The organism is Leptothrix mechoopdaensis (SeqCode) (assembly GCF_053893855.1).
On sequence record NZ_CM132699.1, the window covers coordinates 2,898,467 to 3,129,152 of the forward strand.

The 230,686-nt window shown below is 68.5% G+C and carries 178 protein-coding genes, 1 tRNA gene and 4 pseudogenes (2 of these 183 cut by a window edge); 74 read left to right on the top strand and 109 right to left on the bottom strand.

The features are described 5' to 3' along the window. The 11 genes from ACWA7K_RS12585 to ACWA7K_RS12635 form a co-directional block, all read right to left on the bottom strand. Window positions 1-781, bottom strand: partial view of a formylglycine-generating enzyme family protein gene (locus ACWA7K_RS12585; protein WP_456161752.1) — the 5' portion only. Its footprint begins 62 nt before the window's first position; the window shows 781 of its 843 coding nt (coding positions 1-781); the start codon lies at window positions 779-781; its stop codon lies beyond the left edge, outside the window. 2 nt (window positions 782-783) lie between these two features. Then, window positions 784-2,235: a copper-containing nitrite reductase gene (gene nirK, locus ACWA7K_RS12590; RefSeq protein ID WP_456168798.1), complete on the bottom strand. Its 1,452-nt coding sequence runs from the start codon at window positions 2,233-2,235 to the stop codon at window positions 784-786. Window positions 2,236-2,599: 364 nt separating this feature from the next. Next, window positions 2,600-3,616 (bottom strand): hypothetical protein, encoded by a 1,017-nt coding sequence (locus ACWA7K_RS12595; RefSeq protein ID WP_456161753.1) that lies wholly within the window; start codon window positions 3,614-3,616, stop codon window positions 2,600-2,602. Window positions 3,617-3,619: 3 nt separating this feature from the next. Beyond that, window positions 3,620-3,979 (bottom strand): metal-sulfur cluster assembly factor, encoded by a 360-nt coding sequence (locus tag ACWA7K_RS12600; RefSeq protein ID WP_456161754.1) that lies wholly within the window; start codon window positions 3,977-3,979, stop codon window positions 3,620-3,622. A 41-nt stretch (window positions 3,980-4,020) separates the two neighbouring features. Further along, complete coding sequence (locus ACWA7K_RS12605) at window positions 4,021-4,506, bottom strand: Rrf2 family transcriptional regulator (RefSeq protein WP_456161755.1); 486 nt, start codon at window positions 4,504-4,506, stop codon at window positions 4,021-4,023. Window positions 4,507-4,510: 4 nt separating this feature from the next. Then, complete coding sequence (locus ACWA7K_RS12610) at window positions 4,511-6,787, bottom strand: nitric-oxide reductase large subunit (RefSeq protein WP_456161756.1); 2,277 nt, start codon at window positions 6,785-6,787, stop codon at window positions 4,511-4,513. Between the two features lie 195 nt (window positions 6,788-6,982). Then, on the bottom strand, window positions 6,983-8,422 hold the full coding sequence (ccoG, locus tag ACWA7K_RS12615) for a cytochrome c oxidase accessory protein CcoG (protein WP_456161757.1): 1,440 nt from the start codon (window positions 8,420-8,422) through the stop codon (window positions 6,983-6,985). 56 nt (window positions 8,423-8,478) lie between these two features. Then, window positions 8,479-9,486: an ABC transporter ATP-binding protein gene (locus ACWA7K_RS12620; protein WP_456161758.1), complete on the bottom strand. Its 1,008-nt coding sequence runs from the start codon at window positions 9,484-9,486 to the stop codon at window positions 8,479-8,481. 55 nt (window positions 9,487-9,541) lie between these two features. Further along, window positions 9,542-10,417, bottom strand: coding sequence for a carbohydrate ABC transporter permease (locus ACWA7K_RS12625; protein WP_456161759.1), 876 nt, complete (start codon window positions 10,415-10,417; stop codon window positions 9,542-9,544). 55 nt (window positions 10,418-10,472) lie between these two features. Then, window positions 10,473-11,594 carry a carbohydrate ABC transporter permease gene (locus tag ACWA7K_RS12630; RefSeq protein ID WP_456161760.1) on the bottom strand — a complete coding sequence of 374 codons (1,122 nt, stop codon included), beginning with the start codon at window positions 11,592-11,594 and terminating at the stop codon, window positions 10,473-10,475. A 52-nt stretch (window positions 11,595-11,646) separates the two neighbouring features. Further along, window positions 11,647-12,912, bottom strand: coding sequence for a sugar ABC transporter substrate-binding protein (locus ACWA7K_RS12635; RefSeq protein WP_456161761.1), 1,266 nt, complete (start codon window positions 12,910-12,912; stop codon window positions 11,647-11,649). 343 nt (window positions 12,913-13,255) lie between these two features. Here ACWA7K_RS12635 and ACWA7K_RS12640 point away from each other — a divergent pair, with 343 nt between their 5' ends. From ACWA7K_RS12640 to ACWA7K_RS12650, 3 genes are read left to right on the top strand one after another with little or no spacing between them, the layout of a single operon-like run. Beyond that, on the top strand, window positions 13,256-14,368 hold the full coding sequence (locus tag ACWA7K_RS12640) for a LacI family DNA-binding transcriptional regulator (protein ID WP_456161762.1): 1,113 nt from the start codon (window positions 13,256-13,258) through the stop codon (window positions 14,366-14,368). Window positions 14,369-14,415: 47 nt separating this feature from the next. Continuing rightward, a complete protein-coding gene (locus tag ACWA7K_RS12645; protein ID WP_456161763.1) occupies window positions 14,416-15,876 on the top strand; it encodes a glycoside hydrolase family 32 protein in 1,461 nt (486 codons plus the stop codon). Window positions 15,877-15,925: 49 nt separating this feature from the next. Continuing rightward, a complete protein-coding gene (locus ACWA7K_RS12650) occupies window positions 15,926-16,852 on the top strand; it encodes a GGDEF domain-containing protein (RefSeq protein WP_456210133.1) in 927 nt (308 codons plus the stop codon). A 60-nt stretch (window positions 16,853-16,912) separates the two neighbouring features. Here ACWA7K_RS12650 and ACWA7K_RS12655 read toward each other — a convergent pair whose 3' ends face one another. Continuing rightward, a complete protein-coding gene (locus ACWA7K_RS12655) occupies window positions 16,913-17,155 on the bottom strand; it encodes a hypothetical protein (protein ID WP_456161765.1) in 243 nt (80 codons plus the stop codon). A 92-nt stretch (window positions 17,156-17,247) separates the two neighbouring features. Here ACWA7K_RS12655 and ACWA7K_RS12660 point away from each other — a divergent pair, with 92 nt between their 5' ends. The 4 genes from ACWA7K_RS12660 (at window position 17,248) to ACWA7K_RS12675 (ending at window position 23,022) form a co-directional block, all read left to right on the top strand. After that, window positions 17,248-20,442: a hemagglutinin repeat-containing protein gene (locus ACWA7K_RS12660; RefSeq protein WP_456168800.1), complete on the top strand. Its 3,195-nt coding sequence runs from the start codon at window positions 17,248-17,250 to the stop codon at window positions 20,440-20,442. After that, window positions 20,442-20,834 (top strand): hypothetical protein, encoded by a 393-nt coding sequence (locus ACWA7K_RS12665; RefSeq protein WP_456161766.1) that lies wholly within the window; start codon window positions 20,442-20,444, stop codon window positions 20,832-20,834. The genes ACWA7K_RS12660 and ACWA7K_RS12665 overlap by 1 nt, the downstream gene beginning before the upstream one ends. A 152-nt stretch (window positions 20,835-20,986) precedes the next feature. Beyond that, window positions 20,987-21,277 carry a TNT domain-containing protein gene (locus ACWA7K_RS12670; protein ID WP_456161767.1) on the top strand — a complete coding sequence of 97 codons (291 nt, stop codon included), beginning with the start codon at window positions 20,987-20,989 and terminating at the stop codon, window positions 21,275-21,277. 326 nt (window positions 21,278-21,603) lie between these two features. Beyond that, window positions 21,604-23,022: a diguanylate cyclase gene (locus ACWA7K_RS12675; RefSeq protein WP_456161768.1), complete on the top strand. Its 1,419-nt coding sequence runs from the start codon at window positions 21,604-21,606 to the stop codon at window positions 23,020-23,022. Between the two features lie 495 nt (window positions 23,023-23,517). Here ACWA7K_RS12675 and ACWA7K_RS12680 read toward each other — a convergent pair whose 3' ends face one another. The 16 genes from ACWA7K_RS12680 to ACWA7K_RS12755 all read right to left on the bottom strand — a co-directional run bounded on the left by ACWA7K_RS12680 (window position 23,518) and on the right by ACWA7K_RS12755 (window position 42,013). Further along, complete coding sequence (locus ACWA7K_RS12680; RefSeq protein WP_456161769.1) at window positions 23,518-26,016, bottom strand: glycoside hydrolase family 3 protein; 2,499 nt, start codon at window positions 26,014-26,016, stop codon at window positions 23,518-23,520. 37 nt (window positions 26,017-26,053) lie between these two features. Then, window positions 26,054-27,229 (bottom strand): Gfo/Idh/MocA family protein, encoded by a 1,176-nt coding sequence (locus ACWA7K_RS12685; RefSeq protein WP_456161770.1) that lies wholly within the window; start codon window positions 27,227-27,229, stop codon window positions 26,054-26,056. A 22-nt stretch (window positions 27,230-27,251) separates the two neighbouring features. Then, the gene (locus ACWA7K_RS12690) at window positions 27,252-28,307 is read right to left on the bottom strand and encodes a sugar phosphate isomerase/epimerase family protein (RefSeq protein WP_456168802.1); all 1,056 of its coding nucleotides are present in this window, start codon (window positions 28,305-28,307) and stop codon (window positions 27,252-27,254) included. A 36-nt stretch (window positions 28,308-28,343) separates the two neighbouring features. Then, window positions 28,344-29,108, bottom strand: coding sequence for a sugar phosphate isomerase/epimerase family protein (locus ACWA7K_RS12695; RefSeq protein ID WP_456161771.1), 765 nt, complete (start codon window positions 29,106-29,108; stop codon window positions 28,344-28,346). Between the two features lie 42 nt (window positions 29,109-29,150). Next, entirely contained in the window at window positions 29,151-30,233 is a 1,083-nt protein-coding gene (locus ACWA7K_RS12700) for a Gfo/Idh/MocA family protein (protein ID WP_456161772.1), read from the bottom strand. An 88-nt stretch (window positions 30,234-30,321) separates the two neighbouring features. Continuing rightward, window positions 30,322-31,374, bottom strand: coding sequence for a LacI family DNA-binding transcriptional regulator (locus ACWA7K_RS12705; protein WP_456210135.1), 1,053 nt, complete (start codon window positions 31,372-31,374; stop codon window positions 30,322-30,324). Window position 31,375: 1 nt separating this feature from the next. Further along, window positions 31,376-33,889, bottom strand: a complete 2,514-nt coding sequence (locus ACWA7K_RS12710; RefSeq protein WP_456161774.1) for a beta-mannosidase — start codon at window positions 33,887-33,889, stop codon at window positions 31,376-31,378. A gap of 110 nt (window positions 33,890-33,999) precedes the next feature. Continuing rightward, window positions 34,000-35,079: an ABC transporter ATP-binding protein gene (locus tag ACWA7K_RS12715; protein ID WP_456161775.1), complete on the bottom strand. Its 1,080-nt coding sequence runs from the start codon at window positions 35,077-35,079 to the stop codon at window positions 34,000-34,002. 34 nt (window positions 35,080-35,113) lie between these two features. Beyond that, window positions 35,114-36,040, bottom strand: coding sequence for a carbohydrate ABC transporter permease (locus ACWA7K_RS12720; RefSeq protein WP_456161776.1), 927 nt, complete (start codon window positions 36,038-36,040; stop codon window positions 35,114-35,116). A gap of 11 nt (window positions 36,041-36,051) precedes the next feature. Further along, entirely contained in the window at window positions 36,052-36,951 is a 900-nt protein-coding gene (locus tag ACWA7K_RS12725; RefSeq protein ID WP_456210137.1) for a carbohydrate ABC transporter permease, read from the bottom strand. 158 nt (window positions 36,952-37,109) lie between these two features. Then, window positions 37,110-38,342, bottom strand: a complete 1,233-nt coding sequence (locus ACWA7K_RS12730; RefSeq protein WP_456161778.1) for an ABC transporter substrate-binding protein — start codon at window positions 38,340-38,342, stop codon at window positions 37,110-37,112. 175 nt (window positions 38,343-38,517) lie between these two features. Continuing rightward, complete coding sequence (locus ACWA7K_RS12735; RefSeq protein WP_456161779.1) at window positions 38,518-38,958, bottom strand: acyl-CoA thioesterase; 441 nt, start codon at window positions 38,956-38,958, stop codon at window positions 38,518-38,520. 79 nt (window positions 38,959-39,037) lie between these two features. After that, window positions 39,038-39,775: an amino acid ABC transporter ATP-binding protein gene (locus tag ACWA7K_RS12740; protein ID WP_456210139.1), complete on the bottom strand. Its 738-nt coding sequence runs from the start codon at window positions 39,773-39,775 to the stop codon at window positions 39,038-39,040. Between the two features lie 25 nt (window positions 39,776-39,800). Next, window positions 39,801-40,451 (bottom strand): amino acid ABC transporter permease, encoded by a 651-nt coding sequence (locus tag ACWA7K_RS12745; protein ID WP_456161781.1) that lies wholly within the window; start codon window positions 40,449-40,451, stop codon window positions 39,801-39,803. A 14-nt stretch (window positions 40,452-40,465) separates the two neighbouring features. Next, the gene (locus ACWA7K_RS12750) at window positions 40,466-41,125 is read right to left on the bottom strand and encodes an amino acid ABC transporter permease (protein WP_456161782.1); all 660 of its coding nucleotides are present in this window, start codon (window positions 41,123-41,125) and stop codon (window positions 40,466-40,468) included. A 90-nt stretch (window positions 41,126-41,215) separates the two neighbouring features. Further along, window positions 41,216-42,013 carry a transporter substrate-binding domain-containing protein gene (locus tag ACWA7K_RS12755; RefSeq protein ID WP_456161783.1) on the bottom strand — a complete coding sequence of 266 codons (798 nt, stop codon included), beginning with the start codon at window positions 42,011-42,013 and terminating at the stop codon, window positions 41,216-41,218. 165 nt (window positions 42,014-42,178) lie between these two features. Between ACWA7K_RS12755 and ACWA7K_RS12760 the strand changes: the two genes are divergently transcribed. Together ACWA7K_RS12760 and ACWA7K_RS12765 are read left to right on the top strand one after the other, a co-directional pair. Further along, window positions 42,179-43,417, top strand: coding sequence for a YbfB/YjiJ family MFS transporter (locus ACWA7K_RS12760; RefSeq protein WP_456161784.1), 1,239 nt, complete (start codon window positions 42,179-42,181; stop codon window positions 43,415-43,417). Window positions 43,418-43,452: 35 nt separating this feature from the next. After that, window positions 43,453-44,022: a hypothetical protein gene (locus ACWA7K_RS12765; RefSeq protein WP_456161785.1), complete on the top strand. Its 570-nt coding sequence runs from the start codon at window positions 43,453-43,455 to the stop codon at window positions 44,020-44,022. Window positions 44,023-44,070: 48 nt separating this feature from the next. On the opposite strand, the gene glcF is transcribed toward ACWA7K_RS12765, so the two are convergent. The 8 genes from glcF to ACWA7K_RS12805 all read right to left on the bottom strand — a co-directional run bounded on the left by glcF (window position 44,071) and on the right by ACWA7K_RS12805 (window position 53,410). Further along, window positions 44,071-45,345, bottom strand: a complete 1,275-nt coding sequence (glcF, locus tag ACWA7K_RS12770) for a glycolate oxidase subunit GlcF (RefSeq protein WP_456161786.1) — start codon at window positions 45,343-45,345, stop codon at window positions 44,071-44,073. A gap of 39 nt (window positions 45,346-45,384) precedes the next feature. Then, entirely contained in the window at window positions 45,385-46,518 is a 1,134-nt protein-coding gene (glcE, locus tag ACWA7K_RS12775) for a glycolate oxidase subunit GlcE (protein ID WP_456161787.1), read from the bottom strand. 46 nt (window positions 46,519-46,564) lie between these two features. After that, entirely contained in the window at window positions 46,565-48,103 is a 1,539-nt protein-coding gene (locus ACWA7K_RS12780; RefSeq protein ID WP_456161788.1) for an FAD-linked oxidase C-terminal domain-containing protein, read from the bottom strand. A gap of 139 nt (window positions 48,104-48,242) precedes the next feature. After that, window positions 48,243-49,133: a LysR substrate-binding domain-containing protein gene (locus ACWA7K_RS12785; protein ID WP_456161789.1), complete on the bottom strand. Its 891-nt coding sequence runs from the start codon at window positions 49,131-49,133 to the stop codon at window positions 48,243-48,245. Then, window positions 49,130-50,392, bottom strand: a complete 1,263-nt coding sequence (locus ACWA7K_RS12790) for an FIST signal transduction protein (RefSeq protein WP_456161790.1) — start codon at window positions 50,390-50,392, stop codon at window positions 49,130-49,132. The genes ACWA7K_RS12785 and ACWA7K_RS12790 overlap by 4 nt, the downstream gene beginning before the upstream one ends. A 27-nt stretch (window positions 50,393-50,419) precedes the next feature. Beyond that, window positions 50,420-51,265 (bottom strand): PhaM family polyhydroxyalkanoate granule multifunctional regulatory protein, encoded by an 846-nt coding sequence (locus ACWA7K_RS12795; RefSeq protein WP_456161791.1) that lies wholly within the window; start codon window positions 51,263-51,265, stop codon window positions 50,420-50,422. An 89-nt stretch (window positions 51,266-51,354) separates the two neighbouring features. After that, window positions 51,355-52,476 (bottom strand): TraB/GumN family protein, encoded by a 1,122-nt coding sequence (locus ACWA7K_RS12800; RefSeq protein ID WP_456161792.1) that lies wholly within the window; start codon window positions 52,474-52,476, stop codon window positions 51,355-51,357. Next, the gene (locus ACWA7K_RS12805; protein ID WP_456161793.1) at window positions 52,469-53,410 is read right to left on the bottom strand and encodes a fumarylacetoacetate hydrolase family protein; all 942 of its coding nucleotides are present in this window, start codon (window positions 53,408-53,410) and stop codon (window positions 52,469-52,471) included. The genes ACWA7K_RS12800 and ACWA7K_RS12805 overlap by 8 nt, the downstream gene beginning before the upstream one ends. A gap of 67 nt (window positions 53,411-53,477) precedes the next feature. Here ACWA7K_RS12805 and ACWA7K_RS12810 point away from each other — a divergent pair, with 67 nt between their 5' ends. From ACWA7K_RS12810 to metH, 4 genes are all read left to right on the top strand, one after another. After that, entirely contained in the window at window positions 53,478-54,446 is a 969-nt protein-coding gene (locus tag ACWA7K_RS12810; RefSeq protein ID WP_456161794.1) for a hypothetical protein, read from the top strand. A gap of 161 nt (window positions 54,447-54,607) precedes the next feature. Continuing rightward, complete coding sequence (locus ACWA7K_RS12815; protein WP_456161795.1) at window positions 54,608-54,904, top strand: BTH_I0359 family protein; 297 nt, start codon at window positions 54,608-54,610, stop codon at window positions 54,902-54,904. Between the two features lie 73 nt (window positions 54,905-54,977). Beyond that, window positions 54,978-56,039, top strand: coding sequence for a homocysteine S-methyltransferase family protein (locus ACWA7K_RS12820; RefSeq protein ID WP_456161796.1), 1,062 nt, complete (start codon window positions 54,978-54,980; stop codon window positions 56,037-56,039). Between the two features lie 11 nt (window positions 56,040-56,050). Then, window positions 56,051-58,828 (top strand): methionine synthase, encoded by a 2,778-nt coding sequence (gene metH, locus ACWA7K_RS12825; RefSeq protein WP_456210465.1) that lies wholly within the window; start codon window positions 56,051-56,053, stop codon window positions 58,826-58,828. A 4-nt stretch (window positions 58,829-58,832) separates the two neighbouring features. Here metH and proB read toward each other — a convergent pair whose 3' ends face one another. The 4 genes from proB to rplU form a co-directional block, all read right to left on the bottom strand. Then, window positions 58,833-59,951: a glutamate 5-kinase gene (gene proB / locus ACWA7K_RS12830; RefSeq protein WP_456161798.1), complete on the bottom strand. Its 1,119-nt coding sequence runs from the start codon at window positions 59,949-59,951 to the stop codon at window positions 58,833-58,835. A 32-nt stretch (window positions 59,952-59,983) separates the two neighbouring features. Next, window positions 59,984-61,093, bottom strand: coding sequence for an Obg family GTPase CgtA (gene cgtA / locus ACWA7K_RS12835; RefSeq protein ID WP_456161799.1), 1,110 nt, complete (start codon window positions 61,091-61,093; stop codon window positions 59,984-59,986). A gap of 145 nt (window positions 61,094-61,238) precedes the next feature. After that, a complete protein-coding gene (gene rpmA, locus ACWA7K_RS12840; protein WP_456161800.1) occupies window positions 61,239-61,496 on the bottom strand; it encodes a 50S ribosomal protein L27 in 258 nt (85 codons plus the stop codon). 33 nt (window positions 61,497-61,529) lie between these two features. Further along, the gene (rplU, locus tag ACWA7K_RS12845) at window positions 61,530-61,841 is read right to left on the bottom strand and encodes a 50S ribosomal protein L21 (RefSeq protein WP_130483388.1); all 312 of its coding nucleotides are present in this window, start codon (window positions 61,839-61,841) and stop codon (window positions 61,530-61,532) included. A gap of 321 nt (window positions 61,842-62,162) precedes the next feature. Between rplU and ispB the strand changes: the two genes are divergently transcribed. Then, complete coding sequence (gene ispB / locus ACWA7K_RS12850; RefSeq protein WP_456168804.1) at window positions 62,163-63,104, top strand: octaprenyl diphosphate synthase; 942 nt, start codon at window positions 62,163-62,165, stop codon at window positions 63,102-63,104. A gap of 27 nt (window positions 63,105-63,131) precedes the next feature. Then, a tRNA-Pro gene (locus tag ACWA7K_RS12855) sits at window positions 63,132-63,208 on the top strand. A 171-nt stretch (window positions 63,209-63,379) separates the two neighbouring features. Here ACWA7K_RS12855 and ACWA7K_RS12860 read toward each other — a convergent pair. The 4 genes from ACWA7K_RS12860 to ACWA7K_RS12875 are packed head-to-tail and all read right to left on the bottom strand — an operon-like array spanning window position 63,380 to window position 69,259. Beyond that, window positions 63,380-63,952, bottom strand: a complete 573-nt coding sequence (locus ACWA7K_RS12860) for a DUF2147 domain-containing protein (RefSeq protein ID WP_456161801.1) — start codon at window positions 63,950-63,952, stop codon at window positions 63,380-63,382. Next, complete coding sequence (locus tag ACWA7K_RS12865; protein ID WP_456161802.1) at window positions 63,865-65,847, bottom strand: sensor histidine kinase; 1,983 nt, start codon at window positions 65,845-65,847, stop codon at window positions 63,865-63,867. Before ACWA7K_RS12865 ends, ACWA7K_RS12860 begins: the two co-directional genes overlap by 88 nt. Then, entirely contained in the window at window positions 65,840-66,508 is a 669-nt protein-coding gene (locus ACWA7K_RS12870; RefSeq protein WP_456161803.1) for a response regulator, read from the bottom strand. Before ACWA7K_RS12870 ends, ACWA7K_RS12865 begins: the two co-directional genes overlap by 8 nt. Before the next feature lie 48 nt (window positions 66,509-66,556). Next, complete coding sequence (locus ACWA7K_RS12875) at window positions 66,557-69,259, bottom strand: hypothetical protein (RefSeq protein WP_456161804.1); 2,703 nt, start codon at window positions 69,257-69,259, stop codon at window positions 66,557-66,559. A gap of 490 nt (window positions 69,260-69,749) precedes the next feature. On the opposite strand from ACWA7K_RS12875, the gene ACWA7K_RS12880 reads away from it, so the two are divergent. From ACWA7K_RS12880 to ACWA7K_RS12890, 3 genes are read left to right on the top strand one after another with little or no spacing between them, the layout of a single operon-like run. After that, window positions 69,750-71,069 carry a TolC family protein gene (locus ACWA7K_RS12880; RefSeq protein WP_456161805.1) on the top strand — a complete coding sequence of 440 codons (1,320 nt, stop codon included), beginning with the start codon at window positions 69,750-69,752 and terminating at the stop codon, window positions 71,067-71,069. Continuing rightward, the gene (locus tag ACWA7K_RS12885) at window positions 71,066-73,195 is read left to right on the top strand and encodes an ATP-binding cassette domain-containing protein (protein WP_456161806.1); all 2,130 of its coding nucleotides are present in this window, start codon (window positions 71,066-71,068) and stop codon (window positions 73,193-73,195) included. The genes ACWA7K_RS12880 and ACWA7K_RS12885 overlap by 4 nt, the downstream gene beginning before the upstream one ends. A 54-nt stretch (window positions 73,196-73,249) precedes the next feature. Continuing rightward, window positions 73,250-74,416 carry an HlyD family efflux transporter periplasmic adaptor subunit gene (locus ACWA7K_RS12890; protein ID WP_456161807.1) on the top strand — a complete coding sequence of 389 codons (1,167 nt, stop codon included), beginning with the start codon at window positions 73,250-73,252 and terminating at the stop codon, window positions 74,414-74,416. On the opposite strand, the gene ACWA7K_RS12895 is transcribed toward ACWA7K_RS12890, so the two are convergent. The 3 genes from ACWA7K_RS12895 to ACWA7K_RS12905 form a co-directional block, all read right to left on the bottom strand. Beyond that, window positions 74,417-75,856, bottom strand: coding sequence for an aldehyde dehydrogenase family protein (locus ACWA7K_RS12895; RefSeq protein WP_456161808.1), 1,440 nt, complete (start codon window positions 75,854-75,856; stop codon window positions 74,417-74,419). It abuts the gene before it with no gap. A 40-nt stretch (window positions 75,857-75,896) separates the two neighbouring features. Further along, complete coding sequence (gene kdgD / locus ACWA7K_RS12900; RefSeq protein WP_456161809.1) at window positions 75,897-76,808, bottom strand: 5-dehydro-4-deoxyglucarate dehydratase; 912 nt, start codon at window positions 76,806-76,808, stop codon at window positions 75,897-75,899. A gap of 182 nt (window positions 76,809-76,990) precedes the next feature. Then, window positions 76,991-77,740 carry a FadR/GntR family transcriptional regulator gene (locus tag ACWA7K_RS12905; protein WP_456161810.1) on the bottom strand — a complete coding sequence of 250 codons (750 nt, stop codon included), beginning with the start codon at window positions 77,738-77,740 and terminating at the stop codon, window positions 76,991-76,993. Window positions 77,741-77,908: 168 nt separating this feature from the next. Here ACWA7K_RS12905 and ACWA7K_RS12910 point away from each other — a divergent pair, with 168 nt between their 5' ends. The 8 genes from ACWA7K_RS12910 (at window position 77,909) to ACWA7K_RS12945 (ending at window position 85,838) form a co-directional block, all read left to right on the top strand. Continuing rightward, a complete protein-coding gene (locus tag ACWA7K_RS12910; protein ID WP_456161811.1) occupies window positions 77,909-78,727 on the top strand; it encodes an NAD-dependent epimerase/dehydratase family protein in 819 nt (272 codons plus the stop codon). Between the two features lie 88 nt (window positions 78,728-78,815). After that, window positions 78,816-79,802 carry a TRAP transporter substrate-binding protein gene (locus ACWA7K_RS12915; RefSeq protein WP_456161812.1) on the top strand — a complete coding sequence of 329 codons (987 nt, stop codon included), beginning with the start codon at window positions 78,816-78,818 and terminating at the stop codon, window positions 79,800-79,802. A 30-nt stretch (window positions 79,803-79,832) separates the two neighbouring features. Beyond that, complete coding sequence (locus tag ACWA7K_RS12920; RefSeq protein WP_456168806.1) at window positions 79,833-80,339, top strand: TRAP transporter small permease; 507 nt, start codon at window positions 79,833-79,835, stop codon at window positions 80,337-80,339. 30 nt (window positions 80,340-80,369) lie between these two features. Beyond that, window positions 80,370-81,653, top strand: a complete 1,284-nt coding sequence (locus tag ACWA7K_RS12925) for a TRAP transporter large permease (RefSeq protein ID WP_456161813.1) — start codon at window positions 80,370-80,372, stop codon at window positions 81,651-81,653. Between the two features lie 14 nt (window positions 81,654-81,667). Then, complete coding sequence (locus tag ACWA7K_RS12930; RefSeq protein WP_456210141.1) at window positions 81,668-82,645, top strand: SMP-30/gluconolactonase/LRE family protein; 978 nt, start codon at window positions 81,668-81,670, stop codon at window positions 82,643-82,645. Window positions 82,646-82,677: 32 nt separating this feature from the next. Next, window positions 82,678-84,258, top strand: coding sequence for a galactarate dehydratase (garD, locus tag ACWA7K_RS12935; protein ID WP_456210143.1), 1,581 nt, complete (start codon window positions 82,678-82,680; stop codon window positions 84,256-84,258). A 256-nt stretch (window positions 84,259-84,514) separates the two neighbouring features. Then, entirely contained in the window at window positions 84,515-85,039 is a 525-nt protein-coding gene (locus ACWA7K_RS12940) for a hypothetical protein (RefSeq protein ID WP_456161816.1), read from the top strand. A gap of 208 nt (window positions 85,040-85,247) precedes the next feature. Beyond that, window positions 85,248-85,838 carry a hypothetical protein gene (locus ACWA7K_RS12945; RefSeq protein ID WP_456161817.1) on the top strand — a complete coding sequence of 197 codons (591 nt, stop codon included), beginning with the start codon at window positions 85,248-85,250 and terminating at the stop codon, window positions 85,836-85,838. A gap of 28 nt (window positions 85,839-85,866) precedes the next feature. On the opposite strand, the gene ACWA7K_RS12950 is transcribed toward ACWA7K_RS12945, so the two are convergent. Genes ACWA7K_RS12950 through ACWA7K_RS12960 form a run of 3 tightly spaced genes read right to left on the bottom strand, consistent with a single transcriptional unit; the run spans window position 85,867 to window position 88,869 of the window. Further along, window positions 85,867-86,754: a DMT family transporter gene (locus ACWA7K_RS12950; protein WP_456168808.1), complete on the bottom strand. Its 888-nt coding sequence runs from the start codon at window positions 86,752-86,754 to the stop codon at window positions 85,867-85,869. Between the two features lie 23 nt (window positions 86,755-86,777). Further along, window positions 86,778-87,335, bottom strand: coding sequence for a methylated-DNA--[protein]-cysteine S-methyltransferase (locus ACWA7K_RS12955; protein ID WP_456161818.1), 558 nt, complete (start codon window positions 87,333-87,335; stop codon window positions 86,778-86,780). Between the two features lie 37 nt (window positions 87,336-87,372). Beyond that, the gene (locus ACWA7K_RS12960; RefSeq protein ID WP_456161819.1) at window positions 87,373-88,869 is read right to left on the bottom strand and encodes an Ada metal-binding domain-containing protein; all 1,497 of its coding nucleotides are present in this window, start codon (window positions 88,867-88,869) and stop codon (window positions 87,373-87,375) included. Window positions 88,870-89,090: 221 nt separating this feature from the next. On the opposite strand from ACWA7K_RS12960, the gene ACWA7K_RS12965 reads away from it, so the two are divergent. Then, window positions 89,091-91,241: a putative bifunctional diguanylate cyclase/phosphodiesterase gene (locus tag ACWA7K_RS12965; RefSeq protein WP_456161820.1), complete on the top strand. Its 2,151-nt coding sequence runs from the start codon at window positions 89,091-89,093 to the stop codon at window positions 91,239-91,241. Here the strand turns inward: ACWA7K_RS12965 and ACWA7K_RS12970 are convergent. Beyond that, window positions 91,231-92,916: a Na/Pi cotransporter family protein gene (locus ACWA7K_RS12970; RefSeq protein WP_456168810.1), complete on the bottom strand. Its 1,686-nt coding sequence runs from the start codon at window positions 92,914-92,916 to the stop codon at window positions 91,231-91,233. The two genes, ACWA7K_RS12965 and ACWA7K_RS12970, sit on opposite strands and share 11 nt — an antisense overlap. 73 nt (window positions 92,917-92,989) lie before the next feature. Further along, window positions 92,990-93,346: a hydroxyisourate hydrolase gene (uraH, locus tag ACWA7K_RS12975; RefSeq protein WP_456161821.1), complete on the bottom strand. Its 357-nt coding sequence runs from the start codon at window positions 93,344-93,346 to the stop codon at window positions 92,990-92,992. A 128-nt stretch (window positions 93,347-93,474) separates the two neighbouring features. Between uraH and ACWA7K_RS12980 the strand changes: the two genes are divergently transcribed. The 7 genes from ACWA7K_RS12980 (at window position 93,475) to ACWA7K_RS13010 (ending at window position 101,096) form a co-directional block, all read left to right on the top strand. Further along, window positions 93,475-94,245 carry a GntR family transcriptional regulator gene (locus tag ACWA7K_RS12980; protein WP_456161822.1) on the top strand — a complete coding sequence of 257 codons (771 nt, stop codon included), beginning with the start codon at window positions 93,475-93,477 and terminating at the stop codon, window positions 94,243-94,245. Then, on the top strand, window positions 94,242-95,198 hold the full coding sequence (puuE, locus tag ACWA7K_RS12985; protein ID WP_456161823.1) for an allantoinase PuuE: 957 nt from the start codon (window positions 94,242-94,244) through the stop codon (window positions 95,196-95,198). Before ACWA7K_RS12980 ends, puuE begins: the two co-directional genes overlap by 4 nt. A gap of 13 nt (window positions 95,199-95,211) precedes the next feature. Further along, window positions 95,212-96,975, top strand: coding sequence for a 2-oxo-4-hydroxy-4-carboxy-5-ureidoimidazoline decarboxylase (gene uraD, locus ACWA7K_RS12990; protein ID WP_456161824.1), 1,764 nt, complete (start codon window positions 95,212-95,214; stop codon window positions 96,973-96,975). Between the two features lie 61 nt (window positions 96,976-97,036). Further along, on the top strand, window positions 97,037-98,296 hold the full coding sequence (locus ACWA7K_RS12995) for a M20 family metallopeptidase (protein ID WP_456161825.1): 1,260 nt from the start codon (window positions 97,037-97,039) through the stop codon (window positions 98,294-98,296). A gap of 123 nt (window positions 98,297-98,419) precedes the next feature. Next, a complete protein-coding gene (locus tag ACWA7K_RS13000) occupies window positions 98,420-99,505 on the top strand; it encodes an ABC transporter substrate-binding protein (protein WP_456161826.1) in 1,086 nt (361 codons plus the stop codon). Further along, the gene (locus ACWA7K_RS13005; RefSeq protein ID WP_456161827.1) at window positions 99,502-100,314 is read left to right on the top strand and encodes an ABC transporter ATP-binding protein; all 813 of its coding nucleotides are present in this window, start codon (window positions 99,502-99,504) and stop codon (window positions 100,312-100,314) included. Before ACWA7K_RS13000 ends, ACWA7K_RS13005 begins: the two co-directional genes overlap by 4 nt. Beyond that, entirely contained in the window at window positions 100,311-101,096 is a 786-nt protein-coding gene (locus ACWA7K_RS13010; RefSeq protein ID WP_456161828.1) for an ABC transporter permease, read from the top strand. Before ACWA7K_RS13005 ends, ACWA7K_RS13010 begins: the two co-directional genes overlap by 4 nt. Before the next feature lie 17 nt (window positions 101,097-101,113). Here ACWA7K_RS13010 and ACWA7K_RS13015 read toward each other — a convergent pair whose 3' ends face one another. Then, window positions 101,114-102,376, bottom strand: a complete 1,263-nt coding sequence (locus tag ACWA7K_RS13015) for a glycosyltransferase (RefSeq protein WP_456161829.1) — start codon at window positions 102,374-102,376, stop codon at window positions 101,114-101,116. A 59-nt stretch (window positions 102,377-102,435) separates the two neighbouring features. On the opposite strand from ACWA7K_RS13015, the gene ACWA7K_RS13020 reads away from it, so the two are divergent. Together ACWA7K_RS13020 and ACWA7K_RS13025 are read left to right on the top strand one after the other, a co-directional pair. Beyond that, complete coding sequence (locus ACWA7K_RS13020; RefSeq protein WP_456161830.1) at window positions 102,436-102,921, top strand: nucleoside deaminase; 486 nt, start codon at window positions 102,436-102,438, stop codon at window positions 102,919-102,921. Between the two features lie 272 nt (window positions 102,922-103,193). Next, a complete protein-coding gene (locus ACWA7K_RS13025) occupies window positions 103,194-103,409 on the top strand; it encodes a cold-shock protein (protein ID WP_130483113.1) in 216 nt (71 codons plus the stop codon). A 139-nt stretch (window positions 103,410-103,548) separates the two neighbouring features. Here the strand turns inward: ACWA7K_RS13025 and ACWA7K_RS13030 are convergent, their stop codons facing one another. The 3 genes from ACWA7K_RS13030 to ACWA7K_RS13040 all read right to left on the bottom strand — a co-directional run bounded on the left by ACWA7K_RS13030 (window position 103,549) and on the right by ACWA7K_RS13040 (window position 117,959). Beyond that, window positions 103,549-104,775, bottom strand: a complete 1,227-nt coding sequence (locus tag ACWA7K_RS13030; protein ID WP_456161831.1) for a tetratricopeptide repeat protein — start codon at window positions 104,773-104,775, stop codon at window positions 103,549-103,551. Further along, window positions 104,772-106,268, bottom strand: a complete 1,497-nt coding sequence (locus ACWA7K_RS13035; RefSeq protein WP_456161832.1) for a LytR C-terminal domain-containing protein — start codon at window positions 106,266-106,268, stop codon at window positions 104,772-104,774. Before ACWA7K_RS13035 ends, ACWA7K_RS13030 begins: the two co-directional genes overlap by 4 nt. 195 nt (window positions 106,269-106,463) lie before the next feature. Further along, window positions 106,464-117,959 carry an Ig-like domain-containing protein gene (locus ACWA7K_RS13040; protein WP_456210467.1) on the bottom strand — a complete coding sequence of 3,832 codons (11,496 nt, stop codon included), beginning with the start codon at window positions 117,957-117,959 and terminating at the stop codon, window positions 106,464-106,466. Between ACWA7K_RS13040 and ACWA7K_RS13045 the strand changes: the two genes are divergently transcribed. After that, a complete protein-coding gene (locus ACWA7K_RS13045) occupies window positions 117,946-118,104 on the top strand; it encodes a hypothetical protein (RefSeq protein WP_456210473.1) in 159 nt (52 codons plus the stop codon). The two genes, ACWA7K_RS13040 and ACWA7K_RS13045, sit on opposite strands and share 14 nt — an antisense overlap. 377 nt (window positions 118,105-118,481) lie before the next feature. On the opposite strand, the gene ACWA7K_RS13050 is transcribed toward ACWA7K_RS13045, so the two are convergent. The 17 genes from ACWA7K_RS13050 to ACWA7K_RS13130 form a co-directional block, all read right to left on the bottom strand. Beyond that, window positions 118,482-119,435 carry a type II secretion system F family protein gene (locus ACWA7K_RS13050; protein WP_456161834.1) on the bottom strand — a complete coding sequence of 318 codons (954 nt, stop codon included), beginning with the start codon at window positions 119,433-119,435 and terminating at the stop codon, window positions 118,482-118,484. Window positions 119,436-119,448: 13 nt separating this feature from the next. After that, on the bottom strand, window positions 119,449-120,420 hold the full coding sequence (locus ACWA7K_RS13055) for a type II secretion system F family protein (RefSeq protein ID WP_456161835.1): 972 nt from the start codon (window positions 120,418-120,420) through the stop codon (window positions 119,449-119,451). Between the two features lie 25 nt (window positions 120,421-120,445). Then, complete coding sequence (locus ACWA7K_RS13060) at window positions 120,446-121,810, bottom strand: CpaF family protein (protein WP_456161836.1); 1,365 nt, start codon at window positions 121,808-121,810, stop codon at window positions 120,446-120,448. Next, complete coding sequence (locus tag ACWA7K_RS13065) at window positions 121,810-123,048, bottom strand: AAA family ATPase (RefSeq protein WP_456161837.1); 1,239 nt, start codon at window positions 123,046-123,048, stop codon at window positions 121,810-121,812. The genes ACWA7K_RS13060 and ACWA7K_RS13065 overlap by 1 nt, the downstream gene beginning before the upstream one ends. Before the next feature lie 24 nt (window positions 123,049-123,072). Beyond that, window positions 123,073-123,510 carry a TadE/TadG family type IV pilus assembly protein gene (locus ACWA7K_RS13070; RefSeq protein WP_456161838.1) on the bottom strand — a complete coding sequence of 146 codons (438 nt, stop codon included), beginning with the start codon at window positions 123,508-123,510 and terminating at the stop codon, window positions 123,073-123,075. Continuing rightward, window positions 123,507-124,070: a TadE/TadG family type IV pilus assembly protein gene (locus tag ACWA7K_RS13075; RefSeq protein ID WP_456161839.1), complete on the bottom strand. Its 564-nt coding sequence runs from the start codon at window positions 124,068-124,070 to the stop codon at window positions 123,507-123,509. The genes ACWA7K_RS13070 and ACWA7K_RS13075 overlap by 4 nt, the downstream gene beginning before the upstream one ends. Further along, window positions 124,067-125,305 carry a pilus assembly protein TadG-related protein gene (locus ACWA7K_RS13080; protein WP_456161840.1) on the bottom strand — a complete coding sequence of 413 codons (1,239 nt, stop codon included), beginning with the start codon at window positions 125,303-125,305 and terminating at the stop codon, window positions 124,067-124,069. The genes ACWA7K_RS13075 and ACWA7K_RS13080 overlap by 4 nt, the downstream gene beginning before the upstream one ends. Window positions 125,306-125,388: 83 nt before the next feature. Continuing rightward, the gene (locus ACWA7K_RS13085; RefSeq protein ID WP_456161841.1) at window positions 125,389-125,676 is read right to left on the bottom strand and encodes a hypothetical protein; all 288 of its coding nucleotides are present in this window, start codon (window positions 125,674-125,676) and stop codon (window positions 125,389-125,391) included. Window positions 125,677-125,686: 10 nt separating this feature from the next. Beyond that, window positions 125,687-127,264: a type II and III secretion system protein family protein gene (locus ACWA7K_RS13090; protein WP_456161842.1), complete on the bottom strand. Its 1,578-nt coding sequence runs from the start codon at window positions 127,262-127,264 to the stop codon at window positions 125,687-125,689. A gap of 18 nt (window positions 127,265-127,282) precedes the next feature. Next, window positions 127,283-128,143, bottom strand: coding sequence for a Flp pilus assembly protein CpaB (gene cpaB, locus ACWA7K_RS13095; protein ID WP_456161843.1), 861 nt, complete (start codon window positions 128,141-128,143; stop codon window positions 127,283-127,285). 41 nt (window positions 128,144-128,184) lie between these two features. Further along, window positions 128,185-128,727 carry an A24 family peptidase gene (locus ACWA7K_RS13100; RefSeq protein WP_456161844.1) on the bottom strand — a complete coding sequence of 181 codons (543 nt, stop codon included), beginning with the start codon at window positions 128,725-128,727 and terminating at the stop codon, window positions 128,185-128,187. 101 nt (window positions 128,728-128,828) lie between these two features. Beyond that, window positions 128,829-129,023 carry a Flp family type IVb pilin gene (locus ACWA7K_RS13105; protein ID WP_456161845.1) on the bottom strand — a complete coding sequence of 65 codons (195 nt, stop codon included), beginning with the start codon at window positions 129,021-129,023 and terminating at the stop codon, window positions 128,829-128,831. 122 nt (window positions 129,024-129,145) lie between these two features. After that, entirely contained in the window at window positions 129,146-129,361 is a 216-nt protein-coding gene (locus ACWA7K_RS13110) for a Flp family type IVb pilin (protein WP_456210145.1), read from the bottom strand. 223 nt (window positions 129,362-129,584) lie between these two features. Beyond that, window positions 129,585-130,331 (bottom strand): response regulator transcription factor, encoded by a 747-nt coding sequence (locus ACWA7K_RS13115; RefSeq protein WP_456161847.1) that lies wholly within the window; start codon window positions 130,329-130,331, stop codon window positions 129,585-129,587. After that, window positions 130,328-132,085, bottom strand: a complete 1,758-nt coding sequence (locus ACWA7K_RS13120; protein ID WP_456161848.1) for a sensor histidine kinase — start codon at window positions 132,083-132,085, stop codon at window positions 130,328-130,330. The genes ACWA7K_RS13115 and ACWA7K_RS13120 overlap by 4 nt, the downstream gene beginning before the upstream one ends. Window positions 132,086-132,309: 224 nt before the next feature. Further along, window positions 132,310-133,686 (bottom strand): HlyD family type I secretion periplasmic adaptor subunit, encoded by a 1,377-nt coding sequence (locus tag ACWA7K_RS13125; protein WP_456161849.1) that lies wholly within the window; start codon window positions 133,684-133,686, stop codon window positions 132,310-132,312. A gap of 4 nt (window positions 133,687-133,690) precedes the next feature. Continuing rightward, window positions 133,691-135,460, bottom strand: a complete 1,770-nt coding sequence (locus ACWA7K_RS13130; RefSeq protein ID WP_456161850.1) for a type I secretion system permease/ATPase — start codon at window positions 135,458-135,460, stop codon at window positions 133,691-133,693. 246 nt (window positions 135,461-135,706) lie between these two features. On the opposite strand from ACWA7K_RS13130, the gene ACWA7K_RS13135 reads away from it, so the two are divergent. The 3 genes from ACWA7K_RS13135 to ACWA7K_RS13145 all read left to right on the top strand — a co-directional run bounded on the left by ACWA7K_RS13135 (window position 135,707) and on the right by ACWA7K_RS13145 (window position 139,062). Beyond that, entirely contained in the window at window positions 135,707-136,678 is a 972-nt protein-coding gene (locus ACWA7K_RS13135) for an isopenicillin N synthase family dioxygenase (protein ID WP_456161851.1), read from the top strand. Between the two features lie 545 nt (window positions 136,679-137,223). Then, window positions 137,224-138,060: an urease accessory protein UreD gene (locus tag ACWA7K_RS13140; protein ID WP_456161852.1), complete on the top strand. Its 837-nt coding sequence runs from the start codon at window positions 137,224-137,226 to the stop codon at window positions 138,058-138,060. A gap of 315 nt (window positions 138,061-138,375) precedes the next feature. Beyond that, on the top strand, window positions 138,376-139,062 hold the full coding sequence (locus tag ACWA7K_RS13145) for a PEP-CTERM sorting domain-containing protein (RefSeq protein WP_456161853.1): 687 nt from the start codon (window positions 138,376-138,378) through the stop codon (window positions 139,060-139,062). Between the two features lie 80 nt (window positions 139,063-139,142). Here ACWA7K_RS13145 and ACWA7K_RS13150 read toward each other — a convergent pair whose 3' ends face one another. The 6 genes from ACWA7K_RS13150 to urtA all read right to left on the bottom strand — a co-directional run bounded on the left by ACWA7K_RS13150 (window position 139,143) and on the right by urtA (window position 146,674). Then, the gene (locus tag ACWA7K_RS13150; protein ID WP_456161854.1) at window positions 139,143-140,480 is read right to left on the bottom strand and encodes an NAD(P)/FAD-dependent oxidoreductase; all 1,338 of its coding nucleotides are present in this window, start codon (window positions 140,478-140,480) and stop codon (window positions 139,143-139,145) included. 63 nt (window positions 140,481-140,543) lie between these two features. Beyond that, entirely contained in the window at window positions 140,544-141,236 is a 693-nt protein-coding gene (urtE, locus tag ACWA7K_RS13155; RefSeq protein WP_456161855.1) for an urea ABC transporter ATP-binding subunit UrtE, read from the bottom strand. A 273-nt stretch (window positions 141,237-141,509) separates the two neighbouring features. Then, complete coding sequence (gene urtD / locus ACWA7K_RS13160; RefSeq protein WP_456161856.1) at window positions 141,510-142,400, bottom strand: urea ABC transporter ATP-binding protein UrtD; 891 nt, start codon at window positions 142,398-142,400, stop codon at window positions 141,510-141,512. Continuing rightward, complete coding sequence (gene urtC, locus ACWA7K_RS13165) at window positions 142,397-143,536, bottom strand: urea ABC transporter permease subunit UrtC (RefSeq protein ID WP_456161857.1); 1,140 nt, start codon at window positions 143,534-143,536, stop codon at window positions 142,397-142,399. Before urtC ends, urtD begins: the two co-directional genes overlap by 4 nt. 96 nt (window positions 143,537-143,632) lie before the next feature. Next, the gene (urtB, locus tag ACWA7K_RS13170; protein ID WP_456161858.1) at window positions 143,633-145,231 is read right to left on the bottom strand and encodes an urea ABC transporter permease subunit UrtB; all 1,599 of its coding nucleotides are present in this window, start codon (window positions 145,229-145,231) and stop codon (window positions 143,633-143,635) included. A 165-nt stretch (window positions 145,232-145,396) separates the two neighbouring features. Then, window positions 145,397-146,674, bottom strand: coding sequence for an urea ABC transporter substrate-binding protein (gene urtA, locus ACWA7K_RS13175; RefSeq protein WP_456161859.1), 1,278 nt, complete (start codon window positions 146,672-146,674; stop codon window positions 145,397-145,399). Between the two features lie 291 nt (window positions 146,675-146,965). Here urtA and ACWA7K_RS13180 point away from each other — a divergent pair, with 291 nt between their 5' ends. Beyond that, a complete protein-coding gene (locus ACWA7K_RS13180; protein WP_456161860.1) occupies window positions 146,966-149,689 on the top strand; it encodes a DUF2339 domain-containing protein in 2,724 nt (907 codons plus the stop codon). 4 nt (window positions 149,690-149,693) lie between these two features. Here the strand turns inward: ACWA7K_RS13180 and ACWA7K_RS13185 are convergent, their stop codons facing one another. Both ACWA7K_RS13185 and ACWA7K_RS13190 read right to left on the bottom strand, forming a co-directional pair. Continuing rightward, window positions 149,694-150,683 carry a response regulator gene (locus tag ACWA7K_RS13185; protein ID WP_456161861.1) on the bottom strand — a complete coding sequence of 330 codons (990 nt, stop codon included), beginning with the start codon at window positions 150,681-150,683 and terminating at the stop codon, window positions 149,694-149,696. Then, window positions 150,622-154,197, bottom strand: coding sequence for a hybrid sensor histidine kinase/response regulator (locus tag ACWA7K_RS13190; protein WP_456161862.1), 3,576 nt, complete (start codon window positions 154,195-154,197; stop codon window positions 150,622-150,624). Before ACWA7K_RS13190 ends, ACWA7K_RS13185 begins: the two co-directional genes overlap by 62 nt. Before the next feature lie 194 nt (window positions 154,198-154,391). On the opposite strand from ACWA7K_RS13190, the gene ACWA7K_RS13195 reads away from it, so the two are divergent. The 7 genes from ACWA7K_RS13195 (at window position 154,392) to ureC (ending at window position 161,481) form a co-directional block, all read left to right on the top strand. Further along, window positions 154,392-155,906, top strand: coding sequence for a hypothetical protein (locus ACWA7K_RS13195; RefSeq protein ID WP_456161863.1), 1,515 nt, complete (start codon window positions 154,392-154,394; stop codon window positions 155,904-155,906). 145 nt (window positions 155,907-156,051) lie between these two features. Further along, a complete protein-coding gene (locus ACWA7K_RS13200) occupies window positions 156,052-157,647 on the top strand; it encodes a hypothetical protein (RefSeq protein ID WP_456161864.1) in 1,596 nt (531 codons plus the stop codon). 62 nt (window positions 157,648-157,709) lie between these two features. Then, complete coding sequence (locus tag ACWA7K_RS13205; RefSeq protein WP_456161865.1) at window positions 157,710-158,759, top strand: hypothetical protein; 1,050 nt, start codon at window positions 157,710-157,712, stop codon at window positions 158,757-158,759. Window positions 158,760-158,834: 75 nt separating this feature from the next. Next, complete coding sequence (gene ureA, locus ACWA7K_RS13210; protein WP_456161866.1) at window positions 158,835-159,137, top strand: urease subunit gamma; 303 nt, start codon at window positions 158,835-158,837, stop codon at window positions 159,135-159,137. A 118-nt stretch (window positions 159,138-159,255) separates the two neighbouring features. After that, the gene (locus ACWA7K_RS13215) at window positions 159,256-159,423 is read left to right on the top strand and encodes a hypothetical protein (RefSeq protein WP_456210147.1); all 168 of its coding nucleotides are present in this window, start codon (window positions 159,256-159,258) and stop codon (window positions 159,421-159,423) included. Window positions 159,424-159,448: 25 nt separating this feature from the next. Further along, window positions 159,449-159,754, top strand: a complete 306-nt coding sequence (locus ACWA7K_RS13220) for an urease subunit beta (protein WP_456161868.1) — start codon at window positions 159,449-159,451, stop codon at window positions 159,752-159,754. Then, window positions 159,754-161,481, top strand: coding sequence for an urease subunit alpha (gene ureC, locus ACWA7K_RS13225; protein ID WP_456161869.1), 1,728 nt, complete (start codon window positions 159,754-159,756; stop codon window positions 161,479-161,481). The genes ACWA7K_RS13220 and ureC overlap by 1 nt, the downstream gene beginning before the upstream one ends. Window positions 161,482-161,542: 61 nt before the next feature. Here the strand turns inward: ureC and ACWA7K_RS13230 are convergent. After that, window positions 161,543-162,466, bottom strand: a pseudogene (locus ACWA7K_RS13230) (IS3 family transposase); the annotation flags it as partial. 157 nt (window positions 162,467-162,623) lie between these two features. On the opposite strand from ACWA7K_RS13230, the pseudogene ACWA7K_RS13235 reads away from it, so the two are divergent. From ACWA7K_RS13235 to ACWA7K_RS13280, 10 genes and pseudogenes are all read left to right on the top strand, one after another. Further along, window positions 162,624-163,265: pseudogene (locus tag ACWA7K_RS13235) on the top strand (IS3 family transposase); the annotation flags it as partial. A 10-nt stretch (window positions 163,266-163,275) separates the two neighbouring features. Continuing rightward, window positions 163,276-164,459 (top strand): IS3 family transposase gene (locus tag ACWA7K_RS13240; protein ID WP_456168812.1). Its coding sequence is split into 2 segments (ribosomal slippage): window positions 163,276-163,546 and window positions 163,546-164,459, totalling 1,185 coding nucleotides; the frame shifts between segments, so codons are not numbered across the junction. Between the two features lie 244 nt (window positions 164,460-164,703). Then, the gene (locus tag ACWA7K_RS13245) at window positions 164,704-165,021 is read left to right on the top strand and encodes a hypothetical protein (RefSeq protein WP_456161870.1); all 318 of its coding nucleotides are present in this window, start codon (window positions 164,704-164,706) and stop codon (window positions 165,019-165,021) included. Further along, a complete protein-coding gene (locus ACWA7K_RS13250; RefSeq protein WP_456161871.1) occupies window positions 165,018-165,485 on the top strand; it encodes a type II toxin-antitoxin system VapC family toxin in 468 nt (155 codons plus the stop codon). The genes ACWA7K_RS13245 and ACWA7K_RS13250 overlap by 4 nt, the downstream gene beginning before the upstream one ends. Before the next feature lie 80 nt (window positions 165,486-165,565). Further along, window positions 165,566-166,174 carry a LemA family protein gene (locus ACWA7K_RS13255; RefSeq protein ID WP_456168814.1) on the top strand — a complete coding sequence of 203 codons (609 nt, stop codon included), beginning with the start codon at window positions 165,566-165,568 and terminating at the stop codon, window positions 166,172-166,174. After that, complete coding sequence (locus ACWA7K_RS13260) at window positions 166,171-167,106, top strand: TPM domain-containing protein (RefSeq protein WP_456161872.1); 936 nt, start codon at window positions 166,171-166,173, stop codon at window positions 167,104-167,106. The genes ACWA7K_RS13255 and ACWA7K_RS13260 overlap by 4 nt, the downstream gene beginning before the upstream one ends. A gap of 1 nt (window position 167,107) precedes the next feature. Continuing rightward, the gene (locus tag ACWA7K_RS13265; RefSeq protein WP_456161873.1) at window positions 167,108-167,641 is read left to right on the top strand and encodes a TPM domain-containing protein; all 534 of its coding nucleotides are present in this window, start codon (window positions 167,108-167,110) and stop codon (window positions 167,639-167,641) included. A 90-nt stretch (window positions 167,642-167,731) separates the two neighbouring features. Further along, complete coding sequence (gene ureE, locus ACWA7K_RS13270; RefSeq protein WP_456161874.1) at window positions 167,732-168,424, top strand: urease accessory protein UreE; 693 nt, start codon at window positions 167,732-167,734, stop codon at window positions 168,422-168,424. Further along, window positions 168,421-169,182, top strand: coding sequence for an urease accessory protein UreF (locus tag ACWA7K_RS13275; RefSeq protein ID WP_456161875.1), 762 nt, complete (start codon window positions 168,421-168,423; stop codon window positions 169,180-169,182). Before ureE ends, ACWA7K_RS13275 begins: the two co-directional genes overlap by 4 nt. A gap of 5 nt (window positions 169,183-169,187) precedes the next feature. Further along, entirely contained in the window at window positions 169,188-170,465 is a 1,278-nt protein-coding gene (locus ACWA7K_RS13280; RefSeq protein WP_456168816.1) for an MFS transporter, read from the top strand. A 118-nt stretch (window positions 170,466-170,583) separates the two neighbouring features. Here ACWA7K_RS13280 and ACWA7K_RS13285 read toward each other — a convergent pair whose 3' ends face one another. From ACWA7K_RS13285 to ACWA7K_RS13315, 7 genes are all read right to left on the bottom strand, one after another. Further along, window positions 170,584-171,465 carry a hypothetical protein gene (locus ACWA7K_RS13285; protein ID WP_456161876.1) on the bottom strand — a complete coding sequence of 294 codons (882 nt, stop codon included), beginning with the start codon at window positions 171,463-171,465 and terminating at the stop codon, window positions 170,584-170,586. Window positions 171,466-171,822: 357 nt separating this feature from the next. After that, on the bottom strand, window positions 171,823-172,089 hold the full coding sequence (locus ACWA7K_RS13290; protein ID WP_456161877.1) for a hypothetical protein: 267 nt from the start codon (window positions 172,087-172,089) through the stop codon (window positions 171,823-171,825). 2 nt (window positions 172,090-172,091) lie between these two features. Continuing rightward, window positions 172,092-173,792, bottom strand: a complete 1,701-nt coding sequence (locus ACWA7K_RS13295) for a DUF637 domain-containing protein (protein WP_456161878.1) — start codon at window positions 173,790-173,792, stop codon at window positions 172,092-172,094. Window positions 173,793-173,820: 28 nt separating this feature from the next. Then, window positions 173,821-174,021: a hypothetical protein gene (locus tag ACWA7K_RS13300; protein ID WP_456210149.1), complete on the bottom strand. Its 201-nt coding sequence runs from the start codon at window positions 174,019-174,021 to the stop codon at window positions 173,821-173,823. Between the two features lie 2 nt (window positions 174,022-174,023). Then, window positions 174,024-174,881 carry a PoNe immunity protein domain-containing protein gene (locus ACWA7K_RS13305; protein WP_456161879.1) on the bottom strand — a complete coding sequence of 286 codons (858 nt, stop codon included), beginning with the start codon at window positions 174,879-174,881 and terminating at the stop codon, window positions 174,024-174,026. Then, window positions 174,878-180,877, bottom strand: a complete 6,000-nt coding sequence (locus ACWA7K_RS13310; RefSeq protein ID WP_456161880.1) for a two-partner secretion domain-containing protein — start codon at window positions 180,875-180,877, stop codon at window positions 174,878-174,880. The genes ACWA7K_RS13305 and ACWA7K_RS13310 overlap by 4 nt, the downstream gene beginning before the upstream one ends. Window positions 180,878-180,918: 41 nt before the next feature. Further along, complete coding sequence (locus ACWA7K_RS13315; protein WP_456161881.1) at window positions 180,919-182,604, bottom strand: ShlB/FhaC/HecB family hemolysin secretion/activation protein; 1,686 nt, start codon at window positions 182,602-182,604, stop codon at window positions 180,919-180,921. A 328-nt stretch (window positions 182,605-182,932) separates the two neighbouring features. Between ACWA7K_RS13315 and ACWA7K_RS13320 the strand changes: the two are divergent. Together ACWA7K_RS13320 and ACWA7K_RS13325 are read left to right on the top strand one after the other, a co-directional pair. Further along, window positions 182,933-183,145: pseudogene (locus ACWA7K_RS13320) on the top strand (IS5/IS1182 family transposase); the annotation flags it as partial. Between the two features lie 453 nt (window positions 183,146-183,598). After that, window positions 183,599-184,366: a ParA family protein gene (locus ACWA7K_RS13325; RefSeq protein WP_456161882.1), complete on the top strand. Its 768-nt coding sequence runs from the start codon at window positions 183,599-183,601 to the stop codon at window positions 184,364-184,366. A gap of 9 nt (window positions 184,367-184,375) precedes the next feature. Here the strand turns inward: ACWA7K_RS13325 and ACWA7K_RS13330 are convergent, their stop codons facing one another. Together ACWA7K_RS13330 and ACWA7K_RS13335 are read right to left on the bottom strand one after the other, a co-directional pair. Then, window positions 184,376-186,061, bottom strand: coding sequence for an Ig-like domain-containing protein (locus ACWA7K_RS13330; RefSeq protein WP_456161883.1), 1,686 nt, complete (start codon window positions 186,059-186,061; stop codon window positions 184,376-184,378). A gap of 89 nt (window positions 186,062-186,150) precedes the next feature. Then, a complete protein-coding gene (locus ACWA7K_RS13335; RefSeq protein WP_456161884.1) occupies window positions 186,151-188,421 on the bottom strand; it encodes a glycosyl hydrolase in 2,271 nt (756 codons plus the stop codon). A gap of 286 nt (window positions 188,422-188,707) precedes the next feature. Between ACWA7K_RS13335 and ACWA7K_RS13340 the strand changes: the two genes are divergently transcribed. Together ACWA7K_RS13340 and ACWA7K_RS13345 are read left to right on the top strand one after the other, a co-directional pair. Then, window positions 188,708-190,021, top strand: a complete 1,314-nt coding sequence (locus tag ACWA7K_RS13340) for a hypothetical protein (protein WP_456161885.1) — start codon at window positions 188,708-188,710, stop codon at window positions 190,019-190,021. A 52-nt stretch (window positions 190,022-190,073) separates the two neighbouring features. Next, on the top strand, window positions 190,074-191,876 hold the full coding sequence (locus ACWA7K_RS13345) for a glycosyl hydrolase family 17 protein (RefSeq protein WP_456161886.1): 1,803 nt from the start codon (window positions 190,074-190,076) through the stop codon (window positions 191,874-191,876). 76 nt (window positions 191,877-191,952) lie between these two features. On the opposite strand, the gene ACWA7K_RS13350 is transcribed toward ACWA7K_RS13345, so the two are convergent. From ACWA7K_RS13350 to polA, 10 genes are all read right to left on the bottom strand, one after another. Next, a complete protein-coding gene (locus tag ACWA7K_RS13350; protein WP_456161887.1) occupies window positions 191,953-193,029 on the bottom strand; it encodes an ABC transporter ATP-binding protein in 1,077 nt (358 codons plus the stop codon). A 1-nt stretch (window position 193,030) separates the two neighbouring features. Then, a complete protein-coding gene (locus ACWA7K_RS13355) occupies window positions 193,031-194,416 on the bottom strand; it encodes a GH1 family beta-glucosidase (RefSeq protein WP_456161888.1) in 1,386 nt (461 codons plus the stop codon). A gap of 67 nt (window positions 194,417-194,483) precedes the next feature. Next, a complete protein-coding gene (locus ACWA7K_RS13360; RefSeq protein ID WP_456161889.1) occupies window positions 194,484-195,314 on the bottom strand; it encodes a carbohydrate ABC transporter permease in 831 nt (276 codons plus the stop codon). A 48-nt stretch (window positions 195,315-195,362) separates the two neighbouring features. Beyond that, a complete protein-coding gene (locus tag ACWA7K_RS13365; protein ID WP_456161890.1) occupies window positions 195,363-196,274 on the bottom strand; it encodes a carbohydrate ABC transporter permease in 912 nt (303 codons plus the stop codon). A 25-nt stretch (window positions 196,275-196,299) separates the two neighbouring features. After that, the gene (locus ACWA7K_RS13370) at window positions 196,300-197,601 is read right to left on the bottom strand and encodes an ABC transporter substrate-binding protein (RefSeq protein ID WP_456161891.1); all 1,302 of its coding nucleotides are present in this window, start codon (window positions 197,599-197,601) and stop codon (window positions 196,300-196,302) included. 178 nt (window positions 197,602-197,779) lie between these two features. Next, the gene (locus tag ACWA7K_RS13375) at window positions 197,780-198,844 is read right to left on the bottom strand and encodes a LacI family DNA-binding transcriptional regulator (protein WP_456161892.1); all 1,065 of its coding nucleotides are present in this window, start codon (window positions 198,842-198,844) and stop codon (window positions 197,780-197,782) included. Window positions 198,845-198,972: 128 nt separating this feature from the next. Beyond that, window positions 198,973-199,935 carry an NAD-dependent epimerase/dehydratase family protein gene (locus tag ACWA7K_RS13380; RefSeq protein WP_456161893.1) on the bottom strand — a complete coding sequence of 321 codons (963 nt, stop codon included), beginning with the start codon at window positions 199,933-199,935 and terminating at the stop codon, window positions 198,973-198,975. A gap of 30 nt (window positions 199,936-199,965) precedes the next feature. Further along, a complete protein-coding gene (locus tag ACWA7K_RS13385) occupies window positions 199,966-200,964 on the bottom strand; it encodes a Gfo/Idh/MocA family protein (protein ID WP_456161894.1) in 999 nt (332 codons plus the stop codon). Window positions 200,965-201,005: 41 nt separating this feature from the next. Then, window positions 201,006-201,533 (bottom strand): pyridoxamine 5'-phosphate oxidase family protein, encoded by a 528-nt coding sequence (locus tag ACWA7K_RS13390; RefSeq protein WP_456161895.1) that lies wholly within the window; start codon window positions 201,531-201,533, stop codon window positions 201,006-201,008. Window positions 201,534-201,568: 35 nt separating this feature from the next. After that, on the bottom strand, window positions 201,569-204,382 hold the full coding sequence (polA, locus tag ACWA7K_RS13395) for a DNA polymerase I (protein ID WP_456161896.1): 2,814 nt from the start codon (window positions 204,380-204,382) through the stop codon (window positions 201,569-201,571). A gap of 53 nt (window positions 204,383-204,435) precedes the next feature. Between polA and ACWA7K_RS13400 the strand changes: the two genes are divergently transcribed. From ACWA7K_RS13400 to ACWA7K_RS13410, 3 genes are read left to right on the top strand one after another with little or no spacing between them, the layout of a single operon-like run. Beyond that, complete coding sequence (locus ACWA7K_RS13400; RefSeq protein ID WP_456161897.1) at window positions 204,436-204,774, top strand: hypothetical protein; 339 nt, start codon at window positions 204,436-204,438, stop codon at window positions 204,772-204,774. Window positions 204,775-204,781: 7 nt separating this feature from the next. Next, on the top strand, window positions 204,782-205,786 hold the full coding sequence (locus ACWA7K_RS13405) for a homoserine kinase (RefSeq protein ID WP_456161898.1): 1,005 nt from the start codon (window positions 204,782-204,784) through the stop codon (window positions 205,784-205,786). 13 nt (window positions 205,787-205,799) lie between these two features. Beyond that, entirely contained in the window at window positions 205,800-206,579 is a 780-nt protein-coding gene (locus ACWA7K_RS13410; RefSeq protein ID WP_456161899.1) for a BPSS1780 family membrane protein, read from the top strand. A 180-nt stretch (window positions 206,580-206,759) separates the two neighbouring features. Here the strand turns inward: ACWA7K_RS13410 and rpiA are convergent, their stop codons facing one another. Then, window positions 206,760-207,422, bottom strand: coding sequence for a ribose-5-phosphate isomerase RpiA (gene rpiA, locus ACWA7K_RS13415; RefSeq protein WP_456161900.1), 663 nt, complete (start codon window positions 207,420-207,422; stop codon window positions 206,760-206,762). Between the two features lie 71 nt (window positions 207,423-207,493). On the opposite strand from rpiA, the gene ACWA7K_RS13420 reads away from it, so the two are divergent. Continuing rightward, window positions 207,494-208,531, top strand: coding sequence for a quinone-dependent dihydroorotate dehydrogenase (locus ACWA7K_RS13420; RefSeq protein WP_456161901.1), 1,038 nt, complete (start codon window positions 207,494-207,496; stop codon window positions 208,529-208,531). Between the two features lie 30 nt (window positions 208,532-208,561). Here ACWA7K_RS13420 and ACWA7K_RS13425 read toward each other — a convergent pair whose 3' ends face one another. Both ACWA7K_RS13425 and ACWA7K_RS13430 read right to left on the bottom strand, forming a co-directional pair. Then, entirely contained in the window at window positions 208,562-213,556 is a 4,995-nt protein-coding gene (locus ACWA7K_RS13425; RefSeq protein ID WP_456161902.1) for a type I secretion C-terminal target domain-containing protein, read from the bottom strand. Between the two features lie 15 nt (window positions 213,557-213,571). After that, a complete protein-coding gene (locus ACWA7K_RS13430; protein ID WP_456161903.1) occupies window positions 213,572-214,093 on the bottom strand; it encodes a hypothetical protein in 522 nt (173 codons plus the stop codon). A 57-nt stretch (window positions 214,094-214,150) separates the two neighbouring features. On the opposite strand from ACWA7K_RS13430, the gene ACWA7K_RS13435 reads away from it, so the two are divergent. Then, complete coding sequence (locus tag ACWA7K_RS13435) at window positions 214,151-214,531, top strand: hypothetical protein (protein WP_456161904.1); 381 nt, start codon at window positions 214,151-214,153, stop codon at window positions 214,529-214,531. Between the two features lie 908 nt (window positions 214,532-215,439). Here the strand turns inward: ACWA7K_RS13435 and ACWA7K_RS13440 are convergent. Then, window positions 215,440-216,321, bottom strand: coding sequence for a hypothetical protein (locus ACWA7K_RS13440; protein ID WP_456161905.1), 882 nt, complete (start codon window positions 216,319-216,321; stop codon window positions 215,440-215,442). Window positions 216,322-216,443: 122 nt separating this feature from the next. Beyond that, a complete protein-coding gene (locus tag ACWA7K_RS13445; protein WP_456161906.1) occupies window positions 216,444-217,082 on the bottom strand; it encodes a hypothetical protein in 639 nt (212 codons plus the stop codon). A gap of 402 nt (window positions 217,083-217,484) precedes the next feature. Between ACWA7K_RS13445 and ACWA7K_RS13450 the strand changes: the two genes are divergently transcribed. The 3 genes from ACWA7K_RS13450 to acuI all read left to right on the top strand — a co-directional run bounded on the left by ACWA7K_RS13450 (window position 217,485) and on the right by acuI (window position 220,749). After that, complete coding sequence (locus tag ACWA7K_RS13450) at window positions 217,485-219,236, top strand: HDOD domain-containing protein (protein WP_456161907.1); 1,752 nt, start codon at window positions 217,485-217,487, stop codon at window positions 219,234-219,236. 100 nt (window positions 219,237-219,336) lie between these two features. Then, window positions 219,337-219,636, top strand: coding sequence for a hypothetical protein (locus tag ACWA7K_RS13455; RefSeq protein WP_456161908.1), 300 nt, complete (start codon window positions 219,337-219,339; stop codon window positions 219,634-219,636). Window positions 219,637-219,759: 123 nt separating this feature from the next. Further along, window positions 219,760-220,749, top strand: a complete 990-nt coding sequence (acuI, locus tag ACWA7K_RS13460; RefSeq protein ID WP_456161909.1) for an acrylyl-CoA reductase (NADPH) — start codon at window positions 219,760-219,762, stop codon at window positions 220,747-220,749. A gap of 132 nt (window positions 220,750-220,881) precedes the next feature. Here the strand turns inward: acuI and ACWA7K_RS13465 are convergent. After that, a pseudogene (locus ACWA7K_RS13465) lies at window positions 220,882-221,070 on the bottom strand (DUF1016 N-terminal domain-containing protein); the annotation flags it as partial. A 35-nt stretch (window positions 221,071-221,105) separates the two neighbouring features. Here ACWA7K_RS13465 and ACWA7K_RS13470 point away from each other — a divergent pair. Further along, window positions 221,106-224,870, top strand: coding sequence for a hydantoinase B/oxoprolinase family protein (locus tag ACWA7K_RS13470; RefSeq protein ID WP_456161910.1), 3,765 nt, complete (start codon window positions 221,106-221,108; stop codon window positions 224,868-224,870). Here the strand turns inward: ACWA7K_RS13470 and ACWA7K_RS13475 are convergent. Then, entirely contained in the window at window positions 224,816-225,925 is a 1,110-nt protein-coding gene (locus ACWA7K_RS13475) for a sigma 54-interacting transcriptional regulator (protein ID WP_456161911.1), read from the bottom strand. The two genes, ACWA7K_RS13470 and ACWA7K_RS13475, sit on opposite strands and share 55 nt — an antisense overlap. Window positions 225,926-226,130: 205 nt before the next feature. Between ACWA7K_RS13475 and ACWA7K_RS13480 the strand changes: the two genes are divergently transcribed. After that, a complete protein-coding gene (locus ACWA7K_RS13480) occupies window positions 226,131-227,513 on the top strand; it encodes a vWA domain-containing protein (protein WP_456161912.1) in 1,383 nt (460 codons plus the stop codon). Here the strand turns inward: ACWA7K_RS13480 and ACWA7K_RS13485 are convergent. Beyond that, window positions 227,466-228,269 (bottom strand): DUF559 domain-containing protein, encoded by an 804-nt coding sequence (locus tag ACWA7K_RS13485; protein ID WP_456161913.1) that lies wholly within the window; start codon window positions 228,267-228,269, stop codon window positions 227,466-227,468. The two genes, ACWA7K_RS13480 and ACWA7K_RS13485, sit on opposite strands and share 48 nt — an antisense overlap. Before the next feature lie 56 nt (window positions 228,270-228,325). On the opposite strand from ACWA7K_RS13485, the gene ACWA7K_RS13490 reads away from it, so the two are divergent. Beyond that, complete coding sequence (locus tag ACWA7K_RS13490) at window positions 228,326-229,132, top strand: alpha/beta fold hydrolase (RefSeq protein WP_456161914.1); 807 nt, start codon at window positions 228,326-228,328, stop codon at window positions 229,130-229,132. Beyond that, window positions 229,125-230,686, top strand: the 5' portion of a protein-coding gene (locus ACWA7K_RS13495; RefSeq protein WP_456161915.1) for an EAL domain-containing protein. The gene runs 1,366 nt beyond the window's last position; 1,562 of the gene's 2,928 nt are visible here — the first part of the coding sequence; it begins with the start codon at window positions 229,125-229,127; its stop codon lies beyond the right edge, outside the window. The genes ACWA7K_RS13490 and ACWA7K_RS13495 overlap by 8 nt, the downstream gene beginning before the upstream one ends.

A 230,686-nucleotide genomic window follows, 5' to 3' on the forward strand; every position in this document is an offset into this window, starting at 1 on the left:
TCAGCGACGACAGCAGCGCGATGCGCATCAGCACGGCGTAGTTCTGGCGGTCCTGCAGGTTGATCGCGCCGGCACCGCAGAACTTGAGCTTGTCGGGGTCGTCACCGGAGCGGCTGTCGGCGTCGACCAGCAGCGCGTTGAAGTCGTCGACCCATTCCCAGACCAGGCCGTGCAGGTCGCGGACCCCGTAGACATCGGCCTCGCCGCCCACGACCGGCAAGGCGGCGGTCGCCGGCCGTGCGTACCAGCCGAGGATGCGGGCCAGCCAGGCCGGGTCGTCGCGGGCATCGCGCCGGGTCGCGTCGGACGCGGCGGCGTACTCCCATTCGGCCCAGGTCGGCAGGCGGCCGCCTTCGCTCTCGTGCTCGCAATAGGCCTGGGCCGCGAACCAGCTGACCTGCGTGACCGGGCGCCGCGCATCGAGCGTGTCATCGGCCGGTGCCGGCTGCAGTGCCGAACGCCAGCCCTGCAGATAGCCGGCATCGGCGTAGGTGCGGGCGATGCGGCCGCGCTGCCACTGCGGGTGGTCCTGCACGAAGCGGCTGAACTCGCCGCGCGTGACCGGCGTGACGCGCATCGCATAGGCCGGCATCGGCTGCGGCGTGCGGTCCGCGTCGGTGGCCAGCACGCTGGCGAGCGTGCCGGCCGGGACGGTCACGTAGGCGGCATCCTCCTCACCGCCCGCCCGTGCCGCGCCGGCCGCCGCAGCCAGCAGCGGGGCGAGCAGCGGGGCGAGCAGCGGGGCGAGAAGCGGGGCGAGCCACCTGCCGGTGCGGTTCATCGTCAATGTCCCGACGTGGTGGCCGCGACCGGCTTGCTGGCGCGGACCTTCCTGACGTCGTCGACGCTGATGCGCCCGCCGCCATTGCCGAAGCTGTTCATCACGTAGCTGAGGATGTTGGCGACCTCGTCGTCGTTGAGCTGGTTCATCGGCGGCATGACCGAGTTGTATTCGCTGCCGTTGACCGTCACCTTGCCCGACAGGCCATGCAGCACGACCGAGATGGCACGCTGCGGATCGGCCGCGAGGTAGTCGCTCTTCGTCAGCGGCGGGAACACGCCGGGCAGGCCGTTGCCGTTGGCCTGGTGGCAGACCGAGCAGGTGCCGGCGAACAGCGCCTGGCCGGCCTTGATCTGGTCCTCGATCGTCAGCTTGCCGCTGGCGGCGGCCTGCGTGGCCGTCGTCACCGCGTTCAGGTTGGGCTGCGAGCGGTCACCGAGGTAGACCGAGTCCAGTTCCTTGCCCGAGTAGATGCTCTTGTCCTCCGGCCCGTTGACCTTGAGGATCGCCAGCGCGCCCTTGTTGAAGGCCCGGAAGATCGAGTGGTCGACCAGCACGTAGCTGCCCGGCACCTTGGTCTTGAACTCGACCACCGCCGCACCGCCGGCCGGGATCAGCGTGGTCTGCACGTTGCGCTGGACGTTGCTGCCGCCCTCGTAGCGCACCTTGTCGAAGATCGCGCCGATGACGTGGAAGCTCGACACCAGGTTCGGCCCGCCATTGCCGACGAACAGGCGCACCGTCTCGCCGGTCTTGGCGGTGATGGCCTTGTCGCCCGTCAGCGCGCCCTCGGCGCCGTTGAACAGCACATAGGTCGGCTGCTCGGCGATGGCCTTCTCCATGTCGAAGGGCTGCTGGCCCTTCTCGCGGTACTTGCCGGTCGTGTAGAAGTCGCCCTGCATCACGTAGTACTCATGGTCGACCTTGGGCATGCCCTCGGGCGGCTCGACCAGGATCAGGCCGTACATGCCGTTGGCCACGTGCATCCCGACCGGCGCGGTGGCGCAGTGGTAGACGTAGATGCCCTCGTTGAGCGCCTTGAAGGAGAACTGCGATTCATGGCCCGGGGCCGTGAAGCTCGACGCCGCACCGCCGCCCGGGCCGGTCACGCCGTGCAGGTCGATGTTGTGCGGCATCTTGCTGCCGGGATGGTTCTTCAGGTGGAACTCGACCGTGTCGCCCTGGCGCACGCGGATGAAGCTGCCGGGCACCGTGCCGCCGAAGGTCCAGAAGGTGTAGGACACGCCTTCGGAGATCTGCATCTCCTTCTCGACCACCTCCAGCTCGACGATCACCTTGGCCGGCGTCTTGCGCGTGATCGGCGGCGGCACGAACGGCGGGCTGGTCAGCACCGCACGGATCGGCGCGCCCTGCGGCGGGCCGAAGTCGCCGGTCGACTTCTGGACCGGCGCGGCGGCCAGCGCCTCGATCGGCGCGGCGGCCAAGCCCAACATCAGGCCGGCGGCGGTGACGGCGCTGGCAAGGATCTGGTTGATTCTGCGGACCACGTTTGACTCCTGTGAGGTGGGTCGACAACACCTATAAGGTGCATTTCATGTGCAGCATTATTGGAAGCGCATCACCACGCCGACTTGAGACAGGTCAAACGCGCAGCCGTCGAACAGGACGCCCTTCGCGGCCGTTCTCGGCCGATCGAGCGGCCCCGCATCGCCAGGCCAGCGCAGAGCCGATCAACACGAGCAGGAACAGCAGCAGCGCGGCCGCATTGAGGGCCGCGCCCCAGCGCCGCAGCGGCAGGTCGGCGATGCCGCCGAACAGCCTCAGCGCGAGCGAGGCGTGCAGCGCCAGCAGCGGCAGTTAGAACCACCATCCAACCTGCAGCTTCACCCGCGCGACCGCCGGCAGGATCACCGGTGCATGCCCCATCACCATGCTGACGATGAAGCCCAGGCCCAGCGCGTGCAGCGCCAGGTCACGCCCGGGGCAACCCAGCGCCAGGCCCATCCAGCCCAGTCCGGCCAGCGCCAGCCAGGCGTAGCCGGCCAGCAGGCTGACGGCCATGTAGCGCGCCAGCCCGTGCGCGAACAGCGTGCGGCGGGCGATGTCGAAGGTGAACAGCCAGAGCGCCAGCGCGATCAGGCCCAGGCCGTAGAGCACCCCGCCCAGCGGCCCGGCCGGCTCGATGGCCGCCGCTGCAGCGCCCATCGCCAGCACGGCCACGATTGCCAGCAGCACCGGCTGCGCGAGGTCGTGCCGGCGCGTGAGGCGGGTCATCTCCAGCCGTTCGGCGGCGATGGTCAGCACCGGCAGCAGGAACCACCACGGCAGCGCCGCCGCGACGTCGAGCCCGGGCACGGCCGCACGCGGATCGACAAGACGGACGACGAGAAGGCCGATCAACACGAGCGAACTGCCCGCCAGCCACGCCAGCGTCGCCGCCAGCAGCAGCCAGGTGTGACCGGCCCGCTGGCGTCGCAGCACGACGACCTGCACGGCCACCGCGACCGCCGCCGCCCCGACGCCCAGCAGGGCCGCCGGCAGCGGCCAGCCGGCCAGCAGCGCGGCACTTCCCAGCCCGGCACCCAGCGGCGCGGCCCAGGCCCAGCGGCGTCGCACGGCGACGGCCCGTTCGATCGAGATGACCATGCCCAGCCAGCCCGGCAGCATCAGCTGCGCATGGGCGGCGGCGGCCGGGCCGATCAGGTGCGGGTCCTGCAGCCAAGGCCAGCCCAGGCCGGCCCGCAGCAGACCGCCCAGGACAGCGCACAGCAGCGACCCGGCGACCAGCGCCAACATGACCAGCGTCACGACACGGGCAAGGGTGACAGGCCCGCGCGGCGGTCGCGTCGGCAGGTCCGGAGCAGGCGTGGTCATCGCTCAGCCCATGAAGCGGCGCGCCGAGGCGCTCATGCGCTCGGGCGTCCAGGCGGGTTCCCGGACCTGCTCGACCTGGATGCGCCAGGCCTCGGGCAGCACCCGGTCCAGCGCCGACTCGACCTCATCGAGGATCACGTCGGCGACCGGGCAGGCGGCCGAGGTCATCGTGATCGACAGCCGCAGTCGCGGGCGGCCTGCGCCCGTGGTGGCATCGGTCTCCTCGTCGATGACGACACCGCACACCAGCCCCAGGTCGACGATCGACAGGGCCAGTTCCGGGTCGACCACGCGGCGCAGCGCGCGGACGACGGCGTCCTGCAGGTCGGTCGGACCTTGCCAGGGAAAGACGGGATCGCTCATGGCGGGCAGGCTCCAGCCCGCCGCACGGGCGCGGGGGCGTGTCAGGTTCGGGTCGGGCGCCGTGACCGGGTCGCCACCTCGGGCTGGGCGACCGGCACCAGCTGCAGCAGCGGCGCCAGCAGCTCGCGGTTGCGGACCAGGTCTTCCAGCGTGTAGCGGTCGAGCACCGCGTAGAACGCGTCGACCGCCTCGCGCAGCACGCCGCGCAGGCGGCAGGCGCGCAGGATGCAGCAGTCCTGCGTGTCGACGCCGAAGCATTCGGCCGGCAGGGCCTCGCCTTCGGTGGCCCGCACCACGCGGCCGATGACCACGTGGCGCGTCTCCATCGCCAGTTCCATCCCACCGCCCTTGCCGCGCACGTTGGCCAGCCAGCCCTGCACCCCGAGGAAATGCACCACCTTGGTCAGGTGATGTTCGGAGATGCCGAAGGTCGAGGCGACCTCCGCGATCGTCGCCCGACGTCCCGGGTCGGTGCCCAGGAAGATGAGCACACGCAGGCTGTAGTCGGTGAAGGCGGTGAGTTTCATGGTCCTAGCGTTGCACCACCGGCGTCGCTGCCCGGCCGGTCTCGGGCTGGCCTGTCGGCCGTCTCAGGAGCCTGAAGGCATAGGCCGCCAGCAGCACGGCACCGATGGCGAACACGATGTCGCCCGGCACACGCAGCCACACCAGCGCCTCCATCACCTTCGAATGCACGATCGCGGGCGAGCGTGCGAACCACATGCCTTCGCTGACGCTGGCCCAGGCCTGGTAGATGCCGGCGGGCAGCAGCGACAGGAAGACCATCATCGCCAGGCCGATGTTCAGGCCCCAGAAGGCGGGCTTGAGCAGGCCGTCGGCGTGCAGGTGGCGAGCGTACAGGCCGCGCAGGCAGAACAGCATCAGGCCGATGCCCAGCATGCCGTAGACGCCGAACAGCGCGGCATGGCCGTGGGCGGGCGTCATGTTCAGGCCCTGGACGTAGTACAGCGAGGCCGGCGGGTTGATCGCGAAGCCGAGCACGCCGGCGCCGACGGTGTTCCAGAAGCCCACGGCGACGAAACACAGGATCGGCCAGCGATAGGCCGCCAGCCACGCCGCGCCCTGGCTGCGGCGCAGCGTCTGCAGGGCTTCCAGGCCGATCATGGCCAGCGGCACCACCTCGAGTGCCGAGAACACCGCCCCCACCGCGATCACCGAGGTCGGCGTGCCGGTGAAGTACAGGTGGTGCAGCGTGCCCAGGATGCCGCCGAACAGGAAGACGATGGTCTCGGCGACGATGGCGCGGTTGGCGCTGGCCGCGCGCACCAGCCCGAGGCGGGTGAAGATCAGCGCGACGACGGCGGTGGCGAAGACCTCGAAGAAGCCTTCGACCCACAGGTGGACCAGCCACCAGCGCCAGTACTCGATCATCGAGTAGTGGGTGTGCTGGCCCCACATCAGGCTGCTGGCGTAGAAGCCGCCGATGCAGGTGGCCGACAGGAAGACCATCGCGATCAGGCCGCGGGTCTCCGACGGCGTGGTCAGCGCCGGCCACAGCGCACGGCCCAGCAGCGTCAGCCAGAACAGCAGGCCGACGAACAGCAGCAGCTGCCAGAGGCGGCCCATGCTGGTGTATTCGAGGCCCTGGTTGCCGATCCAGAAGGCGAAGTCGACGCCCCGGTGCTGCAGCGTGCCGAGCCAGCCGGTCGCGGTCGAGCCGACGACGATGGCAATCAGGGCCCAGAACAGCAGGTCCACGCCGAGCTTCTGGAACTTCGGCTCGCGCCCCGACAGCAGCGGCGCGATGTACAGGCCGGTGGCCAGCCAGGCGGTGGCGATCCAGAACACGCCCACCTGCGTGTGGACCGTGCGGCTGACGACATAGGGCAGGACCTGCGCCAGCGGGATGCCGAAGAAGGCCTCGCCCTCGACGGCGTAGTGGGCGGTGATGGCGCCCATGCCGACCTGCAGCAGGATCAGGCCGATGACGGCGTAGAAGTACTTGCGGGTGGCCAGCATCGACGGCGTCGCGACGACACCCAGGAACGGGTCGGCCTTCGGCAGTTCGGGATCGGCCTCGTGGCGGGCGCTGCCGTGGAACCACAGCATCGCGCCGATGCCGGCGACCAGCAGCACGATGCTGACCATCGACCACATCGCCGCCGTGCCCGACAGCGTGTTGCCCACCAGCGGCTCATGCGGCCAGTTGCTGGTGTACGAGAGACCGCTCTCGCCCGGCCGGTCGGTGCTGGCCGCCCAGGCGGTCCAGAAGAAGAAGGCGCCCAGCGCATGCCGATCGGCCGCCTCGGGCAAGGTGTCGCCCGGCATCGCGTACTGCTCGCGCAATGCGGCCAGCGCCGGCGCGTCGCCGAACAGGGCCTCGAAGTGGGCGGCGGTCTGCTCGATCGCGCGGGCCCGCTCGGCGCTGACGGTCAGCGTGCCGCGCGCGGCGTCGTAGGTGTTGCGGCGCATCTCCTCGCGCAGCGTGGCGGCGATGGCGGCGCGCTCGGCCGTCGTCGGTTCGCCCAGCGTGGTCGTCTGCTGCTGCGTGCGGATCGCCTGCAGCGCCAGCGCCTCGCGGTGCAGCCAGTCGGCCGACCAGTCGGGCGCGACATAGCTGCCGTGGCCCCAGACCGTGCCGAGCTGCTGGCCGCCGGCCGACAGCCAGGCCTGCTGGCCCGCCTGGATCTGCTCGCCGGTGTAGAGGGTGCGGCCGTCGGCGGTGACGACGGCGTTGGGGATCGGGGGTGCGCTGAGGTAGATCTGGTAGCCGATGAAGCCGAGGGCTCCGAACGACAGCACGAAGATCAGCGCCAGCCAGCGCCAGAGCCGGTGGTTGCGGTTCATGGTGAATTCCATCCTGGTGTCGATGTGGGGGGTTGCCGGCGTCATCACCAGGCTTGCGTTGCCGCGTCGTGCCGCAGCTCGCCTTTAAGCTGCATCCGACATGCACCTATGTTGCGAGACCGCCCCGCGCGTCGGCTTGATGCAGCGCAAGGGCGGGCGGCAACGGCCCCTTCAGTTCGACCTTCAGATCGACCTTCAGCGCGGCACGAAGAACGTCGACGGCTCGCGCAAGATCACCTCGGCCACCTCGGCCACCCCACCCCCGGCCCGCGTCGACGCCAGCTGCGTCAGCTCGAACTGCAGCGGCACGGTGCGGCCCTGCAGCGCCTGCACCGACTCGGCCGGCACGTGGACGGCCACCACCAGCGAGCCGATGCCGGCCGGCGCCACGCGCAGCTCGCGGCTGTCGACCACGAGGCCCGGCAGGCCGCTGACGGCCAGCCGGTAGACCTGCTCGCGCTCGCCGCGGTTCATCACCTGCAGGCGGTAGACGTTCTCGACCTGGCCGTCGTCGACCACCCGGGCCAGCGTGCCGCGGTCCTTGATGACATCGAACTGGAAGGGCTGACGCCGCGCGACGCTGATGCCGAAGGCCGTCACCGCGACCGCCAGCAGCGTGGCGTAGACCAGCACGCGCGGTCGCAGCGCGCGGCGGAACATCTGCGCCCGGCTCCAGCCGCCGGCCACGCCGTTCTCGGTCGAGTAGCGGATCAGCCCGCGCGGGCTGCCCATCTTGTCCATCACGCCGTTGCAGACGTCGATGCAGGCGGCGCAGCCGATGCACTCGTTCTGCAGGCCGTTGCGGATGTCGATGCCGGTCGGGCAGACCTGCACGCACAGGGTGCAGTCGATGCAGTCGCCCTGCCCGAGCCCGGCCGCGCTGGCCTTGCGCGACCGCGAGCCGCGCGGCTCGCCGCGCCCCTGGTCATAGGCGATGACGAGCGAGTCGCGGTCGATCAGCGCGCTCTGGAAACGCGCGTACGGGCACATGTACTTGCAGATCTGCTCGCGCAGGTAGCCGGCGTTGCCGTAGGTGGCCAGGCCGTAGAAGGCGATCCAGAACAGGTTCCACGGCGACACCGTCGCGCTGGCCAGCGCCTGGGCCAGTTCGCGGATCGGCGTGAAGTAGCCGACGAAGGTGGCGCCCGTCAGCAGGCCGATCGCGAGCCAGGCGGCCTGCTTGCCGCCCTTGCGCAGCACCTTGCCGGCCGACCACGGGGCGGCATCGAGCCGCATCCGGGCGATGCGGTCGCCCTCGAAGCGGCGCTCGACCCACATGAAGATCTCGGTGTAGACCGTCTGCGGGCAGCTGTAGCCGCACCACAGCCGGCCGGCCACCGCCGTGAACAGGAACAGCGCGAGGGCCGACAGCACCAGCAGCGCGGCCAGGTAGATCAGGTCCTGCGGGTAGAGCACCAGCCCGAGGATGTAGAAGCGCTGCGCCTCCAGGTCGAACAGCAGCGCCTGTCGCCCGCCCCACTGCAGCCACGGCATGCCGTAGAAGAACAGCTGCGTCAGCCAGACGAACAGCCAGCGCCAGCCGGCGAACCAGCCGTGCACGGCACGCGGGTAGATGTCGGCATCCTTCTGGAACAGCGACACCCGGACGGGTTCGGCGGACGGAGGCGGTTTCATCGCGTTCGATAAGTTGCACGGGTCGTGCATCTTATCGAACGCTTCGGTTCACGGTCTCAGGTCGCGAGTCGACGACCGCCCTGGTAGCGGTGTTCGTAGCCGGCGCGCGGGCTCAGGCGCACGGCCTGGCCGATGCGCAGGTCCAGCTCGCCTTCGGCCCGCACGGTGAAGGTGCCGACCTCGCGCACGTCGGCGTAGACGATCGAGTCGGCGCCCAGGTGCTCGATGTGGCGGATCGTCGCCGGCCAGCGGCCCTCGTCGCCGGTCTGGATGTCGATGTGCTCAGGCCGCACGCCGTAGGTCTCGCAGCCCATCTCGCGGGCCAGCGCGCCGTCGAACAGGTTCATGCTGGGAGAGCCCAGGAAGCCGGCCACGAAGGGCGTGGCGGGCTGGCGGTAAAGGTCCATCGGCGAGCCGGCCTGCTCGATGTGGCCCTTGTTGAGCACGACGATCTGGTCGGCCATCGTCATCGCCTCGACCTGGTCGTGGGTGACGTAGATCATGGTCGCGCCGATCTGGCGGTGCAGGTCGGCCAGCTCGACGCGCATCTGCCCGCGCAACGAGGCATCGAGGTTGGACAACGGCTCGTCGAACAGGAAGACCGACGGGTTGCGCACGATCGCGCGGCCGATCGCCACGCGCTGGCGCTGGCCGCCCGACAGCGCCTTGGGCGTGCGCTCCAGCAGGTGGCCCAGCTGCAGCACGTCGGCGGCCTTGCGCACGGCGGCGTCGATCTCGGCCTTGGGCTTGCGGGCGATGGTCAGCGGGAAGCCGATGTTCTCGGCCACCGTCATGTGCGGGTACAGCGCATAGGACTGGAACACCATCGCGATGCCACGTTCGGCCGGTTCGAGCTGCGTCACGTCGCGCCCGCCGATCAGGATCTGGCCGCCGCTGACCGACTCCAGCCCCGCGACCATGCGCAGCAGCGTCGACTTGCCGCAGCCCGACGGGCCGACCAGCACGGTGAAGGAGCCCGCCGGGATCTCCAGGTCCAGCCCGGGGATCACGGTGGTGCCGGAGGTGTACGACTTGCGGATGCCGGAGAGGCGGACGTCATGCATGGAGAAGATCCTCGGGCTTGGGGGAACGGGTCAGGGCAGGCTCACGCGGTGAGCCTCAACCCTTGACACCCGTCGAGGCGATGGAGGCGATGAACGCACGCTGCAGGCTCAGGTAGAACAGCAGCACGGGCACGGTGATGACCGTGAGGTAGGCCATCATTTCGCCCCAGGCGATGTTGAGCTGGAAGAAGTACTGCAGGCCGACCATGATCGGGCGGTAGTCCTCCGACTGGGCCGACATGACCGGCCAGAGGTACTGGTTGTACATGGCCAGGAACTTCAGGATCGCGGCGGTCGCGAACACCGGTCCGGCCAGCGGCACGATCACGCGGCGGTAGATCTGGAAGTAGCTCGCGCCGTCGACCCGGGCGGCCTCGACCAGGTCACGCGGCAGGTCGCGGAAGTACTGGACGAACAGGTAGATCGTCAGCGCATCCGAGATGAACGGGATGATCTGCACGTGGTACGAGTTCAGCCAGCCGATGGTCAGGCCCTCGGCGCCGATCCACGGCAGGTTGTTGACCACCAGCAGCAGCGGGATCGCGATCGACTCGAACGGCACGATGAAGGTCGCCAGCACGACCGCCATCAGCACGTTGCGGCCCGGGAATTCGAGGAACACGAAGGCGAACGCCGCCAGCGAGCAGACCGCCAGCGACAGCACCATCGTGATGCCGGTGACCATCACCGAGTTCAGGATGAAGTGGCCGATCGGCACCCGCTCGAAGGCCGCGCGGTAGTTGTCCAGCGAGATGTCGCCGACCGGCAGGAAGGCCCGCAGCGACGTGGCGTCGCGCAGCAGCTGCAGGTCCGGCTTCAGCGACGAGACGATCATGAAGACGATCGGGAAGATGAAGACCAGCGCGATCCAGCTCAGCAGCACGTAGTTCAGCGCGCGCCGGGCCACGTGGGGCAGCAGGGGGTGGCTCATGTCGTGAGACTCCTTCGATGGCGACGGTGGCCGCTCGATGATTCGACGCCGGGGCTCAATGGCCCTGCGCGGTCTTCTTCTCGCGCGTCAGCCAGCGCTGGCCGAGCGAGATCGCCAGCACGAACAGGAACAGGAAGACGCTGATGGCCGAGCCGCCGGCGATGTCCTGCTTGCCGTAGCCGCGCTGCACCGCCTGGAAGACCAGCGACTGGGTCGAGTCCAGCGGCCCGCCACGCGTCATCACGTCGATCTGCGGATAGAGCGTGAAGGCCTGCATCGTGATGACGACCATGACGAGGATCGCCGTGTTGCGCAGCCCCGGCCAGGTCACGTAGCGGAAGACCTGCCACTTCGACGCGCCTTCGAGCGCGGCGGCCTCGTACAGCGACACGGGGATCGTCTGCAGGCCCGACAGCCACACGATCATGTGGAAGCCCACGCCCTGCCAGACCGACATGGCCATGATGGCCCACAGCGCCGTGCCGGGCTGGCCCAGCCAGTCGACCGGCTGGAAGGCACCGAAGGTCAATTGCTGCAGCAGCGAGTTCAGCAGGCCGCTGTCGCCCGAATAGATGAAGCGCCACAGGAAGGCGACCACCACCATCGAGATCACCACCGGCATGAAGTAGATGGTGCGGAAGACGTTGATGCCGCGCAGCGGCTGGTTGATCAGCATCGCCAGCAGCAGCGCCAGGAAGGCCTGCACCGGCGCCACCACGACGACGAACAGGACCGTGTTGACCAGCGCCTTCATGAAGATGACGTCGCTGGCGAGCACGTAGAGCCGGCTATCGCCGGTCCAGTCCAGATGGAACCACTCGCGCTTGCGGTCCAGATGCGGGTAGTCCGGGTTGCCGCGCGTGTAGTCGCGCAGGCTCGGATAGGTCGGGCTGCCGTCGGCTTCACGCGCGACGGCGCCCTGTGCGTCCTTCTCGGGCGCCAGCACGAGCACGCCCAGCCCCAGCATCTGGCGGTAGTTCTCCAGCCCGACGAACTGCGTCGGGTTGGGCGACACCAGCCGCTGGTTGGTGAACGACATCGCGAAGGCGAGCACGAAGGGCACGATCAGGAACAGCCCCATCAGCAGCATCGCGGGCGAGACCATCAGCAGGCCCGATCGACGCGCGCGGGCGGCGCCGGGGGCACTCGTCGTCGTGGGGATCGGGGTCTGCGTCATGGTCGTCGCCTCGCGGATGCGTGTGCGTGTGCGTGTGGGTGCGGTGCCGCTATCAGCGGTAGTTGTTGTTCTTCTTCAGGTCCGCGTCGATCGCGTCGGCGGCGTTGTCCAGCGCATCGGCCACCTTGCCGCCGTTGGCGATGTCGGCCATGGCCTTCTCGAACTCGCTGGACGCGCCGGCATAACCCGGGGTCGAGGCGCGCAGCGTGGCCTGCTTGGCCGACAGCGCGAAGAACACCTCCAGCGGGCCGCCCTTCTTGTAGTTCTGCGTCAGCGCCGCAGCCGCCGGGGTCGACGGGATCAGGCCGATGCCGTCGGAGAAGGCGGCCAGGTACTTGTCCTTCAGCGCGAAGGCGATGAAGGCGTTGGCACCCTTGGCGTTCTTGGTGGTGGCCGAGACGCCGAACTGCCACGAGGCGGCACCGATCTTCGAGCCCTTGCCGAAGTCGGGCGCCGGCAGGAACACGAGGTCATCGCCGAACTTCTTCAGCGCCGGCAGCGCGGCCCAGTTGCCGTTCCACTGCAGGGCGTACTTGCCGTCCAGGAAGCCGGTCTCGCGCTCGGCGCCGCTCTGCGAGGTGCCGGGGGTCAGCTTGCGGGCGAACAGGCTCTGCCACCAGGTGCCGAACTCGACGCCTGCCTTGCCGTTGAGCGTGCCGTTGGCCTTCGGGGTCGCGGTGTTCAGCAGGTCGCCACCGTGGCTCTGCAGGAAGGGGCCGAAGGCATACGAGTACCACTCGCCCTTCCACGCCATGCCCATGTCGATCGGGTACTCGAACTTGCCGCTCTTCTGCAGCGTCACGAGCGCGGCGTCGAACTCGGCCTTGGTCCAGGGCTTGTCCAGCGTCGGGATGCGGATCTTGTTCTCGGTCAGCACCGACTTGCGGGCAAAGATCGCGCAGGCCGCGTCCCACAGGCCGACCGAGTAGACCTTGCCGTTCCACTTGCCGATCGTGCCGGGCAGGAACTTGTCGATCGCGCCGGCCGGCAGGGCCAGCGGCTGCATGTACTTGGACCAGGCCCAGTTGGGCATCACCGGGCCGTCGACGTCGAGGATGTCGGGCAGCTTGCCGGCCACGGCGGCGGCCACGACGGAGGTGTTGTAGGCCTCCTGCGGGAACTGCTGCAGCTCGACCTTCCATTCCTTCTGGCTGGCGTTGAAGTCCTTGATGATCCCGGCGATCAGCTCCTTCTCGACCGGGTTGCCGGCGCCGTGGTACCACATCGACAGCGTGGTCTGGGCTTGGGCGGCGGTGGCGCCCAGGGCGGCCAGGCCGAGGACGAAGAGACTGCGACGCAGAGGGGACGAGACGGTCATGGCGGGCTCCTGGGTGGATGGTCGGATCGGACTGACTGGCGGATGTCGATGCGCGAATGACAATGTTGTCATGGCGGACCGGACTGTAGATTTCGTGGCGATGCCGTCGGAATCCGGGCAAACCCTTGCCTGAGAGCAAGCCCTAGATGCCAGGCGTGACCCTTATTGATCGGGCTTGTCCCCCGAGCGGCTACCCGGCTTCAGGGATCCGGACGAAGCGACACGAAGCTGCGCTTGACAGGGCCGGACGCTTCCCGGACGATGACCATGTCTCACGTTGTCATGATCGGTCGTCGTGTCCGGCATGATCCGAGCCGCAGCCACCACCGCAGTCCCCCAACCCATGGCCACCATCCACGACGTCGCGCAGCTCGCCGGCGTCTCCATCAAGACCGTCTCGCGGGTCGTCAACCGCGAGCCGCGCATCAGCCCCGAGACCTTCGAGAAGGTGCAGCGCGCGATCGAGATGCTGGGCTACGAACCGCACCGCGGCGCGCGGCTGATGCGTTCGGGCAAGTCCGGGCTGATCGGCTTCATCACCGGGCTGTTCAGCGACATCGACATCGCCAAGACCCGTGCCGGCCTGTCGGACCTGAACATCCTGCGCGGCGCGCAGATGGCCTGCAGCGCGGCCGGCAAGACGATGCTGGCGGCCGACATCGGCGCCGGCCGGGCGGGAGACGCGGCGGCAGTCGCCCGGCTGCTGAAGACCTTCGCGTCGCACCGCGTCGAGGGCGTGATCTACGCCGCGCCGTATCACCAGCAGGTGCTGCTGCCGCCGATCCAGGACACGCCGCTGCTGCTGGTCAACTGCTTCGACCTGGCCGGCACGCCCGCCGTGGTGCCCGACGACGGCCTGGGCCAGGCCCGCGTGGTCGACCACCTGGTCGCGCGTGGCCACCGCCGCATCGGCTACATCGGCATCGACGAGAACATGGTCGCCGGCCGGCTGCGCAAGGCCGCCTTCCTGGACGCCTGCACGCGACACGGCCTGGACCTGCAGCACTGCCCCACGCAGGTCGGCTCGGACATCCGCGAGCGCGACCCCTTCCTGCCGCTGCGCCCGGCCCTGAGCCGGCTGCTGCAGATGCCGCAGCGCCCGACCGCCCTGTGCCTGGGCAACGACGTGATGGCGCTGGAGGCGATCCGCGAGCTCGAAGCCCTGGGCGTCGACGTGCCCGGCCAGATCGCCGTCATCGGCTACGACAACGACGAGGTGATCTGCGAGGCCGCCCGGCCGCGCCTGAGCACCGTCGTGCTGCCCTACTTCGAGATGGGCCAGCTGGCGGTGCAACGCCTGCTCGGCCTGATGGCCGGCGCGAGCACCGGCGCCGACGCGGGCGAGGCCTGGTCACGCGTGCCTGGCGACCTTGTCGTGCGCGACTCGGTGCCGGCGTTGTCACGCATCAAGTCCAGCACAAAGGCCAGCACCAAGGCCGGCCGCAAGGCGGCCTGAGCCTTCGCCCCACACCCTCCGACGACTGTCACCGAGCGCCCCACCCGATGTCGCACCGCCCCGTCTTCCACTACACCGCCCCGTCGAACTGGATCAACGACCCCAACGGTCTGGCCTTCCACGGCGGGCGCTACCACCTCTACTACCAGTACAACCCGAACGCCTCGAAGTGGGGCGACATCCACTGGGGCCACGCCAGCAGCGCCGACCTGGTGACCTGGCGCGACGAGCCGATCGCGCTGGCGCCCACCCCGACCATCGGTCCGGACGGTGCGCAGGGCCCGGACGCGGGCGGCTGCTTCTCGGGCAGCTACGCGGTGGTCGACGGCCAGCCGACCGTCTACTACACCGGCTACACCGCCGAGCGGCAGGTGCAGTGCGCGGCGGTCAGCGACGACCTGCTGCGCTGGACGCTGCAGCCGCAGCGCACGATCGTCGAGCCGCCGCCGGGCGTCGAGCCGCACGACTTCCGCGACCCCTACGTGTTCCGCCACGACGGCCGCTGGTACATGGTGCTGGGCGCGTCGCTGGACCATGAACACGGCCAGGCCCTGCTCTACCGCAGCGACGACGGCGTGAGCTGGGAACATCGCGGCGCGCTCTACACGTCACCCAGCGACCGGCTCGGCCGCATGTGGGAATGCCCGAACTTCTTCCCCGTCGGCGACAAGTGGGTGCTCACGGTGTCGCTGTGGCTGGGCCTGGGCGTGCACGCCTTCGTCGGCCGGTTCGAGAACGAACGTTTCATCCCCGAATGGGACGGCGAGCTCGACGTCGATGCCGGCGCCTTCGCCCACCTGACGATGCGCGCCCCGGACGGCCGCACGCTGCAATGGGCCTGGATGAACGAGCAGCGCGAACAGTCCGCCATCGACGCCGACGGCTGGGCCGGCGCGATGACGGTGCCGCGCGAGCTGTCGATCGACGCCCGGGGCCGCCTGAACCTGCGCCCCATCGCCGAGATCACGCAACTGCGCCGCGACGCCGTGGCGATCCACCGCAGCGGCACCGACACCGGCGTGCGGGCGACCTTCGCGGGCCGCGTGCTCGACATCGAGGCCCGCTTCAGCGGCCGCGACCGCGGCAAGGTCGGCCTGACGCTGCTGAGCTCGGCCGACGGCCGCGAGACCACCCGCATCGTCTACTGGCAGGACGCCCGGCGCCTGAGCATCGAGCGCGAACGCAGCTCGCTGAGTCCGGACGTGCGGCACCAGAACGTCAACGCGCACCTGGCGCTGGCGCCCGACGAGGCGCTCGACCTGCGCGTGCTGCTCGACGGCAGCGTGCTGGAGGTCTACGCCAACGACCGCATCTGCCTGAGCACGCGCCTCTACCCGACCCTGGCCGACAGCGTCCGGGCCAGCGCCTTCAGCGACGGTCCGGCCACGCTGGACCTGTCGGCCTGGACGATGGGCACGATCCACGAGAGCGGCTCGGCCGACGCCCGGCCCGCGCTGATCCATCCGGCTGCAGGCCCCGGTTCACCTACGCCCAGCGTGTCGCGGTGACACTCTCCGGTGGCGTCCGAACCGGGCGCGCCGAGGACGTATCCGGCACATGGACTCACCCGACGACACGCAAACGCGGCTGCTCGACGCCTTCGAGGCCAGCGGCCTGCTGGTTGCGCTGTTCGATCCTCAGGACGTGCTGAGGCACGCCAACCGCGCCTACCTGTCGACCTTCCTGCCGGGTCTGAGCCTGCCGATGCCGTTTGCCGACGTGCTGCGCCACGGCCACCGCGAGCGCATCGGCGTGCGCATCGACAGCGGTGACGTCGAGGGTTTCCTGGTCGACATCCTGAAGCGCCGCCGCAGCCAGCCACATCGCTCGGTCACGACCGACCTGCAGGACGGCCGCTGGATCCTGTTCACCGAGACGCTGCAGCCCGACGGCTGGCTGCTGACGCTGGGCACGGACATCTCGGCGCTCAAGCAGACCGAGGCCAACATCAGCCGGCTGCACGACGAGGCGGTGCAGGCCAGCCAGACCGACGCCCTGACGGGCCTGAGCAGCCGCGCCCACGTGCTGATGCTGGCGGCCGCCGCGCTGGAGTGGTCCGGCAACGGCTCACCCGAAGGCACGGCCCCGCCGCTGAGCCTGGCGCTGATCGACCTCGACCATTTCAAGGCGATCAACGACCAGTACGGTCACCTCGAAGGCGACCGCGTGCTGAAGGCCTTTGCCGACGTCTGCCGCCAGAACGTCCGCCCGGACGACGCGATCGGCCGCCTTGGCGGCGAGGAGTTCCTGATCGTCTTCCGCGGCCTGACCGCCGCCGACAGCGCCGCCGTGATCCAGCGCCTGCGCCAGGAACTCGCCGCCAGCTGGGGCACCGGCCCGGACGCCGCCCACCGCGTCACCTTCTCCTGCGGCATCGCCCAGGTCCGCCCAGGCGAACACCTCGACGACCTGCTGCAACGCGCCGACGTGGCCCTCTACGCCGCCAAGCGCGGCGGGCGGGACAGGAGCGTGTGCAGCGGGTGAGCGAATGAGGGCCTGCAACCTCCGGGCATTGCAGTCGCCATATTCGAATAGGGACACGCATCAAGCCTGCAAGTTTGTGCGATAGATCCCAGCTCCCAGAATGTCAAGACTGCTTGGGTGAACCAAGCAGCAACCGCCAACAAACTGTCCAGCTCGCTCGCTTGCGCCGTCATGGCGCTGACAGGTGTATTGCAGGCCCCGCTGGTGCAGGCCCAGGTCCCGGGCAACCCCATCGCCGTTGACCTGCAACGCGCCGCTGATGCGGATCGTCAAGCACGCGAGCGAGAGCAGCACCAGCAACAAGCCCTGCAGTCCTCACCCGATGTGCGGCTCCCGCTCGATATTCCGGGCCACGACCCACACCGACTCCCCCTGACGAACTGCCCTGCTTTCGAATCGATACCGTCACGCAGCGCAGCAACAGTCAGTCCACCACCGCCCAGGCCAGCGAACTCGGCGGCAAGACAGTGGCCATCCGCAGTGCTGGCGACACCCGCATCCAGGGCTCCAACGTGCTGGCCGACCAGCGACTGGACATCGATGCCGGCGGCGACCTGCGCATCGAGGCCGCGCAGAACACGCGCAGCAGCAGCAACTTCGACGAAACCACGAAGAGCGGCCTGCTCAGCAGCGGCGGCATCGGCTTCAGCATCGGCAGCCAGCGGCAAAGCAGCGCTGCGCAGGACACCCGCACCACCACTGCAGCCAGCACCGTGGGCGCCATCGGTGGCGATGTGATCTTGAGGGCTGGGCGGGCCTACACCCAGACCGGCTCCGACGTGCTCACCCCCGAAGGCAACATCGACATTGCCGCCAAGACCGTCTCCATCACCGAAGCCCGCGAATCCGGCAGCCAGAGCACCGAGCAGAAGTTCAGGCAAAGCGGGCTGACGTTGTCCATCACCAGCCCGGTGCTGTCTGCGCTGCAAACCGCACAAGGCCAGATCCAAGCCGCAGGCAACACCGGCAGCAGCCGCATGCAAGCACTCGCGGGTGCCAATGCGGCGATGAATCTCATGCAAGGGGCGGATGAGTTGAAAGCGGGGCAAAGCGTCAAGGACGGCAACGCCGCGGACAAGGCCGGTGGCGTGGGCATCAGCGTCAGTCTGGGATCGAGCAGCAGCCAGTCCCGACAACGCAGCGGCGCAGACAACGCCCGGGGATCCAGCGTGAATGCGGGCGGCAACATCACGATCAAGGCCACTGGTGATGGACAAAACAGCAACCTGACGGTGCAAGGCAGCGATATCAAGGCGGCGGGCACCACTCGCCTGCAAGCCGACAACGAGGTCAATCTGCTGGCCGCACAAAACACCACCACCGAAAGCAGCAGCACCGATAGCAAGAGCGGCAGCGTGGGCGTGGCGATCCAATTTGGTGCCGGCGGTGGCGGGATGGGATTCACGGCGAGCGCCAGCAAGGCCACGGGCCAGGGTGCGGGCAATGGCGTGAGCTATACCAACACGCATGTGGCGGGCCGAGCGGTGAACATCGAGTCGGGCGGCAACACCACGCTCAAGGGTGCGGTGGTCAAGGCCGACCAGGTCACGGCGAATGTGGGTGGCGACCTGAAGATGGAAAGCCTGCAAGACACCCAGCAATTCCAGGAAAGCAGCAAGAGCGCCGGCGGCTCCATGATGGCAGGCGCAGGCGCCAGCGGCAGCGTGAACGTGGGCCTGAGCAAGATTGACAGCCAATACCGCAGCGTTGCCGAGCAAAGCGCGATCCGGGCGGGGGACGGGGGTTTTCAGGTCAGCGTCAAAGGCAATACCACGCTGACGGGCGCCCAGATCAGCAGTTCGGAAAAGGCCGTGCAGGAAGGCAGGAACAATTTCCAGAGTGGCGGCACGGTGACGACGACCGACCTGCAAAACACCGCCAGCTACGAGGCCAAGAGCCTGAGCGTGGGCATGGGCACCAGCGGCGGCAAGGTATCACCCAGCGGCGCGGGCGTGGGCCGCGACAAGGGCAGCGCGCAAAGCACGACGACATCGGGTATCTCGGGCGTGGCAGGCAACCAGGCGGTCAGGACGGGCGACAAGGAAACCGGCCTGACCGCGATCTTCAACAAAGATCAGGTGAAGGCCGAAGTGAATGCGCAGGTGGCGATCACGAGCGAGTTTGGCAAGCAGGCGAGCAAGGTGGTGGGTGACTATGCGCAGACCAAACTCGCAGAAGCCGAGAAGAACAACGACGCGGCAGGCATGGAAACGTGGAAGGAAGGCGGCGCAAGCCGGGTGGCGCTGCATGCGGTGGTGGGGGGATTGACGGGAGGGGTACAAGGGGCGATGGGGGCAGCCAGCAGCCAAGCCGTGATCAACCAAGCGGGCCAGGCCCTCAAAGAAGCGAATCTACCCACAGAACTCAAACAAGCACTGGTGCTGGCTGCAGGTACCGCAGTGGGCGCAGCCACGGGCGGTACAGCGGGCGCGGCCACAGCCTTCAATGCGACGGCCAACAACTACCTGACCCATGCCCAGCTTCAAAGCAAGCAACAACAATTGGCTGCTTGTACATCCGATGCTTGCAGAAAGAATGTCACCAACACCTGGGACAAGGTAAGCCAATCAGCCAACATCCGAACAGAAGACAAAGTTCTGCAAGGCAGTGAAAGTGCCAACCTCAAGACCATGGAACAGCTGTCGTCAGACATGAACGGGCTGGCCCAATTCAAGAGCGGACTTGAAACCAATCTGCGCAATACCGCAGACCCGATCCAAAGGGCGAACCTTCAACTGCAGATCAACGAAGCTGACAACAGCATGCGGCAGGTGGCCAACTTGGGCAAAGACACGCTGGCGCTGATGTACCAACAAACGGGTAATCCGCAATACCAGACCGCCTATCAAGCGCTTACCGCAGCCACCAGCGGCAACGAGATTGCAGGGGCGTTGACCATGCCCGGGGGTGCTGGTGGCAACTTGAACAAGGCGGTGCGAGAGGCGAAGTCGGGGGCTCAAATTGCCGAGACTGCAAAAATCAATATACTGGCTGATGAGGCAAAAACGGCCAACACCACGTTGAGCAAAACGAACACTGCACCCGCAGATTCAACCTACGTAGCGCCAACGCACACCAGCGAAAACAACTTCCAGACGCATGGACTGCCGACCGAACAAGTGCCTGCAAGCATCAAGAATCAATTGACACAGGACTTGCAGGCGACGTTTGGGGCCGGGGCTCAAGACAAGATGAAAGAGTTGATTAACTCCGGCAGCTCAGTCCCCGTGCCAATACAGGCCACAGCGGAGACGAAGTTGTACAAGTTGGTGCCCGATAGCAGCGCGTATGGGCCGAAATCAGATTCACCTTACTTCGTTGATGGAGCGCAATTGCAACGCATTCGACAAAATCCGTCACTGGCCAACGACATATTGGGCTTGCCTTCGGGCAGCCAAAGCACCGGATTCAAAGTCTATGAAGTGCAGCCCAAACCCGATGCCACACCAACGGTTTACCAGTCTGATGTGGCCACGGCCACCAACAAAGCAGGCCCAACGGCGGTAGGCAATGCCACTCAAAGACTGATTCCCGACCGCAGTCAGTGGACCGAACCCAAACTGACTCCCTTCAAGATTGGAGGCCAGTGATGGCAACACCGTTCAAACTCGACCATGATGAGTTAGCACGTTGTGCATTGGAATTGCGCAACGCAATGCTTGAGTTCAGAGAGAAAGTCATTGGGTATTACGAGCAAGAGATCATCGACCAAGAGCTGAACCATCTCGCACCGATCTTGGATTTGTGCATCGCCAAGGAAATGGAGGAGCCATTTCCGTTAATTGAATACGTCAATCCAAGAATCTTTGGAGATATTTTGGCCTTCCCGGCATTGACAAACCCATACTACGAACTTGCCGGATTTTTGCGTGGGGGCATGACGCATGAGGAGTTCTGGGCATCTGAATACACAAAAGAGCGTCGCCTTCCCCGTCAGATGCGAGAAAACCAACGCCCCGGCACTATCAAGCGCAACCACTGAGGATTTTGAGGGAACGGCGCCATGAATCACCAAACCCACCGCCTGATCTTCAGCAAGCCCAATTTCGCAAGCCCGATTCAACACGTTCTGGCGGCGAATGGGATTGGCAAAAGCATGCACCGAATGACGGTGCGGTGCCAGGGACACAGCAGATGGTTACGTTGCAGCCAGGCACAAAGGTGGATCGCTATGGACCACCAACAGGTACATACCTATCACCTGAAGGTGTACCCTACGATGCAAGAGCATTGCCTCCGGGCTCAAAAGCTGATGGCTACTCCCAGTTCACAGTAATCAAGCCATTCACAGTGGAGAAGGCTGATGTCGCACCAGCTTTTGATAAAACTGGTGGCGGAGTTCAATTTCGCGTTATTACTCCAAGTGGAACCTCCTTGCGCGTAGACGTCGATTACCTTGTTAAAAACGGCTATCTTGTTAAGTGAATTTAATTGAGGATATATGCAATGACTAGTCACACAAACCAAGAGGAAACCGTAAATGCATTTGACGCGCTCCGACGGGCGCTCAAACCTTGGCGAGATTTAAATCCGAATTGCAATATCGCAATGGGAGGGGATTCATATAGTGGCGAATGGAGTTTTGTCAACGAGGGAGATAAATGGTTAGTTTTCGTTGGAGAGCGCGGCGAGCGAATAAATGTATCTACGTTTTCCAACCCTTGGGACGCTGTCTCTTATGCAAGGTATCGGGTTACGTCCGGTCTTAAACCGATTACGCCCTTTCCTGTGATTTATCCGCCGCTTGAACTTTGAAGACACTTCGCAACGACCAAAGCAACGACGCCCATACAAAGCAGACCGTCACCCTGCCCGACGGCAGTCGCACAACCGCGCTGGCGCCCCTGGTCTACCTGGCGCCCAAGGCAGGTGACCTGGCCGCCAACGGTCAGCTCTTCGGCGGCAACGCCGGCAGCGGCCAGACCCGCATCAACGCGGGTGGCAAGGTCACGCTGGGCACCGTGCAGACCGGCATGAGCAGCGATGTGACCCACGACGCGGCCAACGACGCTCGCGTGCAGGAAGGCAAGGAGGTGGGCAGCACCATCAGCGGTGGTGGGTCGGTCGCCATCGCCGCCACGCGGGACGTCGCCATGCGCGCCGCACAGGTCAACGCAAAAGACGCGCTCAGCGTGAGCAGCACCCAGGGCAACGTGACGCTCGAAGCCGGCCAAGACAGCTACGGCATCGCCATGGCCAGCCACGCCCATGCCAGTGGCTTGCTGGGCTCCTCCACCGTCACGCAGCGCAGCAACAGTCAGTCCACCACCGCCCAGGCCAGCGAACTCGGCGGCAAGACGGTGGCCATCCGCAGTGCTGGCGACACCCGCATCCAGGGCTCCAACGTGCTGGCCGACCAGCGACTGGACATCGATGCCGGCGGCGACCTGCGCATCGAGGCCGCTCAGAACACGCGCAGCAGCAGCAACTTCGACGAAACCACGAAGAGCGGCCTGCTCAGCAGCGGCGGCATCAGCTTGAGCATCGGCAGCCAGCGGCAAAGCAGCGCTGCGCAGGACACCCGCACCACCACTGCAGCCAGCACCGTGGGCGCCATCGGTGGCGATGTGAACCTGAGGGGGCGGGCCTACACCCAGACCGGCTCCGACGTGCTTACCCCCGAAGGCAACATCGACATTGCCGCCAAGAACGTCTCCATCACCGAAGCCCGCGAAACCGGCAGCCAGAGCACCGAGCAGAGGTTCAGGCAAAGCGGGCTGAGCGTCGGCCTGAGCGGCGGCTTGCTCGACGGACTGCAGGCCACGGGCCAGGCCCTGAAAGGTGCCACAGGCGGCGGCTCAGACCGCAGCAAGGCGCTCAACGACCAGCACGGTCACCTTGAAGGCGACCGCGTGCTGAAGGCCTTTGCCGACGTCTGCCGCCGCAACGTCCGCCCGGACGACGCGATCGGCCGCCTCGGCGGTGAGGAATTCCTGATCGTGCTGCGCGGCCTGAACGCCGCCGACAGCGCCGCCGTGATCCAGCGCCTGCGCCAGGAACTCGCCGCCAGCTGGGGCACCGGCCCGGACGCCGCCCACCGCGTCACCTTCTCCTGCGGCATCGCCCAGGTCCGCCCAGGCGAACACCTCGACGACCTGCTGCAACGCGCCGACGTGGCCCTCTACGCCGCCAAGCGCGGCGGGCGGGACAGGAGCGTGTGCAGCGGGTGATGGGCGCGTTGCGTGACGGGGGCTGACCCCCTCCCCCCGGTGCCCGGGGTACTCCCCCTTGGCAGGGGGAGGGGGTTCGTGCCTTCGCTCGGTGTCTTCGTGCAAGACCCCGTCGGACACCAGAGGTGTCCGACCTACCGGGGGCCTCGACCTGACGTTCATGGCGCCCATCCACGTCGCCCTCCGGCGACGCATTTGATGCGCGTGGAAGTGGCGAAGGTGTGCCAGGACAGGCCGCTGACCCCCTCCCCCCGGTGCCCGGGGTACTCCCCCTTGGCAGGGGGAGAGTTGAAAGCGCGGCGCTCATCGGCCCGGCAGTCCCCGGTCAACTCTCCCCCTGCCAAGGGGGAGTCCCCGCCAGGGGGAGGGGGTTCGTGCCTTCGCTCGGTGTCTTCGTGCAAGACCCCGTCGGACACCAGAGGTGTCCGACCTACCGGATGGCATCGGGCCAACGTCCAACGCGCCACGCCTCGTCGCCCTCCGGCGACGCACGCCTCAGCGCCGCACCGGCTCCAGCCAATCCGCCGCCAGCGTCACCGCTGCGCGCTGGTGGATCGCGGCGGATGACGAGCCGACGCGGATCTCGAAGGCGCCGGATTCGGCCCACCAGGCGGCGCGGTCGACGTCGTAGGCGGCGAAGGCGCGCATGCCGACGGTCAGGCTGACGGTGCGCGATTCGCCCGGCTGCAGCGTGACCTTGGTGAAGGCCTTCAGCTCCTGCGGCGGGCGCGGCAGGGTGCTGGTGACGTCGTGGACGTAGAGCTGCACCACCTCGCTGCCGGCACGCGCGCCGGTGTTGCGCACGGTGACGGTGGCCGTCAGCGTCTCGCCGGGCTGCAGCGTGCTGCGGTCCAGCGTCAGGCCGGTCTGCTCGAAGGTCGTGTAGCCCAGGCCGTAGCCGAACGGGAACTGCACGGCATGACCGTTGGCCTCGTGATGCCGGTAGCCGATGAAGACGCCCTCGCCGTAGACCACGCGGCCGTCGACGCCCGGGTATTGCAGCGGGTCGCCGTAGGCCACGGTGTCTTCCATCCGCAGCGGCCAGGTCTGGGTCAGGCGACCGCCGGGTTCGGCCGCGCCGGTCAGCACGTCGGCGATGGCGTCGCCGCATTCCTGGCCGGGATACCAGGCCTGCAGCACCGCCGGCACCGCATCCAGCCACGGCAGCAGCAGCGGCGAGCCGCTCTGCAGCACCACGACGGTGTTCGGGTTCGCGGCGACCACGCGGGTGATCAGCTCGTTCTGGCCGTGGGGCAAGGCGATGCCGGGGCGGTCCAGGCCCTCGTTGTCCCACTCGGCGTTCAGGCCGGCGAAGACGATCGCGACGTCGGCCTGGCGGGCCGCCTCGACCGCCTCGGCGATGTCGGACTCGCCCAGCAGCCGGGCCGCGCCGATGCGCAGCACGTGGAAGCCGAGCTGGACCTCGCCGGCCGCCGCCGGGATCGCGGTGCTGTGCTCGACCACCATCTCGACCGACTCGCCCGCGCGCATCGTGCGGGTGTGGACGATCTCGTTGCAGCCCTGCGTGAAGTAGGTGTCACCGGCACGCCAGTCGTCCCAGAAGTCGATCACGCGCTGGCCGTCCAGGCTCATGCGGCAGGGGCCGGCGGCGATCAGCGAGAAGGCGTGCAGGCCGTCGGCCTCGGCGACGTAGCGCTCGGTCACGCGCACCGAGAACGGCTTCAGCTCGGGCAGGCCCGGCGGCAGCGTGCCGATCCATGCCGCCTCGCTGCTGGTCGGCCGGTCGACGCCGACGACCGGGCCGCTGAGGTCCGGCGTGGCGAAGATCTGGCATTCGACCGGGCGTGCCAGCACCGGCACGTAGCGGTGGATGTCGGCGCCGTCGTGGTGCGTGAAGCGCACGCCGGGGCAGGCCTGCGCCAGCGCGTCGGCCGGCACGATGCGGTGGTGCGCGTTCACGTTGGCACTGCCGCCGCCCATGATCTGCGGGACCTTGGCGGCGCGGCCGATCAGCGCGACCTGGCGGCCCGCTTCGAGCTTCAGCGGCAAGGCGGCCGAACCGCCCTGCGCGGCGTTCTTCAGCAGCACCGCACCGGCGCTGCCGAGCTGGCGGATCAGCGCGCGGTGCTCGGGCAGGTTCTCGGCCCGTTCGGCCGGGATCACCGGGTCTTCCCAGCGCCCGAGCCGCTGCGCGAACCGCAGCACGCGGCCGGCGCAGGTGCGCACCGCCTCAGCGCTGATGCGGCCCTCGTGGACGGCGGCGACCAGCTTGGCGCCCCGGCCGCGGGTCGGGCCGGGCATCTCCAGGTCGCAGCCGGCCAGCACGCCCTGGACGGTGTCGTGTTCAGCGAACCAGTCGCTCATCACCAGGCCGTCGAAGCCCCACTCGTCGCGCAGGACCTGCTGGACCAGGCGCACGTGGTCGGCCATGTAGGTGCCGTCCATGCGGTTGTAGCCGGTCATCACCGACATCACGCCGGCTTCCTTGACGGCCCGCTCGAAGGGCACGAGATACAGCTCGCGCAGCGCGCGTTCACCGACCTCGGAGCTGATGGTGAAGCGCTGGTGCTCGCTCTCGTTGCCGGTGTAGTGCTTGATGGTCGCGGCCACGCCGGTCGACTGCAGGCCGCGGACGTAGGCCACCGCCATCTCGGACGACAGCCACGGGTCTTCGGCGTGGCATTCGAAGTTGCGGCCGTTGTAGACCGTGCGGTGCAGGTTGACGGTCGGCGCGAGCAGCGCCTGCGCGCCCTTCTGCTTCGCCTCGACACCCAGCGCGGCGCCGGTGCGCTCGATCAGCGCCGTGTCCCAGGTCGCCGCCAGCGCGATGCCGACGGGGAAACAGGCGGTGCGCGGGCCGTCCTTGAAGATGCCGCCGCGCGCGCCGTTCGGGCCGTCGGTCACCTTGAAGGCGGGCACGCCCAGGCGCGGGATCGGCACGCTGGTCCAGAAGTCGGCGCCGGACAGCAGGCTGACCTGCTCCTCCAGCTTCAGGGCGTCCAGCAGGGCTTCGATGTTCACGGGTTCGGTCATGGGGGTCTCGGTCGGAAAGCTCGATCAGGAAAGGGTTTCAGGCCGGCACGGCCAGCGCCGTCCACGCGGCGTTCGCGCGGCTGCTGGCCAGCACGGCCTCGACGAAGGCGAGGCTGCGCACGCCGTCGTCCAGACCGGGCACGCGCGCTGGCGTGGTGCCGCCGGCGCGGGCGTCGCGCAGGTCTTCGGCGAAGTCGCGGTAGAGGTTGCCGAAGGCTTCGAGGTAGCCCTCGGGATGACCCGGCGGCGTGCGGGTCGCGGCGGCGGCCACGTCGGGCAGGCCGGCCATGCCACGGGTCAGGCGGCGGGCCGGTTCGCCGGCCGGGTGCCAGGTCAGCTCGTTGGGCGTGTCCTGGTCCCAGTGAAGGGCGGCCTTCGTGCCGTAGACGCGCAGGCGCAGGTGGTTCTCTTCGCCGCAGGCGACCTGGCTGGCCCACAGCAGGCCGCGCGCGCCCTGGGCATAACGCAGCTGCACCTGGACGTGGTCATCGACGCGCCGGCCCGGCACGAAGGTCGTGCAGTCGGCGCTGATCTCGGCGGGGGTCAGCCCGCTGACGAACTCGGCGAGTTGCGCCGCATGCGTGCCGATGTCGCCGAGACAGCCGGCCGGACCGGCCAGCGCCGGGTCGGTGCGCCACGCGGCCTGTTTCTGCCCGGTCGCCTCAAGGTCGCCCGCCAGCCAGTCCTGCGCGTACTCGACCTGCACGATGCGCACGCTGCCGAGCTGCCCGGCGGCGACCATCGCGCGGGCCGCGCGGATCAGCGGGTAGGCGCTGTAGTTGTGCGTCAGCGCGAAGCGCACGCCACGCGCCGCCGCCCGCGCGCGCAGGTCCAGCGCATCGGCCAGCGTGGTGGTCAACGGCTTGTCGCAGATGACGTGGATGCCCGCGTCGATGAAGGCGCAGGCGACCGGGTGGTGCAGGTGGTTGGGCGTGACGATCGCGACGGCCTCGATGCCATCGGGCCTGGCGGCCTCGGCCAGCGCCATCGTGCGGAAGTCGGCGTAACACCGGTCGGCGGTGATGCCGAGTTCGGCACCGCTGGCGCGGGCGCGGTCGGCGTCCGATGACAGCGCGCCGGCGACCAGCTCGTATTGACCATCGAGCCGGGCGGCGATGCGGTGCACGGCGCCGATGAAGGCGCCCTGGCCACCGCCGACCATGCCGAGGCGGATCGGGCGCAGCTCGCCGCGCGGGTCGTGTGACTGGCTCATCGCGTGATCCTCCGGTCCTGTTTCAGGCGATGCCGAGCATGCGGCGGTTGGCGGCCTCGTCCGTGCCGGCCGCCGCGAAGTCGTCGAAGGACTTCTCGGCCACGCGGATCAGGTGGTCGCGGATGAAGGGAGCACCTTCGGCCGCACCCTGTTCCGGATGCTTGATGCAGCACTCCCACTCCAGCACCGCCCAGCCCTGGTAGCCGTGCTGGGTCAGCTTGCTGAAGATGGCGGTGAAGTCGACCTGCCCATCACCCAGCGAGCGGAAGCGCCCGGCCCGGTCCTTCCAGCCTTGGAAGCCGCCATAGACACCTTGCCGGCCGGTCGGGTTGAACTCGGCGTCCTTGACGTGGAAGGCCTTGATTCGCTCGTGATAGCAGTCGATGTAGGCCAGGTAGTCGAGCTGCTGCAGCACGAAGTGGCTGGGGTCGTAGAGCAGGTTGGCGCGCGGGTGGTTGCCCACGCGTTCGAGGAACATCTCGAAGCTCGCGCCGTCGCACAGGTCCTCGCCCGGATGGACCTCGTAGCAGACGTCGACACCGGCCGCATCGAAGGCATCGAGGATCGGCCGCCAGCGCCGCGCGAGTTCGTCGAAGGCGGTCTCGACCAGCCCGGCGGGCCGCTGCGGCCACGGGTAGAGATACGGCCAGGCCAGCGCGCCGCTGAAGGTCGCGTGCGCCGTCAGGCCCAGCCGCTGCGAGGCCCGGGCCGCGAGCTTGAGCTGTTCGACCGCCCAGGCCGTGCGTTCGGCCGGCTTGCCACGCAGTGCTTCGGGCGCGAAGCCGTCCATCGGCAGGTCATAGGCCGGATGCACCGCCACCAGCTGGCCCTGCAGATGGGTCGACAGCTCCGTGACCTGCAGGCCGTGCTGGGCCAACGTGCCGCGCACCTCGTCGCAATAGGTCTGGCTCTCGGCGGCCAGCGCCAGGTTGAACAGCCGCGCATCCCAGCTGGGGATCTGCACGCCCGCATAACCGAGCGAGGCGACCCAGCGGCCGATGCTGTCCAGCGAGTTGAAGGGCGCCGCATCGCCAGCGAACTGGGCCAGGAAGATGCCGGGGCCGCGGATCGGGCTCAGGGCCGAATGGCTCGTGTTCATCGGGTCTCTCCTCGATCAGACGCCCAGGTGCTCGCGCAGGCAGGCGCGGCTGCCGCGCAGCGTGGCCTCGAAGTCGACCGGCTTGTCGTGTTCGAACACGAACAGGTCGACCCGCGACTTCAGCGCCGCGAACAGGGCCGGCCAGCCGACGATGCCCTGGCCCAGCACGGTCCAGCCGTCCTCGGCAACCTTGGTGCCGTGCGGCGCGATGTCCTTGGCGTGCACCGCCAGCAGGCGGTCACCGTGGCGGGTGGCCCATTCCAGCGGGTCGGCACCGGCACGGCGCACCCAGCCGAGGTCGGCCTCCCAGCCCAGTTGCGCGGGCGTGGCGGCCGAGAAGATCCAGTCCAGTGCCGGGCGGCCGTCGTAGCTCAGCAGCTCCCATTCGTGGTTGTGATAGGCCACGCGCAGGTCGGGCAGCGCCGCGCGCAGCAGGTCCGACAGGCCGGCCAGCCGCTGGCCCAGCGCGACCCAGCCCGCGCCGGTGGCGGGGCGTTCGCCCATCGGCAGCCACGGCATGATGATCAGCCGGCAGCCGGTCAGCTGGCAGGTCTCGATCAGGCGGGCGCGCTCGGCCTCGCTCTCCAGCAACGCCAGTCCGACGTGCATCGACGAGAGTTTCAGCCCGTGCTGATCGAGCTTGGCGGCGAAGTCCGCTGCCGACAGGCCGTGCGTGGCGACGCTCTCGACCCACTCGAAACCGGTCTGGCGCAGCAGCGCCATCTGGTGGTCGAGGTCGCCGGATTCACGGATGGAATAGATCTGGACCGATGCCTTCATGGTCATCTCCTGTGGGGTCGGGTAGGGGGTGAAGACGGGGCTTCAGAACAGCTTGGTGTCGAGCGGGGCCGGGCGCTCGCAGGTGGTCGCGAGCGTGACGGGGCCGCCCTGGTCGGCCGCCTTCAGCGTGCCTTCCATCACCTCCAGCACGTGCAGGGCCATTTCGGCGCTGCAGCGGTGCGGGCGGTTCTCGGCGATGGCGCGGATCATGTCGACCAGCCCCAGGCCACGCGCATTGGCGTGGTACGGGCGCTTGTCGGCGGCGCGCTGCCAGTCACCGGTCTGGACGTTCCAGCGCACGTTGCCGCCGAACTTGTTCGGGTCCGGGCCGAGCAGCGTGCCGTTGTCGCCGTAGAACTCGAACGGCTCGTGGTCATGCTTCCAGACGTCGAAGCTGCTGGTCAGCACGATCTGCGGGCCGCTGGCGAAGTCGAGGTGGGCGATGACGTGCGTGGCCACGTCGACCGGCAGCTTCTGGCCTGCGCGTTCACCCAGCGGGATGGTGCGCACGGCATGGGTCTTGTGGGCGATGGCCCGCACCGCCTGGATCGGGCCGAAGTGATTCACCAGATGCGTCAGGTGGTAGACGCCGACGTCGAACAGCGGGCCCGCGCCCGGCTGGTAGAAGAAGGCCGGGTTCGGGTGCCAGTGGTCCGGGCCGTGGTTCATGAAGAAGCCGTAGCCGTGCCGCACCGCGCCGATCGTGCCGGCATCGAGCAGCGCCCGCACGGTCTGCGCGCCGGCACCCAGGAAGGTGTCGGGCGCGCAGCCCAGCCGCAGGCCGGCCTTGCGGGCGGTCTCGACCAGTTCGAGGCCCTGCGCAAAGGTCGCGGCCATCGGTTTTTCCGAGAACAGGTGCTTGCCGGCGCCGAGCACCTTCATGCCGATCGCGTGGTGGGCCAGCGGCGGGGTCAGGTTGAGGATGACCTGGGCCTCGCTGGCCAGCAGCTGGTCGACCGTCATGGCGACCAGGCCGAACTCGGTGGCGCGGCGCTGGGCCGCGGCCATGTCGCCGTCGGCCACGCCGACGAGTCGCAGCTTGCCGCTGCGCTGGGCGCGCAGGATGTTGCGCAGGTAGGCCGGGAAGATGTTCCCGGTGCCGATGATGCCGAGGGTGGTGGTCATGGTGGGCTGGTGGTGGAGGGTCGAACGGCCGGAAGGCCGACGGGATCGGGGTTCCTGACGATCACGGGATCGCCAGGCGGGACGGCGTTCAGGGCGAGGGCCCCTGCGGCGGATGGGGACCGGCGGCGACGGTGCCGCGCCAGACCACCTCGGCGAGGTGGCCGCGCTGCACCGGCAGGCCGGCGTCGTAACACTCGTCGAGCAGCAGCCGGCAGCCGTCGGCGCTGACCGCCGCGATCGGCACGCGCACGGTGGTCAGCGGCGGCGCGGTGTAGCGGGCGAAGGCCGAGTCGTCGTAGCCCAGCACCAACACGTCGTCGGGCACGCGCAGGCCGGCCTGGGTCAGACAGCTGATGGCGGCCATGGCCATCAGGTCGTTGGCGACGAACAGCGCGGTGACACGCGGCGCGCCGGCGACCTCGCCGCGCAGCGCCGGCAGCATGCGGCGCGTGGCCTTGTCGCCGGTGGCGAACTCGAAGCTGCCGCCGGCCTGGTGTTCGGGCCGCACGAGGATGTCGTGCCGCGCCAGCTCGGCATAGAAGCCGCGCATGCGCGCGACGTTGTCGGGTGCATCGTCCGGACCGGCAATCGCGGCGATCTCGCGGTGGCCCTGGCTCATCAGCGTGCGGGCGGCCAGGATGCCGGCCAGGCCGTGGTCGACCGAGAAGCAGCGGTCCTCGTGGCCCGCGACGATGCGGTTCAGGATCACCGTGCGCGGCCGGCGCTGCAGCAGGCCGCCGATGTCGTCGTCGGTCAGGCTGTGGCTGGCGATCAGCAGGCCGTCGCAGTCGCGTTCGATCAGGAAGTCGATGCCGTCGAGCGCCTCTTGCCGCAGCGAGCCGTGGCCGCAGCCGTTGGCCGCGATCATGTGACGGCCGGCGGCGCGCAGGACCTCGTCGACGCTCATCAGGATGGCCGAGTAGAAAGCCACGTCAAAGGCCGGCACGTAGACGCCGATGGCGCCCGAGCGCCGCAGCGACAGTGCCCGCGCGATGCTCGACGGGCGGTAGTCCAGCCGCTCGGCGGCGACCCGCACGCGGGCGATCGTCTCCTCGGCCACCGAGCCGTTGCCGGACAGCGCACGCGATGCCGTGGCCACGCCGACGCCCGCGAGCTTGGCGACGTCCCGGATCGTGCTCACGTCAGCCCCTCGCCTGCAGGTCGTGGAGGCTGACCACGCGCAAGCCGTCGACCGGGCCGTCCACGCGGATCTCGCGCGATTCGCCGGCCAGCAGGTCGATGAAGTTGTCGGAGAAGGTGGCGCCGGATGCGTCGAACCAGACGCCCTTGGCGGGGCGCGCGGCCGTGACACGCAGCAGGCCGCCGGCCAGCGTCTCGATGTTCAGCTGCGGATCCTCGACCGGCGCCCAGCGGTGCGGCTCGGGCCAGGCCAACGCACGCGCCTGCAGCCCCGTAGCCGACAGGCTCAGCGCGGCGACGAGTGGCCGGTCACCGCCCTGTCGCCAGCGTTCGGGCACGTTCAGCTCGGTGCTGGCGTTGGCGGGCAGATCGACGATCTGCTCGTGTTGATCGAGGGTCTCGCCCGCCAGTGTCTGCAGCGTCCAGCGCGCCTGGGCCTGCACGGACTGGTCCAGCGACGACATGGCCCAGGCGCTCGCGCCGGACGGGTCGACCGCATCGCGCCGCACCGCGCAGGCCAGCGGCGCCAGCGCGCGGCGGATCACGTGCCAGGCCGGCTTGCGGTGGCCGGCGCTGTCGACGATGGCCCAGCTCGACACCGGCCAGCAGTCGTTGAGCTGCCAGACCAGCGCACCGCCGCAGGCGCGCGCGCCAGGGCGCTGCCAGCGGCGCCGGAAGGCCTCGTAGGCATGGCGCATCGCCTCGGCCTGGACGAACTGCGTGGCCTGCACCTCGGCGGCCAGCGTGGTCACCGGCGGCAGGTTGTCGGCCAGGTAGACGGCCAGCCGGCGATGGCCGTCGGCACCGACCACCGATGAAGCCTTGTTGTGCCACTGCAGCGTGCGGCTGCCAGGGCGGCGCTCGGATTCGTCCGGAATGGCCGCATGCAGCACCGCCAGCGACGGATGCGACTGCAGGCCGAACTCGCTGACGAAACGCGCGCCGACCTCGGCATAACGCTGGTACGGGAGCATCAGCTGGTGCCAGACCTCCCAGCTGTGGCGGTCACCGGCGGTCTTGTCCTGCGAGTTCTGCAGGCCGTCGACCCCCGGCGTGTACGGGCTGCCGGGCCAGTAGGGCCGCTGCGGATCGAGTTCGGCGCACAGCGTGGGCAGCAGCTGCTCGTAGATGCGGCGGGCGTCGAAGCGGACCGTGTCGCTGCCGGGGCCGTGCGCGCCGACCGACTCGGCCAGCGTGTAGTCCTCGTTGTTGCCGCACCAGATCGCCAGGCTGGCGCGGTGGCGCAGCCGGGTGATGGCCGCGCGCGCCTCGGCCTCGACACTGGCGAGGTAGGCGTCGTGGGCCGGGTACAGGCCGCAGGCGAACAGGAAGTCCTGCCAGACCAGCACGCCGAGTTCGTCGCAGGCGTCGTAGAAGGCGTCGTCCTCGTAGATGCCGCCGCCCCACACGCGCAGCATCGTGTGGCCGCCGTCGACGGCGGTCTGCACGCGGTCGCGGTAACGCTCGGGCGTGACGCGTTCGAGCAGCAGGTCGTCGGGGATCCAGTTGGCGCCACCGCAGAAGAAGGCGCGGCCGTTGACCTCGAAGAAGAAGCTCTGGCCCGGCTCGCCGGCCACCGGCTCCTGCACCAGCCGGATGCGGCGCAGCCCGAGGCGGCGCTGCGTGCGGGTCAGCTCGACCTCGCCGTGCAGCAGCCGCGTCGTCAGCGTGTAGAGCGGCTGCGCGCCCTGCCCCGCCGGCCACCAGAGCTGTGGCGCGGCGATGGCCAGGCCGGCGCGGTGGTCGGCCACGGCGGCGCTGCGGTGCGTGGCCACTTCAAGGCCTTGCGGATCGAGCAGGCGGTGTTCGACCTCGATGCCATCGAACGTGCCGCTCAGGCCGAGCACCACGTCGACCCGCGCGCGGTCGAGCGCCTCGCCGAGCCAGACGGGGCTGTGCAGCGACTCGATGCGCACGTCATCGGCCAGCAGCCGCACCGGCTTCCACGGGCCGGCCGTCAGCACCGTCGGGCCCCAGTCCCAGCCGTAGTGGTAGGGCGCCTTGCGCACATAGAGCCGGCTGCTGTCGCCGTTCCACAGCGGCCGCGTGCCCAGCCGGGCCTGCAGCATGCGGCCGTGGCGCAGCGCGCTGTCACAGCGCAGCAGCAGGCGGTGCGGGCCAGGGGCGAGGGTGACGTCGACCTGCAGCGGCACGAACATGTTGTCGCTGCGGGCGATCAGGTGGCCGTCGAGCCAGACCTGCGCGATGGTGTCCAGGCCGTCGAAACACAGCGTCGTGCGGCGGCGGGCCTCGTCGGCCGCGACCTCGAAGTCCAGCCGCCAGAGCCAGTCGCGCTCGGCGACCCACTGCACGTCGGCCTCGTGACGGGCCTCGTAGGGATCGGGAATGCGGCCCGCGTCGATCAGGTCGCGGTAGACCGTGCCGGGCACACGAGCCGGCAGCCAGCCGTCGGCCGAGCCATGCAGCGCGGCCTCGTCGAGGGCCGGATCGACCTCGCGCAACTGCCAGCCGTCGTGCAGCTGTCGTTCGATCGCGGGCAGGGTCTGGGCTTGCATCACCGTCCTCCAGGTCCGACCGGCGGGGCAGTGGAACCGGTTTCTTCGCGAGACCGAGAAAACCCCCTGCGACGACGCCGGGGGGCGTCACCGCGAGGGGGTGCGTCAGATCAGAGCCGGGCTTCGCTGGCGGCGTCGAACATCGACGCGCGTGGCAGGTCGAAGCCGAAGAACACCGGATCGTCGGGCTGGCCCTTCCACTGGTCGTCGACGATGGCCGACAGCGTGTTCTCGCCGACCGTGAACCAGATGATCTGCTGCGGGCCGAGCGGTTCGACCACCGAGATCGTGCCCTGGTGCGGCGTGTCCGGGCTCATCGCGTGAGCCAGCCGGACCTGCTCCGGCCGCACGCCCAGCACGACCTCGCCGGCGGCCGGCGACTGCTGGAACGGGTAGGCCGACACGTCGGTGCTGAAGGCCTGGCTCTCGAAGCGCAGGCCGCCGTTCGTGTTGAGCTTGCCGCGCATGACGTTCATCGTCGGCGAGCCGAGGAAGCCGGCCACGAACAGGTTGACCGGGCGGCTGTAGATCTCGTCGGGCGCGCCGATCTGCTGGATCACGCCGGCCTTCATCACCGCGATGCGGTCGGCCAGCGTCATCGCCTCGACCTGGTCGTGGGTGACGTAGATCATCGTCGCGTCGAGCTGGCGGTGCAGCTGCTTCAACTCGCGGCGCAGCTCGGCGCGCAGCTTGGCGTCGAGGTTGGACAGCGGCTCGTCGAACAGGTAGACCTTGGCGTCGCGCACCACCGCACGGCCGATCGCCACGCGCTGGCGCTGGCCGCCGGAGAGCTGGGCCGGACGGCGCTTGAGCAGCGGCGTCAGGTGCAGCATCTCGGCCGCCTTGTTGACGCGGCGGTCGATCTCGTCCTTGGGGATGCCGGCCACGCGCGGGCCGAAGGACATGTTCTTCTCGACGTTCATCGTCGGGTAGAGCGCGTAGGACTGGAAGACCATGCCGATCTCGCGGTCCTTCGGGTCGGCCCAGGTGACGTCGCGCTCGCCGATGCGGATGCTGCCTTCGGCGACTTCATTGAAGCCGGCGATGGTGTGCAGCAGCGTGGACTTGCCGCAGCCCGAAGGGCCGAGCAGGACCAGGAACTCGCCGTGCGCGATGTCCAGGTTCATGCCCTTGAGGATGGTGTTGCCCCCGAGCACGATGTCGAGGTTGTCGATGGTGACGCTGGCCATGATGTGTGTCGTGTCTGCTTGAGGATGTGGAGGTTCAGCCCTTGACCGCGCCCGCAGCGATGCCGCGCACGAACCAGCGACCGGAGAAGAAGTACACCGCCAGCGGCACCAGCGAGGTCAGGATGGTGGCGGCCATGTCGATGTTGTAGCGACGCTCGCCCAGGGTCGTGTTGACCAGGTTGTTGAGCTGCACCGTCATCGGGTAGTTCTCCTTGCCGGCGAAGATCAGGCCGAACATGAAGTCGTTCCAGATGCCGGTGACCTGCAGGATCACCGCGACGATCAGCATCGGCGTGGCCATCGGCAGCATCAGCTGGAAGAAGATGCGCCAGAAGCCGCCACCGTCGATGCGCGCGGCCTTGAACAGCTCCTGCGGCACGGCGACGTAGTAGTTGCGGAACAGGATGGTCAGCACCGGCATGCCGAAGATGCAGTGCGTCAGCACGATGGCCCAGTAGGTGTTGTAGAAGCCGCCCATGCGGAACCACGTCACCAGCGGGTAGACCATGATCTGGAAGGGCACGAAGGCGCCCAGCAGGATGATCCCGAACAGCAGGTCGCCCCACTTGTTGCGCCAGAAGCTCAGCGCATAGCCGTTGAGCGCACCCAGCATCACCGAGATGATGGTGGCCGGCACGACGATGCGCACCGAGTTCCAGAAGCCGCCCTGGATGCCGTTGCAGGCGATCGAGATGCAGGCGGTCGACCAGGCTTCCACCCAGTTGCCGAACTGCGGGATGGCGGGCCAGCCGAACAGCACGGCCTGGCGGACCTCGGTGGCGGTCTTCAGCGACGTGATCAGCATCACGTACAGCGGCAGCAGGAAGAAGGCCGACACGCTGATCAGGAAGGCATAGATGCCGATGCGTGCGGGCGTGAACAGCGGCTTGCGCGGCCGCTGCGTGCGGGCCGGCGCGGAGGCCATCGCCGGCGTGGACAGGGTCTGCGGGTTGGACGACATGGGGAGCCCTTTCAATGTCCGGCGTTCTGGCGAGCCTCGACACGCGAGCGCCAGTACAGCAGCGGTGCCAGCACCGAGAACACGGTCAGCAGCAGCACCACCGAGGCGGCCGATGCCAGGCCGATGTTGTTGCGGCCGAACAGGTGGTCGATGATGAATTTCGCCGGCACTTCGCTGGCATCACCCGGGCCGCCGCTGGTCATCACCAGCACGATGTCGTAGGTGCGCACCAGCGCCACGGCCAGCAGCACCAGCGCGGTCGCGTAGGCCGGGCCGAGCTGGGGCAGCACGACGCTGAAGTAGTAGCGCGGCTTGGAGACGCCGTCCAGGCGGGCCGCCTTCCATTGCTCCTCGTCCACGCCGCGAAGTGCGGCCAGGATGATCGCCATGGTCGTGCCGCTGCCTTGCCAGACCATCGCCAGACCGATCGCGTAGATCGCTGTCTCCGGTCTCACCGTCCAGTCCAGCCGGAAGCCGGTGAAGCCCAGGCCGACGACGAAGTTCTGCAGGCCCATCGTCGGGTTGAACAGCCACTGCCAGATCAGCCCGGTGACGACGAAGCTCATCGCATAGGGGTAGAGGAAGATGGTGCGGAACCAGCTCTCGGCCTTGACCTGCTGGTCGATGAAGATCGCCATCAGCGTGCCGAGCACGATGACCGCACCGATGTAGACGATCACCAGCACGCCCATGTTCTGGGCCGCCGCCGTCCAGCGGTCGGTCTCCCACAGGCGGGTGTATTGCGCCATGCCGACGAAATCGGACGACGTGAACATCTTGGACGAGGTGAACGAGATCCGGATGCTCCACAGCACCGAACCCACGTAGGCCAGCAGGGCCGTGATGGCCATGGGCAACAGGGCCGCGTGAACGGCCAGGTTCAACCGTCGGGGTCGCTTGCTCGCAGCCATGGCTGGGCACTCCATCGGCAACAGTGAGCCCTCAGGCCGGCCCACATGGGCGCCTGAAGGCAGGAATCAGGGGAGAAAAGCGGACGGCGCGTGAATCACGCGCCGTCCCTCGCCAGAGGCCGGTCGAACGGGTCGACCGGACCTCGGGACTTGCAGGATCAGCGCTTCACAGCGACCTGCATGACCTTCAGGGCGTCGTCGACGGACTGGGTGGAGTTCCAGAACTTGCTGACGGCATCCTCGAACGCGCCGAGCGCGTCAGGCGACAGCAGCTGGCCTTCGCTCTCGACCAGACGACGCTCCTTCAGCGCCTTCACGCCGGTGGCCGCGCAAGCGTCGATCTGCGACAGGTCGACGTCGGTGCGGATCGGGATCGAGCCCTTCTTGTTGTTGAAGGCGACCTGACCTTCCTTCGAGTACATCATCGCGGCCAGCTTGGCCTGGGCTTCCTTGACGCCCGGCTTGTCGCTCTTCGGGAAGACGAACACGTCGCCACCGATCACGTACGGGGTGGTCGGGCCGGCGACCAGGGCGCAGCCGAAGTCCTTGCCCTGCACCTTGCCGGCGTTGATGAACTCGCCCTTGGCCCAGTCACCCATGAACTGGAAAGCGGCCTTGCCCTCGATCACCATGCCGGTGGCCAGGTTCCAGTCGCGGCCCGGCGAACCGGCATCCACATAGCCCTTCAGCTTGCGGAAGTCTTCCAGCGACTTGCGGAATTCCTTGCTCGACAGGTCCTTGTCCTTGTGCACCTTCAGCCACAGGTCCTTGCCGCCATTGGCCAGCAGCACGTCGCGGAACAGGATGTTTTCCTGCCAGCCCTGACCACCCAGCGCCAGCGGGATCACGCCCGGCACCTTGGCCTTGACGGCGTCCATCGCGGCGATGACTTCAGCCAGGTTCTGCGGGTCCTTGGTGATGCCGGCCTTGGCCAGCACGGCCTTGTTGGACCACACCCAGTGCGGCATGTGCAGGTTGACCGGCACGGCGTAGTAGCTGCCGTTGACCTTGATGGAGGTCTTGATCGAGTCCGGCAGGGCGGCGTCCCAGTTTTCCTTCTTCGCCAGGTCGTCCAGGTTGTTCAGCAGGCCGGCCGAGATGGCTTCGCGGTACTGGTTGGAGTAGTTGAACTGGGCAGCGGTGGGGGGATCGCCACCTTGCATGCGGTTGATGATCACGGTGCGGGCCGCACCGCCGCCGCCGCCGGCGACGGGGTTGTCCTGCCAGGAACCACCGAGCTTGTTGTACATGGTGGCGAATTCCTTGATCGCGGCGGCTTCGCCACCGGACGTCCACCAGTGGATGACTTCAGCCTTCTGCGCCTGAGCGGCGCCGACCATGGCGAAGCCCGCGATCAGCGCGGCGACAAGTTGAGTGGGTCGAACGATCATGCTGTCTCCTTTGGGATGGGAACTTGAGCTGCAGATGCAGGACTGGAACCGGTTTACCACGCAGCGTGGAACAAGTGGAACCGTTTCCATCCAATAATTTAATCAGTCTTTAAACGTGCAAGCATCCGAGCAAACCCGAGGTCCGAGGCCCTTCGGGGGTTAACACCGGCGTTTGTCAGCGCAGCGTCAACAACAGGTTACGCACGGTTTCGGGGATCTCCACCGGCCGCTGCGTGGCCCGTTCCACGTAGACGTGGACGAACTCCCCCACCGCCGAAGCCCGATCGGCCTCGCCGCGGAACAAGCCGATTTCATAGCGCACGCTCGATCGCCCGAGGTGCAGCACGCGCAGGCCGGCGTGCACGGTGTCCGGAAAGGCCACCGACGAGAAGTAGTTGCAGCGCGTCTCGACCACCAGACCGATCACCGGACTGCTGGCGACGTCCAGCACGCCCGCCTCGATCAGGTGCCGGTTCACCGCCGTGTCGAACCACGCGTAGTACACGACGTTGTTGACGTGCCCGTAGGCATCGTTGTCGGCCCAGCGGGTCGGGATGGCGCTGAAGTGGCGGTAGCGGGCGCGGTCGGTCGGCTGGGGGCGGGCGGGATCGGTCAAGGCGGCTCGGCTGCGGTGGCGATGAAGGCGACCGCGCGATCTTCCCTGCCCCCGGCGGCCGCCGGCATCCGGGCTGACCTCAGTGCAGCGCGGACAGGAACTGCTGCAGTTCGGGCGTGCGCGGCGCGCCGAACAACTCATCGGGCGACCCCATCTCGTGGATGCGCCCGGCGTGCATGAAGACGACCCGGTCGGCCACCTTGCGGGCGAAGTTCATCTCGTGCGTGACCATCAGCAGCGTCATGCCGTCGTCGGCCAGCGACTCGACGACCTTCAGCACCTCGCCGACCAGTTCGGGGTCCAGCGCCGAGGTGATCTCGTCACACAGCAGCACGGCCGGATCCATCGCCAGCGCCCGCGCGATCGCCACGCGCTGCTGCTGGCCGCCCGACAGCTGGTCCGGCCAGGCGCCGAACTTCTCGCCCAGGCCGACCCGCTCCAGCAGCGCCTGCGCACGCGCCTCGGCCGGCGCCCCGCGACGGCCCTTCACGAGCGCGGGCGCGAGCATCACGTTGTGGCCGACATCGAGGTGCGGGAACAGGTTGAAGCTCTGGAAGATCATGCCGACCTGCTGGCGCAGCGCGCGCATCGCCACCGCGTCGCCATGCCGCAGCGGCTGGCCGGCGACCTGCAGGCTGCCGTCCTGGAACTCCTCCAGGCCGTTGATGCACCTCAGCAGCGTGCTCTTGCCCGAGCCGCTCTTGCCGATGATGGCGATGACCTCGCCGGTCTGCACGGCCAGGTCGATGCCCTGCAGCACCTCGTGCGTGCCGTAGCGCTTGCGCAGCGCGCGGATCTCGACGATGGGGGCCGTCACGGGGGCGGTCGGCTCGGCAGTCTGATCAGCGGCCACGGTGGATCTTCCTTTCAAGCACCCGGCTCCAGGCCGAGATCGGATAACAGAGCAGGAAATACATCAGCGCCACGCAGGCGTAGACGGTGAAGGGCTGGAAGGTGGCGTTGGTGATCATCGTGCCGGCCTTGGTCAGCTCGACGAAGCCGATCACCGAGGCCAGCGCCGTGCCCTTGACCACCTGCACCAGGAAGCCGACGGTCGGCGGCACGGCGATGCGCAGCGCCTGCGGCGCGATGACATGGCGCAGCTGCTCGCCCAGCGTCATCGCCAGGCTGGCGGCGGCCTCCCACTGGCCCTTCGGGATGGCCAGCACGCAGCCGCGCCAGATCTCGACCAGGAAGGCGCTGGTGTAGAGCGTCAGCGCCAGCCCGGCGGCCAGCCAGGCCGGCACATCGAGCCCGAGCATCGCCAGCCCGAAGTAGGACAGGAACAGCTGCATCAGCAGCGGCGTGCCCTGGAAGACCTGCACGTACAGCGCCACGCCCCGTTCGGCACCGCGCACGCGGGCGATCCGCGCGACCAGCAACGCCAGCGCGACCAGCCCGCCGCCGATGAAGGCGACCAGCGACAGCAGGACCGTCCAGCGCGCCGCCAGCAGCAGGTTGCGCACGATGTCCCAGAGACTGAAATCGACCATGGTCCGCGCCCTCCTCAGCGTCCGAACAGGAAACGCGGGCCGGCCCAGCGCAGCAGCTGGCGCAGCCCGACCGCGAGCGCGAGGTACAGCACGGTCACGACGATGTAGGCCTCGAAGGCGCGGAAGTTGCGGCTCTGGATCAGGTTGGCGTAGTACGACAGCTCCTGCGTGGCGATCTGGCCGCAGACCGCCGAGCCCAGCATCACGATGACGATCTGGCTGACCATCGCCGGCCAGACGCGCGACAGCGCCGGCGGCAGCACCACGCGCAGGAACACCTGGCGACGGGTCAGCGCCAGGCTCAGGCCGGCCTCGATCTGGCCGCGCGGCGTGGCCTGCACGCCGGCCCGCACGATCTCGGCGGCATAGGCGCCCAGGTTGATCACCATCGCCAGCACCGACGCCGCCTCCGGGCTCAGCCGCCAGCCCAGGCTGGGCAGGCCGAAGAACACGAAGAACAGCTGGACGATGAAGGGCGTGTTGCGGATCAGCTCGACATAGCCCGACACCAGCACGCCCAGCGGCCGCGGCCCCCACGTGCGCGCCCAGGCGCAGGCGATGCCCAGCGCCAGCCCGAACACCGTGGCCACGGCGGTCAGCACGACGGTGGCACCGATGCCGCGCAGCAGCAGCGGCCACTCGGACAGCACGGCGGCGAAGTCCAGGCTCAGCATGTGAGCCACCCGGGGCAGGGGGTCGCGAAGATCATCGCAGCAGTCATCGCGACGGTCATCGCGGAACGCATGTCGACGCGCCCGCCCACGTCAGTTCGGCAGCTCGCCAGCCGGGCGGCCGAGCCACTTGACGGCCAGCTTGTCGATCTCGCCGGAGGCCTTGGCCGCCGCGATGATCTCGTTGATCTTCAGGCGCAGCTTGTCCTCGCCCTTGGCCACGCCGATGAAGTTGGGCGAGTCCTTGATCAGCAGCTTGTATTCGGCACCCAGCTGCGGGTTGCGCTGCATCATGTTGCCGGCCACCGAGGCGCCGGTCGCGATCACCTGGACCTGGCCGGCGACGAAGGCCGAGACGGTCGCGTTGTTGTCCTCGAAGCGCTTGATGTCGGCGCTGGCCGGCGCGAGCTTGCTCAGCTCCATGTCCTCGATCGCACCGCGCGTCACGCCGACGGTCTTGCCGGCCAGATCGGCAAACGACTTGATCGACAGCGACTTCGCCGCGAACACCGCCTGGAAGAACGGCGAGTAGGCGGCCGTGAAGTCGATGACCTTCTCGCGTTCCGGGTTCTTGCCCAGCGTCGAGATCACCAGCTGCGCCTTGTGGGTCTGCAGGTAGGGGATGCGGTTGGCGCTGGTCACCGGCACGAGCTCGACCTTCACGCCCAGCTTTGCGCCGATCAGGTTGGCCATGTCGACGTCCAGGCCCTGCGGCTTGAGGTCGATGCCGACGAAGCCGTAGGGCGGGAAGTCGGTCGGCACCGCGATGCTGATGGACTTGCGGGCCATGACCTCGTCGAGCGCAGCCTGGGCCTGGGCAGCCAGGGGCATCAGGGCGGCGACCAGGGTGGCGGCGGCCAGCGGAAGGCCAAGGAAGGAACGTCGTTGCATGGCGGGGGCTCCGGGGTGGTGCGCGTCGGCGCGGGGTGGATCGAGGCGGATCGGGGTGGATCATCGGATGCACCGCGTGGGTGCATTCCGCTTGTATGCAAACCGTGTATGCAGGAGGCATGCCAAGGCCGTCCCGGCCGTCCCGGCCGCCCCGACAATCCGCCGATGCCCGCATCACCTTCCCGGAACGACGGCACGACGCCGCACCCCAGCCCCTGGCCCACCGCCCTCGCCGGCCTGCTCTGCCTGGCCACCGCCATGGGCATCGGCCGCTTCGCCTTCACCCCCCTGCTGCCGATGATGCTGGCCGATGGCGTGGTCGACCTGCGCGGCGGCAGCCTGCTGGCGACGGCGAACTACCTGGGCTACTGGCTCGGCGCGCTGGCCTGCGCGATGCAGCCGTGGCTGTGGCGGCGCTTCGGCCGGCAGGCGCCGGTCGTGCCGACCCGGGCGATCCGCATCGGCCTGGTCGCGACGCTGGCGCTGACCGCCGGCATGGCGCTGCCGTGGCCGGCGGCCTGGCCGTGGTGGCGTTTCCTGGCCGGACTGGCCAGCGCGCTGGTGTTCGTCTACACGTCGGGCTGGTGCCTGGCCCGGCTGACGGCACTGGGCGCGCCGGCCCTGGCGGGTGTCATCTACATCGGCCCGGGCCTGGGCATCAGCACCAGCGGGCTGGCCGCCAGCGCGATGGTGGCGCACGGCTGGCAGGCCTGGCAGGGCTGGCTGGCGATGGCGCTGCTGGCCCTGCTGCTGATGGCGCTGGCCTGGCCGCGCCTGCACGGCAGCGTCGGCGTGACGGGCGGCGCGGCGCAGCCTGACGGCCCGCTGCGGCGCCCCGCGCTGGCGGCCTTCGCGCTGGCCTACGGGCTGGCCGGCTTCGGCTACATCGTCACGGCGACCTTCCTGCCGGTGATCGCCCGCCAGGCACTGCCGGGCTCCGTCTGGCTGGACCTGTTCTGGCCGCTGTTCGGCCTGGGCGTGTCGCTCGGCGCGCTGCTGACGCTGCGCCTGCCGATGCACTGGGATCGCCGCCACCTGCTGGCCGGCTGCTACGCGATGCAGGCGGCCGGCGTGCTGCTGAGCGTCTGGCTGCCGACGCTGGCCGGCTTCGCGCTCGGCAGCCTGCTGCTGGGCCTGCCGTTCACCGCCATCACGCTGTTCGCGCTGCAGGAAGCCCGCCGGCTGCGACCGCACGGCGCCTCGGTGCTGATCGGCCTGCTGACCGCCAGCTACGGCCTGGGCCAGATCGCCGGCCCGCTGCTGGTGGCCGCCGTGCTGACCCGCAGCGCGACGCCGCACGACGGCTTCACGACCTCGCTGCTGATCGCCGCCTTCGCGCTGCTGGCCGGGCTGGTGATCTACCTGCTGCTGGCGCGCCGGCCGGCGGCTGCGGGCAGGCCCTGATCGCCAGGCCGGCCGGCGTCGATAGCATCACCTCGATGCGACCCGTCCTGAATGCCGCGCTGGCCCTGCTGGCGACCTGTCCGATCGCGCCCAGCGGCCACGCCTTCGAGCTGCAAGGTGAGCGCACGCTCACGGCCTATCCCAGAGCCGGCGAGGGCGAGCCGATTCGCCTCGGCCAGATCCGCTTCGAGCCGCAAGGCGATGGGAGCGCCCGCTTCACGCTGGCGCTGGCGCATGCGGTCTTCACCGACCATTTCCTGTCGATGAAGGAGTTCAAGTGCATCGGCGGCGAGGTCGAGCTGGCCTGCCACGTGCCCTACCCCTACGCGCAGCCGGCGACGGTGCGGCCGGGTGACTGGCGCTGGCTGGAGCACAGCCTGCTGTTCCTCTACAAGCAGCCACGCGAGTTCGGCGCCAAGCTCTGGAACGGGCTGTACTACCGCTTCGAGGTCGACGGCGAACGGCTGGTCGGGCGCCCCCAGGCGGTCGACCTGAACCGCATCAGCGCACCGCCGGACCGCCCCGGCGAGCCGCCCTACCGGCCGGCGCTGCGCGACGACATCGCGCCGGGCGCGCGCTGGCTGGACCGGCTGGTGATCGAGTGAGCGAGCGAGCGAGTGATCGCTTGAGGCGGGGCGCCGAGGGCCGGCGCGTCAGCGCTCCAGCGCCTCGTCGAGCATCTCGACCCAGTGCCGCACCGGCGTGTCGGTGCCGGTCTGCAGGTGCTGGATGCAGCCCACGTTGGCGCTGATGATGGCCTGCGGCCGGTGCGCGTCCAGCGTGCCGATCTTGCGGTCGCGCAGCTGGTAGGCCATGTCGGGCTGCAGCACCGAGTAGGTGCCGGCCGAGCCGCAGCACAGGTGCGGGTCCTGGGTGGCGAGGTGGACCTCGTAGCCCAGCTCGGTGAAGGCGGCCTCGACACCGCCGCGCAGCTTCTGGCCGTGCTGCAGCGTGCAGGGCGGGTGATAGGCCAGCTTGCCGCGTGTCGGCGCACCGGGCGGGCGCAGGCCGAGGCGCGACTTCAGCGCCGGCAGCAGGTCCGGCAGCAGCTCGGACAGGTCGCGCGCGACGGCGCTGATGCGCGCGGCCTTGTCGGCATAGGCCGGGTCGTGGCGCAGCGCATGGCCGTATTCCTTGACGGTGACGCCGCAGCCCGAGGCGTTGAAGACGATCGCCTCGACCGGCTGGTTGTCGCCGATGCCCTCGACCAGCGGCCACCAGGCGTCGATGTTGCGGCGCATGTCGGCCAGCGCGCCGTCGTGGTCGTTCAGGTGCGCGCGGATCGCGCCGCAGCAGCCGGCCTCGTCGGACACCAGCGTCTGGATGCCGCAGGCGTCCAGCACGCGGGCGGTCGCCGTGTTGATGTTGGGCGCCAGCGCCGGCTGCACGCAGCCCATCAGCATCAGCACGCGGCGCGGGTGGCTGCGGGTCGGCCAGCGGCGGGCGTGGGCCTGCTGCTCGGCACCGGGCCGGGGCGGCACCTTGTTCTTCAGCGACGACGGCAGCAGCGGCCGGACCATCTGGCCGAGCTTCAGCGCCGGCGCGAACAGCGGCGAGGTCATGCCCTCGCGCAGCGCCGCGCGCACCAGCCGCTCGCCGGCCGGACGCTCGACCTTGGCCTCGACCACCGCGCGGCCGATCTCGACCAGCTGGCCGTACTGCACGCCCGACGGGCAGGTGCTCTCGCAGTTGCGGCAGGTCAGGCAACGGTCCAGGTACTGCTGGGTCTTGCGGGTCGGCGTCTCGCCTTCCAGCACCTGCTTGATCAGGTAGATGCGGCCGCGCGGGCCGTCCAGCTCGTCGCCCAGCAGCTGGTAGGTCGGGCAGGTGGCGGTGCAGAAGCCGCAGTGCACGCACTTGCGCAGGATGGCCTGCGCGGCCTCGCCTTCGGGCGTGCCGGCGTATTCGGGGGCGAGATGGGTTTGCATGAAGGCAGGTGTCGGCGTTCGAGGCTCAGGGGTCGGGGCTCAGAGGTCCGGATACAGCCGGCCCGGGTTGAACACGCGGTCGGGGTCGAAGCTGGTCTTGAGTTCGCGGTGGATGCGGTCCAGCGGCGCGACCAACGGCTCGAACACCGGCGCGCCGGCCAGCAGCGCGGCCTTGTCGCGGGCCCGGTAGAGCGTGGCGTGGCCGCCGGCCCGGGCCGCGACGGCGCGGATGTGCGCGGCCGGCTCGCGGCTGACCCACCAGCGCTGCGCGCCGTGCCACTCGATCAGCTGCTCGCCCTGCAGCGCCAGCGGCGCGGCACCGGCCGGCACGCTGATGCGCCACAGGCCGGCGCCGCCGTCGATCAGGCTGCGGCGGGCCTGGTCGAAGAACTCGTCGGTCTGGTCGCGCAGGCCGTTCCAGAAGCGCTGCGCCAGCGGCGCGTCGATCAGGTCGCCGCCCTGGGCCTGGAAGGCCTGCACGGCCGCGTCGACCGCCGCCTTGGCGCCCCCCAGTCGCAGCACCAGCGCGCCCTGCCACCAGGCGCTGGCCTGCAGCGGCAGCGGCTGGCCGCCCCAGGCCTGCAGGCGCTCGATGGCGTCGGCCTCGGTGCAGTCGAAACGCAGCGTCGCGGTGGCGGGCGCGACCGGCAGCACCTTCAGCGAGACCTCGCAGATCACGCCCAGCATGCCCATCGAGCCGGCCAGCAGCCGCGAGACGTCGTAGCCGGCGACGTTCTTCATGACCTGGCCGCCGAAGCTCAGCAGCTCGGCGCGGCCGTTCAGCAGCGTCGCGCCGAGCACGTAGTCGCGCACGCCGCCGACGCTGGCGCGGCTCGGGCCGGACAGGCCCGCCGCGACCATGCCGCCGACCGTGCCGCCGCGCTGGCCGGGCCGGTCCGGATCGGGGAACCGCGGCGGCTCGAACGGCAGGCACTGGCCACGTTCGGCCAGCGCGGCCTCGACATCGGCCAGCGGCGTGCCGGCGCGGGCGGTCAGCACCAGCTCGCTGGGCTCGTAGCTGCTGATGCCCGACAGCTCGCGCAGGTCGAGCCGGTCGCCGCGTGCGGCCTCGCCGTAGAACGCCTTGCTGCCGGCGCCCTGGATGGCCAGCGGGCGGCGGTCGGCCCGGGCGGCGCGGACGCGCTCGACCAGGCTGTTCAATGCCTTGCTCATCGTGATGTGAAGACCGGATGCGGTGGATGGGTTGCGGGCCGCCGGCTCAGAAGCGCGGCAGCTCGGCGAACGGCAGCAGGCCCTTGCTGACGTGCATGCGGCCGTATTCGGCACAGCGGTGCAGCGTCGGGATGACCTTGCCGGGGTTGAGCAGCCCGCGCGAGTCGAAGGCCCGCTTGACGGCGAACATCTGCTCGCGTTCCTCGGGCGAGAACTGCACGCACATCGAGTTCAGCTTCTCCACGCCCACGCCGTGTTCGCCGGTGACGGTGCCGCCCAGCATCACGCTGGTCTCGAGGATGTCGGCGCCGAACTGCTCGGCCCGGTGCAGCTGGTCCGGGTCGTTGGCATCGAACAGGATCAGCGGGTGCAGGTTGCCGTCGCCGGCATGGAAGACGTTGCAGCAGCCGAGCTGGTACTTCTTCTCCATCTCGGCGATGGCCAGCAGGATCTCGGCCAGCTTCTTGCGCGGGATGGTCGAGTCCATGCACATGTAGTCCGGGCTGATGCGGCCGGACGCCGGGAAGGCGTTCTTGCGCCCGCTCCAGAAGCGCAGCCGCTGGGCCTCGTCGCGGCTGACCTCCAGACGGGTCGCGCCGCAGGCCGACAGCACGGCCTGCATGCGGCCGATCTCTTCCTCGACCTCCTCGGGCGTGCCGTCGCTCTCGCACAGCAGGATCGCGGCGGCGTCGAGGTCGTAGCCGGCATGGACGAAATCCTCGACGGCGGCGGTCATCGGCTTGTCCATCATCTCCAGGCCGGCCGGGATGATGCCGTTGGCGATGATCTGCGCGACCGCCTCGCCGGCGCTCTGCACGGTCGGGAAGCTGGCCATGATGCAGCGCGCCAGCCGCGGCTTCGGGACCAGCTTGACGGTCACCTCGGTGGTGACGGCCAGCATGCCCTCGCTGCCGACGACGATGCTCAGCAGGTCGAGCCCGGGCGCATCCAGCGCCAGGCTGCCGAAGGTCACCGGTTCGCCCTCGATCGTGTAGCCGCGCACCTGCAGCACGTTGTGCAGCGTCAGGCCGTACTTCAGGCAATGCACGCCGCCGGAGTTCTCGGCCACGTTGCCGCCGATCGTGCAGGCGATCTGGCTGGACGGATCGGGCGCGTAGTACAGGCCCAGCGGCGCGGCGGCCTCGCTGATGGCCAGGTTGCGCACGCCGCACTGGACGACCGCCGTGCGGCTGCGCTTGTCGACCGAGACGATGCGGTTGAACTTGGCCAGCGACAGCGTCACGCCCAGCGCGTTGGGCATCGCCCCGCCGGACAGCCCGGTGCCGGCGCCGCGCGCGACCACCGGCACGTTCAGGCGATGACAGGCCTTCAGCACGGCGGCGACCTGGCCCTCGTTCTCCGGCAGCGCGACGACCAGCGGGCGCTCGCGGTAGGCGGTCAGGCCGTCGCACTCGTACGGAACGGTGTCCTCGGACTGCCACAGCAGCGCATGGGCGGGCAGCAGCGGCGTCAGCGCGGCGACCACCTCGGTCTGGCGGCGCTTGCGCGCGGCTGCATCGGGCTGCAGCAGGACTTCGGTCGGCGCGAACTCGGTGGCCGCGTCTCGCGACAGGGGGGCGTTCATCGGGGCGGGGACTCCACTCGCAAGCAGGCAGGAGGTCTGCGGATTCGGGCCGCCACTGTAAACCGGCCCATGGCGTCGACTGTAGGTGCGGCGTCGCACCGGCGACATGAAACCTGAGCGGGCCGGGCTTGAAAAGCTTTCAGCCGACGGCAAGGCCGGGGCTGGCCAGGCTGGCGGTCAGCCAATCCACGAAGGCCGCGCATTCCCAGCGCGCCAGCGCCCCGGGTGCCCAGCACAGGTGATGGCCGTTCGGCGAGGCCACGCTGCGCGGCGACAGCCGGACCAGCCGGCCGCTGTCGAGCCACGCGGCGCCCAGCTGCAGGCGCAGCAGCGCGACGCCGAAGCCGGCCGCCGCCGCATCGAGCACCAGGCCGACGTCGTTGAACTGCGCCCCGACCGCCGGCTCGGCGCGCTCCAGCCCGATGGCGCGGAACCAGGTCGACCAGGGCTCCAGCGGGCTGCGGATCAGGCGCGCCCGGTCGATCTGCCCGGCCTCGTCGAAGCCGTCGAACGGGCCGTGTTCGTGCAGGTAGTCGGGGCTGCAGACGGGGGTGACCTCGTCGCCCATCAGGCAGACCTGCTCGACACCGGCATAGGCGCCGGGGCCGTAGCGGATCTCCAGGTCGGCCTGTTCGGCCGTCACGTCGGCCAGCGGGATGGCGACCTGCAGGATCAGCTCGATGTCCGGATAGGCATGGCGGAAGCTCGGCAGGCGCGGCATCAGCACCTGGCGCGAGAAGGTCGGCGTGACGGCCAGCCGCAGCCGCGTCGGGGCCGGTGCGGAGGCTGGCGCCGAGTCCAGCTGCTGCAGCGCGCGCAGGCCCTCGCGCACCGGGCCGAGCGCGGCCTGGCCATCGGCCGTCAGGCTGAAGTCGCGCCGGAACAGCTGGCGACCGAGCAGGCCTTCGAGCTGGCGGATGCGGTGGCTGACCGCGCTGGGCGTGATGTGCAGCGCCTCGCCAGCGGCCGTGACGCTGCGCAGCCGCGCCAGCGTCTCGAAGGCCAGCAGGCAGTGGATCGGCGGGATCACGGCCGGCGCGTGAACACGGTCAGCACGCCGGTGTAGCCATACAGGTGATGGCGGGCGATCTCGCCTCCGGCGAAGAAACCGACCAGCGGCACGTCGCCCAGCGCATGGCGGATCAGCTCCAGCTCGGCTGACGGGGCACCGAAATGCGCCCCGCCGCGACCGTTGCAGCTGACGTAGATCGCCCCGGCGATGCGCGCGGCCGGATCGTCGGCACTGGCCGACAGGTCGGGCGGCGCGTCCGGGTCGTCGGGGCAGAGTTCCTCGCGGATCTCGGCGCAGATGCGCACCAGGTCGCGCCGCGCCGCCTCGACATGGCGCTGGCAGAAGGCCAGCCGCATGCCGGTGTCGACCCGGTCGGCGACCGCGAAGCCGAGCCGCGCCGGGTCCAGGCCGATCAGGTGGCGCACGCGGGTGTCGGCGCCGAACTGGCCGCCGCGCGACAGGCTCTCGTCGGCCGCATCGCTCAGGCCGGCCAGCGTCGCGCGCAGCACCGGCAAGGCGCGGCGCGGCTCGTCGAGCGTGACACCCAGCTCGCGCAGCAGCACGTCCAGCGCGGGTTCGCCGTCCAGCTCCAGCACGACGTTCTGTTCGCAGGCGGTGATGCGGTGGCTCGGGCCGACCGGCTGGCAACCCTGGGTCACGCGCGAGATCAGCCCGACCCCGGCACCGAAGGCGACGCCCGAGACGCCGCCTTCGTAGACCCCGCCACGCCAGGCCGAACCCGGGGCCGGCGCGCAGAACTGGACCGCCCGGGTGCGCGAGGCCGCCAGCCCGCCGAACAGGTAGCCGCTGGCGGTGCGCCCGGCCAGCTCGTGGATCAGCTCGGCCAGCTCGGGCACATGGCCGTCGGCATGGACCAGCGCAGTGTGGATGTCACCGGCCTGCGCATCGGCCGGCAGGCCGTGTTCGCCGCTGTAGAGCGTGAAGCTGCCCGCCGGCAACGCCGCCAGCATCAGCACCAGCGCCGGCTCGTCGTCGTATTCGACGCCGCTGGCGCAGATCGACACGCCGGTCGTGCCGACCCAGGCCGCCGTCGGCCAGCGCTGCTGCAGCTCGGCCAGCAGCGCCTCGGCCTGCGGCGCGTAGCGGTCGCTCAGGTAGATCCAGCCCAGCGTGGCCCGGCCCAGCCCGGCGCCGGCCTGCGCATCGATCTGCGCGTCGATCTGCGCGGCCGCCAGCGCCAGCGCCATGTGCGGATCGGGATGGGTGGCGTGGGCGTGCCAGAAGGCCGGGACCACGAGCGGTGGTGCGGTGCTCATGTCAGGCCCTCCGGTCCGGTCGGCACATCAACCGGCCGAACGCGGCGTGGCCTTGCGGGGCGCAGCGGCCTTGGGACTCGCAGCGGCCTTGCTGGCCACCTTGCCGGCGGCCTTGGCGCCGGACTTCTTCGCAGGCGCCTTTTCTGAGGCCTTCTCCGTGGACTTTCCCGTGGCCTTGGCCGATGCCGCCTTCACGACCGGCTCGGCCACGGCGGCAGCGGCGGCGGTGGCCGCCTGCATCGCCTGGGCGGTCGCGTCGGTGGTGGCTTCGCTGGCCTGGCGGGCGGCCTCGGTGGCCTGCCGGGCGGCTTCGCCGGTGGCCTGCATCGCCTGGCTGGCCAGTGCGGTGAACTGCTGCGTCAGGGCGCCCCACCACTGCATCGGGTCGATCGCCGGGCCGGCGCCGTCAGCGGCCGGGGCATCGTCGCTGTGTGCGTCGTCGACCGGTGCGGCGGCCTTGGGGGCCGGTGCGGCGGCGGGAGCGGGTGCAGGAGCCGGAGCAGCCTTGGCCGACTCGGCAGCGGCGCTGAAGATGTCGGGCACCTTGACCTTGAGCGCCTCGGTCAGGTCGCCCATCGACACGTTCATGCCCTTGAGCGCCCCCAGCGTCATGCGCTGGACCTCGAGCGCCTGCACGGTCGCACCGATCATGCGGGCGTTCTGTTCGAGCCAGAACTGCACCGTCTTGAGTTCCTCGATGCGCCGTTCGAGCTCTTCCGGATCGAGCGTCGGGGCGATCCACTGGCCCATCGACGGCATCGACTTGCCGGCGTTCTTGACGAGTCCCTGCAGGAACTCGAAGCCGGGTACGAACTTGCCGAAAGCCTCGCTGGCCTGCTGATAGGCCTGGGCGTAGCCGCTGGTGTCGGTCATGGTGTCTCCGTCGTCGGGGTGAACGGTGGGTGGATCGTGTCGATCGATGCTAACGGCCGCCCGCGCCCTTGTGTCGGGCCGCGTGCCGGTCAGGGCGTGGCGGGCGGACGACGCGGATAGCCTTCCCATTGCACCTGGAAGCCCTGCGCCTCCAGCAGCGCGATCACGCCGCCGGTGCCGCTGAGCTGCAGCGCACCGAGCGCCGCGAAGACGCTGGTGCCGCGCCGGTGCATCGACGCGATCTGCTCGGCCAGGCCGGTATTGCGGGCCTCCAGATCGGTCCACAGACGGCGTTCGAACAGGCTCTGGCGACAGTTGCAGCGGCGCTCGAACAGCGTCAGCTCGGACAGCACCGACTCGTCCCAGCCCAGCTGCAGCCGGCGCAGGCTGGCCAGCGTCTCGGGCCGGGCGGCCGCTTCCAGGGTCTGGCGAACGCGGTCGGCGACCTCGGGCAGGCTCTCGCCCAGCAGCGGCGCGATCTGGCGCTCGGGGGTCTCGAGCGCGGCCACCGGCTTGCCGAGCGATTCGGCCAGATCGGCGATCGAGCCTGCAATCGCGTAACCGGGGTCATGACCTTCCGGGCGCATCAGGCCGGTCAGCAACGACAGCGCGCGCATCTCCGGCCGCCAGTCGGCCGGCGGGTCGAGGCAGGCATCGTCGAGCGCCCGCTGCAAGGCCTGCGACAGGGCCTCGGGCAGGACGGGCGGGACCGGCGGGCGGGACGGCGCGCCGCCCAGCGGCAGCCGGGCCATCGCCTGCAGGCTGTCAAACACGGCGGTGTCGCCGATGTCGAGCTCCAGCAGCACCCGCTCGACGGCGGCCACCGCCGCGCTGACCTCCGGCCCCGGCACCATCCACTCGCGCAAGGCCATCGGCGGCAGCGCGTAGAGGTAGGACTCGCGCGGCGGCGCATCGTGCTCGTCGACGTCGGGCGGCGGCGCGCCGCGCACCTCCGGATGCCAGATGCGCAGCAGCACGCCACGGCTGGGCGAGCTGCTGCGCAGCTGCTCGAACTCCTCGTCGCTGAGCGGCGACGGCAGCGCCGGGCAGCCCGCCCGCGCCTGACCTTCCGGCCCGTGCGCGCCGGAATCCACGTTGAGCAGCGAGACCGCCTGCGGCAGCAGCGGCGATGCGGCGACCGGGGCCGCCAGGCCCAGACCGAGACACATCACCCCGCAGGCCGCGAACAGCCAGGCGCGTCGGTCAGCCACGCACGACCACCGACTGCTTGAGCACGCCGAAGACCGGATGGCCCTGCGCATCGGTGGCCTCGACCTCGATGCCGTCGCCATCGGCGAACCAGCGCGGCACGCCGTCCGCTGCAGGCTGCTCGGCCCGGCTGGCGACGCCGGACGCCGCCTCGGCCACGCCGATCGGGCCGCAGCTCAGCACGGTCCCGCTGGCGATCGGACGTTCACGTGCCAGCAGCGCCAGCAGCTGGCCGACATGCCAGTGCTGGCCCTCGCCGGTCGCCAGCTGGGCGACGCGCTGGCCATTGACCTTCAGCGTCACCTTCAGGCCGAGCCTGCCGCGCATCCAGGCGCCGTCCAGCTCGTCGAGCGTCACCAGCGCGGGGGCCCAGCCGGCCGGCAGGCTGGCCGCTGCGCCATCGGCGGTCTCGCGCAGCGCCCAGGCGTTCATCAGGCCGACCAGCCGCACGCCTTCGAGCGCCTGTTCGGGCGTGGCGCCGGCGGCGATGTCGCCGGTCAGCACGGCCCAGTGGATCTCGTGGTCGATGCCACCGTCGAGGTCGCGCACGGCCAGGTCCTGGCGTGGGCCCAGCCCCAGGTCGGCCGGCCGGTCGCGCAGCATCGGCACGCTGCGCAGGGTCTCGGGCACCGGCAGGCCCAGGCCGGCACATTGGCGTTCGCGGGCGGCCGGGTAGGCACCCGCCTGGACCCAGCGCGCCGCCCGCGGCAGCGGCGCCATGCACATCGCCGGATCGAAGGGGAAGGCGTGGCGCGCCTTGCCGTGGTCGAGCGTGTGGGCCAGGTCCTGCAGCTGCGGGGCGAGGAAATTCCAGTCGTCGAGCACCTGCCGAAGGCGGCTGGCGATGCCGCTGGCGTAGAGCGCCTGGGTCAGGTCGCGCGAGACGACGACCAGCTGGCCGTCGCGTGAGCCGTCCTTGTAGCTGGCAAGTTTCATGTGGGGTCAAGGGAGGGGCGAAGGCGGCTCTCATTGTAGATTTCGGGTCCACCCGGACCCTGCCCACGTGAGCCCTGCCCTGCCAAATCCGCCCGCCCCGACCCGCCTGCGTCGCCCCGACCGCCAGGCGCCGCTGCTGTGTCTGCTGGCCGTGCTGGCCCTGCATGGCCTGTTGCTGCGGGATGCCCCCGGCTGGCTGGCCCGACCAGCTGCAGCGGCCACGCCGACGGCTGCGGCCGGTGTGCACAGCATGACGACCCGGATGCTCATGGCCGAGGTCGCGCCGGAGCCCGCACCCGTTGCCGCCGTGGCCGCACCCGCGCCTGTGCCCCGGCCGGTCCGTCGAACGCTGGCCGTCAACGATGCCCCAGCCACCGCCCCCGCCCCCGCCCCCGCCGCCAGCGCCGCAGCGGTGGTCCCGGCGCCCGCGCCGATCCGGCTGGACTACAAGCTGCAGCGCGGCGCGATTGCCGGCGAGGCCCGGCTGGACTGGCGCCATGACGGCCGCCGCTACACGCTCGACCTGGACGGCCAGCTGCCGCTGATCGGCACGCTGATGCACCAGCACAGCGAGGGTGGTTTCGACGCGGCCGGCCTGGCGCCGCTGCGCTACACCGAACGCCGGCTGCGCCGCAGCGAACGGGCGGTCAGCTTCAACCGGCCGGCCGACGGCCAGCCCGGCCGCATCACCTTCTCGGCCAGCACCGCCGACCTGCCGTTGCGGGCCGGTGCGCAGGACCGCGTCAGCTGGATGGTGCAGCTGGCCGCCCGGCTGGCCGGCGTCCAGACCCTGCCGGCCAACGGCAGCCGCATCGAGATGGACGTGGCCGGTGCCGGCGGCGACGTGCAGGACTGGCACTTCGTGCTGCAGGGTCGTGCCGCCGACGGCAGCTGGCACTGGCGGCGCGACACCGGCGAGCCCGATGCCACGCAGGCCGACGTCTGGACCGATCCGGCCAACGGCCACTGGCCGCGCCGCGTGCGTCTGGCCGATCGCCAGGGCGAGCCGATCGAGCTGGTCCTGAAGGGCCACTGAGGGTCGGCAGGAAGTCACGCGCCTGGCGCCCCGGGCTACAGAAATCGCCCGCCAGGCCGATGAACCTGGCAAGCAGCAGGAACCGCCGCAGCCCTACGACAGGCTCCGGCCCCGCCACAGGTCCAGACACAGCTCGCCCCCATCGGAACCGGAGAAGAACCATGCAGATGCTCTACAACTCGGAGAACTATGCGGTTGTCCACTTCGAGGTCGACGTCGACACGCCGACCGGTTTCCCGATGCGCCCGGAGATGGCCGAAGGCATCGCGCTGACGCGTGCCGGCTACGAGATCGTCGACAAGCACGCGCGCCGCGAGATCTTCATCGAGGGCGCCCTGGCCGAACATTTCAAGGAAGGCGTCCAGGCGCTGATCGAGGCCTCGCCCGATGACGCCGATGTCGACGAGTACCTGGCCGGCTACACCGTGCTGGCGCAGCAGCCCGTCGTGCTGCACTGATCGCGGCGGCGCGCGGCGCGTCCAGCCCGTCATCGACCCGGCGGGGCCTTCGGGCCCTTCCTACAATTGACGGATGACCTCCGCCCCACCCGCCCCCGCCTACACCCGAGGTGCCGCCCTGCCGGCCCTGCTTGCCCGACGCATCCTGGTGCTCGACGGGGCGATGGGCACGATGATCCAGCGCTACAAGCTCGATGAGGCCGCCTTCCGCGGCACGCGCTTCGCCGATCACCCGAGCGACCTCAAGGGCAACAACGACCTGCTGGTGCTGACCCGGCCGGACGTGATCGCCGAGATCCACGACCAGTACCTGGCCGCCGGCGCCGACCTGATCGAGACCAACACCTTCGGTGCCACCTCGATCGCCCAGGAAGACTACGGCCTGGGCCACATCGCCTACGAGATGAACGTGGCCGCCGCCCGTCTGGCGCGCGCGAGCTGCGATCGCCACGGCACGCCCGACAAGCCGCGCTTCGTGGCCGGCGCGCTCGGCCCCACGCCCAAGACCGCCAGCATCAGCCCGGACGTCAACGACCCGGGCGCGCGCAACGTCGACTTCGACGCGCTGCGGGCGGCCTACCTCGAACAGGCCCGCGGCCTGCTCGACGGCGGCGTCGACCTGTTCCTGGTCGAAACCATCTTCGACACCCTCAACGCCAAGGCCGCCATCTTCGCGCTCGACGAGCTGATGGAAGAGACCGGCGAGCGCCTGCCGGTGATCATCAGCGGCACCGTGACGGACGCCTCCGGGCGGATCCTGTCGGGGCAGACGGTCGGTGCCTTCTGGCACAGCGTGCGGCATGCCCGGCCGCTGGCCATCGGCCTGAACTGCGCGCTGGGCGCCACGCTGATGCGGCCCTACATCGAGGAGCTGTCGCGCATCGCCGGCGAGACCTTCGTGTCGTGTTATCCGAATGCCGGCCTGCCCAACCCGATGAGCGACACCGGCTTCGACGAGACGCCCGAGGTCACCGGCCGGCTGGTCGAGGAGTTCGCCGCTGCCGGCTTCCTGAACATCGCCGGCGGCTGCTGCGGCACCACGCCGGGCCACATCGCGGAGATCGCGCAGCGCGTCGGCCGCTACCAGCCCCGCTGCGCGCAGCATGCGCCCTTCAGCAGCCTGATCAACGCATGACCGCGACGCCCATGACCGCCCCCCTGCACACCGCCGCCCCGACGTTCAAGGACCGCGCCGCGCCGCCAGCGATGCGCCTGTCCGGCCTGGAGCCGGTCGAGATCGGCACCGGCACGCTGTTCGTCAACATCGGCGAACGCACCAACGTGACCGGCTCGAAGGCCTTCGCCCGCATGATCCTGGAAGGCCGCTTCGAGGACGCCCTGAGCGTCGCGCGCCAGCAGGTCGAGAACGGCGCCCAGGTCATCGACATCAACATGGACGAGGCCATGCTCGACAGCAAGGCCGCGATGGTGCGGTTCCTGAACCTGATCGCCGGCGAGCCCGAGATCGCCAAGGTGCCGATCATGATCGACTCGTCCAAGTGGGACGTGATCGAGGCCGGCCTGAAGTGCATCCAGGGCAAGGGCATCGTCAACTCGATCTCGATGAAGGAAGGCGAGGCCGAGTTCCGTCGTCAGGCCCGGCTGGTGCGGCGCTACGGCGCGGCGGCCGTCGTCATGGCCTTCGACGAACAGGGCCAGGCCGACACCTTCGCGCGCAAGACCGAGATCTGCGCGCGCGCCTACCGCGTGCTGGTCGACGAGGTCGGCTTCCCGCCCGAGGACATCATCTTCGACCCGAACATCTTCGCGATCGCCACCGGCATCGAGGAGCACGACAACTACGCGGTCGACTTCATCGAGGCGACCCGCTGGATCAAGGCCAACCTGCCCGGCGCCAAGGTCTCGGGCGGCGTCTCCAACGTCAGCTTCTCGTTCCGCGGCAACGAGCCGGTGCGCGAGGCGATCCACACCGTGTTCCTCTACCACGCGATCCGCGCGGGCATGGACATGGGCATCGTCAACGCCGGCATGGTGGGCGTCTACGACGACCTCGAACCGGTGCTGCGCGAGCGCGTCGAGGACGTGGTGCTGAACCGCCGCCCGGATGCCGGCGAGCGCCTGATCGAGATCGCCGAGACCGCCAAGGGAGCCGCCCGCGACGAGTCCGCCAAGCTCGCCTGGCGCGGTACCGCCGAGCAGCCGGTGACGGTGGCTCAGCGACTGAGCCATGCGCTGGTGCACGGCATCACCAACTTCATCTCGGTCGACACCGAAGAGGCCTGGCGCGAGATCGAGGCCCGTGGCGGACGTCCGCTGCACGTCATCGAAGGCCCGCTGATGGCCGGCATGAACATCGTCGGCGACCTGTTCGGCGCGGGCAAGATGTTCCTGCCGCAGGTGGTCAAGAGCGCCCGCGTGATGAAGCAGGCCGTGGCCCATCTGCTGCCCTACATCGAGGCCGAGAAGAAGGCCCTCGCGGACGCCGGTGGCGACGTCAAGCCCAAGGGCAAGATCGTCATCGCGACGGTCAAGGGCGACGTGCACGACATCGGCAAGAACATCGTCACCGTCGTCCTCCAGTGCAACAACTTCGAGGTCGTCAACATGGGCGTGATGGTGCCGTGCCAGGACATCCTGGCGCGCGCCAAGGCCGAGGGCGCCGACATCATCGGCCTGTCCGGGCTGATCACGCCGAGCCTGGAGGAGATGCAGCACGTCGCCGCCGAGATGCAGCGCGACCCGTGGTTCCGCGACCGCGCCACGCCGCTGCTGATCGGCGGGGCAACCTGCAGCCGCGTGCACACCGCCGTGAAGATCGCGCCGCACTACGAAGGGCCGGTCGTCTACGTGCCCGATGCCTCGCGCAGCGTGGGCGTGTGCTCGGACCTGCTCAGCGACGAGCGCGCCGCGCGCTACATCGACGAGCTGAAGGCCGACTACGAACAGGTCCGCACGCTGCACGCCAACAAGAAGGCCACGCCGCTGGTGACGCTGGCGCAGGCGCGCGCCAACAAGCACGCGGTCGACTGGTCGGCCTACCAGCCGCCGGTGCCCAAGTTCATCGGCCGGCGCGTGTTCCGCAACCACGACCTGGCCGAGCTGGCCGCGTGCATCGACTGGACGCCCTTCTTCCAGACCTGGGACCTGGCCGGCAAGTACCCGGAGATCCTGCGCGACGAGGTGGTCGGCACCGAGGCCGTGCGGGTCTTCAGCGACGGCAAGCGCATGCTGCAGCGGATCATCGAGGGCCGCTGGCTGCAGGCCAACGGCGTCATCGCGCTGCTGCCGGCCAACACGGTCGACGACGACGTGATCGAGGTCTACGCCGACGAGAGCCGCACCGAGGTGCTGCTGCGCTGGCAGCCGCTGCGCCTGCAGACCGAGCGTCCGGTGATCGACGGCGAGAAGCGGCCGAATCGCTCGCTGGCCGACTTCATCGCGCCCAAGGGCACGAAGGCCGATCACATCGGCCTGTTCGCGGTCACCGCCGGCCTGAACATCGAGAAGAAGGAAGCGCAGTTCCTGGCCGATCACGACGACTACAGCGCCATCATGCTGAAGGCGCTGGCCGACCGTCTGGCCGAGGCCTACGCCGAGCGCCTGCACCAGCGCGTGCGCACCGAGCTGTGGGGCTATGCGGCCGACGAGTCGCTGAGCAACGAGCAGCTGATCGCCGAGGCCTACCGCGGCATCCGCCCGGCACCGGGTTATCCGGCCTGCCCGGACCACGCGGTCAAGCGCGCGATGTTCGAGGTGCTGGCGGCGAACGACATCGGCATGACGCTGACCGAGAGCCTGGCGATGATGCCGGCGGCCAGCGTCAGCGGCTTCTACCTGGCCCATCCGGAGGCGACCTACTTCAACGTCGGCCGCATCGGCGAGGACCAGCTGGCCGACTACGCCGCGCGCGAGAAGCTGGCGCTCGACGAGGCGCGTCGCCGCCTCGCGCCGCAGCTGGGCTGACGGGTCAGGCGAGCACGAGGTTGTCGCGGTGGATCAGCTCGGGCTCGTTGGCATAGCCCAGCAAGCCCTCGATCTGTGACGAGGGCTTGCGCAGGATCAGGCGGGTCTCGCTGGACGCGTAGTTCGCCAGCCCGCGCGCGATCTCGGTGCCGGTGCTCGAACGCACCGCGATGACGTCGCCGCGCACGAAGTCGCCCTGCACGTCGGTCACGCCGATCGGCAACAGGCTCTTGCCCTCGTCGCGCAGCTTGAGCACGGCGCCGTCGTCGACCACCACCGAGCCCTTGAGCTGCAGGTGATCGGCCATCCACTGCTTGCGCGCCGCGACCTTGGCGGTCGTGGCCACCAGCAGCGTGCCGATCGACTCGCCGGCCACCAGCCGCAGCAGCGCGTCGGGCTCGCGGCCCCAGGCGATGACCGTGGACGCGCCACTGCCGGCGGCCCGCTTGGCCGCGAGGATCTTGGTGATCATCCCGCCCTTGCCGATGCTGGAGCCGGCGCCACCGGCCATCTGCTCCAGCTCGGGCGTGCCGGCCACGGCTTCATGGATGAACTTCGCGTCCGGGTCCTTGCGCGGGTCGGCCGAATACAGGCCCTTCTGGTCGGTCAGGATGATCAGCGCGTCGGCATCGACCAGGTTGGCCACCAGCGCGCCGAGCGTGTCGTTGTCGCCGACCTTGATCTCGTCGGTCACGACGGTGTCGTTCTCGTTGATGACCGGCACCACGCCCAGGCCCAGCAGCGTCAGCAGGGTCGAACGGGCGTTCAGGTAGCGCTCGCGATCGGCCAGGTCAGCGTGGGTCAGCAGCACCTGGGCGCTACCCAGCCCCTGCTGGCTCAGCGAGGTCTCGTAAATCTGCGCCAGCCCCATCTGGCCCACGGCAGCAGCGGCCTGCAGCTCGTGCAGTTCCTTCGGCCGCGTGGCCCAGCCCAGCCGCTTCATGCCCTCGGCGATGGCGCCGGAGGACACCATCACCACCTCGCGCCCCTGCCGCACCAGCGCGGCGAGTTGCACGCACCAGGCGTGGATCGCCTCGGCGTCCAGGCCGCGGCCCTCGTTGGTCACCAGGCTGGAGCCGACCTTGACGACGATGCGGCGGGCGTTCTTCAGGACTTCGCTCATGGCAGGACTCGGGCGTTCGGCAGGCAGTCAGGTCAACGGAAGCGGGGATCGTCGGCGTCAGGCTTGTGGGCGGCCTCGCCGACATCGTCGGCCGGCAGGAAGCGCACGTCGACGTCCTCGGGCGGGTGTTCCTGCAGCGACGCCACATGCTGGTAGATCGCCCGGATCAGCGGCTCGCAGCCCTCGCGGGTCAGCGCCGAGATCTCGAAGACGGGGCCCTTCCACTTCATGCGCTTGATGAAGTCCTTGACGCGCGCGGCGCGCTCCTCGGCCGGCACCATGTCCAGCTTGTTGAGCACCAGCCAGCGGGTCTTCTCGTAGAGCGACTCGTCGTACTTCTTCAGTTCCTTGACGATCGCCTTGGCCTGCGCGACCGGGTCGACGTTCTCGTCGAACGGCGCGAAGTCGATCACGTGCAGCAGCAGGCGCGTGCGCTGCAGGTGACGCAGGAACAGGTGGCCGAGGCCGGCGCCTTCCGAAGCGCCCTCGATCAGGCCGGGGATGTCGGCCACGACGAAGCTCTGGCTCGGACCGACCCGCACGACGCCCAGGTTCGGGTGCAGCGTGGTGAAGGGATAGTCGGCGATCTTGGGGCGCGCGTTCGAGATCGCAGCGATCAGCGTCGACTTGCCGGCGTTGGGCATGCCCAGCAGGCCGACATCGGCCAGCACGCGCAGTTCGAGCCGCAGCGACTTGACCTCGCCGGGCCAGCCTGGGGTCTTCTGGCGCGGCGCGCGGTTGGTGCTGGTCTTGAAATGCAGGTTGCCGAAGCCGCCGTCACCGCCCTTGGCGATCAGCACACGTTCGCCGTGCACCAGCAGCTCGGCCAGCTTCTCGCCGGTCTCCGCGTCCAGGATCATGGTGCCCACCGGCATGCGCAGCACGACGTCTTCGCCAGCGGCGCCGAACTGGTCGGAACCCCGGCCAGCCTCGCCGTTGCGGGCTTCATGGCGGCGCGTGTAGCGGAAGTCGACCAGCGTGTTCAGGTTGCGGTCACCGACCGCATAGACGTGGCCGCCGCGGCCGCCATTGCCGCCGTCGGGACCACCGAAGGGGATGAATTTCTCGCGCCGGAAGCTGGCGCAGCCGGCCCCGCCGTTGCCGGCCGTCACGTCGATGGTGACTTCGTCGACGAATTTCATGGATACCCCTTCGTTGGATGGCGTGACGTCGATGCGCCCGGCTCGGCGCCGGGGATCGTCACGCACTCTGCTGCTCGCGCTCGAAGCATCGAACAAGCAAAAAAGCCCCGGCACGCCGGGGCTCTTGTCAGGCGAGAGCGTTTGCTCAGGCCGGCGTCACCGACACCGTCTTGCGGTTCAGCGAGCCCTTCACGTCAAACGTGATGGTGCCGTCGACCAGCGCGAACAGCGTGTGGTCGCGACCCATGCCGACGTTGGTGCCGGCGTGGAAACGCGTGCCGCGCTGGCGCACGATGATCGAACCGGCGCTGACGGCCTGGCCGCCAAACGCCTTGACGCCCAGCATCTTGGGCTGCGAGTCACGGCCGTTCCGCGTGGAACCGCCGCCTTTTTTCTGTGCCATGTTTCAGCTCCTGGATGAGGTGGAACGACCGCTTCAGCCCTGGACCGCGCTGATCTGCAGCTCGGTATAGGTCTGGCGATGGCCCTGGCGCTTCTGGTAGTGCTTGCGACGACGCATCTTGAAGATGCGCACCTTGTCGTGCTTGCCCTGTGCCACGACCGTGGCGGTGACCGTTGCGCCTTCAACCAAGGGCGTGCCCACCTTCAGCTCCGCGCCGCTTCCGAGCGCGAGAACTTCGTTGATCACGATCTCTTGGCCAACTTCCGCAGCAATCTGTTCTACCTTGATCTTCTCGCCGGCAGCAACCTTGTATTGCTTGCCACCGGTTTTTATGACCGCGTACATATCAGCCCTTTCAAATACAAAGAACACCTTCACGAGGCTGCCCGGCGTCTGCTGGATGCTCGCCGCAGGCCTGCAGGACACACCCAAGAAGGCACGCACCCGCTCCACGCGAAGCCCGCGAGTCTAGCACACGGCATGTCGCGCGGATGTGCCACGCTGGACGAGCGATCCCAAGGGATGCGACGCCGTTCATATAATCGCGACCCTCCGCGCCACGCTGGCCGCGTCCCGGGACGCCACGACTGGCGGCTATCCGACCCTCCAACCCGTCCTCCCGTGAGCCTCGCCACCGCACCGAATCCGACCCTGCCAGCGGCCCTGATGGCCGACGAGATGGCACAGGTCGACGCCGTGATCCATCGCCGCCTCGCTTCCGAGGTCGTGCTGATCAACCAGATCTCGAACTACATCGTCAGCGCCGGTGGCAAGCGCATCCGTCCGCTGCTGGTCCTGCTGTTCGCGCGCGCCCTGGGGTTCCAGGGCCACGAACGCTTCGAGATGGCCGCGACGGTCGAGTTCATCCACACCGCGACGCTGCTGCACGACGACGTCGTCGATGAATCGGACCTGCGTCGCGGCCGCAAGACCGCCAACGCGATCTTCGGCAACGCCGCGAGCGTGCTGGTCGGCGACTTCCTCTACTCGCGCTCGTTCCAGATGATGGTGTCGGTCAACAGGATGCGCGTCCTGGACGTGCTGGCCGAGGCCACCAACGTGATCGCCGAAGGCGAGGTCCTGCAGCTGTTGAACATGCACGACCCGGACGTCACCCTCGACGCCTATCTGCGCGTGATCCGCTACAAGACGGCCAAGCTGTTCGAGGCCAGTGCGCGGCTCGGCGCTGTCCTGGCCGGCGTGAACGAATCGGTCGAGGAAAGCTGCGCCGCCTATGGGCGCTGCCTGGGCACTGCCTTCCAGCTGGTCGACGACCTGCTGGACTACGAAGGCGCCACCGCCCAGCTCGGCAAGAACGTCGGCGACGACCTGCGCGAAGGCAAGCCGACGATGCCCCTGCTGCTGGCCATGCAGGCCGGTAGCGAGGAACAGCGCCAGCTGATCCGCCATGCCATCGAGCATGGCGAGGTCGAGCGCATGGGCGAGATCATCTCGATCGTGCGCAGCACGGGTGCCATCGAGGCGACACGCCAGGCCGCGATAGATGAGGCGCGAAAGGCACAGGAGCACATTTCTTCTCTGCCCCCTTCCCAATTCAAGGAAGCTCTCCTATACTTATGTGTTCAGGCTGTAGAGCGAAATTCTTGAGAAAGAAAGCAGCAAAACAGACCAGATCGGGGTGTAGCTTAGCCTGGTAGAGCGCTACGTTCGGGACGTAGAGGCCGGAGGTTCGAATCCTCTCACCCCGACCAGGATTCAGGGATCCAGCATCCCAAGAGACGAGAAAGAGCCGCACGTGTTGCGGCTCTTTTCTTTTCTGGCGCGGATTTGGGGGAAAGCGGTGAAGGCCGGAGAAAGAAGGCCGGTGCAGGCCCTTGCAGCGGCCCCCTGCGGCGCTTGCGACCCTCATGGCGCTCAAGGAGTCAGGGGCGAGGAAGTCTTTCCCAGACGCTGGTCCTGCCCAGCCAGCGCATCCCGATGTAGCCGAGCAGCACTGCCTTGTCCCCCTTCAGGCTGAGTTCGCAGTTGGCGATCGTGCCTTGCCAGGCACCGGGACGCAGGTCGATCACCGTGCCGCCCGTCCAGCCGCGCGTGCCGGGTTTCAGGTCGCGGATGAACTCGATGTCCGTGTAGGCCCGACCCTTCAGATCCCCCAGGCAGTGTTCGCAGGCCGGTGCGATCTCGCGACCGTCGGCATCCAGGGTCCTGACGATGCGCCCGAACAGGCGCCCCTCGCGGCGCTGGATCCGGATGACCGAACGGGTCGACTGCCTGGCGTCCGGATCCGCCGCCAGCCACTCGCCTTCCAGCGGATCAGGTGGAGGCGGCGCAGCCGCGGCGGCCTGGAACGACGCGGCGGCCAGGGCGACGAACGACACCACCATCGGCAGCCATGAGCGCCACGCCTTCACTCGGCCACCGTCGTCGAAGGTGACACGATCCGCGGCAAGGTCAGCAGCACGCGCGTGCCCGGCGACGCATCGCTGACCACGCATCGACCGCCGATCGCGGCGGCACGGTTGGCGAGCCCCGGCAGTCCCTTGCCGTTCCCACCGGCATGTCCGGATGGCCGTGCCAGCAGCCCTCTTCCGTTGTCGACGACCTCGAGCACGAGGTCACCGGATTCGAACGCGAGCCGGACATCCAGGGTGGTCGCCTTTGCATGCTTGATGCAGTTGCTGACCGCCTCCTGCAGGATGCGCAACACGTTGACGCGGACCTCGGGCGCCAGCTGGCAGGGCTCGCCGTCGTCGATGTCGTAGCTGATGCGCAGTTCGCTGCCGTCCAGCTGGGCCTCGAGCTTGAGGCAGTAGTCGAAGACGCAGGACTGGATGTCGCTGTCCTCTTCCTGATGGGCATAAAGGACCAGCCGCATGTCGTCGATGCAGGCCTGCAACTGCGCCTCGACGTCAATCCCCTCGGGCCGCGCCTCGCGCACGCTGTAGAGCGTCGTGATCAGGCGCGAGCCGATGCCGTCGTGCACGTCTTGGTAGATGCGGTCGCGCTCCTGACGGGCCGCCTCGATCTGGGCCAGACGGCGCTGTTCCTCGTGGCTCAGGGCCAGTTCGGCCTCGCGTTCGCGCAGCGCCCGGACCAGGTGCGTGTTGGCCTCACGCACGGCCTCGACATTGCCCTGGTGCTGGACCAGCAGGATGTAGCCCACCACCAGCAGAAGCAGCGGAAGGCCCAGGTGGCTGAGGTAGAAGGGCTCGAATGCCAGCGCATACCAGTGCCACGTGTCGCCCTGCGGCACCAGCCGGACCAGCAGGCCGGTCAGCACACCGTAGTCGTGAAAGCCGAGCACGATGCACAGCAGCGACTGCAGCAGCAGCGCCTTGGCGGCGCCCTGGCCCGGACGCAGCGCCTGGCGCGCGAGCACCGCGCTGGCGTAGACGTAAACCAGCAGCATCGGTCCGGTCCAGAGCCGATCGATCACGTTCTCGGTCGGACTGCCGCCGATCGCGTAGACCAGGGGCGCGATGCAGGCGATGGTGATGAAGACGATCGTGGCGCGTCGGCCTAGCTCGCGTCCGGCGAACGACAGCACGAACATCGACATCAGCATGATCAGGCCTGCCTCTGCGGCGTACAGCAGGCCGCGCCAGAGGCGATGGAAGTCCATCGGCACATGCGACCACAGCGCCAGCGTGAACAGCATGCCCCACAGCACCATCGCGGCCCCCGCCAGCGCGAAGATGCGTTCGCGTGGCGAGGCGACCCAGGCGCCGATCATGAACAGGCCCGCCACCAGGCAGAACAGGTTGGACGCATGTGCCAGCGTGCCGCTGAGAAACCCGATCACGCGCTCGACCCGGGCCAGATCGTCGACCCGGCCGAACATCGGCGGCGAGATCAGCACGTAGGGCTCGTGGGTCGACTGCTCGACCGTCAGCAGGTCGGGATGACCGTCCCGGTTCAGCAGCCGGTGCGGCAACGGGATGAGCAGCGGCTCGTACCAGACGTACCGGTCCTGTGCCGTCGACCGCGGCATGCCGGCGATCCAGTGGCCGTTGAGATAGAAGTCGCCGCCGTTGAGGACTTGAGGAAACAGCACGGCATGGCGCGGCGGCGGGTCGATCTCACGGCCTCCGTCGAGAACGGCGGCACTCCGGCGATCGGCCTCCAGCAGGGCCGCAGATGCACCATCCAGCCGCAGCGCGTAGGCAATCGTCGTGGCCGTGCGCCGTTCGCTGCGCAAGGTGAAGTGAGGCAGCGGCACGGTCTGACCGGCCTCGCCATAGGCCGGCTCGCCATGTGAACCGCCGCGCAGTTCGGCCGTGCGGAGCACGACCAGATCGGGACCTCGTGCCGACCAGAGCCAGCCGATCGCCCAGGCCAGCACGGCCGCCAGCAGCAGGGCCGGCAGGGCCGCACGACGCCAGCTAGTCATCGAGCAGACCGTTGGTGCGGGCGACATGGACCGCCATCGCGCGCGATCGCACCGACAGCTTGCGATAGACCCCGCGCAGGTGCTGGTTGACCGTGTGGGTCGAGATCGAGAGACGGTCGGCGATCGTGACGATCGGCAGCCCCTCGGCCAGCAGCACCAGCACCTCCATCTCGCGCGGCACCAGCCGATAGCGGGCCAGCGCCTCGGCCCGGTCGACGTCGCTGCGCGCATCGATGGCCTGTCCGGCCATGCCCTGAACCAGCACCTTGGCCACCTGCGGACTGACCGGCGAATAGCCGTTGTGGAGCGCGACGATCTTGTCGATCAGCGTGGGCCCGCGCTCGTCCTTCAGCAGGTAGCCGGTGGCCCCTGCCTTCAGGCTGCGGCTGATGTGCTTGGCGTCGCCGAAGGTGCTCAGGACCATGCTCTGGGCCTGGGGACAGCTGTTCTTGATGCTGGCGATCAGGTCGACGCCATCGACGTCGGGCAGGCCCAGGTCGACCAGGTACACGTCCGCCATGTCATCGGCAATCAAGGCCATCGCCTCGGACTTGTTGCGGGCCTTGCCTGCGAGCGTGCAGTGGACCGAACGGAGGATCAGGTCGGACACATGCTGACTGACCAGAGGATCGTCCTCGATGATGGCGACGGAGATGGACATGCCGGTACTCGCTTTGCGGGGGTTCGCCAGGCGAACCCGTGGTTGGCGTCAGAGAGGAGCGTTGACGTAGAGCGTCTTCAGCTCTGCGTAGCTGTTGATGCCCAGGCCGACGTTGTCGATGGCGGCGATGGCCGTGAACACGTTCTGGAACTTGGTCGGCGAGGCGGACATGCTCGTCGTCACCACGTCGCTGCCCAGCAGCAGGCTCAGGTCCTTGTCGGTCAGCAGCCGCTCGGCGGCCGGAATCGCCGCGAAGCTGTCGGCCTTGGCGAGCAGCATCACGTGGTCGACGGCGGTGGCGATGTCCTGGATGCGGCCGACCGACAGGGGATCGCTGCTGGTGCTGGACTTCTGGCCCACGACGTCGTCGAGCAGCTGCAAGGCGTTGTCGGCGAGCGCCGAGAGGCTGTCGAGGCGCCCGTCCTTGGCCATGCCGATCGAGGCGCGCATCCGGGCGTAGTCCTGTGCCGAGGGTGCATCGAAATTCGAGTTCACCGCGGTGCCGTTGGCGTACTGGAGGACCTTGGCATACCCGGTGACCAAGGTCTGAAGGTCCGCCAGGCTGGTGATCGGCGTGTCGCTGCGGGCCACCACGTCGAGCGAGGTCCGCAGCGCGGACATCAGCACGCCGCTGGTGTCGCCGGTGTAGCTGGTGGGCGCCGTCACGCCCATGGTCGTCAGGTCGCTCCAGAACAGCGTGTTGCCGGCCGACACGAGGCCCTGGACCTTGGCGACATCGGCCACGAGCGTGTTGAGCTCGCTGACCGAATCGACGCTGTCGAACCATTGCCGGGACACGATGTCATCGAGCAGGCCGATCGCCCGGTTGACCTGGGTCGTCGACACGAGTTCCAGCGCGCCCAGGCTGACACCCAGGTTGCGGTAGTCGTCGGCGGTCAGCGAGAGCGACGTATCGGTCGGCGTCGGACCGTCGGCGGCGATGCGGACCTTCTCGTAGAGATCGACCACCTTCTGCACCGACGACAGCTGCGGCAGGTCGGTCGACGCGAGGGCCGAGATGGCCGAGTTGACCGCACCGACGTTGACCAGCGTGACACCCACGACACCCGCCGCCTCGTAGGTCGACTTGATCGGCGCGGAACCGGAGCCATCGGCAAAGCTGCGCAAGGCCGTCAGCGCCTCGGCTGGCCCCATCGTGCCCAGCGCCGCGGTCACCAGGGTGCGCAGCTCATCGACCGTGTCGACGTCCACGCCCAGGTCATCGGTCTTGGCAATGTTGGCCCACAGGGTCTGGTAGCGAGAGAGCGCAGCCTGTTCATGGACCGCTGCGGTGATGCCCAGCAGCGAGAGGTCGGAACTGGTGAGCTGCACGCCGGAAGCACCGGAAGCCAGCTTCATGACGTGGTCGACTGCAGCGGCCAGATCGTTGATCTTCTTGACCGTGTCCACACCCGTGGTGCCGGTCGAGCTGCGTCGCCCGACCACGTCGTCGAGCAGCTTCAGGGCATGGTCGGCCAGCGCGGCGCCGCCGGCAGTCGCCTTGGCCGCCAGTCCGATGCTGGCGTTCAGGTCAGCATAGTTCTGCGCCGTCGGGGCGTTGGACGGGTCATCGGCCGTGGCGCCATTGGCGTAGTTCAGGACCTTGTCGCAGCTGCTGACGATGGCCGACAGGCGGGCGACATCGCGAACCGGCGCACTGGTCTTGCCGCCCTCCGCCAGCACCGACTTGATCATCTCGAGGTTGGCCGAAGTGACGTTGTTGACCCCGAGCGAGACGAAGTCCGCGGCGGCCAGCGGCGAGGCCAGGGTCGAGCCGCCGATCGTGTTCATCACCTTCTCGACCGCCAGCACGAGGCCGTTGAGCTTGGTGACGCTGTCGACTTCGCTGGCGGCACGGTTGCCCAGGACATCGCCGAGCAGCTTCAGGTCGACATCGGTGGACTCGAGCGACTTCAGGTTGACGCCCAGCGAGCGGAACTCGGTGGCAGTGAGCGGGCGATCGGCCGTGGTGTCGCCCACGTTCGGCCCATTGGCCTTGCCCAGCACCCGCACATAGGCATCGACGACGGTCTGGACCTTGGCCGCGCTGTCGACGTCGGCACTGTCGAGCGCCAGCACCGAGCTGTTGATGGCATCGAGGTTGGCTCGCGTGACGCCCTTGACGCCAGCCTTCTCGTAGGTCGACAGGGTCGGCGCAGGGGCCGGTGCCGCGGTCGCCGACAGGCCGTTGTCGGCATAGGCCTTGACGGGGTCCAGCGGTGACGATGCCGGACCGGAACTGCCGCCCCACACCGACTGGTAGACACCGTGGGCGCCGAGCGCCGCGCCGGCCCACATCAGGGTGTTGTCGGACAGGCCGTCGATCAGCGTGTCGGCCGGCCGGCCGCCGAGGTACAGCGCGTCATCCACCGGCGGCGTGTCGCCGATCGCGAAGCCCTGCAGGGACACCAGCGGCGAGACATCGGCCAATCGGTAGGTCTGGACGTCACCCGAGGCATCGAGCCCCTGCAGCGCCGGCAACTGGGCCAGTGCGTAATAACCGCGGATCACCACGTCGGGCTGCTCCGACAGTTGGCCATCGAGGTTGATCCAGAGATCGACACCTTCGCGGCGGGTGCGGATCTTGGGGGGACCGAGATTGGTGGCCGACAGCGCCAGCTGGACAGACGCACCGTCACGCACCGACAGCACCACGGCTTCGCCCCGTGCGCCCGCCTGGGGCGACACCGTCAGACGGCTGACCGTCATGCCGCCCCGGATGACTCGAATCGTGTATGCGCTGCTGCTCATTGAGCCTTGCTCCGGTGGATCGTGATCGGGAAGCCGCTTGATCGACTGCCCGAGGGCCATCTGGCCGCCTCATGAAAGGGATGGGTCCTGCATCAATCTCGGACTTTTACACCGAGTTTGAGGAGGGTTCGACTCAGTATAGGAGCGGGTTTTCCGAACCATGAACTACCTAAAAACGCCATCCATCGACCGACATCCATCAGTTATTGGGAATAAATGACTTCAATGTTCCAATTAATCCACAAAATCACCAATCGACTACTTACTTCAACTCCTCCACCAACATATTCAAGTAATTGTTCGACCCGACCTCCACGGCAAGACTCGCCGCCGTCCACCCACATGTCGAGGTCACGTGAAAAAGCGCCAACCAGGCCCGCAACGGCCAGCAGAAAGATGCGACCTGGCGCCGCCCCGAGAGGAGCCGCAGCGCCGCTCCCGCAGCGGCTGGGCGACCGGCCTCGCCTGCAGCGTGCTGCTAGTGATGGCCGTGCCGGCACCCTCCACCGCCGCGCCGGCGGACAGCCCCGCCAACGTCCCGGCCCCTGGACAGCGTCAGGTCCTGACGCTGGACGACGTGATGTCGCAGCCGGCTCCCGTGGACGAAACGCACGACACGTCGACCTGGGGCGAGTCGCTCGGTCAGCACATCGCACGCGCCACCCAGGGTCATGCGTCGATCCTGGAGGCCCGCAGCGCGGTGGCCGGTGCGATGGCCGGGCGCGAGGCTGCCGGCTGGCAGCGGGCACCGACGGCCAGCTTCTCGCGTGAATATGCCGGCAAGTTCGCGACACACCCCTACTCGAATCTGGTGCGGCTCCAGCAACCGCTGTGGACCGGCGGCCTGATCACCTCCGGCATCGACCTGGCCCGCCACCAGGCCACCCGCGCCCGCCACACCTTGCGCGAGACCCAGCGCAACCTCGCGTTGAAGATCACCGCGAACTGGTCCGATTGGGCCCGCGCCGACCTGAAGGTGCGGCAGCTGTCCGCGCTGGTCGAGCAGCAGACCGCCCTGCTGGAGATGATCAGCCGGCGTTATGCACAAGGCTCCGCGACGGTCTCCGACGAGGCGCTCGCGCGCGCCCGGCTCGAGAGCGCACTGGGCGAGCAGGCGCAGGCCCGCATCGACCTGTCCTTCAGCCGTTCCCAGCTCGAACGCAGCAGCGCCGGACCGGTCGACGAAGGGCTGCTCGGCGACCTGGACGGCGCGTTGCCGGCGGTGCCACCGCTGGCCGACCTGCTCGACTCGATCGAGTCGGCGCCGGCGCTGCACCGCGCGACGGTCGACATCGACATCGCCCGCACCGAACTGGCCCAGCGCCGCGCCGGGCTGCACCCTCAGGTTTTCCTGCGGCTCGACCACCAATGGGGCGCCGTCAAGGACGAGAAGATCTCGATCGCGGTGCAGGGATCGACCGGCGCCGGGCTCGGCGGCCTGGCCGCGCTGGACGTGCAGGAGGCGCGCATCCAGTCGGCTCGCCTGGCGGTGGAAACGCTGCGCACCGAACTGCGCGACCAGTACACGCAGGAACACACCCGGCTCGCCTCGGCCGACCAGCGCGCCCGGCTGACGCGCTCCTACGCGCAGACCAGCGCGTCCGTGCTGGCGTCCTACCGGCGCCAGTTCGACGCCGGCAAGCGCGGCTGGCTCGAACTCCTCAACATGGTCCGCGAGGTCCACCAGGCCGACCTCGACGCCGCCAACGCGCTGATCGACCAGCGCGTGTCCACCTTCCGCGTGCTGCTGCTGCTGCGTGCCCCCGATCTCAACAACGACTTCCTCCTCGGCCAGGACATCCCCGAATGACGACAGAACACGAGGCGCTTGGCGCGACGCTGGGCCGCTGGCTGCAGCTCAAGGGCCATGCGCTGCCGCGCGGCCAGATCAAGACGGTGCTGGGGAAGCTGGCGATCCCGTTGCCCGGGCCGGGGGCGGACGACTGGACACCGGGCGTGGCCGAGTCGGCCGGAGAGCTCGATCCCGGCGCCCGCTTCGTGCGGCTGGACCGCCCGGACGTGGCCGCCCTGCCGCTGCTGTGCCGCCACGACGAACACGGCTGGCTGGTGATCCTGTCGCGCGACGCCCACGGGCTGTGGCAGGCCCAGGACGCGCAGGGCAAGCGCCTGAGCCTGCCGCTGGATGGCACGGCCTGCCTGCACCGCATCGTGCTGGACGAGGGCCGCGCCGGCCACGCCACCGCCGCGCAACTGGTGCGCGAGCAGTTCAAGGCCAACCGCAGCGTCTTCATCGAGGCCGGGCTGACCTCGCTGCTGCTGACCGTCATCGCGCTGCTGGTGTCGTTCTACAGCATGCAGGTCTACGACCGCGTGATCCCCTCCCAGGGCTACCAGACGCTCTGGGTGCTGAGCGTCGGCGTCGTCTTCAGCATCCTGCTGGAGTGGTTCGTCAAGGTTGCCCGCGCCCACCTGATCGAGCCGCGCCTGAAGGAGATGGACCTGAACCTGTCGAAGGCCATCTACACCCGCCTGATGGCGGTGCGGCTGGACCAGCGCCCGCCGATGGTCGGCACGCTGGCGTCGCAGCTGCAGGGCTACGAGATGATCCGCGGCGTGCTGTCGGCCTCGACGCTGTTCCTGGCCTTCGACCTGCCGATGGCGCTGATCTTCGTCGTCGTGATCTGGGCCATCGCCGGCCCGCTGATGGCGGCGGTGCCGCTGGTGCTGTTCCCGATCGCCACCTGCGCCGGCCTGATCCAGCGGCGCCGCATGAACCGGCTGGTCGCCGCCAGCGTCGACACCAGCAACCGCAAGACCGGCCTGCTGGTCGAGTCGATCGAGGGCGCCGAGACCATCAAGGGCCTGGGCGCCGGCTGGCGCTTCGAGGGCCGCTGGTCCGGCCTGGTCGAGACCAACGCCAGCCAGTCGCTGCAGATCAAGCACCTGACGGACGCCACCGGCTACCTGGCCGCCGCGTTCCAGCAGATCGGCTACGTCGGCATGGTCGCGCTGGGCGCGACGCTGACGATCCAGGGCCACATCACGCAGGGGGCTCTGATCGCCTGCTCGATCCTGTCGGGCCGCGTGATGGGGCCCTCGGCCATGATCCCCGGCCTGATCGTGCAGCTGGCCCATGCATCGGCGGCGCTGAAGGGGCTGGAAGCCGTCTTCCGGCTCAAGCGCGACAACGACGACATCGAACGCCCGATCGTGCCCGGCCCGGCCCGCGGCGAGTTGCGCTTCGAGGGCGTCGAGTTCGCCTACCCCGGCCGCAACACCGCCGTGAACATCGCGCAGCTGCAGATCGGCGCGGGCGAGCGGGTCGCCCTGATCGGCCCGATCGGCGCCGGCAAGAGCACGCTGCTCGGCCTGGCCAGCGGCCAGTTCCGGCCCAAGAAGGGCACCGTCTACCTCGACGGCCTGGACCTGTCCCAGCTGCACGCCGGCTGGGTCGCCACGCACGTCGCCCACATGCCGCAGACCAGCTGGCTGTGCTCGGGCACGCTGCGCGACAACCTGCTGCTGGGTCAGCCCGACCTCGGCGACGAGGCCGTCATCGACGCCTGCCGCAAGACCGGTCTGTGGCGCCTGATCGGCCAGAGCGCCAAGGGCCTGGAACTGCCGATCTCCGAAGGCGGCAAGGGCCTGTCGGGCGGTCAGCGCCAGCTGGTCGCGCTGACCCGCCACCTGATCGCCGACAAGCGCATCTGGCTGCTCGACGAGCCGACCTCCGGCATGGACGAGGGCATGGAGCAGCACTGCGTTGCCGTGCTGGCCGAGGCCCTGAAGGCCGGCCGCACGATGCTGCTGGTGACGCACCGCCCGGCGCTGCTGGCACTGGTCGACCGCATCGTCGTGATCGATCCGCAGAACGGCGGCGTGCTGCTCGACGGCCCGCGCGATGCCGTGCTGTCGCAGCTGGCGCGCAGCCGTCAGCCTGCTGCACAGCCGAACGCTGCCGCACAGCCCGCCTGAACCGCTCGCCACGCCACCCCGTTCCCCTTCCCCTGAACCAGAAATCGAGCCCCCATGGCCACGAGCAAACGACTCGGTGACAGCGCCTCGCGCCACCGCCATGCCCTGATCGGCACCGCGCTGTTCGGCGCCCTCTTCCTGGGCTGGGCCGCCGTGGCCGAGCTGGAGCAGGTCACGCGCGCGCCCGGCAAGGTCATCGCGACGTCGCGTACCCAGAGCGTCCAGGCGCCCGACGGCGGCGTGGTGCGCGAGATCCTCGTGCGCGAAGGCGAGGCCGTCACCCGCAACCAGCTGCTGGTGCGGCTGGACGACGCCAAGGCGCGTGCCGCGCTGACCGAGACCCAGGGCCGCGCCGCCGCGTTGCGGGCCGCGCTCGCCCGGCTGCGCGCCGAGGTCTACGGCAAGCCGCTGGAGTTCCCGGCCTCGCTGGCCGGCTATGACGCCTTCACGACCAACCAGCGCCAGCTCCACAGCCGCCGCCGCGAGGCGCTGGAGTCCGAGATCCGCGCGCTGACCGAAAGCGAACGGCTGGCCGACCAGGAACTGACGCTGATCCTGCCGCTTGAGAAGACCGGCGACATCAGCGCCTCCGAGGTGCTGCGCCTGCGCCGCACCGTCAACGAGGCCCAGGCGATGGTGACCAAGCTGCGCAACAAGTTCTTCCAGGACGCGCAGACCGACATGGCCAAGGTCGAGGAAGACCTGGCATCGGTCGAGCAGGTGCTGGCCGACCGGTCCGCCCAGCTCGAACACGCCGAGCTGCGCGCACCGACCGACGGCATCGTCAACCTGATCAACCAGACCACCATCGGCGCAGTGCTGCGCCCGGGCGACGAGATCATGCAGGTGCTGCCCACCGGCGACGAGCTGATCGTCGAGGCCAAGGTGCGCGGCTCCGACATCGGCTTCGTGCATGCCGGCCTGCCCGCGACGATCAAGCTCGATGCCTACGACTACAGCATTTACGGCTCGATGGAAGGCAAGGTCGACTACATCAGCCCGGACGCGCTGGTCGAGAAGACCCCGCAAGGCGACCAGGCCTACTACCGCGCGCACATCCGCATCACCGCCAAGCGCTTCAAGGGCGACAAGGCCCGCAAGGTCGAGATCCAGCCCGGCATGACGACGACGGTCGAGGTCATCACCGGCGCCAACACCGTGCTCGGCTACCTGGTCAAGCCGGTCTTCAAGACGGTGTCGGAATCGCTGGTCGAGCGCTGATCAGGCCTGCGTGTAGGCCGTCTTGACGGTCGTGTAGAACTCCGCCGCGTAGCGCCCCTGCTCGCGCGGGCCGTGGCTGCTGCCCTTGCGACCGCCGAAGGGCACGTGGTAGTCGACCCCGGCGGTCGGCAGGTTGACCATCACCATGCCGGCCTGGGCGTGGCGCTTGAAGTGGGTCGCGTGTTTCAGGCTGGTCGTGGCGATGCCGGCGGCCAGGCCGAAGGGCGTGTCGTTGGCCAGCGCCAGCGCCTCGTCGTAGTCGCGCGCGGCGATCACGCTGACGACCGGGCCGAAGATCTCCTCGCGGTTGATGCGCATCTCCGGCGTCGTGTCGACGAACAGCGCCGGGCGCAGGTAGTGGCCGGGCGCGCCGTCGCTGCTGTGGCCGATGGCCTCGCCGCCGAACACCCGCCGCGCGCCTTCGGCCTCGCCAATGGCGATCCAGGCCAGGTCCTGTTCGAGCTGGCCGGCATCGACCACCGGGCCGATCTCGGTCCCGGCCTTGCGGGCATCGTCGACCTTCAGGGCGCGCAGGCGTTCGGTCAGTGCGGCCACGAAGCGGTCATGGATGCCGCGCGTGACGATCAGCCGACTCGATGCCGTGCAGCGCTGGCCGGTGCTGAAGTAGCCCGAGTGGAGGGCGGCCGCGACGGCGACGTCCAGATCGGCGTCGTCGAGCACCACCATCGGGTTCTTGCCGCCCATCTCGAGCTGGAACTTCGCCATCCGCGCGACGCAGGCCTGGGCGATCTTCTGGCCGGTGGCGACGCTGCCGGTGAAGCTGATCGCGTCGACCCGGCGATCCTCCAGCAGCACCGCACCGACCTCGGCGCCACGCCCCATCACCAGGTTGAAGACCCCCGCCGGACAGCCGTGGCGGTGCAGCATGTCGGCAACCGCCCAGGCCGAGGCCGGCACCAGTTCGGCCGGCTTCATGACCACCGTGTTGCCGAAGGCGAGCGCGGGCGCGAGCTTCCAGGCCGGGATCGCGATGGGGAAGTTCCACGGCGTGATCAGGCCGACCACGCCGAGCGCCTCGCGCGTGACCTCCACGCCGATGCCCGGGCGGACCGACGCGATCGACTCGCCGCCGACCCGCAGCGCCTCGCCGGCAAAGAACTTGAAGATGTTGCCGGCGCGGACGACCTCGCCGACCGCCTCGGGCAAGGTCTTGCCCTCCTCCCGCGCCAGCAGGTCACCCAGTTCGGTGCGGCGCGCCAGGATCTCGCCGCCGACGCCGTCCAGCAGGTCGAAGCGCTGCTGCGGCGTGCTCATCGACCAGGCCGGGAAGGCGGCGCGCGCGGCGGCAACCGCCGCACGTGCCTGCGCCGCATCGGCCTGGGCGTATTCGCCGATCAGGTCGCGGGTGTCGGACGGGTTGACGTTGCGGCTGGCGCGCGGGCCCTCGACCCACTCGCCGCCGATCAGGTTCGGGGTCATCGGACGACCTCGCGGCGCGGCACGGCGTTCATGACCGGACTCACTGCGGACCGAGCCGCGCCATCAGCGCGGCGAGCTGCTCGACCTCGGCCGGCTTCAGGTCCGACAGCGGCGGGCGGACCGGGCCGGCGCCGTGGCCGGCCAGCGTCGCGCCGGCCTTCACGATCGACACCGCATAGCCCTCGCCCTGGTTGCGCAGCGCGATGTAGGGCAGGAAGAACTCGCGGATCAGGCGGTTGCAGGTGGCCTCGTCACCGGCCGCATGGGCGTTGTAGAAGTCCATCGCCGTGCGCGGGATGAAGTTGAAGACCGCCGACGAGTAGACCGGGCAGCCCATCGCCTTGTAGGCACCGGCGTAGACCTCGGCCGTGGGCAGGCCGCCGAGATACGCGAAACGGTCGCCCATCGTCTGGCGGATCGCGACGAAGCGCTCGATGTCGCCCAGGCCGTCCTTGAAGCCGACCAGGTTCGGGCAGCGCTCGGCCAGCTGCTGCAGGCTGGCGGGGGTCAGCCGGCAGGCGCCGCGGTTGTAGACGATCACGCCGATGCGCACGCTCGCGCAGACCGCCGCGACGTGCGCCACCAGGCCTTCCTGGCTGGCCTCGGTCAGGTAGTGCGGCAGCAGCAGCACGCCCTGCGCGCCCAGCCGTTCGGCTTCCTGCGCGTACTGGATGGCCAGCGTCGTGCCGCCGCCAGCGCCGCCGACGATCGGGGTGCGGCCGCGGCAGGTGTCGAGCGCGACCCGCATTACCTCGCTGTACTCGGCCGGCGTCAGCGAGAAGAACTCGCCGGTGCCGCCGGCCGCGAACAGCACCGACGCGCCATAGGGCTGCAGCCATTCCAGCCGCTCGGCATACGGACGCGGCGCGAAGCGCAGCTGCGCGTCGAAGTCGGTCAGCGGGAAGGACAGCAGGCCGGCCTGCATGACGTGCTTGAGCTCCTGGGGTGACATGGGACGGTTCTCCTGGCGTGGGTGGGCGCGACGGCGTGACGGTGGAACAGCGGAACGGGACAAATCGCCGACTTGTTGTAGGTCATCGTACAACTAAAACCGGATTCACCGCAACCGCACAAGCGCGCAACCGCACGGACCCGCACGGACCCGCACGCAACAGGCGCCGCCCCCCGCCCGGCTCAACCGGCTTCGGCCTGGGCCCGGCGACGCCGCTCGCGGCTGTTGGCCAGGTGGGTGCGCATGGCCGCGCGGGCCGCGTCCGGATCCTGGTTGACGATCGCGTCGTAGATGCTCTCGTGCTCGCTGTTGACCCGCCGCAGGTACTGCCGCCGATCGTCGTCGAGCGCGTCGACCGCCTCCAGCCGGGCCCGCGGGATGATGCCGCTGCCCAGCGTGCCCATCAGCTCGGTGTAGTGGCTGTTCTGGGTCGCGCGGGCGATCTCGAGGTGGAACTGGAAGTCGGCAACGACCGCGTCGCGCCCCTGCTCGACCGCCCGCGTCACCGCGTCGAGCGCCGCCCGCATCTGCACGAGATTGCCGTCGCTGCGGCGCATCGCGGCCAGCGCGGCCGCCTCGGTCTCGATGCCGATGCGCAGCTCCAGCACCGCGATGACGTCGCGCAGCGTGTTGAACTGCTCCGGCCCGATGCGAAAGCCCGGCGCCTCGCCGACACCGGTCACGAAGGTGCCGATGCCGTGCCGCGTCTCGACCAGCCCGGCCGCCTGCAGCTTGGAGATGGCCTCGCGCACGACGGTCCGGCTGACCGCGAACTCGGCCATGATCGCCGCCTCGGTCGGCAGCTTGTCGCCGGTCGCCAGGCGGCCCTCGCGGATCCGGTCGCCGAGCGATTCGACCAGTTCCAGCGCCAGCGATCGGGGCTTGCGACGGCGCGCCGGATCGGCACCTGCCTGTTGAACGTCGTTGGACATGTTCTTGGTGATATCCCTAGGTCGCCGCAGCCCGCCGGGGGCTACATTCCGCCTCATGTTGTACGACAACCTACGTCGCACAACCTCTGGCGATGCACTGTAGCAAGTCCGCCCACACCGCTCCAGCCCCCTCCCGTCCCTGAACGAACCGCCCGCATCGGCCGCCACATGCCCGCACACCCGACCCCCCTCCGATTCGGCCGACTGCTGCTGACCGGCGCTGCCGGCGGTCTCGGCCAGGCACTGCGCCCGCGCCTGAAGGCCTATTGCGACACGCTGCGGCTGTCGGACATCGCCGACCTCGGCAGCGCCGCCAGCGGCGAGGAGCTGATGCCCGCCGCGCTGGAGGACGCCGCCGCCGTGCTGGCACTGCTCGACGGCGTCGACGCGGTCGTGCACCTGGGCGGCGTGTCGACCGAACAGCCCTGGCAGCCGATCCTGCAGGCCAACATCGTCGGCACCTACCACCTGTACGAGGCCGCCCGCCGCCACGGCGTGCGCCGCATCGTCTTCGCCAGCTCCAACCACGTCACCGGCTTCTACCGCCAGGACGAGGTGATCTCGCCGCAGGACCCCGTCCGGCCGGACGGCCTGTACGGCCTGTCGAAGGCCTTCGGCGAGAACCTCGCCCAGCTCTATTTCGACCGCCACGGCATCGAGACCGTCAGCGTGCGCATCGGCTCGTCCTTCGCGGCGCCGAAGACGCGCCGGATGCTGGCCACCTGGATGAGCTTCGACGACCTCGAACGCCTGGTCATGGCCAGCCTGACCGCGCCGGTGGTCGGCCACACCATCGTCTACGGCATGGGCGACAACACCACCACCTGGTGGGACAACACCTCGGCGCGCCACCTGGGCTGGCGACCGCAGGACAGCTCCGAGCCCTTCCGCCCGGCGCTGGAGGCGGCCGAACCGGTGCTCGACCGCCACGACCCCGCCGTCCTCTACCAGGGCGGCGCCTTCGTGCGCACCGGGCCATTCGACTGACACGGGCCCACCCCAGACGTTCTCGACAGACGTTCTCGACACACGTTCTCGACGCACCCCCACGACGAACCCCCACAGGAGACACGACATGAACCCGATCCGCTCCCTCGGCCGCCTGACCCGGCTGACCGCCGCCACGCTGCTGGCCGTCGCCGGCCTGAACGCGCAGGCGACCGAATTCCGCTCGTCCGACATCCACCCGGACGACTACCCGACCGTGATGGCCGTGCGCCACATGGGCGAGCTGCTGGCCAAGAGCAGCGGCGGCAAGCACAGCATCAAGGTGTTCTCCAAGTCGGCGCTCGGCGGCGAGAAGGACACCATCGAGCAGACCAAGCTCGGCGCGCTGGCGATGACCCGCGTGAACGTCGCGCCGATGAACAACATCTGCCCGGCCACGATGGTGCCGACGATGCCCTTCCTGTTCCGCTCGACCGAGCACATGCGCAAGGTGCTGGACGGCGCGATCGGCGACGAGATCCTGAAGGACTGCGAGGCCCAGGGCTTCATCGGGCTGGCCTTCTACGACTCGGGCGCGCGCTCGATCTACTCGGTCAAGAAGCCGGTCAAGACGGTGGCCGACACCAAGGGCATGAAGATCCGCGTGCAGCAGTCGGACCTGTGGGTCGCGCTGATGGAGGCGATGGGCGCCAACGCCACGCCGATGCCGTTCGGCGAGGTCTACACCGCGCTGAAGACCGGCCTGGTCGATGCCGCCGAGAACAACTACCCGAGCTACGAGAGCACCCGCCACTTCGAGGTCGCGCACTTCTACAACCGCACGGAACACTCGATGGCACCGGAGATCCTGCTGTTCTCCAAGCGCATCTGGGACACGCTGTCGGCCGATGAGCAGAAGCAGATCCGCGCCGCCGCGCGCGAGTCGGTCGTCTACATGCGCAAGCTGTGGGACGAGCGCGAGGAGAAGTCGCTGGCCATCGTCAAGGCCGGTGGCGCGCAGATCATCGACGTCGACAAGGCCAGCTTCCAGACCGCCGCCCGGCCGGTCTACGACAAGTTCCTGAAGGACCCGAAGCTGCAGGACATGGTCCGCCGCATCGGCGAGGTCAAGTAAGCCTGCCCGGAGCCGACCGCGATGAACACGATGCAAACGTCCGTCTCGCCCTACACCCGCTTCTGTGCCGCGATCGCGCGGCTGTGCATGGGCTTCGGCGTGGCCGGCCTGGTGCTGCTGATCGTCGCGGTGCTCTACCAGGTCATCGGCCGCTACATCCTCAACAACACGCCGACCTGGGCCGAAAGCGGCGCCGTGCTGCTGGTGCTCTACGTGACCATGCTCGGCATGGCCGTGGGCGTGCGCGACGCCGGCCACATCGGCCTGGAATCGCTGCTGGTGCTGGCATCCGAGCGGGTGCGCCTGCGCATGGAGTACGTCATCCATGCGCTGGTGCTGGTGTTCGGGCTGACGATGGCCTGGAACTGCAGCCTGCTGGCGCTCAGCGTGTGGGACTACAAGATCCCCACGCTGGGCCTGTCCGAAGCCTTCAAGTACGCGCCGCCGGCCGTCGCCGGCCTGCTGGTGGCGCTGTTCTCGTTCGAGCACATCCTGGCGCTGCGCAACGGCACCGAGATCGAGCCGGCCTGGCACTGACCCGCAACCGAAGAAGAGAGCCTGACCGTCATGGCGCTGACCATCCTCTGCGTGAGCTTCACGCTCCTCCTGCTGCTGGGCGTTCCGGTGGCCTTCTCGATCGGGCTGTCCTCGCTGGCCACGCTGCTCTACGAGGGCCTGCCGCTGGCGGTGGGCTTCCAGCAGATGATTTCCGGGATGAACCCGTTCTCGTTCCTGGCGATCCCGTTCTTCATCTTCGCCGGCGAGATCATGATGTACGGCGGCATCGCCGACCGCATCGTCGCCTTCGCCAAGGCCCTGGCCGGCCATGTGCGCGGGGGGCTGGGCATGAGCAACGTGCTGGCCTGCACGCTGTTCGGCGGCGTCTCCGGCTCGCCGGTGGCCGACGTCTCGGCGATGGGCGCGGTGCTGATCCCGCAGATGAAGAAGGAGGGCTATCACGCCGACTACGCGGTCAACGTGACGACCCACGCCTCGCTGGTCGGCGCGCTGATGCCGACCTCGCACAACCTGATCATCTTCACGCTCGCGGCCAGCGGCAAGGTGAGCGTCGCCGCGCTGATCCTGGCCGGCCTGGTGCCCGCGGCGATCCTGACGGTCTGCAACCTCGTGGCCGCCTACGCGGTGGCGGTCAAGCGCGGCTATCCGGCCGGCACCTTCCCGGGCTGGGCCATCGTCGGCCAGAGCTTCGTGCAGTCGCTGCCGGGCCTGGCGATCGTCGCGATCATCGTCATCGGCATCCTGTCGGGCGCCTTCACGGCGACCGAGTCGGCCTCGGTCGCGGTGGTCTGGGCGCTGTTCCTGTCGGCCGTGGTCTACCGCCGGCTGACCCGCGAGCAGTTCCTCAAGGCGGCCGCCAAGGCGGTCAAGACGACCGGCACGGTGCTGCTGCTGATCGGCATCAGCTCGATGTTCGGCTACCTGATCGGCCTGTACGGCGTGGCCGAGCTGACCGGCAAGATGCTGTCGGGCCTGAGCAGCGAACCGTGGGTGATCTTCCTGTGGGTCAACATCATCCTGTTCGTGCTGGGCACCTTCCTGGACATGGCCGCGACCATCCTGATCTGCACGCCGATCTTCCTGCCGATCTGCCAGCAGTACGGCATGACCACCGAGCAGTTCGGCATCGTCATGCTGATCAACTGCGCGCTCGGCCTGAACACGCCGCCGGTCGGCACGACCCAGTTCGTCGGCTGCACCATCGGCGAGATCTCGGTCGGCGAGGTCATGAAGACCATCTGGCCGTTCTACGGTGCGCTGATCGCCGCGCTGATGCTGGTGACCTACGTGCCCGGCTTCGCGATGTGGCTGCCCAACCTGCTGCTGAAATGAGCTCTGCCCCCGACATGCCCGCACCCACCGGTCCGCTGATCCCCTTCCAGCCGAGCGCGCGTTACCCCGATCCGGCCATCGAGATCCTCGATCCGCGCATGCGCTCGCTGCGGCTGTTCAGTGCCGGTGTCGAGCAGCTCGCCAGCGGGCTGCGCTGGGCCGAAGGGCCGGTGTGGTTCGGCGACGGGCGTTTCCTGCTGCTCAGCGACATCCCCAACGACCGCATCCTGCGCTGGGACGAGACCACCGGCGCGACCAGCGTGTTCCGCCATCCCGCCGGCCATGCGAACGGCCACGCGCGTGACCGGCAGGGCCGGCTGGTCAGCTGCGAACACCTGGGCCGGCGCATCACCCGCACCGAACACGACGGCCGCATCACCGTGCTGGCCGACCGCTTCGACGGCGCGCGGCTGAACTCGCCCAACGACATCACCGTCACGCGCGACGGCGCGGTCTGGTTCACCGACCCGAGCTTCGGCATCGAGAGCGACTGGGAAGGCGAACGCGCCACGCCCGAGCGGCCGCACGCGGTCTACCGCATCGACCCGCAGACGCTCGCGCTGCGCTGCGTGATCGACGACCTGGCGGCGCCCAACGGGCTGGCCTTCTCGCCCGACGAGTCGCTGCTGTACGTGATCGAGAGCCGCGCGACGCCGCGCCGCATCTGGGCCTGGCCGCACCGGCCCGACGGCACGCTGGGCGAGCGGCGCCTGCTGGTGTCGGCCGACGACCACGGCGCGCTCGACGGCATGGCGGTCGACCGCGACGGCAACCTGTGGTGCGGCTACGGCAGCACCGGCGCGGCGAACTCGGATGCCGCCACGCTCGACGGCGTGCGCGTCTACGCCCCCGACGGCACGCCGATCGGCCACGTCCACCTGCCCGAACGCTGCGCCAACGTCTGCTTCGGCGGTGCGCGCCACAACCGCCTGTTCATGGCGGCCAGCCATTCGCTCTACGCGCTGTACGTCAACACGGCCGGCGCAATCTGAGCCCGCCCTGTGCCAGCCCTGGACCCCACGCCATGACCGAGCCCCGCGCGCCGCTGACGCTGCGCATCCACCCGGACGACGACGTCGCGATCGTCGCCAACGACGGCGGCCTGCGCGCCGGCACCGTCCTGCCCGACGGCGTGCCGGGCGCCGGCCTGACCTTGCGCGACCACGTGCCGCAAGGCCACAAGGTCGCGCTGGTCGACCTGGCCGAAGGCGTGGCGGTGCGCCGCTACGGCGTCCCGATCGGCTATGCGCTGCGCGCCATCGCCGCCGGGAGCTGGGTCCACGAACGGCTGCTGCGCATGCCCGAGGCGCGTGGCTTCGACGGCCTGCCGATGGCCAGCGCCCCGCGTGTCGACCTGCCGCCACTGGAGGGCCGCACCTTCGAGGGCTATGTCAACGCCGATGGCAGCGTCGGCACCCGCAACCTGCTGGCGGTGACGACGACGGTGCAGTGCGTGGCCGGCGTGGTCGCCCATGCGGTGCGGCGCATCGAGGCCGAGCTGCTGCCGCTGTTCCCGAACGTCGACGGCGTCGTCGGCCTGGAACACAGCTACGGCTGCGGCGTGGCGATCGACGCGCCCGATGCGGTGATCCCGATCCGCACGCTGCGCCACATCAGCCTGAACCCGAACTTCGGCGGCGAGGTGATGGTCGTCAGCCTGGGCTGCGAGAAGCTGCAGCCCGACCGGCTGCTGCCACCGGGCAGCTTCGGCATCCAGACCGAAGGCAACGCCGCCAGCGGCCCGGACACCGTCTGCCTGCAGGACGCCGCGCACGTCGGCTACATGAGCATGGTCGACGCGATCGTCGCGCGGGCCCGGCCGCATCTCGAACGGCTGGACCGGCGGCGCCGCCAGACCGTGCCGGCCAGCGCGCTGGTGGTGGGCGTGCAGTGCGGCGGCAGCAACGCGTTCTCGGGCGTCACCGCCAACCCGGCGGTCGGCCATGCCGCCGACCTGCTGGTGCGCGCCGGCGCGACGGTCATGTTCAGCGAGAACACCGAGGTGCGCGACGCCGTCGAGCAGCTGACCGCGCGCGCCGCCACGCCCGAGGTCGCCGAGGCGATCGTGCGCGAGCTGTCCTGGTACGACCGCTACCTGGACCGCGGCCGGGTCGACCGCAGCGCCAACACCACGCCGGGCAACAAGGCCGGCGGGCTGTCCAACATCGTCGAGAAGGCGATGGGCTCGGTGATCAAGAGCGGGCGGGCGCCGATCGCCTCGGTGCTGGCACCCGGCGACAAGCTGGCGCCCGGTCAGCGCGGCCTGGTCTACGCCGCCACGCCGGCCAGCGACTTCATCTGCGGCACGCTGCAGCTGGCCGCCGGCATGAACGTGCACGTCTTCACCACCGGCCGTGGCACGCCCTACGGCCTGGCCGCCTGTCCGGTCATCAAGGTCGCCACGCGCAGCGAACTCGCCCGGCGCTGGCATGACCTGATGGACCTGGACGCCGGCGCCATCGCCAGCGGCGAGGCCACGGTCGAGTCGACCGGCGAGGCGCTGTTCGAGCAGATCCTCGCCACGGCCAGCGGCCGCCCGACCTGGGCCGAACGCTGGAAGCTGCACAACGCGCTGGTGCTGTTCAACCCGGCGCCCGTGACCTGAGGCGAACCGGGCCGGACGGGATGACCGTCGGATCGAACAAGGGGGCCGCATCTGCGGCCCTTTCCCATTCCGGAGCCGTTCACGACCGCCTTGAAGCCACCTTGAAGCCAGGCGGCTCCTGCTGGATGGGCCCTGCGAGCCTCATTCACCCTCAATTCATTCACAAGAAAGTTTCCTGAAGACACATCGACAAGGCCGAGGACCTCTCTATACTTCAACACATGGGAAACGTTCCCATCTTTAACGGAGAGACACCATGACCACGCGCCAACTGCCCATCGCCTTCGCCATCGCCGCCTTCGGCTTCGCCAGCACCGTCGCCCAGGCGGCCTACCAACCGGCCGCGCCGGTGAGCTTCAGCGCCGCCCCGGCCGTCGTGGCGGCGGCCGATGCCGGCGCGCCGGTCATGCTGCTGGCCAGCAAGAGCGGCACCTCGTCGTCGGGCGGCTCGTCGAAGAGCTCGTCGTCCTCGTCGTCGGGCGGCTCGTCGTCGGGCAGCAAGTCGTCGTCCTCGTCCAGCAGCTCGTCGAGCAGCTCGTCTTCGGCCAGCGACGACAAGGGCGGCACGCGCGCCAAGGGCGTCTCGGACGACGCCGCTGGCGACGACAAGGGTGGCACGCGCGCCAAGGGCGTCTCGGACGACGCTGCCGGTGACGACAAGGGCGGCACCCGCGCCGCGCCGGCCGGTTCGGGCACCAGCACCGACGACAACCCGAAGGGCGCTGACGACCTGCTGCGCAAGCGCGGCGGCAAGGGCGCCGACGACGTCCGTCGCGGCTGATCGCCCGGCCGGGGGCTGGCGGGTGGTTCCCGCCGCCCGCCCCCGGAACGTGGGGGAACTTACCCACCGTCACCTTTGAATTTGCCGGATCGTGCCGTCTGCACGGGGCCTTTCAGCCATCGATTCCTAGACTGCGGCCACGTGGCCTGGGCCTGGACCCACGCCGCGAGCCCTTCCTGAAGAACGAACTCGAGCTGGAGCCTTGTCGATGAACCCGATCCGCACCCCGAACCCGACCGCCACGCCCGTCGCGGCCCGCAACACCTGGCAAGGCCGCGGCCGCGCCGCCCTGCTGGCCGTCGGGCTGGGGGCGACGCTGCTGGGCCTGTCGGGTCAGGCGGCCGCGCAGACGATCGTCACCTTCGACGACCTCGGCCCGGCGTCGGCCAACCAGCCGATGCCGGCGACCTACGCGACGCTCGGCTGGGCGAACACGCAGTGGTTCTCGATGACCGCACCGAGCGCGCCGAACCAGGTCTTCCTGGCACTGGGCGGCGGCGCCTCGTTCCTGCGCAAGGCCGATGGCAGCGGCTTCTACTTCGACGGCGCCGACTTCTGGAGCCGCCGTGGCCTGGATGCCAACGGCAACTTCTACTTCGTGCTGTCCTACAAGGGCAAGGTCGTCTATGACGGCCGCACCGACAAGAACGGCAAGCTGCGCTTCACCGGCACCAAGGCGCTGCTGCGCCCGAGCTACACCGGTCCGGTCGACTATGTCGCGATCGCCTTCGACAAGCAGGGCCGCGGGGGCGACTGGGACCAGCTGGCGATGGACAACGTGCGCCTGCGCCCGCTCTGACCTGAGTCGTCCGGGCCGCCCGAGGCGATCAGCCCGGCCGCCGCGCCAGCCAGGCCGGCCGCAGCACACCGGTGGCCAGCGCGGTGCCCAGCAGGATCACCGCGCCGCCGCGCCACATCGCGCCGGTCACCGCCTCGCCCAGGAACAGGGCGCCCCAGAGGCTGCCGAACACCGGGATCAGGAAGGTGACGGTCACCGCGCGTGACGCGCCCAGCCGCGCCAGCAGCCGGAAGAACAGCAGGTTGGCCGCCGCCGTGCAAAGCAGCGCCAGCAGCACCGCCGCGCCCCAGGCGCTGGCCGGCGGCATCTCGACCGGCCACAGCCACCAGGCCAGCGGCGCCAGCAGCAGCGCCGACACCGCCTGCGTGCCACCCGCCCCGACCCGCGAGCCGACACCGGCCAGGTGGCGCTTGGCGGTGTTGGCCGCGAAGCCGTAACACAGCGCCGCCGTCAGCAGCGCGACCACCGCCCAGCCACTGCCGCCAGGCCGGAAGTCGGCCTTGTCGGCCGACAGCATCAACACGCCGCCGAATCCGATCGCCAGCCCCAGGCTGCGACTGCGGTCGAGCCGGTCACCGAGCCAGACGGCACCGACCAGCGCTGTGAAGATCGGCGTCGACGCATTGACGATCGCCGCGAAGCCCGCCGTCACCGACAGCGTCGCCCAGGCGATCAGCACGAAGGGCAGGCCCGAGTTGAGGACACCCACCACCGCCACCGGCCGGATCTCGCGCCGCAGTTCGGCCCATTCGCCGTGCCAGCACAGCAGCGGCACCAGCACCAGCGCGGCCAGCGTGACCCGCAGCCAGATCAGCGGCACCGCGCCGAAGGCCGGCGCGGCATGGCGCATGAAGAGGTAGGACGCGCCCCACAGCGCGCCGAGCAGCGTCATCTCGGCGATGTCGCGCGGGCCCATGCGGGCGGCCACGGCCGGGGCGCTCAAGCGGCCACCTCGGTCAGGCTCACCCCGGCCAGGTCCGGCTGACCGCCCTCGAACGCCAGCAGCGCGACCTTGCGGTGCAGCCCGCCGGCATAACCCGTCAGCGCGCCGTTCTGGCCGACCAGCCGATGGCACGGGATCACCAGCGAGATCGGGTTGCGCCCGGTCGCCGCACCCACCGCACGCGACGCCAGCGGCTTGCCCAGCCGCGCCGCCAGTTCGCCATAGCTCAGGCGCTGGCCGTGGCCGATCTCGCACAGGCCGCGCCAGACGGCCCGCTGGAAGGCGGTGCCGGCGGGGGCCAGCGGCAAGGCGAAATCACGTCGCCGGCCAGCGCACCAGTCGTCGAGCTGGCGGGCGGTCTCGCGCAGCAGCGGGTCGGCGTCGTCGCGCCGCCAGGCCGGCTCGGGGCCGTCGAAATGGCGCTGGCCGTCGAACCAGATGCCCGCCAGCCCGGCATCGCCAGCGGCCAGCACCAGCGCGCCGAGCGCGATCTCGTGGCGCGTCCAGCGCAGCGAGCCGGCGGCATCGGCCGGCTTGAATTCGTTCGTGTTCATCGGGGTTCCCGTCAATCCAGGGGTGTCGTGACCAGACTCAGGCAGCGCGGGCCGCCAGGGCCCTGCGCCACAGGTGCAAGGTGGCGTAGCCGCGCCAGGGGCGCCAGGCCTCGGCCTGCGCGTCGGCCGCGCGCACGTCGGTCTGGCCCAGCGCCTGCAGCAGCACGCGGTCGCCGCTGGGCCAGGCATCGGGCCAGCCCAGCGCCTGCAGCGCGATGGTCTGGGCGGTCCAGGCGCCGATGCCGGGCAGGGCCTGCAGGGAGGCGAGTGTCGCCGCGATGTCGGCGCTCGGCGCCAGGCTGATGCGGCCGTCGGCGACCGCCTGCGCCAGCGCGATCACCGCCCGGGCGCGCTGCGCGACGACGCCCTGCGAGGCGATGTCGCCGACCTCGCAGCCGGCCAGCCGCTGCGCCGACGGGAAGACCCGGTCCAGCCCCGGCCACGGCGACTCGACCGGGTCGCCCAGCGCCCGCGCCAGCCGCGCCGCCACCGTGCGGGCGGCCGCGACGCTGACCTGCTGGCCCAGCACGGCGCGCACCGCCATCTCGAACGGGTCGGCCGCACCGGGCAGGCGCAGGCCGGGCGCGCCGTCGGCCAGCGGGCCGAGCACGGCGGCGACGGCCTGCGGGTCACAGGCCAGATCGGCCAGCCGCCGGGCCGCCGCCAGTGCTTGCGGCAAGGCGCCGGCCAGGCTGGGCGACAGCGTCAGGCGCAGCGCCTCGCGCTCCGGCGCGGCGCGTGTCAGCGCGATCCAGCCGAGGTGTTCGCGACCGCGGGCGACGAGCCGGACGGTGCGGGCATAGGTTCGGCGCGAGCCCTGCCCATCCAGCACCTCGACGCCCGGCACGGCCCGCAGCGCCTGGTCGTCCAGCCAGCCCTCCCAGTCGCACGGCGGGCGCCAGGCCAGCTCGAAGTTCCACGGGCCGCTGCCGGTCGACCCGTCGTCAGGGGATGCCGCCGGCGCCGCGTCGCGCGCCTTGCGCAGCTCCTGCGGGGCCAGCCGGTAGCGGCGCTGGAACAGGTCGTTGAAGCGCCGCAGGCTGCCGAAGCCGGCCGCCAGCGCGACCTCGAGCATCGGCAGGTCGGTGTCGGCCAGCAGCCGCTTGGCGTGCAGCAGGCGCTGGGTCTGGGCGTAGTCGATCGGGCTGACGCCCCAGGTGGCCTGGAAGACCCGCCGCAGGTGCCGGTCGGTGATGCCCAGCCGCGCCGCGAGCTGCGGCAGGCCGCCGTCGTCCAGTTCGCCGGCCTCGATGCGCCGGGCCGCCGCCCAGGCCAGCTGCGAGGGCATGTCCAGCGCCGCCAGCCCGGGCGCGAGTTCGGGCCGGCAGCGCAGGCAGGGCCGGTAGCCGGCCGCCTCGGCCGCCGCCGCATGCGGGTAGTAGCGGCAGTTGTCGGCACGCGGCGTGCGGACCCGGCAGACCGGCCGGCAGTAGATCCGGGTCGACCGCACCGCGACGAAGAACTGGCCGTCGAAGCGGGCATCGCGCGCCAGGAAGGCGGCGTAGCAGGCGGCGGTGTCGAGCGGGGCGTCCATGCGAATCGATCATACGCAGCGGCCTGGCGCGGGCTCGCCGTTTCCGGACCTGGATACCGATCCCCTTGGTCTGCCCCGGACCGCCCGCCGCGTGACCAATCTGGCAGAGCCGGCAGAAACACGAGAGCCCGGCGCCAGCACGACCTGCGTCAAGGTTCAGTGCGGCCGGAGGCGGTCGATAAGGGCCTTGTCCTTCCTCATCGGCCCTGCCCGCCTGCCACGTGTCGCCCGTCGAATGCCTCCCCGTCCGCCTGATCCGGCGCATCCCGATCGCCGCCCGCCTGGGTGCCGCCTTCGCGCTCGTGCTGCTGGTGCTGGGCCTCGTGCTGGCGCAGGCGCTGCAGCAGACCACCGCGACGCAGCGGGCGGTCGACACGATCACGCAGGACACGCTGCACCAGGTCATGCTGGCGCAGCGCACGCAGAACAGCGCCCAGGTCGCCGCCGAGCAGCTGTTCGCGCTGTTCGTGGTCGACCGGCCGGAGGCGCGCGAGCGTGTCCGCGCCCAGATCGACGCCAGCGCGCGCGAGCAGCAGATCGCCTACGACGCGCTGGTCGACAGCAGCCTCGGCACGCGCCGGCAGGACGCCGCGCTGGCCCGCGTCACCCAGGCGCGCAGCCGCTACATCGAGACCTTCGACGAGGCGCTGGCCAGCCTGTCGGTCGACACCACGCTGGCCCGCCCGGTGATGGTCGAACGCACGATGCCGGCGCTGCACGAGCTGCAGACGACGCTGGAGACGCTGATCGAGCAGCGCGCCCGCCATGCCGGTGACGACATCGCCCAGCTGCACGCGTTGCACGATGCGGTGCGGCTGCGGCTGCTGGCGATCGGCGCGGCGGCGGTGCTGCTGGCGCTGGCCTCGGCGTGGCTGATCACGCGCTCGATTGCCCGGCCGCTGCACGAGGTCGTCGCGCTGGCCGATGCGATCTCGGCCGGCCGGCTCGACACGCCGCTGCCGCCGGCCGCCGCCGACGAGGTCGGACGCCTGACCCGCGCGATGGACGAGATGCGCCACAGCCTGGCCCGCCGCGAGGCCCGCATCGCCGAGCTGGCCTTCCGCGACGAGCTGACCGGGCTGGCCAACCGCACGCTGTTCGGCAACCGGCTGGAGACCGCGCTGCAGCAGTCGCGCCAGCAGGGCAACGCGCTGTCGGTGCTGGTGCTGAACCTGGACCGCTTCAAGCAGGTCAACGAGGTGCTGGGCCACCGGCTTGGCGACGAGGTGCTCAAGGAGGTGGCGGCGCGGCTGCGCGACACGCTCTCGCGCACCACCGACGCGACCGCCCGGCTCGGCGGCGACGAGTTCGGCGTGCTGCTGCCCACGCGCGACCCGCAGGCCGCGCTGGCGCTCGGCCGGCGGCTGCTGGCCGCGCTGGAGACGCCCGTGCCGGTGCAGGGCCAGCGCGTGGACGTCAGCGCCAGCATCGGCATCGCCTGCGCCGACCGCGACGACCTGAGCCCGGCCCAGCTGATGGCGCGCGCCGACCTGGCGATGAACGAGGCCAAGTCCGCCAACCACGGCGTGCGGCTGTTCGAGGCCGGCATGGAACGCCACGTCGAACACGGCCTGACGCTGCTGAGCGACCTGCGCCGCGCGGCCGAGGCCGACGAGTTCTTCCTGCTGTTCCAGCCCAAGCTGCGCCTGAGCGACGGCCGCTGCGATGCCGCCGAGGTGCTGGTGCGCTGGCGCCATCCGCAACGCGGCGTCGTGCCGCCGGACCGCTTCATCCCGTTTGCCGAGCAGACCGGCGCGATCAAGGCGATCACCCGCTGGGTCCTGCACAGCGCCCTGCAGCAGCTGGCGCAGTGGCACCGCGAGGGCTGGTCCGGTCTGTCGCTGAACGTCAACGTCTCGACCCGCGACCTGATGCAGCCGGACTTCCCGGCCCAGGTCGAACGCGCGCTGCGCCATGCCGGCGTGGCGGCCCGCCACCTGTGCCTGGAGGTGACCGAGAGCGCCATCATGGACGACCCGCTGCTGGCGATGGACTGCCTGCAGGCGCTCAACGCGATGGGCGTGCGGCTGGCGATCGACGACTTCGGCACCGGCTACTCGTCGCTGGCCTACCTGAAGAAGCTGCCGGTGCAGGAGCTGAAGATCGACCGCTCCTTCATCAGCGGCCTGGACCGCGACGAGGCCGACGTGACCATCGTGCGCTCGACCATCGACATGGCCCACCACATGGGCCTGAGCGTGGTCGCCGAGGGCATCGAGACGGAGGCCGTCAGCCAGCGCCTGCGCGCCTTCGGCTGCGACCAGGCCCAGGGCTACCTCTACAGCCGGCCGCTGCCGTCGAACGACTTCGTCGACTGGCTGCGCCAGCACCGCCCGGCGGCCCCGCGGCCGGTGGTCGAGATCAGCGGCTGATCTCGTCCTCGAGCCGGCCCAGGTTCGACGACGCGACGCCACTGCCGCGCAGCCGCGACGGCGCCAGCGCACCGATCGGTTCGAGGATCGGGTAGGCGATCGAGCAGATGTGCGAGTTGATGCGCTTGAGGTCGCTGATCAGGTCCAGGTGCAGCGAGCTGGTCTCGATGCTGGCGGCGGTGTTGTCCTGCAGCCGCAGCAGGTGGCTGGACGCGTAGGCGTGTTCCAGCTCGCGGAAGCGGGCCTTCTCCTCCAGCAGCCGCTGCGCGTCACGCGGGTGACCGTCGAGGAACACCGTCATGCCCAGCCTCAGGTTGGCCAGCAGGCGTTCGCACAGGTGCGTGATCTCGGCCATGCCGGCCTCGGAGAAGCTGCGCTGCTTGCGGATCTTCTTGTCCTCCACGTCCTGCAGCACGCGCTCGATGATGTCGCCGATCTGTTCCATGTTGATCGTGAACGAGACGATCTCGGTCCAGCGCCGGCTCTCGCGTTCGGACAGCGCCGTGCGCGAGACCTGCGTCAGGTAGGTCTTGATGGCCGAGTACAGCGCGTCGACCACCTGCTCCTGTTCGAGCAGCCGGTCGGCCAGTTCGAGGTCGTTGTCGCGGATCACCGGCAGCACGCCGCGCAACATCGTCTCGACCGCGTCGGCCTGACGCAGCGCTTCGCGCGCGGCGCAGCTCAGCGCGATCGACGGCGTGCCCAGCGCGAGCTTGTCGAGATGGCGCGGCGCGCGTTCGTCGCGGGTCGGCTCGGCCGTCATCCAGCGTTCCAGCGCCCGCGCCAGCAGGCCGGTGAAGGCCACGAACAGCAGCGCCTGCGCGGCGTTGAAGGCCAGGTTGAAGATGACGACCTGCATGTGGATGGTGCCCAGCAGCTCCTGCAGCCAGACATGCGCCAGCCCCAGGAAGGGCGCGACCAGCGCGATCGCCAGCACCTTGAACAGCAGCGTGCCGGCCGGCAGGCGGCGGGTGGCGACATCGGCCCGCCAGACCGACAGCAGCGACACCAGCGCGCGCCCCAGGTTGGCGCCCAGCACCAGCCCGAGGGCGACCGGCAGCGGCACGAGGCCCTGGTCGGCCAGCGTGGCGACCAGCAGCACGACGGCCAGGCTGGAGTAGCTGACGACCGCCAGCGTGGCGCCCACCAGCAGCTCGGTCAGCAGCTCGTTGGGCAGCGTCACCAGCAGCGTGCGCACCAGCGGCGACTGCACCAGCGGCCCGGCGGCCGCGACGATCAGCTGCAGCGCCAGCGTGATCAGGCCCAGGCCGATGGCGATCTGGCCGACCCGCCCGGCGCTGCTCTTCTCGCGCGACAGGTGGATCAGCACGCCGCAGAAGATCAGCAGCGGCGACAGCCAGGACAGGTCGAACGAGAACAGCACGGCGGTCAGGCTGGTGCCGACGTCCGCGCCCAGCATCACGACCAGCGCCGGTGCCGTCGCGACCAGGCCGCGGCCGACGAAGGACGAGACGATCAGCGCCGTCGCGGTGCTCGACTGCACCAGGCAGGTGACGCCGATGCCGGCCAGCATCGCCGCCGGCCAGGCGCCCATGCTGGCGGCCAGCATGCGGCGCAGGTTCTCGCCGAACAGCCGCAGCACGCCGGTGCGGACGATCTGGGTGGCCCAGACCAGCAGGGCGATGGCGGCCAGGAGATTGAGCAGGTGGATCACGGTCAACCGATGATGCACCGATCGTGCCGGCCCGATCCAGCCCGCAGCCGCCCGGGCCGGACCGCCAACGTGATCAGCTGCCGCGGTAGGTGCTGTAGCTCCACGGGCTGGCCAGCAGCGGCACGTGGTAGTGGGCGGCGGTGTCGGCGATGCCGAAGTCCAGCGGCACCTCGCCCAGGAAGGGCGGATCGGCCTGTTCGGTGCCGCGCGCGGCGAAGTAGCCGGACACGTCGAAGACCAGCCGGTAGCGGCCGGCCAGCAACGCATCACCTTCCAGCAACGGGCCGTCGGCGCGGCCGTCGTGGTTCAGCGTGATGGCCCGCAGGCGCTGCGCGCTGCCGTCGGGGCGGATCGCGTAGAGCGTCACGGCCATGCCGGCGGCCGGGCAGCCGTGGGCGGTGTCGAGCACGTGGGTGGTGAGTTTTCCCATCGGGTGTCCTGTCGGGTTGGATCGCTTGCGCGGTGGACAAAAGTGTATACACTTGAGCACACACGTCAACCACCGACCCCGCAACCCACCCCGCCACCGCCCCCAACACCGGTCGTCCGCCGTCCACGATGTCCACCGCCCGCAAGCCCCGCAGCAGCCCTGCCGCCGCCCTGGTCGACGAGGGGCTGGCCGACGATGCCGTCGCGCCGGTCAGCGTCACGGACCGGATCGTGCAGTCCATCACCACGGCCATCATCGAGCGCCGGCTGATGCCCGGCACCAAGCTCGCCGAACAGCAGATCGCCGACATCTTCCAGGTCTCGCGCACCCTCGTGCGCCAGGCCCTGAACCAGCTCAGCCGCGACCACCTCGTGACGCTGGAGCCGGCCCGTGGCGCCCATGTCGCCCAGCCCAGCGTCGAGGAAGCCCAGCAGGTCTTCGCGGTGCGCGGGATGCTCGAAGGCGCGATGGTGCGCGAGCTGTGCGCCGTCATCACCGACGCGCAGATCGCCGAGCTGCGCCAGCACCTGCGCGACGAGGCCAGCGCGGTCGTGCGCACCGATGTCTCCGGCCGCACGCGCCTGCTGGCCGACTTCCACGTCAAGCTCGCCCGGCTGCTCGGCAACGAGGTGCTGGCGCAGCTGCTGGGCGACCTGCTGTCGCGCTCGTCGCTGATCTCGCTGATGTACCAGAGCGCCCATTCGGCCGAGCACTCGCAGGCCGAACACGTCGAGATCGTCGATGCGCTCGAGAAACGCGACGCCCGCGCCGCCGTCAAGCTGATGCAGCAGCACCTCGGCAACGTCGAACGCAACCTGCGCCTGAACCCGCGCGTGCCCGACCTGGCCAGCGCCCTGCGGCCTTCGTCCAACCCCCGATCCACGGCAGACCGACCATGACCGACACGAGCACTTCACGTTACCCGCGCGACCTGCGCGGCCACGGCCGCAACCCGCCGCACGCGCAATGGCCGGGCCGCGCCCGCGTGGCCGTCCAGTTCGTCCTGAACTACGAGGAAGGCGGCGAGAACAGCGTGCTGCACGGCGATGCCGGCAGCGAGCAGTTCCTGTCGGAGATGTTCAGCCCGCCGGCCTTCCCGGCCCGCCACCTGTCGATGGAAGGCATCTACGAATACGGCTCGCGCGTGGGCGTCTGGCGCATCCTGCGCGAGTTCGAGAAACGCGGCCTGCCGCTGACGATCTTCGGCGTCTCGATGGCGCTGGAACGCTGCCCCGAGGTCACCCAAGCCTTCGTCGAGCTGGGCCACGAGATCGCCTGCCACGGCTGGCGCTGGATCCACTACCAGAACATCGACGCCGAGACCGAGCGCGCGCACCTGCGCACCGGCATGGACATCATCGAGCGCCTGACCGGCGAGCGCCCGCTCGGCTGGTACACCGGCCGCGACAGCCCCAACACGCGCCGGCTGGTGGCCGACCACGGCGGCTTCGCCTACGACAGCGACTACTACGGCGACGACCTGCCCTTCTGGCTGCAGGTGCGCAAGACCGACGGCGACCTGGCGCCGCACCTGGTCGTGCCCTACACGCTCGACTGCAACGACATGCGCTTCGCGCTGCCGCAGGGCTATTCGCATGGCGACGAGTTCTTCGAGTACCTCAAGGACGCCTTCGACGTGCACTGGGCCGAAGGCGACGAGCGGCCGTCGATGATGTCCATCGGCATGCACTGCCGCCTGCTCGGCCGGCCCGGCCGCATGAAGGCGCTGCAGCGCTTCCTGGACCATGTGCAGTCGCACGACCGCGTCTGGGTGACCCGCCGCATCGACATCGCCAACCACTGGCGCGCCACCCACCCGTTCGACGCGTCGACCGCGTTCATCTGGGAATGAGGCCCGAGCCGACATGCTGACCCTCGACCACCTCAACGGCCTGTCGCAGGCCGACTTCACGCAGGCGCTGGACGGCACCTACGAACACTCGCCGTGGATCGCCGAGGCGGCCTGGGCGCACCGGCCCTTCGCCTCGCTGGCGGCGCTGAAACACGCGATGGTGACGGTGCTGGCGCAGGCCGGCGTCGATGCGCAGCTGCGCCTGATCCGGGCCCACCCGGAACTCGCCGGCAAGGCGATGGTCAGCAAGAGCCTGACGGCCGAGTCCACCAACGAACAGGGCAAGGCCGGCCTGACCGACTGCACGCCGGCCGAGTTCGCGCACATCCAGCAGCTCAATGCCGACTACAACGCGAAGTTCGGCTTCCCCTTCATCCTCGCGGTGCGCGGCCCGCGTGGCCTGGGCCTGAACCGCCACGAGATCATCGCGACCTTCGAACGCCGGCTGCAGCACCCGGTCGACGTCGAACGCGCCGAGGCGCTGCGCAACATCCACCGCATCGCCGAGATCCGCCTGAACGACAAGTTCGGCGTCGAGCCCGTGCTGGGCAACCTGGTGTGGGACTGGGCCGAGAAGCTCGCGCAGCACAGCGACGTCGACGGCGCCCTGACCGTCACCTACCTGACCGACGCGCACCGCGCCTGCGCCCAGCGCCTGTCGCACTGGATGCGCGAGGACTGCGGCTTCGACGAGGTCTCGATCGATGCGGTCGGCAACGTGGTGGGCGTCTACCACGGCACCGATCACGGCAGCGATCCCGCCTCGAAGCGCCTGCTCACCGGCAGCCACTACGACACCGTGCGCAACGGCGGCAAGTACGACGGCCGGCTCGGCATCCTCGTGCCGATGGCCTGCGTGCGCGAGCTGCACCGCGCCGGCCGGCGTCTGCCCTTCGGCTTCGAGGTGATCGGCTTCGCCGAAGAGGAAGGCCAGCGCTACAAGGCCACCTTCCTGGGCTCCAGCGCGGTCACCGGCCACTTCGACACGCGCTGGCTGGACCAGGTCGACGCCGACGGCATCAGCATGCGCGCGGCCATGCAGCACGCCGGCCTGTGCATCGACGACATCCCGAAGCTGGCGCGCGACGTGTCGCGCTACCTCGGCTTCGTCGAGGTCCACATCGAGCAGGGCCCGGTGCTCAACGAGCTGGACCTGCCGCTGGGCATCGTGCGGTCGATCAACGGCAGCGTGCGCTACACCGGCGAGGTCATCGGCATGGCCAGCCACGCCGGCACCACGCCGATGGACCGCCGCCGCGACGCCGCCGTGGCGGTGGCCGAACTGGCGCTCCACGTCGAACGTCGCGCCGCCGCCGTGCCCGACGTGGTCGGCACGATCGGCATGCTGCAGGTGCCGTCCGGCTCGATCAACGTCGTGCCCGGCCGCTGCGCCTTCAGCCTCGACCTGCGCGCGACCACCAACGCCGCCCGCGACGCGCTGGCCGACGACGTGCTGGCCGAACTCGCCCGCATCTGCGAGCGTCGCGGCCTGCAGTACAAGCTGGAAGAGACCATGCGCGCCAGCGCCGCGCCCAGCGCACCCGAGTGGCAGGCCCGCTGGGAAGCCGCCGTCGCCGCCCTCGGCCTGCCGCTGCACCGCATGCCCAGCGGTGCCGGCCATGACGCGATGAAGCTGCACGAGGTCATGCCGCAAGCCATGCTGTTCGTGCGCGGCCTGAACGCCGGCATCAGCCACAACCCGCTCGAATCGAGCACCAACGACGACATCGAACTCAGCGTGCGGGCGATGCAGCACCTGCTCGATCAGCTCGCCTGAACCGTCTCGTCCGAACCGTCTCGTCACGACAACCTCGACCTCACCGCACCGAAAGCCCGACATGAGCGACCCGACCCTGAACGCCGGAACCTACGCCGCCCTCGATCGCTGGATCGACGACCACTTCGACGAACAGGTGCGCTTCCTGCAGGAACTCGTGCGCGTGCCGACCGACACGCCCCCCGGCAACAACGCGCCGCATGCCGAGCGGACCGCCGAGCTGCTGGCCGCGATGGGCCTGGACGCCGAGAAACACGCCGTGCCGGCCGATGCCGTGCGCGCCGCCGGGCTCGAATCGATCACCAACCTGATCGTGCGCCGCCGTTATGCCGAAGGCGGCCCGGTGATCGCGCTGAACGCCCACGGCGACGTGGTGCCCCCGGGCGAAGGCTGGAGCCACGGCCCCTACAGCGGCGACGTCGCCGACGGCAAGCTCTACGGCCGCGCCGCAGCGGTCAGCAAGTGCGACTTCTCGACCTTCACCTTCGCGGTGCGGGCGGTCGAGGCACTGGCTCAGTCGATGAGCCTGCCGGTCAAGGGCGGCGTCGAGCTGCACTTCACCTACGACGAGGAATTCGGCGGCGAACTCGGCCCCGGCTGGCTGCTCGACAAGGGCCTCACCAAGCCCGACTTCGAGATCGCCGCCGGCTTCAGCTACCAGGTCGTGACGGCCCACAACGGCTGCCTGCAGATGGAGGTGACGGTGCACGGCGTGATGGCCCACGCCGCCATTCCCGACAGCGGCGTCGACGCGCTGCAGGGCGCCACCGCCGTGCTGAACGCGCTGTACGCGCAGAACGTGCTCTACAAGCAGGTGCGTTCGTCGGTCAAGGGCATCACCCACCCCTACCTCAACGTCGGCCTGATCCAGGGCGGCACCAACACCAACGTGATCCCCGGCAAGGTCGTGCTCAAGCTTGATCGCCGCATGATCCCCGAGGAGAACCCGCACGAGGTCGAGGCGCAGCTGCACGAGGTCATCCGCCAGGCGGCGGCCAGCGTGCCCGGCGTCAGCGTCGACATCAAGCGGATGCTGATGGCGCACGCGCTCAAGCCGCTGCCCGGCAACCGCCCGCTGGTCGAGGCCCTGCAGCGCCACGGCGAGACCGTCTTCGGCGAGCCCATCCCCGAGTCCGGCACGCCCCTCTACACCGACGTGCGGCTGTACTGCGAGCGTGGCATCCCCGCCGTCATCTACGGTGCCGGCCCGCGCACGGTGCGCGAATCGAACGCCAAGCGCGCCGACGAGCACATCGTGCTGGAAGACCTGCGCCGCGCCACCCAGGTCGTCGCGCGCACCTTGCTGGACCTGCTGCGCTGATGCGGCGCGGCGCGCGCCCCGGCATGCAGCCCGGCGCGTCCGGATGCACCAGCCTGGCGCACCGGTGCTGAGCACGGTTCTTGCGGCCGGGTCGGGATCGCTCCCGACCCCCGCGAGGACACCATGCACACCGATGACCGACCGCAAGCCCTGCCCCGCCGCCACGCGCTGGACCTGGCCATCCGCCTGATCTGCAGCCTGGCCGCAGGCGCGACCCTGGCGCTGGCGAGCCTGCCGACCCTGGCGCAGGAAACCGCCGTGAAGTTCCAGCTCGACTGGCGCTTCGAAGGACCGGCCGCGCTCTTCCTGGTGCCCGCCACCAAGGGCTACTACAAGGCCGAGAAGCTCAACGTCACGGTCGATGCCGGCAACGGCTCGGGCGGCACGGTCACGCGCGTGGCCTCGGGTGCCTACGACATGGGCTTCGCGGACGTGGCCGCGCTGATGGAGTTCCACGCCAACAACCCGACGGTGCCGAACAAGCCGGTCGCCGTCATGATGGTCTACAACAACACGCCGGCGGCGGTGCTGGCGCTGAAGAAGAGCGGCATCAGCAAGCCATCGGACCTCAATGGCAGGAAGCTCGGCGCGCCGGTCTTCGACGCCGGCCGCAAGGCCTGGCCGATCTTCGCCAAGGAGAACCGGATCGCCAACGTGGCCTGGACCGCGATGGACCCGCCGCTGCGCGAGACCATGCTGGTGCGCGGCGACGTCGACGCGATCACGGGTTTCTCGTTCACCTCGCTGCTCAACCTGGAGGCCCGCGGCATCAAGACCGAGGACATCGTCGTGCTGCCCTACCCGCAGTTCGGCGTGAAGCTCTACGGCAACGCCATCATCGTCGGCGAGGACTTCCTCAAGAAGAACCCGGACGCCGTCAAGGCCTTCCTGCGCGCCTTCACCAAGGGCCTGAAGGACGTCATCGCCGACCCGGCCGGCGCGGTCGCCACCGTCAAGGAACGCGACGGCATCGTCAACAGCGAGCTGGAGACGCGCCGCCTGAAGCTCGCGCTCGACGCCACCGTGCTGACGCCGGACGCCAAGGCCGAGGGCTTCGGCGAGGTCAAGGCGCCGCGTCTGGCGCTGATGGCCAGCCAGGTGTCGGACGCCTTCGCCACCAAGGAACGGGTCAACGTCGCCGCGATCTGGAACGGCAGTTTCCTGCCCAGCGCGGCGGAGCGCGACATCTTCGGGGCGAAGAAGAAGTGAGCCGCTTCGTCGATTTCGAGGGCGTCTGGCTGGCCTACGACGACGAGTTGCTGGCCCAGGGCCGCTACGCGGTCGAGGACATCAACCTGCAGGTCGGCGAGGGCGAGTTCATCGCCATCGTCGGTCCTTCGGGCTGTGGCAAGTCCACCTTCATGAAGCTGGCGACCGGGCTGAAGCGGCCCAGCCGCGGCACCGTCGTGATCGACGGCCGCGAGGTCACCGGCCCGCTGAAGATCACCGGCATGGCCTTCCAGGCCCCCAGCCTGCTGCCCTGGCGCACGACGCTGGCCAACGTCATGCTGCCGCTGGAGATCGTCGAGCCCTGGCGCAGCTCGTTTCGCCAGAAGCGCGATGAATACGAGCAAAAGGCGCGCAAGCTGCTGCAGAGCGTCGGCCTCGGCGGCTACGAGGACAAGTACCCGTGGCAGCTCTCCGGCGGCATGCAGCAGCGCGCCTCGATCTGCCGTGCGCTGATCCACGAGCCCAAGATGCTGCTGCTCGACGAGCCCTTCGGCGCGCTCGACGCCTTCACCCGCGAGGAGCTGTGGTGCACGCTGCGCGACCTGCAGGCCGCGCAGAAGTTCAACGTCATCCTGGTCACGCACGACCTGCGCGAGAGCGTCTTCCTGGCCGACACGGTCTACGTCATGAGCAGGAGCCCCGGCCGCTTCGTGGTCCGCCGCGAGATCGACCTGCCGCGTCCGCGTGACCTGGAGCTGACCTACACACCCGCGTTCACCGCCATCGTGCACGAGCTGCGCGGCCACATCGGCGCGATCCGCGGCCAGGCGGCGGGAGTCGCGCCATGAGCACCCGCCAGACACGTCGGGCCCGCCGGCTCGAACAGGCGTCGCCCTGGATCCTGCTGGTGGCCACCGTCGTCCTGTGGCAGCTGCTGTGCAGCGGCCTGGGCGTCTCGGAGTTCATCTTCCCCAGCCCCTGGTCGATTGCGCAGGCGCTGGCCGAACACGGCAAGACCATTGCCGGCCACGCCTGGCGCACCTTCTGGGTCACGATGGCAGGCTTCGGCATCTCCATCGTCGTGGGCGTGCTGCTGGGCTTCCTGATCGGCAGCTCGCGGGTGGCCTACACCGCCGTCTACCCGCTGATGACGGCCTTCAACGCCCTGCCCAAGGCGGCCTTCGTGCCCATCCTGGTGGTCTGGTTCGGCATCGGCGTCGGACCGGCGGTGCTGACCGCCTTCCTGATCAGCTTCTTCCCGATCATGGTCAACATCGCCACCGGCCTGGCGACGCTGGAGCCGGAGCTGGAAGACGTGCTGCGCGTGCTGGGCGCCAGGCGCTGGGACGTGCTGGTCAAGGTCGGCCTGCCGCGTTCGATGCCCTACTTCTACGGCTCGCTGAAGGTCGCGATCACGCTGGCCTTCGTCGGCACCACGGTCTCGGAGATGACCGCCGCGAACGAGGGCATCGGCTACCTGCTGATCAGCGCCGGCAGCTCCATGCAGATGGGCCTGGCCTTCGCCGGCCTGGTCGTCGTCGGCGCGATGGCGATGGCGATGTACGAGCTGTTCTCGGTGGTCGAGAAACGCACGACGCGCTGGGCGCATCGCGGCTCGCAGGGGCATTGAGGACGCGGCCGGGCCGCTCAGCCGGCCCCGACCCGCTCGGCCAGCGCGACCTGCTGCGGCAGGCAGACGCGCTGCAGGTCGTAGCCGTCGACGATGCGCTGGCGGGCGCGAAGGCCGATGCCATCGGCATCGCGCGGCATCGACAGCGCCTGCGTGGCGGCCTCGACCAGCGCGGCGGCGTCGAAGAAGTCGACCAGCCAGCCGGTCTCGCCGTGGGTCAGCACCTCGCGCACCGGCGCGGTGTCGCTGCCGATCACCGGGACGCCGCAGGCCATCGCCTCGAGCAGCGACCAGCTCAGCACGAAGGGGTAGCTCAGGTAGACATGGGCCCGCGCGATGCGGAACAGCGCGATCAGCGACGGGTGCGGCACGCGGCCGACGAAATGCACGCGCGCCAGGCCGTCCGGGCCGAGTGCGTCGCGCACCTCGTCGAGGTAGATCTGCTGGTGGCTGCCCGAGGCCGGCCGCGCGCCGTAGCTGACGTCGTTGCCGCCGACGATCACGACCTGCGCCTGCGGGCGGCGGCGCAGCAGCTCCGGCAGCGCGCGCATGAAGCGGTGGTAGCCGCGGCTGGGCTCGAGGTTGCGGTTGACGAAGCTCAGCACCTCGTCGTCCGCACCCAGGTCCAGCGTCAGGCCGGCCTGGGTCGTGGCGCGGAAACGCACGTGCTGATCGGCCTTCGCGGGGCTCGCGAAGGTGGTGTCGATGCCGTCGTGGATCACCGCGAGCCGCTCGCGCCACGGCGGCGGCACCGTGTCGGCCTGCCAGCGGGTCGGGCTGACGCCGGCATCCATGCCGGCCAGCGCCTGCATCAGCGTCAGGTTCTTGGTCACCAGCCGGCAGCGCATGGCCAGGTCGACCGGGCCGAACTCGGGGTCGAAGCCGACGTCCTGACCTTCGGCGGCATAGAAGAACTCGACGAAGTGCAGCTGGCGCGCCGCCGGCCACAGCTCGCGCAGGAACAGCGCCTCGCCCCAGCCCGGGTGGACGCAGATCAGGTCGGGCCGGAAGCCGGCCGCATCGAGCTTGCCGGCCGCCAACACGCAGGCCTCGCCGCGCAGCACCTTGGTCTCGACGTCCTGCACCCACGGGTGGACGCCGGCGGTGTTGCCGCGCGCGACGCCGTAGCGCAGCGCCTGCACGCCGGGCATCGCGGCGGGCATGGCGGCGGGCATCGGGCTCATCCCGAGCGCCTTGACGTCATGGCCGCGCGCGGCCAGTGCCGGCGCGAGGTGGCGGTACTGGCCAGGAAAGTTCTGGTGCACGAAGAGAATGCGCATCCGATGATTGTCCCCAACCGGCGCGCCTTCCCGCCGCGCCCGACCGAGCGGAGATGCCGATGAACACGCCCACGCCCGTTGAACTGGTCACATGGCTGCGCGCCGCCAACCGCATCGCGGCGGCGTCGCTGGCCCAGGGCCATCACCCCTTCGGCGCGCTGCTGGTCGCCCCCGATGGCGTGACCGTGCTGCTGGAGCAGGGCAACGTCGACAGCGTCAACCACGCCGAGGCCGTGCTGGCCCGCGAGGCCGCCCGGCGCTTCGACGCCGACACGCTCTGGCGCAGCACCCTGGTGACCACCGTCGAGCCCTGCTGCATGTGCGCCGGCACGCAGTACTGGGCCCACATCGGCCGCGTCGTCTACGGCATGAGCGAGGCCCGCCTGCTGGCGCTGACCGGCAACCACGCCGAGAACCCGACGCTGGACCTGCCCTGCCGCGAGGTCTTCGCGCGCGGCCAGAAGGCCATCGGCGTCTGGGGCCCGGTGCCCGAGGTCGAGGACGAGATCGCCGCGCTGCACCGTGACTTCTGGCAAGTTCGGTGAGCCTGCCGACGCCTCATTTGTTCCCGGACTGAAATAAACCCCGGCCGCAGCGCATAAACCGGCTATCCTGCCGCCACAGACATGCACCAAGGCCGTTTCTTCAAGGTCTTGCTCCTCTTCCGCAGTGGTTCACAACCTCTCGCAGGTTGCACCGATCACCGCCGGCCAAGTCTTCCAACTCCCGGTTTGACGTTTCTTGAGTGTTGCTGTCCCCGCTGGCCTTCCGCTGGCGGGTGTTTTTGTATTGATCCGACACACACGAAGGAAACTCCATGAGCACGACTCAACAAGGCACGGTCAAGTGGTTCGACGACGGCAAGGGCTTCGGCTTCATCACGCCGGCTGACGGCTCCAAGGACCTGTTCGCCCACCACAGCGAAATCCGCAACGGCGGCGGCTTCCGCAGCCTGCAGGAAAACCAGAAGGTCGAATTCGAAGTGAAGCAAGGCCCGAAGGGCCTGCAAGCCGCGAACATCAAGCCGATGTGATCCCGTCATCGACGGCCGCCCGCGCAGTGGGTGGCTCAGTCGATGAGCCAGATCCAGGGTCTGCAACATGACCCACCGAAAGCCGCCTTCCGGGGCGGCTTTTTTCATGGGCGATCGGGATGGCCGTTCGCCCGCCGCCTCAGGCCGCGACCGCCTCGATCCGGCCGAGCCACGGCGCGATGCGCACGGCCTGCGCGGCGCGCCGGGCGGCGTGTTCGTCCTGGCCGACATGCCAGTTGCCGACCGGTGGCGGGACCTCCGCCGACAGGTCGTCCGGCCAAGGCCGCGTGCCCGGCAAGGTGAAGCAGCGGTCGTGCACCAGCACGTCGTGGCGCACGCAGCCCCAGACGACGTCGCGCAGGAACCACTGGTCGACGTTGGGCGTCTCCAGCGCGGCGGGCTCGTAGCCATCGAGCATCGCGGCCATGTCCGGCAAGGCCCCGGCGATGCCGCCCCACATGCCGGCCAGCATCAGGTCGGTGTGGGTCCACCAGTCGCGCATGACGTGGAAGGCGCGGTCCGAGGCGATCCACGCCTGCACCGCCCGCTGCTCGCGCAGGTTGACGACCGAGTCGACGTCGCGCACCAGGAAGCGCCCGACCGTCGGGTCGTCGGCCACCTCGAAGCGCCAGCACAGCTTGCGTCGCGTCGGCTGGCCCGGCGGCTGCATCCGCAGGTCCGCGCCCAGTTCGGCCAGCAGCGCCCGCGTCGCGGCCGGCACGCTGTCATCGAGATAGATCCGCGCCTGCCAGCCCGGATACACCTTCGGCAGCTCGACCAGGTTGTGGACCATGCCGCGCAGGTAGCGCGCGCCCGAACCCCACAGCGAGAACGCCACCACGTCGCGGCGTTCCTGCCCGGCGTACCGCAGCCCGGCGCGTTGCAGCCAGGCGGCGGCACCCGCGGGCGGCACGCGCCAGCCGGCCGGTGCCGGGCGCGCCGCCGCGTCCTTGAGCATCAGCGCCCGCGTGCCCGCCGCCCGCGCCTCGTCGTCGCGCCCCAGCTCGCGCAGGCACTTGCACAGCACGTCATGAACGACCGGGTCGTCGGGCCGGATCGCCAGATAGTCACGCGCGCGCTCGACCGCCTGGGCGTCCTGCCCCGAGCGCGACAGGCAGACCGCCAGGTTCAGCAGCAGCTGCGGATCCTGCGGTGCATGCGGGCGCTGCAGTTCGAGGAAGTGCGCCGCCGCCGCCGGATCGCCGAGCAGGAAGAGGTAATACGCCAGCTGCAGCACCATCGCCAGCGGCTTGACCGGCCCGTGCTGGTTGATGGCCACCAGCAGCAGGTCCAGCGCCTGCTGACGCTGCTGCGCCTGCCAAGCCTGATGGGCAGGGGCGTGCCAGCCGGCGAGCGTCGCGCTCACAGCGTCGGCGCGAGTTCCCTGGCCGTCGGGGCCCGCGCGACGACACCCTCACGATGCCCCGCCGCCGCCTTCAGCGCCGGGTGCGCAAACGGCATCTCCGCCAGCGCCTGCAGCCCGCGCGTGCCGCGCAGATCGTGGCCCAGCACGACCCGCACCTGCGAGGCCATCGAGCCGGCCGGCAGCTCGACCAGCTCGGTGCTCAACGGCAGACGGCGCGACACCTCGCGCGCCAGCCGCCCTTCACCCTTCTGATAGAACACCTGCGTCATCGGCCGGTTGTAGGCCTCGGCATTGGCCGTGCGGACCTGCTGGAAGCCACGCTCGCGCAACCAGCCGCGCAAGGCCAGGGCGGCGCCGGTGATGCCGTTGCCGTTGACGAGTTCGACGCGGATGGACTTGAGGTCGACGGCGCTGCGCTGCGGCGCATCGAACGCGCCACCGGCGGATCCGGCCACCGGCGCATCGGCCCAGGCCAGCGCGGCGACCCGCTGGTCGACCGAGCCGGACGACCCGATCGGCGCCAGTGCCACCGCCTGCAGGGCCGGCCCTTCGCGCACGGCGCTGAGGGCGGCGGGCGAAGCCGCTCCGGCCCCTGTCGGTGCGATGGCCAGCAGCGCCTCGACATCACGGGCCGGCGTCGCATCTTTCGCGGCGGTCGGCCGGGCCGCCGCCACGACGTCGACCAGCGCCGGCGCGGGCGACTGTTCCAGCGCCACCGCCACCGCCTCGGCCGGCGTCGGCAGCGAGGCCGGCTCCAGCATCGCCAGGTTGGCCCGCGCGTAGTCGTAGGTCGGATCGGCCAGCAGCGCCTGCTCGAACATCGAGCGCGCCTGTTCGGTCTGACCCTGCAGCTTCAGCGCATGGCCCAGGTTGTTCAACAGGCGCGGCTGGCCCGGCGCCTTCGCGTTGGCCAGCCGCAGCGCGGCAATGCCCTCGGCCAGCTGGCCTTCACGGGCCAGTTGCACGCCCAGCACATGCAGCGCCTCCGGCTCGCCCTTCATGGCCCGGCTGGTCAGATCGGCCTGAGCCAGGGCGGCACGCTCGGCCTCGCTCGGCCCCGCCGCAGCGGTTGCCGCCACCGCCGTCACCGGCACCGGACGCGGACGCGCATCGACCTCGCCCTGCCGCACGACGGTCGGCTGCGGCATGCCGCTGACCTGCGCCGCATCCGAATGCGCGACGCGGTACATCGGCTGCACCCGAACGAGCGGCTGATCCGGCTGCGTCGGCGCCTGCGCACAACCCACCGCCGCAGCCGCAATCGCCACCGACATCACCGACATGCGCAGCGACGCCACGCAATCGAACCCCGACCGCTCCGGCGACGCCTCGGCCTTCACGACGACCGGCTTGGCGTGATCGGGCACATACCGCTTCGGCAACGCCGCCTCGATCGCCTGCTGCCGCGCCCGCCACGCCCGCTCGACGGCGGCGCGGTCGCGCGCCCGTCGTGAGGGCTGTTGCCAGGCGGCTTGTTCGGTGCTGCTGTCCATGTGCGTATCCCGTTGTCCTGCACGCCCGACGGTCGGTCTGGCAGGCGTCGGGATGATCGCAAGGGAATGGGGGGGTTGGGAGTCCCGTGGATGGGTGGGTGCCGTCGACTCCTGCCGATCGACCGACATGGATCCGGAACGGAAAAACGGCCGCCGAGTCACCCCGGCGGCCGTTTCAGTTCAGCTCAACGCGCGTCAGAACACGAAGTCGCTGGCCGTGAGCGTGTACCTGCCCGTCAGGATGATGGTCAGGTCGGGAGTCGTGCCGCCGTTGTTGTCCATCTCGATCACCGTGAAGTCGTCGGTCGTGGTGCCTGCGGTTCCGTTGTTGTCGATGTACCAGTTCACGGAGTTGGCCGTCGTGTTGGTCGTCGAGACAGAGATGAACGCGAATTGCTGGTCATTGCCCTGGTTCGTGTTCGCGTCAATCGCAGCGAGATTGATCACGTCCGTACCTTGAGCAAAGTCCGTGATGCGATCCAGACCGTCGTTGGTCGAGGTGAACACGAAGACGTCGGCACCAGCGCCACCGGTCAAGTTGTCATTGCCGCCACCACCCGTCAGCCTATCGGCACCGGCGCCGCCACTCAGCACGTTGACGTTGTTGTTTCCAGTTAGCGTGTCATCGCCCGCGCCGCCCGTGACATTCTCGATACCCGTGACACTGGTGAAGCCAGATGCCGCATTGCTGCCGAGGTTCACGATCACGTTGTTGCCCGCAGCCGTGTTGGTGTAGTCGAGCGTGTCATTCGCACTGGTTCCACCCAATGTCACGCGTTCGACATTGCTGACCGTCGCGCCGAAGGCGTCGAAGACCAGGTTGCCGCCGAAGGTCACCGCCTGGGTGCCCGAGTAGGACACCGCCAGCAGGTCACCGGTCGCGTTGGCGTTGGCGCCACCATCGATGACATCGGCACCGCTGCCCACCGTGTAGTTGATGGTGTCGTTGCCGCCGCCCGCGTTGATCACGTCTACGTTCGAACTGCCAGTGAGGGTGTCGGCCTGGTTGCTGCCGGTGATCGTGAACGATTCGGTCTGGTTGCTCAGATCGATGGTCACGCCCGCCGCAGCCGTCGACGCCGAGACAAGCTCCACACCGGACAGGTTGGCATTGCTCAAGCCGTTCAGACCCGTCGAGGTCGACGTCAGGTTGATCGTGTCCGCCGTGCCTCCACCCAGGTTGATGGCTGTGAAGCCGGTCAGCTGGGTGCCCGTGGCCGTCAGGCTGTCATCGTTCGCCGAGCCCGTCAGGTTGACGGTTTCGGTGGAGGTCACGGTCGTGGTGCCGGCCGAGATGTTGACCGCGCCACTGAGGTTGACGTTCAGGGTATCGGTGCCATCGCCCAAATTGATGCTGGCGAAGCCACCGTATTGCTGGGCGGTCATCGTCACGGTCTGGGCATAGACGTTGTTACCCGGCCCATCCACGGCGCTGAAGTTCTCCACGTTCAGGATCACGGATGTCGACAGGTTGATCGACGTGTTGTTCACGCCCGTGAACTGCAGCGTGTCGGTGCCAGCAGCGCCGAGATCCACGAACAGCGGAGCGGAGGAGATCTGGACCGTTTGGTCCTGCGACTGCCCAATGCCGTCATACACCTGCACATTGACCGAGGCCGAGCCCGAGTTACCTGCCAGGTCCGCTACGTCGTACGTGAAGCTGTTCCCCGTTGCGCCATCGCCCTGGTAATTCGCCGTCGTGAAGGTGATGTTGCCGGCCGACAGGGTCAGTCCGCTCAAACCACTACTAGCGCTGGAGACCGCTGAAACACCCGACAGGCCGCTGCCCGCGTCAGTGTCATTGCCCAGCAACAAGGCGGCGGGCAAGGAAATCGCTGTGCCGTTGTCGGCGACGTAGATGGTCTCGCCAGCCACGATCGGCGCAGTCGTATCGACCTTGTAGCCGCCGTCGTCCGCCACCGCAGCAAAGTCACGCACCATCGCATTGCCACCCGCGCTGGTGATCGTGCCGCCGGTCAAGCTGTTGGCGTTGATGCTGATGCCGTCGGTGTCGGTCTGGTTGGCCAGGATGGTGTAGGTGAAGACCAAAGCCGTCGAGGTCGATGAACCGGCGGCATAGCTGGCCTGGACCGTCGTGCCACCGATGTTCAGCTCCACGGTCGGGGAGCCCGTCACCGTCACGGCCTCGCTGGTGTTGACCGTCACGGTCACCACGTCGCCAGCATTCACGTAGCTGTTCTGGCGGCCGGTCGCAGAGGTGATGGACACCGAGGCGACCGTTGCAGGGACCGTGTTCACGTTGAAAGCGAAGCCAGCCGACGCCCCCGTATTGCCGGCCAGGTCAGTCTGCGAGACCGTGATCGTCTCGCTACCCTGCCCGATGGTGGCCAGGTTGGACGGGGTCAGTTCGTAGGAGAAGTTGCCGTTGGCATCGGTGATCGCCGTTCCCAAGACGTTGCCTCCGCCGTCCAGGATGCTCACTGTCGAGGTCTTCTCGGCAGTGCCCACAACCAAGTTGTCACCGACTGACAGGGACACGATGCTGTCGCCGCCGCCAATCGACGTGACCAGCACCGTGGGTGCGGTCTTGTCCAGCGTGGTGGCGGCACCGGTGTAGGACGACGAGTTGCCAGCGGCGTCGGTCGCGTTCACGCTCACCGTGATCGGGCCGTCGGCCAAGGCACTGAGGTTCACAAAGCCGTTCGCGCCGGGTGCCGTCAGACCGTTCTTGTCGGTGAAGGTCACCGTCGCGCTGGCGTCGCCGTCCAGACCGTTCAGGGTGTATGCCACCGCCGACTTCTCGGCATTGCTGATCAGGCTGTCGCCGACGGTCACGCTCAGCGGCGTGTCCTTGTCGGCGCTGGTGTCCAGGACCGTGGCCGTGCCCACACCTTCGGCGGTGTTGTTGGCACCGTCGACTGCGGTCACTTTTACCGTGATCGTGCCGTCGACCAGGTCGCTGAGATTGGCGAAGCCGTTGATGCCGAAAGCCTTGTTACCGAGCGAGTCGGTGAAGGTCACCGTCGCGGTGGCGTCGGAGTCGCGACCACTGAGGGTGTAGGCCACGGCGGTCTTCTCGGCATTGCCGACCAGGGTGTCCTGAACGGCGACCGTCAGGTCGCTGCCAAAGTCGGCCGTCGTGTCCAGAGAGGTGCTGGTGCCGTTGCCGATGGCCTTGTTGCCGGCGAGGTCGGTTGCCGAGATCGAGACCGAGATCTCGCCGTCGGCCAAGCCGGACAGGTCGACGACGCCACCGACACCAAACGCCTTGCGGTTGTTGCTGTCGGTGAAAACGACCTCGGCGGTGGCATCCGGATCCAGACCCAGAACCTGGTAGTCGACGTTGGTCTTCTCGGCATTACCGATCAGCGGGTCCGACACGATGACGGTCAGCGGGTCGCCTCGGTCTGCACGGGTGTCCAGCACGATGGTGGTCGGCGGCGGAGAGAACTCGTTGCCGGCCTGGTCGACCACGCTCAGGGTCACCGTGATGTCGCCATCTGCCAGGGTGCTCAGGTTCACCAGGCCGTTGTCGCCGGTGACCGAGTTGTTGCTGCTGTCGGTGAACGTGACGGTCAACGCGGCGTCGCTGTCGAGGCCATTGACCGTATAGGTCACGGCATTCTTCTCGACGTTGTTGACCAGGGTGTCCAGACCGCTGATGTTCAGCGGCGCGTCCTTGTCGGCGCTGGTGTCCAGCGTGAAGGTGATGCTCGACGAGGCCTGATTGCCGGCGGTGTCGGTGTCGATCACGACCACCGTGTGCTGGCCGTCGCCGGTCGGCAGATGGAGGTTGTAGTCGACTCCCGCACCCAGGGACACGTTGTCGACGACGAAGGTGCGTTCCACGAAGTCCGGTTGAGGCACGCCTACCGTCAGGGACGCGTCGTTGGTGAGTTTGTCGAGCGGGGCGCCAGAATCGAACATCAGACTGACCGTCGGCTGATCGATCTGGGTGTCCAGCGTGAACTGGATCGTGGCCGTGGCACTGTTGCCGGCGGTGTCCGTGTCGACGACGGTGACGGTGTAGTCCTGGTTGACCGTCGGCAGGACATAGTCCGCGCTGGTCACACCGTTGACGATGTAGGAGCGCGTCACGTCAGCAGCCTTCGGGCTGATGTCGAGGCGAGGATCGTTGGTGATGTTGTCGAACTCCGCGCCCGAGTTGACGCGCAGGGCAACCGTGACCGGATCGATCAGCGTGTCCACGGTGATGCTGCGGCTGCCGGCCGTGCTCGTGTTGCCTGCCGCATCGATCTGGGTCACCGACAGCGTCTCGCCGCCCTGGCCGAAAGCGTCCACCGCATTGGCCACCGTGATGCTCCAGTTGCCCGCGTTGTCCACCGCCGCCGTCTGGCCGGTGTTGCCCAGCGTGACCGTTGCACCAGCTTCGCCAGTGCCATTGATCACCAGGTTGGTGTACTCCGTGGCATTGACGTAGTTGTCCGTCGCGACCACGTTGATGGCCGGGGCATTCGGTGCCAGCGTGTCCACGCTGATGTCTCGGGTGCCCGCAGCACTGGTGTTGCCCGCCGTGTCGGCCTGGGTCACCGACAGTTGTTCACCGCCTTGTGCGAAGGACCCGGCGGCGTCGGCCACCGTGATGCTCCAGTTGCCTGCGTTGTCCACCAGCGCCGTCTGGCCGGTGTTGCCCAGCGTGACCGTCGCGCCGGCCTCGCCCGTGCCGCTGATCACCAGGTTGGCGTTCTCGGACGCATTGACCACGTCGTTGCCCGCCACCACATCGATGGTCGGCGCGGTCGGTGCCAGCGTGTCCACGCTGATGTCGCGGGTGCCTGCAGCGCTGGTGTTGCCCGCCGTGTCGGCCTGGGTCACCGACAGCTGTTCGCTGCCTTGTGCGAAGGACCCGGCGGCGTCGGCCACCGTGATGCTCCAGTTGCCCGCGTTGTCCACCACCGCCGTCTGGCCGGTGTTGCCCAAAGTGACCGTCGCCCCGGCTTCACCCGTGCCGCTGATCACCAGGTTGGCGTTCTCTGCAGCATTGACCACATCGTTGGTGGCCACGGCATCGATGGTCGGCGCGGTTGGTGCCAGCGTATCCACGTTGATGGCGCGGGTGCCCGCAGCGCTGGTGTTGCCCGCTGCGTCGGTCTGGGTCACCGACAGCGTCTCCCCGCCCTGGCCGAAAGCGTCCACCGCATCGGCCACGGTGAAGGTCCAGTTGCCCGCGTTGTCCACCACCGCCGTCTGACCGGTGTTGCCCAGCGTGACAGTCGCTCCGGCTTCGCCGGTGCCGTTGATCACCAGGTTGGTGTACTCCGCGGCATTGACGAAGTTGTCCGTCGCGACCACGTCGATGGCTGGGGCACTCGGCGCCAGCGTGTCCACGCTGATGTCTCGGGTGCCCGCAGCACTGGTATTGCCCGCCGTGTCGGTCTGCGTCACCGACAGCTGTTCGCTGCCTTGTGCGAAGGAACCGGCGGCATCGGCCACCGTGATGCTCCAGTTGCCTGCGTTATCCACCACAGCCGTCTGGCCGGTGTTGCCCAACGTGACCGTCGCGCCGGCTTCGCCCGTGCCGCTGATCACCAGGTTGGCGTTCTCTGCAGCATTGACCACATCGTTGGTGGCCACGGCATCGATGGTCGGCGCGGTCGGCGCCAGCGTGTCCACGCTGATGTCGCGGGTGCCCGCAGCGCTGGTGTTGCCCGCCGTGTCGGCCTGGGTCACCGACAGCTGTTCGCTGCCTTGTGCGAAGGAACCGGCGGCGTCGGCCACCGTGATGCTCCAGTTGCCAGCGTTGTCCACCACCGCCGTCTGGCCGGTGTTGCCCAACGTGACCGTCGCCCCGGCTTCGCCCGTGCCGCTGATCACCAGGTTGGCGTTCTCGGACGCGTTGACCACGTCGTTGCCCGCCACCACATCGATGGTCGGCGCGGTCGGCGCCAGCGTGTCCACGTTGATGGCGCGGGTGCCCGCAGCGCTGGTGTTGCCCGCTGTGTCGGTCTGGGTCACCGACAGCGTCTCGCCGCCCTGGCCGAAGACGTCTACCGCATCCGCCACAGTGAGGGTCCAGTTGCCCGCGTTGTCCACCACCGCCGTCTGGCCGGTGTTGCCCAGCGTGACCGTCGCTCCAGCTTCACCCGTGCCGCTGATCACCAAATTGGCGTTCTCTGCAGCATTGACCACATCGTTCGTGGCCACGGCATTGATGGTCGGCGCGGTCGGCGCCAGCGTGTCCACGTTGATGGCGCGGGTGCCCGCAGCGCTGGTGTTGCCCGCCGTGTCGGTCTGGGTCACCGACAGTTGTTCACCGCCTTGTGCGAAGGACCCGGCGGCGTCGGCCACCGTGATGCTCCAGTTGCCTGCGTTGTCCACCAGCGCCGTCTGGCCGGTGTTGCCCAGCGTGACCGTCGCGCCGGCCTCGCCCGTGCCGCTGATCACCAGGTTGGCGTTCTCTGCAGCATTGACCACGTCGTTCGTGGCCACGGCATCGATGGTCGGCGCGGTCGGTGCCAGCGTATCCACGCTGATGTCTCGGGTGCCCGCAGCACTGGTATTGCCCGCCGTGTCGGTCTGCGTCACCGACAGCTGTTCGCTGCCTTGTGCGAAGGACCCGGTGGCGTCGGCCACCGTGATGCTCCAGTTGCCCGCGTTGTCCACCACCGCCGTCTGGCCGGTGTTGCCCAAAGTGACCGTCGCCCCGGCTTCACCCGTGCCGCTGATCACCAGGTTGGCGTTCTCTGCAGCATTGACCACATCGTTGGTGGCCACGGCATCGATGGTCGGCGCGGTCGGCGCCAGCGTGTCCACGCTGATGTCGCGGGTGCCCGCAGCGCTGGTGTTGCCCGCCGTGTCGGCCTGGGTCACCGACAGCTGTTCGCTGCCTTGTGCGAAGGAACCGGCGGCGTCGGCCACCGTGATGCTCCAGTTGCCAGCGTTGTCCACCACCGCCGTCTGGCCGGTGTTGCCCAACGTGACCGTCGCCCCGGCTTCGCCCGTGCCGCTGATCACCAGGTTGGCGTTCTCTGCAGCATTGACCACATCGTTCGTGGCCACGGCGTCGATGGTCGGCGCGGTCGGCGCCAGCGTATCCACGCTGATGTCACGAGTGCCCGCAGCACTGGTGTTGCCCGCCGTGTCGGCCTGGGTCACCGACAGTTGTTCGCTGCCTTGTGCGAAGGACCCGGCGGCGTCGGCCACCGTGATGCTCCAGTTGCCTGCGTTGTCCACCAGCGCCGTCTGGCCGGTGTTGCCCAGCGTGACCGTCGCACCGGCTTCACCCGTGCCGCTGATCACCAGGTTGGCGTTCTCTGCAGCATTGACCACATTGTTCGTGGCCACGGCATTGATGGTCGGCGCGGTCGGTGCCAGCGTGTCCACGTTGATGGCGCGGGTGCCCGCAGCGCTGGTGTTGCCCGCTGTGTCGGCCTGGGTCACCGACAGCTGTTCGCTGCCTTGTGCGAAGGAACCGGCGGCGTCGGCCACCGTGATGCTCCAGTTGCCTGCGTTGTCCACCACCGCCGTCTGGCCGGTGTTACCCAGCGTGACCGTCGCGCCAGCTTCACCCTTGCCGCTGATCACCAGGTTGGCGTTCTCGGACGCGTTGACCACGTCGTTGCCCGCCACCACATCGATGGTCGGCGCGGTCGGCGCCAGCGTATCCACGCTGATGTCACGAGTGCCCGCAGCACTGGTGTTGCCCGCTGTGTCGGCCTGGGTCACCGACAGTTGTTCGCTGCCTTGGGCGAAGGAACCGGCGGCGTCGGCCACCGTGATGCTCCAGTTGCCTGCGTTGTCCACCAGCGCCGTCTGGCCGGTGTTGCCCAGCGTGACCGTCGCGCCAGCTTCACCCGTGCCGCTGATCACCAGATTGGCGTTCTCTGCAGCATTGACCACGTCGTTACCCGCCACCACATCGATGGTCGGCGTGGTCGCAGCCAGCGTATCCACGTTGATGGCGCGGGTGCCCGCAGCGCTGGTGTTGCCCGCCGTGTCGGTCTGGGTCACCGACAGTTGTTCGCTGCCTTGGGCGAAGGAACCGGCGGCGTCGGCCACCGTGATGCTCCAGTTGCCCGCGTTGTCCACCAGCGCCGTCTGGCCGGTGTTGCCCAGCGTGACCGTCGCGCCGGCCTCGCCCGTGCCGCTGATCACCAGGTTGGCGTTCTCGGACGCGTTGACCACGTCGTTCGTGGCCACGGCATTGATGGTCGGCGCGGTCGGTGCCAGCGTGTCCACGTTGATGGCGCGGGTGCCCGCAGCGCTGGTGTTGCCCGCTGTGTCGGCCTGGGTCACCGACAGCTGTTCGCTGCCTTGGGCGAAGGAACCGGCGGCGTCGGCCACCGTGATGCTCCAGTTGCCTGCGTTGTCCACCAGCGCCGTCTGGCCGGTGTTGCCCAGCGTGACCGTCGCGCCAGCTTCACCCTTGCCGCTGATCACCAGGTTGGCGTTCTCGGACGCGTTGACCACGTCGTTCGTGGCCACGGCATTGATGGTCGGCGCGGTCGGTGCCAGCGTGTCCACGTTGATGGCGCGGGTGCCCGCAGCGCTGGTGTTGCCCGCTGTGTCGGCCTGGGTCACCGACAGCTGTTCGCTGCCTTGGGCGAAGGAACCGGCGGCGTCGGCCACCGTGATGCTCCAGTTGCCTGCGTTGTCCACCAGCGCCGTCTGGCCGGTGTTGCCCAGCGTGACCGTCGCGCCAGCTTCACCCTTGCCGCTGATCACCAGGTTGGCGTTCTCGGACGCATTGACCACGTCGTTCGTGGCCACGGCGTCGATGGTCGGCGCGGTCGGTGCCAGCGTGTCCACGTTGATGGCGCGGGCGCCCGCAGCGCTGGTGTTGCCCGCTGTGTCGGCCTGGGTCACCGACAGCTGTTCGCTGCCTTGTGCGAAGGAACCGGCGGCGTCGGCCACCGTGATGCTCCAGTTGCCAGCGTTGTCCACCAGCGCCGTCTGGCCGGTGTTGCCCAACGTGACCGTCGCCCCGGCTTCGCCCGTGCCGCTGATCACCAGGTTGACGTTCTCTGCAGCATTGACCACATCGTTCGTGGCCACGGCATCGATGGTCGGCGCGGTCGGCGCCAGCGTGTCCACGTTGATGGCGCGGGTGCCCGCAGCGCTGGTGTTGCCCGCTGTGTCGGTCTGGGTCACCGACAGCGTCTCGCCGCCCTGGCCGAAGACGTCTACCGCATCCGCCACAGTGAGGGTCCAGTTGCCCGCGTTGTCCACCACCGCCGTCTGGCCGGTGTTGCCCAGCGTGACCGTCGCTCCAGCTTCACCCGTGCCGCTGATCACCAAATTGGCGTTCTCTGCAGCATTGACCACATCGTTCGTGGCCACGGCATTGATGGTCGGCGCGGTCGGCGCCAGCGTGTCCACGTTGATGGCGCGGGTGCCCGCAGCGCTGGTGTTGCCCGCCGTGTCGGTCTGGGTCACCGACAGTTGTTCACCGCCTTGTGCGAAGGACCCGGCGGCGTCGGCCACCGTGATGCTCCAGTTGCCTGCGTTGTCCACCAGCGCCGTCTGGCCGGTGTTGCCCAGCGTGACCGTCGCGCCGGCCTCGCCCGTGCCGCTGATCACCAGGTTGGCGTTCTCTGCAGCATTGACCACATTGTTCGTGGCCACGGCATTGATGGTCGGCGCGGTCGGCGCCACCGTGTCGATCGCCTGACTGTTCTCGGTGTGGCCGACGGCCAAGACATTGCCAGGCAGGTCGCTGACGGCACCGGCCGCGAGTTCCAGCGTGATGGAGCCGCTGGGCACGCCGGCGGCGGGCGTGACGATCACGTGCCAGGTCGTGCCGCTGCCGGTGACGTTGGTGATCGTGCCGTTGGTGACGTTGAAGTCGTTGGCGCCCAGGCCGACCACCGGTTCGCTGAAGGTGTAGGTGTAGTCGATCGATCCCGTCGTCAGGTTGGCCGTGCCGGCGACGTTGTCGGTCACCGAGGCGACGGTCGGCGGCGTCGTGTCGACCGACTTGACGGTGATGGCGACCGGCTGGGTCGTCGTCTCGCCCGCCGCGTCGGTGGCTTCGACGCTGAAGCTGTAGCTGGACTTGGTGACGAAGTCGAGGTCACCCGTCTTCAGCGTGACCTTGCCGTTTGCGTCGATGTTCAGGCTGCCGGCATCGGCGCCAGTCAGGCTCCAGGTGATCGAGCCCGGCTCGGCGTCGGTCGCGACGGCCTGGTAGAGCACGTTCTGCTTTTCCAGCACGGTGCCCGAGGTCGACGACGAGAAGACCGGCTTGTCGTTCGTGCCGGTGATGGTCACCGTCAGCGTCTGCGTCGTGCCGTCGATCGTGCGCACGACGATCGAGTCGGTGTAGGTCACGTCCTTGACGAATTCGTCATGGGCCGTGTTCATGGTGTAGGACCAGACGCCGGCCTGCGTGATCGTGAACGTGCCGTGGCCACCCGTACCGGCCTGCGGCACCAGGATGGCCTGGAAGCCCGACTGGCCCGCATCAGGGTCGACGACGGTCAGCGTGCCACCGGTCGACAGCGGCGCATTGGCTTCCACCAGCGACGAGACGGCGCTGCCCGAGATCTGCGGCGCGTCATTGGTGCCACGCACCGTCCATTCCGCATAGGTCGGGTAGTTCACGCCGCCGACCGTGATCGTGTAGGGCACCTTGACGACCATGGTCTGGCCATCGGCCAGGCTCTGGAAGGCGGCATCGGCGGGGTTCAGCGTCAGGACGTTGCCCGACAGCGTGACATAGCTCGGGAGGCCCGTCGGCGGGGTCGTGATCGACGGCGTGACCACCGTGCCGCCGTCCGGATCCTTGGCGGCGCCCAGCATGTTGATCGCGCTCGGGGCCGCATCCTCGTTGACGCTCACCTTGACCGGGCTGATCACCAGGCCGTCGTTGGCACCGCGGATGTTGATGGTCAGGACACGTTCCTGACCGTCGCTGGTCTTGACGTAGACGGTGTCGGCCAGGAAGCCGCCGATGTTGAGCTTGTCGACGTCGGCGTTGCTGTTGTCCAGCGTGTACTTCCAGGTGCCGTCAGCCGCCATCGTGAAGGTGCCGTACTTGGCAGCGGCATGGCCGACGGTGTCGTACGACATCGTCGTGACGCTGTCGGCATCGGCGATGTTGAACTTGCCCGACACCGTCGGCACGCCGGCGAACTGGGCCGTGCGGACGCCGTTGGCATCGGTGATGACGACACCGCTGTCCTCCGTGACGAAGAGCAGCGTCGGGCTGGCCGACACCGTCGCCAGGTCGTCCTTGCCGTTGATGGTGACGGTGATGGTCTGCGTGTTGCCGTCGCTCAGCCGGATCGCGAACGAGTCGGTCAGCGTCTGGCCCTCGGCCAGTGCATTGACGGTCGTGTTCGCGTCATTGAGCGTGTAGCTCCAGGCGCCACCGGTGGTCACCGAATACTGGCCGTACAGCTTGGCGCTGTTCATGGTCGTGCCGACCGGCGTGACCGCCGTGATCGTGACACCCGCCGGGTTGTCGATGTCGGCGCCCACGGTGATGACACCCGATGCGACCTTGCTGCCGGCCACGGCGTTGGCGATGCCGCTGGCCTCGGTCACGGAGCCGCTCGTGACGCCGCTGATCGCGGCGATGTCGTTGACGCCATTCAGCGTCAGGCTCAGCGACTTGCTCGAACTCGCGCCGGTGCTGTCCTTGGCGGTGACGACGAAGCTCTGCAGCACCTGGGCCTGCAGGGCCTCGATGGCGCTGCCGATCGGCGAGAACTGGTAGGCACCCGTGGTCGAGCTGTACAGCAGCGTGCCGTACGTGTTGGTGACCATCTTGTCGAACTGCGTCAGCAGCGGGAAGCCGGTGTTCGCCACCGCGCCGGCCACCGAGTACTGCACCGCCCCGGTGGCACCGGTCACGCCGAAGCTCGACAGCGCGGACATGCCGAAGGTGTCGGCACCGATGGTGTCCTGGTAGGAGATGCCGGTCGGCGTGGAGAGGATGATGGCCATGCTGTTCTACCCTGAATGGGCGACCCGGCAAGCGGGTCGCTGTTGCTGACAAGGACGCTGCTGGTCAGGGAATCCCGATACCGCAGCTCATGAAGTCTGAAGAGCTCGAAAGGATCGTATGGGTGGGGTGCCGTTTCGGGGCACCCCCCTGATCGGTGGCACCCCACGTTCAAGGGGAGAGCCGTCCGATCTGCAGATGACCTGATCGCGAAAAACGCGAGCGGTCCGGAACGTCACGGCCGACACGTCGGCAAGGCTGCGCCCTGCCGGCCGGGAAGGCCGATCAACACGGGGAAAACTTGGAGACGCGGTGGGGCCGGCCGATGCCGGCCTGACCTGGCGCTAGCGGTTCAGCATCGGGCCGAGGGCCGACATGACGTTGAGCGCGGCGGGGCCCATCAGGATCACCATCAGGGCCGGGAAGATGCAGAGGATCAAAGGAATCAGCATCTTCAGACCGATCTTGGAGGCCTTCTCCTCGGCGGTCTGTCGACGCTTGGTGCGCAGCTGGTCGGACAGCACACGCAGCGAAGCCGCGATGCTGGTGCCGAAGCGTTCGGCCTGCAGGATCATCGTGACGAAGCTCTCGACTGCCGGCACACCGGTGCGGCGACCGAGGTTGCGCATCGCCAGCTCGCGATCGGCGCCGGCCCGCAGTTCCAGGTTGACGAGCCGGAGTTCCTCGGACAACACGGGGTACTCGTCGCGCAGGTCATCGGCCACGCGGGTCATCGCCGACTCCAGGCCGAGACCCGCCTCGACGCAGACCGTCATCAGGTCCAGCGCATCGGGGAAGGCCTCGAAGATGTCGCGCTGGCGGTGCTGCGTCATGCGGTTGAGCACGATCGCCGGCACATAGAAGCCTGCGGCCGCCAGCACCAGACAGACCATCAGCAGCGCACTCGATCCGGGCGCGCGGCCACCGAAGGTCATCACCATCAGGCCGAGCACCGGCAGCGAAAAGGTCAGCAGTGCCTTGACGCCGTAGTAGAGGTTCTGCGATTCGGTCTTGCGCAGGCCGGCATGCAGGAACTGCTGCTTGGCCTTGGACAGTTCGGCGGACTCGGTCGGCGCGGCCATGCCGGCCAGCCGGTCCAGCGCACGGCGCCAGCGCGGACGGAAGAGATCCTCGCCGTCGTCGTCTTCCAGCACCGTGGTGTCCAGGCGCGATTCGCCGAACACCGTGTCCAGCCGCGAACGCGTGCGGTCCGGTGCCATTCGCCGTGCCAGCGCGAGCGTGCCGCCCGTGACGAACACGAACACCAGCGCCAGCCAGAGCCATTGCATCCATTCCATCGTGTTCTCCGGTTCAGGCGCGGATCTGGACGATCTGGCGCATCCAGATGGCGCCGACCACCATCAGGAACAGGGCCCCGCCCACGAGGGTCTGACCGACCGGGTCGTGCCACAGCGGGTCCATGAAGCGCGGGTTGACCAGGTTGAGGATCAGGCCGACCAGGAAAGGCAGCAGGCCCATGATCCAGCCCGACAGCCGACCCTCGGCCGACAGCGTCTTGATCTGGCCGCGCAGCTTGAGGCGCTGGCGCACGATCTGGCTGATGTTGTTGAGCAGCTCGGACATGTTGCCGCCCGACTCGCGCTGGATCACCACCGCGACGACGAAGTAGCGGATGTCGGGCACGGGCACCCGTTCGGCCAGCCCCTGCAGTGCGGAGGCGACCGCCACGCCGTAGTTGGTCTCGTCGGCCAGCAGGCGGAACTCGGGACCCAGGGGCGCAGGCATCTCGTCGCCACACAGGCGGATCGCCGACGGCAAGGCCTGACCCGCACGCAGCGAACGCACCATCAGGTCGAGCGCTTCGGGAAACTGTTCCTCAAGACGGTTCAATCGCTTGGTGCGGGCGACCAGCATGCGCCACCACGGCAGCACGAACAGGATCAGCGCCAGGCTGGGGCCGAGCACGGGGGGCAGCCGGAACATCGAGGGCAGCAGGAAACCGCAGGCCGCCATCGCCAGCGACAGGCCCAGCAGGTCGGCGGCCATCAGCCGGCCGCCGGACTGGTCGACCAGACGGATCAGCCGTCGACCCAGGTCGAAGCGGGTCAGCAGCTCCTGCAGCGTCGACAGGTGCGCCACCTCGGTCTGGCGTTCGAGGTTCGGCCGGTCGCCGGCCGCGACACTGGAGGCGACCAGCTCCAGTCGTGCCGAGACGCGCCGCGACTCGGCGCTGTAGCGCGTCACCCAGACGCTGTAGAGGCTCAGCAGCAGCAGCACGACGGCGGCGAAGACGCCGAGTGCCATTCCGATCAGGGCATTCATGCGGGGTTCTCCGTCGCCTGCGCGATCAGACCGGTCGACGGACCGGGTTGAAGGTGGTCTCGGGCAGTTGCACGCCGCGTGCGACCAGCCGCTCCCAGAAGCGCGGACGCACGCCGGTGGCGGCAAAGTAGCCGAGCACGGCGCCGTCGGCGGCCAGTCCGGTCTGCTTGAAGTGGAAGATCTCCTGCGTCGTGATGACGTCGCCTTCCATGCCGGTGACCTCGTGGATCGAGGTGAACTTGCGGCTGCCGTCGCTCAGGCGGCTGGCCTGCACGATCAGGTTGATGGCCGCCGAGATCTGGCCGCGTGCGGCCCGGGTCGGAAGGTCGATGCCGGCCATCGCGATCATGCTTTCGAGCCGGCTCAGCGCGTCTCGCGGCGTGTTGGCGTGGATGGTGGTCATCGAGCCGTCGTGGCCGGTGTTCATGGCCTGCAGCATGTCGACCGCCTCGCCGCCGCGGACCTCGCCCAGGATGATGCGGTCGGGCCGCATCCGCAGCGCATTGCGCACCAGCGCGCGCTGCGGCACCTCGCCCAGTCCTTCGACGTTGGGCGGGCGGGTCTCCAGTCGCACGACGTGCGGCTGCTGCAACTGCAGTTCGGCGGCGTCCTCGATCGTGACGATGCGCTCGCGGTGCGAGATGTAGCCGCTCAGCAGGTTCAGCAGCGTGGTCTTGCCGGCGCCCGTGCCGCCGGAGATCAGGATGTTGATCTTGGCCTCGGCCACCGCACCCAGGCAGGTGGCCATTTCCTCGGACAGGGTCTTGAGCCGGACCAGGTCGTCGATCTTGAGCTTCTTGGCCGGAAAGCGCCGGATCGACATCACCGGGCCATCGATCGCCAGCGGCGGGATGACCACGTTGACGCGCGAGCCATCGGGCAGGCGGGCATCGACCATCGGGCTCGACTCGTCGACCCGGCGGCCGATGCGCGAGACGATCTTGTCGATGATGTTCATCAGGTGGGCATCGTCGACGAAGGTGATGTCGCTCAGTTCGAGCCGGCCCTGGCGTTCGACGTAGACCTGGCGCGAGGTGTTGACCAGGATGTCGGAGACGGTCGGATCGGCCAGCAGCGGTTCGAGCGGGCCCAGCCCCATCAGCTCGTGCTGGATGTCGCGCACGAGGTTGCGGCGCTCCTGCGCGTTCAGCACGAGGTTCTGCTCGGCCAGCAGGCGCTCGACCGCCAGTCGCAGCTCGTCGCGCAGCTGGGCCGGCGGCAGGCTGCTCATGGCCTGCAGGTCCAGCCGGGTCAGGATGGTCTGGTGGACCTGGGCCTTGGTGGCCTGGTAGGCACGGGCGTTCTGGGCCGGTACGTCGGCCAGGTCCTGGAGGGCGCCAAAGGCGGTGGAGGCGGATGCGGACGCACCCAGTCGTTCACGCAAGCTCATCAGCGACGCTCCAGGCTGGCAGGACGGGTCAGCGGCACGGAGTCACCGGCATCGCTGCGGCGCATGCCGGGCAGCAGGCTGCTGAGCCAGCCGCTCGGACGAGCTTCGTCCTTCGGCGGCGGCGCGAGCCGGTCGGCCAGTTCCTGCAGGCTGCGCGTGATCGGGCTGTTGGGTGCGATCTTGGCCACCGGCAGGCCCTGGTTGACCGAGGCGGCGACCGCGTCGTACTGGTTCGGCAGGGCGATGACCTGGCGCAGTTCGAGCGTGCGCTTGAGGTCGTCCAGCGTGATCTGGCTGCGCTTGTCGTGGCGGTTGACGATCCACTGGACCTTGCTGGACTTGTAGCCCAGCGAGGCGAAGACCTGGCGCAGCCGCTTGCCGTCGCGGATGTAGGGCAGCGTCAGCTGCAGCACCGGGAAGACGAACTCGGCCTGGTCCAGCGCGGACAGCGTGACCGAGTTGAGCGCACGGCCGGCATCGATGACGACGTGGTCGAACATCGTGCGTGCGACGTCGATGATGGCCTCGACGTGCTGCGGCGTGACGTCGCTCGCATGGGCGGGATCGTCCGGCGCGGCCAGCACCCACAGGCCCGGGAAGACCTGGGTCATCGCGGCCTTGAGCAGGTCGCGGTCGAGCCGGTCGATGTTGCGGGCGACATCGGCCACGTTGCTGGTGGCGGCCTCGCTGCTGATGAACCAGTGGGCATCGCCGAACTGCAGGTTCAGGTCGATCAGCGCGACGCGGCGCTTGCCGTTCTGCGACAGCATGTGGGCCAGGTTGGCGGCGGTGAACGTGGCGCCACTGCCGCCCTTGCAGCTGATGAAGGCCAGCACCTCGCCATCGGCGGAACCGCCGGCCGGAGCCTTGGTCACCACCCGCTTGCGCGACAGGCGCTGGGCGGCGCCCAGCACCGATTCGGCCGATGCCGGCGCCGGCAGCACCTCACGGATGCCGGCCCGCATCGCACGCACCAGCAGCTCGGGCTTCAGGTCCGGGCTGACCAGCACGAAGTCGACGTCCGGATGGGCATTCGCCAGCGCCTCGATGACGACGAAGTCGGGTTCGTCGACCGCCTCTGCCAGGACCAGGTCAGGCCGGCTGCCATTGACGATGACGTTCACCGAACGCAGCGGCCGGACCACGGTCTCGACCTGGTCGCCGGTCATGCCGAACTTCAACGCGGCGGTCCAGACCTCGGCGTGTTGGGTGTGGGGGCTGATGACTTTGATCTTCATGGCTATGACCCGGAAAGTCGGACCTCAGAGGGGTGCGGCGGACATCGCCTCGCGGCGTGCCGTGGCAGGGAAAGCCGGCAGTCTGACGGACAGCGGAACGATCGACACCACCGAAGTGAAGGTGGCGCCGTTGAGAGAAACGCGCACGAATTTGCAGTTGTCGACGCTGCAGGGCACACCCGGCGTCTCGGGGTCGAGGTACTCGACATCGACGTTCGCGGCCTTGATCGCGCCGAGCGAGAAACGCTCGACGTGGTTCCTGACCTGGTTGGCGGCGGCCGGCTCGTACAGCGCCGCCCAGCGCGCGCCGTCGCGGGTCGCGGCCACCGCGACGTTCCAGGTCCAGACCAGCCGGCCGACCTCCAGCATCGCGAACAGCAGCGTGAAGACGAAGATCAGCACGATCGCGAACTCGATCGTGGCGACGCCGCGGCTGCGGACCTGGCGACGGGGGGCACTCATGGCGTCATCCTCATCACGGCCGAGATCTCGCCGAACGGCACCAGCACGCTGGTGAAGGCGCCCAGGAACATGCCGCGATAGACATAGCCGCGCACGCCCACGCTGGTCAGGTAGATGGCGCCGGCGGTGGCGTCCTCGACGCGCATGGCGGCGCAGCCGCTCAGGCCATCGGGCTGCAGCGGCTCGGACTGCTCGCGCTGCCAGTCGCAGACCTGCACCTGGTCGATCGCGAGGTCGGGTGCGACCGGATCGCCGACACAGGTCGTGACCAGGTCACCGCCATCGAGCACGGTGCTGTAGTCACCGCTGTAGGCGATGCAGCGGGCCTCGGCACGCAGCTGGGTCAGGTTGGAGGCGCTGCCAGTGGAGACATGGCGGACGGCATCGCGCACGCTGCGCGACATCAGCTGGTAGCTCATGACGGCGCGGCCCAGCTCCATCGTGCCGAACATCAGCAGCAGCATCGGAACCAGCAGCAGCGCGAACTCGATGACCGCGACACCGCGGACCATCGGGCGGCAAGGGGTGGCACGCACCGCACGGGTCAGGCGGGTCGTCATGGCGACAGCAAGGCGGGCACCTGGGCGCCGCCTCCTCCGACCCGGCCGGGCACGCCCGCGCCCACGCAAGGGCTGGTCGCGGCCGCCGCGTTGCCCAGGTACTCGACCTGGGAGGTGCTGCCCGCCACGCCGTTCCACGGCGCCAGCAGCAGCACGCAGGCATAGCCGACCACTCGGGCGTTGCCGGCCGAGGCCCAGTCGGCCGAGGACACGACCGGGACCACGGCGGTGCGGCGCGAGGCGCCCAGCGACACGTGCTCGGCCAGCGAGATCGGATCGAACGGCGTGCTGCCGGTGTAGGGCAGGTGCGATGCACGCTGGTCCTGGAAGTTCGGCACGCTGTCCGAGCCTGACCAGGCGTTCGCGCCCGATGTCCAGTTCGTCGTGGTGTAGGCGAAGCCGGTGGTGTCCGGCGGCGACGACGTCTTCTGGAACGGCCGGCCCGCCTCGTAGAGGCCGAACCGGGTGTTGAAGGCGGCACCGGTCACGGCCTCGAAGTCGGCCGCCGCAGGGCTGCGGATCGGCGCCACGCAGCCGTAGGCCGAACCGCTGCAGTCGACCACGCGGGCCGGCCGGTCGCACTTGCCGCCACGGGCGACGAGGCAGGCGGCCTCGTGGTCCTTGTCCATGCCGGCCAGGCCCGAACAGGCCGCGTCGGTGACAGCAGGATCGGGGTCGAACTCGACCCAGCGGAAGTCCGGCGCGCTGGCCGAGTCGGCGGGGCCGAAGTGGACCGTGTACCAGGAGCCGATGCTGTAGCCGAAGTCGATCGGGTCGCCGGTCGACAGCTGGCGCAGGCCCATCGGCAGCGCGCAGGCGGTCTGCGAGGCCATCAGCGTGGCCGTCGAGCTGGCCTGGAAGGTCCGTTCGCCGACACCCACGAGACCCAGCAGCAGCGGCCGCCAGCCGTCGGCCGCGACCACGCAGGTGACACGCGCCGCGCCGGTCGCGGTGCCGTCGGCGGGCGTGTAGGTGATGGCGCTGTCGTCGATCGTCAGCGCGGCCGGGCGGTACGGCACACGATGGCCTTCGACGACCACGCGGGCGACGGCGCGGGCGCGCGCCAGCGCGGTGGCGCCGACATCGCTGCCCGACAGTTCGCCGACGGCGGCCAGCGCGCAGGCATCGGCCGCGTTCTGCAGCTGCGCCTGGCCCATGTAGCCACGCGAGGTGTCGATCGCCAGGCCGATGGCCATGAACAGGAAGACCATCATCAGCGCGAAGAAGATCGTCACCGCGCCGCCGACAGCCGATCGCCCGGGGCGGAGCTGGCCAGCTGCGTGTGTCATCGCCGTCAAGCGCGGATGGCCCGGCAGGTTCACTTGCCGCCGATCGTGCCCACGCCGGACACGCCGGTGGTCGACGGGGTGCGGAAGGTCTCGACCTGGCGGTCGATCGCCTCGCGCACGGTGCGGCCCTCGGTCGGGCCGACCTTGCTGCCGTTGCGCTTGCCGGCCTCCGGATCGATGTGCTGCGAGGCCAGCAGCGCACGGGTGTTGTCGCCGACCGTGGTGTCGTCGACCGAGGCGCAGCCCGGCAGGACGGTGGCCAGCGCCAGCCCGGCAAGGGCGGCCAGCGTGGTGGAGCGGACGTTGAAGAGCGTCATGGTGCGGGCCTCAGTTCTTCGGGGCATCGAAGCCGCCACGGGACTTGTCGACCTGGGGCGGCGAGACCGGGCGGTCGACCTGGCCTTGCAGCAGCCGGTCGGTGCGGGTCGGCGAGGCATGCAGGTCGGTGGGCAGCACGTAGCCCACCGGCAGCGGCTTGACCAGATGCGGCGTGACGACGAAGACCAGCTCGGTCTGGTCGTTCTGGAACTGGCTGCTGCGGAACAGCGCGCCCAGCACGGGGATCTCGCCCAGGAAGGGGAAGGCCTTGACGTTGGTGCTGGTGTTGTTCTTGATCAGGCCGCCGATGGCGAAGCTCTGGCCGTCCATCAGCTGCACCGTGGTCTCGGCCTTGCGCGAGGTCAGCGACGGCAGGATCGCGGTGCCACCACCGGACGAGGCCAGCGTGACGCCTTCGCGGCTCAGCTCGGAGACTTCCGGGCGCACCTTCAGGTTGATGCGGCCACCGCCCAGCACGGTCGGGGTGAACTTCAGCGAGACGCCGAATTCCTTCTCCTCGAGCGTGACCTCGCGACCACCGGCGCTGTTGGTCTGCGAGACCGGGATGAAGATCTTGCCGCCGGCCAGGAAGCTGCCGGTCTGGCCGCTGACGGCCATGATCGACGGCTCGGCCAGCACGCGGACCTGGCCGTCGTCCTTCTGGCCGTCGACGGTGATGTTGCCGCTGAGCTTGCCGGTCAGCGAGCCCAGCAGCGCACCGCTGCCACCGGAGCCGAAGCCCGAGCTGATGCCCGGCGTCCACGAGCCGTTGGTGATGCTGGAGGCGAGGTTGACGCCGAACTTGTCGACCAGGGCCTTGGAGACCTCGGCAACCTTGACGTCGAGCATGACCTGCTGCGGCGCGGCGACCGACAGCATGTTGACGACGCGCGAGCCGCCGCCGTTCCCGTTCCCGTTCCCGTTGCCCGCGTTGTTGCCACCATTGCCCTGCGCACCGCGCACGAAGGCGTTGGCCAGGTCGGTCACGCGGGTCAGGGCCTCGGCGTCGCTGACGCTGCCGCTGAGCACGATGGTGTCGAAGGCCGCGGTGACCTTGATGTCGCGCTCCTCGGGGAGCAGCTGCTCGATCACGCTCTTGAGCGCGACGGTGTCCATGTCGACCACCACGTCGAAGGCGGTGCAACCGCCCTTGCGGTCGATCATCACGACGTTGGTGCTGCCCAGCGACTTGCCGAGCAGGTAGATCTCCGAGCTGCTCAGCAGCAGCACGTCGATGTCGGCCGCGCCGGCGCGGTTGTTGCCGGCCTGCTGGACGTTCATCGCGTGGGTGCCGTTCGCACCGTTCGCGCCGTTGTTGCCGGCCTTGCCTTCCGGCTCGGCCGGACGGCCGGCGCGGGAATGGTCCGGATTGCCCAGCAGGATGCGGGCGACCGGCTCACGCGGCCGCACCACGGTCGACTTGCCGAGCGCCAGCCGCACGATCGGCGCGGAGCCCAGGCTGACGCAGGCGGGATCCTGGGCGCTGGCGCTGCCCGGAGCGAAGGCCAGCATCAGCGCAGCCGACAGCGCAGCGACGATCGCCGGCCGCGCACGCGACGTGGAGGGGAAGACAGGATGGGTTGCCATGGCGTTCGACTCTCGGACTCAGAAGCACTCGGTGGTCTTGCTCATCCCGCGGATGACGTCGACGCAGTCGTTGGCGGCGTTGCGGGCGGCCGAGGCCGTCACCGGCATGGCCGGACCGCTGCGGGTGATTCGCGCGGCGGGCGCGGCCTTGGCGACCGGCGCCGGCGCGGCAGCGGCCTCGCCGGCGGCCGGCTGGCCCAGCACGTCGGCGCGGGTGGCGCCCAGCGTGCCGGCGATCTCGGCCTCGTTCTGGCTGCGCAGCACCAGCGACAGCGTGCCGATGTTGCGGGCCAGGTCCAGCGCCTCGGCCTGTTCGGGCGTGACTTCCAGCGTCACCGCGCCGACGACCTTGGGCTTGGTCGCGTCGCGCTCGACTTCCTGCGCGACGGCCAGCACGAGCATGCGCTCGAGCACGATCTTGGAGATGGTCGCGTCGGTGCCGCGGGCCGCCGGTGCACCGGTGCCGCCCTTGGTGTTGACCAGCACGTCGACATAGTTGCCGGGCACCGCGAAGCCGGACACGCCGACGACCTCGTTGACCTTGACGGTCATCGCGCGCTTGCCGGGCGACAGCAGCGCCGACAGGCCGCCCTTGGCGCCGGGCGGTGCCAGGCGGGCGTCGAGCAGCGGCTCGCCGGCCAGCACGTTCGCCTTGGTGACGCGGCCGGGCAGGGCCTTGGCATCCGTGACGGCACCGCGCGGCACGTTGGCCTGCGGCCAGTCCACGAGCTTGACCATGTCGGCCGTCAGCACGACACCGGGCGCCAGGTCGACCGCCGCCACCGCGATGCGGTTCGACTTGCCGGACTGGCTGCCCAGCCAGCGCGCCGCCATCAGCATGGCCACGAGGCCGGCCAGGACGGCCAGCAGCAATGTCACAACACCACGCGATCGCATCGATCAACCCCTCTCGTGGGCCCTCAGGCCCGGCTGGCCAGCCACAGCTGGCCCCAGGTCCCGGCCGCGATGGCCAGGGCATAAGGAATTCGTACGGCGGAACGCTGCAAGGGGTTCACGCCAGCTGGCACGGGCAGACCGCGCAGCCTCAGCCCGATCGTCGAGCCCATCGCGCGCAGGTTGGCGACGACACGGCGCGCGACCGAAGGCCGGCACAGGAACAGCAGGGACAGCAGGCCCCCCGCGATGGCCGAATACAAGCCCGCCTGCCAGGTCGCCTCGGAGCCCAGGAAGGCCCCGACCATCGCCAGCAGCTTGACGTCGCCAGCCCCGACCGCACGCAGCAGGTAGAGCGGCAGGAACACCGCCAGACCGGTGGCCGCACCCAGCAACGTGACCAGCAGCGCCGCACCGGCGCCCCGCAGGTCCGCCGCCAGCAGGTGCGGCAGCAGGTGACCGATCGTCGCCACCGCCAGGCCCGCCAGCACCATGACGTTCTTGACGCGACGCTCGCGCAGATCGGTCAGGCAGGCGATGACGAGCAGCAGGGAGAGCGCGATGGCCATGGTGTCGGAGGTCTGGTGCCAGGAAGGTGGACTGCGCCGAAGGCTTCAGCAAGCCAGCGGCGCAGTCCGGTCCAGAGGTCCCGTGTCGGGTATCCCGTCGATCAGGGAACGATGCTGCCGGCGATCGTGTCCAGGTCGGTCATCAGCGTGCTGAACAGCTGGGGGATGCGGGTGTCGAGGACGCCACCGACGGTGACCAGGGCGATGGCCACGAAGGCCGCCAGCAGGCCGTACTCGATGGCGACGACGCCCTCTTCGTCACGGGCGAATTGCTTGATCATGTTCACGAGTTGCATGTCGATCTCCAGGGATAGGACCGGTTGCCCGGCAAAGGGGAAGCACCTGGATCCGTCGAGGTCGGATCCGAACCTTGCGGGCCAGTTGGAGGACGCCGGCCTGCGAAACGCGCCTTGAAACGCTAGTTGCCCTGGCCACTGCCGGTCTGCGCGGCCGGCTGGGTCAGACCCAGCTGTTCGCCGACCAGGCTCAGGGCTGCGAACACCACGACGGCCAGCAGGCCCGCCAGCAAGGCGTACTCGACGGCACTGAGCCGCGAGGACTTGCGACGGCCCCGACCGGTGCCAGGCACCGGCTTCGGGCTGCTGTTCGAGGAGGAGGACGCTTCGTGTTCCATGGAGACGAATGTAGGAATCCGTTTCCTTTCGAACATCTGAAGAACAACCACCCGCGAGACCCGCTTGTGGTCCCCCCGTGGCAGGACATCCCTTCCCCCGGGGTCGCGGGGCCACCCCCTCAGGGCGGGGATCCCGTTCCCGAACGTCACCTTGAAAAGCGCTTGCGAACACGAAAAAAAACGAGCCCGCAGGCTCGTCTCGTGATCCAGGGGCAGGAGGGGCTCAGCCGCTGCTCCTGCCCTCTCCGGGCACCAGGCCGTTCTCGGTCGCGAAGACATGCAGCTCCAGCCGGCCGCGCACGCCGAGCTTGCTGTAGATCGTCGTCAGGTGGTTGCGCAGCGTGTGCTCGCTCATGTTGAGGCGCTCGGCCAGCACCAGCTGCTTGGCGCCGGCATTGGCCATCAGGGCGTGGATCACCTCGCGTTCGCGCGGCGTCAGGCTGGCGATGCGGCGGGCATGCGGGTCTTCGGACGTCATGGCCCGGTTGGCGGTGCCCGTCAGCAGGCCCAGGACCTGACCCAGCAGGCTGCGTTCGAGCCAGACCTCGCCGCCATGCACCTTGTCGATCGCGGTGACCAGCGTCGCCGCGCTCTGGCCCTTGTGCAGCACGCCGCGTGCGCCGAGCACGACGGCCTCGCGGTGACGATGCGCGTCGGTGTCGCCGGTCAGCACCAGCACGCGGCCCTTCGGGCACAGGCGCTGCAGCGTGGGCAGCACCGGCACGGTGTTGTCCTCGCCGAGGTCCAGGTCCAGCAGCAGGATGTCGGCCTGCGGCAGGTCCGGATGCGACAGCAGCTCGCCCAGCGTGGTGGCCACGCCGACCACGCGCATGCGCGGCGCGCTGGCCTCGATCAGGCGTTCCAGGCCCCACAGCGTGATGCGATGGTCCTCGGCGATGAAGACGCGGATGGCGTCCGGATCGACCGGCGTGTCGGCCGGCTGGTTCTGCGTCGGGGTCATCGTGCTCATGCGCTCGCCGGGGTCTGGAAGGGGATGTGGATCAGCACTTCGGTGTTCAGCCCGTCCGGCCGGCTGACCACCAGCGAGCCGCCCAGGTCCGCTGCCCGTTCGCTCAGGGAGCGGGGCCGGAACTCGGCGGCGGGTCGGCCGCAGACGCTGCCGGCGTCGTCACGGATGCGCAGCTGGATGGCGCCCTGCACGTCGGTCTGCAGGCTGAGGCGGACCGATCGCGCGGGCGTGTGGCGGCGCACGTTGGACAGCGCCTCGTTGATCATGTGGAACAGCGCACCGGCCAGCTCGCGGCGGATCGACAGGGTCGGCGGCAGGTCCAGCTGCACGTCGATGCCGAACATCTGCGCATAGCGGCGCGACTGGCGACGCACCGCCGGCAGCAGCGCGTTGTCGCCATGCGGTCGACCGTCGCGCATCCCGCCGATCAGCTCGCGCAGCTGCTCGACCTCGGCCTGCACGAGCTGGCCCAGCTGGACCAGATCGTCGCGCAGCGGGTTGTCCGCACGGGCCTTCATCGCCACGCTCTCGACCACGAACTTCAGGCCCAGGTAGGGCTGGATCGCGCTGTCGTGCAGGTCGCGGCCGATGCGGGCACGTTCGTGCGCGGCGGTCTCGTCCTGCAGGCGATCGACCAGCGCGGCCGATTCGAGCAGGCCGCCCATCTCGGCCGCACCGTGGCCCAGCGCATCGACGCTCTTGTCGGAGGCGGCATCCGGGTCGGCGGCCATCAGCAGGTAGCCGATGCGGCGGCCCTGGCGGCTGAACGGGACGACGACCAGCGCATCCTCCTCGAACGAGGCATGCAGCCGGACGACGTCGTCGGTCAGCGGCGGCAGGTTCTCGGCCGCGCTGCGCAGCAGCAGGCTGCCCATGCGGTGGCGCCGGCAGGTGACGGGCTCGTCGGGCCAGGCCTGGAGCGCCGCCTCGATGGCCTGGACACGGTCCTCGTCCAGCGCGCGCACCGCAGCCCCCGGCCGGCCGGCATCGCCGTGCCCATCGGCGATCCAGCCGCTCGCATGGTCGACCGGGCTGGTCAGCACGACCGCCGCGACCCGCACGGGGCTCTCGCGCAGGATGGCCTGCAGCAAGGTCGCGGCGGTGGCGCCCAGGCCGCGGCGCGGGTCGATCTCGGCGTGCAGGCGCTCCATCATCTGGCGACGCTGGTGCAGCACCCCCATCGAACGCGCCAGCAGCGCGGCGGCCGGCACCAGCGCCAGCACCGCCAGCGCCGGCAGCAGGTGGACGTTCTGCAGGTGACGGGCGCCGTGTTCATCGGCGCAGTTGCACCACAGCACGGCACTGGCCGCCGCCACGGCCAGCAGCACGGCCTGGCGCGAACCCCAGCCCACGCTGACCAGCACGGTCGGGTGGACCAGCGTCAGGATCAGCATCTGGCTGGCCCCATCGGTGGCCTGCAGCATCGCGCAGGACCAGGCCGCGTCGAGCCAGAAATGCAGCAGGGTCGGGCCGACCCGCAGGCGCCGCGCGCGGGCCCACAGCAGCACGCCGGCCCACAGGTCGTAGACCATCAGCAGCAGCAGCGCGGCGGGTTGCGGCGCCCTCTCCGCACCCAGCAGCAGCACGGTGCACAGCAGCGCGATGACCACGCGGATGCCGTCGCTGAAGCGCTGCATCTCGAAGGACAGGCCGCCCGCGCCGGACTCGCGCCGCAAGGCGCCGGTGCCTGCGGGCAAGGCCGCTGCGGATCGGCCCTTCCCGGCCTTCGGATCACTGCTGGCGGTGGTCTGCACGGCTTCCCCTGATCGTGTCGGCCGCATCGGTCGCGGGTGTCGGGACACGCCGGCACCGGACTCGCCGGACTTGTTCATCGGCCGGCACAAATCGTAGCGGCATGTATCCGGCGCGAGGGCCGGACACCCGCGAACGGAGGGGCGGACAAGCGGCCGACAAGCAAACGATTTCGCGTTCCACCCCCGCTCTGCGCGGTCGGCCGTTCAGGTGTGGGCATGGCGCCTCAGCGCTCCCGCCCCGCATGGCTGATCACCCGCGTCACCGGGTCCATCAGGTACTGCAGCGGCGTGCGGGTCTCGCCGTGCAGGAAGACCTCGGCGGGCATGCCGGCCTGGAGCTTGGCGTCGTGCTGGCCCTTGACGGCCTGCTTGACGGATTCGGGCGAGACGTCGATGTTGACGACGTAGTACGGCATGCCGTTCTCGCGCTGGACCAGGCGGTCGCCGCCGACGTAGTTGACGGTGCCCTTGACGAGGTCGGTCGTGCGGTAGCTGAAGGCGGTGAAGCGCAGGTCGGCTTCCTGGCCGCGCTGGACGCGGCTGATGTCCTCGGTGCGGATCTGGGCCTCGACGACCAGGCGCGGGTTGGCCGGGACGATCTCGGCGATCGGCTCGCGCGGGGCGATGACGCCGCCGGGGGACGTGACGCGCAGGCCGATCACCTCGCCGTCGACCGGGGCGGTGATGACCTGGCGGCGCGAGGCATCGATGGCCTTGCGCAGCTCCTGCTCGATCTCCTGGACCCGCACCAGCGCGACCTTCAACTGGTCGCTGGCCTGCTGGCGGTAGTCGTTCTCGATCTGGCTCAGGCGCAGCTCGATGTCGCCGGTGCGCTGGTCGGCGCGCGCGAGCTCGGCGGTGCGTTCGGCGATCTTGCTGTTGTAGTCGGCCATCGAGGCCTCCTGCTGCATCACCTGCGACTCCGACACCAGGCCTTCCTTGGCCAGGCTGCGGTTGAGCGCATGGTCACGGCCCTGGGCCGCGATCGACTCCTTGGTGCTGCGGATCTGCGCGTGCAGCGACTCGATCTCCTGGCGGATCTTGCCGCGCTGCTTGACAAGCAGCGCGGTCTGGCTGCTCAGGGCCGTCAGGCGCGCATCGAACAGCGCCTGTTCCTTGTCCATCTGGTTGCTGACGACAGGGTCGGTGCGGGCCGCGTCGACCAGCTCGGGCGGGAAGACCAGCGTCGGGCTGCGCGACTGTTCGGCTTCCAGCCGGGCCACGCCGGCACGTTCGGACATCAGGCGCTGCGCCAGGCGGGTGCGGTCGGCATTGACCGAGACGTCGCCCAGCTCGATCAGCGGCTCGCCGGCCTTCACGTGCTGGCCGTCGCGCACATAGACGGCCCGCACGGTGCCGCCCTCGACGTGCTGGACCACCGCGCGGTTGAGGTCGACCTTGACGTAGCCGCTGGCCACGACGGCCGATGACAACGGCGCGAACGACAGCCAGGCGATCGCCGGCACCAGGCCGCACAGCACGACCAGGCGGCCGCGCCGCACCAGGCCGTTGGCGGTCGACAGGTGGCGGGTCACGAGGTCGGCCTCGGCCGGCATCGCGGGGGCGGGCATCAGGGCGGGCAACAGCGGGGGGATCGGCATGGCGTCAGGCCTTGAAGGATGCGTTCGGGTTGACGACGACGGGCTGATGCGCGGCGTGGTGTGCCGCCTGCTGCCGCGCCGCCTGCTGGGCCGCCTGCTGCGCAGCCGCGGCCATCTGCTGGGTCAGCGGCACGACCTGGCCGGGCGCGCCGCCGCGCATCGCGTTGAGCACTTCCTCGGCGGTGCCGAAATGCAGCTGGCGACCGCCGTCGATCACCAGCATCTTGTTGACGTGCTGGGTCAGCGTCTGGCGGTGGGTCACGACGATCACGGTGGCCTGGCCCTGCAGGCGCTTGAGGGTCTCGGCCAGCGCGAGTTCGCCGGCGCCGTCGAGGTTGGCGTTGGGCTCGTCCAGCACGATCAGCTTGGGGTTGCCGTACAGCGCGCGGGCCAGCGCGATGCGCTGGCGCTGGCCGGGCGACAGCAGCGCGGCGTTCGGGTCGACGCGGGTGTCGTAGCCGTCGGGCAGCGCGAGGATCAGCTCATGCACGCCGGCACGCTTGGCGGCCTCGACGACCTGGGTCGAGTCGACCTCGCCCATGCGGGCGATGTTGTCGGCGACGGTGCCGGCGAACAGCTCGACGTCCTGCGGCATGTAGCCGATGTGCGGGCCGATCTGCTCGCGGGTCCAGCGCGACAGGTCGACGCCGTCGAGCCGCACCTGGCCCTGGGTCGGCGTCCACAGGCCGATCAGCAGGCGCACCAGCGTGCTCTTGCCGGCGCCGCTCGGGCCGATGACGGCCATCGACTCGCCGGGTTCGAGGCGCAGCTGCACGCCGCCGATCAGCACGCGGTCGGTGTTGGGCGGGCGGTAGACCAGGCCGGCGACACTCAGCGCGCCGGTCGGCGCGGGCAGCGGCATCTGCGGGCGGCGGTTCAGCGCCTCGGTCATCAGCGGGTCGAGGCGGCGCCACGCGAGCCGGCCTTCGGCCAGGATCTTCCAGCTGCCGACGATCTGTTCGACCGGCTGCAGCGCACGGCCCAGCAGCATCGACGAGGCAATCATCACGCCGGGCGTGGCCTTGCCTTCAAGCACCAGCCAGGCGCCCAGCGCGGTCATCAGGATCTGCGTGACCTGGCGCGAGATGCGGGTGATGGCCGCCATCGACACCGACTGGCGCGCCACCGGGTCCTGCGTGTTGGCGAGCTGCGCGCTCAGGCCGTTCCAGCGTGCCACCAGCGCGTCGGCCATGCCCATCGCCTGGGCGACCTCGGCGTTGACCATCGCCTGATCGAGGAACCGTTGCGTCGCGCCGGCTTCCTTCTGCAGCTTCTCGATCGCCGACTGCGTCATGCGGTCGTTGAGAAAGGCCAGACCCAGCATCAGCGCGGCACTGAAGAAGGCCGCCAGACCGAGCCAGATGCTGGCCACCGAGATGACGCCGATGAAGACCACCGCCCAGGGCGCGTCCATGATCGCGACCAGGCCCTGCGACGAGAACAGCGCACGCAGCCGGCCGACGTCGCGCAGCGCCTCGTTGGTGAAGGCGCCCTGGCGCTTGGCCGCGACCGCCAGCGACAGGCGCGCGATCTCGGGCGCCATCGCGTCGTTGATGATGTTGCCGAGGACGCCCTGCAGCCGGCCACGCAGATAGTCCAGCACGCCGGCCAGCGCCAGCGCGATCGCCACGCCGATCACCAGCATCAGCAGGGTCTCGCGGCTGCCGCTGCTGAGCACGCGGTCGAAGACCTGCAGGCTGAAGAGGGCCGGGAACAACCACATCAGGTTGATCGCGGCCGAGAAGCCGGCAATGGTTCGGAGCAGGGATTTCATGCTTGCGGATTCGATCGATTCGGCGTCGAGTGCGGCGCACCCGTTCGGCGAGGCGCCAGTGTGGCGGCAGCGGTGCGGTTTCCGAACCCCGCACCCCTGCTCGGGTGGGCCACTTTGTCTCGCTGCGGGGGAGTTCCTTCACTTGACCTCCCCCCCTGTTCGCGGGGGCTGGCGTGGCGGAGCCGTCACAGGCACTGGCTGGCATGGCTCCTGCACGGCTAGTCGCGCACCTTCCGGAGACCCTTGATGCAAGCCAATCTGCCCGTCATCGACCTGGCCCCGAGCTTCGGCACCGACCCGGACGGCCCGCGCGCGGTGGCCCGGCAGATCGACGCGGCCTGCCGTCGCCACGGCTTCTTCTACGTCGTCGGGCATGGCGTGCCGCTGGCGCTGATCAGCCACCTGTTCATGGTCAACCGGCGCTATTTCGAGCTGCCGGAAGCGGTCAAGGACGCCTGCCACATCGACCGGTCCGGCGGCCTGAAGCGGGGCTACGACCCGATCGGCTGGCAGGCGCTGGAAGCCGGTCGTCCGGCCGACCTGAAGGAGAGCTTCTACATCGGCGCCGAACGCGGCCCGGACGACCCGCTGGTGCGCGCCGGCACGCCCAACCACGGCCCGAACCAGTGGCCGGACGAGGCCCATGCGCCCGGCTTCCGGCACGCCTGCGAGACCTACGCGGCGGCGATGGAACGGCTCGGACGCCATCTGATGGGGCTGATCGCGCTCGGGCTGGGCCTGCCGCGCACGCATTTCGAGCCCTTCCTGCGCGACCCGATGCCGGTCCTGCGGCTGCTGCACTACCCGCCGCAGCAGGTCAGCCGGCTGGGCGACCAGATCGGCTCGGGCGCGCACACCGACTGGGGCGGCATCACGCTGCTGGCCCAGGACGATGCCGGCGGCCTGCAGGTGCGCGACGAGTCCGGCCGCTGGCTGGACGCCCGCCCGGTCGAGGGCAGCTTCGTCGTCAACCTGGGTGACCTGATGCAGCGCTGGACCAACGACGCCTACCGGTCGACGCTGCACCGCGTCGTCAACGAACAGAGCGGGCGGGACCGCCACTCGATCGCGTATTTCTTCGACATCGACTACCACGCCCGGGTCGAGGCCCTGCCGACCTGCTGCAGCGCCGACAACCCGGCCCGCCACCCGCCGATCACGGCCGGCGAGCACATCGTCGAGATGTACCGGCGCACCACGCTGGCGACGGCGGCCTGAGCCGACGGCCGACCTGCCTCATTCCCGGGCAACCCAGGGAAAACCCAGCCCTGACAAGCACTTGCAGGCGCCGCCCTGCGCTTGTCCCCAGGCTTGTCCCTGCCCCATGTGGAGGGCGCCGGGCGGCCGATGGCGCGCCGCCGCCATCCACAGGCACGGCGGTTTCAATCGCTCCGGATGACCGCCCAGGGTCATTGACAAATCGGGGCGTGACCTTTTCCAGGACGCGAGAAGGGCCACTGCCCAAAACGGAGGCAATCCGTTGAATGCCCCGTGGCGATCGGCTCTTCCGGCATCTGTCCCGGGTCCTGTCCACATGCTTGTCCCTGTCCGGTGGGGATACGCGCGGCCTGTGGACAAGTTCCGTCCACAGGCCGGATCGGCGGCTTGTCCACAGCCCCCTGTAACCGGTTTCGCGTCATCGACGTAACCCGGTTACAGCGCCGGCAGGCTGGCACGGCGGCTGCCTACACTGCCGGCCCGCGCGCCGAAGCGGTGCACCCCGACGTCTCCCGAAGTCTCCCGAAAGCCCTTGAAAGCCCTTGATGAGCTGGCATGGCCACCTGACGCTGAACTACCGCCTCGATCCGCACCAGGACGGGGCACGCACCATCGCCCATGACCGCCACGACGGCCCGCTGCGGGTGCTGCAGCGGCTCTACCCGGAAGGCGACGCGGTCTGCCACCACGTGCTGGTGCACCCGCCCGGCGGGCTGGTCGGCGGCGACACGCTGGACGTGGCCGTCGACCTGGCCGAAGGAAGCCACGCGCTGATCACCACGCCCGGCGCGACCCGCTACTACCGCAGCGCCGGCGAACCGGCGACGCAGCGCGTGCAGGCCCGACTGGCCGACGGCGCCCGGCTGGAGTGGTTGCCGCTGGAGACCATCGCCTACGACGGCTGCATCGCCCGCAACCAGCTGCGCTTCGAGCTCGCGCCGGGCGCGCAGATGATGGGTTGGGACCTGCTCGCGCTGGGCCTGCCGGCAGCCGACCTGGCCTGGCGGCGCGGCACCTATGAACAGCGCATCGAGCTGCCGGGCGTCTGGCTGGAACAGGCTCGCCTGTCGGCCGACGACACCACGCTGCTCGACGGGCCCCTGGGCTGGGCCGGCCAGCGCGTGCTGGGCACCTTCTGGCTGGCGGCCGGCACGCCGTTCGCGCGGCCGATGCTGGAAGCGCTGCTGGAGGCCGCCCGCGCCGTGCCGGTCGACGCGCCGCTGGCCGTCGGCGTCAGCGCGCCACAGCCGTCCTGCCTGGTCCTGCGGGTGCTGGCGCACCGGGCCGAACCGGCGATGCGGCTGATGACCGCCGTGTGGTCGCGCTGGCGCGAGATCGCCTGGCAACGTGCGGCTTGCCCGCCACGCGTGTGGTCTACCTGAATCCCGGGCCGAAATTGCAAATGGGGCATTTCCCCCTCATTTTCGGGAAGATGCGCGTCACCCCCCAAAGCCTGCGGGCCCATCTGCTCATTGCTGATTCGGGGTTCATCCAGCATTCATTAAGAAGGCTGAACACCCCCTAAAAATGGGAAATCACCCCCTCAATCCGGTGTATCGTCTCTTCACGGTGGCAGGCAATCTCGGGGTCCAGGAAGCGTTCCGATAGCCCGACCCGCCACCCGACCCATTCAAGGGGGTGTTCCAGGGCGCATCGGCAGCCTGCCAGCCAGGAACATTTCCATCCGAGAGAACACCATGAACAACAACCTGAAGTCGTCGCCGCTGAACCTGTCCGCCCTGTGCCGCTGCCTGCTGGTGGCACTGGCCTGCGTGGGCGCCGGCGCGAGCCAGGCGACGACGGTGTCGGCCAGCACCTTCGCGATCGGCGCGGTGAGCGAGCCGACCACCGGTCTGTTCATGGGCCTGCAGGGCGGCACCCAGTGGTTCCACCAGGCCGCCAAGACCGGCGCGCCGGACATGCTGATCTACGGCTCGTCGAGCAACAACCAGAACGGTGTCTACGCGCTGTTCTCGTCGAAGACCGACTTCACGCTGAACTCGCTGACGCTGAACTGGAACGGCGGCCAGAGCCCGAGCCAGAGCGGCTGGCTGGTCTTCATGAACAACGGTGCAACCGTCGCCACCGGTGATCCGGGCGCGAAGAACGGGATCGCATCACTGGCCTGGGCCGTCGGCACCGAGCCGGGCTTCTCGACCTCGTACACGCTCAAGCCGATCCAGGGCCTGACCTACGACTACGTCCAGATCGTCTACGACCGCAAGAGCGCCGCCCCCAACAGCGTCGGCGTGTCGACCTTCGACGTGACGACCGTTGCCGCGCCGAGCCCGATCCCCGAGCCGTCGACCTACGCGATGATGCTGGCCGGCATCGCCGCCGTCGGTTTCATGTCGCGTCGCCGCAAGGTGGGCGGCGAAGGCTGATCCAGCCGTCGCCTCGCACCACGGGAGCCTCCTTCGGGAGGCTCCTGTCGTTTCAGGCCTGACATTTCAGGCCTGTCGTTTCAGACGCCGCTGGACGACGTCGCCGCGAGCCGCTGCGCCAGGTGCGTCGCCGCCCACCGGCCGCTGGCCAGGCAGGCGCTCAGCAGGTAGCCGCCGGTCGGCGCTTCCCAGTCGAGCATCTCGCCGGCCACGCAGACGCCGGGCAGCGCGCGCAGCTGCAACGTCGCGTCGGCGCCGTCCGGGCCGATGCGCACGCCACCGGCCGTGCTGATCGCCTCGTCGATCGGGCGCGGCGCCACGGCCCGCAGCGGCAGACGCTTGATGCGCCGGGCGACCGCCGCCGCGTCCTGCGTCAGGGCGGCCCAGCCGGCTGCGTCCAGGCCCTCTCGCAGCAGCGCGGCGGGTGCGCCGCTCAGGGAAGTCTGTTCCTTCAGGTGGTTGGGCCACGAGCGGCTGCCCCGGCCCTTGGCGAGTGCCTGCGCCAGATCGGCCTCGCGGCGGTGCGGCAGCAGGTCGAGCGTGAAGTCGGCATGGCCGTCGGCCGCGATGCGCTCGCGCAGCAGGCTGCTGGCGGCATAGACCAGCGAGCCTTCCAGGCCGGTGGCCGAGACGACCGCCTCGCCCAGGCGCTCGAAGGCCGGCGTGTCGTCAGATCCGTCATCCGACCGGCCCGGCACGCGCAGCACCACGTTCTTCAGCGGCGCGCCGGCATGGCGCTCGGCCAGGTGGGCGCTCCAGCCGATGTCGAAGCCACAGTTGGACGGCCGCAGCGCCGCGCAGTCGACACCGGCGGCCTGCAGCCACGGCAACCACGCGCCGTCACTGCCCAGCCGCGCCCAGCTTGCGCCACCCAGCGCCAGCAGCACAGCATCGGCCTGCGCGGTGATGCGGCCATCGGCGGTGTCGAAGGCCAGCGACCAGCCCGTGCCGCTCGACGTGATCGAGCCGTCCCAGCGCTGTCGCATGTGGAAGCGCACGCCCGCGACGCGCAGCCGGTGCAGCCAGGCGCGCAGCAGCGGCGCGGCCTTCATCTCCGCCGGGAAGACCTTGCCGGAACTGCCCACGAAGGTCTTGATGCCCAGGCCCGCGGCCCAGGCGCGGATCGCGTCGGCATCGAAGGCCTGCAGCCACGGCTCGACCGCATCGGCGTGTGTGCCGTAGCGGGCGACGAAGTGGGCGGCCGGCTCGGCGTGGGTCAGGTTGAGCCCGCCCTTGCCGGCCAGCAGGAACTTGCGGCCGACCGACGGCATGGCGTCGTGCACGTCGACCTGCAGGCCGGCGGCGGCCAGCACCTCGGCGGCCATCAGGCCGGCCGGGCCGGCGCCGACGACGATCACGCGGGGCGACGACGCGGCGGGCGCATCGGCGGTGGAATGGGGTTCGGGCGACTGGCTCATGAGGCGCGCGAGTCTACGCGCCGCACACCCGGCCGAATCGCGGCAATGCCGATCGGATCGGGATCAGATCGACATCAGCTGGCGCACGCCGTTGGCTTCCATCTCGTCACCGCGACCGCGCGCGATGATCTCGCCGCGTTCCATCACCAGGTACTGGTCGGCCAGCTCGGCGGCGAAGTCGTAGAACTGCTCGACCAGCACGATGGCCATGGTCTTGCGGTCGGCCAGCATGCGGATGACGCGGCCGATGTCCTTGATGATGCTGGGCTGGATGCCCTCGGTCGGCTCGTCCAGGATCAGCAGCTTCGGCCCCGCCGCCAGCGCCCGCGCGATCGCCAGCTGCTGCTGCTGGCCACCGGACAGGTCACCGCCGCGGCGGTAGATCATCTGCTTGAGCACCGGGAACAGCTCGAACAGCTCGGCCGGGATCGGCGTGCTGCCGCTCTTGTAGGCCAGGCCCATGCGCAGGTTGTCCTCGACCGTCAGCCGGCCGAAGATCTCGCGCCCTTGCGGCACGTAGCCGACACCCTTGCGCACCCGCTCGTAGGGCGTGTCGCGCGAGATGTCGCCACCGTCCAGCGCGATCGAGCCGGTCTTGATCGGCACGACCCCCATCAGGCTCTTGAGCAGCGTCGTCTTGCCCACGCCATTGCGCCCGAGCACGACCGTGACCTCGCCCAGCTTCGCCTCGAAGCCCAGCCCGCGCAGGATGTGCGAGCCGCCGTAGTACTGGTTCAAACCTTCAACTTTGAGCATATGGCTACTTCCAGCTCCCCTCTCCCCTTGCGGGAGAGGGGTTGGGGGTGAGGGGTGGGCTCTCTCGCAAGACCGCTCCCCTCACCCCGGCCCTCTCCCGCAAGGGGAGAGGGAGAAATCGATCGGACTCCCCTCCCGGGAAAGGAGCCACTCCTCTTGCTCCCCTCTCCCCTTGCGGGAGAGGGGTTGGGGGTGAGGGGTGGGCTCCCTCGCAAGACCGCTCCCCTCACCCCGACCCTCTCCCGCAAGGGGAGAGAGAGACATCCGTTCGACTCATCGCCCGAGGTAAACCTCGACCACTTTTTCATTGGCCTGGACCTCCGACAGCTTGCCCTCGGCCAGCACGCTGCCCTCGTGCAGCACCGTCACGGTCTTGCGGCCTTCGGTCAGCTGGTCGACGAACTTCATGTCGTGTTCGACGACCACCAGCGAATGCTGGCCTTCGAGCGACAGGAACAGCTCGGCGGTGCGTTCGGTCTCCTCGTCGGTCATGCCGGCCACCGGCTCGTCGAGCAGCAGCAGCTTCGGGTCCTGCATCAGCAGCATGCCGATCTCCAGCCACTGCTTCTGGCCGTGGCTGAGCAGCCCGGCGGTGCGCTGGGCCTCGGTCTTCAAATGGATCAGCGTGATGACCTCGCCGATGCGGTCGAGCTGTTCGCCGCTCAGGCGGTGGAACAGGCTGGCGCGGGCGCGGCGGTCCGCTGCCAGCGCGAGTTCGAGGTTCTCGAACACGCTGAGTTCCTCGTACACCGTGGGCTTCTGGAACTTGCGGCCGATGCCGATCTGGGCGATCTCGTTCTCGCGCAGACGCAGCAGGTCGATGGTCGAGCCGAACGACGCACGTCCCGCATCGGGCCGGGTCTTGCCGGTGATGACGTCCATCATGGTCGTCTTGCCCGCACCGTTCGGGCCGATGATGCAGCGCAGCTCGCCGACGTTGATGCTCAGGCTCAGGCTGTTGAGCGCCTTGAAGCCGTCGAAGCTGACCGTGATGTCGTCCAGGTAGAGCGCCACACCGTGCGTGAAGTCGACCGAGCCGGCGCGGTGCAGCCGGCCATACGAGGCGCTGCGGCCACCGGACTCGGTCCGGCCGGCCGTCGACGCCGCCTTGGCATCGTGTTCGATGCGCGCCTGGGCGCGGTCCTCCATCAGGTCCGGCGTCATGCGCGGCGCTCCTTGATCTTGTTGAACAGGCCGACGATGCCCTGCGGCAGGAACAGCGTCACCGCGATGAACAGCGCGCCCAGGAAGTACAGCCAGAACTCGGGGAAGACCTGCGTGAACCAGCTCTTGGCGCCGTTGACGAAAAAGGCGCCGACGATCGGGCCGATCAGCGTCGCACGCCCGCCGACCGCCGCCCAGATCGCGATCTCGATCGAGGCGGCCGGGCTCATCTCGCCGGGGTTGATGATCCCCACCTGCGGCACGTACAGCGCCCCGGCCACCGCGCACATCACCGCGCTCAGCGTCCATATGCCGAGCTTGTAGGCCAGCGGGTCGTAGCCGGTGAACATCACCCGCGACTCGGCATCGCGGATGGCCTGCAGCACGCGGCCGTACTTGCTGTTGACGATGGCACGCGCCATCAGGAAGAAGCCGATCAGCGTCAGCCCCGTCAGCACGAACAGGAACACCCGCGTGCCGGGCAGCGTGATGGGCACGCCGAGGATGCGCTTGAAGTCGGTGAAGCCGTTGTTGCCGCCGAAGCCGGTCTCGTTGCGGAAGAACAGCAGCATCGCGGCGAAGGTCATCGCCTGCGTGATGATCGAGAAGTAGACGCCCTTGATGCGCGATCGGAACGCGAAGAAGCCGAACACGAAGGCCAGCAGGCCCGGCACCAGCAGCACCAGCAGCAGCTGCGCCAGGAAGCTGTCGCTGAAGGTCCAGTGCCACGGCAGCGCCTTCCAGTCGAGGAAGACCATGAAGTCCGGCAGGTCCGACTGGTAGTTGCCGTCGCGGCCGATCTGGCGCATCAGGTACATGCCCATGCCGTAGCCGCCGAGCGCGAAGAACAGCCCGTGGCCCAGCGACAGGATGCCGGTGTAGCCCCAGATCAGGTCCATCGCCAGCGCGCAGATCGCGTAGCACATGATCTTGCCGACCAGCTGGACATGGAACTCGCTGAGGTGGAACAGGCTGCCCTCGGGCACCACCAGGTTCAGCAAAGGCACCAGCACCACCACGACGATCAGCGCGGCGGCCACGGCCGTCCAGCCTCGCGTGCCCAGCAGCAGGCCGCGTCGCGGTGTCGGCAGGCCCGACGCTGCAGCGGCATCGGAAGGGGTCATCAGGGCAGACATCGTCAGGTTCTCGGGTTCAGGCTCGGGGTCAGGACCGGATTCAGGATTTGCTCGTGTTCATCGGGGCTGTCGCCGATGCGGAGGTCGATCGACGGCTCAGGCCTCGGCCGACCGGCCCTTCATCGCGAACAGGCCTTGCGGGCGCTTCTGGATGAACACCACGATGCACACCAGCACCATGATCTTGGCCAGCACCGCACCGGCATAGCCTTCCAGGAACTTGTTGAGCACGCCCAGGCCGAGGGCCGCGTAGACCGTGCCGGCGAGCTGGCCGACACCGCCGGTGACGACCACCATGAAGGCGTCGACGATGTAGCCCTGGCCCAGGTCCGGGCCGACGTTGCCGACCTGGCTCAGCGCGCAACCGGCCAGACCGGCGATGCCCGCGCCGAGCGAGAACGCATAGGTGTCGATGCGGGCGGTGTTGACGCCCATGCAGGCGGCCATGCGGCGGTTCTGCGTCACGCCACGAACGAACAGGCCGAGGCGGGTGCGCGAGATCATCAGCGCCACGCCACCCAGCACCAGGAAGGCAAACGCCACGATCGCCAGCCGGTTGAACGGCAGGATCAGGTTGGAGGCCACCTGCACGCCGCCCGACAGCCACGACGGGTTCTCGACCGCGACGTTCTGCGCGCCGAACAGCGAACGCACCGCCTGCATCAGCATCAGGCTGATGCCCCAGGTCGCCAGCAGCGTCTCCAGCGGCCGGCCATACAGCCAGCGGATGACGCTGCGTTCGAGCACCGCGCCGACCAGCGCCGCGCTCAGGAAGGACACCGGAATGGCGACCAGCACATAGACATCGAACAGCCCCGGCAGCCAGGCGCGGAAGGCGTTCTGCACCACGAAGGTCGCGTAGGCGCCGATCATCATCAGCTCGCCGTGGGCCATGTTGATGACGCCCATCAGGCCGTAGGTGATGGCCAGTCCCAGGGCCACCAGCAGCAGGATCGAGCCCAGGCTGATGCCGGTGAAGACAACGCCCAGACGCTCGCCCCAGGCCAGCCGCGACTCGACCGACGCGAGCGACTTCAGCAGCGCGGCCCGCACGGCGGGATCGGTCTCGACACCCGCGGCCAGCCGCTCCTGCAACAGGCTCTTGACGCCGGCCTCGGCACTCGCGCCCAGCGCGGTCGCGGCTTCGAGCCGACGGGCCGGGTCGGAGACGCTGACCAGCAGCGTCGCGCGCAGGTTCTCCAGGCGGGCCTTCAGCGCCGGATCCGTCTCGGCCGCATAGGCCTTCTCGATCATCGGCAGCTGCGCCTCGTCCAGCGGATTGCGGGCCAGCTCGGTCAGCGCCGCAGCCCGCACCGTGCGGTCCGGCGAGACCAGCTTGAGCACGCCCAGCGCCGCTTCCAGGGCGCCGCGCATGCGGTTGTTGTTGACGACATCCTCGGCCTCGGCCGGCGGACTCGCCTCGGTGTCGGTGCCGGCGATGTAGCTCTTGCCATCGCGCACCACATAAGCCTGCCTGGCGTCGAACTTGACGCCATCGTCGAGCATCGCCTGAACGAACCCGGCCAGCGCCGCATCCCCTTCAGCCGCCGCCGCATTCAGCGCCGCGATCCGCTCATCGGTCTCCCCCGCCGCGATCGCCAGGGCCTGCTGCGACGTCAGGGCATGCGACACCCCCGACAGGACCAGCCACAGGCTCATCACCTGAGCCACCGACAACAGCTTGCGCAGCACCATGAATCAACCTTGAGCGTCAACGGTTCCGACGCAATGCAAACCAGTCGAAATGCGCGCCGGGCCGAAAGGCCCTGGCGCTCCCGCAACAGAGACGGTGGATCCGGCTCGGCCGGTCCACTCGTCTCGCCCCCCTTGGGGGGCCGCAGCTGCGCTGCGGTAGGGGGGTTACTTCTTTTCCGGCACGTTCTTCTTGCCCTTGTTCTCGGCGATGTAGTCGCTCCACGGATCCGCCTGGACGGGGCCCTTGGTCTTCCACACCACGTTGAACTGGCCGTCAGCCTTCACTTCGCCGATGAACACCGGCTTGTGCAGGTGATGGTTTTCCTTGTCCATCGTCGAGACGAAGCCGCCCGGCGCCTGGAAGGTCTGGCCGGCCATCGCGGCGATGACCTTGTCGGTGTCGGTGGTCTTGGCCTTGGTGACGGCCTGGGCCCACATGTGCAGGCCGATGTAGGTGGCCTCCATCGGGTCATTGGTCAGCGGCTTGTCCTTGTGGCCGGCGATGCCCTTGGCCTTGGCGTAGTCGCTCCACTTCTTGACGAACTCGGTGTTGGCCGGGCTCTTGATGCTCATGAAGTAGTTCCAGGCAGCCAGGTGGCCGACCAGCGGCTTGGTGTCCACGCCGCGCAGCTCTTCCTCACCGACCGAGAAGGCCACCACCGGCACGTCGGTCGCCTTCAGGCCCTGGTTGCCCAGTTCCTTGTAGAAGGGCACGTTCGAGTCGCCGTTGATGGTCGACACGACGGCGGTCTTCTTGCCTTCGGAAGCGAACTTCTTGATCTTGGCAATGATCGACTGGTAGTCGGCGTGGCCGAAGGGGGTGTACTCCTCGATGATGTCCGACTCGGGGATGCCCTTGGCCTTCAGGAAGGCGCGCAGGATCTTGTTGGTCGTGCGCGGGTAGACGTAGTCGGTGCCCAGCAGCACGAAGCGCTTGGCCGAGCCGCCGTCCTTGCTCATCAGGTACTCGACCGCCGGAATGGCCTGCTGGTTCGGCGCCGCGCCCGTGTAGAACACGTTCTTGGACAGCTCTTCACCTTCGTACTGGACGGGGTAGAACAGCAGCGAGTTCTTCTCTTCGAAGACCGGCAGCACCGACTTGCGCGACACCGAGGTCCAGCAGCCGAACACGGCGGCAACCTTGTCCTGGTCGATCAGCTGCTTGGCCTTCTCGGCGAACAGCGGCCAGTTGGAGGCCGGGTCGACGATGACGGGCTCCAGCTTCTTGCCGAGCACGCCGCCCTTGGCGTTGATCTCGTCGATGGTCATCAGCGCGACGTCCTTCAGGACCGTCTCGGAAATGGCCATCGTGCCCGACAGCGAGTGCAGGATGCCGACCTTGATGGTGTCGGCGGCCTGCGCGAACAGCGGCAGGCTCAGGGCGGCGACGCCGAGCGACACAGCGCTGAGCGTCTTGGCGAACGTGCGACGGGTGGTTTGCATGGGAGTGGCTCCGGGTCGTTGAGAGACGTTGAGGGCTGGGGAAACAAGCGGCACCGAGGTCTTCGGCGTCTGGGATGCAGTGTGTCGAGCGTCACGGTTTCGGCCCATACGCCGGATGGCGTAGATGGGCGTAGGCCGGCGTAGATCGGCGTACGGCGGCGCAGGCCCGGCCCGGCCCGGCGCGGCATCGCCTCGCGATGCCGACGGTCGCGCCCGCCGACACCCCGTCGCGTGAGTTCGCGGTCGACCGGTCGGCTGCTAGATTGACCCGATCACGACAGGGAACGAACGATGAAACCGATCTGGATGGTGTTGCTGGGGGCCTTGCTCGGGGCGGTCGTGAACGAAGGGGGCAGCGCCTCTGCCGGTGCGGTCTTCGGCGCGCTGCTGGCCTGGCTGCTGTCGCGCCAGATCGCGCAGGGCCGCGAGATCGAGGCGCTGCGCGAGCGACTCACCGCCACACCGCGTATCGAGCCGGCGCCGCAGGTCGAGGAAACGACGGTGCCCGCCGTGATCGAGCCCGTTGTCACCGAGCCCGCCGTGATCAAGCCCGCTGTCATCGCGCCCGTCCCCCTCGAACCCGTTCCCGCCAAGCCCGTCGCACCGCTGCCGGACGACTGGCTGACCTCGCTGCCACCGGCGCTGCACGCCTGGCTGGTCAGCGGCAACCCGATCCTGAAGATCGGCATCGGCGTGCTGTTCGTCGGCCTCGCCTTCCTGGCCAAGTACGCCAGCGAGCACGTCACCGTGCCCATCGAGCTGCGGCTGGGCGGCATCGCGCTGGTCGCGCTGGGGCTGCTGGCGACCGGCTGGCGGCTGCGCACGAGCCGGCCGGTGCATGCGCAGGTGCTGCAGGGCGGCGCGGTCGCGACGCTCTACCTGACGATCTACGCCGCCACGCGCTTCTTCGGCCTGATGCCCGCCGGCACGGCCTTCATCGCGATGGTCGCCGTGGCCGCGCTGGCCGCCGGGCTGGCGCTGCGGCAAGGCGCCAGCGCGCTGGCCATCATCGGCGCGCTCGGCGGTTATGCGACGCCGCTGCTGCTGGCGACGGACGGGGGTGATGCGCGGCTGCTGTTCGGCTACTACCTGGTGCTCGACATCGGCCTGGTCGCGGTGGCCTGGCGGCTGCGTTCGCGGGCGCTGAACCTGATCGGCTTCTTCGCCACCTTCGTCATCGCCACGGTCTGGGGCGTGCTGAGCTTCGCGCCTGCCGACCGGCCGTGGGCGCAGGCCTTCCTGATCGCGTATTTCCTGCTGTTCAACGCCGTGGCGCGGCTGACCGCGCTGTCGCCACATGGCCGCACGTCGCAGGCGCACCCGTGGCGGCTGGACGCCCCGCTGGTCTTCGGCCTGTCCGCCATCACGCTGGTGCTGCAGGCCGGCCTGGTGCGCGACCTGTCACATGGCGCTGCCTGGAGTGCGCTCGTGCTGGGCCTGTTCCACCTCGCGCAATGGCGTTGGCTGCGGCGTGCCAGCGCGTCCGGACCCGCCGTGCGCGCGCTGCTGGCACAGGCCGATGCGGCGATCGGCACCGTCTGCCTGACGCTCGCCATCCCGCTGGCCTTCGATGCCAGCCAGACCGCCGGGCTGTGGGCGCTGGAAGGGGCCGGCGCCTTCTGGCTCGGGCTGCGCCAGCAGCGTCGCCTGACGCGCGCCTTCGGCCTGCTGCTGATGGGCCTGTCGGGTGCCGCGCTGCTGCACGCGATCGACGACTCGCCAGCCCCCGACACCGTGCTGAACGCGCTGTTCCTGAACGCCCTGCTGGTGGCGGCCGGTGCGGTCGTGGCGGCGTGGCTGACGTCGCGGCGCGAACCCGGTCCGGCCGAACCGGTCGTCGATGCCGCCATCGAACCCTTGCTGATCGGCTGGGCGACGCTGTGGCTGCTGATCGCCGCCGGGCTGCAGCTGCATCACGTCGTGCCGAACGACGCCAAGCTCGGCGTCGCCCTGGTGGCGCTGGCCGGCATCGCGGCGCTGTGGACCACCCTCGGCCGCTGGCTGGCATGGCCGGGCGCCGCGCGGGTGGCGCTGACCCATGCGCCCGTGCTGGGCCTGCTGGCGCTGGTGACCTGGGCCCTCCACGATGACCCGCGCGACGCGGGCGGCGCGTGGGGCTGGCCGGTCGCGCTGGCGGTGCAGGCCGGGGTGCTGCACCTGCTGTCGCACCTGGGGCTGCAGCGGCCCGCGACGCCCGGCCCGGCATCGGTGCCAGCGTCGATCTGGCAGAACCTGGCCGCCTGGACGCACCGCTGCAGCATCGCCACGCCCGCGCTGCTGGGCGCCGCGCTCGGCCATGCGCTGACCGCGCCGTGGGGCCCTGGCGACAGCGCCTGGCCGTGGCTGGGCTGGGGCATCGCACCGCTGCTGATGCTGGTGCTGCTGAACCTCGAACGCGCCGACCGCTGCTGGCCGATCCGGCTGGACGTGAAGGCCTGCCGCGACGAGGCCGGCGGCGTGCTGGCGCTGGCCGTGCTGCTGTGGACGCTGATGGCCAACGGCGGGTCGACGGGTGCCCTGTCGACCGGTTCCGCCTGGGCGACGCTGCCGCTGCTGAACCCGCTGGATGCCGCCATCGGGCTGGCCTTGTGGGCCAGCTGGAGGCGCCTGGCCACACGCGCGCTGCCGATGCAGATCGGCCCGCTGCCGCTGGTCGGGGGCGCCGTCTTCGTCTGGCTCAACGCCATGCTGCTGCGCGCCTTCCACCACCATGCCGATGTGCCCTACACGCTGCAGGCCTGGGTCGACACGCTGGCGGTGCAGACCGGCCTGACGCTGCTGTGGAGCGCCATCGCGCTGGCCCTGACCTGGATCGCCTCGCGGCGCGGCGAGCGTCAGACCTGGCAGGTCGGCGCGGTGCTGCTGGCGATCGTGATGCTCAAGCTGCTGGTGGTCGACCTGTCGGGCAGCGGCACGGTCACGCGCATCGTGTCCTTCATCGGCGTGGGCGTGCTGATGCTGGTGATCGGCTTCGTCGCGCCCTTGCCGGCGGCGCGCGCCCAGGTCGAACCCTGACCGGTCAACGCCCCAGCTGCGGCACCTTGCCGATCGCCACGGCCGCCGCCGCGTTGCGGGTCTCGACGCCGAGCTTCTCGTAGACGTGTTCGAGGTGCTTCTTCACCGTCGCCGGGCTGGCGCCGAGGATGTCGGCGATGTCGCGGTTGGTCTTGCCGCGACACAGCCACAGCAGCACCTCGGCCTCGCGGCGGGTGACGCCGAAGGCCAGCACCAGTGCCTCCAGCGCGGCGGCGTCGTCGGACTCGCGCAGCACGACCAGCCACTCGCCGTCGCCGGTCGCTTCCTGCAAGGTGCAGCGCAGCCGGCGGGCACCGAGTTCGAGGTCCAGCGGCAGCGCCTGCAGCGTGGCACCGGCCGCATCGGCCTGGCTCACGCGCTGAGCCTCCCGCTGCAGCCAGGCGAGCAGCTCGGCCGGCGCGTGGCGCGGGTCGGCGTCGGCCAGCATCTGGCGCGCCAGCGCGGTCTGCCACAGGATCCGGCCGTCGACCTGCCGCAGCACCAGGCTGGCATGGCCGAAGGCATCGAGCGCGTTGCGCGCCAGCCGCTGTTCGCGGGCGGTGTGCAGGTGGGCGGCGATGCGGGCCAGCACCTCGCGGGCGCGGATCGGCTTGGTGACGTAGTCGCAACCGCCGGCCGCAAACGCCGCGACCACGTGTTCGGTCTCGGTCAGGCCGGTCATGAAGACGATCGGGATGTGGGCGGTGGCCGCATCGGCCTTCAGGCGGCGGGCAACCTCGAAGCCGTCCATACCGGGCATGACGGCGTCCAGCAGCACGACGTGCGGGCGTGCCTGCACGGCCCGCGCGATGGCGTCGGCGCCGTTGGTGGCGACCAGCACGGTGTAGCCGGACTCGTCGAGCGCGTCGTGCAGCACGGCGAGGTTGTCGGGCACGTCGTCGACGATCAGCACGATGTCGCTGGCGTTGCGGTCAAGCACGGCGGGTGTCTTCCAGGTCGGGGGTTGCGGGCGACAGTTCGCGGGCCAGCGCATCGAGCTGGAAGCCGCGCGCCAGGCCGCGCCAGCGTTCGATCGACTCGGCGGCCTGGGGATGGGCCTGGGCCAGCGCGTCGAGCGCCCGCAGCACGCCGCGCGGGTAACCGAGCGAGACGGCCTCGCGCAGGTCGGCGAGATCGGCATCGGCAGGCAGCAGGCCCTTCGGGTTTGTGGCGGGTGGCTCAGCCGGTGAGCCTGTCGGGCGGCCGGCCTCGATCCACTCGATCGCCAGCTGGCGGCCGAGCCAGTCCAGCAGCTCGGGCAGGCGCACCGGCTTGACGAAGAAGTCGGCCGGCGTGATGCCCACGTCGTTGTCGAGCGCCTGGTCGAAGGCATTGGCCGAGACGATCGCGCGGGCCGGCAGCGGCAGGCCGGCCGGCCAGTCGCGCTGCAGCCGGCGCAGCGTCTCCCAGCCGTCGATGCCGGGCATCGCGAGGTCCATGAAGACGGCCTCGGGCAGACCTTCGCCGGGCAGCGATTCCAGCAGCGCCAGCGCCTCCTCGCCACTGGCGGCCTGGCGCAGTTCGAAGCCCAGCGGCGCCAGCATCGACAGCAGCAGGCCGCGGTCAGCTTCCTCGTTGTCGACCACCAGCAGGCGACGCGGCCGGCCGCGCTGGCCGACGCGTTGCGGCGCCTGGCCACGTGGCAGGGCGGCGTCGTCGGCCAGTGCCGGCAGGAACAGCGTCAGCCGGAAGGTGGTGCCTACGCCGGGCGTGCTCTCGACCGTCATCTCGCCGCCCATCAGCGCGGTCAGCATCCGGCTGATCGTCAGGCCCAGGCCGGTGCCGCTGCCCGAAGCGGCGCCGGCCGCCGAGCCGCGCTCGAAGGGCTCGAAGACCCGCTCCAGCTCGGCCGCGTCCATGCCCGGGCCGGAATCGACGATCTCGAAGCGCGCGATCTCGCGGGCGTGGTGGACCCGCAGCACGACCTCGCCCTGCTGGGTGAACTTGACGGCGTTGCCGACCAGGTTGATCAGGATCTGGCGCAGCCGCCGTTCGTCGGCCCGCACGACGGCCGGCAGGCCGGCATCGAACTCGCTGCGGAAGGCGATGCCCTTGGAGGCGGCCTGCAGCTCGAACAGCCGGGCGATCTCGCCCATCGTGTCGGCGAAACGCATCGGCCGGGTCTGCAGCGCGAGCTTGCCGCCCTCGATGCGGGCGAGGTCCAGCGTGCCCTCGATCAGCGACAGCAGGTGGTCGCCGCCTCGCCGGATCACGCTGACCGCCTGGCGCCGGTGCGCCGGCATGGCCTCGTCCTCTTCGAGCAGCTGGGCATAGCCCAGGATCGAGTTCAGCGGCGTGCGCAGCTCGTGGCTGATGGCGGTGATGTAGCGCGTCTTGGCGCCGTTGGCCGCCTCGGCCTGCGCGCGCGCCGCATCGGCCACCGCCTTGGCCGCCTGCAGCGCCAGGTCGGTCTGGTGGTGCGAGGCGATCTCGCGCTGCAGCGCGACGGTCTGCTGGTGCAAGGCCTCGGTCTGGCGGTTCGATTCCTCCTGCGCCACCAGCCGGCTCTGGTGCGCCAGCACCAGCCACCAGGCCACCACGCCGGCGGCCAGCAGCAGGGCGGCATAGGCCTTGATGTAGCCGGCGCGCAGGCCGTCCGTCAGGCCGTCCCACAGGTCCGGTGACAGGCTCATGCCCTGAGCCTGCAGCGTACGCAGCTCCTGGTGGTAGAGCACGCCGAACATCAGCCCGAGCAGCGGCACGACCACCAGCATCAGCAGCACGAAGTGGCCCAGGCCCTTGTCCAGATAGGGCCAGATCGAGCGCGGCAGCAGCCGCTGCAGGGCCGCGCTCCATTGCACCGACAGGCGTGCATGCGGCTTGCACAGGTCGTTGCAGCGGGCGTCCAGCGTGCAGCACAGCGAGCAGATCGGCCCGCCGTAGGCCGGACAGGCGGCCATGTCGTCGCCCTCGTAGGTGCGCTCGCAGATGCTGCAGCGCGCGCTCGCCAGCGGCGCGCCCGGCGTGGCCGCGCCCAGCCGGCGGTAGCGGCCTGCGGCGACGTCCGGCCGGGCGATGTAGTAACGCCCGCGTGTCGCCCAGGCGATCAGCGGCGAGGTGATGCCGGCCGTCACCAGCGCCACGGCCGCCGACCAGGCCTGCGCCCAGGGACCGAACACGCCCAGGTAGGCGGCGACCGACAGCAGCGAGGCCAGCACCATCGCGCCGACGCCGACCGGGTTGATGTCGTAGAGGTAGGCGCGGCGGAACTCGATGCCCGGCGGCGACAGGCCCAGCGGCTTGTTGATGACGAGGTCGGCGACCACCGCCATCAGCCAGCTGATCGCCAGGTTGCTGTAGAGCCCGAGCACGCCGCCGAGGGCCTGGAACACGTCCAGCTCCATCAGCACCAGCGCGATCAGGATGTTGAACAGCATCCAGACCACCCGGCCCGGGTGGCTGTGCGCCACGCGCGAGAAGAAGTTGCTCCACGCCAGCGAGCCGGCATAGGCGTTGGTGACGTTGATCTTGAGCTGCGAGACGACCACGAACAGCGCCGTCGCGGCGACCGCCCAGGCGTAGTTCGGGAACACGTACTCGTAGGCCGCGAGGTACATCTGGTTCGGGTCGACCGCCCGTTCCAGCGGCACCGAATGGCCGATCGCCAGGCTCGCCAGCAGCGCGCCGCCGAGCATCTTCAGCACGCCCGGCACGATCCAGCCGATGCCACCGAACAGCGTGCCGGCCCACCAGCGCAGCCGGTTCTCGCGGGTCCGTTCGGGCATGAAGCGCAGGTAGTCGGCCTGCTCGCCCATCTGCGTGATCAGCGCGATGCCCACCGTCATCGCCGAGCCGAAGGCCAGCCCGCTGAATCCGGGCAGGCCGCTGTCGCCGTCGCCGCCATAGCCGCGCAGCTCGTCGAGCAGGCCAGGGTTGCGCGCGAACACGTAGGCATAGGGCAGCAGCAGCATCACCAGCCAGATCGGCTGGCTCCAGACCTGCAGCCGGCCGATCAGCGTGACGCCGTGCGTGACCAGCGGGATCACCACCACCGCGCAGATCAGGTAGCCCCAGGCTGGCGGGATGTCGAAGGCCAGTTCGAGCGCATAGGCCATGACGGCCGCTTCGAGCGCGAAGAAGATGAAGGTGAAGCTCGCGTAGATCAGCGAGGTCAGCGTCGAGCCGATGTAGCCGAAGCCGGCGCCGCGCGTCAGCAGGTCCATGTCCAGGCCGTGGCGGGCCGCGTAGACGCTGATCGGGATGCCGGCCAGGGCGATCACCAGCGCGGTCGCCAGGATCGCCAGCGCCGCGTTGACGAAGCCGTGCTGCACCAGCAGCGTCGCGCCGACGGCCTCCAGCACCAGGAACGACGCCGCGCCGCCGAAGGCGGTGTTGGCGACCCGCCCGATCGACCAGCGCCGCGCCGCGCGCGGGGTGAAGCGCAGCGCGTAGTCCTCCAGCGTCTCGCTGGCGACCCAGCTGTTGTAGTCGCGCCGGACCTTGATGACGCGCTGAGGCGGGGCCAGCTCCGGATCGGGCATGGCGGGCGGAGTCGGCAGGTCGTGCATGGCAGGTGGAAGACGCGATCCGGAGCTTTAGCAAGTTCCACACCATCGCCGGACCCACCGAACCAGTCCCTCACATGATCTGGTGGGGGCTTTTGCAGGTTCTCGTCAGGAACACCGCCAACGCGATTTCTAGAGTGCGCCGGCGCGGTCCGTCGGGTCGCGCTGTCCACCACCTGTCGAACCCGGAGTCCCCCATGACCCTCACGCAACGCCTGCGTCCGCTGCATCCGCTCCCGCTGTCCATCCTGCTGGCCTTCGGCCTGACCGCCTGCGATGGCGGCGTGTCCACCCCCGCCAGCACGACCTCCGCCACACTGGAAGACGGCCTGGTCGTGAACGCCACCGTCTTCTGCGACGCCAACCAGAACGGCCTGCTCGACAGCGGCGAGGCCAGCACCACCACCAACAGCCTCGGCGTGTTCACCTTCACCAGCGCCTGCAACGCCGACATCGTCTCGGTGGCCGGCACCGGCATCGACACCGACACCGGCACGGCGCCGTCCGGCTCGCTGCGCGCGAAGGCCGGCGCCAAGGTCGTCTCGCCCTTCACCACGCTGGTCGCCGAAGGCAACCTGACGGAGCTGCAGGCCAAGGCCGTCATGGCCGCGATGGGTCTGGGCTCGGTCGATCCGGGCACCACCAGCCTGTCCGGCCTGAGCGACACCAGCCGCAAGAAGGCCCGTGCAGCGATCAAGGTCATGAACGACCTGACGACCGTGCTGGTCAGCACCGGCAGCCATGCCGATGCCAAGACCGCGTTCAAGGCCGTGGCCGGAACACTCGCGACCAGCGTCAAGGTCAGCTCGGCCGGCAACCCCACCTTCGACCTGTTCGCGGGCGACAACCTGGGCAAGGCCCTCAAGGCGGCGATCCCGGCCGGTTTCGACAGAGGCGTCCGGGACCTGGTCGTCGGCACGCTGAACGCGTCCGCCCGCAGCATTGCCGACGCCAGCGACGACGACGCGGCGCGGCGCCTGTTCGCGTCGACCGGCGCGACCGAGTTCATCGAGAAGCACCGCGACAAGCCCTCGGAGGTGACGAACTACCCCGGCGCCGACGACCTGCTGGCGGCCGCGCCACGCCTGGAGTTCACCAGCATCGTGATGACCGCCTCCGGCAGCGCGGCGCAGACGCTGACGGCCGCCGCGGTCAGCGCCGGCACCGCGAAGACGTCGTTCAAGCTGGGTGACCTGGACGTGGTCACCATCCCGCTGAAGGCGGTCAATGTCCGCAAGCTCCCCGCCAGCGTCGCGGTCGCCGTCGAGCTCTCGGAGACCGGCGGCACGCGCAAGCTGCAGTTCGGCATCGACACGGTCCAGCTGAGCAAGGCCAGCAACGACATGGTCAGCGTCACCCTCCCGGCCGGTGCCCGCATGAGCTTCTACGCCCGCACCGCCAGCGGCGTGACGCTGGAGCCGGCCAACTCGATCGAGAACCTGACGGCCAACGCCTACGACGGCCTGGCCATCCCGATCGGCCTGATCAAGGCCAAGCTGCAGGCGGCGATGGGCAACGCGACCGGCGTGTCGGAGGCGTTGGCACTGACCGGCAAGTTCGACATCAAGGTCACCGTCAGCCATTCGGAGATCCGCCCGACCAGCGGCACGGCCCTGCCGGTCTCGACGATCCGCGTCGGCGCCGCTCGCCCGCGTGCCTTCCCGGGCTACACCTACGGCGGCGCGATCACCTTCGGCGCGACCCTGCCCTGACGGCTCGCCCCCCCGCCGATCGGCCGAACTGCGCCCGAAAGCGGCGCTTCCTCGCGGCGCCATCGGCGGGGCCGGGTCCCTAGAGTGGCGGTCACCCTCCACCAGCGCCCTCCGCTGCCGTCACCGCCCCTCCAGGAAAGCCGCCATGAACCGTCTGCACCATCGCCTTCGTCCCGTCGCCCTGTCGCTCCTGCTCGCCTTCGGGCTGACCGCCTGCGGCGGTGGTGGCGGCATCGTCGGCACCAGCGGGACGGGCGCGACGGCGCAGGGCATGCTGGTCGACGACGTGGTGATCGGCGCAACGGTGTTCTGCGACACCAACGGCAACGGCACGCTCGACGCCGGTGAAGCCAGCGCGACGACCGACGACAGCGGCGCCTACAGCATCGCCAGCTGCGACAGCGGCACCCTCACCTCGGTGGCCGGCACCGGCTACGACCGCACCTCGCTGCGCGCGCCCAAGGGCTCGTTCAAGGCCCGTCGCGGCGGCTCGGTGGTGTCGCCCTTCACGACCATGCAGCTGGCCAGCGGGCTGGACGACACCGCCTTCCGCGCCGTGCTGGCCAAGCTCGGGCTGAGCGGCGTCGACGCCCACAGCTATGTGCCCAACGACGACACGCGCGGCCCGAAGGCGGCGGCGGTCGCCAAGATCCTCAACGAGATCGCCGACGCGGTCGAGTCGCTCGGCGGCGATCCGGCCGCCGCCTTCAACGCCGCGATCGCCGCGCTGGTCAGCCAGGTGCGCAACGCGCCGGCCGGCACCGATTTCGTCACCGATGCGGCCGCCCGCAACGCCGCCATCCTGGCCGCCGCCGACGCGGCACTGGCCACGCTGCCCACCGGCACGCTGACGCCGACGGCCCGGTCGCGCGCCGCCGCGCTGCTGGCCGACGGGCTGGAGCGCATCAGCGCCCGGATCGCCGCGAAGGCCCGCTACGACGACATCCGCGACGACTTCAACAACGGCGTCGTGACCTCGATCGTCAGCGCCACCGACCTGGACGACGACACCGCCTACGGCAACGCCCGCAACGAATGCCGCGACGACGAAGGCGTCGGCCGCGCCCGCCACATCGCGGCGGTCGGCGACCGATTCACGCTGGTCGGGCCGACGCTGTCGGGCGGCAGTCGCAGCGTCACGCTGACCGAGTTCGCCAGTGGCGTGAACCTGACCGGCCAGCACCTCGGCGACCTGACCGCGCTGCGCCTGCCGCTGACGGCCGACGTGCGCTCGCTGCCGCGCAACGGTCGCAAGGTCGCGGTGGGCCTGTCGGTGACCGATGTCAACGCGCCCGGCGGCCGCACGATCGAGTTCCTGCTCGACGACCTGCGTCTGTCGCGCAACGCCACCAGCGGCCTGGTGGAGCTGTCGGTCAACGCGCAGTCCGAGCTGTACTTCTACGCCCGCTCCGGCAGCGGCGTGGCCTTCGGCACCGGCCGCAACGGCTTCGAGAACCTCGACGGCACCTTGCTGAGCAACCCCGACGGCGGCGCCTCGCTCGACCTGTCCCGGCTGGCCGCCGGGATGCGCGGTCGCTTCCCGGCCAACGCCACGCTGATCGACCAGATGCTGTCGGCCACCGGCACCTTCGAGGTCAAGCTGGTCATCAGCGAGATCGACCTGCGCCATGCCGACGGCACGCCGTTCGCGCGCGGCAGCGTCGCCGTCCACATCCCCGGCCAGAGCGGCATCGCCCGCCGCGTGCAGGGCACGGCGGTCACCGGCCGCCTGACGTTCTGAACGCGCACCGCCGCACCGGCCCGGTTGCCGTCGCGCTGCTGCTGACGGCGGCCTCCGCGGCCGTGCCGGCGGCGCCGCTCGACGCGCTGGTCCGGGCCGATGGCGGCCCGGCCGGCCTGCAGGTCCAGCTCACCCGCGACGCCGCCAACAGCACGCTCGACGTGCTGGGCTGGCGCGACAAGGCCGGCAAGTCCGGCACGTCGATCGGCGACTACGCCGGCTGGCAAGGCGGCCTGCAGTGGCAGGGCGGACGGCTCGGCCTCGACGCCACCGCCTGGCAGCGCCACATCGACGACGGCGCGCAGACCCAGTCGCTGCGCAGCTGGCGGCTGGGTGGCCAGTGGCGCCTGAATGGCGGCGACGAGCTGAGCGTCGCGGCTGACACCCGTCCGGCCACGTTGTGGGCGGTGCGCGGCTCGGCCTGGGGCAGCGATGCCCGCCGGCTGTCGCGCACGACCCACGCGGCGCTGGTCGCCGGCACGCTCGATTCACGCCTGGGCACGATCAGCGTGGAACGCCCGCGCGACCGCCAGATGCAGGTCGACCTGCTGATGAGCCGGGCGCTCTCGCCGGCCTGGTCCTTCCATGCCGGCCTGGGCGCCGGCCGCAGCCGCGTCGCCAACCGAGCCGTCACCGGCACGGCCGACGTCGGCGGCTGCCCCTACACGCTGGACTTCGGCGCCGAGCAGCTCGTCGCCACGCCGGCCGACAGCTGCAGCCAGGCGCTGATCGTCGCCGTGCCCAACGCGCTGCTGTCCTCGGCCGCGCAGCCCGAGACGAACTACCGCGCGCGTCTGGCCCATCTGGCGCTGGCCGTGCGCCTCGACCAGCCCGGCTGGTCGGCCACGCTCGGTTATGACCGGCTGGCCTGGCGACGCGAGCGCATCGACGCCCTGATCGACGCCCGGGGCGGACGGGCGCTGCGCCACAACCAGACCCTGACGGCGCAGCTGCAGGTCGATCTGACAACCGGCCTGGCCGGACTGCTGCGCGTGCAGGTGATGGACCACGCCTTCCTGGCCGACCTGCCGCTGGCCTACAACACGCAGACCACCAGCTCGTTCGCGCACCGCTACGGGCTGGTCAGCGCCGGGGTCGTGGCGCGCTTCTGAGCCGCTGCCACGGGGTGGCATGGCCCTTGCGCCAGAGCGGCACCGGCCATCCGGCCGCTGTCGCACCGAGCCCCCATGGAACTGACCCCGCGCGAGAAGGACAAGCTCCTGATCTTCACCGCCGCCCTGCTGGCCGAACGCCGCAAGGCGCGTGGCCTCAAGCTCAACTACCCCGAGTCGGTCGCGCTGATCAGCGCGGCCATCATGGAAGGGGCACGTGACGGCAAGACCGTTGCCGAGCTGATGAGCGACGGCAAGCTGGTGCTGTCGCGCCACGAGGTCATGGACGGCGTCGCCGAGATGATCCCGGAGATCCAGATCGAGGCGACCTTCCCCGATGGCACCAAGTTGGTGACGGTGCACCAACCCATTGCATGAACCCGGCGCGTCGACCCGTCGTGGTGCATGGCGCACCGCTCGGCCGTCGATGCCCCGCGAGCCGATCCCCACGAGACACCCCGAGACACCCGTCCTGGAGCCGCGCATGAAAGTCCGCATGACCGCACTGATCCCCGCCCTGATCGCCCTGACCGCCCTGCAGGCGCAGGCCCACGAAGGCCACGGCATGCCCGGCGTCAGCCACTGGCATGCCGGCGACACGTCGCTGTGGCTGGCCGGCATCGCCGTCGCCGCCGGCCTGTGGCTGGCCCGTCGCGGCCGCTGAACACCGTCGACACGAGACCCGCACGATGATCCCCGGCGAACTCTTCACCGACGGTCCCGACCACCCGATCAACACCGGTCGCCGCACGATCACGCTGGTGGTCGAGAACGCGAGCGACCGGCCGATCCAGGTCGGCTCGCACTACCACTTCGCCGAGACCAACGCCGGCCTGCGCTTCGACCGCGCCGCCGCCCACGGCATGCGGCTGAACATCGCCAGCGGCACGGCGGTGCGCTTCGAGCCCGGCCAGCAGCGCACGGTCGAGCTGGTCGACTACGCCGGCGACCGCGAGGTCTGGGGTTTCCGCGGCCTGGTTCAAGGAAAACTGTGATGGCAACCGTCCCGAGAAGAGCCTATGCCGAGATGTTCGGCCCCACCGTCGGCGACCGGCTGCGGCTGGCCGACACGGACCTGATCCTGGAGGTCGAGCAGGACCTGACGCTGCGCGCCGGCCACTACGGCGAGGAAGTGAAGTTCGGCGGCGGCAAGACCATCCGCGACGGCATGGGCCAGAGCCAGCGTCCGAACGGACCCGGCCCGGGTGACGCGGTCGACTGCGTCATCACCAACGCGGTGATCCTGGACCACTGGGGCATCGTCAAGGCCGACATCGGCCTGAAGGGCAACCGCATTGCCGCGATCGGCAAGGCCGGCAATCCGGACGTGCAGCCGGGCGTGGACATCGTCATCGGCCCGGGCACCGAGGTCATCGCCGCCGAAGGGCTGATCGTCACGGCCGGCGCGATCGACACGCACATCCACTGGATCTGCCCGCAGCAGATCGACGAGGCGCTGGCCTCGGGCGTCACGACCATGATCGGCGGCGGCACCGGCCCGGCCACCGGCACCTTCGCGACCACCTGCACGCCCGGGCCCGAGAACATCGCGCGGATGCTGCAGGCCGCCGATGCCTTCCCGATGAACCTGGGCTTCCTCGGCAAGGGCAACGCGAGCAGACCCGAAGCCTTGCGCCAGCAGGTCGAGGCCGGCGCGATCGGCCTGAAGCTGCACGAGGACTGGGGCACCACGCCGGCGGCGATCGACAACTGCCTGAGCGTGGCCGAGGAGAGCGACATCCAGGTCGCGATCCACACCGACACGCTCAACGAGTCCGGTTTCGTCGAGGACACCGTGGCCGCGTTCAAGGGCCGAACGATCCACAGCTTCCACACCGAAGGTGCGGGTGGCGGCCATGCGCCCGACATCATGAAGGTGGTCGGCGAGGCCAACGTGCTGCCGAGCTCGACCAACCCGACGCGGCCCTACACGGTCAACACGCTCGACGAGCACCTGGACATGCTGATGGTCTGCCATCACCTGGACGCGGGCATCGCCGAGGACCTGGCCTTCGCCGAGAGCCGCATCCGGCGCGAGACCATCGCCGCCGAGGACATCCTCCATGACCTGGGCGCGATCAGCATGTTCTCGTCGGACTCGCAGGCGATGGGCCGGGTCGGCGAGGTGGTGATCCGCTGCTGGCAGACGGCCCACAAGATGAAGTCGCAGCGCGGCAAGCTGCCCGGCGACACCGACCGGCACGACAACGCCCGCCTCAAGCGCTACCTCGCCAAGCTGACGATCAACCCGGCACTGGCTCACGGCGTGAGCCACGAGGTCGGCTCGGTCGAGGTCGGCAAATGGGCCGACCTGGTGTTCTGGAAGCCGGCCTTCTTCGGCGTCAAGCCGAGCCTCGTGCTCAAGGGCGGCTTCATCGCGCTGGCCGCGATGGGCGACCCCAACGCCAGCATCCCGACGCCGCAGCCGGTCCACTACCGGCCGATGTTCGGAAGCTTCGGCGGCGCGATCGCCAAGACCTCGCTGACCTTCCTGTCGCAATCGGCCCTGGCCGACGACGTGGCCACCCGCTACGGCCTGCACAAGCACCTGTCGGCCGTGCGCGGCTGCCGCAGCATCAAGAAGGCCGGCATGGTCCACAACAGCTACACGCCGGTGATGGAGATCGACGCCCAGACCTACACGGTCCGCGCCGACGGCCAGCTGCTGACCTGCGAACCCGCGAAGGTGCTGCCGATGGCGCAGCGGTATTTCCTGTTCTGAGGCGGGCGTTGGCGGGGAGGGTCAGCACCCTCCGCAACTGCGCCGCCATCCCGTGTGCTGGTCAAGCCCCAACGGACACGCCGATAGGTTGTTGTGCAGCCTGCCGTTGCTCAAAGACGTTGGGTGCGACGTTGCCCAGCTTCGAGTGCCTGCGCACGCTGTTGTAGAAGCCGACGATGTAGTCGGCGATGTCCTGGGTGGCTTCGCTGTGGTTGGCGTAGTCTCGGTGCCAGACGCGCTCCATCTTGAGGTTCAGGAAGAAGCGCTCCATGACCGCGTTGTCCCAGCAGTTGCCCTTTCGGCTCATGCTGCCGATCAGGCCATGGCGTGCGAGCAGCGCTTGATGCTGGCCGCTGGCGTACTGGCTGCCGCGGTCCGAGTGCACGATCAGACCGGGGGCGGGTCGACGTTGGGCAATGGCCATCTGGAGCGCCGAGCACACCAGTTCGGCGGGCATGTTCGGCGCCATCGACCAGCCCACGATCTTGCGGGCGTACAGGTCCATCACGACGGCCAGGTACAGCCAGCCGCTGCGCGTGCGGATGTAGGTGATGTCGCTGACCCAGGCCTGGTCAGGCCGGCTCGGATCGAAGCGCCGAGCCAGCAGGTTTTCCGAGACCGGCAGCGAGTGCGCGCTGTCGGTGGTGTGGATGAACTTGCGTTGCCACCGGGGGCGCAGACGGTGTTCGCGCATCAGGCGGCGCACGCGGTAGCGCCCCACTCGCAAGCCCAGATCCTGCAGCGCCGAGACCAGGCGACGACTGCCGTAGACCTTCTCGTTGGCGACAAACTCGGCCTTGAGCTGGGCGCTGACCAGGCAAGCCGCTGGCGCCTGCCGTTGTCGATGTCGCGCGCCGTAGTAGCCCGATCGGCTCACGCCCAGGACGTGGCAAAGCCGCTCGACGGGGTAGGCCTTCTTGTGCAGATGCTCGACGAGCCGGTGGCTCATCGCAGTTCCCGGACGAAGAAGGCCGATGCTTTTTTTAGGTTCATCACGGAAGTCCGGGAGGACGATCCAGAACGAGGTAGGGCAGTGACATCCCGCGAGAAGATGGTTGTGCGAAGACACACCGACTCGGGAAAGCACTGCCCCAATGAACAAGGATACAAGCGAGCTCCCGTTCTGGGAGGGCTTCAGCGTGCGCCGCCTGATGCGCGAACACCGTCTGCGCCCCCGGTGGCAACGCAAGTTCATCCACACCACCGACAGCGCGCACGCGCTGCCGGTCTCGGAAAACCTGCTGGCTCGGCGCTTCGATCCGAGCCGGCCTGACCAGGCCTGGGTCAGCGACATCACCTACATCCGCACGCGCAGCGGCTGGCTGTACCTGGCCGTCGTGATGGACCTGTACGCCCGCAAGATCGTGGGCTGGTCGATGGCGCCGAACATGCCCGCCGAACTGGTGTGCTCGGCGCTCCAGATGGCCATTGCCCAACGTCGACCCGCCCCCGGTCTGATCGTGCACTCGGACCGCGGCAGCCAGTACGCCAGCGGCCAGCATCAAGCGCTGCTCGCACGCCATGGCCTGATCGGCAGCATGAGCCGAAAGGGCAACTGCTGGGACAACGCGGTCATGGAGCGCTTCTTCCTGAACCTCAAGATGGAGCGCGTCTGGCATCGCGACTACGCCAACCACGGCGAAGCCACCCAGGACATCGCCGACTACATCGTCGGCTTCTACAACAGCGTGCGCAGGCACTCGAAGCTGGGCAACGTCGCGCCCAACGTCTTTGAGCAACGGCAGGCTGTACAACAACCTATCGGCGTGTCCGTTGGGGCTTGACCAGCACAAGATGAGCAAGAAGGAAAGAAGGACGTTCAGCGCCGAGTTCAAGCTGCAGGTCGTGCAGATGATTCGGGATCAGGGACTGAGCGTGAGCGAGGTCTGCCGAGACATGAAGCTGGGCGAGACGGCGGTACGTCGCTGGTTGACGCAGGTCGATGAAGAGGCGGCCGGTCGGTCGGGGATCGGCAAGCCGCTGACGGCCGAGCAGCAACGCATCCGGCAACTTGAGGCCGAGAACAGGCAGTTGCGGGGCGATGTGGAGATCCTAAAAAAAGCATCGGCCTTCTTCGTCCGGGAACTGCGATGAGCCACCGGCTCGTCGAGCATCTGCACAAGAAGGCCTACCCCGTCGAGCGGCTTTGCCGCGTCCTGGGCGTGAGCCGATCGGGCTACTACGGCGCGCGACATCGACAACGGCAGGCGCCAGCGGCTTGCCTGATCAGCGCGCAACTCAAGGCCGAGTTTGTCGCCAACGAGAAGGTCTACGGCAGTCGTCGCCTGGTCTCGGCGCTGCAGGATCTGGGCTTTCGAGTGGGACGCTACCGCGTGCGCCGCCTGATGCGCGAACACCGTCTGCGCCCCCGGTGGCAACGCAAGTTCATCCACACCACCGACAGCGCGCACGCGCTGCCGGTCTCGGAAAACCTGCTGGCTCGGCGCTTCGATCCGAGCCGGCCTGACCAGGCCTGGGTCAGCGACATCACCTACATCCGCACGCGCAGCGGCTGGCTGTACCTGGCCGTCGTGATGGACCTGTACGCCCGCAAGATCGTGGGCTGGTCGATGGCGCCGAACATGCCCGCCGAACTGGTGTGCTCGGCGCTCCAGATGGCCATTGCCCAACGTCGACCCGCCCCCGGTCTGATCGTGCACTCGGACCGCGGCAGCCAGTACGCCAGCGGCCAGCATCAAGCGCTGCTCGCACGCCATGGCCTGATCGGCAGCATGAGCCGAAAGGGCAACTGCTGGGACAACGCGGTCATGGAGCGCTTCTTCCTGAACCTCAAGATGGAGCGCGTCTGGCACCGAGACTACGCCAACCACAGCGAAGCCACCCAGGACATCGCCGACTACATCGTCGGCTTCTACAACAGCGTGCGCAGGCACTCGAAGCTGGGCAACGTCGCACCCAACGTCTTTGAGCAACGGCAGGCTGCACAACAACCTATCGGCGTGTCCGTTGGGGCTTGACCAGCACAACCAAACCACCCCGTCAGGCTCCGCCTGCCACCCCTCCGGAGGAGGGGAACGAAGACACGTTGCCGAAGGCAACGCTGGTTTGCTGGCTCGGTCGACTCTCCCCCTGCCAAGGGGGAGTACGCCGCAGGCGGGAGGGGGTCAGCACCCTCGCCCGACGCGCCCCCGCGCATACACATCCACCACCCGTCATACACTGGCCGCCCCCTGGCGCTGACCCGCCGTCCTGGAGCCCGCCATGCCGCTGACCGTCCGACTCGATCCTGCGCTCGAACGTGCGCTGGAGGTCTACTGCGCGACCCAGGGGGTCAGCAAGAGCCTGGTGGTGCAGGAATCGCTGGCCAGCTACCTGGTCAAGGCCGGAGTTGCCGGCGCCGGACCGGCCACCAGGACCCGCGCCGCCGCGACCGCCTTGCCGCCCAGCGACCACTGGCTGGCCTTCGAGAAGGCCGGCCTGATCGGCTGCATCGGCCAGGACCTGGGCGGGGCTTCCGGACCTGCCGACAAGGCCGCCGTCCGCGCCCAGGTCAAGTCCAGGGCGAGGCGCCCGGCATGAGCGCCGCGCGCGCGCGAACCGGCGCCAAGGCCGGCTCGCCACGCCAGTCGCCCGACTCGATGCCCACGCTGCTGGACACCGGCATTCTGGTGAGCCTGTTCAACCGAGACGACCCTTGGCATGCCCGTGTCAACCGTTGGCTGGCGGGGTTCCGGGGCGAGCTGCACACGGTCGAGGCGGTGCTGACCGAAGCCTCGTTCTTCCTGGCTGCGCACCAGCGGGCGCGGCTGGCCGACATCGCGGCCGGGCCGATGTTCAAGGTCCACGCGCCCGACGCCGCCGGCCATCGGCGCATGGCCACGCTGATGACCAAGTACGCCGACCTCGACCCGGACTGGGCCGACGTCTCGCTGGTCTGGCTGGCCGAGGCCTCCGGCATCGACCACATCGCCACCGTCGATCAGCGCGACTTCGGCCTCTACCGCATCGACGGCCGGCGCAAGTTCCGCCTTGCCTTGATCTGAGACACGGCGTCCGCATCTGGGCGTCTTCGGGGCGTGGTAAACACCGCGCCTGTCAACCGAGACAAGGAACCCCGCCCATGCTGCGCCGCCTGCTTTCCACCCTGATCGCCACGCTCGCCCTGCTCGGCCTGACGGGCTGTGGCTACAACGATTTCCAGCGCCTGGACGAGCAGGTCAAGGCCTCGTGGGCCGAGGTGCTGAGCCAGTACCAGCGGCGTGCGGACCTGATCCCGAACATCGTCAACACGGTCAAGGGCGAGGCCAACTTCGAGCAGGAGACGCTGACCAAGGTGATCGAGGCGCGCTCGCGCGCCACGGCCATCCAGGTCACGCCCGAGCTGCTGAACAACCCCGAGGCGCTGCAGAAGTTCCAGGCCGCGCAAGGCGAGCTGTCCGGCGCGCTGAGCCGGCTGCTGGTGGTGACGGAGAACTACCCGAACCTGAAGGCCAACCAGGGCTTCCAGGACCTGCGCGTGCAGCTGGAAGGCACCGAGAACCGCATCACGGTCGCGCGCAACCGCTACATCAAGGCCGTCACGGACTACAACGTGCTGGCACGCAGCTTTCCGAGCAACCTGACGGCGATGGTGATGGGCTACGCCGTCAAGCCGAGCTTCACGGTCGCCAACGAGGCCGCGATCTCGACCGCGCCGGTGGTCGACTTCGGCGGCAAGGCGGCCTCGAAGTGAGCCTGCGCCGCATCGGTCGCTGGTGGGGGATGCTGGCGGTGCTGGCGATCCTGGCGTCGGCCCTGTGGCTGCCCGGGCTCGCACGGGCCCAGCAGGCCGTGCCGGCGCTGAGCGACCGGGTGATCGATGCGGCCGGCTGGCTGCAGCCGGCGCAGCACGACGCGCTGGTCGCGCAGCTGGCCGGACTGGAGCAGCGGCTGGGCACGCAGATGGTCATCCTGATCGTGCCCACGACCGCGCCCGAGGACATCGCCGCCTATGCGCAGCGGGTCGGCGACAGCTGGAAGATCGGCCGGCGCGACGTCGGCGACGGCCTGCTGCTGGTGGTCGCCACGCAGGACCGCAAGCTGCGCATCGAAGTCGCCAAGACGCTGGAGGGCGCCATCCCCGACCTGGCCGCCCGACGCATCATCGACGAGGCCCTGACGCCCGCGTTCCGGCGCGGTGAACCGGCCGCCGGGCTGGCCGAGGCGATCCGGCGGGTCGAGGCGCTGGTCCAGGGCGAAGGCCTGCCGGCACCGGACGCGCAGGCCGCCCGCCACGACGGCGAGACCGACTGGACCGCGCTCGGGATGATCGCGCTGGTCGGCATTCCGATCATCGCCCGGGTGCTGACGCAGCTGGCCGGGCGTGGCTTCGGCGCGCTGGCGACGTCGGCCGCAGCGGGCTGGATCGTCTGGGACTTCAGCGCCAGCCTCGCGCTGGCTGCCATCGCCGCCGGCCTGGGGCTGGTGGTCGCGCTGGTGGTGGGCGCCTTGAGCGCGATGGGCGTGTTCGATGCACTCGCGTCGGCCAGCCGCTCACGCGGTCATCACGGCGGCTGGGGTGGCGGCGGGTTCGGCGGGGGTCGCGGCGGGTTCGGTGGCGGCGGCGGCTTCAGCTCCGGCGGCGGTGGTGATTTCGGCGGCGGTGGCGCCTCGGGAGGCTGGTGACATGGCTGACGTGAAGAAGCGGACCCTGTTCGCCCGCGCGGCCCGGCTGCTGCGGCACCTGCTGGCCGACCCGCGCCGGATCGGGCGCACGCTCGGCCCCGGCGTGCTCGAACGCCTGACCGCGCGTGTCCAGGCCAGCGAGGCGCATCACGCCGGCGAGCTGCGCCTGTGCATCGAGGCCGGCCTGCCGCTGTCCTACCTGCGCCGTGGCGCCAGCCCGCGCGAACGGGCGGTGATGATGTTCGGCAAGCTGCGCGTCTGGGACACCGAGGCCAACACCGGCGTGCTGATCTACCTGCTGCTGGCCGACCGGGCCATCGAGATCGTGGCCGACCGCGGCCTGAACCCGCACGTCAGCCCGGCGCAGTGGCAGGCCATCGTCGCGGCGATGCAGCCGGCGCTGGCCGCCGGGCAGTACGAGCAGGGACTGGCCCGCGCGATCGATGCGGTCGACGCGCTGCTGCGCCAGCACTGCCCGCGCATCGCCGGACAGGCCGATCGCAACGAGCTGAGCGACGCGCCGGACCTGCGCTGACGGCGGCCGGCCAGCCGGCACGGGCATGGTTCCTGCGGGAGAATTCCGCCTTTCCCGAACCTGCGGCGCCCTGCCCCGCCGCCTGCCGTCATGCTGACCGTCAACAAGCTGATCCCCCAGGGCCGCGGCCTTGCCAACGTGCTGCTCAAGCGCGCCGCCAGCGTCGAGCTGGACTGGGACACGCGCCAGAAAAGCCGCTTCGATGCCCATGACAGCGCCGGCCGCCACATCGGCGTGTTCCTGCCGCGCGGCCAGGTGGTGCGCGGCGGCGATGTGCTGGTGGTCGAGGACGGCAGCCTGGTGCGCGTCATCGCCGCGCCGCAGACGGTGCTGGTGGTGCGCGCCTGCGCCGACCACGGCAGCCCCTTCGACCTGCTGCGCGCGGCCTATCACCTGGGCAACCGCCACGTGCAGCTGGAGCTGCAGCCCGATCACCTGAAGCTCGAACCCGACCACGTGCTGGCCGACATGCTGCGGCAGATGCACCTGATCGTCGGCGAGGAGGCCAGCGCCTTCGAGCCCGAAGGTGGCGCGTATGCGGCGGGGGGGCATGGGCACGGGCATTCACACGGCCATGACCACGGGCACGAACACGCCCATGACCACGGGCATGACCATGCACACGACCACGCCCCGGCCCCCGCCCGCGGCAAGCCGCTGAACATCCCCGTCCAGGCCGCCGCCGTGCCGCACGTGCACGGGCCGGGCTGTGGCCATGACCACGGGCATGACCACGGTCATGGGCATGACCACGGTCACGGCCACGATCACAAGCACGCATGACCACGTCGGACGCGCTGCTCAAGCTGATCTGGCTGGCCTCGCCGGTGCTGCCGGTGGGCGGCTTCAGCTACTCGGAAGGGCTGGAAGCCGCCGTCGACGCCGGCCATGTGCGCGACGAGGCGCAGGCCCGGCGCTGGCTGGTCGACCAGCTGCGGCTGGCACTGGCGCGATCGGACCTGCCGGTGGTGGCCGAGGCGATCCGCGCCTGGCGCGGCGGGCAGGACGATGCCGAGCCGGCCGAGGGCCGACGCGCCGACCTGGCCCGCATCGAGGCCCTGAACGACTGGGTCCGCACGACCCGCGAGACCCAGGAGCTGCGCCAGCAGTCCGAGCAGATGGGCCGCTCGCTGCACGAGTGGCTGCGCATCCAGCAGGCCGGTGCGCCCGGGAAGGCCGATGAACACGGCGATCGCGTCGATGACGACGAACGTGTCGGCCAGCTGGGCGCGCTGAAGCCGGCACCGACCTGGCCGGTCGCCCACGCGCTGGCGCTGGCCCGCAGCGGTGCGCCGCTGCAGCAGGCGCTGCTGGCGCACGGCTTCGGCTGGGCCGAGAACATGGTCCAGGCCGCCTTGAAGGCCGTGCCGCTGGGCCAGAGCGCCGGTCAGCGCATCCTGGCCGCGCTGGTCGAGGCCCTGCCCGCCGCCGTCGAGCAGGCGATGACGCTGGACGACACGACCCGCCAGGCGCATGCGCCGATGCTGGCGATCCTGTCGGCGCGGCACGAGGCGCAGTACTCGCGCCTGTTCCGCTCGTGAGCGCGTTGCCCGCGCCTGCGCCCACACCTTCGGGCGGCATCGCCGAACTCTGGTCCATCCGCCCCTACCGCCGCTTCTGGCTGACCCGCGTCGCCACCCAGACCGCCAGCCAGATGATGATGGTGGCGCTGGGCTGGCAGATGTACGAGCTGACCGGCAGTGCCTGGGACCTCGGCCTGGTCGGGCTGGCGCAGTTCGCGCCGGCGCTGGTGTTCACGCTGCCGGCCGGCTCGCTGGCCGACCGGCACCGGCGCTCGCGCATCCTGCAGGCCACCACGGTGATGCAGTCGCTGATCGCGCTGGCGCTGGTGCTGGGCAGCCTGGCGGGCGGTCAGATGGGCCCCCTGGGCGGCTGGCTGCACCGCGACGCGGTGCTGGTGCTGTCGGTGCTGCTGGGCATCGCCCGGGCCTTCCAGACGCCCGCCACGCAGGCCCTGCCGGCCTTGCTGGTGCCACCGGACCGGCTGGCTCGGGCGGTCGCGCTGAGTTCCAGCGGCATGCAGATCGCGGTGATCGGCGGACCGGCGCTCGGCGGCGTGCTGTTCGCGTTCGGCGCGGCCGTCGTGCACGGTGTCTGCGTGCTGCTGCTGCTGACCGCCTTCGTGTTCTCGCTGGGCGTCGTGCATGCCGCCCCGAGGCCCGATCCGGACCAGAAGGGCTGGGGCGCGGTCTGGGCCGGCGTCCACTACCTGCGCGGCCAGCCGGTGCTGCTGGGCGCCATCTCGCTGGACCTGTTCGCCGTGCTGCTGGGCGGCGCGACGGCGCTGCTGCCGATCTTCGCCAAGGACATCCTGCACGTCGGCCCCTGGGGCCTCGGCCTGCTGCGCGCCGCCCCGGCGGTCGGTGCGCTGACGATGTCGATCTGGCTGGCACGCCGACCCAGCCTGCAACACGCCGGCCCGGTGCTGTTCGGCGCGGTCGCCTTCTACGGCCTGTGCATGGTCGGCTTCGCGCTGTCGACCTGGTTCTGGCTGTCGCTGGCGGTGCTGGCCCTGTCCGGCGCGGCCGACATGATCAGCGTGGTGGTGCGCCAGACGCTGGTGCAGCTCGAAACCCCGGACGCCATGCGCGGCCGCGTCAGCGCGGTCAACTCGGTCTTCATCGGCGCAAGCAACCAGCTCGGCGAATTCGAGTCCGGCGCCACCGCCGCCGCCTTCGGCCCGGTCGGCTCGGTGCTGCTGGGCGGCATCGGCGTGCTGGCGGTGGCGGGGCTGTGGACGCGGCTGTTTCCAGCGCTGTGGCGGCGCGGGGCGCTGGAGCGGCACGGGCGCCCTCCGGGATGACACGGACTCCAGCGCGCGCCCTTTTCTCCCACGCGCACGTTGAAGCCGGCTGTGCCGCCGTCGCTCACCTTGGTGCCTTGCAGAAGCTGGTCACGGCTGACAACGGAGGATTGCAATGTCAGTCTTCGATGAAATGAAACTCTGGAACCTTGAATCCGTTGGTGCCTGGGGGTGGGCGACGGAAGTCGGCTCGCGCTTTCATAAATTCAGCAATCGACATCTCTCCAATAGGGCCGCGCAGAGGATATGCACGGGCCGCATCAAAGAATGCTTCATTTCCCAGATGGGCCTGAACCTGTAGTCGCACAGCGTGGAAACTGGCGTAATCAGTCTCTAAATCAGAAAGGTTTGGTGTGAGCTGGATGTAAACCGCCGAATCATTCAACCTTTCCACTTTGAACGCTGGCGCCGATAGTAAGCGCTCCACGCCGAACATCCGTATATAGGCATCACCAAAAACAGTTGCCCATGACAAAGCGGGTAGCCAATGTTGCAAGCTCGGAAAGACAAACTCAGACCCCGCATTGGCTCCCTGCATATCGAATTTGCACTCCTCATCACGCAGAGTTTCTTCTTCCGGTGTTACCCAATGCACTTGGGCAATGTCGGCATCAAATTGAATAGAGCATTTTTTTATATATTCAAGCGAACAATTAACATCCAAATCACACAACTCAGCCACCAAGGATATTTCTGAATGACTGGCACTGAGAATGCTATTTCTGCCTCGATTGCCCACACGGAAATAACCTTCGGCACAGGGTTTTTTTCGTCGCCGCCAATAAATGTTGTCAGCATCGCCAAATCGGTCGGGCGGAAGATAGTTTTCGTAATGAGACAAGTCCCACGGTTTACTCACGGGGTCTGTCCAGTTGAATACAGATGGCTTGAGTTGGGGCAGGTTGGTTTCATAGAATTGCAAGAATTCCAAGAACTTTGCAGGGCGCAACAGAATGCGCCTAGAACAAACCTGAATGTTGACGGGTTGAGTCAATTTCATTTCGAGCACCAGGCCTTACTTGAAGATCCTGCATGCGTCGGTGCGCACACCGTCACGCACCCTTGGAACTGAGTCAAGCTCCAGTAGATGTTGACAAAGCCAGCTTCGGTTTGATTGGCTCACTGGGCTCCACCGTAAGGTGTTCTCGGGCAGTGCGTCCACTCAACCGTCCCATCTGGGTGTTCATAGCGCCAAACGGATTCGGCCGGGCCGTGGTCGCCGTAAAACCATACATACATATCGTTCCCAGTGTCACGAACACTGGGGTTGGCTGGCGCGTGGCCCAGGCCAAGTTGCAGTTCAGCCGATCTAGCTCCAAGCGAGAGTGCTGCGGGCCAGGCTGAGCTTTTCACGGACTCAGAGCCACAAACAAAGCTCTTCTCTAAATTGATCTAGCGCTTCCTGTATGGATTTTTCATCGCCCGTTGTAAATCGAAGTAGTTCAAGTTGATTTTCATGGTTCTGTAGCAATGATCTAAGGCTTTTCTCCTCTATTGAAACGATCTCGTTCTCAGCCTTGAATACATTGGCTTGATAAATTTCAAGGCTGATACTTTTTGCCTTGAAATCATCGACTGCAACCAACAACGCATTAATTGTTTCTTTGTAAATTGACTTGTTCATTTTTAAGATCCTCTGCGCAATACGGTGACAACAATTTTACCACCATTTTCTGTAACCACACCGACGTTTCCGCTCCAGTGAACGGTGCGTTGAATACCCTCAGCAGTTGTGGTGACAGTTCTCTCTCCTGTTCGGATTACGTAATCCACAATGTTTGGGGAAATATTGCGCCCGGGGGCATCTGCACCAACTGGAATACCCAAGCCTGAGGGTTGCATCCTATCGACTGCATGCTGCGAATAAAGCCTGTCTCCCACTTGGGCATATTGGCCTCCATTCGATGTGACCTTGGGATAATCCTTCCAGGAGCCCCAAACAATGTTTGTACCAAACGCACTACCTCTTGCTTCAAGATTTTTCGTGAGGTCAGCTGCTTTTGACTGAATCCATTTGCTACCCGATTTGACCGCCTTAACCCCATAACGACCGATGTTACCGATGATGATACCAGTGACGTATTCCTCACCCTTTTCTTGCGTTACCTGCTGCACGGTCTTGGTGCCGTCTCGGATAGCGGCTACATCTTGGCTCACCTCATACGCCGTCCACGCCTTATCGGCCAACCAAGCCAAACCAATCAGAGCCGGGACAAGGGCATTATTTTGGACCGCTGTTTCAGCCGTGGTGATGGCCGTTTGAGCGTTACCGCCCGCATATGCGCTGGTTGCACCGGCCACCAATTTGCTCAATGCCAAGACATTGTTTTTCTCACTTTCGCTGTAGGCGATGCCGTTCTTGGGAGGCATGAGCTGGGCCACGATCTCACCGACAGCGGCACCAATCGCCCCGTCTTTGCACGCGCCGCCAGCCGCCGCCCCCGCTGCACACCCGGCCAGGGCATGGGCCAACTTATGCGCCAGATAGTCCGCTTCGAGTCCCTTGATCTGGCTGGCCACCTGCCCATGCGCCGTATCCACAATGCCGCCAATGAGCGCTTGCTTCAAAGTGTCTTCCAAACTGCCGCCATTGATGGCCGTGTTGGTCAGAGCTCGGCCTGTGGCGTTGATGAGGTTGTAGGTCAGCTTGTCTGAGAAGCCTGTCTTGCTTGACAGCTCTTTCATGGTGCTGGTTGCCCCCAGCTTGTCCAACACACCCGCCGTGAGCGCTGCCGCGATGGTGGCTTTGACGGTTTGGCTGCTTCCCAGTTCTTTGAGCGTCTTGCCGATGTCGCCCTTGTTGTTGATGAGGGTGATGCTGGCTTGCGCGGCCAAGCTGCTGAACGCCGCGTTGGCCATGGCGCTGGTGGTCGAACCCGTGGTGCCCAGCACGCCCGCACCCATGCCCCCCGTGGCCCATGCCACTGCCACGGCCACCAGGGCAGCGCCTGCCGGTGTCAGGCCCGACTGCTGGTAGTTCCACTGGTCATGCGCGAGTTTGACCGGCTGCCAATTCACATCGCTGCGCGCTGTCAGCTCGTTCAAGTAACCCATGCCCGGCTGCTGGCTGAGCGTGGCGATCTGGCTCTTGAACTCGCCTGCCGGGATCTGCACGCTGATGCCGCCGGGGGCTCTGAAAGGCGTGTTGACGGTGCCGGTGAAACTGGGCAGCGTCAGGGTTTCGGTGCGGCTGCCCTGGTTGAGTTGCTTTTGCCAGACAACGTAGTTGGACTCTTTGGTGCGCGTTTGCGTGATGCGGTTCTTGATGCCCTCCAAGATGATTCTGTCGTCGACTCGGGCTTTCTCATCAATGCCGCCGTAGCTCACGCGAGTAGGTGCACACTCAATTGTGATTTCATGCGTCGGACTTGGACTCATTCACCTTGCGCCGAAAGCCAACCACCCACCAAGCCGCAAGAACAGCTGAAATGATTTTGGCCAAACCCACCCACATGGCATCCACGCCAAGACCCAACAACCATTGGTTAGGAAAGATGGCAAACACCAGCAAGAAGGCCAGCACCCCCATCACATTGCGAATGACTGTGCGCCACATGGTCAGCTTTCCTTTCCTGTGAATTGCTTGCTCAGCCATGCCTTCCAGCCATAGCGATTAGCGTGTGTGCTTGGCCCGTTGGGTCGCAGCAAGTCACCCGGATAGTGCTCATGCCCAAGGCAAAGCGAATCATCCAAGCCAAAGGCTTTGACAGCGGCGACCGCTTCGACACACCAGCGCCCGAAGTAACTGCCTTTTTCCATCGGGTTGATCTCCGGGTCACCGTAGTCGTACCACCAGATGCGTTTTCCGAATGGCCTCTTGAGTTCTTTATACCAGTTATCCACAAAGTCCTTGAGCAGGGCCGCTTGTAGCTCAGGCTTGGCATTTACAGCCTTGAGCAAGCGGGCGTAGGGTTTTTTGTGAAGCAGCTTGTCGCCTATTCGTCGGTTGGGCTGGCGTGTGGCCATGATGCGGTCGAGCAATTCGTCCTCGCCTTCACCACCGATCAACGCATTCAAACGCTGCCACTGATCGTCGGGAATATCGAAGACCAGTGCCAAGCCCACCAGCCAGAAGCACCAGTTGTAGTGCTCCAGATAGTCCAGTCGGAATTCCCAGGCTCGGATGTGCCCCGGGTTGTACGCACGCTCTATGAATTCCGCCTCGCGGTTGGACAACTCCCAGGCATCGAGCACCTTGGGGAAGGGGTTGTACAAAACTGCAATCGCATCACCTCGGGAGTATTGGGTGAGGGTTTGGCGGGGGTGATCCTGGGTCAGCCCCCACAAGTACTCGGCTCGATACGTCGGCGCACCTGCTGGTTTTTTGATTTGCTCTTCCGCCATTGAGATGGAGTTCCAGCCATTTTTAACGGCCTTTTCCCAGTAGCCCCGATCTCCCATAGGCGCCCGGATCATGGCTGAATCCCCTTGTTCAGATTGCTGGAAATGCGCTGCACCAAGTCCAATTTGGACTGCGTAATGGGTAAGGATTTGCCGTTGGCATCGAGCAACTTCACATTGGTGCGGCCATCTGGCAGGGTCTGTATCAGCAGTGTTTCAGTGCGGCCAGTTTCTGCCGCTGTGCGGACGCTCTGCCCTAGTTGACGGCCAACGGCATTTTCAATTCGATTACCGCCGGTTACCCAACCAGTGGACCCCTGCAACCCATCATTGGTCATGCTCTGCCGCGAGGTGTTGTACTTGTATTCCACAAACAAATAATCCACGTCTTTAGAGTCCACCTTGTACACCGCATCCAAGCCCTTGTCGCCCAGCTTGGCTCCACCCACATATTGGGCGTCTTTGAACAGGGTCTGCATCGTGGCACTGCCAAACAAGTCGCCCGTGGCTTCTTTCAGACTCGTCAAGCCGCCCGGTTGTTTGGCCAATTCTTGCAGGGTCAACGATGGTTTGCCCGTGGTTGGATCGATGGAGCCAGCCTCACGAATCATGTTCTGCACAGCCAAGGTCTTGGTGGTATCGCTCACCGCTTTGGGCGCGTTGACCACAATGTTGCGCACCTGCCCCACGCCCACCGGCGAGAACACCACGCCCGTCACTTTACCTGCACCAATCAACATGGCGCGGGTATCCGGACTCAGGTTGTTCCATTGCGTGCTGACCACACGCCCAGTCCTGTCATCCACGTAGGTGACGGCTGCGTCCACTTGTTGACCAGCCGCGGACAGCAAATTGAGCACCGCGCGGGTTTCTGCTGGATATTGGCTCATCGACAGCGTCACTGCCGCTTGCGTGCCATTGGCAATGGCTTTGCCCAAAGGGTCGTTGCCGTTGCCAATTTCTTTCAGTCCTTCGGCTGGGTTGCCACCGCCCACGCCTGTGGTGTAAGCGCCAGCGGCAACGGCGAGCAACTTGACCAGCGGCAGCACAAAAAACGCGTTGTTGGTCACCGCCACTTCAGCGGTGGTGATAGCCGTTTGCGCGTTGCCACCCGAGTAGGCGCTGACCGCGCCGCCCACCAGCTTGGTGATGGCCAGCACGTTGCGCTTTTCTTCTTCGGTGTAGAACATGCCGTTCTTGGGCTTGAGCAAACCACCCGGTCCGGCAATGATCTCGCCGATGGCAGCACCAATGGCCCCGTCTTTGCAAGTGCCCTGCGCCGCCGCCCCCGCTACACACCCGGCCAGCGCATGCGCCAGTTTGTGCGCCAGATACTGCCCCTCCAACACCTTGATCTGGCTGGCCACCTGCCCATGCGCCGTATCCACAATGCCGCCAATGAGCGCTTGCTTCAAAGTGTCTTCCAAACTGCCGCCATTGATGGCCGTGTTGGTCAGAGCTCGGCCTGTGGCGTTGATGAGGTTGTAGGTCAGCTTGTCTGAGAAGCCTGTCTTGCTTGACAGCTCTTTCATGGTGCTGGTTGCCCCCAGCTTGTCCAACACACCCGCCGTGAGCGCTGCCGCGATGGTGGCTTTGACGGTTTGGCTGCTTCCCAGTTCTTTGAGCGTCTTTTCGATGTCGCCCTTGTTGTTGATGAGGGTGATGCTGGCTTGCGCGGCCAAGCTGCTGAACGCCGCGTTGGCCATGGCGCTGGTGGTCGAACCCGTGGTGCCCAGCACGCCCGCACCCATGCCCCCCGTGGCCCATGCCACTGCCACGGCCACCAGGGCAGCGCCTGCCGGTGTCAGGCCCGACTGCTGGTAGTTCCACTGGTCATGCGCGAGTTTGACCGGCTGCCAATTCACATCGCTGCGCGCTGTCAGCTCGTTCAAGTAACCCATGCCCGGCTGCTGGCTGAGCGTGGCGATCTGGCTCTTGAACTCGCCTGCCGGGATCTGCACGCTGATGCCGCCGGGGGCTCTGAAAGGCGTGTTGACGGTGCCGGTGAAACTGGGCAGCGTCAGGGTTTCGGTGCGGCCGCCCTGGTTGAGTTGCTTTTGCCAGACGACGTAGTTGGACTCTTTGGTGCGCTGCTGGAACACCTCAGTCTTGACGCCTTCCAAGATGATGCGGGCGTCGGCTCGGGCGCGCTCGCCTACACCGGCTTGAATGTCGCGGCTGTAGTAATTGACATCCGTGCCTTGGAACAACTGATCCCCGCCGCTGTAGCTGGTGAGGTTGCCGTTGGTGGCGTACAGGTGACTCACCACGGGTGTGCTGATGCGCGTGGTGTTGTGCTCGGTGGATTTGTCGTAGCGGATGCCGATCCAGCTTTCGCGCTTTTGGGTGGTGTCTTGGTGGTCGGTTTCGTTGCGCACAGCGAAGTAGAGCGCTTGGTCACCGGCTTCGATGCGCAGGTTGTTGCTGGCACTCAGCCGCGTGGCATGAGTCTCCACGTTGTTGCCGGCTTTGATGTTGATGTCGCGGGCATTCACATTCACGGCGTTGACGTTGCGCCAGGCGCGGTCGTGGTAGGTGGTCCAGGTAGTTTTTTTGCCGTACCAGGTTCTGTTCCAACCCGTCGATGTAGCCGCATGAACCACATCGGTCATCACGGCCTCCAGCCGCACATGGCCCAAGGCTTGGAGGGTGGCCGTGCCGCTGCCACCGTTCACGTTGGTGCCATTGATGCGCAGGTGTCCGCCCATGGCACCTAGGTTGACCCCTAGGTTGCCCGTGATGCTGGTGTAGTCGACCCATTCTTCATCTTGGTACCAGCCGTTGTAGCTGCTGCCCGCGCTGGGGCGGTTGTCCACTTGCCAGCGATTGACCTTGCCCGAGGTGGTGAGGTTGCCGCCAGACTGGAAGTTGGCCCGGCCCCAGGTGTGTGCATACACCCCGTTAAGTTGCATGTCACTGGCTGCGCGCGCATCAATGCCGGTTGAGGCAACCAGTTGGGCTTGATCCCAATAGGTGTTGGTAAAGCCCGCACTGTAATGACTGGCCTTGTTGGCTTCTACGGTGAGGCTTCCATTGGTGGCTGTGAGGTTGATCGCACCACCGTTGGCGCGCAATTGGCTGCCTTGCAGGTGTATGTTGTTGGCAAACAAGGTCAGGCTACCGGGCGTGGTCATGACCACGCGTTGACTGCTGCCGTAGCCGTTGCTGCCATCGGCCCCGTTGAGTGTCATGTTGCCGTTGCGCGTGCCCATCGTGAGGTTTCTGCCATATACGAGCTGGCTGAGCGCGAAGGTGCCGCGTCCCCAGGTGCTGGGGTTGATGGTGATGTCCCCCTGGCCCTGGATGATGGACAGGTCGGTGGTGCCCACCAAAACCGAGGAGGCATCCAGGCCCAGCGTGCCACCCGATTCGATGCTGATTTGGCCGCTGACGGTGCCAAGGCTTGCTGTCGTGGTGCCCTCCGCCCGCATTCGGATGCTGTTCAGGGCCAGGTGGCCGGTTTCGTTGAAGACTGTGGCTGCACCACCGCTGTAGTAGCCGCTGGCGTGGGTTTGTGCGCCCTTGCTGGCCAAGCTCAGTACGTCTTTAGCGACCAGATAGGCACCCGTGCTGTTGATTTGGCCCGTGGCACTGGTGCTGGACAGACCGCCTCCCGCAATGGCCTCGGTGTACCAGTGGGTCAGGTTGCCATTGGCATGCAGGGCAATGTTGCCTGTGCTGTTGAATTGGCTTCGATAGCCCGTGTTGACATTGAACAGGGCATTGCCACTGGTGGCGGTGACGGTGATGTCACCGGATTTGGCCGTGGTGGATTTGTTTCCGTTGGTGCGGATGTCTGCTGCATCGGTTTGCACGCTGCCACCTTGGATGGCCACGCTGCCTGCGGTGATGCTGCTGCGGGCAGGACTGGCGACACCGTCGACGGCATCAGTAGCGGCGGTGATGAGGGCCACGCCGTTGGAGAGAATTCGGGCTTGCCCTGCTGCGTTGAGGCTGGAGGCCACCACTTGCACTTGACTGCTGGCCCCGGCGGTGGTGTTGATGCTGCCCACCGTGAGGTCTTCACGGGCAGTGAGCGTGCTGGCCACGGCTTGCGTGTTGCTACCGCTCCGCACGGTGGCATTGGCCACGCTGGCGGTGGCGTTGCTCACCAGGTTGATGTTTTGTCCGCTCGCTTGCAGGCCTGTGGCGTACAGACTGCCTTTGAACACCGAGACGTTGACGTCTTTGCCTGCGCTCAGATTGATTTTGTCCACACTGGTGCCGCCAGCGTTTGAAAGGGCGTGCAAGTTGGCGTTGCCATCATTGGCTTCAATGCTCATGTCTTGCCCAGCGCTCAAGTTAGAGCCGGTGGCGATGACGCTGTTGCCAGACAACAGCATGTTGCCTGTGGCACTCAGGTTCACTTTCTGGCCATTGGTGGCGGTGGTGCCGCTGGTCGCGCGCAAGTTCAGGGTGGTGCCAGCCATGACACTCATGTGCTGACCGGCTGTGACGGTGCTGCCAGCAGTTAAGTCAACGGCTTGGGTGGCCTGGATGTGGACATTGCCTGCGCTGCTCACAGCGGTGCTGCCCGCGCTGGATACCAGGATGCTGTCGGTGGCCAACAGGGTGGTTTGGGTAACGCCACGCACATTGCCGCCCGTGACCGTCAACGATGCGGCGGTGTCTTTGAAGGCCGCGCCAGTTTCCAAATGCACTTGCTGGCCGGTGATAGTGCTGCTGGACACGCCCATGCCTGCCCCAGCCAAAGCAGTGACATTACCTGTGCTGGAGGTGATGCTGGCCCCAGTTGCCAAGACCATGGCATCGCTGCTCAGTTGCACATCTTTGTCAGCGGCAATGGAGGTGCCGCTGTTGACGTTGATGTTTTGCCCTGCGCTGATGCTCACTTGACCGCCACTGGCGGTGCTGGCCACTTGGGCTGCGCCATAGCTGGCGTTGTTGTAGAGATTGACCGCACCCTTGGCACTGATGACAACGGCACTGCCTGCGGTTTGCTTGAGGCCTGCGCCAAAGAGGCCGGCATCACCGCCTGCGCTCATCACGACCGCTTGCGAGCCTTGAATGGAGCCTGAGTTCTCGATATTTCCTTTGACGGTGGCCAGGCTGGCCACATTTGCAGAGACCGTGCCCAAGTTTTGCAGCAAGCCGTCTGCCGTGACCACAATCTGTCCACCCGTGGCCTGCCATGTTCCAAGATTTCGCACGCCCAAGCCTGCTTCAGTGGCCAAGATGCTGATGTTGCCCGCATACATGCCGCCCAGCGCGGCGGTATCAATAGTCAGCGCCCCTGCGGCGTAGGTGTTGGTGTCTTGGTTGCTGATGAGGCCGGTGGAATAGTCCACAGTTTGCAGACCTGTGGTAATACCCAGGTTTTGCGCCCGTAAAGCACCGGTCAGGGTGACTGCGCGGCTCATGATGTCGGTGTAGGGTGTGGCGCTGTTATTCAGCCCGCCTGAACCGATGGTGACCCCGCCGCCGCGAATGCTGAAACCCGTCAATGCCCCATTGGTCAATTCAGCGGTGCCGGTGGTCAGTGTGGCTCGACTGGCGTTGATGAAACTACCCCCGTTGACGGTGATGCCGCTGGGGTTGGCCACGATCACCTGGGCGGCAGCGCCATTGACGGTGATGGCACCGTTGATGTAGCTCTGGGCGGTGGAGTTGACCTCGTTCAAAATCGTCTTGGCCAACACCCCATTGGACAACCACGGGTTACTGGCAGAGTTGTTGAGCACGATGCCACTGGTAGGCACGTCGAACTGTTTGTAGCTGTTGCGACTCAGGCCCGCTGCGCTGGGCGTCTGGATGTTGACCAGTGGACGACCGGCACTATCACTGAGCACAGTAGGACGCTGATTGGCCGCGGCCGTAGGGTCTGCAATGATTTGCGACCAAGCCATGGGCAGTGCGCCCACCGCAAGCCACATGGCCACGGCGACTTTGGAGGCGACCGAACCACATTGCCCAAACAGGCTTGCCCGCTTTGCTGAACCGACTGAACTCTCCCCAGCGGCAGTCTTGCCGCCCGCCTGCGCGTTTTCGGCCACAGCCATGAGTTGGCTTCGGCATTTGTTGAAGACGATGCGGTGAAGGTTGCAATTCATGGGGTCTCCTCCTTGGAAAGGTTCAGGTGTTCAATAGACTTCTAGTATTCGGCCCGCAAGGCAAAGCCCGCAGTTTGCCGCGCAGTCGCGAATCCGTCAGGATGTGACAAGGGCTTGCCTACAAAAATATCCCATTGAAGTGGGTAAGCCTCATTTACCTTGTGGGAGTGCCGAAAGCCCAAGGCGATGCCCGAGATGAGGTAGGCACTTTGTTGTCCAGGGCTGCTGGCACGGCCTGCATCGATGGCGACATAGACTTGTATATCTTTGGCAAAGCCCAGATTTTCTTGAAATGCCGTGGGAAAGCCTGTTGCCAGCTCTTGCCGCCAGAGTTGCCCCCTGTCCCCACACAAGGTTTGCTGGCCATCAAAGCCACGCACTGCGGCACGGCTGCCCAGACAAAATCGGTCTTGCGGCGTGAGGTCCGTTTGCGCCCATTGCCACTGCACTTGGGTGCTGTACTGCCCAGCGTGGCCACCGGTGTTGAGCGGCATGACCCATTGCAAAAACCCAGTGGTCAAACGAATACGGTCAATTGTTTGACCTGAACCGCCTTCAGCCTCTGGAGTGCCCGCACTGGCATTGCCTTGGCGGTGGGCCATTTGAGCGTTCAAGGTGCCCGATTCAAAATAGTTCAGGTGCTGCAAGCCGGCTTCCCAGCCTGTGGTGCGGCGGCGCTGCACCAGTACTTCCAGGTCGGCGATGTAGTTGTTGGACTGACGCTCAAAGCGCTTGAGGCTGGCCGTGGTCTTGCTGGTGGCATTGCGGTGCAAGACACGCGACAAGGACAACTCTTGGTGGCTGGAGGTGCCACTGTACAAATAGGATTCGTACGGGCCGTATATTGTCTGGCGGAATTGGTTATCGCTGAGCGCTGCGCCCAGCAACCAATACCCCCATGGCACGCTGTAATGCACGATCTGGTTGCGACTGCCCCGTGGTCCGCTGTCTTTGTCGCCCAGCTCTTGGCCTTTGGTGAAATAGAGCAAGTCACCCAGACCCACCGGGTTGTCCCAGCTCAGGGTGGCATTGCCTTGCAGCTTGCCGCTGGTTTTCAAGCCCCCGTCGTCTACCGACAGTGCCAGTCGCAGTGGGTGAGTGACCTGCAGTTCCACGGCCAAATCACTTGTGCCCGGCGCATCACCGGGTTCAATCTGGATTTTGGATTTGAGGCTCGGTAGACGCTGTAGGTTGTCGGACGATTGTTCGATGTCACGTAGATTGAGAATGCGGCCTGCGCGCACAGCCCACACCAAGACGGGCAATGTTGTATCGACTTCAGCATCCGCGGATTTGCCATGGCTTTGGGTGATGCGACCAACGCGCCCCTCAGAGATTTGCAGCACCAATTCGCCACTGTTCAGGTCTTGCTCGGGCACATGCACATGGCTTGTGATGAAACCTTGTTCCACCAAGGCTTGCTGCACACGCTTGATGAGCAGGGTGACGCCTTGACTGCCTAAGCAGCGCCCAATTGGCGGATCATCGCCATTGACACCACTGAGCGCCTTTTGCATTGCCTCAGAATACAAAACGCCCTGAATGGCCACACGGGAGATCAGGGCGCAAGGCCGCTCTTCCTGGATTAGTTGTTGCGAAGGAATCTGGGCAGTCAGGCCAGAAGGAGACCACGGTTGAAGCTCAATGCGTTCACGCAGTTCATGGCGTTGCCGGTCTTGGCGCATGAGTTCTTGGGACGGGTCAGCGATGCCCGACTGTGCGGCCACAGACGCACTCATGCACGATGCAAAAGCGCGTACTAAGCGTCTGAGCATGTATACCCCGAGGTGGATTTGCGCATCATGAATCCGTGCCACACCAAATACAACGCTGGACAGATATGATTGGGACTGCGGATGACTTTTTGGACTACTTGAAGAGGTGTTTTGTCCACCCATACGAATGTCGGCTTCGCGCCGTGCAGCGCTACATCAAGCTCGGGAGGCGGGGCGGCCTGACGATCTACCAGCCAGCAGGCTGCCAAATTGCCTCCCATCTCCGCCCCCGCTGACACTCCCGATGCGGACGCACTGTCAGCCTTGGAAGTTCCGGCCCATGCACGAACCAGATTCGCTCAACGAAGCCCTGTTCACCATGCGTCGGATCGTCGACTTCGTGCCGGCCCATCATCCCTTGCGACGCATCCGCGTCATGGCAAACGTGGCGCTGACCAAGCCGGATGGGTTGTTTTCGGCCACGTACGAGGCCGACATCAAGTGCGTTCAGCCGAGCATTGCGCCCGAGAAGCCGATGCGCGCCATGTTGCTGCCGCCCGTTCCCGCGATACTCCGCATGATGGTTATCACCCAGAACACCACGAAATCCGTCATCATGGAACCCCTGTCAATCTCAATATCATCCCGCACCACCATTCACCTCACAATAAATCTTGCAACACCACGCGGGACATGGAGCGGCAAACTGATGTATTGATTCCATTTTTTTGCTCATCTTCATGATCAGTCATACCACAAAAGCCTCAACGATATTCTTTATTGATCAATCAAGCACGAATACTTCAAACAACTCAGGCAGAGCCGAATTGAAAACAATAGGTTATTGGCTTGTTTGAAGTTCCATGAAGCGCAGGCGACTGATGTGTGGCAAGCCAGGGAAGAGCAAGATGCTGCACCGCACCATCCAAGGCACAATCCGAACCGGCCCTGCCGGCCTGCGGGTGCGGGACGGCCTTCCGATCACCTCCCGACCGAAAGACCTCCGATGCGCCGTGTCGTGTTCAACCAGAAGGGTGGCGTGGGCAAGTCCACGATCACCAGCAACCTGGCCGCCATCAGCGCCAGCCAGGGCCTGCGCACCCTCGTGCTCGACCTCGATGCGCAAGGCAACACCACGCGCTACCTGCTGGGAGACGGCGCGGATGCGCTGGAGACCTCGGTGGCCGAGTTCTTCAACCAGACGCTGAGCTTCGCGTTCGATCCGAAGAAGTCGGCCGGCTACATCTACGAGACGCCGTTCGAGAACCTGCACCTGATGCCCTCCAGCCCGGCGCTGGAGGAACTGCACGGCAAGCTGGAGTCGCGCTACAAGATCTACAAGCTGCGCGACGCGCTCGATGCGCTGGCGGCCGACTACGACCGCATCTACATCGACACGCCGCCAGCGCTGAACTTCTACACGCGCAGCGCGCTGATCGCCGCGCAGCGCTGCCTGATCCCGTTCGACTGCGACGACTTCTCGCGCCGCGCGCTGTACGCGCTGCTCGACAACGTCAAGGAGATCCAGGCCGACCACAACCCCGACCTGCAGGTCGAGGGCATCGTGGTCAACCAGTTCCAGCCGCGTGCCAGCCTGCCGCAGAAGGTCGTGCAGGAACTGATCGACGAGGGCCTGCCCGTCCTGCAGCCCTACCTGTCGGCCTCGGTGAAGATCAAGGAGTCACACGAGCAGTCGCGCCCGATGATCCACCTCGATCCGCGCCACAAGCTCACGCAGGAGTTCGTGGCGCTGCACGACGGGCTGGGCGGCTGAGCCCGAGGGTCACTGGAAGGTGACCGCGCCGTTGACCACCACCGTGGTCGGATAGACCGCCGGCGATACGGTCGGCACGCTCAGGTTGGCACCCGAGGCCACGCCGCCGACGGTGATCGCCGACGTGCCGCCGGCCCCCTGGAAGTCGACCTGCGAGATCGGCGACAGCGCCAGCGCAGCGCTCACGGTCAGGTTGGGCACGCTGCAGTTCTGCGTGATCGTGAAATCGCTCAGGTTGACCGTGTAGCTCGTCGCCGCTGCGGCCGTGGGCGTCATGACCTTCGCGAGCTTGATGTTGCAGGCACCGCTGCCCGCCGTGTAGAACTTCCCGAGCGTCAGCATGACCAGGAACTTGTTGGTCGCGCCGCTGGTGAACCACTCCGGGTTCTGACCGAACTTGAAGGTCATGCTGGTCTGGTTGGTCAGCTGCAGCCCGGCGGTGTCGGCGGTTGCGCTCAGGCCGGTCGTCAGCCCCGGGGCCTGCAGGAAGATGCCGGCAAACAGGGCCGTGGCGGGGGTGCTCGTCTGGTAGTAGTAATAGAAGCCGGTATCGGCCGCCGCGACCGTGTCGGTGAAGCTGCCACCGCCGCCGCAATGCTCCGGCAGACCGTCACAGCCGAAGTTGTCGAGGTTGCTGCCGCCATAGCCGCCGTAGGCACCGCCCTGGACCGTGCGGCCGGCGGCGGCGAAGCCGCTGGAGAAGATCAGCGCCGTCGGGGTCGTGCCGCCGCCGGAACCACCGGAACCGCCCGCTGCGGCGGTGTACTTGAGTTCGTCGAAGTAGAAGGTCTCGTCCGCCGTGGGCGAGACGCCGAAGTCGCCGAACACGCTGACCATGTTGTAGGTGTAGGCCGCGTTGAACGCGGCCGTGCCCGATGCGGGGTTGCTGAAGTTGAAGGTCAGCGTCTCCCAGGCATGGGCCTGCGTCGTGACCGCATCGGTCTCGATCGAGCGGGTCGGATCGCCCTGGGTCTCGAACTTCAGCCGGATGGTCTTGCCGGCCGCCGGCGAGTACACGCGCAGCGTGACCGTCTTGCCGGCCGACAGGTCCGCCGGCGTGATGGCCACGTTCTGGCCGTTCGGGAACACGGTGACGCCGGCCCAGGTCTCGGCGCCGGTGGCCTTGATGAGCTTGAAGACCTTGTTGCTGGCCGACACCGGGTCATCGACCTGCGAGCCCGTGGCGTTGCCGAAACCGCCGTAGACGATGGATGCGCTGGTGAAGTCGATGCAGGGTGCCGCCGTGCAGGTGCCGGTGTTGCCCGAGGCCACTGCCGCGCGGGTGTCGTAGGCCTGCGTGGCCGTGACGGCGACCGTGCTGGCATTGCCGGCCGCATCGGCAAACGCGCCGGCCGCGACGGTCACGGTGATCGTGCCGGTGGTGCTGGCGGTCGGGCTGACGACCAGCGTCGCGCGGGTCGGGCTGACCAGCGTGAAGGTGCCCTTCGTGCCGCCGCTGACGCTGACATCGGAGGCGGTGAAGGTGCTGCCGATGTCCTCGCTGAACGTGAACGCGAAGGTGACATCGCCGGTGGCATTGGCGTCGGCGACGCTGTCGGTGATCGACAGGCCCGGCGGCGTGGTGTCGACCGAGCCGGCCGGTGGCGTGGCCGTGCCGCCGCCACAGGCGGCGAGAAGGCAGGCGGCAAACAAGGTCGAGAGGTTCCGGACGTGAGCAGGCAGGTGATGGGTCATGACTGACTTTCTGATGTGTTGGAGGGACGGAGGAAAACGTCGGGTCGAACGCGCCCGGAACGGGTCGCGGGCCCGGGGGCTCGGCTGGTTCAGCGGCTGCGCGCCAGCGAGCGGGGTGGCACCTGCAGCGTGGTGCCGTCGGTGAAGCGCACGGTGATCGGCGTGGCGCCGGCGTTGAAGGCCAGGTGCGTGCGCTGGCCGTCGGCCTGCCGGAAGACCGAATACAGGGCGGTGTCGGCATGCACGGAAAGATCCGGCGGGCCCATCGCCTTCAGGCTCAGCAGCCAGTGCAAGGCGTGGCTGCGGGTGTCGCCGAGTTCGACCGAGCCCCAGCGATCCCAGGCCTTCAGGCCGGCAGCCGGATCGGCCAGCGCGAGGTACTTCGCGAAGATGTCCTGCCAGATGTCGGGCGGATCGGCCCGCTTGCCACGCGCCCGGAAGACCTCCGTGTCGCGCGGCAACGTGGCCAGGCTGCGGGCGACGAAGGCCGGGTCGCGGCCCATGTAGGTCGACGCGGTCGTCAGCGGCAGCAGGTTGATGCCCTTGATCTGGCGCGGCTCGTCGGTCCACCAGGTGTTGTGCGCGACCTTCGCGCCGAACAGCATGCTGACCTCGACATGCGGGTATTCGGGCGCGAACACGAGGCCGTGCAGATCGAACCAGTAGTGCTCGATGGCCTGCACCTCGCTCGCGTAGAGGTAGATGCCGAGATCGCGCAGCGCCGTGTCGCCCGTGACCTCGGCCCACTGGATCAGCGCGGCCCAGGCGTTGACGGCCTCGGAGGACGACTCCTGGTTGTTGCCGGTCGAGCCCAGGCCGATGCCCGATGCCCAGGAATGGCCCTCGTAGACGTCGAAGTTGCGCAGGTAGGGGAAGTCGGCCTGACCGCGCTGCGCATGGGCGATGTCGGCGATCAGCAGGTCGACCAGGCCGCCCCAGCGGTCCTTCGCGGCCCAGGCCGGGTCGCGCAGCGCGATGTCGGCCATCGCGCGGATCCAGTAGCCGTAGTGGAAGTGGTGGTCGTTCAGCTGCGCGACGCTGAAGTACTCCTCCGGATACGCGAGCAGCGTGCCCAGCGTGCGGTCGTGGTGGAAGTAGGTCTTGGCGCTGTTGCCCGAGAACCAGTCCTCGACGCGGCCCTTGAGCAGCTTGAGCAGTTGCTCGCTCGCCGCCGCATCGCCCTGCTGCTCGACCACGTCCAGCAGCTTGGTGATGCGCTGCAGGCCCTTGCCCTGCCAGTAGGGGCCGTTGCCGATCTCCAGCATCAGCCGGCGCGCGTTGCGCACGTCGGTCTTCATGACCTCGCGCAGCGCGGGAAGCCCGTGTTCATCGGCCACGGCGGGCCAGTGGGGCACGAACCCGTCGTAGGCCGAACGGGTCGTGAAGCGCGATGCGGCGAGCAGCTTGAGGGGGCCGCGGATCGTGTCGAAGGCCGGCCCCAATCGACCGGCGAGCGAGGCGTTGTCGTGCCAATGGTGCGGATAGAGGGCCACCAGCGGCCCGGCATCCGGTCCTTCCATCGTGCGGGTGTTCAGCTGGAAGGTGGTCTCGACACGCCCCTGCGCCAGCTCGACCCGCCAGTCGGCCCGGGTGTCGGTGATGAAGGCATAGGCATGACGCGCGAACAGCGCCAGCGTGGCCGGCTCGCGATCGGGCAAGGCGGCAGCGGCGAGGTAGCCCTTGCCCTCGGGCAGGCGGGCGATCCAGTCGTGGACGCCGGCCGATTCCCAGCGCACGCCGGTCGGGCCGAACAAGGCGTAGCGACGCGGGCCGGACTGCACGACCAGCACACGCGCGTCGGCCAACCCCTCGATGCGTTCGGCGCCGGCGGGCAGGCGCACGCGTACGTCACCCCGGCTGATCTGCATCGAGACAAACGGACTGCCGTGCGCCACGGTGTAGAGCAGCTCGTCGGCACCGCGCGACATGGCGATGTCGATGGCCCAGTCGCTGGCCCGCGCCAGCTGCGCCGGCCCGGGTTCGAAGGCGACCGGCGCGAGCAGAAGCGGATCCGCGTGCGGGTAGTGGATCTCGACATCGCGCCGCTCGGTCGGCACCACCTGCCGGATCGGCAGGGCCATCTCCAGGCCGGCGGCTGTCGCCTTGACCGACAGCGGCTGCGCGTAGAGCGCCTCCGGCGTGGCGCTGAAGACCAGGGCCGAGTACCACTGGTTGGTCGGCGCGGCGCGGCGCGCCATCTCGGCCGTTCGGTGGGGCGCGGCCGGCGGCTGCGCATCGCCGCCCTTGGGCGTCAGGAAGTACGTGGCGGCGCCCGCCTTCACCGGCTGCGCATAGGCCGCCGGCAGGGTCAGCATCGTCAGGCCGACCAGCCACGCCAATGCCAGGAAGCAAGTGCTCAACGCACGCATGTCCGTCCTTGAATCCGGCCCCATTGACCGTCGGGCCGGATCTTATTGAAAGCGCTTTCATGCGTCATAGGCAGGTTTACCCGAACGTCGCGTAGCCAAGCGGTGACGACGGACCCGGAAGCATCGACTCGACCCTTGATCGCTCGGGATGGCCGTGGCCATCGGCACTTCCGCGTCAAGGGAAAACACGGGGCGGCTTCACGTTGACGTCCGACGGATACCCTCGGTATTCTTTGAAAGCGCTTTCACATTTCTCTCAAAAAGACTCAGGAAACCCATGGTCATCGCCCCCTTGCCGCACCGGCCGGTGCGCGCCGCACGCTATGCCGCCTGTGGCGCAGGCCTCTTGCTGGGCGCATCGGTCGCCCACGCGCTCGACCTCGGTCCGTTCACGCTCAGCGGCTTCGCCAAGATCGAGTCGCAGACCGGCAGCAATCAGTGCCCCGACTGCCAGCGTTTTCCCGCCGAGGACAAGCAGCGCTTCTGGGCCGACGAGCTGGTCGCCGGCAAGCCCTACGGGCGCCACACGCAGACGACCACGCTGCTCCAGCCCTATCTGGGCGCGAAGTTCGACCTCGGCGGCGGCTATCGGCTGCAGGGCCTGCTGAGCCAGCGCTGGCGCGACGGCAAGGCCGACATCCCCGGCTTCTGGTACGAGAAGAACGCGGCGATCAGTCACGAGGACCTCGGCAGCCTGCGCGTCGGCGCGATGACCACGCGGACCTGGAGCGTGGCCGACTACCCCTATGGCAGCAACGTCGGCGTGGCCGATGCCTGGGGCTCGGCCGGGGCCGGCTATGGCCTGCTGACGAAGGCGGTGCGCTACACCACGCGGCCGTTCGACGTGCTCGACGGCGACCTCGTGCTGGAGGCCACCTGGGACCGCGGCAACACCGGCTTCAAGGTCAACAAGCCGCGTTTCCTGGAGTTCTACGGCCAGTACCGACACGGCGACCTGGTCGTCGACGCGATGGCGCAGGACACCCGCAACGGCACGCCGTCGGCCTGGAGCCACGGCCCGTTCACCGGCCTGACGCCCAACGCCGACGATGACGCCAAGCTCGGCGGCTCGGGCCAGAGCATCGCGATGGCGATGGCGCGCTACCAGGTCGACAGCCGGCTGGAAGTCTCCGGCGGCGTGCGCCGCAACCGCTGGAGTGGCGCCTATGCCGTCATCACGAAGACAGGGCCACCGGCGCAGTGGAACAACATGTTCAACGTCGACTGGAACGGCAGCCTGAACGGCGTGGCCAACCCCGGCTACCCGGCCACCTCGGTCGACCTGATGGCCGGCCTGCGCTACCGCATCGGCCCGTGGATCGGCTCGACCGGTCTGGTCCATCTCGGCAAGGCCAGCACCGACAACCCCAGCGAGCGGGGTCAGTCCAACTCGGCGCTGATCAACGCCTATGGCCTGCAGTACGAGTTCGGCGGCGGCCTCGCCGTCTACGGCCTGGCGGGCTGGGTGCGCTACGGCCGGCTCGGCCTGGCGCCGATGTCGATGCCGGGCAATGCCTCCTTCACCAACGTCGACTCGCGGGTCGCGCGCAGCGGCAACTGGATGGGTCTGGGGGTCGTCTATGCGCAGTGACGCCCACGTGCCGCCGGACCTTGTCAAGCCGATCTCGAACGGAACCTCTTCCATGACCCACACCCTCGTGGCCCGCAGCGTGCGGATGCTGTCCCTGAGCCTGTCTGCGGCCCTGCTCGTCGTCGCCTGCGGCGGTGGCGGCACGGTGCCGTCGACCGGCGTGTCGGTGCGCCCGCTGGGCGCGGAGTTCACCGGCCGCAAGGCGGTCGCCTATTCGCCCTACCGCACCGCCGTCAACGATGCCGGCCGCGCCAACGAGACCATCACGGCGGCGATGGTCAAGCAGGACCTCGACCTGCTGATCGCCGGCGGCTTCAAGCTGATCCGGCTGTTCGACAGCTCGGACAAGGTCGCCAAGCTGACGCTGGAGGTGATCCGCGACCACGCGCTCGACGTGAAGGTGATGCTCGGCATCTACGTCCAGAACGGCAATCCGGCCTTCAACGACGCCGAGATCGCGCGTGGCATCGCGCTGGCCAACACCCATCGGAACACCGTGCTGGCGGTCAGCGTCGGCAACGAGACGCTGGTGAACTGGTCGTTCAACAAGTTCACGTCGGCCCAGATCGCGGCCTACGTGAAGACGGTGCGCGACGCCATCACCCAGCCCGTCACCACCGACGACAACTGGGCCTTCTACGCCAATGCCTCCGGCGAGCCGAACGACCCGAAGGCGGTGCTCGACCAGATCGACTTCGTGTCGATGCACACCTACCCGCTGCTCGACACGATCCCGCCGGCCATCTCGCCGTGGGACTGGGAACAGCAGTCGGCTGCGGCCGGCGCGCCACGTGCAACGGCCATGATGGACGCGGCCATCGCCTCGGCACGCCGCGAACACGACAAGGTGCGCGCCCATCTCGACAGCCGTGGCCGCACCGACCTGCCGATCGTCATCGGCGAGACCGGCTGGAAGGCCTCGCCCTCGGCCGGCGAGTTCTTCCGCGCCCATCCGGTCAACCAGAAGATGTACTTCGATCGCCTCAACGCCTGGCGCGACGGCGCCCGCGCGAGTGGCTCGGGGCCGCGCGCGATCGTCTACTTCGAGGCCTTCGACGAACCCTGGAAAGGCCGCGACGACAAGTGGGGCCTGTTCAACGTCGCACGCCAGGCCCGCTGCCAGGTGCAGGATCTCTACGCCAACGTGCCCGGCGTCGTCGCCGAGCCGGGCAGCTGCGCGGCGGCAGACGCCGTGTCGGCGCCGACGGTGGTGCAGTCGACCATCAGCCAGTCGCGCTACGTCGTCTACGCCAATGCCAGCATCGCCGACGAGGCCCGCGCCGGCACGCTGCAATGGATCGGCTTCGGCGGCGACGGCGGCAATGGCGGCGCCGACACGTCCTTCTCGGGCGAGATCCCCGTCGGCACCGATGTCAACGCGCCCTACCGCGAGATCGCACCGGCACCGGCCAGCTACGGCTGGGGCCACTTCGCGCTGTCCAGCTCGGCGTCCGGCTCTTCGGAAGTGGCGGACCTGAGCCTGTTCGAGGCCACCGGCCGCCTGAACTTCAAGCTCCGCTCGACCTACCCCGGCAAGCTCGAGGTCGGCTTCATGACCGGCAGCGGCGCCAGCGCCTACGACGTCTACCTGACCCTCAGCAACACCAATGCCGATGGCTACGGCTACGTCAACGACGGCCAGTGGCACACGCTGTCGATCCCGATCGCGGCGATCAAGGCGGCCGGCGCCCCGGCCTTCGGCACCTCGGCGCCGACCTCGCGGTTCGACCTCACCAAGGTGACCCACCCGTTCTCGATCGGCGACCGCTACGGCAACACCGGCAACGCCGGCGGTGCGGCGGTGGGCAGCCGCGTCAAGGTCTATGTCGACGAGGTCTGGTGGTCGCGCAACTGACGCCAAGCGACCACGCGACGAGGCAAGAGAAAGGGACCCGAGAGGGTCCCTTTTGTCATGTTGAGTCGACGTCAGGTCAGGACAAGCAGCGACCCTGATCGTCAAAGCCCAGCGCCCAGGCACTGTCGGGCACCAGTCCCACGGTCTGACCGGCGCAGACCTTCGAATGAACGGCCGCGACCTTGGCACTGAGCAGCTCCGCCACGCCGGCCACGCGCAGGTGGACGATCGAGACATCGCCGAGATGCTCGGCCAGCACGACCTCGGCGGGCACGCCCTCGCCGGCCGGGCGCAGGTGCAGGTGCTCGGGGCGCAGGCCGATGCGACGGGCCTTGGCGACGCCCGTCGTGCCGGCACCGGTCAGCGCAGCCCACAGCTGCTGGTGCGCCGCCGCCGCATCAGCCACCGCCTCAGCCGCCGGCCGGTCGATCAGGTTGATGCGGGGCGCCCCGAGGAAGGTCGCGACAAAGGTGTTGGCCGGCCGGTTGTAGAGGTCCAGCGGCGCGCCGAGCTGTTCGACGATGCCCTGGTTGAACACGGCGATGCGGTCGCCCATCGTCATGGCCTCGACCTGGTCATGGGTCACGTAGATCATCGTGCTGCCCAGTTCGGCATGCAGCCGCGACAGCTCGATGCGCATGTTCACGCGCAGGGCGGCATCGAGGTTGGACAGCGGCTCGTCGAACAGGAAGACCTTGGGCTTGCGCACGATCGCGCGGCCGATGGCCACGCGCTGGCGCTGGCCGCCGGACAGTTCCTTGGGGTAGCGCGCGAGCAGGTCCGTCATGCGCAGGATCTCGGCCGCGCGGCCCACCGACGCCGCACGTTCGGCCTTGGACACACCGGCCATGCGCAGCGAGAAGCCCATGTTCTCGGCCACGGTCATGTGCGGATAGAGGGCGTAGCTCTGGAACACCATCGCCGCGCCGCGATCGGCCGGGTGGCGGTCGTTGGCACGCTCGCCGTCGATCAGCAGATCGCCGGTGGTGATGCTCTCCAGGCCCGCGATCATGCGCAGCGTGGTGGACTTGCCGCAGCCCGAAGGCCCGACGAACACGAGGAACTCGCCGTCCCGCACGTCCAGGTCGATGCCCTTGATGACCTCGGTCTTGTCGTAGCTCTTGCGGATGCCGCGCAGCGTCACCTGGCCCATGTCAGTCTCCCGTCGAGTTCGCCGCCGCGCGCGAGCGCAGGGCCTGTTGCTGTTGCAGGAAGTGGCGATACCAGTGCGCGCTGGCCTTGGGTGTGCGCACCTGGGTCGCGTAGTCGACATGCACGATGCCGAAGCGCTTGGCGTAGCCCGAAGCCCACTCGAAGTTGTCGAGCAGGCTCCAGACGAAGTAGCCGTTGACGGGCACGCCCTGACGCATCGCCTCCGCGACGGCATCGATGTGATCGCGCAGGTAGACGGTGCGGTCGTGGTCGGCGACCTGCCCGTCGACGCAGCGGTCGGGAAAGGCGCCGCCGTTCTCGGTGATCGTCAGCGGCGGCACGGGGTAATCGCGGGCCAGGCGCACCAGCAGGTCGGTGAGGCTGGGCGCGTGGATCTCCCAGCCCATGTCGGTCAACGGAAGGCCGCTGCTGCCGGGCACCCACGCGGCACTGGCGCTGGCGACGCTGCGGGTGTAGTAGTTGATGCCGAGGAAGTCGATCGGCACGGCAATCTCGTCGAGGTCACCCGGCTCGATGACCGGTGCCTGCGGCCCCAGGTCGGCCAGCACGTCGGCCGGATAACAGCGGCGGAACAGCGGGTCCATGTACCAGCGCAGAAGCCGGCCGTCCTCCAGCACTGCACGCGCCTGGTCGGCCTCGCTGTCGGTCGCCGGCACGGTCGGCGACAGGTTCAGCACGATGCCCATCGGCACGCTGCACCCCGCCTCGCGCATGGCCCGCACCGCGCGGCCGTGGCTCAGCAGCAGGTGATGCGAGACCTGCGCCGCGACACCCCGGTCGCGGATGCCGGGCGCGAAGATGCCGGCGTCGTGGCCGAGCACGGCCACGACCCAGGGTTCGTTGTGCGTGGTGATGGCCGCCACGCGTTCGCCGTAGCGGGCGGCGATGCCCAGCGCGTACTCGACGAAGCGGTCGACCGTCGCGCGTGCGGCCCAGCCGCCGGCGGCCTGCAGGGCTTCGGGCAGGTCCCAGTGGTTCAGCGTCAGGTGGGGCCGGATGCCACGCGCCAGCAGGCCGTCGATCAGCCGGTCGTAGAACGCCAGGCCCGCCTCGTTCCATGCGCCCGCGCCGGTCGGCCGCACGCGTGGCCAGGCGATCGAGAAGCGGTAGGCGTCGACGCCCAGGCTGGCGATCAGGTCGAGGTCGGCCTCCAGCCGGTGGTAGTGCTCGCAGGCCCGCGTGCCATCGCTGCCATCGGCGATGACGCCGGGTCGGCGGCAGAAGGTGTCCCAGATCGACGGCCCCTTGCCGTCGGCATCGGCGGCGCCCTCGATCTGGAAGGCGCTGGTGGCCACGCCCCATTGGAAGCGGGCAGGAAACGGCTGCGCCGGCAACGGGACCGGCGGTGCGTACGCGTGGGTGGGCATGGGATGTCGGCCCGGGGGGGCCGGGTTCAGGTTGGGAACGGGGGCCGGTGGCACGCCACCGGCTGCGTCACTTGACGGCGCCGGTGGTCAGCCCGGAAATCAGCTGCCGCGAGGACAGCGCGAACAGCACCAGCAGCGGCAGCGTGGCAATGGCCGAGCCGGCCATCAGCGCGCCCCACTCGGTGTTGACGGGGCTCTGCATGCTGCGCAGGGCCAGCGGCAGCGTGTACATCTCGGGGCTGCGCATGACGATCAGCGGGCCGATGAAGTTGTTCCAGCTGGCGATGAAGGTGATCAGGCCGAGCGTGCCGAGCGCCGGCCCCAGCAGCGGCAGCACGATGCGCCAGTAGATGCCGAACTCGCCGCAGCCGTCCATGCGCGCGGCCTCGACGAGTTCGCGCGGGATCGACGAGCCGACGAACTGCCGCATCAGGAAGATGCCGAAGGCGCTGGCCGCACCGGGGATGTAGAGCGCGCGCGGCTGGTCGATCCAGCCGAAGGCGTCCATGATCATGAAGGTCGGGATCATCCCGAGGAAGGACGGCAGCAGCATGGTGGCCATCACCAGCGTGAACAGCGGCTGCTTGAAGCGGAACTCGAACAGCGCGAAGGCATAGCCGCCCATCGAACAGAACAGCAGCGTCAGCGCGGTGCTGGCCAGCGCCACGTAGAGGCTCAGGCCGAGGTTGCGCCAGAACGGGATCCTGCCGGTCAGCAGCTCGATGTTGTGCGCCAGCGCGTCACCGAAGAACAGCGGCGGCGGCAGGCTGAAGATCTCGGTGCGCGAGTGGCTCGCGAACACGAACATGAAGTAGAACGGCGCGAGCATGATCAGCGCGCCGATGCCCACCAGCACGTAGGCGGCCCACGGGGCCATGCGGTCGGAGGTGAACGTCATCGGAAGGTCCGGCTTGGGGGATGGACAGGGCCTGGCACCGCGAGCGGCTCAGGCCGCCGACGGCCCGCGCGGCTTGAAGGCCCGGTTGGTGAGCCAGGTCAGCACCGCGACGAAGGCGAACAGCAGCCAGGACATCGCGCTGGCCGCACCGAAGTCGTTGAACTCGAAGGCGGTGCGGTACATGTACATGGCCGTGGTCATGCCGCTCTGGTCGGTGCCGCCGCGCGCACCGACGAGGATGAAGGGCTCCTCGAACAGCTGCAGCCCGCCGATGACGCTGAGCGTGACGCCGAAATAGATCATCGGCCGCAGGCTGGGCAGCGTGATGAAGACGAACTGCTGGAAGCGCCCGGCACCGTCCATCGTCGCGGCCTCGTAGAGGTCCTTGGGGATGGTCTGCAGGGCGGCGAGGTAGAGCACCACGTTGAAGCCCACATAGCGCCAGAACACCACCAGCGAGATGGCCGGCTTGACGTTTTCGGCCCTGTTCAGCCAGTCCACCGGCGCAACGCCTGCCAGCCAGCCCAGGCCCTGGTTGATCAGGCCGTAGTCGGTCGAGAACAGCGTCGAGAACATCATCGAGATCGCGACCGTCGACGTGATGTAGGGCAGGAAGTAGGCCCCGACCACGCCGTTGCGCAGGCGCCTGAAGCTGGTGTGGATGAAGTAGGCCAGCGGGATCGCCACGATGTGCTGCGGCACGCCCGACACGAAGGCCAGCCAGCCGGTGTTGGACAGCGACTTCCAGAACCACTCGTCCTGCAGCGCGAAGACGAAGTTCTCGAAGCCGACGAACTTCATCGACGCCAGCCCTGCCGTCGGCTCCCAGGACTGGAAGGCCAGGTAGAGCGAGAACGACAGCGGGAACACGCCGAACACCGCGAACAGCACCAGGAACGGGCTGATGAACACGTAGGGGGCCCAGGCCGGGGGCAGGCGGAGTCGGCGTGTGGAGGTCATCGCAAGGCTCGCGGTCAGGTCGTCATCAACGGCGCGCGCGGCGTTCCAGCAGCTTGCGGGCGTCGGCCAGGGCGGTCTTGATGTCCTTGCCCTGGTCGAGCACCTTGTCGAGTTCGGTGTTGACGATCTCCTCGGCGATCGGGTCGAACTTGTTGACGTCCAGCGCGTTGATGCGGGTCGTCGCCTCGCGCCAGATCACGCGGGCCTTCTGGCCGCCGAGGAACTCGATCGGCTGGTCGAAGAAGGCGTCCTTGTGGGTTTCGAGCAGCGCCGGGAAGGCGTCCTGCGACTTGAACGCGGCCTGCTGGATGGCCGCATTCAGCGTCATCATCTGGACGAACTCCCAGGCCAGCGCCTTGTTGGCGGCATTCGCGCCCTTGGGCAAGGCGTAGAAGCTGCCGCCGTAGGACGCCCAGGCGCCTTCGGGCAACTGGGCCGCACGCCACTGGCCCTTGGTGTTGGGTGCCAGCCAGTTGCTGAGGTGGCCGGCCAGCCAGGCGCCCATCATCTGGGTGCCGATGGTGCCGCGCTTGAAGCCCTCGGACCACTCGTTGGACCAGGCGCCGATCTTGCCGTCGAGCTTCTGGTCACGCACCGACTTGGCCAGCTCGAAGGCCCGCACGAAGCGGGGTCCGTCGACCAGGATGTTGCCCTTGTCGTCGAAGTAGAGGCCCTCGCCGGCCTTGACGTTGGCGCGGATCGCGATGTCCTTGATGTCGCGTGCGTGGGCCAGCAGATAGGCGCCGGTGGCGGCCTTGAGCTTGACGCCCGAGGCGATGTAGCTGTCCCACGACCGGGTCAGGTCGGCCTCGGTCAGGCCGGCCTTCTGCAGCAGGTCGCTGCGGTAGAGCAAGGTGCCCGGGCCGATGTCGGCCGGCGCGGCGACGACCGCGCCGTTGTCGGCGGTCGCCTGCCGGTAGGCATAGGAGACGAAGCGGCCCTTGCTGGCGCCGATGTTGTAGGGCGCCTTGGCCAGGTCCTCCAGACCGCCGCCTTCGGCGAAACGGCCGACGAAGCCGAACTCGAGCGCCATCACGTCGTGCAGGTTCGACGAGGTCGACAAGGCCGTCGTCATCGCCGTGTGGTGGTCGCCGAACTGGCGGCTGACGACCTTGATCTCGACATTGGGATGGGTCTGCTTCCAGACCGGGATCGCGGCCTTGACGATCTCGTCGAGCGCCGGGAAGGCGGCCACCGTGAGCGTCTGGGTCTGGGCTTGGGCCTGGGCCTGGAAGGCGCCGCACGCCAGCAGTCCGAGCAGGGACAGGCGGGTCAGCGCCATGCGACGCGGCGACGGTGCGGGAAAGGGGCGATGGGTGCGTGACATGGCGGTCTCCTGCAGGGGTGGAAGGCGGCCCGCTCAGGAGCCTGACGGCGCTTTCACGAATCGGCTGAAAGCGCTTTCACGAACTGTAGAGGCGTGCGAAAGCGACTGTCAACCGAGGGATTGCCTGGGGCAGGCGAGGCGCCCGGCTCGACGCCGGGAGGGGGCGAGACGCTGGCGCTCAGCCCTTGAGGCTGCGGGTCGACTCGCGCACGATCAGGCGCGGCGGTGCCAGCTGCTGGGTCGGCTTGACGCCCGACAGCAGCGACAGCATGGCCTGTGCGGCCGTCTGCCCGAGCTCGTAGCCGGCGTGGTGCACGGTGGTCAGCGGCGGGGTGGCGAACTGGGCCACGGCCAGGTTGTCGTAGCCGATCAGCGAGATGTCATCGGGCACCCGCAGGCCCCGGCGATGCAGCGCCAGCAGGCCACCGAGCGCCATCTGGTCGTTGGCCGAGAAGATCGCCGTGAAGCGCCGGCCGCCTTGCAGCAGCCGCTCGACCGCCTGCTGGCCACCGGCCTCGTGGTAGTCGCCTTGCAGGATCAGCGCCGGGTCGGGCGTGATGCCGGCGTCCTGCAGCGCCGCGAGGTGACCGCGCTTGCGCGCCTCGGCATCGGGATGTGCGGCATCGCCGGCGATGAAGGCGATGCGCCGGTGGCCAAGGTCCAGCAGATGCTGCGTGGCCAGCCGCGCACCGGCCTCGTCGTCGCCGGCCAGCGCACACAGGCCCGGTGCCTTGAGCGTGCGCCCGGTGACGACCAGCGGCAGCGAGCGGGCCTGCGCCCGCAGGGCGGTGTCGCTCAGACGGCCGGTCAGCACGATGATCCCGTCGACCCGCCGGGCCTTGAGCAGCTCGATGCAGCGCAGTTCCTCGTCGACGTTCCAGTGGCCGCTGACGAACAGCGGGCTGTAGCCGGCGCGGCCGAGTTCGTCCTCGATGCCGCGCATGGCCACGCCGTAGAACGGGCTGTCGATCGACAGCGCGACGACCCCCACGCTCAGCGTACGTCCGCCAGCCAGGCCGCGCGCGACCGGGTTGGGCACGAAGCCGAGCGCGGCGATGGCCTCGTCAACGGCCTGCTTCTTGGCCGCGCTGACCACCGCCGTGCCGTTGAGGATGCGCGAGACGGTGCTGGGCGACACGCCAGCCGCCTGGGCGACCATCTCCAGGGTCACCGGTCCGGCATGAACGGTCGAGCGTGTGCGGGCGCGGGGCGCTGCGGTCTTGGCAACCGGCTTGGTGGTCATGGGGAAACGCCTTGCGGAAGGTCAACGTTCTTCCCGGCCAGGAAGTACATGGAAATGAGGGTTGTGAGGCAGCCCGCACATTTCAACAGAAGACACATCGCAGTCCCCGCAGCGACAGCTCTGCCGGCTCACCCGGCCCGGTGATACCCCTTGCGGCCGATCGCCCGCGCCAGCGGGCTGCGCAGGTCGCCGGTGGCTTCCAGGCGGGCCAGTGCGCTGGCGAAGTCGACCTTCGGTTGCCAGCCCAGTTGCTCGCGGGCGGCGCGGTTGTCGTACACGCGGTCCAGCGTGTCGGGCGCCGACCAGCCGTGGCGGGCGTAGACGGCCTCCCAGCCCGGCACGCGCTGGCGCAGCACGGCGGCGGTGTCATGGCCCAGCGCGGCGCAGTCGTCGCGGTGGAAGGGGGTCGTCGCGCTGACGATGTAGCGGCCCCAGCCGATCCGGCCGGCCTCGCGCAAGGCAACGCGGTGGGCCTCGACGACGTCCTCGACGTCGACGCGCCGGTGCAGCAGCTCGTTGGCCTGCAGGTTGTCCGGCGACCAGCGCTGGCGGGCCTGCGGCTCGTCGTCGTCCTCGGGGAAGAAGCGGCTGGTGCGCAGCACGATCACCGGCAATCGCTTCAGCCGGTGCATCAGCTCGCACAGGTCCTCGGCCGCCGTCTTGGTCGCGCCGTAGATGTTGCGCACGACCGGCGCCAGCGTCTCGTCGACCCACACCGCCGGCGCGCCCGGCGGCGGGCGCAGCGCGGCGCCGAAGGCGCTGGTGGTGCTGGTGAAGACGAAGGCCGACACGCCCTCGGCGGCGGCGGCGGCGGCTTCGAGCAGGTTCAGCGTGCCGGTGATGTTGGTGTCGACGAAGGCCTGGCGCGGGTGCGACTCGACATGCGGCTTGTGCAGCGTGGCGGTGTGCAGCACCTGGGTGATGCCGGCCATCGCACCGCGCACGAAGGCCGGATCGGCGATGTCACCGACCTGGTCGGTCCACGGTGACGGCAGGCGGTCGATGCCGCGCACCGCCTGCCCTTCGGCACGCAGCGTGCGCATCAGCGCCTCGCCGAGATGGCCGGCACTGCCGGTGACCAGCGTGATCATGTCGCCTTGCCCGACATCACCCCGGGTGGCTCACAGGCTGACCCAGCCGCCCTGCCGCTCGCTGGCATACAGCGCATCGATGATGCGCATGTTCTGCACCGCGTCGTCGACGCCGTAGGGCAGCGGGATGTCGCCACGCACCGCCGCCGAGAAGGCCTCGCCCTGCAGCTGGTACTGGTCGCTCTCGGCAACGTTCTGGGTGTTGATGCCGGCACCGTCGAGCGCGCGGCCGTCGTCCAGCCGGATCTGCGTGCTGGCGCCCTGCGGCGCGTTGAACGGGATGACGATCTCGATGCGGCCGTGTTCGCCGATCAGCTGGATGCGCTGGTAGGGCACCGTCTGCATCGCGACGCTGAAGTTCAGCTGGCGGCCGGCGCCGAAGTCCAGCAGCGCGCTGAACAGGCGGTCGGTGCCGAAGGCCGGATCGCGGTCGGCCAGCGCGACCACGCGCAGCGGTTCGCTCTCGAAGAACCAGCGGCCCGCGACGACCGGGTAGCAGCCGATGTCGTAGAGCGCGCCGCCGCCGATGTCGGCCTGGTTGCGGATGTTGGCCGGGTCGTTGTTGAAGTAGGAGAACCACACCTGGATGCCGGTCAGCCGGCCGATGCGGCCAGTGCGCACCAGCTCGCGGGCGCGGATCCATTGCGGGTGGAAGCGCACCATGAAGGCTTCCATGATGTGGACCTGGCCGGCGACCTCGCGCAGCTGCGCGGCCTCGTCGGCATTCAGCGCGATCGGCTTCTCGCACAGCACATGCTTGCCGGCCCGCGCTGCGGCCAACGTCAGCGGCACGTGCAGGTGGTTGGGCAAGGGGTTGTAGACGGCCTCGATGGCCGCGTCGGCCAGCAGGTCCTCGTAGCTGCCGTAGGCGACCGGGATGCCCAGCTTCGCGGCCGCATCCTGCGCGGACGCGAGGTTGCGCGACGCCAGCGCGCGGATCTCGAGCTGATCGCTCTTGAGCATGCCGGGCAGGACCTTGGTGGTGCCGATGCGGGCGGTGCTCAGCACGCCCCAGACGACCTTGCGCATGGTGTTGTCTCGCTCTCTTGTCGTGGTTTGAAGGACAGGACTCAGGCGCCCGGCCGCAGGTCCCGAAGGACACGCGCCAGGTCGGCCGGATCGACCGAACGCGCCGCACCGAAGCCGGCGACATGGCGCACGGCGGTCGGCATCAGCGCGACGAACTGGAAGTCGGGCAGCTGCGTCATCAGCTCGGACTGCGGAAAACGCGCCAGGTAGGCCGCGCTGGCCCGCGCATGCCGGTCGGTGCCGGGCTCGACGAAGCTCGCCGTGGCCGACAGGCTCACGCGGGGCAGCGCCTGCGGCGTGTCGGCGGCGTCCTCGCTGGCGGTGACCAGCAGGGCGACGCGCGGCTCCTGACGCATCTGGCGGGTGTGGGCGGCCAGCTCGCTGACATGCAGGATCAGCGCGAGCTCACCACCCACCTCGTCGGCATGCCCGATCAGCACGGCAAACGGCACCATCGACAGCGACGGCGCGCCGGCCTCGTCCAGCGTGCCCAGCGCGGCCACGTGGCGCTCGGTGAACAGCGACCGCAGGTCGCGCTCGGAACGGGACAGGCGCGAGTCGGCGTTCATGGCGTTCTCCGTCGAGGCTCGTCGATGGCGCGTGCTCAATGTGCTTCATCCCAGTTGTGGCCGACACCGACCTCGGCCACCAGCGGCACGCGGAGGTCGGCGACGCCGGCCATCAGGCGCGGCAGGGCCTCGCGGGCCCAGGCCAGTTCGGCGTCGGGCACTTCGAGCACGAGTTCGTCGTGGACCTGCATGATCATCCGGCTGGCCCGGCCCTCGCGGTCGAGCGTGTCCTGCACCGCCACCATCGCCAGCTTGATCAGGTCGGCCGCCGTGCCCTGCATCGGCGCGTTGATGGCCTGGCGTTCGGCACCGGCCTTGCGCGGGCCGTTGCCGCCGTTGATCTCGGGCAGGTAGATGCGCCGGCCGTAGAGCGTCTCGACGTAGCCGAGTGCCTTGGCCGACGCCTTGGTGTCGTCCATGTAGCGGCGCACGTCCGGGTAGCGGGCGAAGTAGCGGTCGATGTAGTCGCGCGCGGCCTTCTGCTCGATGCCCAGCGACTGCGCCAGCCCGAACGCGCCCATGCCGTAGATCAGCCCGAAGTTGATGGTCTTGGCGTAGCGGCGCTGTTCGGAGCTGACCTGGTCGACCGCGATGCCGAAGACCTCGGCGGCGGTCGCGCGGTGGACGTCCAGCCCGTCGGCAAAGGCCTTGAGCAGGTTGGCGTCGCCGCTGATGTGGGCCATCAGGCGCAGCTCGATCTGCGAGTAGTCGGCGCTGACGATGTGCCAGCCCTCGGGTGGCACGAAGGCCTCGCGCACGCGCCGGCCCTCGGCCGTGCGGATGGGGATGTTCTGCAGGTTCGGGTCGTTGCTGGACAGCCGCCCGGTGATCGCCACGGCCTGCGCGTAGTTCGTGTGCACGCGCCCGGTGGCCGGGTTGACCATCTGCGGCAGCTTGTCGGTGTAGGTGCCCTTGAGCTTGGCCAGGCTGCGGTGTTCGAGGATGCGCTGCGGCAGCGGGTAGTCGGCGGCCAGTTCCTGCAGCACGTCCTCGTCGGTGCTGGGCGCGCCGGTGGCGGTCTTCTTGCGCACCGGCAGGCCGAGCTTGACGAACAGGATCTCGCCGATCTGCTTCGGGCTGCCCATGTTGAAGGGCTGGCCGGCGATGGCGTGCGCTTCCTGTTCGAGCGTCATCATGCGCTGGGCCAGCTGGTGGCTCTGGCGCGCCAGCACGCCGGCGTCGATGCGCACCCCCGTGCGCTCGATGTGCGCCAGCACCTCGCAGGCCGGCATCTCGATGTGCGTGTACAGCTCGCGCAGCTTCGGCTCGGCCTGCAGCTGCGGCCACAGGGTCTCGTGGACCTGCAGCGTCATCTCGCTGTCCTCGCCGGAATAGGTCGTCGCCTGGTCGACCGCGACATGGCTGAAGGGGATCTGGCTGGCGCCCTTGCCGCACAGGTCCTCGTAGGCGATGCCGCTGCGGCCCAGGTGGCGTTCGGCCAGGCTGGACAGGCCATGCGGCTTGTGCGCTTCCAGCACATAGCTCTGCAGCATCGTGTCGTGGGCATAACCCCGCACGGTGATGCCGTGGTTGGCGAAGACGTGGCGGTCGTACTTGATGTTCTGGCCGACCTTCAGCGCGTTGGCGTCCTCCAGCCACGGCCGCAGCCGCGCCAGCACGTCGTCCAGCGCCAGCTGCTCGGGCGCGCCGGGGTAGTCGTGGCCGACCGGCACATAGGCGGCCTCGTAGGGCTGCACCGCGAAGCTGATGCCGACGATGCGGGCGCGCATCGCGTCGAGCGAGTCGGTCTCGGTGTCGACCGCCACCAGCGGCGCGGCGCGCAGCCGGGCGATCCAGCTGTCGAGCGCATCGAGCGTGGTGATGCAGTCGTAGCGCTTCTCGGGCGCCGGGCCGGCGGGTGCGGCGGGCATGGCTGCTGCCGATGTCGCCGCCACTGGCTCATCCGATGAGCCATCGAGCGACAGCTGCGCGCCGATCTGCGCCTCCAGGTCGCGCCGCCAGGTCTTGAAGCCGTTGCGCGTGTAGAAGGCCAGCAGCCGCTCGCGGTCGATCTCGCGCAGCGCCAGCGCCTCCAGCGCGGGCCAGCCGTCGACGTGGCCGCTCAGGTCGCAGTCGGTCTTGACGGTGACGAGCTGGCGGCCCATCGGCAGCCAGTCCAGCGCCTTGCGCAGGTTCTCGCCGGCAACGCCCTTGATCGACGCGGCGTTGGCCACCACGCCGTCGAGCGAGCCGTGTTCGGCGATCCACTTGGCGGCTGTCTTCGGGCCGACCTTCTCGACGCCGGGCACGTTGTCGACCGTGTCGCCCATCAGCGTCAGGTAGTCGACGATGCGATCGGGCGGCACGCCGAACTTGGCCATGACGCCGTCGACGTCCAGCGACTCGCGGCTCATCGTGTTGATCAGCGTGACATGCGGCGTGACCAGCTGCGCCAGGTCCTTGTCGCCGGTCGAGATCAGCACGCGATGGCCGCTGGCCTCGGCGAGGCGGGCGAGCGTGCCGATGGCGTCGTCGGCCTCGATGCCGGGGACCTCCAGCACCGGCCAGCCGAGCAGCCGCACGACCTCGTGGATCGGCTCGATCTGGGCCCGCAGGTCGTCGGGCATCGGCGCGCGCTGGGCCTTGTATTCGGGGTACCAGGCATCGCGGAAGGTCGGTCCCTTGGCGTCGAAGACGCAGGCCGCGTGTTCGGCCTTGAACTGGCCGCGCAGCTGGGTCAGCATGGCCACCAGGCCGTGCACCGCGCCGGTCGGCTGGCCGTCCGGGCCGCGCAGGTCGGGCATCGCGTGGTAGGCGCGGTAGAGGTAGCTGGAGCCGTCGATCAGCAGCAGCAGCGGGCGCTGTGCCGGGGCGGCGGCGTGGGTCTTGTCGTCCGGGGTCTGGCTCATCCGGACATTGTGCGACGGGTGGGGTCGGCAGCCCCCCGCCTAGAATCCCGGGCATGTCATCCCGCCACGCCTCCGCCCTCGCGGCGATCGCGCTCTGCGCCCTGCTGCAGCCGGTCGCGGCCCAGACCGCCGCCCTGCGTCCCGACGCGCCCGACGTGCTCGCCGGACGCCCCGAGCCCCGCGTCGAGCGGGTCGTCATCGACGAGGGTGGCCAGGCCACGCGGATCGAGGAAGAACACGTCCGCGGCGAGGTCCGCAGCATCCACGTGCAGCCGCGCGGCGTCGTCCGCAAGGGCTACGAGATCATGTCCGCCAGCGGTGGCCGCGACCCGTCCGATGCGCTGACGCGCGGCGTGGTCGGCCAGCGGCTGTGGTCGGTGCTGAGCTTCTGAGGCGGCGATGGCAGTCTTCACCGACGTGACGGCCGGCGACGCCGGCGAGCTGAGCGCGCGCCTGGGCCTGGGCCGCGTGGTGGCGCTGCGGGGGATCACCTCCGGCATCGAGAACACCAACTACTTCCTGACCACCGACCGCGACGACGGCCAGGGCGCGCATGAATGGGTGCTGACGCTGTTCGAGCGCCTGACCGCCGAGCAGCTGCCCTTCTACCTGCACCTGATGAAGCACCTGGCCGGCCACGGCATCCCCGTGCCGGACCCCCAGGCCGATGCGTCCGGCGAGATCCTGCACACGCTGTGCGGCAAGCCCGCCGCCGTGGTCGACAAGCTGTCGGGCGGTCACCAGCTCGCGCCGTCGGTCTGGCACTGCCAGCAGGTCGGCCAGATGCTCGCCCGCATGCACGTCGCCGGGCGCGATTTCCCGATGCACCAGCCCAACCTGCGCGGCCTGGCCTGGTGGCAGGAGACCGTGCCGGTGGTGCTGCCCTTCATGACCGCGCCGCAGCGCGCGCTGATCGAGCAGGAACTGGCCTTCCAGACCGAGCTGGCGCACAGCGCCGCCTACGCCGCGCTGCCGCGCGGGCCGGTCCACGCCGACCTGTTCCGCGACAACGTCATGTTCGACGGCCTGCCCGGTCACGAGAAGCTGACCGGCTTCTTCGATTTCTACTTCGCCGGCGTCGACACCTGGCTGTTCGACCTGGCGGTGTGCCTGAACGACTGGTGCATCGCGCTGGACACCGGCCGGCTGGATGAGGAACGCGCCCACGCCTTCGTCAGCGCCTACGACCGCGAACGTGCCCTCGGCCACGACGAGATCCGCCTGCTGCCGGCGATGCTGCGGGCCGGCGCGCTGCGCTTCTGGACCTCGCGCCTGTGGGACTTCCACCTGCCGCGCGAGGCCTCGATGCTCAAGGCCCACGACCCGACCCACTTCGAGCGCGTGCTGCGTGAACGGGTCGACAACCCGTGGCACTGGCTGCGCAGCGACGGTCGGCCGGACTGACGGGCCGACGACGATGAAACTGCGCAACACCCGCGCCCGCGACGGGCTGGCCTGGACCCTCGACGGCCTGCGCTGGATCCGCCACCAGCCGCTCCATCTGACGGGCCTGTTCGGCGTGATGCTGTTCAGCCTGGCCCTGCTGTCGCGCCTGCCGCTGATCGGCGCCGTGCTGGTCACCGCGCTGCTGCCGGCGATGACCGCCGGCTGGGTCCACGTGGTCGACCAGATCCGCCGCCACGACGCCAAGGCCACGCCCGGCCTGCTGTTCGCGCCGCTGCTGGAAAGCGGCCCCAACCGCGTCACGCTGCTGAAGGTCGGCCTGGCCCACGGCCTGTGCATGTTGCTGGTGCTGGCCCTGGTCGACCTGGTCGACCCGAGCTTCGGTCAGGCCTGGCAGGACATCGCCGACGCCACCACCGACGAGGCCACCAACCGCGCGATGCAGGAGCTGCAGATCGGCATGTTGTGGCGGCAGGTCATCGTCGTGCCGATCGCGCTGGTGTTCTGGCACGCGCCGGTGCTCGTCCACCGCGACGGCATGGGCCTGGGCAAGGCGCTGTTCGGCAGCGCCCTGGCGACGCTGCGCAACCTCGGCGCCTTCGTGGTCTACGGCGCCTCGTGGCTGGCGCTCTCCGGCCTGGTCGTCGGCGTGCTGGCCCTGTTCGGCAGCCCGCAACTGGTGCTGCTGATCGCCGTGCCGCTGGCGATGGTGATGTCCGCCGGCTTCTACGCCTCGCTGCACGCCACCGTGCATGGCTGCATCGACTTCGGAGCGGATGACGGGCCGGCGTGACGACGCCCCCCTCACCCCCAACCCCTCTCCCGCAAGGGGCGAGGGGAGTCAGAAGGATGCCTCACGCCGATGCTGCATGGCTCCCGCAAGGGGCGAGGGGAGTCAGAAGGATGCCTCACGCCATTGCTGCATGGCTCCCTCTCCCCTTGCGGGAGAGGGCTGGGGTGAGGGGTTGGCCCCTCAGAACGTCAACGTCCTGACGCCTTCGGCCGTCCCCAGCAGGCACACCGCCGCCTTGTGGCGCGCGAAGATCCCCACGCAGACGACGCCCGGCCACTGGTTGACCTCGGTCTCCATCGCCAGCGGGTCGGTGATCTTCAGGCCGCGCACGTCCAGGATCGGGTTGCCGTTGTCGGTCGTCACGCCGGCGCGGATCGTGGCCTGCACGCCCGGCATCGCGTTGAAGCGGCGGGCGATCTGCGCGGCGGCCATCGGGATGACCTCGACCGGCAGCGGGAAGTTGCCCATCACGTCGACCAGCTTGCTGGCGTCGGCGATGCAGATGAAACGCTCGGCCAGGTCGGCGACGATCTTCTCGCGCGTCAGCGCCGCGCCGCCGCCCTTGATCATGTGACCGCCGTGGTCGATCTCGTCGGCACCGTCGATGTAGACGGGGATGCGCTCGACCTCGGCCGCGTCGAACACGTGGATGCCCAGCGCCTGTAGGCGCTCGGTGCTGCGGATCGAGCTGGAGACGGCGCCGCGGATGCGCTCGCGGACGGGCCCCAGCGCGTCGATGAAGCAGTTGACCGTCGAGCCGGTGCCAACCCCCACGATCGCGCCATCGGGCACATAGGCCACGGCGGCCTGGCCGACGAGGGCCTTGAGCTGGTCTTGGGTCATCGGGGCGGCGGGAGTCGTCATGGCAGCGGTCTGGACAGGGGTCGGAAAGGCTTCGGGGAGAATCCGAAATTATGGCCCTGGTCCCCTACGCACTCACCCGTCCCTTCCTGTTCGGACTCGATCCGGAAGCGGCCCATGAACTCACGCTCGACGGCATCGCCCGCCTGCAGAACACGCCGCTGCAATGCCTGTGGGCGCAGTCCCGCGTGGCCGATCCGGTGACCATCGCCGGCCTGCGGTTCCCCAACCGCATCGGCCTGGCCGCCGGGCTGGACAAGAACGGCCGCTGCATCGACGGCCTCGGCGCGATGGGCTTCGGCTTCATCGAGGTCGGCACCGTCACCCCGCTCGGCCAGCCCGGCAACCCGAAGCCGCGCATGTTCCGCCTGCCCGCCAAGAACGCGCTGATCAACCGGCTCGGCTTCAACAACGAGGGCCTGGACAGCTTCCTGGCCAACGTGCGCCGCGCCACCTCGTTCCGCCGTGCCGGTGGCCTGGTCGGCCTGAACATCGGCAAGAACGCCGCCACGCCGATCGAGCGCGCGGCCGACGACTACCTGATCGCGCTGGCCGGCGTCTACCCGCACGCCGACTACGTGACGGTCAACATCTCCAGCCCCAACACCAAGAACCTGCGTGCGCTGCAGAGCGACGAGGCGCTCGACGCCCTGCTCGGCGCGCTGCAGCAGCGCCGCCAGCAGCTGGCCACCGAACACGGTCGCCACGTGCCGATGTTCGTGAAGATCGCGCCCGACCTCGACGAGACCCAGGTCGGCGTGATCGCCGCCACGCTGCGCGCCAACGGCATCGACGGCGTCATCGCCACCAACACCACGCTGGCCCGCGACGCCGTCGCCGGCCTGCCCCATGCCGACGAGGCCGGCGGCCTGTCCGGCGCGCCCGTCCTCGAGGCCAGCAACCGCGTCATCGCCCAGCTGCGCGCCGCCCTGGGTCCGGCCTACCCGATCATCGGCGTCGGCGGCGTCCTCAGCGGCGCCGACGCCCGCGCCAAGCGCGCAGCCGGCGCCGACCTCGTGCAGGTCTACACCGGCCTGATCTACCGGGGGCCGGCGCTGGTGCCGGAATGTGCAAGGGCCTTGCGGGGCTGAGCCGGTGGGCCGCGAGCCGGTGAGGCCGCCTCAGGCCAGGATCACCCGCTCGTCGCGCAGCGCCATCAGGTCCGCGTTCAGACCGCCGCTGCGCCAGCCCTTGTCCAGCGTGATCGTCTGATCGGCCGCATCGAACAGCCCGCCGCCCTTCAGGCTGACCTTCAACACCGCGTCATCGCCCACCTGGAACAGCTTCAGGTACTGGCCCGCGCTGCCCGGTGACGACCAGTCGATCGCCACGCCCTGCAGCAGGCGCGTCAGGTCGATCTGGTCCCCTTCCAGGGCCGAGAAATCGGTGATCCGGTCCGCGCCCGTCTCCTTCGACTGGAAGGCGAAGACATCGGCGCCGGCACCGCCGGACAGGACGTCGTTGCCCGCGCCGCCGAACAGGCTGTCGGCCCCGGCGCCGCCGACGATCTGGTCATCCCCCGCCAGACCGTCCAGCCGGTTCGCCCCGCCGTCGCCCATCAGGTAATCCCGCAGGTTCGAGCCGATGGCGTTCTCGATCGAGGCCAGCCGGTCGGGTATGCCGTCGTAATACTGCGCGCCGTAGCGATACCGCCAGGCCTTGCCCGCCGCCAGGTCGACCCAGACGCCCCCCGTACCGCCAAACCCGCCATAGGTGCGGCCACCGTCATAGTTCCGCACGCTGTAGTCGACCGTGTCGATGCCGCTGCCGCCGTCATACGTGTTCTGTTCCCAGCCGAGATTCGTGCGGATCAGGTCATCTCCGTCGCCGCCGTAGACCTCGTCATTGCCGTCGCCGTCATAGAACACGTCATCGCCCGCACCGCCGGACAACACATTCCGCGCCGAATTGCCACGCAGGATGTTGCCGAGGTCGTTGCCGGCGCCGTCGATCGCGGCGCGGCCGGTCAAGGTCAGGTTCTCGAACTGGGCACCCAGCGTGTAGCCGATGGTGGCTTCCACGGTGTCCACGCCCTCCGCCTCATATTCGATCAGCACCGCCTCGTTGCCGTCGACGACATAGGTGTCGTTGCCCGCGCCACCCAGCAGCGTGTCGGCGCCCATGCCGCCCATCAGCCGGTCATCGCCGGCCAGACCTTCCAGCCGGTTCGCCCCGGCGTCGCCAACCAGGAAATCTCGCAGGTTCGATCCGATGGCGTTCTCGATCGACGCCAGGCTGTCCGGAATGCCGTCGTAATACTGCGCGCCATACCGATACCGCCAGGCCTTGCCAGCGGCCAGATCGACCCAGACACCCCCCACACCGCAAAACCCGCCATAGGTGCGCCCGCCGTCGTAGGCCCGCACGCTGTAATCCACCGTGTCGATGCCGCTGCCGCCGTCGTAGGTGTTCTGTTCCCAGCCCAGGTTCGTGCGGATCAGGTCATTTCCGGCGCCGCCGTAGACGGTGTCGTTGCCGTCCCCATCCAGGAACGTGTTGTTGGCGGAATTCCCGGTGAGCACGTTGTTCAGGGCATTGCCACTGGCGTTGATCGCGGCATCGCCCATCAGCACCAGGTTCTCGACGTGGTTCGCCAGCGCATGACTGACCGTTGCATAGACCGTGTCGACTCCGCCGCCCGCCTGTTCCACCACCGCATCGGCCGCGTCGTTCACGAGATACCGATCGCCGGCCATGCTGCCGACCAGTTCATCGGCACCCTCGGTCCCCATGTGGCTCGCGGCCGCGAGTTGCCCCAATTCGTTGACCGACCACGTCTGACCGTCCGCGAAAATGAATCGCTCGATGCGCGCAAGCCCATCCTCGGCAAACTGCCCGCGGATGGCGACATAGTCGGCGCCACCCCAGTTCAGGATCAGGTCGTTGCCTTCACGTGAGGCGAAGGCATACGCCGCCAGCAGGCCCGAGCCGAACTGCAACACGTCGGTGCCCGAACCGTCTTCCGAAACATCGGAAATCGTGTCGACCCCATCGCCCGCCTTGAAGACATAGGTATCGCTGCCACGGCCGCCGTGCAGGATGTCGTTGCCGGCGCCACCGACGAGGGTATCGTCACCCGAACCGCCGATCAGCCAGTCGTCGCCCGCCGCCTTGGCCGGATCCGCTTGGTAACGCTGTTGCCACGCATTGAGAATGCCGATGCGGTATCGCGTCAGATACAGGTCGCGGTCCTCGCCGGCCGCGCTGGCATAGATGTAGGCCCCGGTCGGCCGGTGCTCGGCGTCCGCCAGATCACCCATCAAGAAGTCGTTGCCGGCACCGCCGTCCAGGATGTCGCCGCCCTCGTCGCCGACCAGCACATCATCGCCGTCGTCACCCTGGACATAGTCGTCACCGCCACCGGCATACACCGTGTCGTTGCCGTCGCCCGCCACGATCGCGTCATCGCCGTGGACTGTCAGGGTCGTCAGCGCATCATCACCCCAGATGCGGTCATTCCCCGCGCCACCAATCAGGACATCGTCGCCACCGTTGCCAAAGATCTGGTCGTTTCCATCGCCGCCCTCCACATAATCATCGCCATGCTGGAGCGCAGGCGTGCTCAAGGTCAGGTCATCACCACTGAGAATGTCATCGCCCTCGTCCCCGTGAATCTCGTCGTTGCCGGCACCGCCGTAGGCAACATCGTCACCGGTCCCGCCCTTCAGGTTGTCGATGCCCTTGTTGCCCCACAGCCAGTCATTCCCATCACCGCCCAGGTAGGTATCGCTGGAATCCACATCGGCGCGCAGCGTGCCGGGCAGGACGTGCATCAGGATGCCGGTGTCATCGAGCTTGACTTCCTTGCGCGGGAATGACTCCGCAAACGACGTGATCGTCAACCACCGACTGGTGTTCCAGTCCCAGATCGTCTTGGTGACATAACTGATCGACAGCCCATCGGCCAGCTGATCATTGCCAGCCCCACCCTCGCCATAGTTGTTCCCGGCCAGCGCGAAGAAATAGTCGTCACCCCCCTGGCCATAGAACAAGTCCCCGCCCCCCTTGGACTCGACCAGATCATTCCCCTCGCCCATCGTGAAACTCTCGGTCGCGAAGGTTTCCCTGACGGTCGAACCGGCGATGCGCTTGCTGTCCCAGATGTCGTCGGGGAAGGTATCGGTACCAACATAAGCGATGGTCGCGACCCCAGGCGTCGGGACATCGCCCGACAGGGAAATCCCCAGGTATCCATCCGCCAAGGCGCTCTGCTTGTACGCGCCCTGCAAGGTGATGCGTTCGGACTTCACCTCCACGATCAGGTCGTCACCCTTGCGGGTATAGACCTCGCCAGCAACGCCTTGCCACATGTGCTCACCGACATGCTTGGTCGCCAGGCTGATTCGTATACCTCCCAGCGTCACATGACCTCTTCCGTCGCTGTCGATGATGGTGTCGCCATCACCGGCGAGATACTCATCATCGCCCTCGCCACCGACCAGCGTGTCCGCGCCGGCGCCACCGTCGAGGGTATCGTTGCCAATACCTCCTTCGAGGCGATCGTTGCCACCCAGGCCGTTGAGGGTGTCGTTGCCCGCGCCGCCAAACAAGGAGTCGTTCCTTCCTCCGCCACTGAGACTGTTGTCCGAGGCATCACCAAAGCGCACATTGCGCAGCTGATCGGTGCTGGCGGCGCCCACTTTGATGTTTTTGCCGCTGCCCAGATCCTCGTAATAGGCGCTCAGGGTGGTCGGTTTGCCAATGATGATCCCCATGTTGTCGGTGATGTTGGCCTGCAGCAACCAGGCTTGCATGGCGCTGCGCTCAGTCAGCCATGCATCGCTGAAGTTGTCCGCGAGGCTTTGCCATTGGCTGGCCACGTCAGCCCGCACGGCCAGCAATTTGGCTTGCGCAGCGTTGTCGCTGCAGCTGACGCTGAGGGGGCTCAGGTCATACAAGCACAGGAACTGCGCGAAGTCGGTCGTGGCCGCGATGGCAGATACAGCGTCTACTGAAAGGGTTAACTTGCCTGCCATCGCCTTGAATGTGGCGTTGTTCTGCAAGGCGTCAATGTTTGCGTGATAGTTTGCCCTGCTGCTTGCGTTGTCACCCGTATCGCCAACCTGTGTCTTACGGATGTCAGAACCTTGCACTATTCGACGGACAGCATCGAGCACTGACTCGTAACTCGCCTTCATGTCATTCGAACCCGCCTGCACGATACGGTTGAACGCATCCAACGTCAGGTCATTGTCCAGTTTCGATAATGCTGTTCCGAGGACAAGATAGTCGGTCAGCTTGAACATCGAGTGATTCGCAATCAGCCCATCCGCCAAGGTATCCTCTTGGTAGAGCGCCACCTTCCGACCGTATTGATTGAATCCAATTGCCCAATAAGGCACCTCCCCCCAGCTGTTGGTCGTAAAATTTTGACCGCTTTCAGCGCGGTAGTTCGTTTGCTTCACGCCCGCCGCATCAAAGCTACCCATGCCCAGGGCGCCGATACCCAGAATAGTCTCAATCCTTTTAAATTCGCTTTGGATGTTGTTACCCATCAAGTCGCTGAAACCAGCACTATTGAAGGTATTGACCTCACCCACGCCGGCACCGAACAGGCGCGTAAACGCCGTCGCCAAGTAACCACCCAAACTGTGGCCATTGACAGCGGCGATCGAATTAGCCTGACCATACAGTTCGCCCGTGGCGGCCACCGGGGTGTCTTCAACGAAGGTATTGAAGGTAATCTTGGCCTTGACGCTGATTTCCACCTTGATCTGCTTGACCACGTCCCCGGGCTTGGCAGTCGCTCTCATCCACCAGTTGGCCATATCTCGCACCTGGTTATACGGCACACCGCGCCCGGAAAGAGCGAGGTCATCATTAATGTCCTGCAGGCCTTGCGTACCTCGCATGGAAACATAAACCTGACCCGCGTAGTCTGTGCCGCTCTTGCCTTTCCAGACCACCGCATCAAACCCACCCGTGGGCGAGAGGGTTTGCGTGAGGATATCGAAGTTGGCTAGCAGGTAGTCGGCCTGGGGTTGGGTGAGGCGGGCGGTGAGGTTGTTGCGGATGGTGTCTGCAGGCAGCAACTGCTTCTTATCTGTATCCCACAGAGTCAGATACGAGGCATCAGCCAGAAGCGCATTGGCATAAGAAGCTTGAATCGTATTCATGATGGCATCTCCAATTTAAAGATTTGGGCGAGGCTCTGAGGTGAGCTCCAACAACTTGAGGGCTTCTTGATATTTAGGGAAAGACCAAACTGCACCAGGACAACTCTCTGGCAGGAGTAGCGGCATGGATGTACCACTCGAACCAGCAGGGGACCCAAGAAATCCGGCCGAGAAAAATAATCTCATGCGCCGAATTACAGGCCGCCTTGTGCCACTAAGAACTGACGAAGCCTTCTCAACCCTGACCCTGATATTAAAGCCGACGGTTTGCTCATCTCTAGAATATTCATCGTAGTACGTCAACACCCCGCCCTTGACCGAGGAGTCATACCAAAACGCTTCTTCAGCTTGCTTGCACAATGCATACGCTTGCGGAATGGCGATGACTTCATCGATCACTGGCACAAAGAACACCAACGGCACAAACAGTATTGCCCATGCAATATTGAGTCCAAACCATTTGGGCAACTCGCACCCGAGGTAGAGAGCAATCATTAGCCACAGACCGATGGCACCGAAAAACAATAATCCGATCATGCTGCGGCCTTCCAATATGATTGGTTCGCCGCCTTGTGTTTAGCGTGATTGATCTGCATGAATTCGCCCCTCAATATTGCCCATATCCAGGACACAGTTGACTATCAAGTCGCTAAAACCAGCAATATTGAAGGTAATCTTGGACTTGACGTTGATTTCCACCTTGATTTGCCTGACCCCATCCCCTGGCTTGGCAGTAGCTCTCATCCATCTATTGAAAGCCCCACCCCTATGCGGGCAATCGACCTCAAGGATTACTTATTAACCTCACGCCCGGCAGTAGCAGCACTTACTCAGAAACAGTGGAATCCAAATATGAAGAGTGCTCCCGCGAGGCATCCCGCCCGTGCCTCTTTACCAACCAAACCAAAGTGGGAACCGCAACCCAGACCAACCAGAATCTCAGCGATTTCGCATACAACTGCAAAGCCTGATTGAGTGTCAAATGTGAAGTCCAAATCACCGAATGATCACCCGATGCATACATCAACACCCCTGCCTGTCTGTAGAAATGCGGCAACCAGACGTGTAGACCATAGCTAAAACAAACCTTTATCTCTCTACCTTTCAATAAATCCAACCGACCAGTTTCCATCTCTCGAAACCCGCCCTGATAGAAATCATATTCAACACCATCCGCACCCGCAAGAGTCCCAGATGCCATGCCCTTTCTTGGCCGACTGACGTGAGTGAGGATTCCCGATTGACAAGGCAATTCATCCCATGACGAGCGTCCCTCAATGACAGGTATTCAATAACAATACCGCTCGCAGAAATCGTGGACAAGAAAAACAGAAACAATAGGACGCAACCACCAGCCGTTCTCCTAGCACAGATGTACAGCCAAGCAACCCAATGCAGCTTGAGGCGGGAGGCAATCCCCTCCGACGCAGACTTAATAAAGGTTGCCCTCTTGAGATCACCCGTGATGACAAATCGCTTTCGTTGATCAATTTCTTGCAATACCCTGCGGGGACGCAATTCCGTTTGACCCATTCAGCCAACACCATCCAAGCCACTTCTCGCGGAAGCGAGCCAATTGGATCAGCGGACTAGCCATGCCAACTGAATAAACATCACCAACGAAATCGCGTCGACTATCAGCACCCACTTCAGTAAAGTCAACTCAAGGCATACGCTTAGCATAAATCAAACGAAAACCATAGATTCAGGTGATCGAAACTGCGACATGTTTGTCGTGTCCAACCTTATCGAGGACCAAATGCCTACGCGATGGACAACTTCTTTCCGATCATGCGGACAGCATCGTGAAATGGCCCGGACGAGAGGGCTTGTTTGAAAATCTCACAGCCACTATTCGCTTGTAGTGAACATATAACTCATGATCAATCCTCCCTGAGGATGGAATCAGATAAATACTGTTGAAGAGCTCTCAGAGCGGGGACAACGCTCGGAAGAAGCGCCGTGGAATGATGGATGCGCGCAGCGCCACCTTTGAAATCGAAGCTATCAGCCTCGACATCACACGGGAAGGTTCGCGTACCAATGTCCAATTGCTCCAGTTCGGCGATGGTCATGGCACCTATTGGAAACTCAACCTCGTGTGACCAGCAATTAACATATCTCGGAGTGAGCCCGTCACGACGCGGCCAATCAACAAAAATAAGCCGAGAATCGTTGACCTTTGGATTTCGAACCGGCTCCAGCCACATTTCCAGCCCCGGATAGGCCTTGAGCCTCACGATCTGGTGCGCAGGCCAAGTTGACGGCAGGGACGGCGACCGGTAATTGGGATCCGGGCACTTCGTCGGATCAAAGTGTGCCTTGCAAGCTTTGCCCAATCGCCGGTTTCCCAGCTTGGCAGCCACGCTCAACAAGCGCCAGTGCGCCGGAAGTTCCTGCATCTTGAGATTCATGTAGGAATAGCCTGGCATGTCCACCAACGGCACTTCAGCCGCCGTGACGATCTTTTTTCCGGTCCAATAGAACTCCGCCGAAAATCCGATTGCGCCACATTCGCCGTCATCCTTGATGGACGTTTGCGGCACGAAGAAGGAAAACCTCGTGGCGTCAATTTCACCGCCACCGATGATGGGCACGCGGCGCTTGCCCACCATTGAATCCGAACAGGCCTGCTCGCGCTGGCGATGATCGGCCATGCGCTCGCCTGTCTCGTCGAGCTTGCAGCCTGCCATGCCCAAGACTGCGCACAGGCAAATCGCCCTCAGAATGGACTTGACCGCTCCGTTTGCAATATTCATGTTCACGTTCAATTTCTATCGAAGTGTCCGCATCAACGCCTTTCGGAAGCGCTCCCGCATCAGTTTCCGAATTGGAAATCCAGCGCGCAAGTACCGCAAATCAAAACGAAGCCACCGCCATTTATTCTTTACATCACGACCACAGAACTTGAATATGCAACTCGCTCTCGCCACGCCTCCCCGCCATGCCTCTTGAGCAACCAAACAGAAGCAGGCAACGCAATCCAAAGGAAAAAGAATTTCACCTCTCCCTCATATGACATCAGCGCCTGATTAAAATTCCCCCTTGAAGTCCAAGTGACCCTGCGATCGCCCAAAGAGTAGCTTACTATTCTCGCTCGCTTATAAATCAACAGAGACAAGATGTTCATCTCATAGTTGAAGCAAATTTTGATTTCTTCGCCCTTCAACAATATCAAATGCTCGACCTTCAGAGATCGAAATGCACCGTCGTCAAATTTGTGCTCACCCCCTTCAGCGTCGACAATCACCACAGACGACATGCCTTTTCTTGGGCGACTGAAATTAGTAAACAACCCAGTTTGACATGGCAAATCATCATATGACGAGTATTGTCGCAATGACAGGCACCCAAAGAGCGCATGACTTCCGACGATGGTAGAAAACCCGAATAAAACCATGAGAACGCATCCACCGACTGTTCTTGTTGCACAAACATAGAACCAAGCAACCCAGGTCAGCTTGAGTCGATGCTTGACCGCCTCCCTCGCGGATCCAAAAATCGCAAATCTCTTGACTTCACTCATGATATTGACGCGCTTCTAATTGATTAATGCGACCCACCTTCAGACGGTACAAAATTCGTTTAATCCATTCAGCAACCGTCACCCAGGCCACCTCTCGAAAACCGATCCGAATGCATCAGCGGACCATCTATGCCGATTGAAAGCAGAGTCACCCACGAATTCCGGCCGACTATCAGGAGCCGCCTCATCGAAATCAACTCAAGGCATACCCTTGGCACAAATCAATGGAAAACCAGAGATTCATGTGGTGAAACTCCGAAGCCTTGATGGCGTCGGCAGGTTTCGTTCTGGTGTGACGCCCGCGCACCGGTCGGCGGTGCCGGGGTTGCTGGACGAAAGCGCCCCCTTCCACCGCTTGATCCACCGTTCGGCACGGGACGACGCTGCTCAGAATCCAGCGGCATGAGTACCCTCGCCGCCCCTCAACCCCAGCCTGACGTGACTGCGCAGCCGATCGATGCGGCGGCGCCTGAGGGTGCGGGTGCCGCGCCGCCGGTCGACCCGGCTGCGGAAGCGGCGGCGCTGGAGGCGGCCGAGCGGGAGGCGCAACTGGCGCGCTTGATGCAGCGGATGCAGAAGACGGCCGACTTCCCGGCGTTGAAGGATTCGATCCGGGGCATCCAGAAGATCTCGCGTTCGGACACCGCGCACCTGCGCGCGCTGAGCGACGAGGTGCTGGGTGATGTCGGGCTGACCAACAAGCTGCTGCGGCTGATCAACACGGCGTTCTACAGCTCGGTGGGCGGTGGCGGGATCACCAGCATCAAGCGGGCGATCGCGCTGATGGGGTTCCAGTCGATCGGGATGCTGGCGGCGTCGCTGGCCCTGTTCGAGAAACTGCCCAAGGGCCCGGACGGCGAGCGGGTGCGGGCCGAGTTCCGGCGTTCGCTGCTGGCGGGGATGCTGGCCAGCGAGCTGTGTCCGGGTTTCAAGCACCAGGAGCTGGCCTATCTGAGCGCGCTGTTCCAGAACCTCGGCACGATGCTGAGCTGGATGCATTTCAAGGACGAGGCGACCGAGATCGAGGCCAAGCTGGCCGAGCTGCGCGCGGCGGCCGGGGCCGAGCAGGATGCCGCCGATGCGGCCGCCGAGAGCCATCCGGACCCCCACCACGCGACGGTCCAGCAGACCGCCCGCGAGGTGCTGGGCATCGGCTACGAGGACCTGGGCGTCGAGGTGGCGCGCCAGTGGGGCTGGCCGGAGGACCTGCAACTGGCGCTGCGCCGGCTGCATCCGCGCGACCCTGAACAGCCCGCCGGCAGCGAGGAGCGCCTGCGGGTGGCCTGCACCGCCGCCAACCTGCTGGCGGCGAAGCTCGAGAACCTGCACGACCCCGAACAGATCGAGGGCTGTCTGGCCGAGTTCCTGCCGGCCTGGGCCGTGCCGCTGGGCATCGACGCAGAGATGCTCGCCGGCATGGTCGAGCGCGCCCGCGGCGAATGGATCGAGATGGCGACGATGCTGGGCCTGCCGGTGCCGCAGGGCGCGCCGGGCAAGGGCGGCAAGCCGGCGCCTGCCAAGCCGGCGTCGAGTGCCGGCAACGGGCCGGAGCTGATCAAGCCGAGAGCGTCGAACGCAACAGGAGGCACCGCAACGGCACGGCCCGTGCCGCCCAAGGTGCCCGTGCCCGCCGCCGTCGGTCAGGCCCTCGGGCGGGCGCTGGAGGCGGTCAGCGAACTGGCGATGTCCGATGCGCCGCTGGGGGTCGTGCTGCAGGCGCTGATGACGCAGATCCAGCAGGCGCTGCAGCTGCAGCGCATCGTGGTGTGCCTGCGCGAGCCGGCCAGCGGCGACCTGGTCGGGCGCATCGGGCTGGGTGACCGCGCGACCACGCTGGCGCCGCAGTTCCGCATCGCGCTGAGCCCGCCGAACTGCCTGTTCGGGCTGCTGTGCGCGAAGAACGCCGACACGCTGATCTCGGACGCGGCCGACCCGGTGATCGCCCAGCGCCTGCCGGGCTGGTACGCGAAACAGGTGCAGGCGCCGACCTTCCTGCTGTTGCCGCTGAAGCTGGGCGACAAGCCGCTCGGGCTGATCTACGGGGACCGCGCGCGAGCCCATTCGTTGCAGGTCGGCGACGCCGAACTGACGCAGCTCAAGGCCATGCGCAACCAGCTGATCATGGCCATGCGGATGCGCGGTGCGGCGGGCTGACAGGCGCTGGGTCTCCGTTCACACTGTCACTGGCGGACGTCACCGGCGTGTCTTGAAGTCGGCGGTTTTGCGCTAATCTGAAGTCACTCCCGGATCCACCATGTCCACCCTGATGCGCATCCTGTTCCGACTCGTCCTGGTCCTGGCGGCCACGGTCTTCATGGCCAGCCTGGCCGTCGCCGGGGTCATCCTGGCGCTGGGTTATGCACTGTGGTGCCTGGTGCAAGGCCGTCGCCCGCAGTGGCCGACCATCTTCATGGGCCCGCTGCGTCACATGCGTCGCCACGGCACCGGCTTCCCGGGCAACCGCACGGGTACCAGCGGCCCGATGCCGGGCTGGCGCCGCAGCGGTCACCCGGCCGACGCCGGCGTGATCGAGGGCAACGCCCGCGAGCTGTGATCGGCGGGGTCGACCTGACCCTGCCCTGACGTCCCGCCCGCGTCGCGTGGGCGTCACCCAGGTGGCTGCGGCGCGGCACGCGCGCCCTTAGCATCGTTGCTCCACGATCCGAGGAGACCCACGATGTTCCGCGCCATCCTGTTGCAACGGGCTGAAGACAAGTCCACGCTGGCCAGCCTGCAGACGCTCGACGAGAGCCAGTTGCCCGACCGCGACGTCAGCATCGCCGTCGAGTGGTCCACCCTCAACTTCAAGGACGGCCTGGCCCTGACCGGCCGCGGCGCCGTCGTGCGCCAATGGCCGCTGGTGCCCGGCATCGACCTGGCCGGCACGGTGACCGCCAGTCGCAGCCCGCAGTGGCAGCCCGGCCAGCGCGTCGTCGTCACCGGCTGGGGACTGGGCGAGTCGTACTGGGGCGGCCTGTCCGAACAGGCCCGCGTCGACGCCGGCTGGGCGCTCGCCCTGCCCGACTCGATGAGCACGCGCGACGCGATGTCGCTCGGCACGGCCGGCTTCACCGCCGCGCTGTGCGTCATGGCGCTGCGTGACAAGCACGGCCTGAAGCCGGGTGACGGCGAGGTGCTGGTGACCGGCTCGGCCGGTGGCGTCGGCTCGATCGCCATCGCGCTGCTGGGCAGCCTGGGCTACCGCGTGATCGCCTCGACCGGCCGGCCGCAGGAGCGCGACTACCTCGTCAGCCTCGGCGCCGCCGACATCCTCGACCGCAACACCCTGAGCGCCGCCGGCAAGCCGCTGCAGACCGAACGCTGGGCCGGCGTGGTCGACACGGTCGGCAGCCACACGCTGGCCAACGCCTGCGCACAGACCCGCTTCCACGGCGCCGTCGCCGCCTGCGGCCTGGCCCAGGGCGGCGACTTCCCGTCGACCGTCATGCCCTTCATCCTGCGCGGCGTGACGCTCTACGGCATCAACAGCGTGCTGACCCCCAACGACGAACGCGCCCGCGCCTGGCAACTGCTGGCCGACCATGTCTCGCGCGACCAGCTCGCCCGCATGACCCAGGAAATCGCCCTCAGCGAGGCCATCGCCTTCGCGCCCAACGTGATCGACGGCAAGGTGCGCGGGCGGACGGTGGTGGATGTGAGGCGGTGAGGCCGCGCAGCGCGTATTCGGCTTCGACGCGGTGGCGCTGACGGCACAGCGGCAAGCCGAGGGCAGGCGCTCGGCTTCGCCTTTCAGGCGCTCGACGAAGTTGCTCACCGCCTGGCCACTGCGGGCCAGCAGCTGGGTGGAGATGTGATGCCACAGCACGTTGCGCGACCAGCCGTGCGCGATGGCCCCCCGGGCGTACCAGATGCGCTCTTCGCGTGATTTCAGCTTGCTCATCAGCAGGAGGTTCTGGCCCCAAGGCAATCGTCCAACAAGCTGTTGGACGATTGCCTCGTCGGGCCCGGGCAACGACCGCCTTGGCATAGTGTCTCAACTTCACGTTGCCACACCCCCCTCGCATGACCTCAAGCACCTCCGAACCGCGCTGGCACATCTGGATCGACCGCGGCGGCACGTTCACCGATGTGGTGGGGCGTGGACCGGATGGGGCGTTGCGCACGGTCAAGCTGCTGTCGGAGGCGCCGGGCCAGTACGAGGATGCGGCGGTCGAGGGGATCCGGCGGCTGGTCGGGCTGGGGCCGGATGAGCCGATCACGCCGGAGCGTGTCGCTGTCGTGAAGATGGGCACCACGGTCGCCACCAATGCGCTGCTGGAGCGGCGTGGCGAGCCGACCTTGCTGGTGGTGACGGCGGGGATGCGCGACGGGCTGCGGATCGGCACGCAGCATCGGCCGAAGCTGTTCGCGCGGCAGATCGTCCGGGCCGAGCCGTTGGCGGCGACGGTGCTGGAGGCCGACGAGCGCATCGGCGCCGATGGCCGGGTCGTCCGGCCGCTCGACGAGGACGCCCTGCGCGACGGCCTGGCGCGCCACCACGCGGCCGGGCTGCGGGCCTGCGCCATCGTATTCCTGCACGGCTGGCGGCACCCGCAGCACGAGGCCCGGGCGGCCGAGATCGCCGCCGGGCTGGGCTACACGCAGGTGTCGGTCTCGCACCGCGTCAGCCCGCTGATGAAGTGGGTGCCGCGGGGCGACACCACCGTCGTCGACGCCTACCTGTCGCCGGTGCTGCGCCGCCATGTCGACCGGGTCGCGGCGCAGATGCCGGGCGTGCCGCTGCTGTTCATGCAGTCGTCCGGCGGGCTGGCCGAAGCCGGCCACGTCGCCGGCAAGGACGCCGTGCTGTCGGGCCCGGCCGGCGGCATCGTCGGCATGGTGCGGACCGCCCGGGCCGGCGGCCATGCGCGCGTGATCGGCTTCGACATGGGCGGCACCTCGACCGACGTGTCGCACTACGCCGGCGAACACGAGCGGGCCTTCGACACCGAGGTGGCCGGCGTGCGCATCCGCGTGCCGATGCTGGCGATCCACACGGTCGCGGCCGGTGGCGGCTCGGTGATCGGCTACGACGGCGCGCGGCTGCGTGTCGGCCCCGCCTCGGCCGGCGCCGACCCCGGTCCGGCCAGCTACGGCCGGGGCGGTCCGCTGGCGGTGACCGATGCCAACGTGCTGCTCGGCCGGCTGCAGCCCGGCCACGTCCCCGCCGTGTTCGGGCCGGACGGCCACCAGCCGCTCGACCTGGCCGTCGTGCAAGGGCGTTTCGCGGCGCTGGCCGACGAGGTCGCGGCGACGTCCGGCGTGCCGGTCAGCGCCGACGAGGTCGCCGCCGGTTGCCTGGCCATCGCGGTCGCGCACATGGCGCACGCGGTCAAGAAGATCTCGGTGGCGCGCGGCCGTGACGTCAGCGGCTACACGCTGCAGTGTTTCGGCGGGGCCGGCGGCCAGCACGCCTGCGCGGTCGCCGATGCGCTGGGCATGTCGACGGTGCTGATCCACCCGCTGGCCGGCGTGCTGTCGGCCTACGGCATGGGCCTGGCCGACCAGAGCGCAAACCGGCAGGCGGCGCTGGAAGCCACGCTGGACGACGCCGGCCTGGCCGCCGCACACGCGCTGGCCGACCGGCTGCGCGCCGAGGCCCGCGACGAGCTGGCTGCGCAGCATGTCGACGCCGCGACGATCGTCTACGAGGTCCGCCTGCACCTGCGCTACGACGGCACCGACACCGCGCTGGCCGTGCCGATCGGCGCGCCGGACGCCGTCGAGGCGGCCTTCGAGGCGGCCTACCGCCAGCGCTACGCCTTCCTGATGCCGGGCCGCGCGCGCGTGATCGAGTCGGTCTCGGTCGAGGCCATCGCCCGCGCCGAACCGGTCGACGAGCCGATGCACCCGGCCACGCCGCACACACCCGAGCCGGCCGCCCGCATCCGCCTGCATGCCGACGGCCGCTGGCACGACGGCGCCGGCCTGCACCGGCGCGAGGACCTGCGCCACGGCGCCCGCATCGACGGCCCGGCCGTCATTGCCGAGCGCCATGCGACCACCGTGGTCGAGCCCGGCTGGCAGGCCGAGCTGACCGGTCAGGACCACCTGGTGCTGCGCCGCGTGTTGCCGCTCGCCGCAGGGCTGTCGCGCGGGAAGGCCGATGAACACGGGGCCCACGCGTCGGGCGTCGATCCGGTCCGGCTGGAGATCTACAACCAGCGCTTCATGGCGATGGCCGAGCAGATGGGGCTGCGGCTGCAGAACACCGCGACGTCCGTGAACATCAAGGAGCGGCTGGACTTCTCGTGCGCCGTCTTCGACGGCAGCGGCGCGCTGATCGCCAATGCGCCGCACATCCCCGTCCACCTGGGGGCGATGAGCGACTCGGTGCGCCACGTCATCGCCCACAACCCGGACCTGCGGCCGGGTGACGTCGTGATGCTCAACGACCCGTACCACGGCGGCACCCACCTGCCGGACGTGACGGTGGTGACGCCGGTGTTTGCCGAGGACGCCGATGCCGGGTCGGTGGGCACCGCCGACGCGCTGTTCTTCGTCGCCTCGCGCGGGCACCACGCCGACATCGGCGGCATCACGCCGGGCTCGATGCCGCCGTTCTCGCGCCACATCGACGAGGAAGGCGTGCGGATCGACAACTTCCGCCTGGTCTCGCGCGGCGTGCTGCGCGAGGACGCCCTTCGCACGCTGCTGGCCAGCGGCCCACACCCGGCCCGCAACCCGTCGCAGAACCTGGCCGACCTGCGTGCCCAGGTCGCCGCCAACGCGCGCGGCGTGCAGGAGCTGCAGGCGCTGGTCCGGCAGGACGGCCTGGCCACCGTGCAGGCCTGGATGGGCCATGTGCAGGACCATGCCGAGGCCTGCGTGCGCCAGGCCATCCGCCGGCTCGATCCGGCGCTGGCACCGGACGGCGGGCGTTTCGAGGTCCGGCTGGATAACGCGGCGGTGGTCGCCGTGGCGATCACGCTGGACCGCGAACAGGGCAGCGCCCGCATCGACTTCACCGGCACCTCGGCGCAGCAGCCGCACAACTTCAACGCGCCGCGCGCGGTCACGCTGTCGGCGCTGCTGTACGTGTTCCGCACGCTGGTCGACGACGACATCCCGCTGAATGCCGGCTGTCTGCGGCCCCTGCAGCTGGTGATGCCCGAAGGCTGCCTGCTCGACCCGCAGCCGCCCGCCGCCGTGGTGGCCGGCAATGTCGAGACCTCGACCGCCGTCACGCACGCGCTCTATGGCGCGCTGGGGCTGCAGGCCAGTGCCCAGCCGACCATGAACAACATCACCTTCGGCAACGGCCGGGTGCAGTACTACGAGACCGTGGCGGGCGGCTCGGGCGCAGGCATCCGGCTCGGGGCCGGCCCGGCGCCGTGGCCCGACGAGGCCGGCTTCGACGGCTGCGACGTCGTCCAGACCCACATGACCAACTCGCGCCTGACCGACCCGGAGGTGCTGGAGTGGCGCTACCCGGTGCGGCTCGAACGCTTCGAGATCCGCACCGGCTCGGGCGGCGCGGGCCGCTGGAAGGGCGGCGACGGCGCACGTCGCGTGATCCGCTTCGACGAGCCGATGACGCTGTCGGTGCTGGCCAATGGCCGCATCCACCCGGCCTTCGGCCTGCAGGGTGGCTCAGCCGGTGAGCCAGGCCGCAACCATGTCGTGCGGGCCGATGGCCGCATCGAGGTGCTCGGCCACATCGGTCAGGTCGAGGTGTTGCCGGGCGACCGGCTGGTGCTGGAGACGCCCGGCGGCGGCGGGTATGGCAGCGATCAGGCCAGCGTCGAGACCGACAGCCGGCGGGCGCCGTCTTCGGCCGACGCATAACCGACCTGCCGCTGCAGGCCGTGTTTCTGCATGCGGTAGCGCAGCGCGTCACGGCTCATGTCCAGGGCCTGGGCCGTGCGCGTGACGTTCCAGTTGCAGCGCGCCAGCGCGTCCAGCAGGGCCGCGCGTTCGGCGTCGGCACGGTCGCCGGGCTGCAGCGCCCCGATGCCCAACGACGGTTCGCCACCGGCCCAGGGCATCGCCGTGCGGCGCACGTAGTCGATCCGCACGGGCTCCAGGTCGACGAGATTGAACAGCGTGCCGGTCAGCATCGGCTCGCGGTTCAGCAGCAGGGCCGCCTCGACCGCGTTGCGCAGCTCGCGCACGTTGCCCGGCCAGCCATGCGCCTGAAGTCGCCGCACCGCCGAACGGGCCAGGGCGGGCGGCCGCCGCGACAAGCGGCGCGAGATGTCGGCGACGAAGTGCGTGGCGAGGGCTTCCAGGTCGTCCAGACGCTGGCGCAGTGACGGCAGCTCGATCCGGAAGACGCCCAGCTGGAAGGCCAGGTCGGCGCGGAACTCGCCGTCCTGGACAAGATCCTGCAGGGCATGACGGGTGGTCGAGATCACCCGAACCCCCGCCGTGCCGGCTTCGGCCCAGGCATTGAGCTGGCGAACCAGCAGGGCCTGGACCTCGTGCGACAGCTCGGCCACCTCGTCGAGCAGCAGCGTGCTGCCGGGGTGCAGGCCGACGGGATCGTCGTCGTCCTCGTCGTCGATCAGCACGTTGGCATCCGGTGCCGGCTGGCAAGCCTGTTCGAAGGCCTCACGCGACAGGCCGGCACAGCGCAGCACCCGCCAGGGTCGCATCCGGCGTGGGCCGTCGAGGTGCAGGGCTCGCGCCACGGTCTTCTTGCCGGTGCCGGTCTCGCCGACCAGCAACAGCGGCGGTGGCAGATGACCGCCTTGGCGGTGCAGGTCGCGTTCGGCGGCCAGCAACTGGTGCATCGCCTGCCGCACCAAGACCGTGCTGGCAGCGTGACCGATCCACTGGTCGATGGCACCAGGCTCGTCCTGCTGGACGGGCCACCTCTCGAACATGGAAACGTCGTTCATTTCGGCCTCTTTTCCTGGTCCTACCCCCCACAGCCGGGGACCTCTTTGACGTGACTTTTCCCGCAGTCGTGACGAACATCAATCAGCCTTATCTGATTCGCATCGGCATAGCCGGACTGGACGTCTGTCCAGGTCACGCCTTGAGCCAGGCGGCCTATAGCCTTCGATTCACCGCTGCATCCGCAGCCTTGATGAAGGAATCGCGATGACCCCGTCCGCCCACAGCACCCAGCTCATCCTCACGCCGCTGCGCGCGGCCACGCCCATCGAGGGCGGTGTCACCGAGGTCCTGATCCGCCTGCAGGCACCCGACGCGCCGGCCGTCCGCGCCGCTCGCCCGAAGCTGCGTCTGGCGCTGGTGATCGACCGCTCCGGCAGCATGGAAGGCGAACCGCTGGCCGAAGCCCTGCGCTGCGCCCGGGACCTGATCGAACGCCTGCAGCCGACCGATGAGGTGGCGGTGGTTGTCTATGACAACCTGGTCGAGGTGCCGATCCCCCTGCAGCCCGTCGCCAGCGCGGCCGACACCGCAGCCGCGCTGGGCAATATTCACAGTCGCGGGTCGACGGCGCTGCACGCGGGCTGGTTGGCCGGCCTGTCGCAGCTTGGCGACAGTCAGCCCGACGCCATCAGCCGTGTCGTGCTGCTGTCGGACGGGCAGGCCAACATCGGCCCGTCGACGCTGGAAGCCTTCACCGCCGACCTGAACGCCGCCCGCAGCCGTGGCCTCACGACAACCACCGTCGGACTGGGCGCCGGCTTCAACGAGGACCTGATGATCGGCATCGCCCGCCTGGGCGGCGGCCAGTCCTACTACGGCCAGACCGCCGCCGACCTGGCCGACCCGTTCAACGAGGAATTCGCGCTGCTGGAAGCGCTCTGCGCCCGCCACCTGCGCCTGCACCTGACGGCAGCCCCGGGCGTTCAATGGGACCTGCTCGGCGACCTGACCGCCGACACCGCCGCCGGCACCATCACGCTGCCCGATCTGGCCTACGGCGCCGAGGCCTGGGCCGTGGTCCGCCTGCACCTGTCGCCCGCCACCGGCCGCGAGATCGACCACCGCCACCTGCTGACCGTGCGTGTCAGCGGCACGGCGCTGTCGACCGAGATCGTGCTCGACGCCCTGCCGGTCCGCCTCGACCTGCCCGGCCTCCCGGCCGCGATGGTCGACGCCCTTGCGCCCGACCCCCTGGTCGTCTCCCGCAGCAGCGAAGCCCGCTTCGCCCAGGCGATGTCCGCCGTTCACGTCGCGCTGCGCAGCGGCTCGCGCACGGCGATCGACCAGGCCCTGGCCGTCGCGACCGAACTCGCCGCCGGCCAACCCTGGCTCGAAGCCAAGCTCGCCAGCCTGAAGGCGCTGGCCGACGCCGACCGCGAGATGGCCAGCAAGGAGGCCCGCTACACCTCGCGCAAGCTGTCGGCCCGCTTGGCGGCGAAGGAGGAAAGCAACATGGCGGCCTGCTGGTCCGACCTGTCGCAGCTGTCGATCGACCCGTCGGCGCCGGCTGACCCAACTGACCCGACTGCCCCGATGCCGTCAGTACCGGCCTTCCTGAGGCGGAAGGTGAGCGAAGGGAAGCGCTGAGCCACGAGGAGGGGCAACCCTCCGGCCCGCGTTCAGCCGGTGCGCGATGCGTCGGCGGTGGCAGAGGATGGGCGGAGCTGTTCGAACAGGAAACCGATGACGGCGGCCATGTCGCGCATCGTCTTCCGCCCGGTGATCGTGACTGCGGCCATCCACCTCGATCACCACACCTCTTTCGGCGCAGTAGAAGTCAACGATGTAGTTGCCGATGATCTTCTGCCGATCAAAGTCCAACCCGCCGAGCTGACCCTTCTTCAGCTGATTCCAGAGCAAGGCCTCGGACAGGTTTCCCGCCCGTCGCAAGGCCTTTGCCCTGTCCTTCAGCTGCGGATTGAACGGCAAAGCCCGATAGGTCCGGGTGAACCGAGGTGAGCCGCCTCCGCCAGATGTTGCGCACATGCCTGCATCGTCCTTCTCATCCCGCTGGGCCGGTAGCCCTCTTGAGGGGGGCGAAGGCGGTGGGGGGATGGTGGTATCCGGGCTCTGGCGCCCTGCCCCCAACCACCCCGTCAGGCTGCGCCTGCCACCCCTCCGGAGGAGGGGAACGAAGAACTCTCCCCCTGCCAAGGGGGAGTACGCCAACGGCGCGAGGGGGTGGTTTTCGGGCTGTAGCGCCCTGCCCCCAACCACCCCGTCAGGCTGCGCCTGCCACCCCTCCGGAGGAGGGGAATGAAGACACGTTGCCGAAGGCAACGCTGGTGTTTGCCGGTCCACGTCGGAAAGCAATCCATTGCACGTGCAAATCGCACGCCCCATCTTGCTGCACGTGGACTACGCTGGCCCCTTCAGCCCGGTGCGGAGACAGCACGGCGATGCAGCGTGAACTGAATGTCCAGATCCTCGCCGGCGAGGGCCCCGGGCCGGCGCCGACGGTGGTGTTGGCGCATGGCTATGGCTGCGACCAGACCTTGTGGCGGGACGTGGCCGGCGCGCTGCCGATGGCGCGACGGGTGCTGTTCGACTGGCCGGGCGCCGGTGGCGCGGATCCTGCCGCCTATGACGCCGAGCGACATGCGCGGCTGGATGGCTATGCCAACGACCTGCTGGCGCTGCTGGACGAGCTGGACCTGCGCGATGCCGTCGTGGTGGGCCATTCGGTGGCGTCGACGATCGCGGCGCTGGCCGCCGTGCGGGATCCGCGGCGGTTCGGGTTGCTGGTGATGGTGGCGCCGTCGCCGTGTTTCATGAACGATCCGCCGGACTACGCGGGCGGCTTCGACCGGGCGCAGCTGGAGGCGCTGATCGACGGGCTTGCGGATGGCCAGGCCGCCTGGTCGCGGGCCGTCGCGCCCGTCTTGATGGGCAATCCCGGGCGACCCGAACTGTCCGGCCGGCTGGCGGACAGCTTCTGCGCGATGGATCCGGACATCGCCCTGCGCTGGGCCCGGGCGACCTTCCTGAGCGACATCCGCGCGCTGGTGCCGCACGTGCCGGTGCCCTGTCTGCTGCTGCAGTGCCAGGCTGACGCGCTGGCGCCGCTGGCCGTCGGCGACTGGCTGCACGCGCATCTGCCCAGTAGCCGTCTGGTGAGGCTGCAAGCCACCGGCCACTGCCCCCATGTCAGCGCGCCCGCCGAGGTTGCCGAGGTCTTGCGCGAAGGGATGAGCTGGCGTGGCTGAACACGACACCTCCGCCGCCCGCGCCACCGCCGTCCAGCCGGGCACCGCGCCGCCCGATCTGGCGCTGCTGGCGCGGCACTGGTTGCGGGTCGACGCGGACGGCCGCGTGCTGGCGCTGAGTCCGGCGCTGGCCGCGACCTTGTCGACGAGCCTGCCTGCCGTCGTCGGTCAGCCCTTCGCCAACGCGCTGATGCCGGCCTCGCAGCTGCTGTGGGCCGTGCAGCAATGGCCGGCGCTGAAGATGCAGGGTGCCCTGCAGGAGACGCTGCTGGAGCTGGTCGGACACGGGCCGGACCGGGCGCCCTGGCCGGTGATGTCGACCTGGTGTGTCGAACCGGGTTCGGCACCGCCGACCTACATCGGGATGCTGACGCCCGGCCACGAGCGCCAGCGCCTGATGGCGGACCTGAAACGCGCCCGCAGCAGCCTGGACGCGATCCCCGGCGCGCTGCTGCAGGTCGAGTTGCAGCCCGACCGGTCGCTGCGTTTCCCATATGCCAGCAGCACGCTGCTGGAGCTGCTGGGCGTGACGCCGACGCAGGCCGCATCGAACTCGCAGCTGATGCTCAAGGTCTTCACGCCCGAGAGTCAGCGCGCACTCACCGACACGCTGCTGGAGGCGACGGCCTCGGGCGCGTCGACCTGGAAGGTCGTGCTGACGCTGCAGCGCCAGGCCCGGCGACGGCTGGAGCTGGTCGCGCGGCGTTCGACGACGGATCTGGTCTGGCACGGCCTGGTCACCGACGTGAGTGAGCGCGAACAGCTTCAGCACGAGCTGCGCGAACAGGCCGAGACCGATCCGCTGACCCGCCTGCCGAACCGCCCGGCGCTGATGGCGCTGATGCGCAGCCGTCTGCTGGCCGGCCAGCCCTTCGCGGTGCTGTTCATGGATTGCGACCGCTTCAAGCAGGTCAACGACAGCCTCGGCCACGATGCCGGCGATGACCTGCTGCGGCAGATGGCGCGCCGGCTGCGCCACGGCTTGCGGCCGGTCGACGACCTGACCAACCTCGCGCCTCCGGCGGGGTCGGCCTATCCCGTCACCCCCGTCACTCCCGTCAGCCCCGCCGGCCCGGCCGCCACGTCGACCGGCGGCGCCTTGACGGCGGTGGCCGCACGGCTGGGCGGTGACGAGTTCGTCGTGCTGGCCGATGGCATCAGCGATGCCGCCGCCGTGGCCGCGCTGGCCGACCGGCTGGTTCACCGGATGGCCCGGCCCTACAAGCTGCAGGGGCTGGAGCTGGTGGCGACCGTCAGCATGGGCGTCGTGCTGACGCAGCCCGACAGCACCGCCGAGGACCTGCTGCGCAACGCCGACACGGCGATGTACGAGGCCAAGCAGCGCGCGCGTGGCCAATGGGTGCTGTTCGAGCCCGACATGCATGCGCGCGCCGTGGCCGCGCTGGCGCTGGAGAGCGACCTGCGCACGGCGCTGCGGACGCGCCAGCTGCGGGTGGCCTACCAGCCGATCATCGAGATCGCGACCGGCCGCGTCGTCGGGATGGAGGCGCTGGCGCGCTGGCGGCATCCGCAGAAGGGCGAGATATCGCCGGC

Coding starts and splice junctions, on each gene's coding strand:
- nirK (WP_456168798.1), bottom strand. CDS start 2,235: ATGTTGGGCTTGGCCGCCGCGCCGATCGAGGCGCTGGCCGCCGCGCCG.
- ACWA7K_RS12595 (WP_456161753.1), bottom strand. CDS start 3,616: ATGACCACGCCTGCTCCGGACCTGCCGACGCGACCGCCGCGCGGGCCT.
- ACWA7K_RS12600 (WP_456161754.1), bottom strand. CDS start 3,979: ATGAGCGATCCCGTCTTTCCCTGGCAAGGTCCGACCGACCTGCAGGAC.
- ACWA7K_RS12605 (WP_456161755.1), bottom strand. CDS start 4,506: ATGAAACTCACCGCCTTCACCGACTACAGCCTGCGTGTGCTCATCTTC.
- ACWA7K_RS12610 (WP_456161756.1), bottom strand. CDS start 6,787: ATGAACCGCAACCACCGGCTCTGGCGCTGGCTGGCGCTGATCTTCGTG.
- ccoG (WP_456161757.1), bottom strand. CDS start 8,422: ATGAAACCGCCTCCGTCCGCCGAACCCGTCCGGGTGTCGCTGTTCCAG.
- ACWA7K_RS12620 (WP_456161758.1), bottom strand. CDS start 9,486: ATGCATGACGTCCGCCTCTCCGGCATCCGCAAGTCGTACACCTCCGGC.
- ACWA7K_RS12625 (WP_456161759.1), bottom strand. CDS start 10,417: ATGAGCCACCCCCTGCTGCCCCACGTGGCCCGGCGCGCGCTGAACTAC.
- ACWA7K_RS12630 (WP_456161760.1), bottom strand. CDS start 11,594: ATGACGCAGACCCCGATCCCCACGACGACGAGTGCCCCCGGCGCCGCC.
- ACWA7K_RS12635 (WP_456161761.1), bottom strand. CDS start 12,912: ATGACCGTCTCGTCCCCTCTGCGTCGCAGTCTCTTCGTCCTCGGCCTG.
- ACWA7K_RS12640 (WP_456161762.1), top strand. CDS start 13,256: ATGGCCACCATCCACGACGTCGCGCAGCTCGCCGGCGTCTCCATCAAG.
- ACWA7K_RS12645 (WP_456161763.1), top strand. CDS start 14,416: ATGTCGCACCGCCCCGTCTTCCACTACACCGCCCCGTCGAACTGGATC.
- ACWA7K_RS12650 (WP_456210133.1), top strand. CDS start 15,926: ATGGACTCACCCGACGACACGCAAACGCGGCTGCTCGACGCCTTCGAG.
- ACWA7K_RS12665 (WP_456161766.1), top strand. CDS start 20,442: ATGGCAACACCGTTCAAACTCGACCATGATGAGTTAGCACGTTGTGCA.
- ACWA7K_RS12670 (WP_456161767.1), top strand. CDS start 20,987: ATGGTTACGTTGCAGCCAGGCACAAAGGTGGATCGCTATGGACCACCA.
- ACWA7K_RS12680 (WP_456161769.1), bottom strand. CDS start 26,016: ATGACCGAACCCGTGAACATCGAAGCCCTGCTGGACGCCCTGAAGCTG.
- ACWA7K_RS12685 (WP_456161770.1), bottom strand. CDS start 27,229: ATGAGCCAGTCACACGACCCGCGCGGCGAGCTGCGCCCGATCCGCCTC.
- ACWA7K_RS12695 (WP_456161771.1), bottom strand. CDS start 29,108: ATGAAGGCATCGGTCCAGATCTATTCCATCCGTGAATCCGGCGACCTC.
- ACWA7K_RS12700 (WP_456161772.1), bottom strand. CDS start 30,233: ATGACCACCACCCTCGGCATCATCGGCACCGGGAACATCTTCCCGGCC.
- ACWA7K_RS12710 (WP_456161774.1), bottom strand. CDS start 33,889: ATGCAAGCCCAGACCCTGCCCGCGATCGAACGACAGCTGCACGACGGC.
- ACWA7K_RS12715 (WP_456161775.1), bottom strand. CDS start 35,079: ATGGCCAGCGTCACCATCGACAACCTCGACATCGTGCTCGGGGGCAAC.
- ACWA7K_RS12720 (WP_456161776.1), bottom strand. CDS start 36,040: ATGTCGTCCAACCCGCAGACCCTGTCCACGCCGGCGATGGCCTCCGCG.
- ACWA7K_RS12725 (WP_456210137.1), bottom strand. CDS start 36,951: ATGGCTGCGAGCAAGCGACCCCGACGGTTGAACCTGGCCGTTCACGCG.
- ACWA7K_RS12730 (WP_456161778.1), bottom strand. CDS start 38,342: ATGATCGTTCGACCCACTCAACTTGTCGCCGCGCTGATCGCGGGCTTC.
- ACWA7K_RS12745 (WP_456161781.1), bottom strand. CDS start 40,451: ATGGTCGATTTCAGTCTCTGGGACATCGTGCGCAACCTGCTGCTGGCG.
- ACWA7K_RS12750 (WP_456161782.1), bottom strand. CDS start 41,125: ATGCTGAGCCTGGACTTCGCCGCCGTGCTGTCCGAGTGGCCGCTGCTG.
- ACWA7K_RS12755 (WP_456161783.1), bottom strand. CDS start 42,013: ATGCAACGACGTTCCTTCCTTGGCCTTCCGCTGGCCGCCGCCACCCTG.
- ACWA7K_RS12760 (WP_456161784.1), top strand. CDS start 42,179: ATGCCCGCATCACCTTCCCGGAACGACGGCACGACGCCGCACCCCAGC.
- ACWA7K_RS12765 (WP_456161785.1), top strand. CDS start 43,453: ATGCGACCCGTCCTGAATGCCGCGCTGGCCCTGCTGGCGACCTGTCCG.
- glcF (WP_456161786.1), bottom strand. CDS start 45,345: ATGCAAACCCATCTCGCCCCCGAATACGCCGGCACGCCCGAAGGCGAG.
- glcE (WP_456161787.1), bottom strand. CDS start 46,518: ATGAGCAAGGCATTGAACAGCCTGGTCGAGCGCGTCCGCGCCGCCCGG.
- ACWA7K_RS12780 (WP_456161788.1), bottom strand. CDS start 48,103: ATGAACGCCCCCCTGTCGCGAGACGCGGCCACCGAGTTCGCGCCGACC.
- ACWA7K_RS12790 (WP_456161790.1), bottom strand. CDS start 50,392: ATGAGCACCGCACCACCGCTCGTGGTCCCGGCCTTCTGGCACGCCCAC.
- ACWA7K_RS12795 (WP_456161791.1), bottom strand. CDS start 51,265: ATGACCGACACCAGCGGCTACGCCCAGGCCTATCAGCAGGCCAGCGAG.
- ACWA7K_RS12805 (WP_456161793.1), bottom strand. CDS start 53,410: ATGAAACTTGCCAGCTACAAGGACGGCTCACGCGACGGCCAGCTGGTC.
- ACWA7K_RS12815 (WP_456161795.1), top strand. CDS start 54,608: ATGCAGATGCTCTACAACTCGGAGAACTATGCGGTTGTCCACTTCGAG.
- ACWA7K_RS12820 (WP_456161796.1), top strand. CDS start 54,978: ATGACCTCCGCCCCACCCGCCCCCGCCTACACCCGAGGTGCCGCCCTG.
- metH (WP_456210465.1), top strand. CDS start 56,051: ATGACCGCCCCCCTGCACACCGCCGCCCCGACGTTCAAGGACCGCGCC.
- proB (WP_456161798.1), bottom strand. CDS start 59,951: ATGAGCGAAGTCCTGAAGAACGCCCGCCGCATCGTCGTCAAGGTCGGC.
- cgtA (WP_456161799.1), bottom strand. CDS start 61,093: ATGAAATTCGTCGACGAAGTCACCATCGACGTGACGGCCGGCAACGGC.
- rpmA (WP_456161800.1), bottom strand. CDS start 61,496: ATGGCACAGAAAAAAGGCGGCGGTTCCACGCGGAACGGCCGTGACTCG.
- rplU (WP_130483388.1), bottom strand. CDS start 61,841: ATGTACGCGGTCATAAAAACCGGTGGCAAGCAATACAAGGTTGCTGCC.
- ispB (WP_456168804.1), top strand. CDS start 62,163: ATGGCCGACGAGATGGCACAGGTCGACGCCGTGATCCATCGCCGCCTC.
- ACWA7K_RS12860 (WP_456161801.1), bottom strand. CDS start 63,952: ATGCGTGGTCAGCGATGCGTCGCCGGGCACGCGCGTGCTGCTGACCTT.
- ACWA7K_RS12865 (WP_456161802.1), bottom strand. CDS start 65,847: ATGACTAGCTGGCGTCGTGCGGCCCTGCCGGCCCTGCTGCTGGCGGCC.
- ACWA7K_RS12870 (WP_456161803.1), bottom strand. CDS start 66,508: ATGTCCATCTCCGTCGCCATCATCGAGGACGATCCTCTGGTCAGTCAG.
- ACWA7K_RS12875 (WP_456161804.1), bottom strand. CDS start 69,259: ATGAGCAGCAGCGCATACACGATTCGAGTCATCCGGGGCGGCATGACG.
- ACWA7K_RS12885 (WP_456161806.1), top strand. CDS start 71,066: ATGACGACAGAACACGAGGCGCTTGGCGCGACGCTGGGCCGCTGGCTG.
- ACWA7K_RS12890 (WP_456161807.1), top strand. CDS start 73,250: ATGGCCACGAGCAAACGACTCGGTGACAGCGCCTCGCGCCACCGCCAT.
- ACWA7K_RS12895 (WP_456161808.1), bottom strand. CDS start 75,856: ATGACCCCGAACCTGATCGGCGGCGAGTGGGTCGAGGGCCCGCGCGCC.
- kdgD (WP_456161809.1), bottom strand. CDS start 76,808: ATGTCACCCCAGGAGCTCAAGCACGTCATGCAGGCCGGCCTGCTGTCC.
- ACWA7K_RS12905 (WP_456161810.1), bottom strand. CDS start 77,740: ATGTCCAACGACGTTCAACAGGCAGGTGCCGATCCGGCGCGCCGTCGC.
- ACWA7K_RS12910 (WP_456161811.1), top strand. CDS start 77,909: ATGCCCGCACACCCGACCCCCCTCCGATTCGGCCGACTGCTGCTGACC.
- ACWA7K_RS12915 (WP_456161812.1), top strand. CDS start 78,816: ATGAACCCGATCCGCTCCCTCGGCCGCCTGACCCGGCTGACCGCCGCC.
- ACWA7K_RS12920 (WP_456168806.1), top strand. CDS start 79,833: ATGCAAACGTCCGTCTCGCCCTACACCCGCTTCTGTGCCGCGATCGCG.
- ACWA7K_RS12925 (WP_456161813.1), top strand. CDS start 80,370: ATGGCGCTGACCATCCTCTGCGTGAGCTTCACGCTCCTCCTGCTGCTG.
- ACWA7K_RS12930 (WP_456210141.1), top strand. CDS start 81,668: ATGCCCGCACCCACCGGTCCGCTGATCCCCTTCCAGCCGAGCGCGCGT.
- garD (WP_456210143.1), top strand. CDS start 82,678: ATGACCGAGCCCCGCGCGCCGCTGACGCTGCGCATCCACCCGGACGAC.
- ACWA7K_RS12940 (WP_456161816.1), top strand. CDS start 84,515: ATGACCACGCGCCAACTGCCCATCGCCTTCGCCATCGCCGCCTTCGGC.
- ACWA7K_RS12945 (WP_456161817.1), top strand. CDS start 85,248: ATGAACCCGATCCGCACCCCGAACCCGACCGCCACGCCCGTCGCGGCC.
- ACWA7K_RS12950 (WP_456168808.1), bottom strand. CDS start 86,754: ATGGGCCCGCGCGACATCGCCGAGATGACGCTGCTCGGCGCGCTGTGG.
- ACWA7K_RS12955 (WP_456161818.1), bottom strand. CDS start 87,335: ATGAACACGAACGAATTCAAGCCGGCCGATGCCGCCGGCTCGCTGCGC.
- ACWA7K_RS12960 (WP_456161819.1), bottom strand. CDS start 88,869: ATGGACGCCCCGCTCGACACCGCCGCCTGCTACGCCGCCTTCCTGGCG.
- uraH (WP_456161821.1), bottom strand. CDS start 93,346: ATGGGAAAACTCACCACCCACGTGCTCGACACCGCCCACGGCTGCCCG.
- ACWA7K_RS12980 (WP_456161822.1), top strand. CDS start 93,475: ATGTCCACCGCCCGCAAGCCCCGCAGCAGCCCTGCCGCCGCCCTGGTC.
- puuE (WP_456161823.1), top strand. CDS start 94,242: ATGACCGACACGAGCACTTCACGTTACCCGCGCGACCTGCGCGGCCAC.
- uraD (WP_456161824.1), top strand. CDS start 95,212: ATGCTGACCCTCGACCACCTCAACGGCCTGTCGCAGGCCGACTTCACG.
- ACWA7K_RS12995 (WP_456161825.1), top strand. CDS start 97,037: ATGAGCGACCCGACCCTGAACGCCGGAACCTACGCCGCCCTCGATCGC.
- ACWA7K_RS13000 (WP_456161826.1), top strand. CDS start 98,420: ATGCACACCGATGACCGACCGCAAGCCCTGCCCCGCCGCCACGCGCTG.
- ACWA7K_RS13010 (WP_456161828.1), top strand. CDS start 100,311: ATGAGCACCCGCCAGACACGTCGGGCCCGCCGGCTCGAACAGGCGTCG.
- ACWA7K_RS13015 (WP_456161829.1), bottom strand. CDS start 102,376: ATGCGCATTCTCTTCGTGCACCAGAACTTTCCTGGCCAGTACCGCCAC.
- ACWA7K_RS13020 (WP_456161830.1), top strand. CDS start 102,436: ATGAACACGCCCACGCCCGTTGAACTGGTCACATGGCTGCGCGCCGCC.
- ACWA7K_RS13025 (WP_130483113.1), top strand. CDS start 103,194: ATGAGCACGACTCAACAAGGCACGGTCAAGTGGTTCGACGACGGCAAG.
- ACWA7K_RS13035 (WP_456161832.1), bottom strand. CDS start 106,268: ATGGACAGCAGCACCGAACAAGCCGCCTGGCAACAGCCCTCACGACGG.
- ACWA7K_RS13040 (WP_456210467.1), bottom strand. CDS start 117,959: ATGGTCACCAACACGTACGGCACGCTGCTGTACAGCTCGACCACGGGT.
- ACWA7K_RS13050 (WP_456161834.1), bottom strand. CDS start 119,435: ATGGAATGGATGCAATGGCTCTGGCTGGCGCTGGTGTTCGTGTTCGTC.
- ACWA7K_RS13055 (WP_456161835.1), bottom strand. CDS start 120,420: ATGAATGCCCTGATCGGAATGGCACTCGGCGTCTTCGCCGCCGTCGTG.
- ACWA7K_RS13060 (WP_456161836.1), bottom strand. CDS start 121,810: ATGAGCTTGCGTGAACGACTGGGTGCGTCCGCATCCGCCTCCACCGCC.
- ACWA7K_RS13065 (WP_456161837.1), bottom strand. CDS start 123,048: ATGAAGATCAAAGTCATCAGCCCCCACACCCAACACGCCGAGGTCTGG.
- ACWA7K_RS13070 (WP_456161838.1), bottom strand. CDS start 123,510: ATGAGTGCCCCCCGTCGCCAGGTCCGCAGCCGCGGCGTCGCCACGATC.
- ACWA7K_RS13075 (WP_456161839.1), bottom strand. CDS start 124,070: ATGACGACCCGCCTGACCCGTGCGGTGCGTGCCACCCCTTGCCGCCCG.
- ACWA7K_RS13085 (WP_456161841.1), bottom strand. CDS start 125,676: ATGACGCTCTTCAACGTCCGCTCCACCACGCTGGCCGCCCTTGCCGGG.
- ACWA7K_RS13090 (WP_456161842.1), bottom strand. CDS start 127,264: ATGGCAACCCATCCTGTCTTCCCCTCCACGTCGCGTGCGCGGCCGGCG.
- ACWA7K_RS13100 (WP_456161844.1), bottom strand. CDS start 128,727: ATGGCCATCGCGCTCTCCCTGCTGCTCGTCATCGCCTGCCTGACCGAT.
- ACWA7K_RS13105 (WP_456161845.1), bottom strand. CDS start 129,023: ATGCAACTCGTGAACATGATCAAGCAATTCGCCCGTGACGAAGAGGGC.
- ACWA7K_RS13110 (WP_456210145.1), bottom strand. CDS start 129,361: ATGGAACACGAAGCGTCCTCCTCCTCGAACAGCAGCCCGAAGCCGGTG.
- ACWA7K_RS13115 (WP_456161847.1), bottom strand. CDS start 130,331: ATGAGCACGATGACCCCGACGCAGAACCAGCCGGCCGACACGCCGGTC.
- ACWA7K_RS13125 (WP_456161849.1), bottom strand. CDS start 133,686: ATGCCGATCCCCCCGCTGTTGCCCGCCCTGATGCCCGCCCCCGCGATG.
- ACWA7K_RS13130 (WP_456161850.1), bottom strand. CDS start 135,460: ATGAAATCCCTGCTCCGAACCATTGCCGGCTTCTCGGCCGCGATCAAC.
- ACWA7K_RS13135 (WP_456161851.1), top strand. CDS start 135,707: ATGCAAGCCAATCTGCCCGTCATCGACCTGGCCCCGAGCTTCGGCACC.
- ACWA7K_RS13140 (WP_456161852.1), top strand. CDS start 137,224: ATGAGCTGGCATGGCCACCTGACGCTGAACTACCGCCTCGATCCGCAC.
- ACWA7K_RS13145 (WP_456161853.1), top strand. CDS start 138,376: ATGAACAACAACCTGAAGTCGTCGCCGCTGAACCTGTCCGCCCTGTGC.
- ACWA7K_RS13150 (WP_456161854.1), bottom strand. CDS start 140,480: ATGAGCCAGTCGCCCGAACCCCATTCCACCGCCGATGCGCCCGCCGCG.
- urtE (WP_456161855.1), bottom strand. CDS start 141,236: ATGCTCAAAGTTGAAGGTTTGAACCAGTACTACGGCGGCTCGCACATC.
- urtD (WP_456161856.1), bottom strand. CDS start 142,400: ATGACGCCGGACCTGATGGAGGACCGCGCCCAGGCGCGCATCGAACAC.
- urtC (WP_456161857.1), bottom strand. CDS start 143,536: ATGTCTGCCCTGATGACCCCTTCCGATGCCGCTGCAGCGTCGGGCCTG.
- urtB (WP_456161858.1), bottom strand. CDS start 145,231: ATGGTGCTGCGCAAGCTGTTGTCGGTGGCTCAGGTGATGAGCCTGTGG.
- urtA (WP_456161859.1), bottom strand. CDS start 146,674: ATGCAAACCACCCGTCGCACGTTCGCCAAGACGCTCAGCGCTGTGTCG.
- ACWA7K_RS13180 (WP_456161860.1), top strand. CDS start 146,966: ATGAAACCGATCTGGATGGTGTTGCTGGGGGCCTTGCTCGGGGCGGTC.
- ACWA7K_RS13185 (WP_456161861.1), bottom strand. CDS start 150,683: ATGCGCTGGCCCGCGAACTGTCGCCCGCAACCCCCGACCTGGAAGACA.
- ACWA7K_RS13190 (WP_456161862.1), bottom strand. CDS start 154,197: ATGCACGACCTGCCGACTCCGCCCGCCATGCCCGATCCGGAGCTGGCC.
- ACWA7K_RS13195 (WP_456161863.1), top strand. CDS start 154,392: ATGACCCTCACGCAACGCCTGCGTCCGCTGCATCCGCTCCCGCTGTCC.
- ACWA7K_RS13200 (WP_456161864.1), top strand. CDS start 156,052: ATGAACCGTCTGCACCATCGCCTTCGTCCCGTCGCCCTGTCGCTCCTG.
- ureA (WP_456161866.1), top strand. CDS start 158,835: ATGGAACTGACCCCGCGCGAGAAGGACAAGCTCCTGATCTTCACCGCC.
- ACWA7K_RS13215 (WP_456210147.1), top strand. CDS start 159,256: ATGACCGCACTGATCCCCGCCCTGATCGCCCTGACCGCCCTGCAGGCG.
- ACWA7K_RS13220 (WP_456161868.1), top strand. CDS start 159,449: ATGATCCCCGGCGAACTCTTCACCGACGGTCCCGACCACCCGATCAAC.
- ureC (WP_456161869.1), top strand. CDS start 159,754: ATGGCAACCGTCCCGAGAAGAGCCTATGCCGAGATGTTCGGCCCCACC.
- ACWA7K_RS13245 (WP_456161870.1), top strand. CDS start 164,704: ATGCCGCTGACCGTCCGACTCGATCCTGCGCTCGAACGTGCGCTGGAG.
- ACWA7K_RS13250 (WP_456161871.1), top strand. CDS start 165,018: ATGAGCGCCGCGCGCGCGCGAACCGGCGCCAAGGCCGGCTCGCCACGC.
- ACWA7K_RS13265 (WP_456161873.1), top strand. CDS start 167,108: ATGGCTGACGTGAAGAAGCGGACCCTGTTCGCCCGCGCGGCCCGGCTG.
- ureE (WP_456161874.1), top strand. CDS start 167,732: ATGCTGACCGTCAACAAGCTGATCCCCCAGGGCCGCGGCCTTGCCAAC.
- ACWA7K_RS13275 (WP_456161875.1), top strand. CDS start 168,421: ATGACCACGTCGGACGCGCTGCTCAAGCTGATCTGGCTGGCCTCGCCG.
- ACWA7K_RS13285 (WP_456161876.1), bottom strand. CDS start 171,465: ATGAAATTGACTCAACCCGTCAACATTCAGGTTTGTTCTAGGCGCATT.
- ACWA7K_RS13290 (WP_456161877.1), bottom strand. CDS start 172,089: ATGAACAAGTCAATTTACAAAGAAACAATTAATGCGTTGTTGGTTGCA.
- ACWA7K_RS13300 (WP_456210149.1), bottom strand. CDS start 174,021: ATGTGGCGCACAGTCATTCGCAATGTGATGGGGGTGCTGGCCTTCTTG.
- ACWA7K_RS13305 (WP_456161879.1), bottom strand. CDS start 174,881: ATGATCCGGGCGCCTATGGGAGATCGGGGCTACTGGGAAAAGGCCGTT.
- ACWA7K_RS13310 (WP_456161880.1), bottom strand. CDS start 180,877: ATGAATTGCAACCTTCACCGCATCGTCTTCAACAAATGCCGAAGCCAA.
- ACWA7K_RS13325 (WP_456161882.1), top strand. CDS start 183,599: ATGCGCCGTGTCGTGTTCAACCAGAAGGGTGGCGTGGGCAAGTCCACG.
- ACWA7K_RS13330 (WP_456161883.1), bottom strand. CDS start 186,061: ATGACCCATCACCTGCCTGCTCACGTCCGGAACCTCTCGACCTTGTTT.
- ACWA7K_RS13340 (WP_456161885.1), top strand. CDS start 188,708: ATGGTCATCGCCCCCTTGCCGCACCGGCCGGTGCGCGCCGCACGCTAT.
- ACWA7K_RS13345 (WP_456161886.1), top strand. CDS start 190,074: ATGACCCACACCCTCGTGGCCCGCAGCGTGCGGATGCTGTCCCTGAGC.
- ACWA7K_RS13350 (WP_456161887.1), bottom strand. CDS start 193,029: ATGGGCCAGGTGACGCTGCGCGGCATCCGCAAGAGCTACGACAAGACC.
- ACWA7K_RS13355 (WP_456161888.1), bottom strand. CDS start 194,416: ATGCCCACCCACGCGTACGCACCGCCGGTCCCGTTGCCGGCGCAGCCG.
- ACWA7K_RS13360 (WP_456161889.1), bottom strand. CDS start 195,314: ATGACGTTCACCTCCGACCGCATGGCCCCGTGGGCCGCCTACGTGCTG.
- ACWA7K_RS13365 (WP_456161890.1), bottom strand. CDS start 196,274: ATGACCTCCACACGCCGACTCCGCCTGCCCCCGGCCTGGGCCCCCTAC.
- ACWA7K_RS13370 (WP_456161891.1), bottom strand. CDS start 197,601: ATGTCACGCACCCATCGCCCCTTTCCCGCACCGTCGCCGCGTCGCATG.
- ACWA7K_RS13375 (WP_456161892.1), bottom strand. CDS start 198,844: ATGACCACCAAGCCGGTTGCCAAGACCGCAGCGCCCCGCGCCCGCACA.
- ACWA7K_RS13380 (WP_456161893.1), bottom strand. CDS start 199,935: ATGATCACGCTGGTCACCGGCAGTGCCGGCCATCTCGGCGAGGCGCTG.
- ACWA7K_RS13385 (WP_456161894.1), bottom strand. CDS start 200,964: ATGCGCAAGGTCGTCTGGGGCGTGCTGAGCACCGCCCGCATCGGCACC.
- ACWA7K_RS13390 (WP_456161895.1), bottom strand. CDS start 201,533: ATGAACGCCGACTCGCGCCTGTCCCGTTCCGAGCGCGACCTGCGGTCG.
- polA (WP_456161896.1), bottom strand. CDS start 204,382: ATGAGCCAGACCCCGGACGACAAGACCCACGCCGCCGCCCCGGCACAG.
- ACWA7K_RS13400 (WP_456161897.1), top strand. CDS start 204,436: ATGTCATCCCGCCACGCCTCCGCCCTCGCGGCGATCGCGCTCTGCGCC.
- ACWA7K_RS13405 (WP_456161898.1), top strand. CDS start 204,782: ATGGCAGTCTTCACCGACGTGACGGCCGGCGACGCCGGCGAGCTGAGC.
- ACWA7K_RS13410 (WP_456161899.1), top strand. CDS start 205,800: ATGAAACTGCGCAACACCCGCGCCCGCGACGGGCTGGCCTGGACCCTC.
- rpiA (WP_456161900.1), bottom strand. CDS start 207,422: ATGACCCAAGACCAGCTCAAGGCCCTCGTCGGCCAGGCCGCCGTGGCC.
- ACWA7K_RS13420 (WP_456161901.1), top strand. CDS start 207,494: ATGGCCCTGGTCCCCTACGCACTCACCCGTCCCTTCCTGTTCGGACTC.
- ACWA7K_RS13425 (WP_456161902.1), bottom strand. CDS start 213,556: ATGAATACGATTCAAGCTTCTTATGCCAATGCGCTTCTGGCTGATGCC.
- ACWA7K_RS13430 (WP_456161903.1), bottom strand. CDS start 214,093: ATGATCGGATTATTGTTTTTCGGTGCCATCGGTCTGTGGCTAATGATT.
- ACWA7K_RS13435 (WP_456161904.1), top strand. CDS start 214,151: ATGAATTCGCCCCTCAATATTGCCCATATCCAGGACACAGTTGACTAT.
- ACWA7K_RS13445 (WP_456161906.1), bottom strand. CDS start 217,082: ATGAGTGAAGTCAAGAGATTTGCGATTTTTGGATCCGCGAGGGAGGCG.
- ACWA7K_RS13450 (WP_456161907.1), top strand. CDS start 217,485: ATGAGTACCCTCGCCGCCCCTCAACCCCAGCCTGACGTGACTGCGCAG.
- ACWA7K_RS13455 (WP_456161908.1), top strand. CDS start 219,337: ATGTCCACCCTGATGCGCATCCTGTTCCGACTCGTCCTGGTCCTGGCG.
- acuI (WP_456161909.1), top strand. CDS start 219,760: ATGTTCCGCGCCATCCTGTTGCAACGGGCTGAAGACAAGTCCACGCTG.
- ACWA7K_RS13470 (WP_456161910.1), top strand. CDS start 221,106: ATGACCTCAAGCACCTCCGAACCGCGCTGGCACATCTGGATCGACCGC.
- ACWA7K_RS13475 (WP_456161911.1), bottom strand. CDS start 225,925: ATGAACGACGTTTCCATGTTCGAGAGGTGGCCCGTCCAGCAGGACGAG.
- ACWA7K_RS13480 (WP_456161912.1), top strand. CDS start 226,131: ATGACCCCGTCCGCCCACAGCACCCAGCTCATCCTCACGCCGCTGCGC.
- ACWA7K_RS13485 (WP_456161913.1), bottom strand. CDS start 228,269: ATGGGGCGTGCGATTTGCACGTGCAATGGATTGCTTTCCGACGTGGAC.
- ACWA7K_RS13490 (WP_456161914.1), top strand. CDS start 228,326: ATGCAGCGTGAACTGAATGTCCAGATCCTCGCCGGCGAGGGCCCCGGG.